The organism is Paraburkholderia fungorum (genome assembly GCF_046027605.1).
In the GTDB taxonomy this organism is placed as follows: Bacteria; Pseudomonadota; Gammaproteobacteria; order Burkholderiales; family Burkholderiaceae; genus Paraburkholderia; species Paraburkholderia fungorum_F.
This window is the reverse complement of the sequence record NZ_JAQQEF010000004.1, coordinates 57,672-288,357: the sequence shown is the minus strand read 5'-3', so window position 1 is coordinate 288,357 and position 230,686 is coordinate 57,672. Positions and strand designations below refer to the sequence as shown.

General features: G+C 62.4%; 183 protein-coding genes, 6 pseudogenes and 1 riboswitch (2 of these 190 only partly in view). Of the genes and pseudogenes, 89 read left to right on the top strand and 100 right to left on the bottom strand.

Features of this window, described 5'->3' with window-relative positions; genetic code table 11:
* The 6 genes from lpdA (PQR53_RS09890) to PQR53_RS09865 form a co-directional block, all read left to right on the top strand.
* Positions 1–1,073 carry the 3' portion of a dihydrolipoyl dehydrogenase gene (gene lpdA, locus PQR53_RS09890; RefSeq protein ID WP_408226312.1) on the top strand. The gene continues 325 nt to the left of window position 1, outside the view, so only the last 1,073 of its 1,398 coding nucleotides appear in the window; its start codon lies off the left edge, out of view; its stop codon occupies positions 1,071–1,073.
* 32 nt (positions 1,074–1,105) lie between these two features.
* Positions 1,106–1,858: an SDR family NAD(P)-dependent oxidoreductase gene (locus PQR53_RS09885; RefSeq protein WP_408452708.1), complete on the top strand. Its 753-nt coding sequence runs from the start codon at positions 1,106–1,108 to the stop codon at positions 1,856–1,858.
* 126 nt (positions 1,859–1,984) lie between these two features.
* Positions 1,985–3,433: an NADP-dependent succinate-semialdehyde dehydrogenase gene (gene gabD, locus PQR53_RS09880; RefSeq protein WP_408452706.1), complete on the top strand. Its 1,449-nt coding sequence runs from the start codon at positions 1,985–1,987 to the stop codon at positions 3,431–3,433.
* Between the two features lie 115 nt (positions 3,434–3,548).
* Entirely contained in the window at positions 3,549–4,391 is an 843-nt protein-coding gene (locus tag PQR53_RS09875; protein ID WP_408452704.1) for a shikimate dehydrogenase family protein, read from the top strand.
* Positions 4,392–4,490: 99 nt separating this feature from the next.
* Positions 4,491–5,756: an alkyl sulfatase dimerization domain-containing protein gene (locus PQR53_RS09870; protein WP_408452703.1), complete on the top strand. Its 1,266-nt coding sequence runs from the start codon at positions 4,491–4,493 to the stop codon at positions 5,754–5,756.
* Entirely contained in the window at positions 5,753–7,096 is a 1,344-nt protein-coding gene (locus PQR53_RS09865; protein ID WP_408398070.1) for an alkyl sulfatase dimerization domain-containing protein, read from the top strand. Before PQR53_RS09870 ends, PQR53_RS09865 begins: the two co-directional genes overlap by 4 nt.
* Before the next feature lie 141 nt (positions 7,097–7,237).
* Here PQR53_RS09865 and PQR53_RS09860 read toward each other — a convergent pair whose 3' ends face one another.
* The gene (locus PQR53_RS09860; protein ID WP_408226294.1) at positions 7,238–7,978 is read right to left on the bottom strand and encodes a Crp/Fnr family transcriptional regulator; all 741 of its coding nucleotides are present in this window, start codon (positions 7,976–7,978) and stop codon (positions 7,238–7,240) included.
* 85 nt (positions 7,979–8,063) lie between these two features.
* On the opposite strand from PQR53_RS09860, the gene PQR53_RS09855 reads away from it, so the two are divergent.
* From PQR53_RS09855 to PQR53_RS09830, 6 genes are all read left to right on the top strand, one after another.
* Positions 8,064–10,382, top strand: coding sequence for an arylsulfatase (locus PQR53_RS09855; protein ID WP_408226291.1), 2,319 nt, complete (start codon positions 8,064–8,066; stop codon positions 10,380–10,382).
* Positions 10,383–10,465: 83 nt separating this feature from the next.
* Positions 10,466–11,776: an MFS transporter gene (locus PQR53_RS09850; RefSeq protein WP_408406222.1), complete on the top strand. Its 1,311-nt coding sequence runs from the start codon at positions 10,466–10,468 to the stop codon at positions 11,774–11,776.
* Between the two features lie 117 nt (positions 11,777–11,893).
* The gene (locus PQR53_RS09845) at positions 11,894–12,859 is read left to right on the top strand and encodes a DUF1254 domain-containing protein (protein WP_408406224.1); all 966 of its coding nucleotides are present in this window, start codon (positions 11,894–11,896) and stop codon (positions 12,857–12,859) included.
* 92 nt (positions 12,860–12,951) lie between these two features.
* Positions 12,952–14,370, top strand: a complete 1,419-nt coding sequence (locus tag PQR53_RS09840) for a DUF1254 domain-containing protein (protein ID WP_408406226.1) — start codon at positions 12,952–12,954, stop codon at positions 14,368–14,370.
* A 307-nt stretch (positions 14,371–14,677) separates the two neighbouring features.
* On the top strand, positions 14,678–15,793 hold the full coding sequence (locus PQR53_RS09835) for a porin (RefSeq protein ID WP_408226279.1): 1,116 nt from the start codon (positions 14,678–14,680) through the stop codon (positions 15,791–15,793).
* 120 nt (positions 15,794–15,913) lie between these two features.
* Positions 15,914–16,273, top strand: coding sequence for a BON domain-containing protein (locus tag PQR53_RS09830; RefSeq protein ID WP_408452702.1), 360 nt, complete (start codon positions 15,914–15,916; stop codon positions 16,271–16,273).
* Between the two features lie 264 nt (positions 16,274–16,537).
* On the opposite strand, the gene PQR53_RS09825 is transcribed toward PQR53_RS09830, so the two are convergent.
* Positions 16,538–17,320 carry an SDR family NAD(P)-dependent oxidoreductase gene (locus PQR53_RS09825; RefSeq protein WP_408226273.1) on the bottom strand — a complete coding sequence of 261 codons (783 nt, stop codon included), beginning with the start codon at positions 17,318–17,320 and terminating at the stop codon, positions 16,538–16,540.
* 136 nt (positions 17,321–17,456) lie between these two features.
* Positions 17,457–19,142 carry an AMP-binding protein gene (locus PQR53_RS09820; RefSeq protein ID WP_408226270.1) on the bottom strand — a complete coding sequence of 562 codons (1,686 nt, stop codon included), beginning with the start codon at positions 19,140–19,142 and terminating at the stop codon, positions 17,457–17,459.
* A 397-nt stretch (positions 19,143–19,539) separates the two neighbouring features.
* Here PQR53_RS09820 and PQR53_RS09815 point away from each other — a divergent pair, with 397 nt between their 5' ends.
* The 3 genes from PQR53_RS09815 (at position 19,540) to PQR53_RS09805 (ending at position 24,670) form a co-directional block, all read left to right on the top strand.
* On the top strand, positions 19,540–22,011 hold the full coding sequence (locus PQR53_RS09815) for an EAL domain-containing protein (protein ID WP_408226267.1): 2,472 nt from the start codon (positions 19,540–19,542) through the stop codon (positions 22,009–22,011).
* 280 nt (positions 22,012–22,291) lie between these two features.
* Positions 22,292–22,951, top strand: a complete 660-nt coding sequence (locus tag PQR53_RS09810) for a sensor histidine kinase (RefSeq protein WP_408452700.1) — start codon at positions 22,292–22,294, stop codon at positions 22,949–22,951.
* Positions 22,952–23,920: 969 nt separating this feature from the next.
* A complete protein-coding gene (locus PQR53_RS09805) occupies positions 23,921–24,670 on the top strand; it encodes a CBS domain-containing protein (protein WP_408452698.1) in 750 nt (249 codons plus the stop codon).
* Between the two features lie 43 nt (positions 24,671–24,713).
* On the opposite strand, the gene PQR53_RS09800 is transcribed toward PQR53_RS09805, so the two are convergent.
* The 8 genes and pseudogenes from PQR53_RS09800 to PQR53_RS09765 all read right to left on the bottom strand — a co-directional run bounded on the left by PQR53_RS09800 (position 24,714) and on the right by PQR53_RS09765 (position 34,011).
* Positions 24,714–25,559: a PDR/VanB family oxidoreductase gene (locus PQR53_RS09800; protein WP_408452697.1), complete on the bottom strand. Its 846-nt coding sequence runs from the start codon at positions 25,557–25,559 to the stop codon at positions 24,714–24,716.
* 253 nt (positions 25,560–25,812) lie between these two features.
* Positions 25,813–27,257, bottom strand: a pseudogene (locus tag PQR53_RS09795) (aminotransferase-like domain-containing protein).
* A 311-nt stretch (positions 27,258–27,568) separates the two neighbouring features.
* On the bottom strand, positions 27,569–29,065 hold the full coding sequence (locus PQR53_RS09790; RefSeq protein WP_408452695.1) for an amidase: 1,497 nt from the start codon (positions 29,063–29,065) through the stop codon (positions 27,569–27,571).
* A gap of 141 nt (positions 29,066–29,206) precedes the next feature.
* The gene (locus PQR53_RS09785; RefSeq protein ID WP_408452693.1) at positions 29,207–29,875 is read right to left on the bottom strand and encodes a GntR family transcriptional regulator; all 669 of its coding nucleotides are present in this window, start codon (positions 29,873–29,875) and stop codon (positions 29,207–29,209) included.
* A gap of 76 nt (positions 29,876–29,951) precedes the next feature.
* Positions 29,952–31,280 (bottom strand): amidase, encoded by a 1,329-nt coding sequence (locus PQR53_RS09780; protein WP_408452691.1) that lies wholly within the window; start codon positions 31,278–31,280, stop codon positions 29,952–29,954.
* Positions 31,281–31,382: 102 nt separating this feature from the next.
* Positions 31,383–32,360, bottom strand: a complete 978-nt coding sequence (locus PQR53_RS09775) for an ABC transporter substrate-binding protein (RefSeq protein ID WP_408452689.1) — start codon at positions 32,358–32,360, stop codon at positions 31,383–31,385.
* A complete protein-coding gene (locus PQR53_RS09770) occupies positions 32,342–33,160 on the bottom strand; it encodes an ABC transporter permease (protein WP_408452688.1) in 819 nt (272 codons plus the stop codon). The genes PQR53_RS09775 and PQR53_RS09770 overlap by 19 nt, the downstream gene beginning before the upstream one ends.
* The gene (locus tag PQR53_RS09765; protein WP_408452686.1) at positions 33,157–34,011 is read right to left on the bottom strand and encodes an ABC transporter ATP-binding protein; all 855 of its coding nucleotides are present in this window, start codon (positions 34,009–34,011) and stop codon (positions 33,157–33,159) included. Before PQR53_RS09765 ends, PQR53_RS09770 begins: the two co-directional genes overlap by 4 nt.
* Positions 34,012–34,269: 258 nt before the next feature.
* Here PQR53_RS09765 and PQR53_RS09760 point away from each other — a divergent pair, with 258 nt between their 5' ends.
* Positions 34,270–34,599, top strand: a complete 330-nt coding sequence (locus PQR53_RS09760; protein ID WP_408452685.1) for a hypothetical protein — start codon at positions 34,270–34,272, stop codon at positions 34,597–34,599.
* Between the two features lie 58 nt (positions 34,600–34,657).
* Here the strand turns inward: PQR53_RS09760 and PQR53_RS09755 are convergent, their stop codons facing one another.
* Positions 34,658–37,030, bottom strand: coding sequence for a putative bifunctional diguanylate cyclase/phosphodiesterase (locus PQR53_RS09755; protein WP_408452837.1), 2,373 nt, complete (start codon positions 37,028–37,030; stop codon positions 34,658–34,660).
* A 670-nt stretch (positions 37,031–37,700) separates the two neighbouring features.
* Between PQR53_RS09755 and PQR53_RS09750 the strand changes: the two genes are divergently transcribed.
* Together PQR53_RS09750 and PQR53_RS09745 are read left to right on the top strand one after the other, a co-directional pair.
* Positions 37,701–38,462: a bestrophin-like domain gene (locus PQR53_RS09750; RefSeq protein WP_408452684.1), complete on the top strand. Its 762-nt coding sequence runs from the start codon at positions 37,701–37,703 to the stop codon at positions 38,460–38,462.
* A gap of 274 nt (positions 38,463–38,736) precedes the next feature.
* Positions 38,737–39,243: a universal stress protein gene (locus tag PQR53_RS09745; RefSeq protein WP_408452682.1), complete on the top strand. Its 507-nt coding sequence runs from the start codon at positions 38,737–38,739 to the stop codon at positions 39,241–39,243.
* Positions 39,244–39,329: 86 nt separating this feature from the next.
* On the opposite strand, the gene PQR53_RS09740 is transcribed toward PQR53_RS09745, so the two are convergent.
* Positions 39,330–40,016, bottom strand: a complete 687-nt coding sequence (locus PQR53_RS09740; RefSeq protein WP_408452680.1) for an alpha/beta hydrolase — start codon at positions 40,014–40,016, stop codon at positions 39,330–39,332.
* A gap of 363 nt (positions 40,017–40,379) precedes the next feature.
* Between PQR53_RS09740 and PQR53_RS09735 the strand changes: the two genes are divergently transcribed.
* The 4 genes from PQR53_RS09735 (at position 40,380) to PQR53_RS09720 (ending at position 41,840) form a co-directional block, all read left to right on the top strand.
* The gene (locus PQR53_RS09735) at positions 40,380–40,790 is read left to right on the top strand and encodes a TetR-like C-terminal domain-containing protein (protein ID WP_408452679.1); all 411 of its coding nucleotides are present in this window, start codon (positions 40,380–40,382) and stop codon (positions 40,788–40,790) included.
* Positions 40,791–40,884: 94 nt separating this feature from the next.
* The gene (locus PQR53_RS09730; RefSeq protein WP_408452677.1) at positions 40,885–41,115 is read left to right on the top strand and encodes a hypothetical protein; all 231 of its coding nucleotides are present in this window, start codon (positions 40,885–40,887) and stop codon (positions 41,113–41,115) included.
* Between the two features lie 100 nt (positions 41,116–41,215).
* A complete protein-coding gene (locus PQR53_RS09725) occupies positions 41,216–41,398 on the top strand; it encodes a DUF3563 family protein (protein ID WP_408452676.1) in 183 nt (60 codons plus the stop codon).
* Between the two features lie 85 nt (positions 41,399–41,483).
* Positions 41,484–41,840: a hypothetical protein gene (locus PQR53_RS09720; protein ID WP_408452674.1), complete on the top strand. Its 357-nt coding sequence runs from the start codon at positions 41,484–41,486 to the stop codon at positions 41,838–41,840.
* Between the two features lie 8 nt (positions 41,841–41,848).
* On the opposite strand, the gene PQR53_RS09715 is transcribed toward PQR53_RS09720, so the two are convergent.
* Entirely contained in the window at positions 41,849–42,991 is a 1,143-nt protein-coding gene (locus tag PQR53_RS09715) for an FAD-dependent monooxygenase (RefSeq protein ID WP_408452672.1), read from the bottom strand.
* Positions 42,992–43,389: 398 nt separating this feature from the next.
* On the opposite strand from PQR53_RS09715, the gene PQR53_RS09710 reads away from it, so the two are divergent.
* On the top strand, positions 43,390–44,346 hold the full coding sequence (locus PQR53_RS09710; RefSeq protein WP_408452670.1) for an alpha/beta fold hydrolase: 957 nt from the start codon (positions 43,390–43,392) through the stop codon (positions 44,344–44,346).
* A gap of 193 nt (positions 44,347–44,539) precedes the next feature.
* Positions 44,540–44,674 (top strand): annotated as a pseudogene (locus PQR53_RS09705) (DNA-binding response regulator); the annotation flags it as partial.
* Between the two features lie 40 nt (positions 44,675–44,714).
* On the opposite strand, the gene PQR53_RS09700 reads toward PQR53_RS09705, so the two are convergent.
* Positions 44,715–45,146 (bottom strand): hypothetical protein, encoded by a 432-nt coding sequence (locus PQR53_RS09700; protein ID WP_408452669.1) that lies wholly within the window; start codon positions 45,144–45,146, stop codon positions 44,715–44,717.
* 51 nt (positions 45,147–45,197) lie between these two features.
* On the opposite strand from PQR53_RS09700, the gene PQR53_RS09695 reads away from it, so the two are divergent.
* The 8 genes and pseudogenes from PQR53_RS09695 to PQR53_RS09660 all read left to right on the top strand — a co-directional run bounded on the left by PQR53_RS09695 (position 45,198) and on the right by PQR53_RS09660 (position 53,421).
* Complete coding sequence (locus PQR53_RS09695) at positions 45,198–46,742, top strand: FAD-dependent monooxygenase (RefSeq protein ID WP_408452667.1); 1,545 nt, start codon at positions 45,198–45,200, stop codon at positions 46,740–46,742.
* A gap of 190 nt (positions 46,743–46,932) precedes the next feature.
* Entirely contained in the window at positions 46,933–47,370 is a 438-nt protein-coding gene (locus tag PQR53_RS09690) for a MarR family winged helix-turn-helix transcriptional regulator (RefSeq protein WP_408452665.1), read from the top strand.
* A gap of 90 nt (positions 47,371–47,460) precedes the next feature.
* Positions 47,461–49,023 (top strand): DHA2 family efflux MFS transporter permease subunit, encoded by a 1,563-nt coding sequence (locus PQR53_RS09685; protein ID WP_408452663.1) that lies wholly within the window; start codon positions 47,461–47,463, stop codon positions 49,021–49,023.
* Between the two features lie 110 nt (positions 49,024–49,133).
* Positions 49,134–49,571 carry a MarR family winged helix-turn-helix transcriptional regulator gene (locus tag PQR53_RS09680; protein WP_408452661.1) on the top strand — a complete coding sequence of 146 codons (438 nt, stop codon included), beginning with the start codon at positions 49,134–49,136 and terminating at the stop codon, positions 49,569–49,571.
* A gap of 49 nt (positions 49,572–49,620) precedes the next feature.
* Entirely contained in the window at positions 49,621–51,129 is a 1,509-nt protein-coding gene (locus PQR53_RS09675) for an efflux transporter outer membrane subunit (RefSeq protein ID WP_408452660.1), read from the top strand.
* A gap of 35 nt (positions 51,130–51,164) precedes the next feature.
* A complete protein-coding gene (locus tag PQR53_RS09670) occupies positions 51,165–52,451 on the top strand; it encodes an HlyD family secretion protein (protein ID WP_408452658.1) in 1,287 nt (428 codons plus the stop codon).
* Positions 52,452–52,716: 265 nt separating this feature from the next.
* Positions 52,717–52,946, top strand: a pseudogene (locus PQR53_RS09665) (tautomerase family protein).
* 61 nt (positions 52,947–53,007) lie between these two features.
* Positions 53,008–53,421 carry a VOC family protein gene (locus tag PQR53_RS09660; RefSeq protein ID WP_408452657.1) on the top strand — a complete coding sequence of 138 codons (414 nt, stop codon included), beginning with the start codon at positions 53,008–53,010 and terminating at the stop codon, positions 53,419–53,421.
* Positions 53,422–53,476: 55 nt separating this feature from the next.
* On the opposite strand, the gene PQR53_RS09655 is transcribed toward PQR53_RS09660, so the two are convergent.
* Positions 53,477–54,808, bottom strand: coding sequence for a chloride channel protein (locus PQR53_RS09655; RefSeq protein WP_408452655.1), 1,332 nt, complete (start codon positions 54,806–54,808; stop codon positions 53,477–53,479).
* Positions 54,809–55,291: 483 nt separating this feature from the next.
* Here PQR53_RS09655 and PQR53_RS09650 point away from each other — a divergent pair, with 483 nt between their 5' ends.
* The 8 genes from PQR53_RS09650 (at position 55,292) to PQR53_RS09615 (ending at position 67,182) form a co-directional block, all read left to right on the top strand.
* Positions 55,292–56,512, top strand: a complete 1,221-nt coding sequence (locus PQR53_RS09650; RefSeq protein WP_408452654.1) for an MFS transporter — start codon at positions 55,292–55,294, stop codon at positions 56,510–56,512.
* Between the two features lie 361 nt (positions 56,513–56,873).
* On the top strand, positions 56,874–57,740 hold the full coding sequence (locus PQR53_RS09645; RefSeq protein ID WP_408452652.1) for a TetR/AcrR family transcriptional regulator: 867 nt from the start codon (positions 56,874–56,876) through the stop codon (positions 57,738–57,740).
* Positions 57,741–57,827: 87 nt separating this feature from the next.
* Positions 57,828–60,326: an acyl-CoA dehydrogenase gene (locus PQR53_RS09640; protein WP_408452650.1), complete on the top strand. Its 2,499-nt coding sequence runs from the start codon at positions 57,828–57,830 to the stop codon at positions 60,324–60,326.
* Positions 60,327–60,473: 147 nt separating this feature from the next.
* Positions 60,474–61,886, top strand: a complete 1,413-nt coding sequence (locus tag PQR53_RS09635; protein WP_408452649.1) for a 3-oxoacyl-ACP reductase — start codon at positions 60,474–60,476, stop codon at positions 61,884–61,886.
* 2 nt (positions 61,887–61,888) lie between these two features.
* Positions 61,889–62,809 carry a MaoC family dehydratase gene (locus tag PQR53_RS09630; RefSeq protein WP_408452648.1) on the top strand — a complete coding sequence of 307 codons (921 nt, stop codon included), beginning with the start codon at positions 61,889–61,891 and terminating at the stop codon, positions 62,807–62,809.
* A gap of 41 nt (positions 62,810–62,850) precedes the next feature.
* Positions 62,851–64,152, top strand: a complete 1,302-nt coding sequence (locus PQR53_RS09625) for an acetyl-CoA C-acetyltransferase (protein WP_408452646.1) — start codon at positions 62,851–62,853, stop codon at positions 64,150–64,152.
* A gap of 55 nt (positions 64,153–64,207) precedes the next feature.
* Positions 64,208–66,034, top strand: a complete 1,827-nt coding sequence (locus tag PQR53_RS09620; RefSeq protein WP_408452644.1) for an AMP-binding protein — start codon at positions 64,208–64,210, stop codon at positions 66,032–66,034.
* 50 nt (positions 66,035–66,084) lie between these two features.
* Positions 66,085–67,182: a DUF1571 domain-containing protein gene (locus PQR53_RS09615; RefSeq protein ID WP_408452643.1), complete on the top strand. Its 1,098-nt coding sequence runs from the start codon at positions 66,085–66,087 to the stop codon at positions 67,180–67,182.
* On the opposite strand, the gene PQR53_RS09610 is transcribed toward PQR53_RS09615, so the two are convergent.
* The 6 genes from PQR53_RS09610 to PQR53_RS09585 form a co-directional block, all read right to left on the bottom strand.
* Positions 67,179–67,595 (bottom strand): hypothetical protein, encoded by a 417-nt coding sequence (locus tag PQR53_RS09610; protein ID WP_408452641.1) that lies wholly within the window; start codon positions 67,593–67,595, stop codon positions 67,179–67,181. The genes PQR53_RS09615 and PQR53_RS09610 overlap by 4 nt on opposite strands.
* 64 nt (positions 67,596–67,659) lie before the next feature.
* The gene (locus tag PQR53_RS09605) at positions 67,660–69,237 is read right to left on the bottom strand and encodes an FAD-binding oxidoreductase (RefSeq protein WP_408452639.1); all 1,578 of its coding nucleotides are present in this window, start codon (positions 69,235–69,237) and stop codon (positions 67,660–67,662) included.
* A 76-nt stretch (positions 69,238–69,313) separates the two neighbouring features.
* On the bottom strand, positions 69,314–69,799 hold the full coding sequence (locus tag PQR53_RS09600; RefSeq protein ID WP_408452637.1) for a hypothetical protein: 486 nt from the start codon (positions 69,797–69,799) through the stop codon (positions 69,314–69,316).
* Positions 69,800–70,096: 297 nt separating this feature from the next.
* Positions 70,097–70,942: an anti-sigma factor family protein gene (locus tag PQR53_RS09595; protein WP_408452635.1), complete on the bottom strand. Its 846-nt coding sequence runs from the start codon at positions 70,940–70,942 to the stop codon at positions 70,097–70,099.
* Positions 70,942–71,484, bottom strand: a complete 543-nt coding sequence (locus tag PQR53_RS09590; RefSeq protein ID WP_408452633.1) for a sigma-70 family RNA polymerase sigma factor — start codon at positions 71,482–71,484, stop codon at positions 70,942–70,944. Before PQR53_RS09590 ends, PQR53_RS09595 begins: the two co-directional genes overlap by 1 nt.
* 15 nt (positions 71,485–71,499) lie before the next feature.
* Complete coding sequence (locus PQR53_RS09585; RefSeq protein WP_408452631.1) at positions 71,500–71,637, bottom strand: hypothetical protein; 138 nt, start codon at positions 71,635–71,637, stop codon at positions 71,500–71,502.
* 352 nt (positions 71,638–71,989) lie between these two features.
* Here PQR53_RS09585 and hfq point away from each other — a divergent pair, with 352 nt between their 5' ends.
* On the top strand, positions 71,990–72,499 hold the full coding sequence (gene hfq / locus PQR53_RS09580; protein WP_408452629.1) for an RNA chaperone Hfq: 510 nt from the start codon (positions 71,990–71,992) through the stop codon (positions 72,497–72,499).
* A 20-nt stretch (positions 72,500–72,519) separates the two neighbouring features.
* Here hfq and PQR53_RS09575 read toward each other — a convergent pair whose 3' ends face one another.
* The 15 genes from PQR53_RS09575 to PQR53_RS09505 all read right to left on the bottom strand — a co-directional run bounded on the left by PQR53_RS09575 (position 72,520) and on the right by PQR53_RS09505 (position 87,900).
* Positions 72,520–72,747: a hypothetical protein gene (locus PQR53_RS09575; RefSeq protein WP_408452628.1), complete on the bottom strand. Its 228-nt coding sequence runs from the start codon at positions 72,745–72,747 to the stop codon at positions 72,520–72,522.
* Positions 72,748–73,740: 993 nt separating this feature from the next.
* Positions 73,741–74,466: a DUF2968 domain-containing protein gene (locus PQR53_RS09570; RefSeq protein ID WP_408452626.1), complete on the bottom strand. Its 726-nt coding sequence runs from the start codon at positions 74,464–74,466 to the stop codon at positions 73,741–73,743.
* Positions 74,467–74,513: 47 nt separating this feature from the next.
* Positions 74,514–75,905, bottom strand: coding sequence for a sigma 54-interacting transcriptional regulator (locus tag PQR53_RS09565; protein ID WP_408452624.1), 1,392 nt, complete (start codon positions 75,903–75,905; stop codon positions 74,514–74,516).
* A gap of 6 nt (positions 75,906–75,911) precedes the next feature.
* A complete protein-coding gene (locus PQR53_RS09560; protein WP_408452622.1) occupies positions 75,912–77,957 on the bottom strand; it encodes a TadG family pilus assembly protein in 2,046 nt (681 codons plus the stop codon).
* Between the two features lies 1 nt (position 77,958).
* Entirely contained in the window at positions 77,959–78,384 is a 426-nt protein-coding gene (locus PQR53_RS09555; protein WP_408452620.1) for a DUF3613 domain-containing protein, read from the bottom strand.
* Between the two features lie 14 nt (positions 78,385–78,398).
* Positions 78,399–79,295 carry a tetratricopeptide repeat protein gene (locus PQR53_RS09550; RefSeq protein ID WP_408452618.1) on the bottom strand — a complete coding sequence of 299 codons (897 nt, stop codon included), beginning with the start codon at positions 79,293–79,295 and terminating at the stop codon, positions 78,399–78,401.
* A 10-nt stretch (positions 79,296–79,305) separates the two neighbouring features.
* Positions 79,306–80,319, bottom strand: a complete 1,014-nt coding sequence (locus PQR53_RS09545) for a type II secretion system F family protein (protein WP_408452617.1) — start codon at positions 80,317–80,319, stop codon at positions 79,306–79,308.
* Positions 80,320–80,321: 2 nt separating this feature from the next.
* Positions 80,322–81,317 (bottom strand): type II secretion system F family protein, encoded by a 996-nt coding sequence (locus PQR53_RS09540; RefSeq protein WP_408452615.1) that lies wholly within the window; start codon positions 81,315–81,317, stop codon positions 80,322–80,324.
* Between the two features lie 11 nt (positions 81,318–81,328).
* Complete coding sequence (locus PQR53_RS09535; protein WP_408452613.1) at positions 81,329–82,726, bottom strand: TadA family conjugal transfer-associated ATPase; 1,398 nt, start codon at positions 82,724–82,726, stop codon at positions 81,329–81,331.
* A 3-nt stretch (positions 82,727–82,729) separates the two neighbouring features.
* Positions 82,730–83,968: a fimbrial protein gene (locus PQR53_RS09530; protein WP_408452611.1), complete on the bottom strand. Its 1,239-nt coding sequence runs from the start codon at positions 83,966–83,968 to the stop codon at positions 82,730–82,732.
* 144 nt (positions 83,969–84,112) lie between these two features.
* Positions 84,113–85,543 carry a type II and III secretion system protein family protein gene (locus PQR53_RS09525; RefSeq protein WP_408452609.1) on the bottom strand — a complete coding sequence of 477 codons (1,431 nt, stop codon included), beginning with the start codon at positions 85,541–85,543 and terminating at the stop codon, positions 84,113–84,115.
* Positions 85,544–85,583: 40 nt separating this feature from the next.
* Positions 85,584–86,522 carry a Flp pilus assembly protein CpaB gene (gene cpaB, locus PQR53_RS09520; RefSeq protein WP_408452608.1) on the bottom strand — a complete coding sequence of 313 codons (939 nt, stop codon included), beginning with the start codon at positions 86,520–86,522 and terminating at the stop codon, positions 85,584–85,586.
* Between the two features lie 13 nt (positions 86,523–86,535).
* Positions 86,536–87,015 carry a TadE/TadG family type IV pilus assembly protein gene (locus tag PQR53_RS09515; RefSeq protein ID WP_408452606.1) on the bottom strand — a complete coding sequence of 160 codons (480 nt, stop codon included), beginning with the start codon at positions 87,013–87,015 and terminating at the stop codon, positions 86,536–86,538.
* Positions 87,012–87,512: an A24 family peptidase gene (locus tag PQR53_RS09510; protein WP_408452604.1), complete on the bottom strand. Its 501-nt coding sequence runs from the start codon at positions 87,510–87,512 to the stop codon at positions 87,012–87,014. Before PQR53_RS09510 ends, PQR53_RS09515 begins: the two co-directional genes overlap by 4 nt.
* A gap of 163 nt (positions 87,513–87,675) precedes the next feature.
* Entirely contained in the window at positions 87,676–87,900 is a 225-nt protein-coding gene (locus tag PQR53_RS09505) for a Flp family type IVb pilin (protein WP_408452602.1), read from the bottom strand.
* 666 nt (positions 87,901–88,566) lie between these two features.
* On the opposite strand from PQR53_RS09505, the gene PQR53_RS09500 reads away from it, so the two are divergent.
* The 4 genes from PQR53_RS09500 to PQR53_RS09485 all read left to right on the top strand — a co-directional run bounded on the left by PQR53_RS09500 (position 88,567) and on the right by PQR53_RS09485 (position 94,484).
* On the top strand, positions 88,567–90,180 hold the full coding sequence (locus PQR53_RS09500) for a collagen-like triple helix repeat-containing protein (protein WP_408452600.1): 1,614 nt from the start codon (positions 88,567–88,569) through the stop codon (positions 90,178–90,180).
* 174 nt (positions 90,181–90,354) lie between these two features.
* Positions 90,355–91,782 carry a collagen-like triple helix repeat-containing protein gene (locus PQR53_RS09495; RefSeq protein ID WP_408452598.1) on the top strand — a complete coding sequence of 476 codons (1,428 nt, stop codon included), beginning with the start codon at positions 90,355–90,357 and terminating at the stop codon, positions 91,780–91,782.
* Between the two features lie 291 nt (positions 91,783–92,073).
* The gene (locus PQR53_RS09490) at positions 92,074–93,738 is read left to right on the top strand and encodes a ShlB/FhaC/HecB family hemolysin secretion/activation protein (RefSeq protein WP_408452835.1); all 1,665 of its coding nucleotides are present in this window, start codon (positions 92,074–92,076) and stop codon (positions 93,736–93,738) included.
* Between the two features lie 260 nt (positions 93,739–93,998).
* Complete coding sequence (locus tag PQR53_RS09485) at positions 93,999–94,484, top strand: DUF2147 domain-containing protein (RefSeq protein WP_408452596.1); 486 nt, start codon at positions 93,999–94,001, stop codon at positions 94,482–94,484.
* A 167-nt stretch (positions 94,485–94,651) separates the two neighbouring features.
* On the opposite strand, the gene PQR53_RS09480 is transcribed toward PQR53_RS09485, so the two are convergent.
* The 7 genes from PQR53_RS09480 to typA form a co-directional block, all read right to left on the bottom strand.
* Positions 94,652–95,110, bottom strand: coding sequence for a transposase (locus tag PQR53_RS09480; RefSeq protein ID WP_408452594.1), 459 nt, complete (start codon positions 95,108–95,110; stop codon positions 94,652–94,654).
* Between the two features lie 162 nt (positions 95,111–95,272).
* Complete coding sequence (gene zapE / locus PQR53_RS09475) at positions 95,273–96,370, bottom strand: cell division protein ZapE (protein WP_408452592.1); 1,098 nt, start codon at positions 96,368–96,370, stop codon at positions 95,273–95,275.
* Between the two features lie 89 nt (positions 96,371–96,459).
* Positions 96,460–97,890, bottom strand: a complete 1,431-nt coding sequence (gene lpdA, locus PQR53_RS09470) for a dihydrolipoyl dehydrogenase (RefSeq protein WP_408452590.1) — start codon at positions 97,888–97,890, stop codon at positions 96,460–96,462.
* Positions 97,891–98,051: 161 nt separating this feature from the next.
* Complete coding sequence (gene odhB / locus PQR53_RS09465; protein ID WP_408452588.1) at positions 98,052–99,332, bottom strand: 2-oxoglutarate dehydrogenase complex dihydrolipoyllysine-residue succinyltransferase; 1,281 nt, start codon at positions 99,330–99,332, stop codon at positions 98,052–98,054.
* Between the two features lie 150 nt (positions 99,333–99,482).
* The gene (locus PQR53_RS09460; protein WP_408452586.1) at positions 99,483–102,344 is read right to left on the bottom strand and encodes a 2-oxoglutarate dehydrogenase E1 component; all 2,862 of its coding nucleotides are present in this window, start codon (positions 102,342–102,344) and stop codon (positions 99,483–99,485) included.
* A gap of 997 nt (positions 102,345–103,341) precedes the next feature.
* The gene (locus PQR53_RS09455; RefSeq protein WP_408452584.1) at positions 103,342–103,539 is read right to left on the bottom strand and encodes a hypothetical protein; all 198 of its coding nucleotides are present in this window, start codon (positions 103,537–103,539) and stop codon (positions 103,342–103,344) included.
* Positions 103,540–103,593: 54 nt separating this feature from the next.
* Entirely contained in the window at positions 103,594–105,420 is a 1,827-nt protein-coding gene (gene typA, locus PQR53_RS09450) for a translational GTPase TypA (protein ID WP_408452582.1), read from the bottom strand.
* Between the two features lie 317 nt (positions 105,421–105,737).
* Between typA and PQR53_RS09445 the strand changes: the two genes are divergently transcribed.
* The 4 genes from PQR53_RS09445 to PQR53_RS09430 all read left to right on the top strand — a co-directional run bounded on the left by PQR53_RS09445 (position 105,738) and on the right by PQR53_RS09430 (position 110,770).
* Positions 105,738–106,253 carry a MarR family winged helix-turn-helix transcriptional regulator gene (locus PQR53_RS09445; protein WP_408452580.1) on the top strand — a complete coding sequence of 172 codons (516 nt, stop codon included), beginning with the start codon at positions 105,738–105,740 and terminating at the stop codon, positions 106,251–106,253.
* Positions 106,254–106,302: 49 nt separating this feature from the next.
* The gene (locus PQR53_RS09440) at positions 106,303–107,826 is read left to right on the top strand and encodes an efflux transporter outer membrane subunit (RefSeq protein ID WP_408452578.1); all 1,524 of its coding nucleotides are present in this window, start codon (positions 106,303–106,305) and stop codon (positions 107,824–107,826) included.
* Positions 107,827–107,902: 76 nt separating this feature from the next.
* Complete coding sequence (locus PQR53_RS09435) at positions 107,903–109,171, top strand: EmrA/EmrK family multidrug efflux transporter periplasmic adaptor subunit (protein ID WP_408452576.1); 1,269 nt, start codon at positions 107,903–107,905, stop codon at positions 109,169–109,171.
* A gap of 36 nt (positions 109,172–109,207) precedes the next feature.
* Positions 109,208–110,770 (top strand): DHA2 family efflux MFS transporter permease subunit, encoded by a 1,563-nt coding sequence (locus PQR53_RS09430; RefSeq protein ID WP_408452574.1) that lies wholly within the window; start codon positions 109,208–109,210, stop codon positions 110,768–110,770.
* A 153-nt stretch (positions 110,771–110,923) separates the two neighbouring features.
* Here the strand turns inward: PQR53_RS09430 and truB are convergent, their stop codons facing one another.
* From truB to PQR53_RS09385, 9 genes and pseudogenes are all read right to left on the bottom strand, one after another.
* The gene (gene truB, locus PQR53_RS09425) at positions 110,924–111,859 is read right to left on the bottom strand and encodes a tRNA pseudouridine(55) synthase TruB (protein WP_408452572.1); all 936 of its coding nucleotides are present in this window, start codon (positions 111,857–111,859) and stop codon (positions 110,924–110,926) included.
* Positions 111,860–111,965: 106 nt separating this feature from the next.
* Complete coding sequence (gene rbfA, locus PQR53_RS09420; RefSeq protein ID WP_028199735.1) at positions 111,966–112,331, bottom strand: 30S ribosome-binding factor RbfA; 366 nt, start codon at positions 112,329–112,331, stop codon at positions 111,966–111,968.
* A 226-nt stretch (positions 112,332–112,557) separates the two neighbouring features.
* The gene (infB, locus tag PQR53_RS09415; RefSeq protein WP_408452570.1) at positions 112,558–115,518 is read right to left on the bottom strand and encodes a translation initiation factor IF-2; all 2,961 of its coding nucleotides are present in this window, start codon (positions 115,516–115,518) and stop codon (positions 112,558–112,560) included.
* Between the two features lie 94 nt (positions 115,519–115,612).
* A complete protein-coding gene (nusA, locus tag PQR53_RS09410) occupies positions 115,613–117,088 on the bottom strand; it encodes a transcription termination factor NusA (protein ID WP_323046785.1) in 1,476 nt (491 codons plus the stop codon).
* Complete coding sequence (rimP, locus tag PQR53_RS09405) at positions 117,085–117,543, bottom strand: ribosome maturation factor RimP (protein WP_028199738.1); 459 nt, start codon at positions 117,541–117,543, stop codon at positions 117,085–117,087. The genes nusA and rimP overlap by 4 nt, the downstream gene beginning before the upstream one ends.
* A gap of 524 nt (positions 117,544–118,067) precedes the next feature.
* Positions 118,068–119,951, bottom strand: a complete 1,884-nt coding sequence (gene rluB / locus PQR53_RS09400) for a 23S rRNA pseudouridine(2605) synthase RluB (protein WP_408452568.1) — start codon at positions 119,949–119,951, stop codon at positions 118,068–118,070.
* Positions 119,952–120,015: 64 nt separating this feature from the next.
* Positions 120,016–121,224, bottom strand: a complete 1,209-nt coding sequence (gene scpB, locus PQR53_RS09395; protein WP_408452567.1) for an SMC-Scp complex subunit ScpB — start codon at positions 121,222–121,224, stop codon at positions 120,016–120,018.
* Positions 121,225–121,600: 376 nt separating this feature from the next.
* Positions 121,601–122,823 (bottom strand): annotated as a pseudogene (locus tag PQR53_RS09390) (pyridoxal phosphate-dependent aminotransferase).
* Positions 122,824–122,942: 119 nt separating this feature from the next.
* Entirely contained in the window at positions 122,943–123,845 is a 903-nt protein-coding gene (locus PQR53_RS09385) for a LysR family transcriptional regulator (RefSeq protein WP_408452565.1), read from the bottom strand.
* 409 nt (positions 123,846–124,254) lie between these two features.
* On the opposite strand from PQR53_RS09385, the pseudogene PQR53_RS09380 reads away from it, so the two are divergent.
* A pseudogene (locus PQR53_RS09380) lies at positions 124,255–124,650 on the top strand (transposase); the annotation flags it as partial.
* A 296-nt stretch (positions 124,651–124,946) separates the two neighbouring features.
* Positions 124,947–125,201, top strand: a complete 255-nt coding sequence (locus PQR53_RS09375) for a hypothetical protein (RefSeq protein WP_408452563.1) — start codon at positions 124,947–124,949, stop codon at positions 125,199–125,201.
* Positions 125,202–125,591: 390 nt separating this feature from the next.
* On the opposite strand, the gene PQR53_RS09370 is transcribed toward PQR53_RS09375, so the two are convergent.
* Complete coding sequence (locus PQR53_RS09370) at positions 125,592–125,915, bottom strand: hypothetical protein (protein ID WP_179730884.1); 324 nt, start codon at positions 125,913–125,915, stop codon at positions 125,592–125,594.
* Positions 125,916–126,181: 266 nt separating this feature from the next.
* Between PQR53_RS09370 and PQR53_RS09365 the strand changes: the two genes are divergently transcribed.
* The 3 genes from PQR53_RS09365 (at position 126,182) to PQR53_RS09355 (ending at position 127,844) form a co-directional block, all read left to right on the top strand.
* Positions 126,182–126,901, top strand: coding sequence for a YdcF family protein (locus tag PQR53_RS09365; protein ID WP_408452561.1), 720 nt, complete (start codon positions 126,182–126,184; stop codon positions 126,899–126,901).
* 246 nt (positions 126,902–127,147) lie between these two features.
* Positions 127,148–127,387, top strand: coding sequence for a hypothetical protein (locus PQR53_RS09360; RefSeq protein ID WP_179730880.1), 240 nt, complete (start codon positions 127,148–127,150; stop codon positions 127,385–127,387).
* Positions 127,388–127,586: 199 nt separating this feature from the next.
* Positions 127,587–127,844 (top strand): hypothetical protein, encoded by a 258-nt coding sequence (locus tag PQR53_RS09355; protein WP_007182306.1) that lies wholly within the window; start codon positions 127,587–127,589, stop codon positions 127,842–127,844.
* 157 nt (positions 127,845–128,001) lie between these two features.
* On the opposite strand, the gene PQR53_RS09350 is transcribed toward PQR53_RS09355, so the two are convergent.
* Positions 128,002–128,292, bottom strand: coding sequence for a putative quinol monooxygenase (locus PQR53_RS09350; protein WP_408452559.1), 291 nt, complete (start codon positions 128,290–128,292; stop codon positions 128,002–128,004).
* Between the two features lie 554 nt (positions 128,293–128,846).
* On the opposite strand from PQR53_RS09350, the gene PQR53_RS09345 reads away from it, so the two are divergent.
* Positions 128,847–130,142 carry an EAL domain-containing protein gene (locus tag PQR53_RS09345; protein WP_408452557.1) on the top strand — a complete coding sequence of 432 codons (1,296 nt, stop codon included), beginning with the start codon at positions 128,847–128,849 and terminating at the stop codon, positions 130,140–130,142.
* Between the two features lie 30 nt (positions 130,143–130,172).
* On the opposite strand, the gene arfB is transcribed toward PQR53_RS09345, so the two are convergent.
* Positions 130,173–130,577 (bottom strand): alternative ribosome rescue aminoacyl-tRNA hydrolase ArfB, encoded by a 405-nt coding sequence (arfB, locus tag PQR53_RS09340; protein ID WP_408452555.1) that lies wholly within the window; start codon positions 130,575–130,577, stop codon positions 130,173–130,175.
* A gap of 151 nt (positions 130,578–130,728) precedes the next feature.
* Here arfB and PQR53_RS09335 point away from each other — a divergent pair, with 151 nt between their 5' ends.
* The gene (locus PQR53_RS09335; RefSeq protein ID WP_408452553.1) at positions 130,729–131,370 is read left to right on the top strand and encodes a VC0807 family protein; all 642 of its coding nucleotides are present in this window, start codon (positions 130,729–130,731) and stop codon (positions 131,368–131,370) included.
* Positions 131,371–131,499: 129 nt separating this feature from the next.
* Here PQR53_RS09335 and recD read toward each other — a convergent pair whose 3' ends face one another.
* The 3 genes from recD to recC are packed head-to-tail and all read right to left on the bottom strand — an operon-like array spanning position 131,500 to position 140,713.
* Positions 131,500–133,632, bottom strand: coding sequence for an exodeoxyribonuclease V subunit alpha (gene recD / locus PQR53_RS09330; RefSeq protein WP_408452552.1), 2,133 nt, complete (start codon positions 133,630–133,632; stop codon positions 131,500–131,502).
* Complete coding sequence (recB, locus tag PQR53_RS09325) at positions 133,629–137,321, bottom strand: exodeoxyribonuclease V subunit beta (protein ID WP_408452550.1); 3,693 nt, start codon at positions 137,319–137,321, stop codon at positions 133,629–133,631. The genes recD and recB overlap by 4 nt, the downstream gene beginning before the upstream one ends.
* Positions 137,318–140,713 carry an exodeoxyribonuclease V subunit gamma gene (recC, locus tag PQR53_RS09320; RefSeq protein WP_408452549.1) on the bottom strand — a complete coding sequence of 1,132 codons (3,396 nt, stop codon included), beginning with the start codon at positions 140,711–140,713 and terminating at the stop codon, positions 137,318–137,320. Before recC ends, recB begins: the two co-directional genes overlap by 4 nt.
* A 212-nt stretch (positions 140,714–140,925) precedes the next feature.
* On the opposite strand from recC, the gene PQR53_RS09315 reads away from it, so the two are divergent.
* On the top strand, positions 140,926–143,418 hold the full coding sequence (locus tag PQR53_RS09315) for an FUSC family protein (RefSeq protein WP_408452832.1): 2,493 nt from the start codon (positions 140,926–140,928) through the stop codon (positions 143,416–143,418).
* Between the two features lie 143 nt (positions 143,419–143,561).
* Here PQR53_RS09315 and PQR53_RS09310 read toward each other — a convergent pair whose 3' ends face one another.
* The gene (locus tag PQR53_RS09310) at positions 143,562–143,771 is read right to left on the bottom strand and encodes a hypothetical protein (protein WP_408452548.1); all 210 of its coding nucleotides are present in this window, start codon (positions 143,769–143,771) and stop codon (positions 143,562–143,564) included.
* Positions 143,772–143,858: 87 nt separating this feature from the next.
* Positions 143,859–144,341 (bottom strand): Lrp/AsnC family transcriptional regulator, encoded by a 483-nt coding sequence (locus PQR53_RS09305; protein ID WP_179730863.1) that lies wholly within the window; start codon positions 144,339–144,341, stop codon positions 143,859–143,861.
* A 272-nt stretch (positions 144,342–144,613) separates the two neighbouring features.
* On the opposite strand from PQR53_RS09305, the gene PQR53_RS09300 reads away from it, so the two are divergent.
* Positions 144,614–145,123: a cysteine dioxygenase family protein gene (locus tag PQR53_RS09300; RefSeq protein ID WP_408452829.1), complete on the top strand. Its 510-nt coding sequence runs from the start codon at positions 144,614–144,616 to the stop codon at positions 145,121–145,123.
* Between the two features lie 112 nt (positions 145,124–145,235).
* On the opposite strand, the gene PQR53_RS09295 is transcribed toward PQR53_RS09300, so the two are convergent.
* The 5 genes from PQR53_RS09295 to PQR53_RS09275 all read right to left on the bottom strand — a co-directional run bounded on the left by PQR53_RS09295 (position 145,236) and on the right by PQR53_RS09275 (position 150,157).
* The gene (locus PQR53_RS09295; protein WP_408452546.1) at positions 145,236–147,854 is read right to left on the bottom strand and encodes a mechanosensitive ion channel domain-containing protein; all 2,619 of its coding nucleotides are present in this window, start codon (positions 147,852–147,854) and stop codon (positions 145,236–145,238) included.
* A 224-nt stretch (positions 147,855–148,078) separates the two neighbouring features.
* Complete coding sequence (locus PQR53_RS09290) at positions 148,079–148,726, bottom strand: NAD(P)-dependent oxidoreductase (RefSeq protein ID WP_408452544.1); 648 nt, start codon at positions 148,724–148,726, stop codon at positions 148,079–148,081.
* A 139-nt stretch (positions 148,727–148,865) separates the two neighbouring features.
* Positions 148,866–149,324, bottom strand: coding sequence for an Rrf2 family transcriptional regulator (locus tag PQR53_RS09285; protein ID WP_408452542.1), 459 nt, complete (start codon positions 149,322–149,324; stop codon positions 148,866–148,868).
* A gap of 123 nt (positions 149,325–149,447) precedes the next feature.
* The gene (locus PQR53_RS09280) at positions 149,448–149,924 is read right to left on the bottom strand and encodes a BCAL1086 family glycoprotein (protein WP_408452540.1); all 477 of its coding nucleotides are present in this window, start codon (positions 149,922–149,924) and stop codon (positions 149,448–149,450) included.
* Positions 149,925–149,971: 47 nt separating this feature from the next.
* Positions 149,972–150,157 (bottom strand): hypothetical protein, encoded by a 186-nt coding sequence (locus PQR53_RS09275; protein ID WP_408452538.1) that lies wholly within the window; start codon positions 150,155–150,157, stop codon positions 149,972–149,974.
* Positions 150,158–150,257: 100 nt separating this feature from the next.
* Here PQR53_RS09275 and PQR53_RS09270 point away from each other — a divergent pair, with 100 nt between their 5' ends.
* Both PQR53_RS09270 and PQR53_RS09265 read left to right on the top strand, forming a co-directional pair.
* Positions 150,258–150,839, top strand: coding sequence for a DJ-1/PfpI family protein (locus PQR53_RS09270; protein ID WP_408452536.1), 582 nt, complete (start codon positions 150,258–150,260; stop codon positions 150,837–150,839).
* A gap of 141 nt (positions 150,840–150,980) precedes the next feature.
* The gene (locus tag PQR53_RS09265; protein WP_408452534.1) at positions 150,981–151,307 is read left to right on the top strand and encodes a hypothetical protein; all 327 of its coding nucleotides are present in this window, start codon (positions 150,981–150,983) and stop codon (positions 151,305–151,307) included.
* Here the strand turns inward: PQR53_RS09265 and PQR53_RS09260 are convergent.
* Positions 151,294–153,048, bottom strand: coding sequence for a sensor histidine kinase (locus tag PQR53_RS09260; protein WP_408452532.1), 1,755 nt, complete (start codon positions 153,046–153,048; stop codon positions 151,294–151,296). The genes PQR53_RS09265 and PQR53_RS09260 overlap by 14 nt on opposite strands.
* 410 nt (positions 153,049–153,458) lie before the next feature.
* Here PQR53_RS09260 and PQR53_RS09255 point away from each other — a divergent pair, with 410 nt between their 5' ends.
* Complete coding sequence (locus PQR53_RS09255; RefSeq protein ID WP_408452530.1) at positions 153,459–154,661, top strand: ammonium transporter; 1,203 nt, start codon at positions 153,459–153,461, stop codon at positions 154,659–154,661.
* A 31-nt stretch (positions 154,662–154,692) separates the two neighbouring features.
* Here the strand turns inward: PQR53_RS09255 and PQR53_RS09250 are convergent, their stop codons facing one another.
* Positions 154,693–155,103: a DUF190 domain-containing protein gene (locus PQR53_RS09250; RefSeq protein WP_408452528.1), complete on the bottom strand. Its 411-nt coding sequence runs from the start codon at positions 155,101–155,103 to the stop codon at positions 154,693–154,695.
* 101 nt (positions 155,104–155,204) lie between these two features.
* Positions 155,205–155,266, top strand: a riboswitch (Fluoride riboswitch).
* A 75-nt stretch (positions 155,267–155,341) separates the two neighbouring features.
* Here PQR53_RS09250 and crcB point away from each other — a divergent pair.
* Positions 155,342–155,722 (top strand): fluoride efflux transporter CrcB, encoded by a 381-nt coding sequence (gene crcB, locus PQR53_RS09245; RefSeq protein WP_323044265.1) that lies wholly within the window; start codon positions 155,342–155,344, stop codon positions 155,720–155,722.
* A gap of 25 nt (positions 155,723–155,747) precedes the next feature.
* Here the strand turns inward: crcB and PQR53_RS09240 are convergent, their stop codons facing one another.
* From PQR53_RS09240 to PQR53_RS09215, 6 genes are all read right to left on the bottom strand, one after another.
* Positions 155,748–156,326: a c-type cytochrome gene (locus PQR53_RS09240; RefSeq protein ID WP_408452526.1), complete on the bottom strand. Its 579-nt coding sequence runs from the start codon at positions 156,324–156,326 to the stop codon at positions 155,748–155,750.
* Between the two features lie 80 nt (positions 156,327–156,406).
* The gene (gene soxC / locus PQR53_RS09235) at positions 156,407–157,672 is read right to left on the bottom strand and encodes a sulfite dehydrogenase (protein ID WP_408452524.1); all 1,266 of its coding nucleotides are present in this window, start codon (positions 157,670–157,672) and stop codon (positions 156,407–156,409) included.
* A 127-nt stretch (positions 157,673–157,799) separates the two neighbouring features.
* Positions 157,800–158,840: an ABC transporter substrate-binding protein gene (locus PQR53_RS09230; protein WP_408452522.1), complete on the bottom strand. Its 1,041-nt coding sequence runs from the start codon at positions 158,838–158,840 to the stop codon at positions 157,800–157,802.
* 41 nt (positions 158,841–158,881) lie between these two features.
* Positions 158,882–159,715: an ABC transporter ATP-binding protein gene (locus tag PQR53_RS09225; protein ID WP_408452520.1), complete on the bottom strand. Its 834-nt coding sequence runs from the start codon at positions 159,713–159,715 to the stop codon at positions 158,882–158,884.
* Positions 159,709–160,767 carry an ABC transporter permease gene (locus tag PQR53_RS09220; RefSeq protein WP_408452518.1) on the bottom strand — a complete coding sequence of 353 codons (1,059 nt, stop codon included), beginning with the start codon at positions 160,765–160,767 and terminating at the stop codon, positions 159,709–159,711. Before PQR53_RS09220 ends, PQR53_RS09225 begins: the two co-directional genes overlap by 7 nt.
* Positions 160,768–160,824: 57 nt before the next feature.
* Positions 160,825–162,273, bottom strand: a complete 1,449-nt coding sequence (locus tag PQR53_RS09215; protein WP_408452517.1) for a SidA/IucD/PvdA family monooxygenase — start codon at positions 162,271–162,273, stop codon at positions 160,825–160,827.
* Here PQR53_RS09215 and PQR53_RS09210 point away from each other — a divergent pair.
* The 10 genes and pseudogenes from PQR53_RS09210 to PQR53_RS09165 all read left to right on the top strand — a co-directional run.
* Positions 162,244–162,492, top strand: coding sequence for a hypothetical protein (locus PQR53_RS09210; RefSeq protein WP_408452515.1), 249 nt, complete (start codon positions 162,244–162,246; stop codon positions 162,490–162,492). The two genes, PQR53_RS09215 and PQR53_RS09210, sit on opposite strands and share 30 nt — an antisense overlap.
* 259 nt (positions 162,493–162,751) lie before the next feature.
* A complete protein-coding gene (locus PQR53_RS09205) occupies positions 162,752–163,819 on the top strand; it encodes an ABC transporter substrate-binding protein (protein ID WP_408452513.1) in 1,068 nt (355 codons plus the stop codon).
* Positions 163,820–163,835: 16 nt separating this feature from the next.
* Entirely contained in the window at positions 163,836–164,699 is an 864-nt protein-coding gene (locus PQR53_RS09200) for an ABC transporter permease (RefSeq protein WP_408452511.1), read from the top strand.
* A gap of 52 nt (positions 164,700–164,751) precedes the next feature.
* Positions 164,752–165,621 carry an ABC transporter permease gene (locus tag PQR53_RS09195; protein ID WP_408452510.1) on the top strand — a complete coding sequence of 290 codons (870 nt, stop codon included), beginning with the start codon at positions 164,752–164,754 and terminating at the stop codon, positions 165,619–165,621.
* A 34-nt stretch (positions 165,622–165,655) separates the two neighbouring features.
* Positions 165,656–166,531: an ABC transporter ATP-binding protein gene (locus PQR53_RS09190; RefSeq protein ID WP_408452509.1), complete on the top strand. Its 876-nt coding sequence runs from the start codon at positions 165,656–165,658 to the stop codon at positions 166,529–166,531.
* 45 nt (positions 166,532–166,576) lie between these two features.
* Positions 166,577–167,953 (top strand): LLM class flavin-dependent oxidoreductase, encoded by a 1,377-nt coding sequence (locus PQR53_RS09185; RefSeq protein ID WP_408452507.1) that lies wholly within the window; start codon positions 166,577–166,579, stop codon positions 167,951–167,953.
* A 40-nt stretch (positions 167,954–167,993) separates the two neighbouring features.
* Positions 167,994–168,941 (top strand): TauD/TfdA dioxygenase family protein, encoded by a 948-nt coding sequence (locus tag PQR53_RS09180; RefSeq protein WP_408452505.1) that lies wholly within the window; start codon positions 167,994–167,996, stop codon positions 168,939–168,941.
* A 267-nt stretch (positions 168,942–169,208) separates the two neighbouring features.
* Complete coding sequence (locus tag PQR53_RS09175; RefSeq protein ID WP_007177123.1) at positions 169,209–169,499, top strand: co-chaperone GroES; 291 nt, start codon at positions 169,209–169,211, stop codon at positions 169,497–169,499.
* Positions 169,500–169,517: 18 nt separating this feature from the next.
* Positions 169,518–171,158, top strand: coding sequence for a chaperonin GroEL (gene groL / locus PQR53_RS09170; protein WP_408452503.1), 1,641 nt, complete (start codon positions 169,518–169,520; stop codon positions 171,156–171,158).
* A gap of 73 nt (positions 171,159–171,231) precedes the next feature.
* Positions 171,232–171,418 (top strand): annotated as a pseudogene (locus PQR53_RS09165) (transporter substrate-binding domain-containing protein); the annotation flags it as partial.
* A 21-nt stretch (positions 171,419–171,439) separates the two neighbouring features.
* Here the strand turns inward: PQR53_RS09165 and PQR53_RS09160 are convergent.
* From PQR53_RS09160 to PQR53_RS09115, 10 genes are all read right to left on the bottom strand, one after another.
* The gene (locus tag PQR53_RS09160) at positions 171,440–172,279 is read right to left on the bottom strand and encodes a CmcJ/NvfI family oxidoreductase (RefSeq protein ID WP_408452501.1); all 840 of its coding nucleotides are present in this window, start codon (positions 172,277–172,279) and stop codon (positions 171,440–171,442) included.
* An 18-nt stretch (positions 172,280–172,297) separates the two neighbouring features.
* Complete coding sequence (locus PQR53_RS09155; RefSeq protein WP_408452499.1) at positions 172,298–173,053, bottom strand: SDR family NAD(P)-dependent oxidoreductase; 756 nt, start codon at positions 173,051–173,053, stop codon at positions 172,298–172,300.
* 134 nt (positions 173,054–173,187) lie between these two features.
* Positions 173,188–174,531, bottom strand: a complete 1,344-nt coding sequence (locus PQR53_RS09150; RefSeq protein ID WP_408452497.1) for an LLM class flavin-dependent oxidoreductase — start codon at positions 174,529–174,531, stop codon at positions 173,188–173,190.
* Positions 174,532–174,719: 188 nt separating this feature from the next.
* Complete coding sequence (locus tag PQR53_RS09145) at positions 174,720–174,968, bottom strand: hypothetical protein (RefSeq protein ID WP_408452495.1); 249 nt, start codon at positions 174,966–174,968, stop codon at positions 174,720–174,722.
* A gap of 94 nt (positions 174,969–175,062) precedes the next feature.
* Positions 175,063–176,172 (bottom strand): porin, encoded by a 1,110-nt coding sequence (locus tag PQR53_RS09140; protein ID WP_408452493.1) that lies wholly within the window; start codon positions 176,170–176,172, stop codon positions 175,063–175,065.
* A gap of 159 nt (positions 176,173–176,331) precedes the next feature.
* The gene (locus PQR53_RS09135) at positions 176,332–177,438 is read right to left on the bottom strand and encodes a hypothetical protein (RefSeq protein ID WP_408452491.1); all 1,107 of its coding nucleotides are present in this window, start codon (positions 177,436–177,438) and stop codon (positions 176,332–176,334) included.
* Positions 177,425–178,744 (bottom strand): MFS transporter, encoded by a 1,320-nt coding sequence (locus PQR53_RS09130; RefSeq protein ID WP_408452489.1) that lies wholly within the window; start codon positions 178,742–178,744, stop codon positions 177,425–177,427. The genes PQR53_RS09135 and PQR53_RS09130 overlap by 14 nt, the downstream gene beginning before the upstream one ends.
* Before the next feature lie 83 nt (positions 178,745–178,827).
* Positions 178,828–179,979, bottom strand: coding sequence for a DUF5624 domain-containing protein (locus PQR53_RS09125; RefSeq protein ID WP_408452487.1), 1,152 nt, complete (start codon positions 179,977–179,979; stop codon positions 178,828–178,830).
* Between the two features lie 64 nt (positions 179,980–180,043).
* A complete protein-coding gene (locus tag PQR53_RS09120; RefSeq protein ID WP_408452485.1) occupies positions 180,044–180,922 on the bottom strand; it encodes an amidohydrolase family protein in 879 nt (292 codons plus the stop codon).
* A gap of 23 nt (positions 180,923–180,945) precedes the next feature.
* Positions 180,946–181,722, bottom strand: coding sequence for an HpcH/HpaI aldolase family protein (locus PQR53_RS09115; protein WP_408452483.1), 777 nt, complete (start codon positions 181,720–181,722; stop codon positions 180,946–180,948).
* 97 nt (positions 181,723–181,819) lie between these two features.
* Between PQR53_RS09115 and PQR53_RS09110 the strand changes: the two genes are divergently transcribed.
* A complete protein-coding gene (locus PQR53_RS09110; RefSeq protein WP_408452481.1) occupies positions 181,820–182,707 on the top strand; it encodes a LysR family transcriptional regulator in 888 nt (295 codons plus the stop codon).
* A 99-nt stretch (positions 182,708–182,806) separates the two neighbouring features.
* On the opposite strand, the gene PQR53_RS09105 is transcribed toward PQR53_RS09110, so the two are convergent.
* Positions 182,807–184,054, bottom strand: coding sequence for an ABC transporter substrate-binding protein (locus PQR53_RS09105; protein WP_408452479.1), 1,248 nt, complete (start codon positions 184,052–184,054; stop codon positions 182,807–182,809).
* 120 nt (positions 184,055–184,174) lie between these two features.
* On the bottom strand, positions 184,175–185,419 hold the full coding sequence (locus PQR53_RS09100; protein ID WP_408452477.1) for a DUF1479 domain-containing protein: 1,245 nt from the start codon (positions 185,417–185,419) through the stop codon (positions 184,175–184,177).
* 93 nt (positions 185,420–185,512) lie between these two features.
* Here PQR53_RS09100 and PQR53_RS09095 point away from each other — a divergent pair, with 93 nt between their 5' ends.
* Positions 185,513–186,484, top strand: coding sequence for a helix-turn-helix domain-containing protein (locus PQR53_RS09095; RefSeq protein ID WP_408452476.1), 972 nt, complete (start codon positions 185,513–185,515; stop codon positions 186,482–186,484).
* Between the two features lie 62 nt (positions 186,485–186,546).
* On the opposite strand, the gene PQR53_RS09090 is transcribed toward PQR53_RS09095, so the two are convergent.
* Positions 186,547–187,188 (bottom strand): TetR/AcrR family transcriptional regulator, encoded by a 642-nt coding sequence (locus tag PQR53_RS09090; RefSeq protein ID WP_408452475.1) that lies wholly within the window; start codon positions 187,186–187,188, stop codon positions 186,547–186,549.
* A 234-nt stretch (positions 187,189–187,422) separates the two neighbouring features.
* Here PQR53_RS09090 and PQR53_RS09085 point away from each other — a divergent pair, with 234 nt between their 5' ends.
* The 8 genes from PQR53_RS09085 to PQR53_RS09050 all read left to right on the top strand — a co-directional run bounded on the left by PQR53_RS09085 (position 187,423) and on the right by PQR53_RS09050 (position 197,618).
* The gene (locus PQR53_RS09085; protein ID WP_408452473.1) at positions 187,423–190,248 is read left to right on the top strand and encodes an ATP-binding protein; all 2,826 of its coding nucleotides are present in this window, start codon (positions 187,423–187,425) and stop codon (positions 190,246–190,248) included.
* A 217-nt stretch (positions 190,249–190,465) separates the two neighbouring features.
* The gene (locus PQR53_RS09080) at positions 190,466–191,101 is read left to right on the top strand and encodes a hydrolase (protein WP_408452471.1); all 636 of its coding nucleotides are present in this window, start codon (positions 190,466–190,468) and stop codon (positions 191,099–191,101) included.
* Positions 191,102–191,164: 63 nt separating this feature from the next.
* Positions 191,165–193,042 carry an amidohydrolase gene (locus PQR53_RS09075; protein WP_408452470.1) on the top strand — a complete coding sequence of 626 codons (1,878 nt, stop codon included), beginning with the start codon at positions 191,165–191,167 and terminating at the stop codon, positions 193,040–193,042.
* 89 nt (positions 193,043–193,131) lie between these two features.
* The gene (locus tag PQR53_RS09070) at positions 193,132–193,566 is read left to right on the top strand and encodes a DoxX family protein (protein ID WP_408452468.1); all 435 of its coding nucleotides are present in this window, start codon (positions 193,132–193,134) and stop codon (positions 193,564–193,566) included.
* A gap of 171 nt (positions 193,567–193,737) precedes the next feature.
* The gene (locus PQR53_RS09065) at positions 193,738–194,379 is read left to right on the top strand and encodes an HD domain-containing protein (RefSeq protein ID WP_408452467.1); all 642 of its coding nucleotides are present in this window, start codon (positions 193,738–193,740) and stop codon (positions 194,377–194,379) included.
* A 46-nt stretch (positions 194,380–194,425) separates the two neighbouring features.
* Entirely contained in the window at positions 194,426–195,139 is a 714-nt protein-coding gene (locus PQR53_RS09060; protein ID WP_408452465.1) for a YoaK family protein, read from the top strand.
* Between the two features lie 71 nt (positions 195,140–195,210).
* Positions 195,211–196,149 (top strand): glyoxalase, encoded by a 939-nt coding sequence (locus PQR53_RS09055; RefSeq protein ID WP_408452463.1) that lies wholly within the window; start codon positions 195,211–195,213, stop codon positions 196,147–196,149.
* A complete protein-coding gene (locus tag PQR53_RS09050) occupies positions 196,146–197,618 on the top strand; it encodes an alginate export family protein (RefSeq protein ID WP_408452461.1) in 1,473 nt (490 codons plus the stop codon). The genes PQR53_RS09055 and PQR53_RS09050 overlap by 4 nt, the downstream gene beginning before the upstream one ends.
* Before the next feature lie 65 nt (positions 197,619–197,683).
* On the opposite strand, the gene PQR53_RS09045 is transcribed toward PQR53_RS09050, so the two are convergent.
* Complete coding sequence (locus PQR53_RS09045; protein ID WP_408452460.1) at positions 197,684–198,592, bottom strand: LysR family transcriptional regulator; 909 nt, start codon at positions 198,590–198,592, stop codon at positions 197,684–197,686.
* Between the two features lie 706 nt (positions 198,593–199,298).
* On the opposite strand from PQR53_RS09045, the gene PQR53_RS09040 reads away from it, so the two are divergent.
* From PQR53_RS09040 to PQR53_RS09020, 5 genes are all read left to right on the top strand, one after another.
* Positions 199,299–199,586 (top strand): XapX domain-containing protein, encoded by a 288-nt coding sequence (locus PQR53_RS09040; protein ID WP_408452458.1) that lies wholly within the window; start codon positions 199,299–199,301, stop codon positions 199,584–199,586.
* 680 nt (positions 199,587–200,266) lie between these two features.
* Entirely contained in the window at positions 200,267–201,103 is an 837-nt protein-coding gene (locus PQR53_RS09035; RefSeq protein ID WP_408452457.1) for an IclR family transcriptional regulator, read from the top strand.
* A gap of 412 nt (positions 201,104–201,515) precedes the next feature.
* Entirely contained in the window at positions 201,516–202,943 is a 1,428-nt protein-coding gene (locus PQR53_RS09030) for an MdtA/MuxA family multidrug efflux RND transporter periplasmic adaptor subunit (RefSeq protein WP_408452455.1), read from the top strand.
* A gap of 18 nt (positions 202,944–202,961) precedes the next feature.
* Positions 202,962–206,096, top strand: coding sequence for an MdtB/MuxB family multidrug efflux RND transporter permease subunit (locus PQR53_RS09025; protein ID WP_408452453.1), 3,135 nt, complete (start codon positions 202,962–202,964; stop codon positions 206,094–206,096).
* 3 nt (positions 206,097–206,099) lie between these two features.
* Complete coding sequence (locus tag PQR53_RS09020) at positions 206,100–209,414, top strand: efflux RND transporter permease subunit (RefSeq protein ID WP_408452451.1); 3,315 nt, start codon at positions 206,100–206,102, stop codon at positions 209,412–209,414.
* Between the two features lie 804 nt (positions 209,415–210,218).
* Here PQR53_RS09020 and PQR53_RS09015 read toward each other — a convergent pair.
* From PQR53_RS09015 to PQR53_RS09005, 3 genes are all read right to left on the bottom strand, one after another.
* On the bottom strand, positions 210,219–210,683 hold the full coding sequence (locus PQR53_RS09015) for a hypothetical protein (protein ID WP_408452449.1): 465 nt from the start codon (positions 210,681–210,683) through the stop codon (positions 210,219–210,221).
* Positions 210,684–210,810: 127 nt separating this feature from the next.
* Positions 210,811–211,374: a peroxiredoxin gene (locus PQR53_RS09010; protein WP_408452447.1), complete on the bottom strand. Its 564-nt coding sequence runs from the start codon at positions 211,372–211,374 to the stop codon at positions 210,811–210,813.
* 172 nt (positions 211,375–211,546) lie between these two features.
* Positions 211,547–212,884: an EAL and HDOD domain-containing protein gene (locus tag PQR53_RS09005; protein ID WP_408452445.1), complete on the bottom strand. Its 1,338-nt coding sequence runs from the start codon at positions 212,882–212,884 to the stop codon at positions 211,547–211,549.
* A gap of 297 nt (positions 212,885–213,181) precedes the next feature.
* On the opposite strand from PQR53_RS09005, the gene PQR53_RS09000 reads away from it, so the two are divergent.
* Together PQR53_RS09000 and PQR53_RS08995 are read left to right on the top strand one after the other, a co-directional pair.
* On the top strand, positions 213,182–214,996 hold the full coding sequence (locus PQR53_RS09000) for a putative bifunctional diguanylate cyclase/phosphodiesterase (RefSeq protein WP_408452443.1): 1,815 nt from the start codon (positions 213,182–213,184) through the stop codon (positions 214,994–214,996).
* A 91-nt stretch (positions 214,997–215,087) separates the two neighbouring features.
* Positions 215,088–216,545: an HDOD domain-containing protein gene (locus PQR53_RS08995; protein ID WP_408452441.1), complete on the top strand. Its 1,458-nt coding sequence runs from the start codon at positions 215,088–215,090 to the stop codon at positions 216,543–216,545.
* A 36-nt stretch (positions 216,546–216,581) separates the two neighbouring features.
* Here PQR53_RS08995 and PQR53_RS08990 read toward each other — a convergent pair whose 3' ends face one another.
* The 9 genes from PQR53_RS08990 to PQR53_RS08950 all read right to left on the bottom strand — a co-directional run.
* Positions 216,582–218,075 (bottom strand): TolC family protein, encoded by a 1,494-nt coding sequence (locus tag PQR53_RS08990; RefSeq protein ID WP_408452440.1) that lies wholly within the window; start codon positions 218,073–218,075, stop codon positions 216,582–216,584.
* Entirely contained in the window at positions 218,065–219,519 is a 1,455-nt protein-coding gene (locus PQR53_RS08985; RefSeq protein ID WP_408452438.1) for an HlyD family type I secretion periplasmic adaptor subunit, read from the bottom strand. The genes PQR53_RS08990 and PQR53_RS08985 overlap by 11 nt, the downstream gene beginning before the upstream one ends.
* Positions 219,516–221,693, bottom strand: coding sequence for a type I secretion system permease/ATPase (locus PQR53_RS08980; protein ID WP_408452436.1), 2,178 nt, complete (start codon positions 221,691–221,693; stop codon positions 219,516–219,518). The genes PQR53_RS08985 and PQR53_RS08980 overlap by 4 nt, the downstream gene beginning before the upstream one ends.
* Before the next feature lie 78 nt (positions 221,694–221,771).
* Entirely contained in the window at positions 221,772–225,656 is a 3,885-nt protein-coding gene (locus PQR53_RS08975; protein ID WP_408452434.1) for an SPM autocatalytic domain-containing protein, read from the bottom strand.
* 81 nt (positions 225,657–225,737) lie between these two features.
* On the bottom strand, positions 225,738–226,478 hold the full coding sequence (locus PQR53_RS08970) for a hypothetical protein (protein WP_408452433.1): 741 nt from the start codon (positions 226,476–226,478) through the stop codon (positions 225,738–225,740).
* Positions 226,479–227,087: 609 nt separating this feature from the next.
* Complete coding sequence (locus PQR53_RS08965) at positions 227,088–227,774, bottom strand: hypothetical protein (protein ID WP_408452431.1); 687 nt, start codon at positions 227,772–227,774, stop codon at positions 227,088–227,090.
* Between the two features lie 29 nt (positions 227,775–227,803).
* On the bottom strand, positions 227,804–228,109 hold the full coding sequence (locus PQR53_RS08960; protein WP_408452429.1) for a hypothetical protein: 306 nt from the start codon (positions 228,107–228,109) through the stop codon (positions 227,804–227,806).
* Between the two features lie 750 nt (positions 228,110–228,859).
* Entirely contained in the window at positions 228,860–229,651 is a 792-nt protein-coding gene (locus PQR53_RS08955; RefSeq protein ID WP_408452427.1) for a hypothetical protein, read from the bottom strand.
* 344 nt (positions 229,652–229,995) lie between these two features.
* Positions 229,996–230,686, bottom strand: partial view of an EAL and HDOD domain-containing protein gene (locus PQR53_RS08950; protein WP_408452425.1) — the end only. The gene runs 692 nt beyond the window's last position; only the last 691 of its 1,383 coding nucleotides appear in the window; its start codon lies beyond the right edge, outside the window; it ends in the stop codon at positions 229,996–229,998.

The following is a 230,686-nucleotide window of genomic DNA, read 5'->3' as shown; positions in this document are numbered from 1 at the left end:
TATTTGAAGGTCATGGCCGCCTTGCCGGCAAGCGCGCACTGGAAATCACCGGTTTGAACGACGAAGTGAACACCGTTTCGGCCACCCACATCCTGTTGGCAACGGGAGCACGCGCACGCCAGTTGCCGATGCTTCCCGCCGATGGCGAGACAGTTTGGACCTACCGCGAAGCGCTGACACCCCCGATGACGCCCAAACGGATGCTGATCGTTGGCGCCGGTGCGATCGGCGTCGAGTTCGCGAGCTTCTATCACGCGATTGGCGTAGCCGTGACGATCGTCGAGATGGCCGAGCGCATCCTCCCTGCGGAAGACGCCGAGATCGCCGCGCACGTCGCCAGCAGCCTCGGCCAGGAAGGCATCGTGATGCATACGGCTACTCATATCGAGCGCGCGCAGCGCACGGCATCAGGTTGGGCGATTGACCTGCAGGGCGACCAGACGGCCAGCACGAGCGTCGAGGTCGATGTGGTGCTGGTGGCAGCCGGAATCGTCGGCAATGTAGAGAATCTGGGCCTGGAACATAGCGCGGTCAAGGTCGAGAAGACGCACATCGTGACCGACAAATTCGGCTATACCGGCGAGCCCGGCGTCTACGCGATCGGCGACGTGGCCGGCCCGCCGTGGCTGGCGCACAAGGCCAGTCACGAGGGCGTCATCTGCGTGGAGCATATCGCCGGACTGCAACCGCACGCACTCGATCCGGAGCGCATCCCTGCCTGCACCTACAGCCATCCGCAGGTAGCCAGCGTGGGACTTACCGAAGCACAAGCCAGGGCACGCGGGCATCAAGTCAAGGTCGGCAAGTTTCCCTTTGTGGGCAACGGCAAAGCTATTGCCATGGGAGCGACTGCGGGGCTGGTCAAAGTGGTGTTCGACGCGGGCAACGGCGAGCTGCTCGGTGCGCATATGGTGGGAGAGGAAGTCACGGAGATGATTCAGGGCTATGCCATCGCGCAAGCGCTGGAAACCACCGAAGCCGATCTGATTGCGGCCGTCCTGCCGCACCCGACGATGTCCGAGGCCATGCACGAAGCGGTGCTCGCGGCCTACGGGCGTGCACTGCATATCTGAGGGATTCGCAGAGCGCACCCGCACTGACCTCCATGGAAACGATCATGTACAACTTCGAGCAACGCACGCTGCTTCTTACGGGCGCGAATGGCGGCATTGGCCGCGAGACGGCCCGGCTTTTTTTCGCGCATGGCGCGAACCTGGTGCTTGTGGACCTCGACGCAACGGGTCTGACGGCCTTTGCCCGCGAACTGGACCCGGACGGCGCGCGCATCGTCACACTCAGCATGGACGCAGCCAGCCCGGATGATTGCGCGCGCGCCGTCGCACTGGCGCAGGGACGCTTCGGCGGCATCGATTTCCTTGTACCGTCCGCTGGCCTCTACCAGGACCAGCCGGTCGGCGAGATGACCGACTCGCAGTGGAGGCAGACGCTCTCCGTCAATCTCGACGGCGTGTTCTACCTCGTGCGCCGCGCAATACCGGCGTTGCGCGAGAACAGCGCCATTGTCAACCTCACCTCGGTGGCCGCGCATCGAGGCGCTTACTCCAATGCGCACTACTCAGCGTCCAAAGGTGGCCTGCTCAGTTTCACCCGCAGCCTGGCCAGGGAACTCGGTCCACGCACGCGCGTGAATGCGGTGTCCCCCGGCATCATCGAGACACCGATGACCGCGGGTCTGATCCTGAAACGTGGCGCCGATTCAGTCGAGCAGACGCCGCTGAAGCGCCTCGGCCACCCACGCGAAATCGCCACGGCGATCGGCTTCCTATGCAGCGATGCCGCCAGCTTCGTGACCGGAGAAGTGCTGCATGTCAATGGCGGCCTATACATCGCCGGTTGATGGCATGACGCATTGATCGATCCGACGGCAAACCTTGAGACAAGCGCGACTGAAGCCGCCGACGTCCCCATGCTTGCCGTCAAACCCAGATCACAACCCTTTCCCCCGCTGCATCGGAAGCACACCATGATCAAACTTCAGGACCCGTCCCTTCTGCGTCAGCAGTGCTATATCGATGGCCGCTGGATCGATGGCGATCGTTACATCGACGTCACCAATCCCGCCACCGGCGAACACGTCGGCCGGGTGCCGGCGCTCGGCGCCAGCGAGACGCGCCATGCCATCGAGGCCGCCAACCGTGCGCTGCCCGGCTGGCGCTCCCGCACGGCCAAGGAGCGCTCGGTGTTGTTGCGCAAATGGTTCGAACTGCTACTCAGCCACCAGAACGACCTTGCCTGCATCATGACAGCTGAACAGGGCAAGCCTCTCGCGGAAGCGCGTGGCGAAATCGCTTACGCGGCGTCGTTCATCGAATGGTTCGCCGAGGAAGGCAAGCGCGTCTACGGCGAGACCATTCCCGCACCGCTCAGCAATCAGCGCATTGTCGTGACCAAGGAGCCGGTGGGCGTATGTGCTGCGATCACCCCATGGAATTTTCCCGCGGCCATGATCACCCGCAAGGCCGGCCCGGCGCTGGCGGCCGGCTGCACCATGGTACTCAAGCCCGCTTCGCAAACCCCGTTGACAGCCCTCGCGCTGGTGGCGCTGGCCGAACGCGCCGGCATTCCCGCCGGCGTATTGTCTGTGGTAACCGGGTCGGCTGCCGCCATCGGCGGTGAACTCAGCAGCAACCCGCTGGTACGCAAGCTCACCTTCACCGGCTCGACGGAAGTCGGACGCACCCTGATGATGCAGACCGCCTCCACCATCAAGAAGGTATCGATGGAACTGGGCGGCAATGCGCCGTTTATCGTGTTCGACGATGCGGATCTCGATGCCGCAGTCGAAGGCGCGATTGTGTCGAAATACCGCAATGCCGGCCAGACCTGCGTTTGTGCCAACCGCCTTTATGTGCACACCCGTGTTTACGACGTCTTTGCGCAGAAGCTGGTCGCCGCCGTCAGCGCGCTCAAGGTAGGTGACGGCAACGAAGACGGCGTCCGTGTCGGTCCGTTGATCGACGCAAAAGCGGTCGTCAAGGTTGAGGAACATATCGCGGACGCACTCGCCAAGGGCGCGCGGGTACTTTGCGGCGGCCAGCGCCACGCGCTCGGGCAATCGTTCTTCGAGCCCACCGTTCTGGCTGACGTGAAACCCGGCATGCTGGTGGCGCGCGAGGAAACGTTCGGTCCGCTGGCGCCCCTCTTCCGCTTCGAGACCGAGGACGAAGTGGTCGCAATGGCAAACGATACTGAGTTCGGCCTCGCGAGCTATTTTTATTCGCGCGATCTCGGCCGCGTGTGGCGCGTCTCGGAGCGGCTCGAATACGGCATGGTCGGCGTCAATACCGGTCTGATATCCAATGAGGTTGCGCCGTTCGGCGGCATCAAGCAATCCGGCGTGGGCCGGGAGGGATCGCATTACGGCATCGAGGATTACCTGACCATCAAGTACACGTGCATGGCTGGGCTCTGACAATGAACCTGGCCACCGATTCAGGCGGCGGCCAGGCTCCGGCTCCAGGGAAGCCGTCACCGTCCCCGGACCTCGCCCGCCCTACGCCCCGCTCAACTTCTTCCAGAACGTCGCTATGCAGATAGATGGCAATACCCAGCTTGTCGGCATCATCGCCTCGCCGATCGCACACGTGCGTACTCCCCAGCTCTTCAACGCCGCTGTGGCAAGGCAAGGCTTGAATGCGGTATGTGTGCCGCTCCATGTGGATGCCGCGCAGTTGCCGGCGTTTCTGGCCGGCGCGGAAGCACCGCACAATCTGCTTGGACTGGTGGTCACCATCCCGCACAAGGAAGCCGTGGTCGCCGCATGCGGCGAGTTGACCGACACCGCCCGGCTGGTGGGCTCCGTCAATGCGATGCGCTTTGACCGGACAAAGGGGCATTGGGTCGGCGCAAATTTCGACGGCGACGGCTTCGTCGCCGGCTTGCGCGAACGCGGGCACACGATCAGTGGAAAACGTGTTCTGCAAGTCGGCGCGGGCGGCGCCGGCAAATCCATGGCCTACGCAATTGCCCGCGAGCGGCCGGCCGAACTCGTCATCCATAACCGTTCGGCCAGCAAGGCGGCGGAACTGGTTGCGCAATTGAAAAAGGCACTGCCTGACGTATCGATTCGCAGCGGAGACAACAATCCTGCTGACTTCGATATCGTAGTCAATGCCACTGCCCTCGGCTTGCACGACGGCGATGCGATCCCGGTACAGGCTGAACTGCTGAGCGCTGGCACGCTGGTGTGCGAGGCGGTGGTCCGGGATGAAGATACGTCGTTACTAAAGACGGCGCGCGAGCACGGCTGTCTGGTGCATCACGGGCAATGGATGCTGTATGGACAGATTGTTGAAATTGCCCGGTTCCTTGAGGTCCCGCTGGAACCCCAATACGTTGAGCGCATGCTGGGCCCTTTTGACGACCGCTGATGCCACCGTTGTTCCCAATGCGTCAAAGTTCGACATACAACATCGCTTCGCCTTGGTGAACCAGACGCTGGAATTCCGCTGCCCATTGGGAGATTTATCATGAATGCTCGCGACATCCTTCTGACCAAGGAAACACTAGTGCGCCATTCCGATGGCGTCTATACGCTGGGAGGCCAGGGTAATTCACTGGTCGTCGATCTTGGCGACACCCTGCTCCTCGTCGATGCGGGCCCTGGGGACGAGATTACCGAGGCCATGATTCAGGAGCTCAGGGGCAGCCTCGTCAAGCCGGTTGCTTATCTGGTCTACAGCCACGGCCATATGGGCTACAACAACGGCGTGTGCTACTGGCAGGACGATGCGGCGAGGCGCGGCCATCCCGCGCCAATTCTTATTGCACAAGAGAACGTGCCTGCGCGGTACCGCAGATACCGCGAAACAGCAGGGCTCCAGGCATATACGAACGTCCGGCAGTTCCGCAGCGGCTATCCCGCCGACCCGCCGGCACACTGGTTCCAGATGCCCACGCTGACCTATCGCGAACGGCTGGTGGTGCACGGGAGCGAGCGCGAGGTCATCCTGATGCACGTCCCCTCCGAAACCGATGATGGCACCGCAGTATGGATTCCAGATGTCCACACGCTGTTTGCCGCGAACGCCTTCATCAAGACATGCCCGAATGCGGGTTCGCCCTACCGGATCTTTCGCGACCCCATGCGTTGGGCGCAAACCCTCGACCGGCTTGCCGAACTGCGCCCGCAGGTGTTGATCCCGCAGTTTGGCAAGCCGGTGACCGACTGCGCCGACATCCACGAAGCGCTGAGCGTTCCCGCACGCGCCATGCGATATCTGCGCGACGAAGTGCTCGGACGGATGAATCAGGGCATGGAGGAAAACGACATTATTCATGACGTTCCGCTGCCAGACGAGTTGTTTGGCAGCAAATTCATGAAGCCGGCCTACGGGTGCGCAGAGTACCTCATGCACGACATCTGGCGCTCGGAGAATGGATGGTGGAATCGCAATCCGACAGACCTGCACCCGGCCCCGCCGGCGCAGGTCGCCGCAGCCGTGCGGCGCGCGCTGGCCCACCCGGAAAAAGTACTCGCGCGTGCTCGAGAGCTGCAGGCTGCCGGTGAAATCCAGCTTGCGCTGCATGTGATCGACCTGCTTACCGAAGGGGACGCGCGGGACACGCTCGCGAACGAGGCAAGGGCGCTGAAGGCGCAACTCTGCAAGGAGAGAGCCGGCACGGTTACCGCTGCCGTATCGCACAACCTCTATTTGAGCGCCGCAGACGAGTTGCTAGGGTTGCCGGCGGGGGCTGACGACCTCGCCCGCGTCGACTCATACGAGTGGAAATGAGTGGAAGTAGTCAGAATTCGACAGCAGGGGATCAAAACATGCAATCCAATATAAGCAAGGCGATCGACAAGCAGGTTAAGCCAGATGCTGGCCTGGGAATGCCTGCGACCGGCGAACTGCTCGAGAACATCGTGCCGGGGGTTCATACCCTTGGTGGACAGCGCAACACACTTGCCATTGAAACCGCGCGCGGCGTGATCATCGTCGATGCCGGACCCGGTGGCTGCGCCACCGAGGCAATGATTGCGCGGTTACGCGAGCTGACCCCGGCACCCGTGCTGGCTATTGTCTATAGTCATGGCCACGCCGGCTACAACCGGGGCGTGCCGCAGTGGCTGAAGCACGCCGCTTTGCGCGGCGAGCCACGGCCGACCACGATTTCCCACGAGGGCGTGCCAGCAAGCTATCAGCGCCAACTCCAGGCTGCACCGCTGCAGGCGTGGATCAATAACCGGGAAAACGGAGAGGCGACGCAGCCGTACACCGCGGATGACTGTCCGATGCCCGACCAGACCTTTGGCAGCAAACTGGTGATCGACGGCGCGGATCGCACCGTTGAACTGCTGAGCGCTCCATCCGAAACGGACGACGCGCTCGCCGTCTGGTTGCCCGCCCAGCGATTCCTGTACAGCGGACTTTCGATGAGCCGCGGAATCCCGAACGTTGGCATGCCGCTGCGGACCCTGCGGGACCCCATGCGTTGGGCCACTACACTCGAGCGCCTCCATGCGCTGGCCCCACTCTGCGTATTGCGTGAATCTGGCGCGCCGATCAATGATCCGAAGGACATTGAAGACGCCTTCCTCGTGCCGGTGCGGGCACTACGCTATCTCCGACAGGAAGTGGTCAAGCGGATGAACGCCGGGATGAATGAACGCGAAATTCTGCATGACATGGTGTATCCGGAATCTTTTTTCGATCATCAATTCATGCGGCCGATATTCGGTTCACCGGACTACATCGTGCGTGCGATCTGGCGTACGGAGAACGGCTGGTGGGACCGCAATCCGGCCAACCTGCATCCGGCCAGGCCGGCGGATGCCGCCAACGCAGTACTGTCTGCGCTTCTCGATTCCACGCACATCCTCGACGAAGCCAGGCGGCTACAGGCACAAGGCGAAATTCAACTCGCCATGCATGTGATCGACCTGCTCGCGCTCTCGGGCGAAGATCGTCCAGACGTGAAGGCGGCACGGCAAATCAAGGCGCAGTTGTGCCGGCAGCGGGCCATGCAAGTGTCTTCCGTCGTTTCCCGGCAGATTCTGCTCAGCAGCGCGGAAGAGTTGCTTGGTCTTCCGATTGGGAGCACGAGTGCCGGGGATCCACCCGCATCTTTTTAGTAGTATGCCGTGATGTCGCCGACGCCCCCAGGCGCTGCAAGACTCGATATGCGAAATTGCTTCACCGGGTCAATCTCAGACAACGCGGCATCGACGCGGCACCATGCGAATCGCGCTTTAGTCGGGGGCGCCAGGCTGCCGTCATTTGACGGGTGCCGGATCCTCGTCCATACCGGCCACGGCATTGAGCGCGCCACAATCGAGTACGCGAATCGATGAATACGCCAGGCAAATAAATCCTGCGTTTTCGAGCGCCTTCAGTTCACGGTTGACGGATTGCCGCGACGCGCCCAGCAACGCGGCGAACTCTTCCTGCGATAACTTCAACGTAATGGACACCGTCTCGCCGTGCCGGACCCCGTGGACCGGCAGCAGCGACAGCAGCGCGCGCGCCACCCGCACTCGCAAAGGTGCCAAAGCACTTGCTGCGGCGCTGCCATACAACGCGCGAGACCGCTTGCAAAAGAGCCGCAGGAGCGCCTGTGCCAATCCCGGGTCTTCCCGGACCGCCTGCGCGAACACCGCCCTGGGAATGAGCAATGCCACCGCCTCGCCATGCGAGCGTGCGTCATGGACAGGGCCGCCGCCATCGAGAATGGGGATGAGCCCGAAGATCAGTCCAGGCCCGAGATACCCGATTACGAAATGCTTGCCTGAAACGGTGGACAGCCCGACCTCGATCGAACCGCTCAACACCACGACAAGTGCCTCCATCTCACCGCCGGCTACGGCCAGTACGTTTCCATCCAGGTACTTTGCAATCCTGCCGTTTTCGACGAAGCGCTCCAGTGTCTCACTGGCCGCACCGCGCAGGTCATCCGAGCGGGCCAGTAAGCTGCGCGCCAATGCGCGATAAGGGGAATCTGGGAATTGTGTCGTCATTGCGACAGATTGCTGCGGCGCACCACGCTCACACTGTGCAGCACATGAATGAGATCAGACAAGACGTGCCCCCGAGAGACATTAAATGAAGCCAGAGCAAACAACGTTGCCTCCCGACTCCTTCCTTCATACGGCGGACCCGGCCGCAGGCTATCTCGGCCGGATCGGTAAAACGTTGCGGGAGTCTACACCATGGTGGAAGCCCCACAGCCGCGCGCCGCACGGCACACCGAACGTCATCGTGATCTTGCTCGACGATCTTGGCTTTTCGGATTTCGGTTGCTACGGCAGCGAAATCCGCACGCCGAATATCGATGCGCTGGCCAGCGCCGGGCTGAGATTCACAAACTACACCACGGTTCCGATGTGCACGCCGGCGCGTGCAGCGCTGCTGACTGGCAAGAACCCTCATTCGGTTGGCTGTGGCTGGCTGACACACAGCAGCCCCGGCTATCCGGGCTACATGGCGGGTGAAATGTCGGAGGACGCGCCGACCATTCCGGAACTGCTGCGCGAGCGCGGATTTTCGACCTACGCGATCGGCAAATGGCACAACACCGGCGACCATAACGTCTCGCCAACCGGCTCACGAAACTCCTGGCCTTTGCAGCGCGGATTCGACCGGTTTTACGGCTTCCTCTCCGCGGAGACCAACTATTTTGCGCCGGGGCAATTGGTCGAAGGCAACAGTTTCGTCGATACCGACGTCTACCCGGAAGACTACTATTGCAGTGATGACTGGACCGACAAGGCTGTCAGCTGGCTCAAGTCTCATCAAAGCAGCAGCCCCGACAAACCGTTCTTCCTGTACCTCGCGCACAACGCGCCCCACGTGCCACTGCACGCAAAGAAGGACGATATCCAGCGTTATAGCGGCCTGTATGAGAAGGGCTGGGACACGGTCCGGCAAGAGCGTTACGCGCGCCAGATCGAGGCCGGACTGATTCCGCAAGACTGGCGCTTGTCCGGCCGTTCGCCGAATATCGCGGACTGGCATACGCTCGATCAGCCGACCCAGGCGCTCTATGCCAGCTATATGGAGCTCTATGCAGCGATGGTCGACAACATCGACCAGAACGTCGGCCGCCTCACGGATTTTCTCAAAGACGCCGGACTGTTCGATAACACGCTGATCATCCTTACCTCAGATAACGGCGCCTCTTCGATCGGAGGCCCGGAGGGGTCGGCGAACATCTTCGAGAAGCGCGTGGCCGGCGCCGAGACAGCCGGGCTGGCGAGCGAGATGATGCGTAGCGGCAAGCTCGGCGGCATGGAATCGTATGCGGCGTATCCGGTCGGATGGGCCAACGCGTCGAATACGCCATTTCGCTTTTATAAGCGCACGCCGATGAACGGCGGTATCCGCGTGCCCTACATCGCGCACTGGCCGCAAGGCATTCTCGACGGCGGCGCGATACGAACACAGTGGATTCACGTCACCGATACCCTGCCGACGCTACTGGAACTGGTTGATACGCCCTACCCCGCAACCTTCCGCGGTCATGCTACGCGCGGACTCAACGGTCAGTCCTTCGCCGGCATGCTCGACGACCCGCATCAGGTTTCGCGGCGGGACCGGCAACATTACGAGCTGGAGGGCAATCGCGGCTATATCAGAGACAACTGGAAAATCGTCTCGCTGCAGCCGCCCGGCACGCGCATCGATCTGGACAACTGGATGCTCTTCGATCTCGCCAGCGATCCCACCGAGTGCGATGACATCGCCTCATCCCACCCCGAACTGCTGGCGGCGCTCATCGCCGAGTTCGAGGCGCACGCGCAGGCCAACTACGTCTACCCGCTCGATAACCGGGACAGTCGTCGTGGGCTTTGCGTTCCGCCGTTTGCCGAGGCGAGCCTCGGTCAGGCCAGGACCTTTTATCCCGACACGTCCACCGTGCCGGGCACCGTCATCTCACCTCTGATCGCCGACCGGAATTTCGAGCTGGAATGCCGGTTCGAGTACAGCGGCGCCGAGGAAGGCGTCCTGGTGGCTGTCGGCAACGCGTTCGCGGGCTTCACCTTCTTCGTGGATGGCGCGCGATTGCACTTCACGTTTCGCAGCGGCTCGAGCCTGACGGAATTGACCGACATCGTACTGGCTCAAGGCGTCAATCATCTGGTGCTCGAGCACCGTGCAACCGGTGACCGGCGCGGCATCGGCCATCTCAGGCTCAACGAAACCCCGGTAACCCCGGCCTTTGCGATGACCCCCACGATCCTGCGCCTGACTGGAGAAGGTCTCGACGTGGGACGCGACCGCCGCATCCAGGTCAGCGAGCATTATCGGGACCGCGGCGCGTTTCCCTATGCTGGACGAATCCATTTCGCACGTCTGACGCCCGGCGCGCAGGCGCCCGGCAGCATCGCGAACCGGCCTGAACAGTTGGCGCAGCTCGACTAACCCGCCATGCCGCGAAACCGTTCCGCGACACATTGCAAACGAGCGAAGCCACTGGCTCCTTCCTTCTCGCACCGAGACCTATCTTGACTGCCTCTGCCGACTACCGACCACTAGCCGCCTGGTCCATCGCCCTGCTGCTGACGGGTCTCTCGCTGATCAACTTCCTCGACAAGATCGTGCTCGGGATGGTGGCCGTGCCCTTGATGGCCGAGTTCAATCTGTCACCTGCCGCGTTCGGCGTGATCGCCGGCAGCTTCTTCTGGCTTTTTTCGGTGTCAGCGGTCGCCGGTGGCTTTCTCGCCAATCGCATCTCCACGCGCTGGATCTTGCTGGCGATGGCCGTGACCTGGTCATTGCTGCAAGTGCCGCTCGCGTTCGCCGCCGGCGTGCTGCCGATTCTAAGTTGCCGCGTGATCCTCGGCGCGATGGAAGGACCGGCTGCGCCTGTGTCGGTGCACGCGGTATTCAAATGGTTTCCCAACCACAAGCGCAGCCTGCCGGTGGCGGTGATCAACCAGGGCGCCGCCTTGGGCGTGATCGTCGCCGGCCTCGTGATTCCACTTGTCACGCGCGGCTGGGGCTGGCGCATGAATTTTCTGATTCTGGCCGCCATCGGCGCGATCTGGAGCGTTCTCTGGCTGTGCTTCGGGCGGGAAGGACAGTTGCAGGAGGCCGCAGCGTCATATCCCGGCGTGACCAGCGCCGATGGACACGCAACAGCCAAACCGGCGCGGCTGCCGTACCGCACGATACTGAGCTCCCCCTACGTATTGCTCGTCTTCCTGCTGGGATTTGCAGCGTACTGGACATTGGGCCTCGTGCTGACCTGGCTGCCCGCCTACCTGGAAAAGGGGCTCGGCTTCAACGGCATCACGGCCGGCCGGCTGTTCGCAATGGTCGTGCTCTGCAGCACACCGACCACGATCGGCCTGTGCTGGTTGTCGCAACGCCTCCTGACGAGCGGAGCGTCGACCCGAAAGGCGCGCGTCCAGTTAATCAATTTTTGCTTTTTGCTCAGCGGCGCGCTGTTCCTCGCATTGGTCGCATTCGATCTCACACCGATGCAAAAAGTACTGCTGTTCACGTTTGCCAGCGCCCCACCCGCCGTCTGTTTCGCACTGGCCTCGCCGATACTCGCCGAACTGGTGCCGGCGGGGCAGCGTGGGGCCATTTTCGCGATTCATACCGCGCTGTCGAGCCTCGCCGGCGTGATTGCCCCAGCGGTGATGGGTCGGCTGCTTCAAGCGCATGGCACCGCAGACGCACACGGCTATGAAACGGGCTTCCTGATCGGCGCCGTTGTACTGATCGCCAGCGCGCTCGCCAGCCTGTGTTTCCTGCACCCTGAGCGTGCATCGCAGGTGCGCCGCACCCGTGCCACAGAGCCGGCTTGACGATGCTTGCGACGGTCCGATTGCGGTGAACTGCACAACGCAAACCCACTGCGACTCGCTCTACCCCGTTCTTTTTACGCCACCGGCTTGCCCCGCAGCAAAAGGAAAACATTCATCATGACGTCCCAGCATTTTCTTGCGCCCGTTACCGCCGACAACTTCGTGCGTGCGGAGTCACATTTCTATTTTGCAACGGCCGTCCGACAGGGCAGTTTCGGCCGGTTCTTTCATCGCCGCGCGCTGGCACCGGTCGAACAGCAAACCATCGTACGCGTCAATCGCGACACGCTTTATTCAACGGCGGTATTCGATCTCGATGCCGGCCCCGTGACAGTCAAGTTGCCCGATGCGGGCGACTGTTTCAGGTCGATGGTCGCAATCAATGAAGACCAGTACGTCGGCACTGTCGTGTACGACGCTGGGGACCATACGTTCTCGAGGGAACAGATCGGCACGCGCTATGTGCTGATTGGCGTGCGCACACTGATCGACCCAACAGACGCCGATCAGGTTCGCCGCGTGCATGCGTTGCAGGACGCGATCGAGGTCGAGCAAAAGGAAGCAGGCCACTTCGACGTGCCGCAATGGGATCCGGTGAGTCAGAAGAAGGTTCGCCTCGCCCTGCAGACATTAGGCGACACACTGCCCGACTCGAGAGGTATGTTCGGCACGCACGACGAGGTCTCGCCGGTGCGGCATCTGATCGGCGCGGCCAGCGCATGGGGCGGCAATCCCGAGCGACATGCGATGTACCTGATGGTCAACCCGGCGCGCAACGATGGCGCCACCTGCTACCGGCTTTCGGTGCGGGACGTGCCGGTCGATAGCTTCTGGTCGATCAGCGTCTATAACGCTGCAGGCTACTTCGAGCCGAATCCGCATGCCGCCTACACGCTCAATAACCTCACGGCGCAAAGAGAGAAAGATGGCTCGATCTGCGTGCAGTTCGGTGGCTACGATGGAAAGACGCCCAATTGCCTGCCGATCACGCCGGACTGGAACTACATGGTGCGGCTTTACCGGCCACGCCCAGCAATCCTGGACGGCAGCTGGAGCTTCCCCGACGCGCAGCCGGTGAACTGATTGAAGCATTGATCGTCGCGCCCTGTACCCGCGTACGCGCTACCGCTAACCAATCCGGCCCGGCCACGCCCTCCTAACGAGGTAAAGACACAATGATTAAACCGCATTCGAATACAGGATCCATCGCCCTTGCGGCTGACGAAAGCAGCGCACCGCCGCTGCCATCGGAGTCGCATGTCCGATCGTTGACGCCGGCGACAGCGCGCGCCATCGCAAAAGAGGCCTACATTTATGGCTTCCCGCTCGTGGACTCGTATCGAATCCAGTATTCGTACTTCGTGGACCGTGACCATCCGGAATACAAAGGGGCGTGGAATCGCGTTCACCACATCGCGCGCGTCTACACGCCGGATGACCAGGCGATCCAGACGCCGAACTCGGACACGCCGTATTCGCACCTTGGCGCGGACTTGCGCACCGAGCCATTGGTGCTCACGGTCCCGGAGGTGGAAAGCGCCCGCTATTACGCGCTCCAGTTCATTGATCTGTACACGTTCAATTTCGCCTATGCCGGCAGCCGGACCTCGGGCAACGGCGCCGCCAGTTTTCTGCTGGCCGGTCCGCACTGGACGGGCGAGAAGCCGGAAGGCATCCATTCCGTGATCCGCGCCGAAACGGATTTCGCTTTCGTGTTCTATCGGACACAGTTGTTCAATCCAGCCGACATCGAAAACGTAAAAACCGTGCAGGCCGGCTATCGGGTACAGACGCTGTCGCAGTATCTCGGCAAGCCGGCTCCGACCGCGCTGCCGGACGTGCGCTTCGTCAAGCCTCTCACGAGGGAACAGGAACGAACGTCGCTCGATTTTTTCAACGTCATGAACTTCGTGCTGGGGCTTTGCCCACCGCATGCATCCGAAGAAGCGCTGCTGGCACGGTTCGCCGAACTGGGCATCGGTGCGGCGCAGCCCTTCGACGCACAAGCGCTCGCCCCGGAAGTTCGCCGCGCGATGGAGGACGGCATCGCGGATGCCTGGCGCGACTACGATGCGCTGGAGAAGCAGATGGCCACCGGCGAACGTACGAGCGGCGACGTATTCGGAAACCGGACCTACCTGCAGAACCATTACCTCTATCGCATGCTGGCAGCGGTGGATGGCATCTATGGAAATTCGAAAGAGGAAGCCATTTATCCCGGCTATCTCATCGACTCCGACGGCCAACGACTGAACGGCGCCCAGCAGCGCTACGCGCTGCGCTTCGCGCCCGGCCAGTTGCCACCGGTTAACGCATTCTGGTCGCTTACGTTGTATGAGGCTCCATCGAGATTCCTGTTCCCCAACCGGCTCAATCGCTATTTGATCAATTCGCCCATGTTGCCGGCGTTGAAGCGCGATCCCGACGGCGGCGTGACGCTCTACGTCCAGCATGCATCGCCTGGCGAAGACAAGGAATCTAACTGGCTACCTGCACCGGCCGGCCCTTTCATCATGGCATTGCGCCTATTCTGGCCGAAGCCCGCAGCACTCGATTGCAGCTGGAAGGCCCCGGCGTTGCACAAGGTTCACTGAGCCGTCCGAACGTCGATCGCGGCGGCGACCGTGCTGCGCGTGTTGACGCCTATGACCTCGCCGGCAGCGCCGACGGCCGTGAGCGTATGAGCGGCGCTGCCGGGGTCACAAGCCGCACCAAGATTTCAAGCAAAAAATATGTAGTGCTACGTTAAATGCGATGTTCGCGATTTAACAGGAATCACTTTCGTCTGGACGTATTGGGGGGCTGGATCGCCGAACGGCGTGTGTGCAGCCAGCCGGCATCTGCTTGAGTTTGCTTCACCCCGTGTCGGTCAGACACGGCAAACACAAAGAGGAGACATGCATGCGTTTTATCAGTCAGGGTATTTGTGGTGCCACATTGATCCTAGCTGCAGGCAGTGCTGCAGCGCAATCAAGTGTGACGCTCTACGGAGTGGCCGATACGTTTGTACAGTATCAGAACAATGGCGGCGCGCATTCGTTTGCCGAAAAAAGCGGTGGCAGCACGGGTTCCCGGTTCGGTCTCAATGGCAAAGAAGATCTGGGGAACGGTCTGCGCGCAATTTTCGACGTGGAGAGCGGTTTCAATATCGCTAACGGGGGATTCTTCGTTGACAGCACGGCGCTATTCTATCGTCAGGCTTGGGTCGGGCTGTCGGACGAGAAATATGGATCGCTGACCTTTGGTCGCCAATATGCGCCGACCTTTTGGGCCGTTTTCCCGACCGACCCATACCGTGGCGACGAAACCCTCTCGCCGCTCGCAGCCGCTGCGGCGACCGCCGATAGAAAAACGCTGGCCACACAGACCGCATCCGCTCGAACCAGTAATTCAATCGTCTACCAGTCGCCTGTGGTAGGCGGACTGAAGCTTTATGCGATGTATGGCCTGACTGCGACGGTGACCCAGCCGGTGCCGGAGACAGTGGGCAATACACTCGATCTTGCAGCGACGTATTCGGGTTACGGTTTCTACGCAGGTCTGGCCTATCAGAATCAGCATCCGGGGACGGAAACTATCCCTGGGCTGCCGTCTGCGTTGAATCTGTTGGGAACGGAGCATTTCACCGGTGCACTCGCCTATCGGATCGGTATCGTGAACTTCCAGTTCAACTATGCGTATAACCGCTCGAAGGACGCGCCGGCGAAGTCGTTGGCGGCCACGCTTGGCGCGGCGCATTCGTTCAGCGTCGCTGAATTGGGCGCGACGATTCAGGCGACACCCGCCGATACCATCGAGATCGCTGGCATCGAGCGCAACGTGCGCGGCGTGCACGACAATACGCCTGGCATCCAGATCGGCATCGACCACAACCTGTCCAAGCGCACAGAGATTTACATGCGCGCGGGATACATGAAGAACCACGGAAGCGCGACCATGAGCTGGCCGGGCACGACGGTGACCGGGATCGACACGTCGCAGACCATCGTGGCAATAGGGATGGCGCATCGCTTCTAACAGACGTTGGCGCTATTTGCGACGCCACCAGGCGGTGCCGTTGATAGCGCCCGACCCGTGCGAAAACGGGGGTGAGCGAGTGTGCTCGGAATTTCAGGAATTTGACAACAGGAGAATTAAATGAAGACAACTCAGGCAATCAGGCGCGTCGCTGGCGTGCTCGTTGTTATGGCGTCGCTAAACGCTTATGCGCAAAGCAACGGTGAGACCGCCGCACCGGCGGTTTATGCCGCGTCGGCTACGAACGCGAAGGCGGCCAATCGCGCGTTGCAAAAGAACGTGCTGCGTGCGTTGAGCAAGACCAAGGGACTTAACGTAACCGCCATCACGGTTCGGGCCAAAAACGGCACCGTGATGCTGGAAGGCACCGTGCCGGAACAGACGCAAATCGAGCTGGCGACGCACGCCGCCCAGGATGTGGCTGGCGTCAGTTCGGTGAGGAACGAATTGACTCTCGCGGGCCCGGCAGGAAGCCAGTAATACATCGACGGATTCGACGACTCTGCTGAAGCCTTCGTCAGCAACTGAGCGAGAAGTCTTCGCCATTAGGGGCGGGCAGCCGGTTAGCCGCCTTGTCCGCGCCTGGCGACCGGCTGCACGTAGATCGTCAACGAGCCGTCAGCGCCGTTTTTCAGCGTCCCGCTCCTGGTGCCGGGAGAATCGCCGTTATATCCCTGTCGTCCCCAACGCTGCATGGCTCGATATGCGAATGCACATCGTTTGGTCAACCCATACAACGCGGCATCAGCGCGGCGTCATACGGATCGCGCCATCGAGACGCACGCTCTCGCCATTGAAATAGACGTTGGTCACGATGCTCTCGACCATCGCGGCGAATTCCTCGGGCCGGCCGAACCGCTTGGGAAATGGCACCGATTGCATGAGTGCATGCTGTACGTGGTCAGGCGCACTGCGCATCAGCGGCGTTTCGAAAATCCCTGGCATGATCGTGTTGATGCGAATGCCGTCGTTCATGAGATCACGCGCGATAGGCAACGTCATCCCCACGATACCGGCCTTGGACGCACTGTACGCTGCCTGACCGATCTGTCCGTCCTCAGCCGCCACCGACGCCGTATTGACGATCAGCCCCCGCTCGCCATCGGCGAGCGGGACTAATTCAAGCATGCCCGCGGCAGATTTCGCGATGCAGCGAAACGTGCCGATCAGGTTGATCTGAATCGTGCGCTCGAACCTGTCGAGCGGATAGTGCTTCGCTTCGCCGGTTGTCTTGTCGCGGCTTGCGGTTTTGATTGCATCGCCCGTACCCGCGCAGTTGACCAGAAGACGTTCCTGGCCATGAGCGGCGCGTGCCTTTGCAAACCCTGCATCGACTTGCGCGCCATCGGTCACATCGACTCGGCAGAACACACCGCCGATCTCGCGCGCGAGCGCATTGCCGCGCTCCGCGTCGACGTCGAAAATCGCGACACGCACGCCACGCAACGCGAGACGCTGCGCGGTGGCCGCGCCGAGGCCCGATGCGCCTCCGGTGACTACCGCTGAAACCGTTGAGTCGAGCATCATGACGAATCACGCTCCCTGTCGATGATCACCTTGCTTGAGCGCCGACACGACCGCACGGCACACCGCCGAAGTGGCACGCTGCGCCCTGCGGCTTCGGCGCACCCCGCATCCGATGCACGAGGCCCTGATGCGCTGGCTAGCTCGCCTCGACCACGATGGTCTGACCGAGCTTGGACCACTTCTGCGCCTTCGCCAGATAGCGATCCTCGATAATGCTACGCCTGATCTTGAGGGTCGGCGTCAGGAAACCATTGTCGATCGACCAACTGTCTGCGACGACCACCATATAGCCCAGCTTCTCGTGGTCTTCGAGCATGGCGTTCACGCTATCGAGCAGGCTCTGAAGTTCCGCCGTCAGCGGTTCGCGCGCGTGACGGTCCTGCATTTGCCGCTTCGCATCGGGCGCAAGCATCGCGAGGACGAAGGGCTGCGGATGTCCAGGGCCCGTCACGCACACCGCTTCAACCTTCGGGTGGCTAAGCAAGTTTTCGATCGGCACCGGCGCGACGTATTTTCCCTTGCTGGTCTTGAAGAGCTCCTTGACCCGCCCGGTAATCTTCAGGCGGCCGATCTCGTCCATCTCGCCGCGATCGCCCGTCATGAAAAAGCCGTCCGCGGTCGTGGTTTGCGCCGTCAGTTCCGGATCCTTGAAGTAACCGAGCATCTGAGTGGGTGTTTGGAGCAGGATCTCGCCGTTGTCCGCGATGCGGCATGTCACGCCAGGGAGCGCCTGACCGCTATAGCCGAGCCGAACCTGCCCTGGCCGGCTGTAGTGCGAGTACGAAAAATTCTCCGTCATGCCGTATACATCGAGCAGTTCGAGGCCCAGCTTGCGATACCAGTTCACGATTTCTACTGGCAGCGGCGCGGAGCCGGTGAAGGCAATCCTGACGGCATCGAGTCCCAGCAGCGCAAGGATCTTCTTCTTGATGGCGCCCGAGACGATGGGCAGCGAGAACAGCAGTTTCTGCTTCCATGCCGGGAGCTTCGCGCACGCGCCGATGTAAAACTTGGTCCACAGGCGCGGCATCGAGATGAACAGTGTGGGCCGCGCACGCTGCAAATCCCGCCCAAACGTCTCAAGACTGTCGGAGAAGTAGACGCGGCATCCGTGGCAAAGCGAGTTCGACTCCACGAAGCACCGTTCGGCGCCGTGCGCCAATGGCAGGTAGGACAACAAACGGTCGCCCGTCCCAAACCCGCAAAAGCGGCCGGATTCCAACGCATACGTGATCATGTTGCGAAAGCTGTGCATGACGCCTTTGGGCTTTCCAGTGCTACCTGACGTGTACATGATGGTCGCTAGCTCGTCGGGCTGAGGCAAGCTCACGTCCTGCAACGGTTTCACATTGGCCATGATCTCGTCCCAGTGCGGTACGCCCCCGATCTGGGCCATCGGCAAAGCGACGATCGGCAACTGTGCCGACGCGCCCGAGCGAATCTCATCCCAGCGTTGCGGCGCACCATCGATCCTGCCGGCAAACAGCAGGCGGGTATTGCAGTGCTCGAAGATATAGCGCGCGGAGTCGGCGCTGATGGTGGGATATAACGGCACGGACACATGCCCCGCCAGCCAGATCGCAAGATCGGCCATGATCCAGTGCGCGCTGTTTTTCCCGAGAATCGCGATGTGGCTCTTCGCAGGCAACGCAAGCGAGCGCAGATATGCAGCCATGCGCCTCGCCTGGTCGCCGACTTCCTTCCAGCTATAGTCCACCACCGTTCCATCAGGATGCGGCTGAGTAAAGTAGACAGCGTCTGGCTGAGACTGCTCCCATTGCAGGAAGCGGTGAACCAGACTAATAGAATTCATCTCTTTCATGCTTGTCCCCAAGATTCTTCTGATTTGCTTCATCCGGATGCGAGCCTTGCGAGCAGCAACGTAGGCGAGCGATGGCTGCGGCAGGCGCACGTCATACGTTCCCGATTGACGTGGTATTCACGCCGTTCGAACGAGTCGGCACCAGGCCATCATAGGCAACGTCCTGTCGGGCCGCCCCTTCCTTTTCTAGGGGCGCGGCGCAATGGCAGGCTCTGCAGCGCTGAACATCGAGGTCAGCTCGCAAGAGCGGCCCGATTTGCGCGACAACCACTGCGTGATGGTCAAGTGCCCCCCCGTTTTGGGAGGGCGGAAAGCGCGACGCCTGCGCTATTCTTTTCGGCAAGAAAAAACGCGCGGACAGACCCGCTAAGTTCGCCGAACCGGCCCGGAGACTGAGATGCGGAGTGAGCGCCAATCTTCGGCCCTAAGCAAACAGGCCTTGCGCGTGGTCGGGCCTTTCATCCCGATTGTGTTCGCGTTGATGCTGGCCAGCAGCCTGAGCATCGATCTGCTCTCGTCCGTTCGCGCCTATGTGGGTGGAGAAAGCCTGTGGAGTAAGGGGCAAAAGGACGCGGTGCTCCATTTGATCCGCTATGGCGAGACCCACAATGAAGATGAGTTCCTCGCCTATCAGCGTGCCATCGCCGTACCCCTTGGCGATCGCGTTGCCAGAATCGAACTGCTGCGCGCGCAACCCGACCTGGACAAGGCCGCCGCCGGCCTGATCGCCGGCGGCAACCATCCGGACGATATTCCAGGCATGATCCGCCTCGTTCTGGATTTTCGCCGCCTGCCGCCGCTCGAACATGCCATCACGGTCTGGACCCAGGCGGACGCCGAGGTGAAGTTACTCAGCGACCTCGCGGAGCAATTGCATGCCGCGACGCGCGGCGGCGACCACGGCGCGGCGAACATTGCGCACTTGATGCTTCAGATTCGGGAATCCAATGCCCGCCTCACGCGGCTCGAAGAGGCTTTTTCCTATTCGCTCGGCGAAGTCTCGCGTCTGGTGCGTGACCTGCTGATACCGGGCATTGACGTCGCCTCAATCCTGTTATTGGCCGCGGGGATATTTCTCGCCGTGCGCGGCATGCGCCTGGAACTGAATCTCAGACAGGCACTGTCGCACAGCGAGGAACGGCTCACGCTCGCTATCAGCGGCAGTAACGATGGGCTGTGGGATTGGGACGTGCGCAGCAATGCATTCTATTTTTCGGCGCGCTGCGCACAGATGCTGGGCTATCACGAGTGTGAGTTGCCCCAATCGTTCGCCACCCTGCTCGCGCTCATCCACCCGGACGATTTCGCTTCCCTCGAGTTGAAGCTCCACGGGCATCTGCAGGACAGCCTGCCCTTCGATGCCGAGTTTCGCCTGCGCACCAGGACCAACACCTACTTATGGGTTCGCTCGCGTGGACGCATGGTGCGCGACACCGTCGGTCTCGCGCAACGCATGGCGGGCTCGCTGACCGATATTACCGAGCAAAAGTGTGCAGAGGCGCTGCTGCGCGCAGAGCAGGCGCGCGAGCGGGAGCATGCCGCTCGCCTCGCGCACGATGCGACCCACGACGCGCTGACCGGCCTCATCAATCGCATCGAGTTCGAACGGCGTCTGGCCGACGCCATGCAACGCGGGCAGTCTGAAAACTGCACACATGTCCTGATGTACCTCGATCTCGACCAGTTCAAGGTGGTCAACGATACATGCGGGCATGCAGTGGGCGACGAACTGATTCAGCAACTGGTGTCCGTCATGACAGCGGAGTTGCGCAAGTCCGACATGCTTGCGCGCCTCGGCGGCGACGAATTCGGCGTGTTGCTGGAGGACTGCACCACCGAAGATGGCGAATGCGTAGCGGATTCGCTGCGCGAGGCGATTGCACGCTTTCGCTTCGTGCACCGCACGCGCAGCTTCGCGCTGGGCGCGAGTATCGGCATGATCCGCCTCGACGCGGACGTGTCGCACGTGGCCGAGGCGTTGAGCGCGGCCGATGCCGCCTGTTATCTGGCCAAGCAGCGGGGACGCAACCGCGTGCAGGTGTATCAGCCGCACGACGACGCCGTACGTGTCCTCCACGACGAAATGGAGTGGGTCAGCCGTACGCACGCGGCACTGGCAGACGGACGTTTCGCGCTGCATGCCCAGCAGGTAGTGCCCTTGCAGGCCGACAGCGGAACAGGCCGGCATATCGAGTTGCTGCTGCGCATGGTGGACGAACAGGGCCAGCTGGTGCCACCGATGGCCTTCATCCCTGCGTGCGAGCGCTACAACCTGATGCCCACTCTGGACCGCTGGGTGATCGATGCGGGCTTTGCCGAGCTTGGGCGCTTGCGCCGCGCGAATCAAGCGGATATCGCAGTCTGCGGACTCAATCTTTCTGCCGCTTCGCTGTCCGACGATCAGTTGTCCGAGCATATCCGCGAGCGCGCGGCGCATCACGGCATCCCGCTCGATATCGTCTGCTTCGAGATTACCGAGACCGCGGCAATCAGCAACCTGACCCAGGCGACTTCATTCATCCGCCAACTGCAGGCGATGGGCTGCCGCTTCGCGCTGGATGATTTCGGCGCGGGCATGTCGTCATTTGCCTATCTCAAGCACTTGCCGGCTGAGTACATCAAGATCGACGGCGGCTTCGTGCGCGAGATGTTCGATGATCCGATCAATATGGTTGTGATCGAGGCGATCCAGCGCATCGCCCAGGCCATGGGCATGAAGACCGTTGCCGAATGGGTGGATAGCGATGAGGCGTTGACGCACCTGCGTGAGTTGGGTGTGGACTACGCGCAGGGTTATGGCGTGGCGAGGCCGGTCCATTTTGCAGGCCGGCGCGAAGCCGGCCTGCAAAATGTCGGCAGCGCAGCATGAAACAGGGGCCGTGTGCGTCCCCTGCCGTCCTCCCCGCATTTTTGCGTATACAGATACGTATATTGCGCACACAAATAGAAATTTATTCTTTAATAATCAATCTACTACATGTCATATTCGAGTCCTCTCCTGGCACCAACGGTTGTTCCGGCGTAAGCCGGTGTAGTTCGAGAAACCCCGTAAGATCGACGTCTTACGGGGTTTTTTGCTCTCTACAGATCCCTTGCGTTCCACTGACATCGACGATTTCCGCGTAAACACGGAATCGAGATGTCAGGCCATGCCCAAACGCGTCGAACCGAACTCCGAAACCCTCGCTGCCGTTGGAGCTAGCGCCGCAGCAGGCCTACGCTGGCTGACCCGCGAAGTCCCGGACGTAGGCGAGGTGCACGCCTGCGTGAGTCACATTGCCAAAGAAGCCAATCGTGCGAGCGAAGTGATCCGGAGTGTTCGCGATCTTGCCAGGAGCGCAGATCCGAAGGTGATGCCACTCGACATCAACAAGGTCATCGACGAAGCGGTCGCTCTCGTAAAGCAGGAGGCGCTCAGCCATCGAGTGACGGTGCAACTGCAGCTCGCGCCGAAATTGCCCCCGGCGCGTGGCGACCGGATCCAGCTTCAGCAGGTGATCACCAATCTCGCAATCAACGGTATTCAGGCCATGGCGCCAATCACCGATCGTGCGCGTGTGCTAACCATCCGAACCGAACAGCGCGAATCCGACCAGGTGCTCGTGACCGTACACGACGTCGGTATCGGCACGGAGCCCGAAGGTCTGGACCGGCTTTTCAGCGCGTTTTATACAACCAAGCCAGAGGGTATGGGTATGGGACTTTCCATCTGTCGTTCGATCATCGAGGCTCACGGCGGGCGGATGTGGGCGTCCCGCAATATCGGCTCGGGAATGACATTTCAATTTACGGTGTCCGTGAATCGCTAGCGTTGCCGTGTTCAAGGCGGCTTGTCTCCTCAGGGCGGCCGATCACAAATTGATTGCAACGGACCGCTCCTGGCGCGAACACGGCGTACCTCGGGATGCCCCGGACGTTCATGGCGACGCTCGAACCGGGCTATTGATGGTTCGGCCGCCGGCCTGCAATGTGCGTTCTGGCTAGCTTTGACACGTCGCAGATCGATGGGTTGCTCCGTTCGCCACAGCAAACGGGTGATGGTCCCACTCTGTTCTTGCCGCGCTTGCCGGACATACGACCAGATAGCCCCGCAACTGCGATCTGATGCTTCGGGTCGAAGTCGCTCGCCGCCACCGTACAGACGTACCCCTTCAGTCGTGAGAACGTAAGGCTACCAACTGTGCGCACCGGTGATTTTCGGTTCGTTCTCGCGCGGCAAGCATTTGCGACAGTCGGGGACCGGCGCAACATAGCACGCCCTTCTAATGACAGAACGTCAGATGCCGCGAGACTTTTGCCATTTGGTCGCGACCGACGCGTCGCGCGGCCGATGAAGGGGGGCGAACTTAGGGAGAGTGTCATGAACAACATCATCTGGCTTGTAGGAGCCGTGGTTATCGTTCTGTTCGTACTCGGCTATTTCGGATTCAGGTAGGGCCTTCGTCACAGGTGGCAAACGTGGCCGGCACGGTTCTGTCTCGCGTGGACCAGACCAGGCGAAAACGCGCCACGACTTACCGCCGGGACGAAGAAGCGTCTCGGCCGCGAAAGTGCGCGCCAGTCGCAACTCAGTAAACGACGCTGATTCGGGCCGGCCTATGCATCTCTGTACGCTATCGGACCGCATCTGCGTCCGCTGTGGCGTAGCCTGAACGATGGGCTACCCTGGAGTTTGGTGTCTCCGGGTGAACAGAATCGCATTCGTGAGGCCTGAGATCTAGCGCTAACCGCGTTGCGCGGGCGTACCCTCTCAGGGCACACGTACCAGGAGCAACGTTATGTTAGTCAAAGAAATGATGAAAGAGCCGGTCCGCGTTCAGGCGGGGGAAACGCTCGACACTGCAGCCCGCAAGCTGAAGAGGGATAACATTGGCGCGTTGCCGGTGTGCCAGGACACGCGTGTGATCGGAATGCTGACAGACCGCGATATTGCGATGCGTGGTGTCGCGGACGCCCGAGACGTCAGTCAGATGACTGTGCGCGAAGCGATGTCCGCCGAGGTGCTTTTCTGCTTCGAGGATGATCGGATCGAACAGGCCGCTACCATCATGAACCAGAATCATGTACATCGTCTGGCGGTCCTCGACCGTGGGAATCGGCAACTGGTAGGCGTCATTTCCCTGTCTGATGTGGGCGGTAGTCCTTCCCAGCGACGTCCGTATGAAGTCATTTTTCATAAGACATTCACTGACCACCGCGGTCATCCGCATCACAGCGAGCTGATGCGCATTTCGGTCGCCCAGGGCACCAAGGCAGAGGCGATCTCCACGGCGATCGGTCAGTTCGAACAGATGAACAAGGTCACGGTGTGGCACCAGCTGGCGGACGGATATGACGTGACGAGCGTCCGTCTCGATGAGGCGGGTGCAACGGTTGAAGAACGCGAGCCGACTTCAGAGAGAGAAGCCCGGATACTGCGCCGCGCCCGTGAGGTGTGGGAGCGGGCGGGCACGCCGGAGGGCCGGGATGTGCAGTTCTGGGAACAGGCTGCCGGAGAGATCGACCGCGAGGACCAGCCTCGGGAATAACGCGTCTCAAGACCGCGTTGCCTAGGGCAACGCAATTACTTAGCTAAATATCCAGCACGAGCACGTCGGACAATGCGCGCGAAACGCAAATCATGAGCGACTTCCGTGCTCGGCGATCAATCTCCGAAAGCACATAGTCACGATGATCCGCCTCGCCGTCGCACAGACCCGTCTCACAACTGCCGCACAATCCCTCACGACACGCAAAAGGCATGCTCACCCCACCCTGCTCCAGCGTCTCGAGAATGGTTCTGTCTGGAGTCACGGTCAACCGGCGGCCGGTCGAGCGCAGCACAACCTCAAAAGCCTGATTCGCCAACGCGACGTCGCCGATGGTTTCGTTGGCGGGCGAAAACCATTCGAAATGCACGCTCCCCGTCGGCCGCTTTTCACATGCGGTCTGGACGGCGTGCATCAATGGCTGCGGGCCACAGCAATAGACATGCTCTCCTTCGCACATGCCACCCAACTCTTGCCTGAGATCAGGGTAAGCCCCGCTCGCCTCGTCGTCGAAATGAAAGCGCACCCGCGGCACGTAGGCACGCAACGTTTCATAGAACGAAGCACGCAGGCGACTCCGGGCGTAGTAGAGCAACGTCCAGTCCTTCTGATTTGACTCGCACCACCGGATCATCGACAGGATTGGCGTTATGCCGATGCCCGCCGCGACAAACCTGTAACGCTGCGCGTCACGAACCAACGGAAAGTTGTTCCGGGGCGTCTTCACACCGACTCTTGATCCGACGCGCACCCGTTCATGCATCGCCACCGACCCGCCCCGGCTGTTGTCCACCCGGCCGACTGCAATTACATACCGATGAGTTTCAGCGGAACTGTTGCATAGCGAATAGTGGCGCACGTGATCCTGGGAACCGTCGGCGGCTGGCACGATAACCTCAAGGTGCGCCCCTGGCTCGAATGCCGGCAGCGGGGCGCCGCCCGGATCGTGTGGTAGATGGTTCGTCGCAGTCGGGCCGTGCGACTGACGCTGCGGTGTCCGCGTATTCGCCCCGGATCTGGACCATTCACCAAGCCAGGCAAACGGACGTGCAGGTCCTGCTTGCTACGGGCGCCGCGTGGCGTCGGTCCTGAAGAATGAAACATGGCCGCTCTCGCAAGAAACCAAATACCTTCGTCGCCCTCTATGATCTTTGCACCATGCTCCCGTAAGCCAACTGGCCTAGCGTCTGGACCACCCGCTCCATGCGCGGGGTCCATGGATAGCTATAATTCAGGCGAATACAATTCCGGTACTTCCTGGAAATGGAGAAAAGACGCCCCGGGGCGACTGTGATGCCGTGTTCGAGGGCTGTACGATAAAGAGCAGTTGAATCCACCTCGCCCGGTAGTTCGACCCAAAGAACGTACCCGCCCATAGGTGTCGAGACCCGTGTCCCGACCGGGAAAAAGCGCTCGACCGCATAGGCCATGATTTTTGCCTGTTGCTGGTACAGTCGCCTGACCCTCCGCAGATGGTGGTCGTAGCCATCGTTGCGCAGATACTCGGTGATTGCCATATGGGAAACCGACGAGGTGGGATGCATGCAGATGAATTTCAGCCTCTCGACCTCGGAACGATATCGTCCAGCTATAGTCCAGCCTACTCGGACGGCCGAACTCAGGGTCTTGGAGAATGACGAGCAGTGCAGTACCAGTCCTTTGGTGTCGTATGTTTTCAAAGCGGTCGGATGAACATCACCAAAGTACAATTCGTTATACACATCGTTTTCGATGACCGGTAAATCCCGGCTCGAAATCAGGTCGACCAACGCGCGCTTTCTGGCGTTGCTCATCTGAAATCCTAATGGATTCTGAAAGTTCGACATCACCAGGCACGCCCGTACGTTATGGGCGTCGATTGCCCGTTCGAGTTCCACCAGGTTGATGCCAGTCGTCGGGTCGGTCGGTATTTCGACCGCACGCATGCCCATGCGCTCAATTGCGTGCAACATCACATAATGCGCCGGAGACTCGATTGCGATAGCGTCGCCTGGTTTCGCAACAGATTGCAAACAGAGGTTTAGCGCTTCCGTCGCGCCGACCGTAACAACGATCTCAGCGGGATCGACTGCCATTCCATGTTCCATGTACCGCTTGGCGATCTCGCGGATCAGTAAGAGATTGCCTGGCGGTAAGTCGTCTGCGATATCCCACTCGGCTTGTCGCCGGCTTATAGCATGAGCATAGTGGTTAATCTTCTGCCGTGGGAATTGCGACTGATCCGGATATGGCGACCCGAGTGGCGCCGCATCTCTCGACTGAATCGAGCGTAAGATCGAAAGGACGAGTCGACTTCCATCTGCATCACTCGAAACCGATGCCTCGCGGGCTTCGGGGATATTTTCGACTACGCTACCCGAACGCGAACGCACGAAGTAGCCCGATTGCGGTCGACTCTCAATCACCCCCTACTCTCGAGTAACAGGTACGCTTTCAAGACGGTCGTGACGCTGACTCCGTGATGTTGGCTCGCTTGCCTGACGGAAGGGATGCGCTCCCCTTCCAGGTACACGCTTTTGAGGATCAACCCATGCAAGTTCGCGGCTAGCTGCTCGTAAAGCGGGGCCGAGCCCGCTTTGCGTTCCATTGACGCCCGTCTTTCAGACCAATCAGTCGACGCTCTTTGTGGTTGTGGTGACAGGAGTAAGGTCGACGACTGCATTTCGCCTTCTCCACACAAGATTGAACTTATGATGGAGCTTGATGCCAGCCGGTTGCCCACTTATTGCAAATTGCCCGGACTCGATTACATTCGTAACTGTGCGCGAAGTGCGAAATCTGGTTTGGCGAGAACCGGGGCATCGCTCGACACCCTCGGCGCAACACCTGTTGGATGCTCATTTAGAGGCGCCCGCCAGCGTAAACATCAAAAAACGCGCGCGCACCAGCCCGGCATACCTAGTCGCCCGTCAACGTCGTCGCGGGCGGATCGGTCACGATCGACTTGAGTTCGCTTACCGTAGACGAGAGCGCGCGAAGATCGGGGAGCGGACGGTTCAGTACCGCGTCATTGCGCAGCGCGGTTTCAAGCGACTCGGCCATGTCAAGCAGCCGCGCGTCGCCGCGAAACGGACCGACCAGTTGCAGGCCGAACGGCATGCCCGCATGATCGGTACCACAAGGTAGCGACAGGGCCGGGTTCGTTAGCAGCGTGACGACGTAGGTGAGCGCGACCCAGCGGTAATAATTGTCGAGCGGGTGGCCGTTGACCTCGGCGAGATGCCACTGGGACCAGGGAAACGGTGAGATCGACGAGGTGGGCGAGACTATCAGGTCGTAGTCGTCGAACTTCGTCTGGAAACGGCGGAAAATCCTGGTCTGCTCCGCATGCGCCCACACTGCGTCGCGAAGCGACATCGCCTGCGCCATTTCGTAATTGGCGCGCGTGTTCGGGCCGAGCAGAGATGGGTCGCGCTCGTAGGTCTCCCTGAAACTGGCGAGAAAGTTCTGCGCGCGGATCACGTCGAAAGTGCGGTCGGCCTCGCCCATGTCGAGATCCACCGGCTCGCATGAGTTGACGTAGGCTGCGAGCGCCACCATCTTCGCGCGGAAGGTCGCGCGCGTCGCATTGTCGACAGCGCACACGCCGAAGTCCTCCGTATAGCCGATACGCAGCTTGCTGACGTCGAGCGGTGCGCCATGCCCGAATGCCGACCCGGCGATCGGATACCCGAGCGGATCGTTGTAATGTAAGCCGGCCTGGGCGGCCAGCAGCAGCCGGGTGTCCGCGACGTTGCGCGCCATCGGACCACTCACGTCGATCGGCGTCCAGCCGAGCACCTTGCGGTCGATCGGCACGAGGCCCGGCGAGGGCCGAAATCCGACCACGCCGCAAAGCGCCGCGGGAATCCGCAGCGAGCCGCCCGTATCCGTTCCAGTGCAGAGCGGCAGCATATTGGTGGCGAGCGCAACGGCCGAGCCGCCTGAAGAGCCGCCCGCGTTCAACAACGGATTGAACGGATTGCCGGTAGCGCCCCAGACCCCATTGCGCGTGTTTGCCCCCGCGCCCATCTCGGGTGTGTTGGTCTTGGCGGTCACGATAGCGCCCGCGGCGCGCAGGTGAGCCACGAAGGCGTTGTCGCGTGCCGGCACGTTGGCGCGAAAAAGCGGCGAACCGTAGGTGGTCAAAAGGCCTGCCGTTTCCTCCAGATCCTTGACACCGAGCGGCAACCCATGCAGCGGGCCGAGTGGCTCGCCGCGTGCAACGGCCGACTCCGCGCGCCGCGCTTCGTCGCGCGCGCGCTCGAAGCAGGTCGCCGCCACGGCGTTGACGGCCGGGTTGATCGCCTCGATCTGAGCGATACAGGCGTCGAGCAGTTCGACCGGGGAAAGCTCGCGGCGTCCGATGAGTTCACGGGCCGTCACCGCCGGCATGGAAAGCAGCGAATTGTCCATATGTTGTGTGTTCCTGGAATAAGCGTTGGCCTGGCTGAGCGTCCCGTTCACAGCACCAGGAATGCCTACGCGCTGCCGCCAACCGGTTGGCTCACCTGCGCCCTCATACGAGAGGACGACAGGCGCGCCGCCTGGGTCGCTCTAGCCGTGGGCGACCTCGGTCGGCACCCCCTGGGCGACACAGGCGACGATCGCGTTGCGCGTGTTTTCGAGGTGTATCCGGCTCTGCTCGCGCACGAACAGCGCATCGCCGGCCCGGAAGGCGTCCAGCAGTTGCGCGTGCTCGCGATTGTTACTCTCCATGAGGTCTTGCTTGACGTGCATCGCCAGCGACACATAGGGACGCGCGACACCCGAGAGGCTTTCGACGATCTCGAACAGGCGTGTTTTCTCCTGACTCCGGATCAGGTGCCGGTGGAATTCCACGTTGAGCAATGCCCATTTTTCGGACGACGGAGTCGCGCTCATGGTTGCGTGGCACACAGTGGCCGCCGCGAGATCGGCGGATGCGAGCTGCCGGCAAGCCCGCTCCGCGAGCATGGGCTCGAGCAGCATGCGCAGTTCGTAAATCTCGCTCACGTCTTCCGCAGTGAGGCCGCGTATGACGACGCCCCGGTTCGGGTCGATCGACACCAGCCCCTCGGCACGCAGATCGCGAAACGCCTCGCGCACAGGCGTCGTGCTGACGTCCAGGCGCCTGGCCACCTCTTCCTGCCTGAGACGCGTATTCGGCGGATACACGCCCTTCAGGATCTCCGCCCTCAATGTTCCGAGGACGTATTCCTGGATGGTTCTATAGGGCCTGCTCAACGTATCCTCCTTGTGCCGCGTCGCCGTGTTAGTAGATGCCCCGCACTATAACCGACACTGGCGCGCTCGCGGCCCGTCAGGCGGATGCCACTTCGGGATAACCAGCCGATACAGACGAGGCTGGCCATTGCGCCTGCAGCTGGCTTTCGACCCAGGCCGCGATCTGCAGCGTGCGCAGATCCGCGCCGAACTCGCCGACCACCTGGAACGCAAGCGGCAAGCCATTTGCGGTGCGGCCCGACGGCACAGTCACCGCTGGGCTGCCTGTCAAGCTCCATGGTGCGCAGAAGATCCCGTCGCCTGTGTCCGAGAGTCCCGCGGGTGCCTCACCGGGCGCCGACAGGGTCACGAGCGCGTCGCATCCGGCGAGCAGCGGCTTCGATTCGCGACGCAACCGAGCCTGCAGCGCAATCGCAGCCTCGTACTCAGTGGCAGGCGTTGCCGCGCCCGCCGCGATCAGCCTATGCATGTGCTCACTGACGAGTTCAGGATGTTTGGCGGCGGTGGGGCCGATCGCGCGCTGCGCCTCGACGCACGCAATGATCTGCACCGCGTCGACCATCGCCTGCATATCCGCGCCGTACTCAAGCTCGACGAGTGTGGCGCCGGCGGCGCGCAGACGCTCGAGCGAGGCCTCGAAGTTCTCCTTCTGTGCCGGCTGCACCCGGTCCCAGAAGGGCGTGCGTAACACGCCCAACTGGGCTGGAGGACTCGCCGGGAACCATGCAGCCCATGCATCGAGGCTCGCCAACACGTCCGGCCGGTGCTCCACGAAGAGTGCATGCGCAAGCGCCGCTCCCTCCACCGTCTGCGCGAAAAAGCCGACATGATCGAGCGAGCCGGACAGCGGATGCACGCCGTCGCGGGATACCTTGCCGAAACTGGGCTTGTAGCCGACGACTCCGCAATAGGCGGCCGGCCGGATGACCGAGCCGACGGTCTGCGTACCGAGTGCAAGCGGCACTATGCCGGCGGCCACGGCAGCCGCTGAGCCGCTCGACGAGCCGCCCGGCGTGTGCAGTCGGTTCCACGGATTGACCGTGGGCCCTGGTTCACGCCAGGCGAACTCGGTCGTCACCGTCTTCCCGAAGATCACGCCGCCCGCCCGTCGGATGGACTCGACGATATGCGCGTCCGCCGACGGCTGGTGTCCGCGATAGACCGGCGACCCGTAGGCGGTCGGCATGTCGCGTGTATCGATCAGATCCTTGATACCGACCGGCAGGCCGGCGAGCGGTCCGTTGACCGCGGCATCCACGTCATAGGTGTCGGCTCGCGAGGTGAACGCGCGCAGCCAGGGCTCGAGTTCGTCAGCACGCGCCTTTGCGGCCGAGAGCCGCGCGCGGGCAATTTCGGCGTCACCGCGGCCGGCAACGAGGGTATTCAGCAACGATTGTTTTTGCATTCTGGTGATAGCTTTACTGTTGATTGCGCGAATTGCGCGAGGAATCCGGATCGATTCGAGCGGGTGCCGGCTTTGCGCGAGCGCCCTCTCCCGTCCCCGTGCCTATTTGCGCGCTGCTGCCGCCGCAAACGAATTGTCCACCGCGCCCGCGTATGTCACGCTGCCCGGCTTGATGTTGCCGAGGGACTCCTGCAAGGCCAGCGCGTTATGGAACGCCTGCTCGGAAATCTCGGGCGTCGTTGCATAAATCGCCTGGTCGATCATGCGCTGTACAGCGCTGTCGACCACCTTCGGGTCAAGCGTCGGAAACTCGGCCCGCGCAACAGCCTTCGCCGTATCGGGCGAGTGCTGGATCAGCGCTTCGGCCTCGCCGATCGATTTCACAAACGCAGCGACCATCTGCGGCTTGGCCTTGATCGTGGCAGCGAGCGTGTCCATGCTGGAGAACGCATAGCCGCCCGGATAGGCCTTGGGGAACCCGTAGACGACCCGGTAGCCCTCTGACAGCCCGGTGTCGACCTGCGGCTCATAAAGCGCCGCCGCTTCGTCGCGCCCCGCGCTGACCGGTGCGAGCTCCGTGCCGATCTGCACGGTGTCGAGCTTCACGTTGGCGAGCTTTTGCTCGCTGACGAGGCGCTGCAGAAGATAGGTACTCGTCGTCGGCGGCAGCGCAGTGGCCACGCTCTTGCCGGCGAGATCGGACACCTTATTAACCGGCGAGCCCGGCGGCGCGATGATCCAGACGGGCACGCCTGCGACCACGTTCGCCACATTGACGAGCGACGCGCCCTTGAGGTTGGCAAGCATCGCCGTCATCGGGTCCTGCAGCGAGAAGTCCGCGTGACCGCCGATCACCGCAGCCACTCCGGCTGCGCCGCCGCCGGCCGTCACTTTCTGCACCGTGAGACCGTTCTTGGCAAACAGGCCTTTGTCGAGCGCTACGTAAAGCGGCAGATACTGAATCGACTGAAAGGCCTGATAGACGACTACCGGCTCGGCAGCAATCGCCATGCGGGCCCCGGAAGCGGCGAGCGCCGCCACAAGGCAAGTGCCCAGAAACTTCACCGTTTTCTTTTCCATGTAATCACCTTAGCTTCCGTAAATTGAACAATCCAGCTCAGAATCGATGCCATCAACGTGAGAACGATGATGCCCAGCCACACAGTATTGAGGTCAAACAAAGAGCCAGCGACGAACACTTCATGACCCACTCCCGCCTGCGAAGCGATGTATTCGCCCACCACGGAGCCGATCAGCGCAAAGCCGATGTTCACGCGCAGCGTCGAGAAGATCCACGGCAGTGCGCCAGGTACGATCAGTTTGCTGAAGATCATGCTCGGCTTCGCGTTGAACGAGCGGAACAGGTTCAGCAGATCCTGATCCACCTCGCGCGCCGCGGCGCACGCGGAAATCATCGCGACCGCGAACGTGGAGATGCCGGCCAGCCAGACCTTCGAGGCCATGTCCGAGCCGAACCAGATGACAATCAGCGGACCGAGCGCAATCTTCGGAATGCTGTTCAGAATGACCGACAGACCTTCGGCCACGCCAGAGACCCTCGGCACAAACCAGAGCAACAGTCCGAGGCCGATACCTAGTCCGCTGCCGAACACGAGGCCCATCAGCGTTTCGAAAAGCGTCGTCAGCGTGTCTGGGACGAGTGTGCCCTGCGGCGAGAGGCCCAGCACCGCAGCCCGGTAGATTCCCTCGGGCGAGCCGAAAAGGCGGCCGTTGACCCAGCCAAGCGTAACCGCCAATTGCCAGGCAGCGACAATCGCGACGACGATCGCGACGACAATGCCGGTCGTGCCAAGCGTTTTGGAACGGCCGCTTGCTGCACGCTTGCGCGTGAGCGTTGGTGAGATCGCGACGTCGCTCATGCCGAGGCTCCCGCGTGCTGGATTGAGTGCCCGCGCAATCCGTTCCAGATGCGCGAGTGGTAGGCACGGAACTCGGGCGCTTCGCGCGCCGATACCGCGGTGCGGGGCCCCGAGGTCGAGAGTCGAACGTCGATGTTGTCCTCGATACACGCCGGGCGTCCGCCAAGGAGAATGACGCGGTCGCTCATCGCGATTGCCTCCTCGATGTCGTGCGTTACGAGAATTACGCTGGTGCCGTTTTGCTTGCGCAAGTCCATGACATCGTCCTCCAGCGTCAGGCGGGTTTCGTAGTCGAGCGCCGAAAACGGCTCATCGAGGAGTACGAGCGTCGGTTCGACGAGCAGCGTGCGGGTGAGCGCTACGCGCTGGCGCATGCCGCCCGAAAGCGCGTGCGGATGCGCGTCGGCGAAGGAATCGAGGCCGTAACGCGCCAGCATTTGTTTCGCGCGCTCAATGTCCTCGCGCCGAACCTTGCGGTAAAGCTCGATGCCCAGCACCGCGTTTTCCAGCACCGTGCGCCATGGCAGCAACAAGTCCTTTTGCAGCATGTAGGCGATGCGCCCCGCGCTGCCATCGGCGCGTCGGCCGACTTCCACGGACCCGGATTGCGGCGTGAGCAACCCCGAAATGAGATTGAAAAGCGTGCTCTTGCCGGCCCCGCTGCGCCCGACGATCGACGCGATTTCGCCATTGCCGACGCTGAAATCCAGCTTATCGAAAATGGGCACACTGTCGCCGTCGGCGCTCTGGAACGCATGGCTCAGTTCGCAAACCCGCAAGCGCTCACTGGGCTCGGCCGCAGGCGCTGAGACTTCCGTCCGGTGCGGTGAAGAAAAGTTGAGTGAACTCATGGACATCCTTGGAAGAAATGCAATTGCAAGCGTGATGCAGCAAGGCCACCCTCCTTCCCGACCTCGGCGCTGCGGTCCTCATAGACCAGTGCGGCGCCTGAAAGCTGCGCATCACGCACAATGCATAATGCACAACTCAAAAAAAGGCACCAACGAATCAAAAAAGCGGGACGCCTTGCCGGACGCAAGTGCGACAACATGGCGCATGCAAGCATTTTCGCGGGACCAAGGACCTGACCAACCGCCCGACGTTGGCAATTGGGATACGTTGACGATGCAACGGGCGGGCTGATGGCGCTGCGCATCACGGCGCAGCCGGAAGACAGCCGGCCGGACCAGTTCGGCAGAAGCTTTGCCGGCGCGGTGGTCGCCATCGCCGCATGGTCAGCGGCGAGCGTTCGACTCGATCGCGCGTTGCAGCGCGAGTCACATGTAGCGAAGATAAAAAACCGTGATGACCAGACCGACGACGATCGCCGCGACGGCCGCGCAATCCGCGAATCGGCGGATCGCGTCGATCAGCGGCACCCATTGCCTGGCGTCGTCGACGTTCGCGCCTGTCCGGGTCGCGGCGAACGGAGTAGTTGAGTGACTTCCCGCTCGGTCATGGCTGATACCCGCTCAACCGACAACACCCTCGCATGGGTCAGAGCAGTTCCGTGGTGAGGTCCCCCGTCGAATGGTCGCGGCTGGAACCGGGAGAATGCGTACGAAACAGAGCGGTGAACTCCTCCGCAGGTAGAGGTCGTGAAAATAGATAACCCTGTCCAGTTTGACAGGACCATTCCCGAAGGAGCCGTGCCTGCTCGCTCGTTTCAATCCCCTCGGCCGTTACTGACAGTCCAAGAGACTGCGCCATCGAGATGACGGCTCGAACGATTGCATCGTCCTCGGCACTCGTACCGATGCCCTGAACGAAGGATCGGTCGATCTTCAGAACATCCAGCGGCAGCTTGCGAAGATAACTTAGCGATGAGTAACCTGTGCCAAAGTCATCGATTGCGATCGTTACTCCAAAATCCTTCAGTTTTCGGAGCGTCTCGATGCTCTTTGCCGTATCCCGCATGATCAGCCCCTCCGTGACCTCCAGTTTCAGCGAGGCAGCGCCGATTTGAGCACTAGACAGCGCTGCAGCCACATCGGCAACGAGGTTGAGATCATCGAACTGCCGAGGGGAAAGATTGACGCTGATCTGCAGTAGCGGCTCCGTTGGGAATTCCCGCTGCCAGCGGGCGACTTGCTGGCAAGCCTCTTCCAGTACGTATCGTCCGAGCGGAATGATCAGGCCGCTTTCTTCTGCAATCCCAATGAATTCGGCCGGCGGCAACAAACCTCGCGTGGGGTGCTGCCACCTCACGAGCGCTTCCATTTCACGGAACCCTGACCCCTGAAGCTGCATGATGGGCTGAAAATACACGCGTAGTTCGCGATTCTCGATCGCGTAACGCAAGTCCGTTTCAATCTCCAGCTTTTTGACTGCTTCCGCGTGCATGTTCTCTTCGAAAACTACATAGCGGCCCTTTCCGCCGTTCTTGGCCCGGTACATGGCGACATCGGCGTCCCGCAACAACGTGTCAGCATCGCTGCGGCCGCCGCCAGCGTGCGCGAATGCCAGCCCGACGCTCGCGCTGACGATGTACTGTTTGTTGTCGAGATCGAACGGTTGACCAAACTGCGCAAGGATGTTGTCCGCGATCAGGATGCCTTCGCTCGTTGCCTCACTCCCCAGGTGTTCCAGCAGGATGACGAACTCGTCTCCGCCTAACCGCGCGACGGTGTCGGAGGGGCGGACGCACCCTTCGAGGCGATTGGCCGCTGCGATCAGCAGCCGATCTCCGACGTGATGTCCGAGACTGTCGTTCACCCGCTTGAAGTTGTCCAGGTCGATGAAAACGACTCCGATCATCGCATTACGTTGACACGCGCGAGCTTCGGCCTGGCTAATACGATCAAGCAGCAGCGCGCGATTCGGTAACGAGGTGAGCGTATCGTAGAACGCCCGGCGCGCGAGTTGCTCTTCGAAGTTCTTTCTTTCGGTGGTGTCGCTCGCTGTCGCCACGATCGCGCCGACAGCCGGCTCGTCGAGCAGATTCGTCAAGGTAAGCTGAATATAGCGCCACGCATCGCCCGCACCTCGAGTACGGATTTCGATGGATTTCGTGGATCGAGCCGTCGACGACACAGTCTCGAACAGGCCCTGCAGCGTGGGACGGTCCGTGGGATGGATCGGATCGAGCAGACTGGTGCCGACGAGTTGGCCCATGTTGTTCAAGGGGTCCGGTCTTCGCGTCGGCGCCTCGTAAGTCACCGTCCCGTTGACGTCGGAAACGAGTATCGCATCCGACGTGTTGGCGACAAGCGCCTGCAGCCTCTGTTCGCTCGTGCGCAGCGCGTCCTGGGCCGCCGCGTCTACCTTCTTGCGAATACGCCGCAGCATCTGAAGAAACAGCAGCGCGAGCCCCACGCCGATCGCCAGCACTACGGGGGTCGATATCAAGACGATCCGTTGCACGACAACGAGCCGGTCGAGTTGCATCGTCGCATCGTCGCGGTGCCGTGCCGCTGCTGCGAGGACCTTTTGCTCGATATCGTCGAAGAGCGGATCGGCCGAATCCTCATCGATCTCATTGGCTCTCGCAATGTCGTGATCATCGACGGCCTTGAACATCGGCTTTGCGAACGATCGATACTTCGCGTGCTTCTCCAGCAGGCCGAGCAACATCGTGCTGCTGCCAGGTTCAAGTGCCAGCGCCTTCTTCAGCGACGCGTCAAGTGCGTGGCCGGCCTCACTGTGCTCGCGCAGAACCTCCGGGCGCGGGTCCAGGAAGTACTTGCGTTCGGCCGATTCCTCCCATGCGACGTTATAACGGGCTTCCTCGAAAGCTTTATCCGCTTCGTTGGCCGCTTGCGCGGCGAAGCCGGCGCTCAGGCTTTCATAAGCTCCCCAGAAGGCCAGAAGCGGCACGCTCAACAGAACGAGGACGAGTCCAAAGATTGCCGTGCGCCGCGCGGAGGGCACGTTCAACGACGTCTGCGCAAGGCGGTCTGGTCCTGCGTTGCGTCGCCACAGGTATCGCCGCCTTTGGCTACCGTTCTGTCTGCTCACGATTGCTCCGATGTGGAACGGCACGTCGACGGGGTGATCTGTTCGAGCAGATCGGGCAGAAGGAGACCAGAGGTGTCCGTCTGCCCGTAGACGACGTGCGCATCCTGAAGTCGTGACCGAAGCATGGCTCAATTCGTTCGTTGACTCCGAACCGAGCAATTGACGGACGACTCCGATCCCGGTCCACGTATTGTCGGACCACCGCGTGTTAACGGCACACTCCGGTTTTTCTAAAGGTCTCGCGTGGGTGGATCGCGGTGGCTAGCGTGTGGTCCGGCTGCAGCCCGCAGACAATATCCATGCCTGCCAGTGCGCGCGTGAGTCTTAATGTCCTCGAGCACCCGTTCAATCGCCATTCGCTGCAACCAGGCCTGCGCCATCATTCTCAGCTAATTCTTCACTGCCAGAATCAGATTCCCGTGACGCAGACAAGGACTCCGTCATGCGAGCGAGTCCCCCGCCGCGGCCGCGAGGGCACCGGACAGTGACCCATTTGCCGCCAGCCATATCATCTGCACCATGGCTGCCACGGTGGTTCGACAAGAACCGCCTAACCCGCGCGAACGAACGAGGTCATTTCCGTATGGACCACTATGTCTTTTCTGCCTTCGTGTTCGTGCTCATTCTTTCGAGTGCGGCGCTGGGGTCGTATGTGCGCTCAAGACTGGCAGATCACCATTTCGAGGAAGCCTCGCTTGCCGCGATGCGGATTGCCGTTGGTCTCGTGGCGACGCTGTCGGCATTGGTGCTTAGCCTGCTGATCTCGTCCGGAAAGTCCTCGCTCGACCTGGTCAACACTGCGCTCCAACATAATGCTGTCACGATGATCCGGCTGGACCGAACCTTGTCCCAGTTCGGCCCATCGGCCGACGGCCTGCGCCTTCAGATCAAGAACGACTATGGCCGATGGATCTCCTTCCTGTTTTCCAACAAAACCGGAACAACCGCAGAGGCGGAAACGCGAGAAATCCTCCAGAGTACCTACGACATCCAGGGACGCATTTTCGCGTTACAGCCCCTCGGCTCCACGCAGGAAAGACTGCGTGACCATGCCGTGGAACTTTGGGACGACATATTCGCCGGTCGATGGGTCGCATTCGAACATCGAAAGGGCTTGATTCCCACTCCTTTAATCGTGGTCCTCGTTGGCTGGCTGGTCGTCATTTTCGGCATATTCGGTTTCAGCGCGCCAAGAAACTGGAGCATGTGCGTCGTATTTCTTCTTTGCGGCTTATCGGCCACGACTGCCGTGTTTGTTGTCCTCGATCTCGACACGCCATTTCAGGGAATGGTCAATGTGTCGAAGACGCCAATGATCGACGCGCTCACGTTCATCGGAAGATGACCTGAAACAGGGCGCCGGCCGAAAGCCGGGTCGCCTGAGCGGAAGACGCTCGTCAATCGCCGATTCGAACGGGCGTATTCGCTCTCCGGGTCGCAGCAATCGCGAGCGTCGTCGCATCGCCTCGACGTCATTCCCAAAGAGCAAAGACGCCCGTCATTTTCGACGCATACCGCACGCTAATTTATTGCTCATTCTGCCGCGTGATGATGTAGCCACGGATCACGAACGGCATAGCCTGCCGTGCTCCACAGTCCCACCACAGGAGGCACCCAGAATGTTCACAAAGATTCTAGTTGCGGTTAGTGCGAACTCGGTCGATACGGTATTGGAATCGGCCATCGACATTGCCCGAAAATACGATGCACGCATTTTTGCATTGCACGTGGTCGAGCCTACGCCCTGGCTGATGGGGCCGGTCGACTATGACGTCGGGCTCCTCGTCGAAGCGATGGAAGCACAGGGAAACGCAATCGTCACCCGAGTGACGGATGTGCTGAACGACCACTCGCATCCCGCCGAAACCCGCATGATCACACTGCCGATAATGGGTCACTCGGTGGGCCGGGCGATCGCCTCTGCCGCGGACGCATCAGGTGCCGACCTGATTGTTCTCGGCGAGCGGAATTCGGGCTGGTGGGGCTGGCTGACCGAAGACGTTGCCGCTGAGGTCCGGCGCCACTCCAGCACGCCGATCCAGACCGTCTCCGGCAGCGTCAGCCCCGGCTCGACGCGTCGTGCCGCTACACGCTGGACCAAGGCGCCGGCCGCCGACGCCCGATAACGCGCGCGGGCATTGATCGCGACACCACTTGTACGCCGGTTGCGCAGGACCACCTTGTGCTCAACGAATAGACGCTGCCAGACGATTCAGCAAGAAGCCGTGAGGAGCGCGCCGAGCCATACGCGCAACGCCGCGATCTCCTCCTCGCACACCGAATGCGGCATCGGATACGCACTCCAGTCGACGTTGCAACCTCGCGCGATCGCAAAGTCGCGCGCGGCCTCCCCTAGCTGGATCGGCAGCACGTCGTCGTGGATGCCATGCGCGGCAAAAATCGGCGTGCTGCTGTTTGCGGCACTCAACCGGCTGTCCACAAATCCCTGCGACGGCACATAGCCCGACATCACGATCAGGCCGGCAAGCGCCTCGGCGTGCGTCAGCCCCGCCGAATAGGTCATCGCCGCGCCTTGCGAAAAACCCGCGAGAAAGATGTTCGAAGTCGGAATGCCGCGCTGGTTCTGCGCTTCGATCAATTCCCGCACGCTCGCGCAGGACGATTCGATACCGGCTTCGTCGACTTGCCGATTAACGTCCTGAAACGACCGGATGTCGTACCACGCGCGCATCACGTAGCCATCGTTTGCGGTAACGGCGATTTCCGGCGCATTGGGAAACACGAAGCGCACAGCGGGCGCATCCGTGAGACCTAGTTCGGGGACAAGCGGCACGAAGTCGCTGGCGTCGGCGCCGAGACCGTGCATCAGGATGACGGCGAACTCTGGATTCGGCGCAGTTTCAATTTCAATGGGTGGTGGTGGTGGTGGCCTGTTCATGTAGCGCAACTCCTCAGTGTCAGGAAACGTTCAGATGATCGGGATCAATACAGGCAGGATACCGCCTCCGCATCGGCGACGCGGAGGGCCGGTGAATTGCACTTGATCGATGCTGAAATTTTAATCGCAATCTTTCCCATGGAAACATAAGACTCGCTAACCTGACTGGCACTCCCTGCACCATGACCGATAAAAATAAACCATCTACCGACCGCAAGGCTTCTGTGCCGCGAAAGACAAAAAACCAGAAAAAGTATCGCCAAGCCCGTGCAAGACAGACCCTATCACCACGGGTCGCTTCCGCACGCGCTGCTGGAGGCGGCCGAAGCCGTCTTGCGACGTGACGGTATAGGCGGCTTGACGTTGCGCGCCATTGCACGTGGCTACGTCAGCTTCGCGGTAGATAACCCCGACCTGCTTCGCCTGATGTTTCGCAGCGAGATGCTCGACCCCACGCGGGTGTCGCTCGCCGAAGCAAGACAGTTATCCGCACGTGCGCTAATGGGTGCCTTCGACGACCCGCCCAAACCCACACGGGGCGAATCCGCGACGTTCGGCCGGTTGGATGCCGCGCAGGCTATTGCGATGACCGCGGCTTGGGCGTATGTCCACGGCCTTGCATCGTTGCTCATCGACGGTCGTCTGAAGGCGTTGGCCGCGTCCGCTGAAGGGATACGCGATACCGAAGAACTCGTTGATGCCGCGATTGAGCACATGCAGCTCATTCATGACACCGGTCTCAAGCTTAAGGCCGGGCAAGCCGCCAGGAAGTGACAGAAACCCAAGCCAGAGGCGAGCGATTCGCCCCGAAAGACCGCACATGGACGTGCGCTAATTCTCACCTCATTTCCTTCGGCGAACATAGGTCATGCGAATCGACGATTCGCCTAACCTGACCGAAAGGAAGTCCATCATGTTCTCGCTCTTCAACCAACCCGCACGTTCAGCCGTCAACGGTACCGAGCAGGTTTTGGCCGGTGAAATGGCAACGCAATCCGCCACACCCGGCGCTGGCGATGAAAGACAAACCGCTGACCGCGCGGCAACTTATGAAGAAATGCTTCCCTACCTGATGCTTGCGATGGTGACGACCGTCTGAGACCGGGCACGCGGCAATAAATGGTTTTGCGTGCCGCCGCCTGCCGCTGAACTGAGACGCGCTGGTTCGCCGCGCGCAGCACTAGAGAAAGGAGCACATCATGTTTGGGAAATTGGCAAGAACACTGAGTTCGCTGCTCTCCAAGCCGCAAGTCCGTCAACGCGACACGTTCCGTGGCGCATCGGTCGATCTCGTCGACCTTGAGAACCGCATGCGGATGCTCGAAATGAACCATCAGCCGTTCACTTTTTACGAGAGCACCACGCCGCGCCGCCGGACGTAATCGCCGTTCTCTATTTCCACTTCGTCTTTTTTGCAGCTCATTCGCCATGACATCTATTGCGTCAACCAGAAAACTTCTGCAGAGCATGTTCAGCGACATGGTCATCAAGAAGGACGCTTCGCTGATCCCTCACTACTACCATGCCGACTTCCTGCTCGAAACCAATGGCCAGACGCAAGACTACGAGTCGTTCGCCAAGGGTCACGAAAGAGTCTACGCAACACCGATTACCTACGAAGTCCGATACGACGAAGCGGCATGGATCGAAAGCGCGACGCGCGTTGCCGCGCGCGTATGGATCAAGACGCAGCGGCCCAACGAAGATCCGGTGGAATACGAGGTCGTGCTGATCGCCACGTATGTCGATGAGAAGATCCATCGCCTGTGGGAACTGACCTGGCCCGACTGGACCACAGCCAAGGCCTTCAAGGACTATTCCTGATCGGATGATCACGCCGAGGGAATATCGGCCGCGCCCGGAGGTGAGCGGGTCGACAAGTCGCTCAGGTCGATACCGTTCTTGGCTTCGGTCATTAAGTGATCCGGAGTCGGGCCCTCGCGAGTGAGATCGACGAGCGCCTGATTGAGATCCACATACGGCCGCATACGGTGTTCGTATGCGGCAAACGCCTGCTTTGGATCATCCCAGTGCCGAACCAGTTCGCAAGCCAGCACGAAAGCACCGACGAGCCCGAGGCTCGTGCCTTGACCCGAGAAAGGGGACGCGCAGTGCGCTGCGTCACCGGCAAGCACGACACGGCCTCTAGACCACGACGGCATGCGGATCTGCGCGAGCTCGTTGTAATAGAACTGATCGGTCGTCTTCATTGCGTCGATGAAGCGGGGAAATTCGCCCTTCAGGTGAGCGCACTGCGCAGCCACAAGCTGCTTTTGCGCTTCCGTGTCGCCGCGGGACACCGCCGATCCCGGGATGGCGAAACCAACGCCGATCCGGAGCTCGCGCTTGTCGCGGCTTGGATAGATCACGTAGCCGACGCCCTCCTTCCGGTAGCCAAGTTGCCAATCGATCAGATTGATCAGGTTGGGCGTCGAAAAAAGAGCGAGAACGACGCCCAGCGGGTGAACAAACGTGGACTCATCGTCGAAACGCTGTTTGCGGACGTTCGAGTAGACGCCATCCGCGCCGATCAACAAATCGAATTTCCGGTTCACACCGCTCGCGAAGGTCGCCACCACGCCGTTGCCCCGATCGGCGATCGCACGGATGCTGTCGTTGTAGACGAATTCGACGCGTTTGCTCATCGCGCCCATTAGAAGCTCGCACAGGTCATCGCGGAAAATTTCGATGTCGTCGCTGTCGAGCCGGCCAGCACTGAAGGTGCGTTCTTCGGTGCGTTCTATCTCGTTGCCGTCGGCATCGAGCATCGACATACCCTTCAGACGCGTTCGCAACGCACGAGCGTCCCCAAGCAAGCCCATCTCGTCGACGACATTGAGCGCGACGCCCCGAATGTCAACGGCTTGCCCGCCCCGGCGAAATGCCGGGGCCTGCTCGATCAGCGTCGTGGCAAACCCCGCGCGATCCAGCCAGTATGCGAGTGCCAGACCCGTGACGCCTGCACCGGAAATCAATACGTTTCCATTCATCATAAGCACCGTTGTTATCTTTAATGGAGGAATAATATGCGCTGAGCTCGTGTTTTGGAACTCGCGTTCGATAGTCCTGGCATAGGCGAAAATTCACGTTGAATTACTTAACGGAAGGATGTCCGGCAGGCGAGCGCATCGTTTGGGATTTGAAGCGAGCTTCCGGAATAGAGTATCTGTCACATTTATGAGGTGAGAATTAGGGCAACCTCATTCACAGCTAATTCACCGAAGCCGACTCACCTCCTTCTATTAGCCCAGCTAGAGGTGAACATGGCTTTGCCGGCATCCAGGCTGACCGCGTCCTTCCTCATTCGACGCTCATAGTCGATCAATACACTTGACGTGTTACGCCGACTATCATCGAGTCAAGGAGTATCCCCGTGAATACGCCGCTAAGATCCGCAGCACTCGCGATTACCCTAACGTGTGCCGCACTATCCACCGTCACTCACGCGCGAACCGCGAGCTATGCGCATGAAGCGGCGTGCATGGCCCCGCTCGCTACATCCTCGCTCTATGCAGGTCATCGCGAACAGATCGCGGACACTCCACGCGGTCCACTCGCTTATTACCGGTTCGGTCATGGCAGCCCGCTTCTGCTTGTCACCGGCTATCGCGCGACGATGTCCGAATGGGACGCAACGTTCCTCGCCGTACTCGCGAAACATCATGATGTGATCGTCTTCGACAACCGCGGTATCGGGCGTTCGATGCCCAACTCGTCGAGCTTCACGATCCACGACATGGCAAGCGATACCGCCGCATTGATCGACACGCTGGCGTTGAAGCACGCGACGGTGGTCGGATGGTCGATGGGCGGCTCGATCGTCCAGCAACTCGCGATCGACAAGCCTCAGGCAATCGGCAAGATGGTATTGATGAGCGCTTTGGCGCCAGGCCGAACCGGCGTCCCGGTGCCTGCGAACGTCATGGCGAAACTGGCGGGCGGGCCTGGCGTCACGTTCAACGACGTCATGGCCGTTCTGTTCCCGGCATCGCGCGTGAAGGACGCCGAGCGGTGTTTCACCAGGGACATGTTCAAGCCGTCCGACTACCAGTCGCCCGCCATTTCCAGCGTGGTCACGGACGGCCAAACCGCCGCGCTTAAAGCGTGGGAAGCGGACGATAAAGTCCCCGACGCACTGCGCTCCGTGCGTATCGATACGCTGGTGCTGTCGGGCGCCGACGATGCTGTCGTCGTCAAAGAGAATGCCGCAGCGCTCACGCGCTTATTGCCCCGAGCCCAACTTCTGCTGGTTAAGCACGCAGGACACGCGATGATGTATCAATACCCGGTCGCGCTGGCGCGTGCGATCAATGCATTTGCGCGTCACTGAGGCGCTGCGTCTGGAGCCTAGAAAAGCGTCGAATGAACATCGACGCGTACCGTGTAGCCATACCGCCAAACCATCTGAGGAATAAATTTGTCCACTGGAAATATACTGGCGTGATGACGCATCCCTTTTAATATTTCCGATGGAAAGATTACCCACCACCCTGACTCTGTCCGATCATTCGGTCAGGTGCTCTGGGGCAGAGATTGAAAGCAACGCGGTCGACGTATTAATCCATGCAATCCGCAAGAAATACGGACAATCCTTGATCCGGAACGTCCGGGGTCTTGGCTGGTCGATAATGTCGGAGAATCCTCGAATCAGCACGTGATGAGATCGCCGGCGAGCGTGTGTTCGAGGTGCGCGTGAAATCAATGGTACGTAGTCTTAGACGACTGCAGCTTCGTCAGCACGCCGCGGTTTAATCGGAACCAGCCCTGCGAGCTTTGCATCACGACTTCATCGCCTTGCCAGAACACGCGCTTGACCGTCATGCGCTTGCCCGAGCGCTGCACAAGTGGCGGATGCTGGCGAAAGTCGTACAGCACCGGACCGGAATCCGTCTGCACGAGCGTGCGCGTGACGGTGTCGCCTGCGTTGCCGACGTCATCGAAATGCGTAAGCGTGTTCGCGGCGAAGCGATCAAAAATCTGCTTGTCGAGCATCCCCTCGAAATCGTGATCGACGCGCACGAATTGCAGGTTGCCCGAGGGCGTGACGAGCGGGCCGAACGCGTTGCTTTGCGCATGAACCCCAGTCACGAAAGAGGTGGCTGCGAACGCAGCGAGGAGCAGTCGTCTCATGTTTAATTTTAGATTCATGGTAGCGGTCAAGGCACTTAAAGGAGTTTCACTTTGATCTATGACGTCGTGATTGCCGGCGCCGGCCCCGTGGGCCTGTTTCTCGCCTGTGAGTTGCGCCTGGCAGGCCTCTCGGTGTTAATGCTGGAGCAAGCCGCGGACCCGGGCTCTCCGTTGAAGCGGCTTCCGTTCGGATTGCGCGGCCTGTCGGCCCCCACCATCGAAGCCTTCTACCGTCGCGGCTTGCTGAACGCGATCGCGACACCCCAAGGCGCGAACGATGGCTCGGGCAGCAAGAGCGCGTTGCATGCCGCACATTGGATGCAACAGCCGCGCCGCCCGGGCGGCCATTTCGCCGGCATCCAGTTCTACCACGACAACATCGACACCTCAAAGTGGCAGTATCGCCTGCCCAGTCCGGCCAGCACCAGCATGGCGGTCGAGATGGAGCACCTCGAATCCGTATTGGCCACTCGCGCAATTGCGTCGGGCGTTGAGATCAGGCGCGGCCTCGGCGTCGATGGCTTCGACCAGTCGGAGGAAGACGTGACCGTTCGCGCCGGCGATGAAATTTTTCGCGGACGATGGCTCGTCGGCTGCGACGGCGGACGCAGCACAGTGCGCAAGGCTGGCGGCTTTGAGTTCGTCGGCACCGACCCGGAGTTCACCGGCTATTCCGTTCAAGTCGAGATGGCTGATCCGGATAAGCTCAATCCGGGCCGCCACTACACGGCAACAGGCATGTACACCTACCAGAAGCCCGGAACCATCGCGATGGTGGATTTCGACGGGGGCGCGTCCCATCGCGCCGAGCCGATCACGCTCGATCATGTGCAGGCGGTGTTGCGCCATATCTCTAACACCGATGTCACCGTGACGGCCCTCCAGCTTGCCACCACCTGGACAGATCGCGCCTATCACGCGACGACTTACCACAAAGGGCGAGTGCTGCTCGCAGGCGATGCCGCGCACATCCATTCGCCCTTGGGCGGCCAGGGCCTCAACCTTGGTCTGGGCGATGCGATGAATCTTGCATGGAAGCTTGCCGCCACCATCCGTGGCGACGCGCCGGCCGGTCTGCTCGACAGCTATACGAGCGAACGGCATCCGGTAGGCGCGCGGGTCCTTGACTGGTCGCGCGCCCAGGTCGCGATCATGCGGCCAAGCCGGAGTTCACGCGCGCTCGAAGCCATCATCCGCGATCTCATCGACACGCGCGATGGCGCTACCTACTTCGCCGAGCGCGTCTGGGGTACTGCTCTGCGCTACGACCTTGGCAATAGCCACCCGTTGGTGGGCCGCAGCGCTCCCGATTTCGAGTTGCTCGACGGGACGAAGCTCGGCGAGCTTCTCACCAGGGGAAAAGGCTTACTGCTGGACTTTGACACTCGACCATCGCTTCAGGCACTGGCGAGCCGCTGGAGCAGCCGGATCACGTATGTCGGAAGCGACGCCAAGGATCGTCTTGACTTGAGCGCGGTGCTCGTGCGCGCTGATGGCTTCGTCGCCTGGGCCGGTGAAGCATCCCCTGACCTTGCAGAGGCGTCTCAGGCCGCGTCGCGATGGTTCGGTGCACCCGAGGCGCGTGAATCTACCTGAGCCGGCCGGCGCGAGCGAGAGCGAAAGCACTTCGAGAGAAGCCGGCCCGTCAAACTCAACAAATCGGGCCGGGACGGCCAGCGCAAGCGCGAGCGCCGTCGAATACGGCCCGTAGCACCTGCTTCAGAAAAAACTTTGCAAATCTCTGATATGTCAGATATAGTCCTCATCAGAAACGGAAATATCAACTATGAGCCACTACTGCGAAGACAATTTTTTGCCGGTCCAGCGCATCGGCTTTGCGCTGAGGAAAGCCCACAACCTGTTCATCACGGAAATGGACGTCGCGCTTGCGGACATAGGCGTCAGCAGTTCGCACGCCGGCGCGTTGTTGCTGCTTTCTCTCGGCATTGCGCGCTCGTCGGTCGGGTTGTCCAGGCTGCTGGGCGTCAATGCGGGATTCGTCACACGAGTGGTCGACCGCCTGGAAAGGCAAGGTCTGGTGCAACGGGATCGCAACAGTCCGGACCGGCGGGTGGTCAACCTGACCTTGACCGAAGCCGGCCGGACGGTTGCCGCCCGGATCGCGGAGATCGTGCCGGCGGTGTTGAATCAGCGTTTGTCGGCGTTTAGCCCGCCGGAATTCGTGGCCTTATGCCAGCTCCTCAGCAAGTTGCTGGATGAGTGAGCCGTTTTTTTTAACCAGATATCTGACATATCAGACACTTCGACGACGGTTAAAGGAAAGCTGGCCGTCAAGCCTCTTAAAGGACGCAACATGAACCCGCCAAACACCGCGAGCGCGCCGGCGCCATTGACTGGCTGGCAATTCGCACTGGGCACGTTCGCCGTGGCCCTCGCCACCTTCATGAACGTGCTGGACTCGTCGATCGCCAACGTCGCGATCCCGACGCTCTCCGGCGATCTGGGTGTGTCGGTCGACGAAGGCACGTGGGTGATCACGCTGTTTGCGGCGGCCAATGCGGTGTCGATTCCGCTGACCGGTTGGCTCACGCAGCGGGTCGGACAGGTGAAGCTTTTCGTGGCCGCGATCCTGCTGTTCGTGGTGTCGTCCGCGGTATGCGGCCTCGCGCCGAACCTGCCCATGCTGCTCGCGGCCCGCATCGTGCAAGGCGCGGTAGCGGGACCGTTGGTGCCGCTCTCGCAATCGCTCCTGCTCTCCTCGTTTCCGCGGGAAAAAAGTTCGAGCGCGCTGTCGCTGTGGGCCATGACCGCAACAGTCGGGCCGATCGCCGGGCCGGCGCTCGGCGGCTGGATCACGGACAACTACAACTGGTCGTGGATCTTCTACATCAACGTGCCCGTCGGCCTGTTCGCCGCCGCGGTAATCTGGGCGCTCTACCGCAAGCGCGAGACGCCGTCGCGCAAGCTGCCGGTCGACAAGGTGGGGCTCATCTCGCTGATCGTGTGGGTCGGCGCGCTGCAGATCATGCTCGACAAGGGCAAGGATCTCGACTGGTTCAATTCGCCGGTGATCTGGGCACTCACGAGCGTCGCGCTGGTCGCGTTCCTGTTCTTTGTGATCTGGGAGCTGACCGAGGCCAAGCCGATCGTCGACCTGCGCCTGTTTACTGGACGCAACTTCCTCGGTGGCACCGTCGCGATATCCGTCGCGTACGCGGTCTTCTTCGCCAACCTCGTGATCCTGCCTACGTGGATTCAGCAGTTCCTGGGCTACCGGGCCGTCGATGCGGGGCTCGTGACCGCGCCGCTCGGCATCTTCGCCGTGCTGCTTGCGCCGCTGATGGGCAAGATCATGCCGAAATCGGACATGCGGGTGCTGGTGACGCTCGCCTTCCTCGGCTTTGCGGGCGTGTTCCTGATGCGCTCGTGGTACACCACCGGCGTCGACGCGTACACGCTCGTTCTGCCGACGCTGCTGCAGGGCATCCCGATGGCGCTGTTCTTCACGCCGCTCACGGCGATCATCCTGTCGGGCTTGCCCCCGGAGAAGATCCCGGCGGCGGCGGGTCTGTCGAACTTCGCGCGGATCTTTGCCGGCGCGGCGGGCACCTCGCTCATGAGCACCATCTGGAACGACCGGACGATCCAGCATCATGCGCAGCTCGCCGAGCAGACCAGCGTGAATAACCCGGCCTATATGCATGCGCTCGCCAATATTCAGACGACGCTGCATGCGAGTGTCTTCAAAGCCCAGGCTTTTTTCGAAACGCAATTGAGCGCGCAGGCGTCGATGCTCGGCCTGAACGATGTGTTCTGGCTGTCGGCGGTGATCTTTGTTCTGATCATTCCGCTCATCTGGATTACCAAGCCCAGCAAGGACGGTGCGAAGAACGCAGCCGGCGCGGGCGGTCACTGAGCACAGACTGGGCGGAGCATTGCCCGAGTGGAAAGAAAATCGCAAAAAATTCTCTTGCACGAATCTGACTTTGCAGTTATTGTTCACGTCACACACACCGAGGACGCGCTATGAAGCACTACACACCGGAAGGTTTCTCGCTGACGCACAGCGTCGGATTCCTGCTGAACAAGGCTCGCAACCTGATCACCTCGGAAATGGACACGGCTCTCGAGGAGTTGGACATTACCGGCCCGCACATGGGCGTTATCCTCGCAATGCAGCGCGGCCTGGCCTCCACGCCGTTCGAGCTCTCAAAGGTATTGTCCATCGACACCGGCCTGATGACACGCATGCTGGACAAGCTGGAAGCGAAGGGGCTGCTGGAACGCTCACGCAGCGTGGACGATCGCCGCGTGGTCAACCTGGTGCTGACCAGGAAGGGCCGGGAGATCGCGGCCGAGATTCCGAAGATTGCGCCGGACGTGTTGAATGCGCGCTTGAAGAAATTCACCAAGGCGGAATTCGAAGAACTCTGCCGTCTGCTTGGCAAGTTCATTGGAGAGTGAGCGCCGCGGCGCTCCCTTTTTTTTAACCATAAATCTGACAGGTCAGAAAATGAAAATGCAGATTACTCGATCCGGCAGCGGTGTCCGTGCGATCAAAGCGGGCCTGTCGGCGATCCTCGTGGCGGTGCTCTCGGCGTGCGCCAACTATGCGGGCATTCATAGCGACAAGGAGATGGCCCAGCCGCAACAGTTCGAGTCGACGCATAGCCTGCCGGCCGAAAGCGGTCACTGGCCGGCGGCCGACTGGGCCGACCAGTTCGGCGACACTCAACTGAAGGCCTTGCTCGATGAAGCGCTCAACGGCAGCCCGACGATTGCGCAGGCGCGTGCCCGCATCGCGGCGGCGCAAGCCTATTCGGAAACCGCGAAGGCCGGCACCCTGCCCCGGGTCGACGCCGATTACTCGCTGACACGCCAGCAATTCAGTGCCACGGCGGCGGTGCCGCCGCCCTACGCCGGCAGCTGGCAAACCCAGAATAGCGGGCTGTTGACCGCTTCATACGATCTAGACCTGTGGGGCAAGAATCGTGAAGCGCTGAAGGCGGCGATCTCCCAGTTGCAGGCCAGCGAGGCCAATGCGGAAGTCGTCAAACTCACGCTCACGACCTCGGTCGCCCGCACCTATAACGAGCTTGCGCGGCTTTACGTGCTGCGCGATATCGCGCAGCAGGAAGTCGAGCGCCGCCAACAGATCGACCGCATCACGGCCGGCCGCATCGCGACCGGGCTCGATACCCAGGTCGAACGCAAGACGGCGCAGGCGAATCTTGCGACTGCCCGCTCGGCGCTCACCGCGCTCGACGGCAGCATCCTGACGACCCGCTACCAGCTCGCCGCGCTCATGGGCGAAGGTCCGGACCGCGGGCTCGCGATCGCACGGCCCGCGCTTGGCGTCGGCGACGAAGTGCGCCTGCCGGACAACCTGCCCGCCGACCTCGTGAGCCGCCGCCCGGACATCGTAGCGGCCCGCTGGCGCGTCGATGCGATCACCCACGAAGTGAAAGAAGCGAAAGCCGAGTTCTACCCGGACATCAATCTGAGCGCGGCGATCGGCCTGGACGCGTTCGGCTTTGGCCGCTTCCTGACGGCGGCGAGCCGCACGGCCAGCGCGGGTCCGGCGATCCATCTGCCGATTTTCGACGCGGGCGCGCTGCGTGCGCAATTGAAGGGCCGTTACGCCGATTTCGACGACGCCGTCGCGACTTACAACCAGACGCTGATCACCGCCTTGAGCACCGTGGCGACGCAACTCGCGCAGATCCGTTCGAGCGACGCGCAGCTTGCCGATGCGCAAGCTGCGCAACAGGCGGCACGCGAGGCCGACGGGCTGGCGATCACGCAGTACAAGGGCGGGCTGACGAATCAGCTGACCGTGCTCAATGCCGACATGAACGCGCTCCAGGCCGATCAGGCCGTCGCCAATCTGCTGATGAACCGGCGCGACCAGCAGATCGCGCTCGCCTCGGCGCTCGGCGGCGGTTACATCGATACGTCATCCGAATCAATACACAGTGCGGGTCTAGCCGCGCCTTCCAACTCCGTCGTCGCCGCGCGTTGAACCGGCACGTTCGCGAACTTCTCTGGTGAATAGACATGAGCGATACCATCAAAACTGACCGCACGCGTGCGGACTCGGCACAATCGAACAGCACCGGTGCGCACGACCGCCCCGCCGCAACCTTGCCGGACGCCGCGCCGCCTGGCGCCTCGTCCAAGCGCAAGCTGTGGCTCACGCTGCTGGGCATCGGCGTCGTGGTCGCGAGTGCTGCGTATGGCGCGTACTACGTCACGTATGGGCAATATCACGAGTCGACCGACGACGCGTACGTCAACGGCAACCTCGTGCAACTCACGCCGCAGGTGACCGGCACGGTCAACGCGGTCAACTCGGACGACACGCAGATCGTGAAAGCCGGCGATCCGGTCGTCACGCTGGACCCGGCCGACTCGAAGATCGCGCTGCTGAACGCCGAGGCGGCGCTCGGCCAGGCCGTGCGCCAGGTGAGCACGCTCTACGTGAACAACAACTACTACGCGGCCAACGTCGCGCAGCGCGAGTCGGATCTGGCCCGCGCGCAGGACGATCTGAAGCGCCGTGTCGCGGTGGAGAGCACCGGCGCGGTGTCGGCGGAAGACGTTTCGCACGCCCGTGACGCTGTGGCCGCCGCTCAGGCATCGCTCGACGCCGCGCGCCAGCAGGCGCAATCGAACCGTGCGCTGACCGACCGCACGTCGGTCGAACAGCATCCGAACGTGCAAGCCGCCGCCGCGAAGGTCCGCGACGCCTACCTCGACTACGCGCGCAATACGCTGCCGGCACCGGTGACGGGCTACGTCGCGCAGCGCTCGGTGCAAGTTGGCCAGCGCGTCGCGCCGGGCACGCCGCTGATGTCGATCGTGCCGCTCGACGGCGTCTGGGTCGATGCGAACTTCAAGGAAGTGCAGCTGCGCCGGATGCGCATCGGTGAGCCGGTCACGATGACCGCGGATGTCTACGGTTCGAGCATCAAGTACCACGGGCGGGTGATCGGTTTCTCGGCGGGAACGGGCAGCGCGTTCGCGACGTTGCCGGCGCAGAACGCGACCGGCAACTGGATCAAGATCGTGCAGCGCCTGCCGGTGCGGATCGAGCTCGACCAGAAGGAGTTGGAGGCACATCCGCTGCGCATTGGGCTGTCGATGGAGGTCGAGGCCGACACGCGTGACGATTCCGGCACGCAGCTCGGCGCTGCGGTGAACACGGTCTATCGCACCGATGTGTTTGCGCAGTACGGCCAGGAAGCCGATGCGGAGATCGCGAAGATCATCGAGAGGAACGAGATGGCCGCACCGGCGAAGACCGCACAGCCGGTTGCGAAGAAGGTGGCAATCGCACATTGATCCCGGATTGAGCTCGACCGGTACGCCGGCGAAGTCAATCAACCGGACAAGCAATCCACGTGGCGCCGCGCACTCGCGCATCCGCCGGAAAAGTGTGCGTGCGCGTCCACCACACCTGATTTGTTCCGCCGCGGCATCAGTTTGTCTACGCCGGGTATTCGAACTCGACGCCAAAGCGCCTGGATTAGCCCCCTATCGGAGCCACGCGACCGGGCGCCGCTGCTAGCAGGCGGCCGGTTCGTCACTTACGATAAAGGAGAACACCATGCCAATCGTCACAATCCAGGTCACCCGCGAGGGCACGAGCCCCGGCGTCGACTCGGTCCCGCGGAAGAAAAGGCTAAACTCATCGGCGGCGTCAGCTACCTGCTGCTCGACGTGCTGAACAAGCCGCTCGAAGCGACCTTTGTGGTCATCCAGGAAGTGGAAACGGAGAACTGGGGCTGGGGCGGTCTACCGACTGACGAATATCGCAAGCAGCGAGGCTTGAAATAGCGGCGTTCGCCGAACCGTGGTTCTGCGGCGTCATCGTTGAGTTCTGAAAGGAGAAACGACAATGGAAGGCAAAGCTCTGACGCGCGGAATCGACCATCTCGGGTTGACGGTTCGCAATCTGAACGTCACGCGCGACTTTTTCATCGAGTGCCTGGGCTGGAGCCTGGTTGGAGAGCGCCCCAACTACCCTGCGGCCTTTGTATCCGACGGCCACATCATGCTGACGCTCTGGCAGGTGACGAACCCGGACGGGCCGGTTGAGTTCGACCGCAAGACCAATGTCGGTCTGCACCACCTCGCGTTACGGGTGGGCAGCGAAGAAGCGCTCAACGCGATCTTTGCGCGCGTTTCGCAATGGCCCGGCGTGGTGGCTGAGTTCGCGCCGGAGAATCTGGGTGAAGGACCCAAGCGGCACACCATGGTGTACGAACCCGGCGGCATCAGACTCGAGTTCGATTTCGATCCGCGCATTTAAGCGGCCAGCCGCGAGAGTCAGTCCAGATAGTCAGCACATGGTGCGTGCGATCTGTTTATCGAGCCTTGCCCGCGCCATTCCAATTGAAGCCAGAGCCAAACTGCAGCGCCGGCACCCACTTCACGCATCCCTGAAAACTCAACACAGCGCCGCCGACGGCGAACAGAACCGGGATCAGAAAATCGTGGCTCACCCGCGTAAATTCGAAGACGAGAACAACCGCCGTAATCGGCATCTGCATCGATGCCGCCAGGAACGCGGTCGCACCTACCACAGCAAAAGCGCCGAGCGAAGCCCCCGGCCAGAACAGACTCCAGGCCCCGCCCAGTACGATCGCCAGCAACGCGCCATTGGCAAGCCCGGGGGTCAATAGACCGCCTTCCGCACCCGCGCGCAGACTGCTCGCGGTAATCACCACCTTCAGCACCAGCAGCATCGCCGCGAGACTCATCGTCAGGCCACCGTCGAACGCCAGTCCCGCAGGCCCTTTGCCATTGCCGAGCAACTGCGGAAAATGCATTGCCAGCACGCCGATGATCGCGAAGTTCAACAGCGACAACACCGGCAAACGCCAATCCTTCGGCGCATCCGCACGCGCGCGCTTCGTGATCTCCGTAAAACCCCACGCCGCAACACCAAAGATCGGCCCGCACACCACAGCCCACACCAGCAGCGACGTGCTCACCGTCAACGACGGCACCAGGTACTGATGCTCGTTGCCCAGACCCGCCTGCGCGACCAGCGCCGCCACCGCGGATGTCACCACGGCCGGCACCACGGCCTTCCAGCCAAACGTACCCAACAGAACTTCGAGCACGAACACCGCGCCGCCGAGCGGCACATTGTAGACGGCGGCCAGACCCGCGCCCGCACCGCACGCCACCATGATCCGGCTCTGCTCGATCGATAACCCCGCGCGATGCGACAACCATCCGGCCAGCAACGATCCGATCTCGCGCGGCGCCACTTCGCGCCCGAGCGGCGAGCCCAGCGCGACCGTCACAATCTGCAGCAACGCATGCACGATCGTGCTCAGCATGGGCATACGCGGATCGTCCGATTTGACAGCCTGGCGAATGCTCACGAGGGGCCGCCCGAAGCGATACAGCAACCACCAGCCGAGTCCGGCCACCAGTCCGCACAGCGCCAGAACAGCAACACGCCGCTCAGGCTCGGCATCGGCGACACCTTCCAGAAAACTCTCGCTGCTGATGAGATGCGTCGCGCTGTAGCCGTAGGCGAGATGCTGGATAGCGTGCAGCAGCAAGGCGAGCAACATACCGCCGAGGCCGGCGCCAATGCCAGTCAGCAAAATGACGGCGGCCAGCACCGGCAGTGGACGCGGCCCGCGGCGAACCGGCTCTGAAGTGATTGATTTGAATGACATGGCGCGGCGATGCAAGCAAGATTAACAAGATAGCTGCCATTTTATTCCGCGCCGCACCATGATTCAAATTGATTTTTCTGCTCGACTAATGCGCCTTACGCATAGATGAGCGGCATGGCCGCCATTACTCGCTCGCATTTTTCGGCGCCAATCTGAATCCCGTGAATGTTGCTTCTACCGACGCGCGAAACCAGCCAGTCACATTGACCGGGTTTCCCTCCGCCGACGCGAAATGAACATTACAAATAACAAACACTCAATCAAACACGATTAATACAATAATTACATTAAGCCAACATTCGCCATGCATTGAGATTTTCATAAGAATTCGCTCCAGGTATTAATACGGATAAACAGGGGTTCATTCATGCAAGCGCTTAACGCTCGGCGTACACTCGCTCGAAGTCCGTACCACGGGGCGTACGGGGCTGCAGAGCCACCCGTCGTGAAACACGGGTTATTGAAGACTCAGGAGAACAATCAATGAGCTGGACACGGGAACAGAGAAACGTCACGATCGCCGCCTATCTAGGCTGGACCCTGGATGCGTTCGATTTCTTTCTAATGGTGTTTGTATTGAAAGATATCGCGGCGGAGTTCAATACAAAAATCCCCGAGGTCGCCTTCGGCATTATGCTGACCCTGGTGATGCGCCCGGTCGGCGCATTGATTTTCGGCTGGCTCGCCGACAAATACGGCCGCCGTCCCACGCTGATGGTCAACATCGCGTGTTTCTCGCTGCTGGAACTGCTGTCCGGCTTTTCGCCCAACCTCGCCACCCTGCTCGTGCTGCGCGCCCTGTTCGGCATCGCGATGGGCGGTGAATGGGGCGTAGGCGGCGCCCTGACGATGGAAACCGTCCCGCCGAAATCGCGCGGCATCGTCTCGGGTCTTCTGCAGGCCGGTTATCCGAGCGGCTATCTGCTCGCCTCGATCGTGTTCGGCGTGTTCTATCAATACATCGGCTGGCGCGGCATGTTCTTCGTCGGCGTGCTGCCGGCGTTGCTCGTGCTGTATGTGCGTGCACACGTGCCGGAGTCGCCGGCCTTCAAGACGCTCGAAAAGAAGACGCGTCCAGGTCTGATCGCCACGTTGAAGCAGAACATCGGGCTGTCGCTTTACTCGATCGTGCTGATGACCGCGTTCAACTTTTTCTCGCACGGCTCGCAGGATCTGTATCCGACCTTCCTGCGCGTGCAACATGGGTTCGACGCGCATACGGTGTCGCTGATCACGATCACGCTGAACATCGGCGCAATCTGCGGCGGCCTGTTCTTCGGCTATATCTCGGAGAGAATCGGCCGCAAACGCGCGATCTTCATCGCCGCCTTGATCGCATTGCCGGTGTTGCCGCTGTGGGCTTTCTCGTCCACGCCGGTGCTGCTCGCCGTCGGCGCGTTCCTGATGCAGATCTCCGTGCAAGGCGCATGGGGGGTGATCCCGGTGCACCTGAACGAAATCTCGCCCGATGAAATTCGCGCGACGTTCCCGGGCCTCGTGTATCAGCTCGGCAATCTGATCGCATCGGTGAACGGTCCGCTGCAAGCGAGCGCCGCCGAAGCGCACGGCAACAACTACGCGCTGATCATGGCCGTCGTGATCGGGATCGTGGCGGTGGTGATCGCCGCGTTGATTCCGTTTAGCCGCGAACGCCGCGGCATCGACATGACGCAATCGGCGAAACAGGTTGCGGCACAGCTTTAAGCGTTCGAACTAAACAGCTATTTCGCCAGCGCGTTATCGGGCACAATAGCGACGACAAAGGCGGCTCGAACCGCCGCAAAACAAACGCGAGAACATCGCAAACGCAAGGCCAGAACAGGTAGCTAGCAATACGAGGCCGTTCCGATTCAAATCGGAACGGCCTTTTTTATTTCCGCGCGGTTTGACGCGCCCGCGCACATGGGAAAGACGGACCCGCGTCAGGTCTTCTAGAGGAGTTAGTCCACACCGAACCCTTGATCGCAGTCCCGATCCTTCTTTATCCTGAAAAAAACAGCTGTTTCAAATAGTTATTTGAATCGCATGTTTGCGGGCCGGATGCCCGGCAACTGGGAGACGCAAAATGGCAGTTCGCACAACAGGCCGGCATGCCGGCGACACGAAGTCCCGCATCCTCGACGCCGCTGAAACACTCTTCGTCGAATGCGGCTATGAGGCCATGTCCCTGCGCCAGATTACTTCGCGTGCCGAAGTGAATCTCGCGGCGGTCAACTATCACTTCGGCAGCAAGGAATCGCTGATTCATTCGATGCTGTCGCGCCGCCTCGACCGGCTCAACCAGGAGCGGCTCAAGCTGCTCGACCGCTTCGACGCCATGCTCGGCGCGCGCCTGACCTGTGAGCACGTGCTCGGCGCCATGTTCATTCCCGCGCTACGGCTGTCGCGCGATCCGCGCGTCGGCGGCAAGGCTTTTCTGCGCCTGCTGGGCCGTGCTTATACGGATCCGTCGGCGTTCATTCGGGACTTTCTGAATGCGCATTACGCGTCAGTGGCCGTGCGTTTTTTCGATGCGTTCCAGCGTGCGCTGCCGCATCTGCCGCGTGAAGAGCTCGGCTGGCGTCTGCACTTCGCGATCGGCGCGCTGTCCGGCGTGTTGGCCGGCACCGATACCGACAGCCTGATTTCCGAGTTCTCACAGGGCAAGTCGATGAACGACCTGCAACTGATCGCACGGCTCGCTTCGTTGATGGTGGCCGCCCTCAAGGCGCCGCTGCCCGACGGCTCGCAACTGGCCACGTTCGCGGCCGTGCTGGGCGACGCCACCGAGAGCGGCCCGGAAGGTCAGGTGGAAGGCATGAACCCTGCTGCGGGTACACAGCAGGCATCAGGCGGGTCTGAAGCGTCGGCGCCGGCAGTCTCGGACGGTGAACGCCGCGGTGGCAACGTAGAAGCGTGTGCGTTTCAGCCCGCGTTGCACGGCACGGCCTGAACACGAGCCCGCGCGGGTGGCGCTGACACAGGCCGTCCGCGACCCGCGGATGCATTCGCACGCAGCATCGAAACTGGAGGAAACGTCATGCCGTGGTTCATCCTGGTGCTAGTCATTGCCGCTCTGGCGCTCGTCTATATGCAGGCGCGCGCCTCATGGTGGCTTGCCTTCATGATCGTCTGGGTGGCCGCCGCGCATGTCAGTGGAGCAGCGGGTGGCGTGGCGACCACGGTGCTCGCGATCGTCTTCGTCCTCCCCGCCCTCGTCCTTACGATCAAGCCGCTGCGCCGCGCGTGGCTCACGAAACCGGTGCTCGAGATCTTCCGCAAGATCCTGCCGGAGATGTCGCCGACCGAGCGCGACGCGATCGAAGCCGGCACCGTCTGGTGGGACGCCCAACTGTTCTCCGGGCGCCCGCATTGGGACACTCTGCTCGGCTACGGACCGGTCACGCTGAGTGCGGAAGAACAGTCGTTTCTCGACGTCGAATGCGAGCATCTGTGCGATCTCGCGAACGATTGGGAAACCACCATGGTGTGGCAGGACCTGTCGCCGAAAACCTGGCAGTACATCAAGGAACGCGGCTTTCTCGGCATGATCATTCCGAAGCAGTACGGCGGCAAGCAGTTCTCCGCTTACGCGCATTCGCAGGTCATCATGAAGCTCGCCACGCGCTGCTCGGCCGCCGCCGTTTCGGTGATGGTGCCGAACTCGCTCGGCCCGGCTGAGTTGCTGATGCACTACGGCACCGAAGCGCAGAAGAACCACTATCTGCCACGCCTCGCGCGGGGCGATGAAATCCCCTGCTTCGCGTTGACGAGTCCGTACGCCGGGTCGGATGCGGCGGCGATTCCCGACGTCGGCATCGTTTGCAAAGGCAGCTTTGAAGGCCGCGAGACGCTCGGCTTTCGCGTCACATGGGACAAGCGCTACATCACGCTCGGACCGATCGCAACCGTGCTCGGTCTCGCGTTCCGCGCCCTCGATCCGGACCATCTGCTCGGCTCGGGCGACGAACCCGGCATCACCTGCGCGCTGATTCCGACCGACCATCCGGGCGTCAACATCGGCCGCCGTCACTGGCCGCTGAACGCGGTATTCCAGAACGGTCCGAATTCGGGCAATGACGTCTTCATTCCGCTCGACTGGGTGATCGGCGGCCGCGCGCAAGTCGGCAACGGCTGGCGCATGCTGATGGAATGTCTCGCGGCGGGCCGCGCGATTTCCCTGCCGTCGTCGAATGTGGGAATGGCGAAGATCGCCGTGCGCGGCACCGGCGCCTATGCCGCGATTCGCCGTCAGTTCCGCACTGCCGTCGGCAAATTCGAGGGCGTGCAGGAAGCGCTCGGCCGCATGGGCGGCAATCTCTATGTGATGGATGCCGCGCGCCGTTTGTCCGCGCATGCGGTGGACCTTGGCGAGAAACCGTCGGTGATTTCGGCGATCGCGAAGTATCACATCACCGAACGCGCCCGCATGGTCATCAACGACGGCATGGATATCGCCGCCGGCAAGGGCATTTGCATGGGGCCGTCGAACTTTCTCGCGCGCGCCTATCAGCAGGTGCCGATCGCGATCACCGTGGAAGGCGCGAACATTCTCACGCGCTGCCTGATCATCTTCGGCCAGGGTGCGATTCGCTGTCATCCGTATGTGCTGAAGGAAATGGCGGCCACGCGCGACACGGATCGCACCCGCGCGCTGCGCGATTTCGATGCGGCCTTTTTCGGTCACGTCAGCTTCACGCTCTCCAACGTGGTGCGCAGTTTCGTGTACGGCATCACGGGCGGTGCGTTCATCGTCAAGCCGCGCATGGCCTACGCGCCGCTGCTGTCGTATTACAGCGCGGCGACCCGCCTTTCGACTGCGTTCGCGTTGCTCGCCGACGTCTCCATGTTCGTGCTCGGCGGCGATCTGAAACGGCGCGAACGCATTTCCGGGCGTCTGGGCGACGTGCTCTCGCAGCTCTACCTGATCTCCGCGACGCTCAAGCGTTTCGAAGACGAAGGCCGCCAGGAAGAAGATTTGCCGCTGGTGCGCTGGGGTGTCGAAGACTCGCTATACAAGGCGCAACACGCGCTCGACGGCGTGCTCGCGAATTACCCGAATCGCCTCGCCGCAGGTCTCGTGCGGGTGCTGGCTTTCCCGTTCGGCCTGCCGTACCGCGAGCCGTCCGACCGCCTCGGCACCGACATCGCGGAGCTGATGCAAACGCCGGGCGCCGCGCGCGAGCGCCTCGTGTCCGACTCATATGTGCCGCATCCGGATGCCGATGCGCTCGGCTACGGCGAGCTCGTGTTCGAGCTGAATCCACGCTTCACGCAAATCGAGCAGAAGCTGCGCGAAGCGGTCAAGCAGGGCCTGCTCGAACCGATGCCTCAGAGCCTGCCGCAGTTGGCGGCGTGGACCGAAACGGCACAGCAAAAAGGCCTGCTCGACGCCGACGAGCGCCGCGTGCTCGACGACTATGCGCGCTATGGCGCGGAGGTGGTGAAGGTCGACGACTTCCCGGCCGACTTCGACATGCTTGCCAACTTGCAACAGCGCAAGGACGCGCTCGAAAAAGCGCTGGAACTCGCGGCCTGAGCGCCTTAAAAAAACATCCAGGCGGGGCGTCCCCAGCGGCCCCAAACTGGGTGCACACTGACACACGTCCGTTTCTCCAATCCCCCAACGGGACTTTCTTCAGGGCGTGGGACTTCCTCCGGACGTGGCCAGCGGAGCAACGACAATATGAACGACTCTTACCTGAACTTCGTCAATTCGCCGTTCGGCGCGCGCCTCGCGCGCTCGCTAGGCTTACCGAAGCCCGAGGTACTGCGCCGCTATCGCGCCGACCGGCCCGAGTTCGACGGCCTGATCGCGATCGGCGCGGGCCGCGAGCCGCATCTGCTCGACGCGCTCGCGAATCTCGTCAAGAGCATCGGCGTGACGAGCGTGGCGCACGAAAGCGCCGGGCTGTGGGTACCGCTCGCGAATCGCCATGGTCTGATGACGGGCCGTTTCGAACCGGCCGAATCCGGTTCGCAAGGCAAGCTCGCCGCGCTGCTGTTCGACGCGAGCGGTATCGAAGACAGCAGCCAGCTCGAACCGCTGCACGGCTTCTTCCACGACACGTTGCGCTCGCTTGGCAAGTGCGGCCGAATCATCGTGCTGGGACGTCCGCCGGAAACCTGCGCGAGCCCGCGTCAATGGACCGCGCAGCGCGCGCTCGAAGGCCTCACGCGTTCGCTCGGCAAGGAAGCGCGACGCGGCATTACCGCGAATCTCGTCTACGTGGAACGAGGTGCCGAGAACGGCATTGAAGCGACGTTGCGATTTTTTCTATCGCCGCGCTCCGCGTATGTGTCGGGCCAGGTAGTGCGCATTGGCATGCCCGGCGGTGCCGACGGGTTGCCGGCGTTCGACTGGAACCAGCCGCTCGGGGGCCGGCGTGCCGTGGTCACGGGCGCGGCGCGCGGCATCGGCGCGTCGATTGCGAGCGTGCTCGCCGCTGAAGGCGCGCACGTCATCGGCATCGACGTTCCGTCAGCGCGCGACGCACTCGATGCAACGATGCGCCAGTTGAACGGCACCGCCCTCGCCTTCGACATCGCCGCGCCCGAGGCGCCCGCGCAGATCGCCGCCGCGCTCGACGAACAAGGCGTGGATATCGTCGTGCACAACGCGGGCATCACCCGGGACAAAACCATCGCGAAGATGACCGACGCCGCGTGGCAAAGCGTGATCGACATCAACCTGTCCGCGCAGGAACGGATCGACGACGCCCTGCTCGCGGCGGGCACCTTGCGCGACGGCGGCCGCATCATCGGCGTGTCGTCGATCAGCGGCATTGCCGGCAATCTCGGCCAGACCAATTACGCTACGTCGAAAGCCGGCGTGATCGGCCGGGTGCAAAGCATGGCGCCGCATCTGCGCGCGCGCGGCATCACCATCAACGCGGTCGCGCCCGGCTTCATCGAAACGCAGATGACCGCGAAGATTCCACTGACCATCCGCGAAGCCGGCCGCCGGATGAATTCGATGAGCCAGGGCGGCCAGCCGGTGGATGTCGCGCAGACCATCGCGTGGCTCGCGCACCCGGGATCCGCGAGCGTGAGCGGCCAGGTGGTGCGCGTGTGCGGACAAAGCCTGATTGGAGCGTGAGCATGGGCGAGCCGGGTGAGCCGTTCCGGAGTGGTCACGCAGCGAGCGTGGCCCGTCCGAAGACCATCGTCATCGAGCAGTTGCCCGCGCCGGCGAAGCTGTACGCGCGCGCGTTGTCCGGCATCGTCAAACGCGGACGCGACACGCACTTGCCGGCGTTGCGTCTGGTGCGCCCAGCCGTGGTGCTGGACGCCGGGCCGATCTGGCGTTATTCGCGGGTTTGCGGCTTCATTCCCGAACACGGCGTGCCGCTCACGTATCCGCATCTGCTCGCCTTCCCGCTGCATCTGCTGATGCTGACCGACCCGGCGTTTCCGTGGCCGGCACTCGGCCTCGTGCATCTGGCGAACCATATCCGGCTGCGTCGTCCGCTCGCCTGCAAGGACCTGTTGCGCGTCGAGGTGGAGTTCGGCGCGCTGCTGCGGCACGACAAGGGTCAGGCGTTCGTGCTGCACACCCGCATGTACCGGCGCGGCGAAGCGGTCTGGGACGGCGACAGCGTGTATCTGAAACGCGGCGTGCCGGCGAGCGGCAGTCCGCTCGATCCGCTGGAACTCGGGCACGACCCGCTGCAGCGCATCTCGCGCTGGCAGTTGCCGCCGCAACTGGGCCGCGACTACGCGCGCGTGTCCGGCGACTACAACCCGATTCATTTGAGCGCGCTATCCGCGAAGGCATTCGGCTTTCCGCGCGCCATTGCGCATGGCATGTGGACGCTGGCGCGCGCCGCCGCCGCGCAGCAACCGCCCAAGCCGCTCGCCGAGGCCACGCTGTCCGCCGAATTCAAGCTGCCGATGCTGTTGCCGGGCGAGGCGTCGCTGTGGAGCGCGTCGCCTTCGCTGATCGAGCGCGATCTCGAGGTACGCGATATCACCGGAGAAAAGCCGCATTTGCGCGGGCGCATGCAGTGGAAGCTGCTGTGAGAGCCAGTCAACAATCCATGAACGACCCAAAGGAGCCGAGCATGTCCAACCCGCTGCCCGCCGTGCGCCGCGTCGCCATTATCGGCGGCAACCGGATTCCGTTTGCCCGCTCGAACACCGCCTACGCGAGCGCGTCGAATCAGGACATGCTGACCTTCACGCTGCAAGGCCTGATCGACCGCTACAGCCTGCATGGCGAACGCCTGGGTGAAGTGGCGGCCGGCGCCGTCATCAAGCATTCGCGTGATTTCAACCTGACGCGCGAATCTGTGCTGTCCACTACGCTCGCCAAGGAAACGCCCGCCTACGATGTGCAGCAGGCCTGCGGCACCGGGTTGGAAGCGGCCATTCTGGTCGCCAACAAGATCGCGCTCGGGCAGATCGAAGTGGGCATTGCGGGCGGCGTCGATACGACATCCGATGCGCCGATCGGCGTCAACGAGCGCATGCGCAAGATCCTGCTCGAAGCAAATCGCGGCAAGAGCACCGGCCAACGTGTCGGTGCGCTGGCCAAACTGCGGCCCGGCATGTTTTTCAAACCGCTGTTGCCGCGCAACGGCGAACCGCGCACCGGGCTGTCAATGGGCGAGCATTGCGAACTGATGGCCAAGCGCTGGAACATTTCGCGCGAAGCGCAGGACGTGCTTGCTTACGACAGTCACCGCAAGCTCACCGAGGCGTATGCGCGCGGCTTCGTCAACGATCTGATGACGCCCTACCGTGGCCTTGCACGCGACAATAATCTGCGCTCCGACCTGACGCTCGAAAAACTCGCCGGTCTGAAGCCGGTGTTCGACCGCGACGCGGGCACGCTGACCGCCGGCAATTCGACGCCGCTGACGGACGGCGCTTCCGCCGTGTTGCTCGCGAGCGATGCCTGGGCGGCCCAACACGGCTTGCCGGTGCTGGCGTATCTGAGCTGGTCCGAAACCGCCGCCGTCGACTTTTTCGACAAGAAAGAAGGCCTGCTGATGGCGCCCGCCTACGCCGTGCCGCGCATGCTGGCCCGCGCGGGGCTCGGGCTGCAGGACTTCGATCTCTACGAAATTCACGAAGCCTTCGCCGCGCAAGTGTTGTGCACGCTCGCGGCGTGGCAGGATGACGAGTATTGCCGTACGCAGCTCGGATTGCCTCAGCCACTCGGCGTGATCGATCGGGCAAAATTGAATGTGAACGGCAGCTCGCTCGCCACTGGCCATCCGTTTGCCGCCACGGGTGGCCGCATCGTCGCCGGACTCGCGAAAATGCTCGCGCAACTCGACAAACCGGCCGGCACCGCGCGCGGGCTGATCTCGATCTGCGCGGCGGGCGGCCAGGGCGTGGTGGCGATTCTGGAACGCTGACTGGCTGCAAGACCAGCACACAACCATACGAAGCCACGGCTTCAGGAGACGACCGATGACCCAGCCCACGCAAGCCCCGCTCCCGCCCGCCGCCGGATCCACACCGCTCGCGAATGCAGCGGGTGAGGCGCCCGCTCAGACGCCCGGTCAGCCTGGTCAGGCTGTAACTCAGACGCCCAAAACCGACGGCATCTGGTATGCGTCCTATCCGGCCGACGTACCGCACGAAATCGACGTCGACCAGTACGAATCTCTCGTGCAGTTCTTCGACGAATGCATCGCGCAGTTTCGCGAGCGCGTCGCGTATGTGAGCGTCGGCGCGAATCTGACGTATGGCGAACTCGGCCGCAAAGCGACCGCATTTGCCGCGTACCTGCAAAGCATCGGCGTGAAGCCCGGCGAGCGTGTCGCGATCATGCTGCCGAATACGTTCCAGTATCCCGTGTCGCTGTTTGGCGCGCTGAAGGCGGGCGGCGTGGTGGTCAACGTGAATCCGCTCTATACGGTGCGCGAACTGGCGCATCAACTGAAGGACAGCGGCGCGCAAACCATCATCGTGTTCGAGAACTTCGCAAAGACCGTTGAAGATGCGTTGCCGGGCACCAAGGTGCAGAACGTCATCGTGACGGCGCTCGGCGATCTGCTCGCCGACGGCCTGAATCTGAAGGGACGTCTGCTCAATTTCATGCTGCGCCATGTGAAGAAGATGGTGCCGCAATACAACCTGCCGCAAGCCGTGCCGCTGCTCAAAGCGCTCTCGATCGGCTACACGCGGCCCTTGACGCCGGTGCGCCCCACTCACCACGACATTGCCTTCCTGCAATACACCGGCGGCACCACGGGCGTCGCCAAAGGCGCGATGCTCACGCACCGGAACATCATTGCCAACCTGTTGCAGGCGAAGGCGTGGTCGCAGGGGCAACTGAGCGGCGACATCGAAACGGTGCTCACGCCGCTGCCGCTGTACCACATCTATTCGCTGACCGTGAACGCGCTGATCTTCATGGGACTCGGTGGACGCAACATCCTGATCGCCAATCCGCGCGACATGAAGCGCGTGATGATGATCATCCGGCACGAGAAATTCACCGGCATGACGGCGGTGAACACGCTCTACAACGCGTTCCTCGACAACGAGGAATTCTGCAAACGCGACTTCTCGGACCTGAAGCTCGCGATGGCGGGTGGCATGGCCACGCAGAAGTCGGTCGCGGACCGGTTCAAGGCGGTCACCGGCAAACCGATCATCGAGGGCTATGGGCTGACCGAATGCTCGCCGATCGTGTCGATGAATCCGGTGGACCTGACCAATCTGCGCGACTTCGAAGGCTCGATCGGTTTGCCCGCGCCGTCCACGCAAGTGCGCTTCAGGAAAGACGACGGCACGTGGGCGAACATCGGCGAAGCCGGCGAACTGTGCGTGAAGGGTCCGCAGGTGATGAAAGGCTACTGGAATCGTCCGGAGGAAACCGCCAAGGTGATCGACGACGATGGCTGGCTCGCCACCGGCGACATCGGCGTGATGGATTCGCGTGGCTTCATCCGTCTGATCGACCGCAAGAAGGACATGATCCTGGTGTCGGGCTTCAACGTCTATCCGAACGAAATCGAAGACGTGATCGCAGCGCTGCCGGACGTGCGCGAAGTCGCCGCAATCGGAGTGCCCGATGCGGCGCAAGGTGAACGGGTGAAGGTATTCATCGTCAAGCGCAATCCGTCGCTGAGCGCCGAACAGGTGATCGCCCACTGCCGCAAGAACCTCACGGGGTATAAGGTGCCGAAGCTCGTCGAGTTCCGCGATGCGTTGCCGCAAACCAACGTCGGCAAGATTCTGCGCCGCGCGCTGCGTGACGAGGAACTCGCGAAGCAAAAAACTGCCTGACAGGCAGGGCGCGCGACACCATGCCTTGCGCCATCCTTTCGGAGAGCTTCATGAAGCACAGCATGTCCGCACGCTTACGCCGCTTGTGCCGTTTGTGCCGATTGGGCGAATCGGGCCGCTTGAGCCGCTCGCCCCACGTGAGTGGCTCGAACCGCTCGCCGGTCTCCACGCGTCTCGCCCGTTTTTTGCCGGAGACGGCAGCGCCGAGCGCGCCCCTGACAGCTTCATTGCGTGCGATTTCATCACGGAGACTTCTTATCGGCGCGCTGGTGGCTAGCGTCGCGGCGGCGGCAACGTCACCGGCTTTCGCGCAGAACGACGACACGCCGCCCGCACTCGACACCGCGAGCGCCGTCAAGGCGCCCACCACGCCTTCCTCGCAGGTCGGCAAGCTCACGCTGGATCAGCAGGTCAAATGGCTGCGCGCCGCGCAACAAAGCGGCGCCATGGAGAAACTCGGCGACGCGCAACTGGTCGCGCTGTTCCAGTCGCTCGATCCGCTTGCTTTGCCGCGCTACATCAAGGAGGGGCCGAACGGTTATCCATCGTACGAGTTCACCATGGCACGCTCGGAACGCATTCACGGTCAGTGGCCCGACCAGCCCGATCACATGCTGGGGCGCATCACCCACGGCCCGCTGCGGATCTACCTGAAGTGGCTGCCCGATGGCGCGCATGCCGGTCAGGAAATCATCTACGACGAGTCCAAACGCACCGATGAAATGTATGGCCACCTCGGTGGCATCATGAATGTGATGCCGCTGTGGACCTCGCTGAACGGCGCCCTTGCCCGCGCGCAATCGAACCACCAGGTGCGCGATCTCGGGACCGAGTACATTGCCAATCAGTACCTTTCCGAAGGCAGGAAATATATCAAAGCCGGCTTGCCGCGCTCGACCCAGGTGGCAGTGCAAACGATCGACGGGGTGCGCGTCGTCACCTTCACCTTCGAAACGCCGACCGGCCAGCCGCAGTTCTATGCGAAGAAAGAAACGCTCGGGCTGGATCTGCGGCATCCGTATTTCCGCACCGTCGAGTCTTATGACAACGACGGCAAGATCTTCGAGAAGATCGTCTTCGAAACCATCACGCCGAAAACCTTCGACGACTCGACCTTCGATCCGAAGAACAAGGCTTACAAGTTCTAGCGGACACGGCGCGGCGTCAGCGCGAAGGCGATATGCGCGACCTGCGCGCCCGGTCCCGCGCCCTGTTCGTGGCTGTGCTCGACCATGCGGCCTACGCGGGTGGCCAGCTCTCTGAGCACGAAGTAATCGGATACGCGCGTGAGGCCGATCAGCGACACCGGCGCCTGGGCGGGCGTCCGGCTAAGACGCGGCGCAAGCGTGCTGTACCAGAGCACGCCGATGTCGTCGCCGGTTTCGAAGGCTGGCAGCTTCATGCTGGCGACATAGTCGGAAAATGCCGGGCCGGCCGCAAGCGTGGAGTCGATCACGGCGAGCGTGTCGCGCCGAGCGGCTGCCCGCGCGAGCCACGGCCACGCCGCACCTGCGGCGGTCGAAAGCCATGCGCCGGTTATCACGAAAGTGCGTCGATCCATGGGTTCATCACGTCATATAGATGAAGATGATGCGCGCCGTTCGCGGCATCCGGGTCACGCGCCCTCACGTATAACCTCGCCGGTCGCGCCACGCCGCGGGCCAGATCCCCTGCTTGCCCGGCGCGAGAATACCGTTCGGGTCGAGCGCGTCCTTGATCGTTTCCGAGAGCCGCAGCAACGCGCCGTCGTTAAAACTGTATTGCGCCGCGGCGAAATCCATATACGCGAGATGCGCGCGATATTCGCCGTAACCCGCCGCGCGCGCATCGCTCATCAGCGAACGGAGTAAGGCGCCGGCCTGCTCGACCTGATTGGCGTCGTCACGATCGAAGATCGCCGCGAAGATGTGATGCAGATGACGCACACCCGCCGTAAAACCGCCGTAGTAATCGAAACCGTATTCCGCCGCGCGCGTCTTCACCATCGTGTATTGGCGCAGCGCGTCGCGCCCGGTCGCCGGGCACAGCGGCGCGAAGTCCACATGCGCGCCCGCGCCGCCGCGCCAGTCGAGCATGCGGAACGCGCTCATCGCCGGGATGCCGGCCAGGTTGCGGTCGCCGCCTGCGGTGGGTTGCGCATCGCCCGCATAACGAGCCGCCGAGAGTTTCGCTTTCGGCACGCGAGCGAAAGCGCGCTGCACGATCGCATAGCGTGCGTCGATCAGTTCAGGCGTCCCGTATAGCGCGAAATGCAGATTCCAGCGCCCCACGTTCAGCTTGTCGAGCATTGCCGCCACCGCGTTCTCAGGCATCGCGCCTTTGCCTTCATACCACTGCCGACGTGACGACAAACCCGCGGCGCGGCGCAAACCGCCTTCGATCACCGCGTTATTGCGGATCGTTTCATCGAGCCGCAACGGCCGCAGGATGTCGACGATCGTTTCGAGATCCTCTTCATGCTGAAACTGGATTTCGCCCAACAGATAGGCAGGCGGCGCAGGCATCAACCACACGCCGAGCTTGGTGACGATGCCATAGTTCGACTGCATGAACATCGCATCGAACGAAGGCCCGTAACCCGGCTGATAGAGCTGCCACGCGGTGCCGATTTCGATGCCGCCCATTCCGGTGCGCAGCACGTCGCCGTTGGCGAGCACCACTTCCATGCCACACTGCGTCGCCGCATGATCGCCGTACGCGGTATAGCCAAAGCCACGCTCGAGCGTATTGCCCACCACGCTGCCCCACCCCGCCGCGGGCGGATCGACCCAGAGCTTGTAGCCTTTCTGACGCAGATGCGCGTACAGATCGAAGTAGCTGACGCCCGGTTCGACCAGCGCGTAGGCGAGCGTCTCGTTCACTTCGATGATGCGGTTCATCCGTTGCAGATCGAGCACCACTGAACCCGACAGCCGCGGCGCGGCCCCACCGTACGCGAAGTTGCGTCCGGTCGAGACGGTCCACAACGGAATCCGGAATTGATTGGCAATCCGCAACACCGCGCGAATCTCGTCGACGGAAGCAGGCAGCAGCGCGGCGGACGCGGAGAACGCCTGGCGCTCGCCGGGCGCGAACGGATCCAGGTACGCAGCGAGCCCAGCGGCCGACGTCACCACCTGCTGCTCACCGACAATCGCGCGCCAACCGGCGAGCGCGCGGTCGAAATCGGCGGCGGAAACTTTCGGCGGCAAGCTGCGTATCAAAGCTGCTCCTTCATGGCTGCGGGCAAGCTGCGTATCAAGGCCGCTCGTCTACGGCACAGACGGGAGCGGCGGCAAGCTAGCGGCGCATCCCACCGCCGCCCGCGCCGTGCGACATGCCGCCCCACGTGTGCATCGACGTACCATGCCAGCCGCCGCGCATACCCGCTCCATACGATCCGTGCCCATAACGCACATGATCCATGTGATGAAAGTGATGAAAATGGTCGACGAAAACAAACGACACCCCGGCACCGAACAGCACCGGCGGCCCCCAGTACCATGGATCGTAGTAGTAGATCGGCGCCGGTGCCAGGGCCAGCGCGGCGGCATCGCCGTCCACGATCTGCCAGCTGCCGTCCAGCTGCGGGCAAGCGCGGCCGCTGATCTGCTGCATGGCGCCGTCGATTTCCGCCTGACCCACGACGAAGCGGCACGTCGAGACGTCGTTCAATGGCGCATTCGCGCCCAATGGCGGCTCGACGGGCGCCGCGCAACCGGCGCACAGGCATAGACACGCTACGCCGGAATACAGCCCGGTGCTGAACTGATGAAAAGTACGCATGATTTCGCTGCCTCGACGCGCCGGCGTTGCGACCTGCAAAAAGCCAGTCGACACCGTGAAGACCCCGTCGGTTTGCCTCGCACGAGATCATCTTGTCCGGCGCGCCTGCACGGTGGGACAACACGATCCTGCAACGAGTAAACGATGCGTCGTGCGACGCTATTCCGAAGGCCGCCCGCGAGCGCGATGCGTTTCTGTTACCGCATCTTGCAGCCGGCCCGGGCGGCCGTCGCCTGGCATGGCTAAGGGCTTCCCGGGCTGCTCGGGTTTTGCGTGCCTGCCGTACGTGCCGTGCCGTTAGTGCTCCTGCCACGTCTCCGGCTTACCGCCGAGCGCGCTGCATACGTCGACAGCAATCGAGCGCAGCTTGCCTTCCGCGATCGGCCCGGACAACGCATAACCCATGCGATCGCTCACCCAGTAGAAGGTGCGGCGGTTGCCGTCGCGGAACAGGCGGAACGCGGTTTCGTCGCGCGAAATGCCCGTGATATACAGCGTGAGGCGCGCGCCGCTGCGATTCTCGTACATGAACTGCGCGGCCGGGCCCGCTTCGCCGGGCAACAAACGCCCTCCCACCAGCGAGTACCCGTATTCCTGTAACGACGGCACCGACAGCGGCCGGTTCAGGCGCTTGGACAGCCAGTTGATCAGATGCTCTTCCTCGGTCGCGGCGACTTCCACGGGATGACGCTGCTCGGGCGTGTACACCGCGTAGGCGATGTCGGCGCGCTCGGCAAAGCTCGCCGGCTGGCCGCCCAGACCGTTCCACGCGCCGCCCGTCAGGCGCGGTGCGAGCGGCCCCAACGCAAGCGTGAGGCCCGCGCCGAGCGCAAGCCAGCACGCCGCGAGGCCCATGCGTTGCCACGACGGCGCCGGCCGCCGCACCACGATGAAGGCCGGTTCATCGACGTCGCCCTGCCCGGCACTCCCGCTGCGCTCGTTGCGCTGTGGCGCGCCGCACAACGCCTGCAGCCCCGCTTTCTGTGCGCGCCATGCAGCCACTCTCGCGGCAGCCCGCGGCTGCTGTGCCAGTTGCGCTTCGACCGCGGCGCGCTCCGCGGGCGGCAACTCGCCGTCGACGAACGCCGACAGCACTCGCAGATCGAGCCCCTCAGGCAAGCCGGTATCGTGGTCGTTATTCATCACGGATTTCTCACTACTTTCAACGGCGGGACTTTACGCGCCAGTCCCCCAGCGCCCCCTTCGACCGGCCCCTCCGTCATCAGCGCGCGCATGTGTTCCCGCGCGCGCGACAGCCGCGACATCACCGTGCCGATCGGCACGCCGAGCGCCTTCGACGCTTCCTGATAAGACAACTCCTCCACGCAAATGAGCAGCAGCACTTCCCGTTGCTCGACCGGCAAACAATACAGCGCACGCTGAAGATCGCGCAGCATCAAACCGTCGACCTCGCCGTGCGGCGCTTCGAGATTGCGCCACGGCGCGCTGTCCTCGTCAACGGCAATCTCGCGGCGGCCGCGCAACTGATCGATGTAGAGATGCCGGAGGATCGTCAGGAGCCACGCACGCAGGTTGCTGTTCGGACGAAACGCCGCCCAACGCGCGAGCGCGCGCTCCGCCGTATCCTGCACGAGATCGTCGGCCCAGGCGCGGTCGCCCGTCAGTGCGCGCGCATAGCGGCGCAACTGCGGGAGCCACGAAATGACTTCCGCTTCGAAATTCACCCGGCGTGGCAACGCTCAGTAGCCGCCGCTGCTGCTACCGCTGGTGCTCGACGCGCCGCTGTCGGTCCCGGAGGTGCAGCCGCTCATTGTGAACGAACCTAGCGCGAGCGCCAGCAGCACGAAGGCGGCGGAAAGAAGGCGGGATACTTTCATGGTGAGTCTCCTGATGAGCGCCCGGCCCGTCATGGGAACCGGGAGAGCCGATCGGCCGCGTGCGATATGCAGCGCTGCCATGTCTGACTTAACGTGGGCAGGCGGGGATTTATTCCATGGACAGCGTCGATATGCGCTATCTTTTTCCGCCATTCGCGCCGCGAACGCCCGAACGTGGCTGAAGAACGCGCGATTCGTTTGCAGATTCGTAACTCAACGTTACAGTCAATAGTTATCAGATGCTTATGTCCGCGCAAGCCGTTATAGTGGACGCAGTTCGGCCGCCGACGCTTTCCGCCCTCACACAGGGTAGAATCGCGGCGAACCACCGTCTTCCTAACCTGAATTGTCCATGGCTTCCGCAGAATCGCATCCGCAAAACGACTTCATGAACGCTGCGCGCAAAGAACGAAAGCGCGTCGAGATCTACCTTGTCAACGGCATTCGCCTGACCGGGTGCATCGAGTCGTTCGATCAGTATCTGGTGATGCTGCGCACGCCTGTCGGCCTGCAAGGCATCTACAAGCGCGCGATCTCGACGATCCAGCTCGACACCGGCACACGTCCGGCGCCACGCGCCGGGCGGCCTTCGCACGGCGAGCACACCACGCGTGGCCCGCACGGTTCGCGTGAACCGCGCGACCACCGTGAGCCGCGCGAACCGCGCGAGCCGTACGGCACGCCGTCGTCGGATCGCCCTGCGTCCGATCGTAGCAGCAGCACGTCGGACGGTCCGGTGGTCGTCACGCGCCGTCGGCGTCTGTTCGGTACGGGTGGTGGCGACGGTGGCAACCATGGCGGTGGTAATCATGGTGGTGGCAATCACGGCGGCAACGGTGGCACCAGCGGCGGCAACGAATAAACCACCACCGCAGCGGCCGGCTACTCCGACGGGTGGCCGAGTCGCTGCAGAATCTTCTCCAGTCGCATCCCCTGCAAGTCCGTCAGCTCAAATCCACATTTGACCGCCAGCACGCGGCGCCGCCAGTACACGGCGTCCAGCATGCGCAGCGCCGGTTGCCGTGTCGCCCAATCCAGATGTTCCAGTTCGGCTTCCACTACGTGGGAGGCGGTGAAGCGCTGCGCGCAGGCAGGAGTTTTTTGGTCCATGTCGGTGCATGCTCGTTATTTTTCTGGCGATACTCGGAGAACGACTTTATGCGGGTTGGTTTTAATTTTTTTGGAGAGTCCAAGCCGTTCGGTTAATTCTCGGGTAGTCACGCTTTGCGCTATGCTGAACTGTCGGCTTTCTCTTCTTCTAATGGAGCATGTTATGACCAGGCAGAAGCAACAGGCACCTCAAGGTGGGGAAGCGGCAAAGGCCGCTGGGGCCGCTCAGTCCGCGGAAAGTAGGCTCGATGAGGCCCTCGAGGAGAGCTTTCCCGCCAGTGATCCCATCGCCATCGATATGACCGAACCCTCCCACTCACAACCGGAAAGTGAACCTTCAGAGAGGAAGAAGCAGCATTAGATTAGAGGCTGGTTTTTTGCCTCCTAGTGCTTTTTTTGCGCTGTGTGCCTATGGCGTTGGCCTTTCCTTGTTTTCTTATCGGTCTATTAGCGTCGCCCCTGTGCGGGGCAGGCACCTACTTTTCTTTGCCTGCTGCAAAGAAAAGTAGGCAAAAGAAAGCAGCTCAAACCGCTAACCCTTAAGCGGGTCCCCCGCGCAGCATCAGTAGTGGTACATCTGGAATCAGTGCCCTCGCACATTCACCGTAAGTGACAACGCACTCATCAGCACCCACTCCGCACTTCGTGCGTCGCGGACCGGTAAGCAAGGGAAACCAGTGGGCACAAAGCATAACCCCCCATCCGACAAAGTCGCTTCCGACATACTTTGTATCGCCGGGTTTTGTAATGCCAGGCTTTGCGCTGCAGGCTTTGTGCTGCAGGAGTTTATGCCGCCGAGCTTTGTAGCGCGAGGCTTTGTGTGGCGGGACTTTGTACTGCGATGCCCCTTGTACCGCGGGCTTTGACTGCCGGGCTTGTGCCGTCGGCATAGTTGATTGGCATTACTACACCGACTCGTTCCTTCAATGGGTCGGGCGGCGCTTTCAAAGCCGCTTCGCCCTCCCATCTTCCGGTCTTCCGACCATCGCGCGCTCAGTGCGACGGCAAGCCGGTTTCCAGTTGGCGCTGCAGGTCGCGAACCTGACGTTGCGCGGCGCGCAACTGGTCTTGGGCAGCAGCTTTCTGTTGTGCCAGGGCCGTTGCCTCGGCACGCGTCTGCTGCTGCTGATTCGCAACAATGGTCTGCTGCTGATGCGCAACGTCCAGGTCAGCCTGCAAGCGGTTGGCCCGGTCCTGCGACAATGCAATCATCCGATCCGTAAACGCCTTCTGCGCTTCCAACTGCGTACGGCGAATCTCGACGTCCGACAGTTGCACCGTCTGACGCACAAAATCCTTGTAAATCATGTCGGCACGCGCCGCGTCCTCCGTCTTGATGACGCGCCAGAAGTTCTTCTGCTGGAACAACGCCACGTAATACGTCATCTCCTTGCCGTAAAACAGCAAGCTCGCACCGTAACTGCCGTTGTACGTCGTGCGCAATTCGCTCAAATCCGCGCCGTGGATCATCTGCTGCAATTCCGCAACATTGCCCGCAGCAGACTGCTTCGCTTCGTCCGGCGTCAATGCACTCGTCTGCGCCTGCCCAGTCTGTCCAGCCACTGTATTGGCCGGCAAGGCCGCCGTCGTGCCCGGCTGGGAAACGACGCCAGCGCTCGACCCGCTATCCGGCAGAGTCTGCGCATTCACGCTCTGCACGGCCCCCATCGCGACGATTGCAGCCAGGGCAATCCGCCGTAGTTTCGACTTTCGGTCCATGTAAATCCTGCTTGAACAGTTTTTGTTTTAGCACAACCATCTCATTATTACTCACTTTCGCGTGTTTCGGGCTCTTCGTCAAAAATTTGGTACTTGCGCATCTTCTCCCACAAGACCTTCCGGCTGATGCCCAAATAGAGCGCCGTATCCTGACGGCGCCAACCGTTTGCGTCGAGCGCGGCCAGCACGCGGTTGCGCTCGGCCATGTCCCATTTGCTGCGATCCACCAGCACCTCGGCCGCGCTTTCGGCCGGCACCGGCTGGCTGGTGCGCGCAAGCGCAAGCAGCCGCTGCAGGCGCACCGCGTCCCATGCGCCAATCTGCCGCACCGTCACGCCGATCCGCTCGGCCAGGTTGCGCAGTTCGCGCACGTTGCCGGGGAAGTAGGTGTCGGCCACCGCGTCGGCGAGCCAGTACGGCAGGTCCGGCAATCCCGCAAGCCGCTCGCCGCCGACGATCTGCGCGATGAACGCCTTGAAGATCGCAATCTTGTCGACAGCGCCCCGCTCTTCCAGTGACGGAATCTTCAACTCGATCACCGCAAGCCGATAGTAAAGATCGGCGCGAAAGGTGCCCTCTTTCACGAGTTGCGGCAGATGCTTGTTAGTCGCCGCCACCAGCCGGAACTCCAGCTTCACGGGCGTCGCCGAGCCGATTCGCGTGACCGCGCTGTCTTCCAGCACGCGCAGCAGCTTGACTTGCTGGTAGAGCGGCAGATCGCCGATTTCGTCGAGGAACAGCGTGCCGCCGTCGGCCTGTTCGAAGTAGCCTTTGTGCGCCACCACCGCGCCGGTGAACGAGCCTTTCGAGTGACCGAAGAACAGGGATTCGAACAGACCGTCCGGAATCGCGCCGCAGTTCACCGCGACGAACGGCCCCTGACCGTAGCGCGTATGTTTTTCGTGCAGCAGTTGCGCGATGCGCTCCTTGCCGACGCCGGTTTCACCATGCACCAGCACGCTCGTGTCGCAGTCGGCAAACGTGTCGACTTCGTGCAGCAGCGCCTGCATGCACTCCGAGTTGGCGATCATCGCGTCCGACTCGTGCGTCTTGGCACTGTGCGCGCGCAGCTGCAACACCAGCTTCATGACCATGCCGCGCAATTCGGCGCAGGTAAAGTCGAGTGGCAAGATGTGCGAATAGTCGGACGGGTAAGTCGCCGGGTCGTGCTCGCGCGGCGCGGCGCCGACCCACACGACGGGAATGCCGTGCGCGGCCTGCCAGTCGCGCATGAGCAGCGCGCCGCTGTCGATCACCGAGACGCTGATGATCGCAAGCGACGGCCGCAGCGCGGTCCGTTCAGGCGAGATCGCGATATCGTCCGCGCGGATCACTTCGACATCGAAGCTCGCCATGCAGCGCGCGACCCGGTCGACGATGTCGGCCTTGCCCTCCCAGACGTAGATATCGAGTTCGTCGATTTTGGTAGTCGTTCTCATTGGATGTCATTGAACCAATTGAGCTTCGCCGCATTGCAGCGAGACGGCATGAACAGTGGCGATACCGATCTGCACGCCAAGCAATTGCAGCAACGGCACGATGAGTGTGTCGAGCGCCGTCAGCAGCGGCTGTAATAACGTGGTCGTGAGGCCGCCAAGCGCGGTCGAAAGCGGCGTCAACACCGGCGTGATCAACGCGTTCAAGGCCGCTCCCACGCCACCTCCCACCAATGGGCCCAGCGTCTGGGTGAGCAGCGTCTGCAGCGCGTCGCCCAGGCTAAAGCCCGACAACGGATAAGACTGATTACCCACTGTTGCATATAACGCCGCCGACTGTGGCGAAAGCGCCGCAATCAACTGCGCCAGCAGGTCACCTGCCTGCGCTCCGACCTGATTCGAGTTCGCTTGCCCCGTCTGAGGATTGAACGTGTTAAGGCTCCCCACACCGGTAAAGCTCACCGTTTGCTGGCCGGGCGACTGCACGCTCAATGAGAACCCTTGAGTCGGCGTGCCGCTACCATTCGGCGCGCTGCCAATCGCCAGAGAGATGTTCGGAAGGGAAACACCCAGCGACGCCAGCAGCTGCAGCAGAGGTTTCGCCAACGGTATTGAACTCAACGAGAACGTGAGGACACGGGCAGGCTGTTGATACGTCGGACCATGCATATAGTTCAGATAGTCCTGCGTGGTGGTGGCACTCGCCATCAAAGTCTTCACGTCATTGCTGATAATGGCGTGCGCAATCCCGGGCGAAACTGCAACGTTCATATTGGTCAGATCCGGAGTCGAGCCGCATTGGATCGACTGCAACGGCGCCGTCGCCTGAAATCCCTCCACGTAAAGCGGCAATTCGAACGTCAACGGAGAGCCGAGAATCGACGACAACGCCGGCGGTATCACACTCACGTACAGGTCGGCGAACAGCGCGATATCGGCCGTATGAGCCTGCGTTCGCCAATTTCCATTGGCATCCTGCCCAGACTCGCCGATCACGATTTGGGGCGGCGTGCCCACTATCAGCTTGACCTTGGTCCCCTTCACCGACGGCAGCAGATTGATACCCGGCGACAAGGCGCCCGCGCTCCCCGTAAAAGCCGCAGTCAAATCGATCTGCGACGTCCCGTTCGCCAGCGCCACGGTCGTCAGCAGATCGAGTGCATTCACATACGCCGACGCCGCGCTCTCTGGATTGGCGAGCGTGACGCCCAGAATGTTGCTGATTGCGATCGTCGGTGAACCGGGTATGCTCCCGGCGATCGTCCCAAGGGCGGTACTGGCCGACATGTCAGCCACTGTGCCGCGAGACAGAACGGTCACCGTCGCCTTGAGCAGATCAGCCACGCCTACAGTGGCTCCGAGCAAGGAGCTGACTGAGGCCACACTGATATCGCCATTCACGTTGAGTTGCTTCGCCAGATCGAGAAGCTTGATCTGGCCGCCGAGAATATTGGTGTAGTCGCCGATCTGCAGATTGACCGAGGTCCCCAACGTCTTGTTCAGCAACGCATTGATCACCCCGCCTTGCAACTGGGCCACCTGAGTCGCGAGCGAGAAAGACGCAATATTGGTCGACTTGGCGATCGCCGTCGCCTGCAGATTGCGCGCCTTACCTACGAACAATGTCGGCACGTCTCTGGACACCGTGACCTGCACGGCATTCTGTGGAACGTTCGCCGCCACCGTGCTTGAAAAGTACGGCGCGGCCGCGGTCATCGTGGGATCCCAGCGACCGCACACCACCGTGGGTGTAGTGGCAACTGCATTGGAAGCCACACTGGCAGCGGCAGCGGTTTTCGCCGCCGTGCAGCCCGGCGTATCGCCAGCCTGTGCGCCGACGGATGGCGCATTGATCGTCTGCGCGCCGGCAATCGCGGCGAGGTCGGCGGTACGCTGCAAAGTTCGTCGCGCGAGGAAAACATTGCCGACGTCGAGCGCGCCCAGCGCCGCAACCACCAGCGCCGCCGCGAAAATCGCGCCAACCACGCTGATGACGCCGCGCGAACGCGCCAGCGAGCGCCGCCACGAGCGGCGCCTGATCTTGCCGACGCTCATATCAATTGGCTCCGCCACCCGGACCGCCACCCTGCTGGGATTGCAGCGATGATGCAAAGAACGGCGGAATCTTGCTATTGAACGACTCCAGATAGCGCCGGTAAGCCGCCGTCGCCTCGGCACCCAGCATGGGCTGAGGTTCACTCCCTTCGGCTCCGCTGCGCTGGAGCTGCAACCATGCTCTGGTCGCGTCGCCGACTTGCTGGACCGGGGCTTGAGCGGCCTGTTGATCTGACGGCTGAGCTGACTGCTGAGCGGCCGCCATATCGCTGCCGGCCAGCAGCACGGCGCTGATCAGTGTGACGTATATCAGCTTCACCGCATTGTCCCCGTGCGCTTTCGCTGTCGACCGTCGCGCATCGATACCGGCACGCACGCCCCGTACGGTATCTTCAGTTATCCGAACATCATTCATCGTCGTATCCATGAAAATATCTGTTGCTACCTGCTGAGGGATAAGCGATCGAGCAGGCGTCCCTGCGGTCCATCCGCCAGCGCCGTGTTACTACGCGCCAGGTCGGGACGCGACGGGTCATTTGTCATCGTTCCCGCCGACGTCGTGATCGCGGCCGGCGCGAGCGACGCCGCCATGCGCCGTTCGCGAACCGCCTTCCCAACCGCTTCGGCCTGTTTGCCGATCGCGGCTCGCACGTCGGACGAAAGCTCCAGTTGAGCCATCGCCGCTTTCGCGTCCGCTGCATGGCCGTCCACCAGCATCAGCAAAATGACGTTGCTCTCGATCTTGCGGCTTTGCTGATCCAGTTCCGCGGCCTTCATCAGCGGGACGCGCGCGCCTGCCACGTCGCCGCCGCGCAATCGTGCATAACCGAGATCGGACAGCATGCCCGCGTCGGTCGGCGTGAGCTGCACGGCCTGCTGCAATTCCTGCGCGGCGCGGCCGAAATCGCCCTGCTCGCCCGCGAGCAAGCCGACGCCCCAATAGCCGCGCGCTGCCAGCGGCGTTTGCAATAGCTTCGCGTAGGCATCGCTCGCGGCGGCCGGCTGATCGGTCATGCGCAGCGCATCCGCGCGCAACAGGATCGTGTCGGGCGTCACGCCGTATTGCTTTTCGTACGCGTCGATATGCGCAAGCGACGCGTAGTACAGACCCTGCGCTTGCATCTTGTCGATGAGCCCGAGATACATGCCTGGCGTGTCCGGCGCGGGATCGCGATTGGCCTGCTGAATCAGCGCCTGACGCTCCGCCTGCGGCCCGACGCCATAACCCGTTTCTTTCGACGCACACGCGCCCAGCAACGCAATGGCGGCCAGCGTCAGCGCCCACCGCGCGCCTTGCCGGCAGTGCAATCCTTGACTCGCTGTCAGGGGGTATTTCATAGTCCAGTCCTCATCGCCGCGCCGATTCGAGCGAGTGCAAAACCGACAGCACGCCCGGCCCCGCCGTCACGATCATCAACGCCGGCAACAGCGTCAGAATCATCACGCCCGTCATTTTCACAGTGAGCCGGCCGATCCGTTCGCGCAGCGCCGCGCGTCGCGTTTCGCGCAGCCGGTCACCAAACTGCTTGAGCGGTTCCTGCACCGCGCCGCCGTGACGGTCCACCTGGATCAGCAGGCGCACCACCGCCCGCAGGTCTTCATTGCTATAGCTGGAAGCCAGCCGGTTCAGCGATTGCTCACGCGTGCGGCCCGTCGCGAACTGGCGCTGCGCAATCTCCAGTTCGCTCGACAACACCGGCAGCACGCCGCGAAAATCGTTCACCATCACCTGCAAACTCTGGTCGAGCGACAGGCCGACACCTTGCAGCAGCCGCAGCAGGTCGACCAGCATCGGCAGTTCGTCGACCACGCCGTGGCGACGCGCCGCCGCCCGGCGCGACAGCACCATCTTCGGCAACATGAAGCCGACAATCAGCGCGGCGACCACGAGCCCCATGTAGCGCGGACCGCTCAGATACGCTCTTGCCACCAGCACGGTCAACAGGCAGAGAACCAGCGCGCCGGCAAGCCGCGCGATCAGGAAGAGTCCGCGCGTGCGCGCATCGACAAAGCCACATTGCTCGAGCAAACGGCGATCTTCGTCGGCCACGATCTGGCGGCCAAACGGCGTGTCGAGCCAGCGGATACCCGCGTGCGCGAAGTGTTCGAGCAGCGCTTTCCTGCCTTTCGAACGCGTCTGCCGCGGTGCATGCTGGCCAGCCGGAGGGGTGGCCGCCTGAGTCGTTGCCGCTGCGGCGGCCGTGAGCGCGGCGCTTTGCAGCGCGCGTTCGTCGAGCGCGTGAGCGAGTGTGCGTTCGCTGCGCCGGACAGCCGCGAGACGCGCGATCAACAGAGCGCCGATCAGGAGCGCGGCGAGCGCGGCAAGCGCGAGCGCAATGGCGAGGAGGCGATCGGAACGCATGGTCAGCTCCGCAGCCGGGCAAGCCGGTACAGAAGATAGGCGCCCACCAGTTGCAACGCGAATGCCAGATAAACGAATAGCCGGCCGCTCGGGTCGTACCACATCGAGCCGAAATAGCCCGGATTCGACACGATCAGGAAGCCCGCGATACTGACCGGCAATAGACCCAACACCCACGACGACAACCTTGTTTCCGCGGACATCGCGACCAGTTCCCGTTCAGCCTGTTCGAGGTCGCGCATGAACGACGACATCCGGTCGAGCATCACATCGGCACGTCCGCCGTATTTGACGGACAGTCGCAGCACCGCGCCCACCAGTTCGAGCTCGCCGACACCGTACAGCGCGGCGACATGCGACAGCGCGCGGTCAATCTCGACGCCGGTGCGCAGCATCCGGGATACCTGATCGAGGCATTCGCGCAACGGCGCCTCGGTGGTTTGCAACGACGTCTGAAATGCCGCCGGCACACTATTGCCGAGCGTGATCAGACGCACAATGCCGTCGAGAAACAGGGGCACTTGCCGCACGATCTGCTGGCGGCGCTTCTGGGCTCGCATCGACAGCAGGAAGTAGCCGAACACCGCGCACGCGCACAGCGTTGCGCCTGCTGCCAGCAGACCACCCCGGCTGGCGGCAAAACACGTCAACGCCACCACGAGCGCCGCGATCAGATAGAGCGGTCCGCGTGCGTTGGCGAGACCCGCTCGACTCAGCAGGTTGCCGAGCGCAAACCCCAGCCGCGCTTTCAGATAGTGCAAGCGCGCACCGAGGCCCGCCCCCGCTTGTGGGGCTTGCGGTGCCGCGCGCGAAACACGCGCCGCCTGTCCGCTCGTCTGCGGCGCCGGCACGCCCGGCGTCGCCGTGGCCATGCGGCTGTCGATGAAACGTTCGGTGCTGACCTGCCCGCTGCGTCGCGCGCCACGTTGCAAGACCAGCAGCGCGCCCGCCGCGCACAGCAGCGCGACGGCGGCAAAGATCAGCGGCACGCTAGACATGGACGCCTCCGTTAGACATTGAAGCCGCCGTCAAAGCCACCGCCGTTGCCAAAGCCACTACCACCGCCAAAGCCACCGCCGCTGCCGAAGCCATTCCCGAAGCCGCCGTCATCGCCCGGACCACCCAACGCCTGACGAAAGCGCGAGAGCTTCGGCGAATGCGGATGAATGCCAAGCGATACCCACTGGTCGCGCTCATCGCCGTTCTGGGTCAGCACCGGTTCGTAGCGATACAGTTCCTGCGTGGCGATGATGTTGTCGGACAGGCCTGTTACTTCGGTAACCGACAGAATGCGGCGCTTGCCGTTCGACAGACGCCCGATCTGCACGATGAAGTCGATCGCGTTGGCGATCTGCCGGCGCAGACTCGATTCGGTACCCTGGAAGCCCGCGAAGCCGGCCAGCATTTCGAGCCGGTACAGGCATTCACGCGGCGAGCTCGCGTGCACGGTGCCCATCGAGCCATCGTGGCCGGTGTTCATTGCCTGCAGCATTTCGAGCACTTCGCCGCCGCGCACTTCGCCGACGATGATGCGATCCGGGCGCATCCGCAACGTATTGCGCAACAGGTCGCGAATCGTCACGACGCCCGCGCCGTCGAAACCGCCCGGGCGGCTTTCGAGCCGCACCACGTGAGGGTGGTTCAGCGACAGTTCGGCCGTATCTTCGATCGTGACGACCCGTTCCGGCTCCGGAATATGAAACGCCAGCGCGTTCAGAAGCGAGGTCTTGCCCGAGCTCGTCCCCCCTGCCACCAGCACGTTGCAGCGCGCGGCCACCGCGGCTTCGAGCAGCGCGCCGATTTCGGCGCTGTAGGTGCCGTTGCCAAGCAGATCGTCGGGACGCAGTGGATCCTTGCGGAATTTGCGTATCGACACGATCGGGCCGTCGATCGACAGCGGCTCGATCACCACGTTCACGCGGCCGCCGTTCGGCAGCCGCGCGTCGACCATCGGATTCGATTCGTCGAGGCGCCGGCCGATCGGCGCAAGAATGCGCCGCACGATCCGCAACAGATGCGCGTTGTCGGCAAAGCGCACCTGGATCTTCGTCAGGATGCCGTGCCGCGACACATACACGTCGTTGTAGCCGTTGATCAGAATGTCTTCGACGGCGGGATCGTTGAGCAGGTCCTCGATCGGACCGAAGCCCGCGAGTTCCTTGGTCAGCGCCTCGGCGATCGTGCGCACCTCGCTTTCATTGATCGGGATCCGGCGCAACCGTACGAAGCTGTCCATTTCCAGATCGACGAACTGGTTGATCGCGTTGCGCGACCAGCGGCCGAACTCCGAGCCCAGCTCCTCGATACGCGTCAGCAGATGTTCATGCGCGGCGTTCTTGATGTCCTGGAACTGCTGGCTATGTGCAAACGAAGGTGCGTCGTCGGCAAATTCGATGTCTCTTGCCATCGTCTATGACCGCTTGTTAGAAGTTGGAATAAAGCGCCTGAGCGCAACGAGTGCGGATTTGCCGACCGGCGCGCCCGCGCGCGCGGCGCCGCCCAGTTGCGCGATCAGCGGTTCGAGCGCGCGCACATACGGATCGCGTGCTGCCGTCTCGGCGAGCAGTTGCCCCTGGTTGGCCGCCTGGCCAAGCGGCACGCGCCGCTCCGGCAGCGTGGTCAGCAACTCGATGTCCAGACGTTGCGCGATCTGCGCGGCGGCCAGACCCAGATCAGGGTCGAACTTGTTGACGATGAGCCGCACGGTGTCCGTATTGACGCCCTGCTCGCGCAGCGCATCGAGCACGCCGACCGCCGACACGATCGACGCGACGCCCTGATCGCAAACGAGCCACGTGTCATCGGCGGACTGCACGACCTGCGCGATGAATTCGCTGTTCGTAAAGCCGCCGAGATCGATGATCTGCTGGTCGAAAAAGGCCCGCAGCCGGTTCAGCAGACTGACCGACGACGAATACGACACCTCGCGCATATCGGCAAGATTCGCCGGCAGCGAGGTCAACGCGAGACCGCTCCCATGGTGCGACAGCGCCGTGTGCACGAAAGTCTGATCGAAGCGGCGCAGATTACGCACCGCATCGACGAAATTGAATTCGCTGCGGGTGTTGAGTAGCAGTGAACCGTCGCCGGCGGGCAAACCGAGATCGAGCAACGCCGCCTGCCGCCCTTGCGCGACGTCGCGCCGCTGCAGCACGACGGCCAGATTCGCGGCGAGCGTGCTCACGCCCATGCCGATGCGCGCGCCGAGCAAGGCCGTGACGTGGCCGTGGCGGCTCACCGGTTCGACAAGGTTGTCGATCACCTGGCGCGTAATGAGCAGCGCATCCGCCGCCGGCGCGGACAAATCGATGAAATCCCTGACGCCGGCCCGCAACGCCGCGAGCGCGCTTTCCGGCTCGGCGAGCGAGCCGATCGCAATGATCTGCAGTCCGGGATAAACGGTACGCACCGCGCTCGCGGCCGCGCTTGCCGCCGCCGCGCGGCCGCCCGAAAAATCGACGTAAACGAGCGACGGATTCAGCGTGCCGATCCGTTGCGTGAGCATCCCCGGGTCGAGCGTCACGGCTTCCACCGCTCCGGCACCGATCAAGGTTTCGGCGAGCCAATGCACGTTCGCGTCGTCCAGCGACGCGAACACGAAATAATCGGCGATAGCCCGTTCAGTCAATGAATGCGTTCTCGCGTTCATGTTGCACACATCCTCGCGGCATCGGCCCGAAAGCCACCGCCTTGTATTGCGCACTGCTGCATGGAGACCGCCCTGTGGGGCGGCCTGCCATGCTCATCTGCCGGCCTGGGCGAGACGACGCTCGCATCGTTCGCACACGCTGGCTCATCTGGAAAATCCCGGCACCGCATCGCGTGCCGCCACACCGCCCAGGAACGAGCGCCACACCGGACCGTTGCGCTGCTCGGCCTGCTCGCCCGGCGTGGCAGGCAGCGTCGCGCCTTTCGCGAGCGGCGCAACCAGATGCGGCGTCACGATGATGACGAGCTCCTTATCGTTCTGCTGATAGTTCATCTGCTTGAAGAACGCGCCAATGACCGGCAGGTCGCCGAGCAGCGGCACCTTCGCCACGTTCGAAATCGTCTCCCGATCGATCAGTCCGCCGATCACGAAGCTTTCTCCGTCACCCAGTTCGACTGTCGTGTCAGCGCGACGCGTGGTGATCGCGGGCACCGACACGCCACTGATCGTCACTGCGTTCGAAAAGTCCAGCTGACTCGCTTCGGGCGCGACCTTTAGCGCGATGCGCTGTGGGCTCAGCACGGTCGGCGTCAAGGTCAGGCCGACGCCATAAGGTTTGTATTCGATCGACGTGGTGCCCAGTCCCTGCGGAATCGGCACGGGGATTTCACCACCGGCAAGAAAGCTCGCGCTTTGGCCCGATAGCGCGACGAGCGTCGGCTCGGCGAGAACGCGCGCGAGGTTGTTCGATTCCATCAGGCTCAGGTTGGCGAACAGACCGTGCGTGGCCGAATTGAAAACCAGATTGAACGCCGACGAAATCGGCGCGATCGAGTTGAAGTTCGGCGTCGAGCCGAACGTCGCCGACGTCATGGCCGACGGCGAAAACGAGCCGAACGTGAAGCCGTTGTTCTGCTTGAGGATATTCAAGCCCACCTGCTTGAGTACGGAGCGGCTGAACTCGACGACGCGCACGTCGACCTGCACGACCGAGCGCGTGGCGACGGTCGACGTGTCGTAGATCGCGTCCGCGGCGCCGGTTGCCGCCGACGAATTGCCGTTGCCGTTGCCCCTGCCGCCACCCGCACCGCTGCCACCACCGCCGGAGCCGAGCGCCGCGCGCTGGCGCGCCTCGATCTCGGCGGCGGAGACCGCGCGCTGATGCTGCTCCACCGTCGGGGTGGATCCCGTGATCAGCGCCGTGTCGCCCAGCACGCGGACCGACGGCGTATCGGGACCGAGCAGCGCGCGCGAAGCAATGGTCGTCACGTTGACGGTATAGGACATCGGCACATCGCTGCCGCGCTCCCACAGCATCAGATTCGTGGTGCCGGGCGACTTGCCGATCAACAGCACGCCGCCCGTCTTGTCACCTTTGATGATCAGCACATCCGCCACGCTTGGGTCACCAATGGCCACACGGCGCAGCGTATGGCCGCGTGCCAGCGACTGCTGCGCACCGACCGTGATATCGACCGTCTGCGGGCTGCCCGCCGCTGCGCGCGCCGGTGACGCGACCAAAGACGCGGCGCACAACATGGCCGCCAACCCGAATGCATCAATCCGATTTTTCATATTCTTATGGACGCGCGTGGTCGTCCGCTCCCTGAACCCTCTATTGGGCGACCGTCTCGGTACGCCCACCCCGTATGACTTCAATGCCGCTATTCGTGTTGCCCGCGGTATGCACGACCGGCACGCCGATGCGCGGTGCTACGGACGGACGCGGCTTGCTGGCCGCGCCGGTGCTGCCCGACAGGGCATCGAGCGCGACGCCCGCGGCGGCTCGCGTGGAATCCTGGAGCGGATCGGCATCGCTCGCGCGCGCAGTGACTTTCAGCACGCCAGGCAAGGCGGCAAACGCGCTTTCGTCGACCACCTCGGGATCGCGCGGATTGCGTAACGCAAATACCAGGCGCCCGGAGGTTTCAGCGAGTGTCAGCCGGTCCACGTCGGCAACGGGCACCGCGAGCACCGCGGTGCGAACCATGCCGTTCGGATCGCCGGTCGTGTCGTTGCCCGCTGTCGCGTTGCCGAAAGCCAGTACCCGTACCTTCGACATCAGAAGCCGCGCCTGCGACTGATCGATCTCGCCGGCGCCCATGGTGCCGTCACGCTTGAGCGTAAAGAACACGTCGACCAGATTGCCGGGCCGCAGACGGTTGCCGACCGCGTTGCCCTCTTCGACATGCACCGCCACGGCCCGCTCGCCCGGTTCGATCCGCTCGGCCATCCCCGACGACAATTGCGCTTCGAGAACCGGCGATTGCGCACCGAGGTTCGCATTCGGCACGCGGCCAACGAGCAGAGAGGGATCGGCAAACGCGCCGTTCGGATTGATCGGCAGGGATTGCACGCGCAGTGCATCGGCCGTGATCGGTTTGCCCGCTGGCAGGTCACGCGTCGTCACCACCACGGGAAAAGTAGCCTGTGCCGCCGGCGTGACAACCACCGGCGCCTGCGCCGGCCGGCGCGCGAGCGTCCACGCGAAAATACCGAGCAGCACGGCGACGGCTATTAGCATCCCGGCGGCGATCTTGGTCAGATTAGGCATGATGAATCGTCGATCACAGTAAGTTCACCGGGTTGAGTTGTATCGTCGCGCTGCTCGTCAACGTCGTCGGCAGCACGTCGCCCAATATCGGCAACGACGGCACCAGCGGTTTGTCGGCATAGGAGTACGAGACAATCACGTTCACACACGCCATCCCGGAGTTGCAGGTGGTAGAGGTTGCATGGCAGTCCGCGGTGGCGACCATCGGCGTCAACATGCTCTTTGCCGTTGGGCAGACCGTGTCGACGCGCGCGCTGAGGGCGAGGTCCGGGGTGTCGCCTTTCTGGTACGTGAGTGCCGCTCGCGCGCCCTCTTCGGCGGCAAGCGTCAGGCTCTGCTGTGCGACAAAGATCATGCTGAACGTGATGATCCCGTACAGCACGACAAAGAACAGCGGGAAGATCATCGCGAATTCGATTGCGGTACTGCCGCGCTGTTTGCGCGAATGACCGAGCCTCGATCGCCTCGCCGTGGGTTCGACGTATGAGTTCATTGAATATGCTCAGCGAATATGCGCACCGTTAGCGCGATGACTGCGGGGACACACAGACAGGCGGCGTAGGGCGTGGCACGTCTGCCGGCCGCTTCGAAAGTGGGCGCTGAGTCTCTGATGAGCGCGAAAAATGGCCTGCGGGATCTGATGAGCAGCCAGACGGCATGCAACCCCGCGGCAACGCTTGCCACCATCCACAGCCCCAGTAGCGCATGCATCCCGAACCATGCGCCGAGCACGGCGAATACCTTGACGTCGGCCGCGCCCATCACGTTGAGCGCGAAGAACGGCATCAACGCGACGAGCCCGATGCCCATGCCGATCATTGCCTGCATCACGGACACGCCGAATGGCGCTTGCAATACAAGCGCACAGGTCAATGCCGCAATGAGACCTGCAATAACAAGCGAATTAGGAATACGCCGGGCGCGGCAATCACATACAGTGACTGCCGCAGCCCAGGCGGTAAATAAAACAAACGCGGTGGCCAATTTCATGTCGCACTCGACAGGCGTGACGAACCGATACGGACCACGATCGCAGTCCGTATCCGTCCTCGTACTCTGATTGGATGTCTTGATCAGGATGCAGAAAGTCTGCCGCGTTGATCAAGGAATCCTCACGATTTGTTTGCCTGTATGCCCGCAACGGGCTGCCGAGTTAACCGTTGGTGCCGCCGTTGGCGCCGCCATTGGTGCCGCCCGTAGCCGCTGGCGTCGCGGAATTAAGCTGGTCACCAATCCCACTGAACAGACTGGTCAGCTTGCCCCCCATCCCGCTGACCGCCGTCGCGATGACCACTACCAGAAGCCCCGCGATCAGACCGTACTCAATGGCCGTAACGCCTTTGTTATCTCTCAGGAAGCGTTGTGTGAACTTTTTCATTTTTACCCTCGGACTTGATTTATTTCGTTTGTCTATATGCCGCGTTGGATCGAGGAGTGTCTCAGCGTCCGGGCTAGCGGTCTCTCATTCCAGGCCCTTTGTTACGCCACCACACATCCCCTCGCAGCGTGCCTCAATAAAACGGATAGCCGGTCGCTGTCTGTTCGATATCGCACCTCCCTCGTCAACTCTTGATGCTTTCGAGTTTTATAACGTATCAATCTTATTTAAGCAATTGCCCGCGTGCATGATCCTCTCAACCTATGCATTTTCCGCGTTCATCAAGGTTAACGGCTGTCCGTGCGTTTCGGCACATAGGACTAACCATAAGTTAGATTCGCTCCACTAAATATATGTTTGAAGAGAACGTTTGAACGTTTCGTTTCAATCGCGCGGCACCCCTCGTCGCGCCTGCGTTACGGCGTACCTCGTAACGGCGCGCGCGGCTCGTTACGTTACACGGCCCTCGCAAACGTTTAGCGAATTCGTTTCCGCTATGCATATCCGATTGAGTGGACGCTTCATCGGTCGCTCTCAAAGCCTTATTGCATATGGCTTTACGTCCTTCGATTAAAAAATCTCCCGCATTGCTCAGTGGAAATGGCACGGCTCGTGCAGAGATAGGCGCGCAGCAATACCTAACTACACATGCGATGCGAGGGCGACATGAACATTCAAACGGCCAACACCACGGCACGAACAACCCTGATTGCGGCCGGCGTGGCAGCGATGTTGTCTCTGGGCGCGTGCGGGGGCTCCGGAAGCCTGAGTTCGGGCACCGGCAGCAACGGCAGCGGCTCCGCCGGCGGCACACTTTCCACCAGCGGCGGCAGCAGCGGCAGCGGCAGCGGCTCGATGGGCTCGGGCGGCTCCGGCGCGGGCACCGGCACTTCTGGTACGGGAACCTCAGGTACAGGCACCTCCGGCACCGGAACCTCCGGCACCGGAAGCGGCTCAACGCCGGTCGCGAATGCGCTCGGCACTGTAGTCGGTAACACCGGCGGTGTCGTCGGCGGCCTTGGCTCGACAGTCTCGAGCATCGGCACCGTGATCGGTTCGCAAAACCTGCCCGGCGTCAGCTCGCAAACCACCCAGGCCGCAGGCGGCATCGTGCAGCAAGCCGGGGCCGCGGTCTCGACGCTCGGCAATGGGGTATCGCAAGGGCTCGGCCAACTCGGCACCGGTGGCAACGCAGTCGGCACGACGGTCTCGAGCCTCGGCGGTGTGGTCGGTCATGTCGGCGGCGCCGTGACGGATGCGGGCAGCCTCGTGACGAGCCTGGGCAGCGGCCCGCTCGCGCCGTTGGCGGCGCTCACCACGCCGCTCGGTGGGGTCGTCAATACGCTCGGCGGCGCCGTGACCAACGGCGGCAGCACGCTCACCACCGCGCTCTCGACAGGCCCCGTTCAGCAAGTCACGCAAACGCTCAGCACCGCGATCACGCCGATTACATCGATGGTCGCGGCGACGACGCAGACAGTCGGCAACACGACGGGTCTCGGCGCGCCGCTGAACGGTGTGCTCGCGACCCTCGGCGGCGGCCTCGGCAAGGCCGGCTCGCTGATCAGTGCAACCGGCGTCAACCCGATCACGGCCGCGCTTGGCCAGACGGTCACGGCGACGGGCACGACGGTCGCATCCGTAGGCGGCCTGGTCAGCGGCGGCACCGGCGGCAATCCGCTGGCGCCGCTCACCGGCGCACTCGGCGGCCTGACGGGCGGCACCGGCGGCGGTCCGCTTGCTCCGCTGACTAGCGTGCTCGGCGGCTTGACCGGTGGCACCGGCAGCGGTCCGCTTGCTCCGCTGACCAGCGTGCTCGGAAGCTTGACCGGTGGCACCAGCAGCGGTCCGCTTGCTCCGCTGACCAGCGTGCTCGGCGGCTTGACCGGTGGCGCCAGCAGCGGTCCGCTTGCTCCGCTCACCGGCGCACTCAGCAGCGTGACGGGCGGCTTGGGCGGCCTGGGCGGCGCCTCGAGCAGCGGCGGTCCGTTGGCTCCTGTCACCGGCCTGCTCTCGAGCGTGACGAACGGCCTGAGCGGGGCGAGCGGCGGCAGCAGCAGCCCGCTCGCCCCGGTCACCGGCTTGCTGTCGAACGTCACCGGCGCACTCGGCGGCGTCGCGACACCGGCGGCCGCCGCGACCACGACGACCACCGCCTCGGCCAGCACGAGCCCTGGCCTGTCGCTGTCGGCCACCAGCGGCAAGGGATCGGGCAGCAATGCGCTGGCCCCGGTGACGTCGCTGCTCGGCAGCCTGCTGGGCGGTCTGACGAAGAAGTAAGCAAGGACGCCGACGCCATCGAAAGAAGTGCAGTAACCGGCACCCGAAGCGCGGCCCGCCAGCCGCGCCGCGGCTCTGCCGGACCCGGGCTGAATTGAGCAGCGCCGCTCAGCCATCGTTGCACCGGCGCACGGAAGCACGCACACGACACCCAAAAGACACTGAGGAGCACATATGTCTACCCAACGTTTTTTTACTCTCCATGCGGCGTGCGCGACCGTGTCGTCGTTGCGCGCACCGTTGCTCGCCGTAGCCGCCGCCGGCCTGCTCGCGGCGTGTGGCGGCAATGGCGTCACCGCGCCGCCGAGCGCCTCTGTCGGCCCCGGTAGCGGCGGTGGCGGCGGGACGAGCGGCACTGGCACGGGCACGCCCACCACTGCAAGCACCACCGGCCTCGCCACCGCCGCGGCGCAGACCACCAACGACCTTGGCAACACCATCGCCTCGCAGACCATTCCAGGCCTCAGCCCGCAAGTCACGCAAGGTCTCGGCAACGCGGTGTCGAGCACAAGCAGCACGCTGAACTCGCTTGCCGATGCCGTGAGCGGCGGGGTCGGTCAGATCGGCACGAGCGCCAATCCAGTCGGCACCACGGTCGCCGGACTCGGCTCGGTGGTTAGCTCGACGAGCGGTGTCGTGCAAGGTCTGAGCACCGCGGTCGGCGGTTTAGGCGCCGGCAATCTCGCGCCGCTGTCGCCGCTCACCACGCCTCTCGCAAGCGTCCTCTCCACGGCCGCCGGGGCACTAAACGCCGGTGGCACGACGCTCGGCAATTCACTCGCCTCCGTGCCGGTGCAGCAGATCACCCAGCCGATCAGCACCGCGATCACGCCGATCGTGCAGACCGCCGGACTCGTGACGCAAACCGTCGGCACCCAGAGCGGCCTCGGCGCGCCGCTAGGCGGCGTGCTGGCGCAAGCCGGCGGCGCGTTGAGCTCGGCCGGCTCGCAAGTCGGCGCGGCAACGAAGAATCCGCTCGGCGCCGATCTCGGCACGCTGGTCGGCTCGCTCGGCAACACGGTGACGAACGCCGGCGGCCTCGTCAATCCGAACGGCCCGAATGGCGCGAATCCGATTCCCGGCTTGCTGACGAGCCTTGTCGGCAGCACCAATGTGGCCGTCGTCAATGGGCCGCCCGCCAACGGCAGCCCATTCGGCCCGCTGCAAAGCGCGCTCGCAAGTCTCGGGCTCGGCAACAACCCGCTCGGCTCGCTATCGACGCTGCTCGGTGGCACACCGCTGTCCGGCCTGACCTCGGCGCTGGGCGGCACGCCCTTGAGTTCGCTGACTTCGGCGACGGGCGGCTCGCCGCTGGGTTCGCTGACTTCGCTGCTGGGCGGCACGCCCCTGAGTTCGCTGACCTCGACGTTGGGCAGCACGGGCAGCGCATCGAATCCGCTGTCGGCGCTGACCGGCGCGCTCTCCGGTGTCACGAACAGCGCGTCGGGCAGCGGCGGTGGCCCGCTCGCCCCCGTGACCGGACTCGTCGGCCAGTTGACCGGCACGCTGGGCTCAGCGGCCGGTGCGACGAGCAGCGCGAGCAGTCCGACGGGCGGCTTGACGACCTTGCTCGGCGGCCTCCTGCCGCCAAGCCATAAGTAGTCCGCATAAGTCGTTGGTCGATGCAATGCGCATCAGACGTTCCGTCAGATGCCGCATTGCGCAGTGTGCATAACAGTCCGCTTCATCACGTGCTCCGCGCTTTTGCGCGCGACGCTCAAGCCCGCGAAGCACGTGACGTAATACAGACAAGCATGGCAGTAAGCGTCGAGCCACACATAAGCGATCGCGACCAGCCCGGCCAGGCGGCGCGCCCGCAAGACAAGAACGGCATACGAGGAAAATCCGATGAAACTCGGGTACGGCGGTAAATGGACCCTTCTGCTCGTGGCCATGGCGGCGAGCGCAATGCCGGTGCAAGCACAAGCGCAGTCACGTCCGGCAGGCCCGGCGGTCGGCGGCAATCCGCTGGATTCGCTGCCGCAGATCAAGGCGCCCGACAAGGGCCCGAATGTGACCTTGCAGGTCACGCCGCAAGCCCCACAACTTCAGGAACTGCTCGCCCGTCATCTGACGCCTTCGAAGATTCAGGTCGAAGGCGTGAAGTCCATTCCGTTCGACGAAGTCGCGCAGCGCTTCACGCCGCTCGTCGGCAAGGACACCACCATCGGCGATCTGATTCAGGTCGCCAACGGCGTGACGAAGCTGTATCAGGACCGCGGCTATGCGCTCTCGTTCGCGTTCATTCCGGCGCAGACGTTCGAGGACGGCGTGGTGCGCGTGACCGTGGTGGAAGGCTACGTGTCGGTGGTCAAGGTGACGGGCAAGGCCGGCGCGGTCGAAGACAAGATCCGCGCGATCGCCGACCACATCGTCGCCGACCGGCCATTGCGACGCGCCACCTTCGAGCGCTATATCAATCTGCTGGGCCTGTTGCCCGGGGTGAAAGTGGCGGCCAACGCGGCGCCCCCGCAAAACACCGACGGCGCCACCACGCTTGAGTTGAACGTGGAGCGCAAACCGTTCGACGTGAGCACCGGGATCAATTTCAATCAACCCGGCGTACAAGGGCTGTTGACCGCGACCGAAAACGGCCTGACCTCACTCGGCGAACAGTTGAGCGTGTCAGCCTTGCTGCCGAAGGGCCGCGACAACGTCACCTACCTCGCCGCGCACGCCGTGGTACCGGTCGGCAGCGATGGACTGACGGGGAAAATCGACGCGTCGCACTATCGCGGCAATCCGGTCGACAATCCCGGCCTGCCCTCCAATATCGAGCGCACGGTCATCAACGACAAGCTCAGCGGCTCGCTGACCTATCCGATCCTGCTCAACAATCAGCAAAGCCTGATCGGCACGGCAACGGTCTATGCTTCGCACGACGAAGATCGCTATCACAATCAGGACACCGGCGCGCAACTCGGCTTTCGCTCGCAGGTGCGGGTGATGCAATTGCAAGCCGACTACGCCAGCGCGGAACCGACTCAGGTGCGCCGCGCGAGTATCAACGTGGCGAAGGCGTTCGATATCCTGGGCGCGTCGAAATCCGGCGACTCGAACGTTCCCGGCAATATCGTCACGAACCCCGCGTCGATCACTTTCGTGCGGACAGGGGCGACCTTTTCGCAAACCAACGAGTGGCCGCTGAAGATCGGCACCGCGGTGTCGTTGACGGGTCAATACAGCGCCGTCTCGCTGCCGACCTCGGAACAGATCTCGTTCGGCGCGCAACGTTTTGCACAAGGCTATCAACCGGGCGAGGCGTCGGGCGATTCGGGCTGGGGCGCGATGCTCGAAATCAACCGGGCGTTCACGCCGGGCTTCACCTATCTGCGCACCCTCACACCGTATATCTCGTTCGACATGGCGCGCGTGTATCTGCATGCAGGGACGCCGTCACCGTCGAAGCTGTCGTCGATTGCCTTCGGCTTCCGGATCTCGGACGCGAAGTACTACAGCCTGGATTTGTCGGTGGCCAAACCGATCGGCGACGCGCCGGTGGAAAGCGCGTCGCGCAGCCCGCGCATCAACGCGACGTTCTCGTACCAGCTGAACTGAGGTTCAAAAGTGCCGCGTCCTGATTAGAGGTTCCACTATCAAACGGCGCGCCTGGTTTCACGTATTCTGCGCTGACGATGTGCGACCCGCGGCACGCAAGCCGCGACTCGCGCACCGATGTAGCCGAAGTTGAACCTGAGGGGCTGTAACAGGACATATCGGGCAGACCAGGCACCACGGCGGCCGGCAACAAGACCGCCCGAGATGCCGATAACGCCGCGCGACCACGATCGCGCCGTCTTTAATCAAGGAGGAAGACAATGATGCAATTCACTCAACGCGCGCGCGCAATCGCGCTTCGTACCGCCAGACATGCCGCCCTCGCCGGCGTACTGCTCGCCAGCGCCGTCACGGCCATGGCGCAGACCGATTCCCCGGTCGGCACGTGGCAAACCATTGACGATCACACCGGCCAGCCCAAGGCACTCGTGCAGATTGCACAGGACGGCAATGGCTCGCTGAGCGGCAAGGTCATCAAGGGTCTCAATGCGAACGACAAACCGGAGCGCCGCTGCACGGCGTGTACGGACGCGCGCAAGGACCAGCTGATTCTCGGCATGACGATCATCAACGATATGCAAAAGGACGGCGACGCCTGGGATCACGGGCAGATTCTCGACCCGGAAAACGGCAAGCTCTACAAGTGCAAGATGCACCTGGAAGATGGTGGAAACAAGCTGGTGGTGCGCGGCTATATCGGCGTTTCGCTGCTGGGCCGCTCGCAGACCTGGGTTCGTCAGCAATAGTCAGCAATAGTTAGCGGTTTGCGCGAGTCATCCAGGCGCCAACGCGTGGCGCGCAACGGTGGTGTTCCATCAAGGCCGCTACTGCTGCCAGGATGGAACCATAAAAAAACGGCCGACGATCGCTATCGTCTGGCCGTTTTTTGTTTGTGTCTGGCTGGTTGGCGTTGTCATGCAGCGTGTTTGAAGGGCGACGAAAAAGCGAACGGCGAAGACGGTAACGGTTTGGCCGATGCCGGGCTGTACGCCGTGGAAGCAGTGGGCGCCGTGACCGCAACCTTCTCTGCGTCGGCGCTCTTCTGTTGCGCGCTCAGATGCGTACGCATGCGCGATTCCATCATCAGACAGAGTTCCTCGCTCGCCGCACCGAACAGCTGATCCATTACGCGTTTGAGCACGCCGGATTCATACCATGCCTTGAAGCGGCGATGGCAGGTTTGATACGACGGGTATTTGCGCGGCATGGCCGACCAGGTCGCGCCGCTATACATCACCCACAGCACGCCGTTGAGCACCGAGCGCGTATTGGCGAGCGGCCGGCCACGCAGTTCGGAACGGGGACGCAGTTCGGGAAGCAACGGTGCAATGCGTTGCCATTCTTCATCATTGATATCACGGTACGGATTCATGGTTTCTCCTTTGTTAGAACCATGACAAAGAAGATATCCAGTCGTCCGCGCACGGAATATAAGACCAATCCGAATCTTGAAAACACGGCTGCGAACACTGCCGGTTCGGCGAGCGGACCGTGATCTATCGCAAAAGTCTCCGCGCCAGGGTGGCGCGGCGGCCTAGGTCAGCGACGTATCGACGATCCGGCGCGGCGTGTCGAGATATTCTTTCGACTGCATTTCAACGATGCGCGACACCGTACGCGTGAATTCGTTGGCCATCGGACCGTCCACGTAGAGTTGCTCGGGCGGCACGGCAGCCGACATCAGCAGCTTGACCTTGTGGTCGTAGAACACGTCGATCAGCCACGTGAAGCGGCGCGCTTCCGAAGCCATGCGCGCCGACATCTGCGGCACGCCGGACAGAATCACCGCGTGAAAGCGGCTCGCCAGTTCCAGGTAGTCGTTCTGCGAGCGCGGACCGCCGCAGAGCGTCGCGAAATCGAACCACACGACGCCGTCAGCGCGCCGCAGCGCCTTCAGCTCCCGCTTTTCGATGTGCAGGATAGGACTCTCGTCCGGGACCGCCGCAAGGCGTGAAAACGCGTCACGCAAGGCTTTGTCCGAGGCCGCGCCAAGCGGCGTGTGGTACACCTCGACTTGCGCCAGCGTGCGCTGCCGATAGTCGATACCCGCGTCGACGTTGATCACGTCGAGCTTCGTCTTGATGAGTTCGATCGCCGGCAGCATGCGATCGCGATGCAGGCCGTCCGGATACAGCGTGTCCGGATCGTAGTTGGACGTCATCACGAACTGCACGCGATTCTCGAACAGTTTGTCGAGCAGGCGATACAGGATCATTGCGTCGGCGATATCCGAGACGTGGAATTCGTCGAAGCAGATCAGCCGGTAGCGCTTGGCGATACGGCGCGCGAGTTCGTCGAGCGGATCGGCGGTGCCTTTCAGATCTTCCAGTTCGCGATGCACCTCGCGCATGAACTCGTGGAAATGCAGCCGCGTTTTGCGGTGCAGCGGCACGATCATGTAGAAGCTGTCCATCAGGAAGCTCTTGCCCCGCCCTACGCCGCCCCACATGTAGACGCCGCGCGGCAGATCCGGATGGATGAGCAGTTTCTTGAACGCATTCGAGCGGCGCGATTTGTATTCGGTCCACTCTTCATAGCACCGCTGCAGACGGTCGACCGCCGCGCGTTGCGCCGGGTCCGATTGATAACCCCGCGTCTGCAGTTCTTTTTCGTAGTATTCGGTGACGTTCATTGTGTTGCTGCAAAAAGAAAGGCGGGAGGGAGTAAACCCGCCCGCCTTGATGTGATACCAACGTTGCGTTCAGCCAGGCGTGCGCGTGATTACATGTTCAGCGCGCGCTTGTCCACGGCCAGTGCCGCTTCGCGCATGACTTCCGACAGCGACGGGTGCGGATGGCAGATGCGGCCGATGTCTTCCGACGCCGCCTTGAATTCCATCGCCACCACGGCTTCCGCGATCAGGTCCGAGGCGTTCGCCGAGATGATGTGCACGCCCAGCAGTTCGTCGGTCTTCGCGTCGGCGATCATCTTGACGAAACCATCCGCCTTGTTGATGCCCAGCGCGCGGCCGTTCGCCATGAACGGGAACTGACCCGTCTTGACTTCGCGGCCTTCGGCCTTCAGTTGCTGCTCCGTCTTGCCGACCCATGCGATTTCCGGTTCGGTGTAGATCACCCACGGAATGCAGTTGTAGTCGATATGCGGCTTCTGACCGTCGATGATTTCGGCCACCAGCACGCCTTCGTCTTCAGCCTTGTGCGCGAGCATCGGGCCACGCACCACGTCGCCGATCGCGTACACGTTCGGCACAGCCGTTGCGCAGTGGTCGTCGACGTCGATGAAGCCACGTTCGTTCGCATTCAGACCGATCGCTTCGAGACCGAGATTGTCGGTGTTCGGCACCCGGCCGATCGACACGATCAGGCGGTCGGCTTCGAGCGTTTGCGCGTTGCCGTCCTTGTCCGTGTAATTGATCGTGACGCTGTTGTCGGTCGTCTTCACTTCGCCGACCTTCACGCCGACGTGGATGTCGAGGCCCTGCTTCTTGAATTGCTTGGCGGCTTCCTTGGCCAACGCCTGGTCAGCCGCGCCGAGAAATTCCGGCAGCGCTTCGAGCACGGTCACGTCCGCACCCAGACGGCGCCACACCGAGCCCAGTTCCAGGCCGATCACGCCGGCGCCGATCACGGCGAGTTTCTTCGGCACGGCGTCGAACGTGAGCGCGCCTTCGTTGTCGGCAACGATCTTGTTGTCGACCGGAACGTTCGGCAGATGGCGCGCCTTCGAACCCGTTGCAATGATGACGTTCTTCGCCGTCACGACTTCGGTTTCGCCTTCGCCGCTGACTTCGATCTGCACGCCGGCGTCCGTCTTGCCGGTGAACTTGCCATGGCCCTTGAGCCACGTGATCTTGTTCTTGCGGAACAGGAATTCGATACCCTTGGTCATCTTCTCGACGATACCTTCCTTGCGGGCCAGCATCTTCGCGATATCGACCTTCACGTCCGACACGCTGATGCCGTGGTCGGCGAGGTGGTGCGATGCGTTTTCAAATTCTTCCGACGACGCGAGCAGCGCCTTCGACGGAATGCAACCCACGTTCAGGCACGTGCCGCCGAGCTTCAGCGCGCCGGCCGGGTTCTTCCACTTTTCGATACATGCGACGCTCTTGCCGAGTTGCGCTGCGCGGATTGCGGCGATGTAGCCGCCAGGGCCGGCGCCGATCACGACGACGTCAAATTCTTTGGACATGACAATCCCTTTGATGACGGAGCGACGCGCGGCCACGCTTCGTGGCGGGCGTCGCTCCAGTACTGCGGAATGCTAGAGACGTGCTGCTTGCTTGATGCCTGCTTGACGCTTATATGGCGCCGGTTTGCGCGAAGACAAGCCGACGCCGGCCGAACCGGCGCTTACAGGTCGAGCAGCAGACGCGCCGGGTCTTCCAGCGCGTCCTTCATCGCGACCAGCGACAGCACGGCTTCGCGACCGTCGATGATCCGGTGGTCGTACGACAGCGCCAGATAGTTCATCGGACGGATCACGATCTGGCCGTTTTCGACCACAGCGCGTTCCTTGGTGGCGTGCACGCCCAGAATCGCGGATTGCGGCGGGTTGATGATCGGGGTCGACAGCATCGAGCCGAACACACCACCGTTCGAGATCGAGAACGTACCACCCGTCATTTCTTCGATCGACAGCTTGCCGTCCTTGGCCTTCTGGCCGAATTCAGCAATCTTCTTCTCGATTTCAGCGAGGCTCAGCTGATCTGCGTTACGCAGGATCGGCACCACCAGGCCACGCGGCGAACCGACCGCGATACCGATGTCGAAGTAGCCGTGATAGACGATGTCGTTACCGTCGATCGACGCGTTCACCAGCGGGAACTTCTTCAACGCGTGAACCGCCGCCTTCACGAAGAACGACATGAAGCCCAGCTTCACGCCATGTTCCTTTTCGAACTTGTCCTTGTACTTGTTGCGCAGGTCCATCACCGGCGCCATGTTCACTTCGTTGAACGTGGTGAGGATGGCGTTGGTTTGCTGCGACTCCAGCAGACGCTCGGCGATACGCGCGCGCAGACGCGACATCGGCACGCGTTGTTCCGGGCGGTCCTTCAGCCATTGGTCGGCCGATGCCGGCGCCTTGACGTCCGGCAGCGACGGCTTGGCAGCCTTCGGTGCGGCGGCCGGTGCCGGTGCAGCCTTGGCAGCCGGTGCGCCGGCGGTCAGCACGTCGCCCTTGGTGATGCGGCCGTCGCGGCCCGTGCCCGGCACATCGCCTGCGCCCAGACCCTTCTCGGCCATCAGCTTGCCGGCAGCCGGCGAAGCAGCGGTGTTCGCACCCGTTGCGGATGCGGCTTGAGCAGCCGGAGCCGGCGCGGCAGCGGGTGCCGGTGCGGCAACCGGCGCCGGCTTCACTTCAGCTTCGACAGCAGCGGCGCCAGCCTTGCCTTCGGTGTCGATCTTGGCGATCACCTGATCGGCGACGACGGTGTCGCCGTCGTTCGCGATCACTTGTGCGAGCACGCCAGCGGAGGGTGCCGGCACTTCGAGCACGACCTTGTCGGTCTCGATTTCGATGAGAATTTCGTCTTGAGCAACAGCCTCGCCGGGCTTCTTCTTCCACTGCAGCATCGTGGCTTCCGAGACCGACTCGGAAAGCTGGGGAACCTTGACTTCAACAATAGCCATTATGAATATCCTGAATACGTATCGGGTGACGGCGCGATCTAGGTACTCGACGACCGCCTGCGAACCATAACTGCCGCGTACGAACCATCAACGGGTGACTGAGCGCGGCACGGGAAAGCGCAGCGCGCTTTCCCGGTTCGTCTGTTTTCCTTATTTAGCGATCGACGCGCTCTTGAGGCGGCCGAAAGCGCCTTCGATCAGCGCCTTCTGCTGCTCGTAGTGCTTCGCGTAGTAACCCACTGCCGGCGAAGCCGAAGCCGGACGTCCGCTGTATGCCAGCTTCTGCCCTTCCTTCATGCCTTCCTTCAGGTGGTGTTCGATGTAGAACCACGGGCCTTGATTCTGCGGCTCGTCCTGCACCCACACCACTTCGGTCGCGTTGTCGTACTTCTTCATTTCCGCTTCGAACTGCTTGTGCGCGAACGGATAGAGCTGTTCGATACGGATGATCGCGACGTCGTTCGACTTCGATTCACGGCGATGCGCCAGCAGGTCGTAGTACACGCGGCCCGAGCAGGCCACCACGCGCTTGACCTTCTTCGGCTCGATCGCTTCGTCGATTTCGCCGAGGATCGGCTGGAACGCGCCCTTCGCCAGTTCGGACAGATCCGACACGGCTTCCTTGTGACGCAGCAGCGACTTCGGCGTAGCGACGATCAGCGGCTTCCTGAACAGGCGGATCATCTGACGGCGCAACAGATGGAAAATCTGCGCCGGCGTGGTCGGTTGAACGACCTGCATGTTGTGGTCCGCGCACAGTTGCAGGAAACGTTCGATACGTGCCGACGAGTGCTCAGGACCTTGGCCTTCGTAGCCGTGCGGCAGCAGCATCGTGAGACCCGATACGCGGCCCCACTTCACTTCGCCCGACGAGATGAACTGGTCGATCACGACTTGCGCGCCGTTCACGAAGTCGCCGAACTGCGCTTCCCACGCGACGAACGTATTCGGTTCTGCGGTCGAGTAGCCGTATTCGAAGCCCAGCACTGCTTCTTCCGACAGCACCGAGTCGATCACCGTGAATTTCGCCTGACCTTCGGCGATGTTCTGCAGCGGCACGTACGTGCCGTCGTTCCAGCGTTCGCGGTTCTGATCGTGCAGCACCGCGTGACGGTGCGTGAACGTGCCGCGGCCCGAGTCCTGACCGGTCAGGCGCACCGCATAACCGGATGCCACCAGCGACGCGAATGCCAGATGCTCGCCCATACCCCAGTCGAGCTTTGCTTCACCGCGGCCCATCGCGCGACGGTCATTGATGACGCGCTCGACCAGCGGGTGAACCTTGAAGTTTTCCGGGATCGTGGTGACACGCTCGGCGAGGCGCTTCAATTCAGCCAGCGGCACGGCCGTGTCGGCTGCGTCGGTCCACTTGCGGTTCAGGAACGGCACCCAATCCACCGCGTATTTGCTCTTGTAGTTCGAGAGCACCGGGTCGACCGTGTGATGGCCTTCGTCCATCGCCTTGCGGTAGGCCTTGACGAATTCGTCGGCTTCTTCCGCGGTGATCACGCCCTGTTGCACCAGCTTTTCAGCGTACAGCGCGCGCGTGCCCGGATGCTTCGCAATCGTCTTGTACATCAGCGGCTGCGTGACGGCCGGCGTGTCCTGCTCGTTGTGGCCCAGCTTGCGGAAGCAGACGATGTCGACCACGACGTCCTTGTGGAACTGCATCCGGAAGTCGATCGCCAGCTGCGTAGCCAGCACCACTGCTTCAGGATCGTCACCGTTCACGTGCAGCACCGGCGCCTCGATCATCTTGACGACGTCCGAGCAGTACAACGTGGAGCGCGAGTCGCGCGGGTCCGACGTCGTGAAGCCGATCTGGTTGTTGATGACGATGTGCAGCGTGCCGTGCGTGCCGTAACCGCGCGTTTGCGCGAGGTTCAGCGTTTCCATCACGACGCCCTGGCCCGCGAAGGCCGCATCACCGTGGATCTGCACCGGCAGCACTTGCAGGCCGCTGTCGTCGCCGCGACGGTCCATCCGTGCCTTCGCCGAACCTTCGACCACGGGGTTGACGATTTCGAGGTGCGACGGGTTGAACGCGAGCGACAGGTGAACCGGGCCGCCTTCGGTCGAGACGTCCGACGAGAAACCCTTGTGGTACTTCACGTCGCCGGCCGGCAGGTCGTCGACGTGCTTGCCTTCGAATTCGGCAAACAGGTCTGCCGGCATCTTGCCGAGCGTATTGACCAGCACGTTCAGACGGCCACGGTGGGCCATGCCGATGACGATTTCCTGCACGCCGTTGGCGCCGCCATGACGCACGACTTCGTCCATCGACGCGATGAAGCTTTCGCCGCCTTCGAGCGAGAAGCGTTTCTGGCCGACGTACTTGGTGTGCAGGAAGCGCTCGAGGCCTTCAGAGGCCGTCAGGCGATTCAGGATGTGCTTCTTCTTTTCGTTGGAGAAGTTCGGCGTCGAACGAATCGACTCGAGCCTCTCTTTCCACCAGCGCTTCTGTTCCGGATCGCTGATGTACATGTACTCGGCGCCGATCGTGCCGCAGTACGTGTCACGCAGGGCCTTGACGATCTCACGCAGCGACGCGCGCTCGAATCCGAAATACAGATTCGTGGCGCTGAACTCCTGGTCCATGTCGGCTTCGGTGAAGTCGTAGAACGCGGGTTCAAGTTCGGGGATAGCGGGACGTTCGCGGCGCTTCAGGGGATCGAGATTGGCCCATTGCGAGCCGAGGAAGCGATATGCGCCGATGAGGGACTGCACATAGACCTGCTTGCGGGAGGTAGCGAGGTCTTCGCCGCCGGCCGCCGTGCGCGGGATGAAGGCATTCGCCTTGGCCCGTTGTGCAAACGATTCGACGATCGGGCCATGGGCCACGTCGTTGGCATTGCTGCCATCCGATGCAGGGACGTTCTGCAACGCGTCGAAATAGCTGCGCCAGTTCTCGGGCACTGACGCCGGATTGTCGAGATACGCTTCGTACATTTCTTCTACGTACGGAGCATTGCCGCCGAACAGATAAGAGTTCGACTGGAATTGCTTCATCATTTTTACGCTCACCTTTCTTCGAGTTTCTCGAGAAATAGCGGGTTACAGAACCTTCCGCGACACGGCCTGACCGTTTAGCGGATTGCGCGAATCAAGTCTTGCTTGGAAGGACCTAAAACTTTGCACCCGGGGAGCATATCACAGAACGGCTAGTCCAGATAGCAGACGGAATGCCGCTCGAGCCCGTCACATGAGGCTTTCAGCCATATTCTCGGGGCGAGCAATGCTGTTCTGGGCTGTTCTGGGGGAATCAGTCGCGATCGATGCCTATTGAGCAGCTTGCACCGCAGACACTCGTCCGAAGCAATTGACGCTGCGCGCGCATCTGTGTGCGTCCAAATCCAACCAACCGGCAGGCCACACTCGCTTCCGGCTCCATCGTGCCACATGGACGTGTCCTATCTGTTCGCATGCATGGTGAAGGGCATGAAGTCAGAGATGAACAGTCGCAGCGGGTCGGCAAGCGGCGGGATCTTCGACAGAATCAGGAACCACCAGGAGAACCCGACTGCCGCGTTACTAATACCACGTTACTGCCGGATCCCGAATACGACTTTGAATCCGCCGGGCACATCCGGTCAATCTGGAGGCGGCAGGAGCGAGACCCAACGCACGCAGCGTGAGGAGCGCATAACCGCACTTAACGACAATATGGCCAACCCGCCCCGAGCGGGTCTCGCCTACATACGGCTACGCGTTCAGGATAGCGAGGGACATGACAGAGGCGGACACGTCCTTCTCGCACAACGCCTCCCCCTCGACCCACAGGCTGACGGACATGCGGCCCCGGAGCGATATGCCATTTTTGACCCGAATAATGGCGTATTTACGTACGAAAACCTGCATGATATGCAAACGGCCCTGCAAGGCTATATGGATTCGGCATGCAACGAAGACGGATACCTCGCCACGCCGGAGCAACTCACGATGTATCGCCCGCTGACTTCGCAGGAATACAGCGCAGTACCCGTTAGAGGGCAACCGGTGCCCGATATGACTATGCCGCCGCCCGGCCCCACGCCTGCGTGCGAGCCCCCAGAATTGTCACGCCGACCACATCTCGGTCAGGATCGTTCGGATCTGTAATCGCGCCGCGGACAAAGTGGGCCAATGATCCGACGACGGAATCCTGCATTGGCATCGAACCAAAGAAAGAAGCCGTTCCGGGCATGCCCGGAACGGCTTCTTTGTTCATACATGCAGCGTGGATGTCAGGAACCGCGTTCCCTCAACACGCCCGCTCAAGGCATCAGTCCACGGCGCCCTTACGGCTCGCGCTGCGGCGCTCGTGTTCCTTCAGGTAACGCTTGCGCAGACGAATGGATTGCGGCGTGACTTCGACCAGTTCGTCGTCGTCGATGAATTCGACCGCGTATTCCAGCGACATCTGGATCGGCGGCACGAGGCGCACGGCTTCGTCCGTACCCGATGAACGCACGTTGGTCAGCTGCTTGCCCTTGATCGGGTTCACGACCAGGTCGTTGTCGCGGCTGTGAATGCCGATGATCATGCCTTCGTACAGCGGCTCGCCCGGCGACACGAACATACGGCCGCGATCCTGCAGCTTCCACAGGGCGTACGCGACTGCCGCGCCGTCGTCCTGCGAAATCAGCACGCCATTGCGACGCTCACCCACCGCGCCTTCCCTGACCGGCTGGTACGAGTCGAACGTGTGGCTCATCAGGCCCGTGCCGCGCGTGAGCGTGAGGAATTCCGACTGGAAGCCGATCAGGCCCCGCGCCGAAATACGATACTCGAGACGCGTACGGCCACGGCCGTCCGACGCCATGTCGAGCATTTCGCCCTTACGGCGGCCCAACTCTTCCATCACTCCACCCTGGTGGCCGTCTTCCATGTCGACCGTCAGGTTTTCGTACGGCTCGTGCTTCACGCCGTCGACTTCCGTCATCACCACGCGCGGGCGCGACACGGCCAGCTCGTAGCCTTCGCGACGCATGTTTTCCACCAGAATGGTCAGGTGCAGTTCACCGCGGCCCGCCACTTCGAACGTGGTTTCGTCGCCGGTTTCCTTCACGCGCAACGCCACGTTGTGGTTCAGTTCCTTCATCAGGCGGTCACGAATCTGACGGCTCGTGACGAACTTGCCTTCACGGCCGGCCAGCGGCGACGAGTTGACGAGGAAGTTCATCGTCAGCGTGGGTTCGTCGACGGTGATCATCGGCAGCGCTTCCGGCTGTTCCGGTGCGCAGATGGTCACGCCGATACCGATTTCTTCGATACCGTTGATCAGCACGATGTCGCCGGCTTCAGCCGAGTCGACCTGGACGCGCTCGAGACCCTTGAATGACAGCACCTGATTGATCTTGCGGTTCAGGATCGCGCCATCGGGGCCCGAGCGCACGGCGACCGACATGCCCGGCTTGATCGTGCCACGCGTAATGCGGCCGACGCCGATCCGGCCCACATATGACGAATAATCCAGCGACGTGATCTGCAATTGCAGCGGCGCCGACGGATCGGCCGGACGAACCGGAACGTGTTCCAGCACAGCCTCGAACAGCGGGCGCATGTCGCCTTCGCGCACGTCCTGCGTCAGGCCGGCGTAGCCATTCAGGCCCGAGGCGTAGACGATCGGGAAGTCGAGTTGTTCATCCGTTGCGCCCAGCTTGTCGAACAGGTCGAAAGTCTGGTTGATCACCCAGTCGATCCGCGCGCCCGGGCGGTCCACCTTGTTGATCACGACGATCGGCTTCAGACCGAGCGCCAGCGCCTTCTTGGTCACGAAGCGCGTTTGCGGCATCGGGCCTTCGACGGCGTCGACCAGCAGCAGCACCGAGTCGACCATCGACAGCACCCGCTCCACTTCACCGCCGAAGTCGGCGTGGCCCGGGGTGTCGACGATGTTGATGTGGGTGCCTTCGTACTCGACCGCGCAGTTCTTCGAAAGAATCGTGATACCACGTTCCTTTTCGATGTCGTTCGAGTCCATTACGCGCTCGACAACCGCCTGGTTGTCGCGGAAGGTGGCGGTCTGGCGGAGGAGCTGGTCGACGAGCGTGGTCTTGCCGTGGTCGACGTGAGCAATGATGGCGATGTTGCGTAGGGCGCGAGTCATAGGAACCTGGAGACAGTTGAGTGCGCCAGCAGCAGCATTGTGTACGAGCCAACAAAGCCCAAAGCGCACTTTTGGGAACCCAATATTGTAGCACGCCCAAATGAAGCTATCTGGTATTCCCTGATAGACCCACCGTCTTCCCCACCACGACGGGTAGGAAATAAGCTCGCCGCACATCAGCAATCACCTACGCAAAATCGCTCCGATTGTGCCTTGAGCGGGAAAAGTTCCTTGCCTAAGCTGTAATAACGCTTGCCGTGTCAATCACCCGTTGCCTATAATCCTGCCTAGTCAACCATTGCATTCGCACGAGAATCATGACGGAGCCGTCCCAAACACCCGACCCGGCGATCAGCCAGTACCAGCTGGGCGAAAGCGTCGGCTATCTGATCTCGCGGGTGAAATCGACCCTGTCCAATCTCGTTACCCAGCGCAGCATGGCCGAACTTGGCATCACCAGCCAGCAAGGCAGCATCCTGTTCATGGTGGCGAGCGGCAAGTGTCTGCTAGCGGCCGAACTGGCGCGTGAATACGGCATCGACGCAAGCGCTGTCACGCGTCTGGTGGACCGGCTGGAGAAACGCGGCCTGTTGACAAGGGTGCGCAGCAATGAAGACCGGCGGGTCGTGCGGCTTGCGCTGACACCGGAAGGTCATGCGATCGCGGCCAAAATGCCGGCCATTTTCAATGGCGTGCTGGACAGCCTGCTGGGGGGATTTACCCCTGAAGAAGTGGGTTTTCTGAAGAGCATGCTGCGCCGCGTACTCGTCAATTCCGGCGAACAAACGGGACTAACCCGTGATGCAGCAAGCAATTTTGATAGCAAACTGTAATAAATTGCTTGCAGTGTCCATCATTACATTCCACTCAAAGAGTCGAGCGATGAAATCCCTTTCCCTGTCCGCGCCCGCGCTTTCAAGCCGAGCCGCTGTCGCCGCCGCGGTGACGGCGCTCGCCCTCACGGGGTGCGCGAACTACTTCGGCATGAAGAGCGACAAGCAGATCTCGTCGCCGGCTCAGTACGAGGCCACCCAAAGCCTGTCCGGCCAGGGCGGCCAATGGCCGTCGCTCGACTGGGCCAACCAGTTCGGCGACCCGCAACTGCCCAAGCTGATTGCCGAGGCGCTGGAAGGCAGTCCGTCGATCGCGCAGGCGCAGGCGCGCCTCGCCAAAGCATCGTCCTACATCGAGAGTTCGCGCTCGGCGCTGTATCCGAAGGTCAACGGCAGCTACTCATGGAACCGCGAGATCTTCTCGGCCAACTCGATTTACCCACCGCCATTCGGCGGTACCTGGTATAGCGAAAACAATGTGCTCGCGAGCGCGTCGTGGGATCTGGATCTGTGGGGCAAGAACCGCCAGCGCCTGGGCCAGGCGGTGTCGCAGGAAAAAGCCGCTGAAGCCGATGTGCAGCAGGCGCGCGTGACGCTCGCCGCCTCCGTGGCGAGCACCTATAACCAGCTCGCCCAGTTGTATGCATTCCGCGATATCGCCGCGCGCGAGATCGCGAACCGTCAGGACATCGGCCGCATCACCAACGGCCGTGTGACCGCCGGCCTCGACACCAACGTCGAACGGCAAACCGCGAACGGCAACATCGCGACCAGCCAGTCGAACCTGACCGATCTCGACGGCCAGATCACCGTGGTGCGCTATCAGCTGGGCGCGCTGCTTGGCAAGGGTCCGGATCGTGGCCTGCAGATCGCCCAGCCGGTTCTGACCACCGGCGACACGGTAGCGCTGCCGGACAACCTGCCGGCCGACCTCGTGGCACGCCGCGCGGACATCGTTGCCGCACGCTGGCAGGTCGAAGCCGCGATGCACGACGTCAAGGAAGCGAAGGCCGAATTCTTCCCGGACATCAACCTCGCCGCCGGTTTCGGTTTCGACGCGTTCGGCTGGGGCCGTTTCCTGACGTCGGCTAGCCGTCAGATCCAGTTCGGGCCGGCGATTCACCTGCCGATCTTCGACGCCGGTGCGCTGCGCTCGCAGTTGAAGGGCCGCTACGCGGACTTCGACCTCGATGTGGCGAACTACAACCAGACGCTGATCAACGCCCTCTCGGATGTCGCGACGCAAGTGTCGTCGATCAAATCGATCGACCAGCAATCGGGCGACGCCCAGCGCGCGCTCGACGCGTCGACCAAGGCCTATCAGCTGGCAGTGATCCGCTACAAGGCCGGTTTGTCGCCGCAGTTGCAGGTGCTGACCGCCGACCAGAACCGCCTTGCCGCCGAACAGACGGTAACGAGCCTGAAGATGCGCCGCCGCGACATGCAGATCGGTCTCATCAAGGCGCTCGGTGGCGGTTTCGACGCAACGCAGACCGGCCTCGTGGTGCCGACCGATGCCCCGGCAGCGGCCGCGGCGGCATCGGCCAGCGCCGCGACCGCCGCTGCAAACTGAAGCCACCTCGACGCGACCCGCACTCGCATAGACATCCGAATAAACGACGACGCTAGAGAGAAACCGGAGCACATCAATGAGCACCACCCAACAGCCCGCGGCTACTACACAGCCGACTCAGCCGGCACCGCAGCCGACGCAACCGGCACAACCGCCGGCGAACAACAGCAAACGCAAGCTCATGATGACGCTGCTCGTCATCGTGATCCTGATCGCCGCGGTCGCCTACGGCCTTTACTACTTCCTCGACGCACGCTTCCATGAAGACACCGACGACGCGTACGTGAACGGCAATGTCGTCCAGATAACACCGCAAGTCACCGGCACGGTGATCGCCGTGAACGCGGACGACACGCAAACCGTGAAGGCCGGCGACCCGCTCGTCGTGCTCGATCCGGCCGACGCGCGCGTCGCGCTTGAACAAGCCGAAGCGAATCTCGCGCAGACGGTGCGCCAGGTGCGCGGCCTGTTCGCCGACGACAACCAGTATCAGGCGCAAGTCGCCCAGCGTCAGTCCGATCTGTCGCGCGCCCAGGACGATCTGAAGCGCCGCCTGACGGTGGCGCAGACGGGCGCCGTGTCGCTGGAAGAAATCTCGCACGCCCGTGACGCCGTGAAGAGCGCGCAAGCCTCTGTCGACGCCGCCCAGCAACAACTGGCGTCGAACCGTGCGCTGACCGCCAACACCACGATCGCGAATCACCCGAACGTGCAGGCCGCCGCCGCGAAGGTCCGCGACGCGTACCTGAACAACGCGCGGAACAACCTGCCGGCGCCGGTCACGGGCTACGTCGCGAAGCGCTCGGTGCAGGTCGGCCAGCGCGTCTCGCCGGGCACCCCGCTGATGGCGATCGTGCCGCTGGGCGGCGTGTGGGTCGACGCGAACTTCAAGGAAGTGCAGCTGAAACACATGCGCATCGGCCAGCCGGTCGAGTTGACGGCCGACGTGTACGGCTCGTCGGTGGTGTACCACGGCAAGGTGGTCGGCTTCTCGGCGGGTACGGGTTCGGCGTTCTCGCTGCTGCCCGCGCAAAACGCCACCGGCAACTGGATCAAGGTGGTGCAACGTCTGCCGGTACGGATCGCGCTCGACCCGAAGGAACTTGAGCAGCATCCGCTGCGCATCGGCCTGTCGATGCAAGCCGACGTCACCATCAAGGACGACAACGGCGGCCAGCTCGGCCAGGCGCCCAACACGGTCTATCAGACCAATGTGTTCGACAAGTACGGCGACCAGGCCGACGCTGAAATCGCTCGCATTATTTCGGAAAACGCGGGCCCGAACGGCGGCTCGCAGAAGTCGGCCCAGGCCGGCGGTGCGGCCAGGCCTGCTGCAAAAAGCTGATGTAAGCGGCGTGACGATTCACAGAAGGTTTTTTTAATGTCTCAGGCTCAGGCGCAAGTCCCTCATCCGCCGCTCGAGGGCGCGCAACTGGTGATCGGCACCATCGCGGTGTCGCTCGCCGTGTTCATGAATGTGCTCGACACGTCGATTGCCAACGTGTCGATCCCATCCATTTCGGGCGACCTCGGTGTGTCGTCCGACCAGGGCACGTGGGTGATCACATCGTTCGCGGTGGCGAACGCGATCTCCGTACCGTTGACCGGCTGGCTCACCGAGCGTATCGGCCAGGTGCGCCTGTTCATGGCGTCGATCATTCTGTTCGTGATCTCGTCGTGGATGTGCGGCCTCGCGCCCACCCTGCCGTTCCTGCTTGCCTCGCGCGTGCTGCAAGGCGCCGTGGCCGGCCCGATGATTCCGTTGTCGCAAACGCTGCTGCTCGCGAGTTATCCACGCGCCAAGGCGCCGATGGCTTTATCGATGTGGGCGATGACCACACTGATCGCGCCGGTGGCAGGCCCGATTCTCGGCGGCTGGATCTCGGACAACATCTCGTGGCCGTGGATTTTCTACGTCAACATTCCGGTCGGCGCGATCGCCGCCGTGGCAACGTGGACGATCTTCCGCAACCGTGATTCGGTCATCAGGAAGGCGCCGATCGACGGCGTCGGTCTCGGCCTGCTGATCCTCTGGGTCGGCTCGTTGCAGGTGATGCTCGACAAGGGTAAGGATCTCGACTGGTTTTCGTCGACCACGGTCGTGGTGCTGGCGCTGGTCGCGGTAATTTCGCTCGCGTTTTTTATCGTGTGGGAATTGACGGCCGAGCATCCGGTGGTCGATCTGTCGCTCTTCAGCCGGCGCAATTTCACTGGCGGCACGATCGCGCTTTCGATCGGATACGGTCTCTACTTCGGCAATCTCGTGCTGCTGCCGCTGTGGCTGCAAACCGATATCGGTTACACCGCGACGGAAGCCGGCCTGGTGATGGCGCCCGTGGGCCTCTTTGCGGTGCTGCTATCGCCGATCACCGGTAAGGTTTTGCCGCGCACCGATCCGCGCTATATCGCCACCTTGTCGTTCCTCATATTCGCGTTGTGCTTCTGGATGCGCTCGCGTTATACGACCGGCGTCGATACTTATTCGCTGCTGATGCCGACGCTGATTCAAGGCATTGGCATGGCGGGGTTCTTTATTCCGCTGGTGTCGATCACGCTGTCGGGGTTGCCGGGTAACCGGATTCCGGCGGCGTCGGGGCTGTCGAATTTCGTGCGGATCATGTGCGGCGGTATCGGTACGTCGATCTTCCAGACGGCGTGGGATCACCGCACCATCATGCATCACGCGCAATTGGCCGAGCAGGCGAATGCGTACAACCCGGTGTTCGATCAGTCGATCCGGCAAATGGGCGCAGCGGGCTTCAATCAGCCGCAGGCTTATGGCCTCTTCAACACGATGGCCACGCAGCAGGCCGCGCAATTGGGTGTGAACGATCTGTTCTTTGTCTCGGCCGGGATCTTCGTCGCGCTGATTGCGCTGATCTGGATCACCAGGCCGGAACGTGCCGGCGGTGATGCGGGTGCGGCGGCCGCGGCGGCGCATTGAGGTTTTGGTTTTAGTGCGGGACGCGTAGTCCGGCATGCGTAGTCCGCGACTCGCGGCTGTGCGGTTGCATGTGAAAAAGGCGGAGCCGCTGTTAAGCGGTTCCGCCTTTTTTGTTGTTCTGCTGGTGGTTCGTAACGACGCAGAATTTCCGCGCTAACTCGCGGCTGTAACCACAAGCCGTTCCGGCGCCAACACTCCCTCACCTTGCTTCGCGACACCAAGCAGACGTCCGTCCGCTGCATACACACGCACGCGTGGCGCATTCACCGCATCGCCGGCGAGGGTCAACTCGGAAAGCTTCAGACGTTGCCCGTGCAGGAAGCGGCGCGTCGCGTCTTCATCCAGCTCGACGAGCGGAAACGTGGACAGCAATGCATCGACCGGCTGCAACCACGTATCGCGCTCGCTTTCCGTGGCGTCGGACAACGCGTCGAGCGTCACTGAATTCTCCAGCGTCAGCGCGCCGACACCGGTACGCCGCAACGCCACCAGATGCGCGCCGCAACCCAACGCTTCACCAATATCTTCGGCGAGCGTGCGCACGTAGGTGCCTTTGCTGCACGTCACGCGAAACGTTACATCGGGCAATGCACAGGCAAGCAAGTCGAGCGCGTGAATCGTCACCTGACGCCCTTCCCGCTCGACGGTCTGGCCGGCGCGCGCGTATTCGTATAGCGGCTTGCCGTCACGTTTGAGCGCCGAATACATCGGCGGGACCTGAACGATGTCGCCGAGGAAATCCTGCATGGCCGCCTGAACTGCCGCCTGATCGCACGTCACGTCACGTGTGTCGATCGCTTCACCTTCGGCGTCGCCGGTGGCCGTGCGGATGCCGAGGCGCATGGTCGCCTCATAGGTCTTGTCGGCTTCAAGCAGATCTTGCGAAAACTTGGTGGCTTCGCCGAAACACAGCGGCAAAAGACCCGTGGCGAGGGGATCGAGCGTGCCGGTGTGGCCCGCCTTTTTCGCCAGATAGAGACGCTTCGCGCGAATCAGCGCGTCGTTGCTCGACAGGCCGAGCGGCTTGTCGAGCAGCAGCACGCCGTCGAGCGCGCGACGCGGCACGCGGGGGCGTTGAGGTGCGGTCATGTCAGAAAGACAGGGTCTTCGAAGGGTACGGAAACAGCGCTAGCCGCGTGGCAACGGGGCAATTGCGACTGAGACATTGTGGCGAGCAAAGCCGATAGCGGCGCGCTCAGTCTTCTTTCGCGCGATTGGCGTTCGCCTCGTCGATCAGACGGGACATTTCAACGGCGCGTTCGATCGTTTGGTCGTAATGGAAATGCAGCGTCGGCACGGTATGGATGTGCAGTCGCTTGAACAGCTGATTGTGCAGATGGCCGGCCGCGTGCTGCAGCGCTTCGAGCGTCTGTTGCGGGTCGCCGGTCAGCGTCGTGAAGTAGACCTTCGCGTGCGCGTAGTCGGGCGTCAGCTCGACGCTTTGAATCGTGACGAGGCCGATGCGCGGATCCTTGACCTCGCGCAGCAGCTCGGACAGGTCGCGCTGGATCTGATCGGCGATCTGCACGTTGCGATTGGGAGAAGAACGTTTTTTAGGCATGGTGATTGTGTGATCCGTTCAGACGGATGCAAAAAGTGGTTCGCGCGACAGCCGCTGCGCTGGCCATGTGAGCGGCGCGTGAGCAGCATGCAAGCGGCCCGATGGCAACGCTAAACCGCCGCGCGAGCGCCATGCGCGCCAAATGCAACAACGCGCGCTGGCCCAAAAACAACGGGCGGAGCGGGCGTTAAAGCCCGCTCCGCCCGTTTTAGCCGTGCCGCGTGAATTACAGCGAACGCGCGACTTCGGTCACCTCGAAGACTTCGAACTGATCGCCTTCGACGATATCGTTGAAGTTCTTGATCGACATACCGCACTCGAAGCCCTGACGGACTTCCTTGACGTCGTCCTTGAAGCGCTTGAGCGAATCGAGCTCGCCCGTGAAGATGACGACGTTGTTGCGCAGCACGCGCACCGACGACGAGCGCTTGACGAATCCGTCCGTGACCATACAGCCGGCCACCGCGCCGATCTTCGGCACCTTGAAGACCTGACGCACTTCGACCGTACCCGTCACGACTTCGCGCTTCTCCGGTGCCAGCATGCCCGACATCGCGGCCTTCACTTCATCCACTGCGTCATAGATGATGTTGTAGTAGCGAATATCGACGCCGTTGCTTTCCGCCAGCTTGCGAGCCTGTGCATCCGCGCGGGTGTTGAAGCCGATGATGACCGCCTTCGAAGCCGTAGCCAGGTTGACGTCCGACTCGCTGATGCCACCCACGGCGCCGTGCACGATCTGCACGCGGACTTCGTCGGTCGACAGCTTGAGCAGCGACTGCACCAACGCTTCCTGCGAACCTTGCACGTCGGCCTTGACGATGAGCGGCATGTACGCCACTTCGCCTTCGCCCATCTGTTCCAGCATGTTCTCGAGCTTCGCGGCCTGTTGCTTGGCCAGTTTGACGTCGCGGAACTTGCCTTGGCGGAACAGCGCAACTTCACGCGCCTTGCGGTCGTCCGGCATGACGATGACTTCTTCGCCTGCTTGCGGCACTTCCGACAGACCTTGAATCTCAACCGGGATCGACGGGCCTGCCGACTTGGTCGGCTTGCCGGTTTCGTCGAGCATGGCGCGCACGCGACCGTAAGCGCTACCTGCCAGCACCACGTCGCCGCGGTTCAGCGTACCCGACTGGACCAGGATCGTTGCGACCGGACCCTTACCCTTATCGAGCTTCGCTTCGATGACGAGACCCTTGGCCGGTGCTTCGACCGGTGCCTTCAGCTCCAGCACTTCGGCTTGCAGCAGCACGTTTTCCAGCAGCTCGTCGATACCCGCGCCGGTCTTGGCCGACACCGACACGAACGGCGAATCGCCACCGTATTCTTCCGGCACGACGCCTTCCGCGACGAGTTCCTGCTTCACGCGGTCCGGATTCGCATCCGGCTTGTCGATCTTGTTGATCGCGACGACGAGCGGCACGCCGCCTGCCTTCGCGTGGGCAATCGCTTCCTTCGTTTGCGGCATCACGCCGTCGTCGGCTGCGACCACCAGAATCACGATGTCGGTTGCCTTCGCACCGCGAGCACGCATGGCCGTAAATGCTTCGTGACCCGGCGTATCGAGGAACGTAATGACGCCGCGCGGCGTTTCGACGTGATAGGCGCCGATGTGCTGCGTGATCCCGCCCGCTTCGCCCGCTGCCACCTTGGCGCGGCGGATGTAGTCCAGCAGCGACGTCTTGCCGTGGTCGACGTGACCCATGACCGTGACGACCGGCGGACGCGGCAGTGCTTCTGCGTCCGTGATTTCGCCTTCGACCAGCATGGCTTCCGGATCGTCCAGCTTGGCCGCAACCGCGTGGTGGCCCAGTTCCTCGACGATGATCATCGCCGTTTCCTGGTCCAGCATCTGGTTGATCGTGACCATCTGGCCGAGCTTCATCATCGACTTGATGACTTCCGAGGCCTTCACCGCCATCTTGTGCGCCAGATCGGCGACCGTGATGGTTTCCGGCACGTGCACTTCACGCACGATCGGTTCGGTCGGTGCCTGGAACGTGGTGTTCTGATCCTGATGCTTACCGCGACCCTTCGGGCCACCGCGCCAGCCGCGATCGACACCGCCGCTCGTATCGCCACGCGTCTTGATACCGCGGCGCTTCGCTGCGTCGTCCTGCCAGCCGCCCTTGCCGCCGCCCGGCTTCTTCTTGTCGCCAGCCGACGGTGCGGTCGTTGCTGCCGGAGCCGCGGCAGCCGGCTTCTTGGCTGCCGGACGTGCCGGTGCTTCACCCGCCGGACGCGCCGGCTTATGCAGCGTGCCCTTGGCTTCCGCGGCCTTGGCCGGCTCAGCGGGCTTCGGTGCCGGTTCCGGCGCCTTGACCTGCGCCTTGCGCGGCGTGTTCATCATTTCGCGAATCGCACGCGCTTCGGCCTCTGCCGCCGCACGGCGCTTGCTGATTTCTTCCTGCTCGGCGCGCGTTTTCTCGGCGGCCTGACGCGCTGCGTCTTCCGCTTTCTTCGCCGCTTCGCGTTGTGCCGCACGTTCTGCCGCAGCGCGCTCGTCGTCCTGCTCGCTTTCCTTGGCAACCGCCGCAGGCTCCGCCGCCTTGGCCGCGACCGGTTCAGCCTTCGCTGCCGGCTGGGCAGCCTGCGCCGGCTTCGCAGCCTGAGCCTGCTCGCGCGCAGCCGCTTCAGCCGCCGCCCGCTTCTTCGCCGCTTCTTCTTCCGCGCGACGGCGCTCTGCTTCAGCAGCCTGCTCGCGCGCCTGACGTTCGGCTTCTTCGCGTTCGAGCTGCTCCTGACGCGCCTTCAACTCCTGAGCCTGCTTTTCGAGCAGCTCGGCTTCGTGACGCGCTTCCTCTTCACGACGCTGGAGTTCGAGATCGTCGACATCGGCCTCGGCCACATGATTCGATGCATCGCCGCCTTCAGCGGCGGATTCGTCACGGCGGACGAAAGTGCGCTTCTTGCGCACCTCGACCTGAATGGTGCGAGCTTTGCCCGTCGCGTCGGATTGCTTGATCTCCGACGTGTGCCGTTTCGTCAGCGTGATCTTGCGCTTGTCCGCATCAGTCGAGCCGTGAGACTTGCGCAAGTGGTCGAGCAGACGCGCCTTGTCCGTTTCGGACAAGCTGTCGTCTTCGCTCGCTTTAGTGACGCCTGCTGCCTGAAGCTGCTCAAGGAGCACGCCTGCAGGCATTTTCAGTTCCGCGGCAAATTGGGCTACGTTGTTACTCGCCATTCATTCCTCTTAATGCAAGGACCGATTCCTTGCGGTTAGCATCTTGTCATGCGGCCTAACGGCCGCGGTCAATTTAGTGCGCCATGGTCATTTCTCACTGGAACCAGTGTTCACGTGCTTTCATGATCAACGCCTTAGCGGCATCCTCTTCCATTCCGGTCATCTCGACCAGTTCATCCACAGCCAGCTCGGCGAGTTCGTCGCGCGTCTGGATCTGATGTTCGGCAAGCTTGGCGAGCAGGTCGGCATCCATGCCGTCCAGGCTCTTCAGGTCGAGTGCAACATTTTCGACCTTTTCTTCATTCGCGATCGCCTGCGTCAACAACGCATCGCGCGAGCGATTCCGCAGTTCGTGAACGGTGTCTTCGTCGAATGCTTCGATCTCGAGCATCTCGTTGAGCGGCACATAGGCGATCTCTTCGAGGCTCGTAAAACCTTCGTCGATCAGGATGTCGGCCACTTCTTCGTCGACATCGAGACGCGCCATGAACAGGTCACGCAGTACGCCGCGCTCCTGATTCTGCTTTTGCGCAGATTCGTCCGGCGTCATAATGTTGATCTGCCAGCCGGTGAGTTCGCTGGCAAGACGCACGTTCTGGCCGCTGCGGCCGATCGCGACCGCCAGTTCGTTTTCGTCTACGACGACGTCCATCGAATGTTTTTCTTCATCGACGACGATCGACTGGACGGCTGCCGGCGCGAGCGCGCCGATCACAAACTGTGCGGGATCCTCTGACCATAGCACGATGTCGACGTTTTCGCCACCGAGCTCGTTACGCACCGCCTGGACACGCGAACCGCGGATACCGACGCACGTGCCGATCGGATCGATGCGCTTGTCATAAGCGATCACGCCGATCTTGGCGCGCACGCCCGGATCGCGAGCAGCCGCCTTGATTTCCAGCAAGCCCTGTTCGATTTCCGGCACTTCCATTTCGAACAGCTTCATCAGGAATTCGGGCGCCGTACGCGACAGCTCGATCTGCGGACCGCGTGCGGTGCGATCGACCTTCGCGATATAGGCGCGCACGCGGTCGCCCACGCGCAGGTTTTCCTTCGGAATCAACTGGTCGCGGCGCAGCAACGCTTCGACACGACCGGTTTCGACGATGAAGTTGCCCTTATCCAGGCGCTTCACCGAGCCAGTCATGATGTGCTCGCCGCGCTCGAGGAAGTCATTCAGGATCTGTTCACGTTCCGCGTCGCGCACCTTCTGCAGGATGACCTGCTTGGCAGCCTGCGCGCCGATCCGGCCGAATTCGATCGACGGCACCGGTTCTTCGATGAACTCGTCGAGCTGGATTTCCGGCTTCTGTTCGCGCGCTTCGAACAGCAGGATTTCCTGATCCGGCTCTTGCAGGCCGGCTTCGTCCGGCACCACTTTCCAGCGGCGAAACGTTTCGTGCTCGCCGCTTTCACGGTCGATCTGGACGCGAATGTCCGCGTCTTCTTCGAAGAGTTTCTTGGAGGCCGAAGCGAGGGCCGCCTCGAGCGCGGCAAATACCACGTCTTTATCGACGTTCTTCTCGCGTGCCAGCGCATCCACCAGCATCAACACTTCGCGACTCATTGTTTGCGGCTCCTAAAGTCAACTTTCGGAACGAGGCGTGCCTTATCGATATCCGCGACGGTGAAATCGAGCATCGCGGCGCCTTCCTTCCCTTCAAATTCCAGACCGATCGTCTCGCCTTGCGGAGCATGCAGGATGCCCCGGTACGATTTCCGTCCGTCCAATGGCTTTTTCAATGTGATAACCACTTCGCTGCCTGCGAAGCGTTCAAAATCCGCCAGTTTTTTCAGCGGGCGGTCGAGACCCGGCGACGACACTTCAAGCCGCTCGTAATCGATATTTTCGACCGTCAGAACGTGCTGGAGCTGACGCGTGACTTTCTCGCAGTCTTCGATCGCGATGCCGGCTGGCTGGTCGATATAAATACACAGCATGCCGCGCCCGGTGCGCTCGAGATCGACGAGCTCGTATCCGAGTCCCACGACCGTGGTTTCAATCAGTTCCGTCAGTTGCACAGTGCCCTCTAAGATGTTCGCGCGGCGAGACCTGCCGGGTTTGTCTGCAAACACCAATGCGGGCCGCGCGCCAAGCCGGCGCACGTTCGTGCTACCCGAGATGCCGAACCACTGAGAACTGATCGGCAAAAAAAAATGGGCTAAACGCCCATCATCTTATTACCGGTGGTCGCACCTGAGCCGCACATGAAAAAGCCGCACGCCCAGCGACTCCGCGATTGTAGCCATTTTTCGGGACAAACGCAAACCGCAGAACGCCGCGCGAAGCGCATTTCCGCTTGATTTCATGGGAATCTTTCGACGATATGGCGGCGCTCCGGGCCTTTTGCAAGGCGGCTTGAGGCGCCTTGGGTCCGCGCCGGACAAGCGGGGCCGAAAAACGCTGCCCCTACTTACGCGCACGCCGCGGTTTTATGCGTTGCATGAAACCGCGGCGCTTGTCGATCGAGTCTGCCGGTGGCGGGACGCGGATCGTGGAGTAACGATTAGCGCCTCGCCACCACGATGCTTATCTCACTTGCTGCTTAACGGCCACGCGAGCGGCCGCGCGGCGCGCCGCCACCCCGATTGGCACCGCCCGCGTTGGCGTTGCCGCCGCCGGCACGATTGGCGTTACCGCCGCGATTGCCGCCCGGTCCGCGGCTACCGCCGCCATTGCCCGGATTGCCGGCAGGGCCGCCGGGGCGTTTGCCGCCACCAGCCGCACGATTGCCATTGCCCGACGGCGCGCGATTGCCGTCGACGTCACGACCGCCACGCGGGCCAGGCGCACCGCCACCGCCCATCGGACCGCTGAAGCCGCCGGCGCTGCGGCCAGCGCCGCGATTGCCGTAGCCACCGCCGAAGCCGGACCCAGCACTACCGCCCGCACCGCCACCACCCACCGCACCGCGACGGCCTTGACCGCGCGGCGGCTGCTGATCGAAGCGGCCATGCGACATCAGCACCGGTTCGCGGCTGATGAAGCCCATCGACGTTTGCATCGGATCCGGCTGCTTGCGCTCCGGCGCCTCCCTGCGGCTGCCCTTTTCTTCCGACGGCGCCTTCAGGCCGACCGACGCCATCAGCGCGCGCACCTGATTGTCTTCGAGTTCTTCCCAACGGCCGCGCTTCAGACCCTTGGGCAGCGAGATTGGGCCGTGACGCGTGCGAATCAGACGGCTGACCATCAGGCCGGCCGCTTCGAACATGCGGCGCACCTCGCGATTACGCCCTTCGGCGAGCGCGACGTGATACCAATGATTCGTGCCCTCGCCGCCGCCGTCGCGGATGCGCAGGAAATTCGCCGGGCCGTCTTCCAGTTCGACGCCGTGCAACAGCTTCTGACGCATGCCTTCAGCCAGCTCGCCGACCACGCGCACCGCATATTCACGCTCGACGCTGTAACGCGGATGCATGAAACGGTTTGCCAGATCGCCCGAGGTGGTCAGCATCAGCAGACCTTCCGTGTTGAAGTCGAGGCGGCCGACCGCGAGCCACTTGGCGGTTTTCATCGGCGGCAGCTTGTCGAATACCGACGGGCGGCCTTCCGGATCGGCGTGACTGACGATTTCGCCGGTCGGTTTGTGATACAGCAGCACACGCGGCGGCTTATTGGCCAGCTTGCGCTTGACCGGCTTGCCATTGATGCGGACCTGGTCGGTCGGCATGATGCGCTGGCCGATGTGGGCCGGCTCACCGTTCACCGATACGCGACCGGCCACGATCAGTTCTTCCATGTCGCGGCGCGAGCCCATGCCGGCTTCGGCCAACACTTTGTGCAATTTCGGCGCGTCGTCGTCCGCGGCGAGGACACGCTTGGGCGCGGCCGGCTTGCCACGGCGCAGCATTGGGGCACGCACGCCGCCGGTGGTGCTGTTGTCCGCGTCGAAGGCGGGCGAGGTGACATACGAGAACAGGTCGTCCGGGCTCGCCTCGGTTGGGGTCGCCACCACCGGCGCTTCACCGCCCCGGCGATTCTGACGCTGACCGCCCTCGCGCGGTTGACGCTCGCGCGGCGCGGCATCGCGCTGACCTTCGCGAGGCGCGCCTTCCCGTTGACCACCCTCACGCTTCGCGCCGCCCGCATTGCGGCGCGGGCCTTGACCCTTGGCGCCCGCATCCTTGCGCGGCATGCGCACCTGCGCGACCACCTCGCCGTCTGGCGGCGCTTCAGTGACGACCGGCGCAGCTTGCGCGGGCGCGCCTTCGCCGCCCTTCGTCTTCGCTCCGGCGCGGCGCCGCGCGATCAGGCTGCGCGGTCCGCGACGCAGGCCGCGGCGCGGACGGTCTTCGCCGTCTGCTTCCGTGGTCTGCGCCGGGCGTTCGCTCTCGCCTGCCGACGCTTGCGTGGTGCGCGCTTCGTCGGCGCGCGCCGACGGCACGGCGCGCTCGGATTCGGACGAATCGGTGTCGTGGGTATGTGTCAAAACAACCTCAAAATGTCAGGTCGCGCGCGCCCATTGCGGGCGCGGCAAAAAAAGTTCGGTTACGTCAGGCGCTGCGCGACTCGGGTTCGTCGTCGGTCAGAATGCCTGCGTCCTGTGCGGCATCGCGACGATCTTCATGATCGCCGTGCGCCGCCGTGGTCGGGTTCGGCTCGGCGGCGCGCTCCGTATCGCGGAGTGCGCCCGAGTCGTGCGCGGGTGTTGCCGGATCGGCCTGGGAGACCGGATCGTGATTCAGTTGATCGTGATTCTGTGCGGACTCGGCGGCGCCGGCCCGCGGTTCAACCTGTGCCGCTTCAGCTTCAACCTGTTCTTGCACGGCCGGGGCTGCAACAGCATCCTGATGCGCCTCGGGTACCGGCGCGACATTCATTGCGCCATGCGTGGCCTCGGCTGGTCCAGCCGCTGCATGCGTGGCCTCGGCTGGATCAGCAGCCTGACTTGCTTCCGCTGCCCCATTTGCCTCAGCAGACTCCGCGTGCCGCGTTTGAGCGAGCAACACCTCGTGCCCTTCACCGTGTTCGCCAGCGATTTCTGTTCCTGCAGTCACGCCAACTTCCTCAACGTGACCGAAATTGGCAGGCTCGCCGGGCGATGTGCCCGCCTCAGCGGCTGTCTCGCCTGTGGCGGATTCCAACGGCTCCCCGAGCACGCCCTCTTCGCCTGACGCCAAGGCATGTGCGGCCTCGACCTCGGAAAATTCAATCGCATGCTGACCGAGAAGATCCGCGTTCAATTGCGCTGACGGATCGGCCAGCGGCGGCAGTTCGTCGAGCGCCTTCAAACCGAGGTCGTCGAGAAATTGCCGCGTGGTCGCGTACAGCGCCGGCCGGCCCGGCACATCCCGATGGCCGATCACTTCGATCCAGTTACGATCCTCGAGTTGCTTGACGACCTGCGTGTTCACCGTCACGCCGCGGATCTCTTCGATATCGCCACGCGTGACCGGTTGCCTGTACGCAATGATCGCCAGCGTCTCAAGCACCGCGCGCGAATATTTCGGCGGTTTCTCGGGATGCAAACGATCCAGGTACGAACGCATCGCGGGCTTGCTTTGAAATCGCCAGCCCGACGCCAGCCCGACCAGCTCCACACCGCGCCCAGACCAATCCTGCTTGAGGTCTTCGAGCAAATTCCGAACAGTGTCTGCCGACACGCCGTCGGCAAAGAGCTTGCGCAAATCGACGAGCTTTAACGGCTCCTGCGCGCAGATCAAGGCAGTCTCGAGGACGATCTTCGCCTCTTGGGTATTCATGCAGCTAGGTCAGACCCTGTGGTCAAAGAACCGGATCAAACAGACGATGTGGAACTGAAGACGCGCTCGCCCGATTCTGATCGGTCATATTGATGGGAGCACGCACCGGGGGGAGGCGAACAGGCAATCGAGCCAAACCCAGCCGGACGGAGCAGCGATATTCCTGAAGGGAATCGCGTGACTGAACGCCATATTACGCAAAAACAATCAGTGCGTAAAGACGAAATCCCCGGCGCATTTTTTTGCTTTGCCCCAGTTCGCCTGCTTAAAAGGCAAAGCTGGCGGAATTGAACGGGGATCGGAGCGGAACCGGACGTTAAACCAGGACGTTAAACCAGGACCTTAAACCCCTGCCGCTGGCGCACTCCGCCGTCACTCAATGCATGCCATGTTGCGCCAGAAACCGCTTCAGACGCTCGACACCCGCGTCAAGCCGCGCCGCATCGCACGCATAGCACCAGCGCACGAAGCCCTCGCCTTGCGGGCCGAATGCGCTGCCGGGCGCCACGCCGAGGCCCACTTCGCGCACCATGGCCTTGCATAGTTCGAGACTACGCGACGCACCCGGCATCGAGAAAAACAGGTACATGGCCCCGGGCGGAGCCTTCACGTCGACGCCCGGCACGGCGGATAGCGAGCGCACCAGATGGTCGCGCGACGCCCTCAGATCGAGCACCAGCTCCTGGGTGAAGCGCTCGCCGTGCTGGACAGCCGCGACGCCCGCCTGCTGGACGAAAGCCGGCGCGCACGACGTGTTGTATTCGACCAGCTTGCCCAGATCGTCCATCAGCGCGTCGGCGCGACGATCCAGCCGAGCCGCCAGCCGGTCATCAGCCACGCCTTGGAAAACGAGTTCACGCAGATCACGCGCTCGTCGCGCCCGGCCAGATCGAGAAACGACGGCGCCGTGCGCGACTGTGCGCCGCTCGCGCCGGCTTGCGCGTCCGCGTAATAAAGACGCTCGTAGACTTCGTCGGCGACGATCCAGATGCCGTGGCGACGGCAATGCGCCAGCACGGCACGCTGCTCGTCGCGGCTCATCACCCAGCCGGTCGGATTGTTCGGCGAATTGATCAGCAGCATCTTCGTATCCGGCGTCAACGCCGACAGCAGCTGCTCGAGATCGAGTTGCCACCCGCGCTCGCCATAGCCCAGCGCGACAGTTTCCACATGCGCGCCCAATATCTTGGGAATTTCGACCAGATTCGGCCACAGCGGCGTGACTGCGACCACGCGGTCGCCCGCGCCCACGACCAGTTGCGCGGCCAGCATCAATGCATTGACACCGGCGCTCGTCACCGCGATGTGATCGGGCGAGGTCGTCCCGTGCAATTCGCTGACGTAGCCTGCGAGCGCCGCGCGCAGCGGCGCAATGCCCAGGTTATGCGTATAGAAAGTGTCGCCGGCCGCCAACGCCGCACTGGCGGCGTCGCGGATGAAGGCCGGGGTCACCCGGTCGGACTCGCCAAACCAGAACGGCAACATGTCTGCCACGCCGAAACCGGCATTCGCGACTTCACGGATCTGCGAAGAACGCAGTGCACGCACGGCATCGCGCGCGTTGGGGATGGAGGGCACAGGCAAATCCGATTCGCTCATCGAGGCTTCCAGACGGGTAATAGGTCAAAGCTGACGCTTGAAAGAGGCGACAGTTTAGCGCGCAGCGCGCAACAAATCCGATCTCGCAGAACCGGCGGCCCATGCTCGAGCCCGAGTCGTTAATCCAAATCCTCCGCCCGCGCGGGCAATTGCCGAATCAGGCCCCACACCGCCTCCGCCGCCGGCGACAGCGAGCGATCGCGCCGCCGCACCAGCTCGACCGTACGCTCGGCGCGCGGCACGAGCGGCCGCGCCACCAGCGAGGCGCCCGCCGGCAGCGGCAGCGCCAGCCAGGGCAGCACGCTCACGCCGACACCTGCCTCGACCAGCCCAAAAACGGTCGCGGAATGCCCCAGCTCCTGCACCACGGTGGCGTTCACGCCGTACTCCTGCATCACGGCGTCGATGATCGGCCGGCTGCCCGACGCGTAATCGAGCATGACAAGTTGCTCGCCTTCGAGGTCCGTCCATGCCACCTGTCTGTGCGCCGCCAAGGGATGGTCGTCGCGCGAAACGACACAGAACGAATCCGTCATCAGCGCTTCGCTGAGCAGGTCGTCGGCGGAAGACGGGCCGATGATCACGCCGAAATCGACTTCGCCCGACTTCACCTTGCGCACCACGTCGCTTTGCACGTCGTCGCGCAGACCCAGTGTGATGTAGGGGAACTGCCGTCCGCACGACGCCACCACGCCAGGCATCAGCCGGCAGGCGATTGTCGGGCTCGCGGCCACGACCACGCGTCCGCGACGCTGCTCGCCGATTTCGCGGATCTCGCGCAACGCGTCGTCCAGATCCGTCAGCAGGCGCGACACGCTCGACACCAGGTTGCCGCCAACATCCGTGAGCTGCACCTCCCGCGTGGTGCGGTCGATGAGCTTCAAACCAATCTCCCCCTCCAGTTCGCGTACGCAGCGACTCACCGCCGATTGCGTCAGACCGATCTCATCGCCGGCCCGGCTGAAGCTCTGCAAACGGGCAACCTCAATGAAAACCCTTAGCTGGCGCAGCGTTACATTCATTTACCAACCTCATCAATTACTCCATTTAATGCGCATTGTAGGGCGAAATATCGCACCACAGCGGGCTATCGGGAACTCGCTGCAATGCAGCAATAATGCGCAAACGCACGCTGGCCGGGCCTGATTGCACAAGATTGGTGATTGTCCCGATTTGCGAGATGGGTTTTTTGGATTCTCATACGCCCCTAGCTAGCGCCCGCGCTGGCCCGCTGTCACAGGGCTTTCAGGTAGTCGGACTCAACTTGGCACACTTCCTGCATTTAGATGCACACAGGGTCGGCGCCATGACTTCTGACTGAATAGCAGATCGTGGCAAGCCCGACCCCCCTTGGCACTCGCCTATCGAGTGCATGGAGAGTGCGCGGCGCGGGGCAGCGCACCGGAGTTAGCTTCGCTGAGGTGAAACATGATGCTGTTCGACGATTTGAGAGACAACGAGTGGGCGCTGGTCGAGGCGTTGTTCTGTGCGGAGCCAGCACGGAGCGAACGGCGCGGTCGGCCACGTGTGGAAGCACGCGCGGTTGTCAACGCTGTGCTTTGGGTACTGTCCACGGGCGAAGGCTGGTCCAAGCTGCCGGGCCGCTATCCGTCGCCGCCGACTTGCCGCCGTCGCTTCGACGAATGGCAAGCCGATGGTACGCTCGCCGAAATAGTTAAGCGACTCGGCACGAGCGGCCGCGAAATTTCGCTGCGCGGTCGCATTGGCGCGACGGCGGCGAAGCCGCCGGCACCGCCGAGCCGTGACCGCCTGCGTGGTGCGTTCTGGACCAATCCGGAATCGTGGCGCGCGCCGGTCAAGATGGCCTGACGGGAATTGTTTTGCTGCCGGGCGCCTCTGCGGGCGCCCGGCGTGTATCCGGGCCGCCGTGCGCCGTCTGTCGACGCCCGACCCCGTCATGGGCACCGCTCCTCTGCGCGCCCAGCGCGGTCGTCCCTTCCCCTTCGCCGACTTCATCGCAAACCGCTTCCGACACCTGAAGCGGGCCGATAGCTGCCGGTGAAACATCCATTTACTATTACTTACAGCGTGCTTTCGCTACTCGGCATACCGTATGAGTATGCAAACAGGCCTTGAGTCAATGGGCTTGACGGGAGCTCAGCATGAAACCAATGTCACTGCTTCTGTGCGGCATTGTTGTTTCATCAATGGCCGCACCGGCGCTTGCGCAGCAGCGCCCCCAAGGCTGGAACTGGCGGCCGGATCACACGGCCACCATTGAAGCCTGGCAGCAAAGTGAAACACGCACCCGCGGCTTCACGCCGCCGGCGCCGCGCGGCGACTTGCGCGGCGATATTGCCAGCAATGTCCGCACACGGCCGGAACCACCTCGCGAAAATCCCGGGCGCCGTCAATAGCAGGTGACGACGCGCCGATGAGTTGCTGAGCGCGCCGCAGATCGTGTTCTAAATCGCGGGTATCGAAAAATGGCGGCGTGGGCCGCCGTAGCTTGCGTTCGACGCAAGAACGAAGGAATGCGTAGCGTAGGGAATTGAACGGCCGGGGAACCACCTGGCGCTGCGCCAGTCTGATTTAACGCCATTAGCACAGCGTGGCAGTAGTAATTCCGGTACGCCCGTATCCTCGCGATACGGGCTTTTTTTTGCTTATTCGCTGGAAGGAGCGGATAGCGCGCATCGAACGCACGTGCCTGAGCGGAGCGATAAACGGAGCGATAAGGCGGAGCAATAAAATCACCGCCAGCCGCGCCAGGCGGCCGGAAATTCACGCCAGCCAGCCCGCCGTTCCTAAGGTCGGGCTTCGAGAGCGGCGGTGGGCCGCGTTTCGGCTGTGGCGACGACGTAGTCGTTCATTCGCTGTGCGGTCCAGGTCAACAGGCCTTCGTCGTGCGCGAGCCTCGCGAACTCTGCCCTGCCGCGCTCGGTGAGCACGGCGATATCGACAGGCGCGTGAAAACCCGGAGCCGGCGCGACGGTGCGCTGCCGAACGGTGTCCATCAGGCCTAACGCGCGAAGATATTGGAAAACACCCGGCCGTCTGGCCCATGGGACCTGGCGATATTGCGCCCGCCGCAGCGCCTCAAGTACCGCTTCGTTGGAATACGTGGTCATCTCACTTCTTTCTTAAAGTGCACCTATGACACATCTATGCCCAACACGTCACCGCGCCACCAGTGACGCGCCTGGCACCCGCCCTTGGCTGGAAGCTGGCTGTCTGACGTACAGCCGAATTCCGCCAGGTGCTGCCTGGTCTGATTTTCGGAACCCCCGTCTGAACGGCATGTTAGCGTTCTGTCCACGGACCGGCGATGCAACCGCTGCGGCGCGATAGCAAGTCCGTAGATTTATCCCGAAAGTCATACGTTACCCCATTTAAATTGATTCTATTCACTTTATTAGCGCTTTTTTTTGCAGCAATCGTGCTATGGAAACGCGCTCGCCGACCCTTGTCCATTTGCATGATCGCCCTGTTCTGGCTGCTCGCGGCCGGCTGGCTGACGGCTCCCTTGCTCGAGTTGGCGCAGCCGCATCGGCAGACGGACACGCCTGCCCGCTTCGCGCCGCGCACCGCGATCATCATGCTCGGTGGGGGCACCATCTATGACGACGACGACGTGCTGGTGCCACCGCGTGACGTGCTCGCGCGCATCGCGGTGAGCGCGGAAAACTATGCAACCTGCAAGCGTACGGCAGTCACATGTCAGGTGATCGTGAGCGGCGGCAATCCGCAGCGGCATAGCGCAACCGAAGCGGACACCTATCTGCCCTACCTGCTGCGCAAACAGGTGCCACGCGCGGACATCGTGCTGGAAAACACGAGCCGCACGACTTACGAGAACGCGCGCAACGTCTCGGCGATTCTCGACCGGTCACGTTACGATTCCCTGATCCTCGTCACCTCCGCGTACCAGATGCCACGCGCCTTGCTCGACTTCCATCGTTTCGGACTCACACCGCAGCCCTTGATCTCGAGCGCGCGCGGTGCACGTCTCGGTGTACTGCCGCGCTATGACAATCTGGTGAATGCGGAAATTGCGCTGCACGAACTAATTGGAATCGCACAATTTCATGTCTATCGTGCCATCGGATGGTTCTAAATCACACGCGCCACACTGCGGCAACTTATTTAGAAATGCGAATATTCTTCATGCCGATAGCACATTAGTCATGCTTGATACGAGATCGCTACCGACAGTGACTGTAGGACCGAAGTAACAAGATGTAACGAATTGTCATTGCCGTTACAAAACGTCCGCTGGAGCGGATATTGCTGGCTAGAATGCATTGTCTTTCCGATTGGACAGGCATGTACTCGGGTCCACAACCACTCTACGGAGGTAACAATGAAGAAAGTGTCCCTGGCGATCCTGGTTTCCCTCAGTGCCGTAACGGGCGCGGCCTATGCGCAGGACAACGGCGTCATGATGAGCACCGATCCGGCCAAGGCCGCCGACGTCGAACAGCGTGCGCAAGATTTGCAAAACCGCCAGCAAGCAATGCAAAGCGCGCCTATGCCGGAAAAACATCACAAGATGGCCCCGCACCATAAGAAGGCCGCCAAGCCAATGGCCGCCAGTTCGTAAGCGCAGCGACAGCATCACCCCGCGGCCACGCCGCGAAGGTGAAAAGCCGAAGCCGGCACCGCCGGTTTCGGCTTTTTTGTTGTCTAATGGACTTGCTGCAGGCCCGCTGCGCCAAGCTGACGTTATGCTAAAGTCGCGCACCGACCGGCGCCCTGCCGGACTCCCCCTAACCTATGCGCACCTTGGTGCGGAGGACAGCATGAGCAACATCCAGCTAGATATCGAATGGACTGAAGCAGCATCTCGCAAAATCGAAAAACTGATGCCGCGCGGCGGTCAGGAAGCGTTTCTCGCGCTGCCACCCGTCGAATGCCTGCCGATGGAAGGTGACGTGCTGTTTCTCGGCCCGGACGGCAAGCAGCAACCGTTCATTGTCGCGGAGCGCCAGTATCATCACGACGGCGATGCCGACTGGACGATCATCCTGATTCTCGACGTCCCACAAGCCACGCACTAAAGATAGAACGGCGAGTGCCGCACAGGCCGGATCCGGCCAGGCAGTTCACTCGCCTTGGTTTGTTTGAACCGGTTGTTTGAACCGGTTGTTTGAACCGGTTGTTTGAACCGGTTGTTTTGAACCGGTTGTTCGACGCCGCTTCCTTGCCCCTAAACGCTCACGCGATCTTCGAGACGACGCGAATTTCCGCGTGTTCGACCCAATCCGCCACCGCTTTCCTATACGCCGCAATGTGCGCGGATCCGGCATGCGCCGCGAGCGCTTCCTGGCTTTCCCAACGTTCGACAAACACAAACCTGCGCGGCTCCTGCACATCACGGTGCAGATCGTATTGAAGCGCACCCTGTTCCTTGCGCGTCGGCCCGACAATGCCTTCGAGCGCTTCGCGCAGTTGCTCTTCACAGCCCGGCTTGGCCACCGAGATTGCGACCACCGCGATTTCCGCCATGCCTGTTCTCCGTTTATTCACAAAAGGCAGCAGCATACCCGCCGCCCGCCAACCCTGCAGGCGCCGGCAAGGAGACGATGGGTCTGGTCTGATGAAAGACCCGCGCAAGGCCCATCCACGCGAAACATCTGAGCACCGTCGTTGCCTGGAGTTTGGCGGGCGGCCACTCACCGCCCTGCTACCCTCGGTTTAATACATGCGATTGATTTTCGTTTGCAACGCATGGTCTTATGCGACGGAAACGAACCCGAAGCTCACGCGAGACGCCCGCGAGACTGAGGCTGGCCGCCGCGCTGCAGCCGCTTTGCCGGGCACCTGTCCAAGTCCGGCGTTTGTGATAACCCGCACATTCATGCGAAGTGCGAACTGCTAGACTGGTTTTGACTAATTCCGCCGGAGTCCAGCATGGCTGGCATTGCTCTCCGCGTTTCCGGGCTGTGCCCGCCCCACCCTGCCGCCGCCTGGGCTGTGCATCCGTTGCGCGCCGAATCTGTTTGCGCGCCCCGTCACCCGTTTGCCGCGATGTCACCATGCCCGCACTCATGCCTGCCCTTATGCCGACTGTCCGAGAATTGACCCTGAGCGGCCTGCTCCCGCATCTGGGCCGTGACGAGTCCGGCTGGACCGCGACGTGGCGCGCGCTGACCCTGCATAGCGTGTTCCAGCCGGTGCTGTCCGTCACGCATCAGTGCGTGGTCGGTTATGAAGGCTTGCTGCGTGCGTTCGACCCGGTCGGCTTGCCGGTCTCGCCGGAAGTGCTCTTCTCCGGCACACGCTCGGCCGCCGACGCGCGTGAACTCGACCGCATCGCACGCTGCCTGCATGTGGCGAATTTCATGGAGCAAGGCATCAGCACGGGCTGGCTGTTTCTGAATACGCGTCCACAGGTATTCGAAACCGGTTGGCCGCAGCGCACTTTTATCGACGAACTCTCGGCGCACTTCGGCCTGCCGCAGGAGCGCATCGTCATCGAAGTACTCGAACAACCCGCCGACGATGAATCCGCCGTCGCCAGCATGCTCGCGGCGTCGCAGCCACGCGATTTCCTGATTGCGATCGACGACTTCGGCACCGGCTTTTCGAACTTCGACCGCGTGTGGCGCTTTCGCCCCGACATCGTGAAACTCGACCGCTCGCTGGTGGCGCGTGCGGGAAAGCGCGAAGGCGACGATTCGATGATCAGCCATCTGATCGCGATGCTCCATCAATCCGGCACGCTGGTGCTGGCCGAAGGCGTCGAGACCGATGAAGAGTTGATGATTCTGATGCAGGCCGACGTCGATTTCGTGCAGGGTTTCCGGCTCGGCCAGCCGCAGAGTTCGGTGCAGGCCGCGTGCGCCAAAGTACCGGCGCTGATCGAGTCGATGTGGACCAAGTTCGCCGCCTATGAACGCGCGCATGCGGGCCACCAGCGCCTCGGTTTCGAAGGGTTCGCCGAAGCCGTGCTCGCCGCCGCCGAGACCTTCAAGGCAACCGGCGATCTGCGGCAGGCAGCGCAAAAGATCTGGCATCTGCCCGAAGCGCGCCGGGTATTCATCACTGACGGCCAGGGCGAACAGACTCAAGCGTCCGTTGCCGCCGCCGCAGTACCGCCGCCTCCGCTGCGGCTCGCACCGCTCTACACCGAGACGCACAGTAACTGGTCGCGGCGTGCGTATTTCAAGCATGCGCTGGCAGCACCGGGACGCGTCGCCATGATGGGGCCGCACTATTCGCTTGCGGACGGCCAGGACTGCTACACCGCGGCACTTGCCTTCGAGCGCGACGGCATGCATGTGCTGTGCGTCGATTTTGTGCCGACGACGTCGCCAGCCGATGCCCGTCCGGGCGCGCACGGGAGCAAACGCTGAACGGGGCGGCTGGCTGTCCCGGCCACGCCCCTAATCGTCCACGCGCCCGCGGCCGGATTTGATCTCACTACGCTTGGCCTTGCTGTCGAGGCGCCGCCGATTCGATGCGCGCGTCGGGCGGGTCGCAACGCGCGATTTGCGCGTCACGCTGACGCTTTCAATCAGTTCATCCAGCCGCGCCAGCGCCGCCGCGCGATTCATCTCCTGAGTGCGATGCTCCTGCGCCTTGATGATCACCACGCCATCTCGGGTGAGTCGATGATCGGACAGCGCAAGCAGGCGCATCTTCAGCACCTCCGGTAACGACGAGGCCTGCACGTCGAAGCGCAGATGGATGGCACTCGAAACCTTATTGACGTTCTGACCGCCCGCTCCTTGCGCGCGCACTGCGGTCAGTTCGATTTCATTTGGCGGGATCGGATAACGGGATGTCATGACTGGATTGAGATAGGAGACGCAAGTGTACACAGGGCACAGCGGATTAAAGACTACGGACTATCGGGCGCGGCCGCCGATGCGAAAAACTATTTGCATCGACGCAGCCGCTTCATCGATACTGCCGTTTTCGCTTACAGCGTAAATTCATATGAAGCTCCGTCCGGGTTTTGTGCTGGAACTGGCCGTCAACTTTCTGCTGCCGTGGCTCGCTTATCGCCTCGCGCTGCCGCGCCTGGGCGAGACCGGTGCCCTGATCGCATCCGCCGTGCCGCCGATCGTCTGGAGCCTGATCGAGCTGGTGCGCTTTCGACGCGTCGACGCGCTCAGCGTAATGGTCGTCGCGGGCATCGTGCTGTCGGTCGCGGCGATGGCCCTGGGTGGCAGTCCCCGCATGCTGTTGCTGCGGGAGTCGCTGGTGTCCGGCGCGGTAGGCGTGGTGTTTCTGCTGTCGCTGCCGATGCGCCGCCCGCTGATCTTCTATCTCGCGCGCGCCACTGTCGCCCGTGAAATGGAAGGGGGTGCCGAGCGCTTTGAAGCGCTGTGGCGCGAGCGGCCTGCTCTCGTCAGTGCGATGCGGCTCATGACCCTGGTATGGGGCCTCGGCCTGACTGGCGAGACCGCGTTGCGCGCATGGATGGCGCTGACCTGGCCGATCGAGCGCTTCCTGGTGGTGTCGCCATTCATCGGCTATGGCATTTACGGCGCCCTGACGCTGTGGACGCTGTGGTATCGAAAAACCATGCGCAGCCGGGTCGAGGTGCGCGCGCAGCCGGGCGGGATCGCGGGCTGAGTTCGGCTGGATGCCCGGAAGCGCTCGCGCAGTTGTTCTGCCTGTTCTGCCTGTTCAGCCGGACCGCCCAAGCGCCTTAAGCAGGCATGTCACACAAACGAATATGCCCATCGCGCCCACGCCACCCCACTAAGCGGCGCGCCATGCCTCCCCAATCCGCGCGGCTAACCCCGAGTCACGCTGCGTCGGCGTCGCAATGGCCTGCGCCAGCACCGCGCGCGCGCCGATCACCTCCACTCGCTCACGCGCGCGGGTAATTGCCGTGTACACAAGCTCACGCGACAACACGCGGCTGAACACCGACGGCAACATCAGCACCGCATGCTGAAATTCCGAGCCTTGCGACTTATGAACCGTGAGCGCGAAGGCCGTATCGTGCGGCGGCAGCGCCGCGGGCGATACGGCACGCAGACCGCCGTCGCCAGTCCGGAAATACACCCGCAACGCGCCGCCCGCACCCGGCAGCGCGATGCCGATGTCGCCGTTGAACAGACCGAGCGCGTAATCGTTGCGCGTGACCATCACCGGGCGTCCAGCGAACCATTGCGCGCCTACCGCCAGCGTCACACCCGCCGCGCGCCGCACCTGCGCGGCCATCGCGGCATTCACCTGATCGACGCCGCGTGGTCCCGAACGGGTCGCGCACAGAACTCGAAAACGGTTCAGCGCATCGAACAGCAGCGCCGGGTCCGGTGTATCGGCGGCTAGCGCTTCGGCGAGCGCATCCGCGTACGGTGCGAAACCTGCGGCAAGCCGCGCGACCGTGCGATCAGCCAGCGTCGCATGCGTGTCTTCGTGCAGCGCCGCTGCGCAAGGCTCGCCAGGGTCGATACGCAGGACTTCCAGCGCCGCGGCGGCCGCGCCATTGCGAATCGCGAGCGACAAGCGGCCAATCGGCGATTCGAGGCCGAATCGATAGTTACGCTCGAGCCAGACGACGCAATCGGCGAGCGGGTTTCGCGCATCGAAATCGCCCGCTGCATCCATCTGCGCGAAACGATCGTCAGGCCCTTCGTTGACGTCGCTCGACGCGTCCGGCAATGCCTGCGACAAGCGCGCCGCTTCAATGCCCAGCGCCGCAGCGATCCGCTGCAGCCCGTTGCGCGTAAAAGCAGGCCGCGCGCTGAGTTCGGCGAACACCGCACCGGCCTCGACGGCGGCCAGCTGGTCCTTGTCACCCAGCATCACGAGACGCGTTTGCGGTGCAATCGCATCGAGCAGGTGCGCCGCCATTGCAACGTCGATCATCGACGCCTCGTCGATCACGACGACGTCATAAGGCAGCGGATTGTCGCGATGATGCCGGAACCGCCCACCCGGCCCCGAACCGAGCAACCGATGCAAGGTGTACGACGTCTGCGGCAGGCGCGCGGCGAGTTCGGGCGGCAAATCGCCGGCACGGGCGAGCAAGGCTTCCTGCATCCGTTGCGCCGCTTTGCCGGTGGGCGCCGCCAATGCGATCCGCAGATCGGGCCGCGCATCCAGCAAACAGGCGAGCACACCGACCACCGTCGTCGTCTTGCCGGTACCCGGTCCGCCGCTGACGATGGTCAGGCGTCCGGACAGCGCCATGACTGCCGCGACACGTTGCCAGTCGACCTCGTCGTCCTGCGGCGGCCCGAAATAGCGCAGCAGACGCGCGTGTAGTGTGTGGGCGGTAGTGAGCGCGTTAGGTCCTGCACCCACACCCGCTGCTGCGCCAACATCCGCTCCTGTACCCGCTGCTGACCCAACATCCGCATCTGCATCCGCGCGAGAAGCTGCGCTTGCGTTGGCATTGCCACCCTCGCCGGCATCCGTCTGCGTCTCTGGATATCCGTCCGCGCTGATGCCGCCGCCCGCATGCGCAACCAGCGAACGCGCCAAACGCCGCTCATAGTCGTAGTAGCGCGCCAGATACAGCCGCCCTTGTCCATCGATCACCAACGGCCGCAGCGCCGCCGCACTCGGCGAACCGTCGCTAGCCATGCCGCTTGCGAACAGCGCCGCGCGCACTTCCGCGCCCGCTGCATCGAAGCGCCGCGCGAGCACCGCAAGCGGCAAGCACACATGCCCTTCGGCAGTCGCACGGCTCGCCGCGAAGGCGGCCCGCGCCGCCCACTTCACCGCCTCGCCCGACGCACCGCCACGCCGCGCCAGCGTGCCGATGCGACGTGCGAACCCTTCGGCCAGCGCGGTACTGAAATCGGCCGGCGCGGGTAAATTCACGCCGATGTCGTCGAGCTCCGGCGGCGCGGAAGAGATCCGCTCGAACGTGCTCATGCGACACCTCCGATCATCGCAGCATCGAGCAGCGCCACCAGTTCGAAGGCGGGCCGCCGCATGTGCACGCCCGCTGGCCCATCGGCATCGCGCCACTGCTGACGAACGCCGCGCACGAACAGATAGAGATAGCCGCCGATGTGCGTCTCGTACGCATAATCGCGCACCCGCGTTTTCAGATAGCGATGCAACGCCACCGTATAGAGCAGCGCCTGCAGGTGATACGCGTGGCTCGCCATGGCCGCTTCGAGCGGCGCCGCGGCGTAGTCGGCGGCGGTGTCGCCAAGATGGTTCGACTTCCAGTCGACGATCCAGAAACGGCCGTCGTGCTCGACGATCATGTCGATAAATCCTTTGACGAAACCGCGCAACACACCGGGTTCCAGCGCGACGTCGGGATAGCCGTGTTCGATCAGCAGCTCGCGCAACGCCGGAAAATCGAGCGAAGGCGCGGCAAACAGAAATTCAAGTTCGTTCAGGCGCCGTCGCGGATTCAGCCTGGCGAGCGCCATGCCGGGCACGAGATCGGTCGTCACCACGTCCGCGATCAGGTTGTGCATCATGGCGGGCAAACGCGCCGCGAGTTCGGGCAGAGCGGGCGCCGGGCGCTCGCGCAACGCGCCCCGGATGGCATCTGGCCACGTATGCGGAGCGGTGAAATCCGCGAGTTCGAACATGCGATGCAGACAGTCGCCCGCCGCGGCGCCGCGCGGAAACGCCAGGATATCGTCCTCGGCGTAGGACGGCGCCTGCGGCGTCGGCAAAGGCGTAGGCGCGAGCGCATCGGCGATCTCGTCGTGATCGGGGCGCACTTCTTCCATCGCCGTATGCGCCTCTTCGGCTTTGCTGCCGGCGGCGATCAGGCCGCTGAAGCTCGCCATACGCCACTGATCGCGCAACGGCCGCCGATTGGCGCGCGCCTGCATCCGCGCCCCGCTATCCTGGAGGCTTTCTAGCGGCACGCGACGCTCCACTTTCGGCAACGCCTGCAACGTGATCGGGCCGCCCGCCAGCGCCCGCCATCGCTCGGACAAGGCGGCTTCGTCGGGTGGATCGGTGAGCCAGTCGTCGAAGCCGTGACCACTCCCACCCACCAGCCAGTTCAGCACGCTGCGGCGCGACTCCTTGGTGGAGCGTGACGAAAGATAAGTACCGGCAACCAGATAGCAGCGATACACCGCGCGCGTCAGCGCCACATAGACGAGCCGTGCCCGCTCCGCCGCCTGTTCGCGCGCCGCGTAACGCGACGCGTGTTCGGCTTCGTCGTCATCGCAACCGTAGTGCAGCACGGCCTCACCCGTCTCGTCGTGATATTCGCGCGCATCGGGCAAGCCGGAGGACGGCGGCTCGCGCAGCGCCCCGTCGTTCAGAAACGGACAGAACACCACCGCATATTCCAGCCCCTTCGATTTGTGGACGGTGACGATCTGCACGAGATTGCGATCCGACTCGAGCCGCAACTGCGCGTCTTCGCCACCGCCTTGCGTGCGTTGCGCGGCGAGCCAGCGCAAAGTCGGCGCGATGCCGGGTTGCGTGGCGGCGCGCGCCTGCACGAGCTCGGCCAGATGATTCACGTTCGTCAGACGACGCTCGCCGTCGGGCCCGGCCACTAGACGCTGTGCGACGCGCAGCTCGCGCATCAGCGTGCGCCACATCAATGCGAAGCCGCGTTCGTGCCAGAGCGTGCGATAGCGTGAAAAACGTTCGACCCAACCCATCGCGTCGGCGGCATGCGCGGGATCGTCGGCCGGTGCGGGCGCATCCGCGACCTGCTCGAGGCGCCACAGCGCGGCGGCGTCGAGGCCGAGCCAGTCGGTTGCGAGCGCGGCACGCAAACGACGCAGATCGCCCGGCGTATCGACCGCGGCCAGCACGCGTTCGATCTGCTCGGCGTCGAGCGTCGCGAACACCGAGGCCTGCGCCAATTCCACGCTGCCGACGCCCCACGACGCCAGCACGCGCTTGATCAGGCTGCCCTGCTTGTGCGTTTGCACGAGCACCGCGATATTGCCCGGCGCGAGCGGCGCGTCGCCAATCGTCACCGACGCTTCGCGTGCGCCGCGCAGGAGTCGCACGATCTCCGCGGCGCAGGCTTCGCTCGCCGCGCGCTGCGCTTCACGTTTGGTTAGCGCGGCGTCGCCCTGCGGCAGCATCCAGATGCGGAAATCGCCCGCGTTCGCTTCGGGTTCGGAGAAAGGCGGACGGCGCCGCTCGCCGGCCCGCACCGGCTGATAGTCGAGACCCTCCAGCACGAACGCCTGCGGATTGGCTTCGAACAGCCGGTTGCAGGCCTCGACGATCGGCGCGGTCGACCGCTGATTGACCGCGAGCGTATAGCAGGCCGAAGCCGCCGCGCGCGCGGCCAGATAGGTATGCAGATCCGCCGCGCGAAAACTGTAGATCGCCTGCTTCGGATCGCCGACCAGAAACAGCGGGCCGGCCGGCGCGAAGATGCGGCTGAAGATCGCGAACTGCAACGGATCGGTATCCTGAAACTCGTCGATCAGCGCAGCCGGATAACGCGTGCGCAACGCATCGGCAAGCCAGGGGTTGGCCGCGAGCGCGCGATACAGATTGGACAGCAGGTCGTCGAACGACACCACCCTGCGCGTGCGCTTGCGCGCCACGAGCTCGGCGGGCGCGTAGTCGAGCCAGGTTTCGACGAGCGCAAGCCAGCGCGCACGTTGCGCGGCCTCGGCCGCGACCACGGCGGCGGCCAGCGCTTCGGCATGCTCGAAGAACGGATGCTCGGGTGCTTCGAACTTGACCTTGGTGGCCTTCTTCAACGCCGAAGCCGTCAGCTTCAAAGCCGCCTTTGGCGGCGGTGCATGGCAATCGCCCTGGGCGAAGTAGTCGCTCCACGCGGCAATCGCGGCACTCACGAGGTCAGGCTTGTGCGAGGTCTTGCTCAGACAGTCTTGTGCCTCTGCCAGCAGACGCACGATCGCGTCGCGCTCCGCCTGCCAGACTGCGCAGGCAGCATCGAACCCCAGCTGCGGATCGGCACCACCTCCCCCTGCATCGACCTTGCCCCAGCGCAACTGCGCCAACGGCTTCTTCAAGCGCCGCGCGAGCTGCTCATCGAGCGACGCGGGACCAGCGCGTTTGGCCACCAGCCACGCAGCGAAAGCAGGATGCGCATAGGCCACCGGTTCCACCTGCTCGCGCCAGAAATCAGCCGCCATTTCAAAACGCAATGCAGCGTCGTCGGCTTCCATTTCGAAGGCGAACGGCATGGCCGCGGCAAACGGCGCTTCCTGCAACGCACGCTGACAGAACGCGTGAATGGTGTGAATCGCGGCCTGGTCGAACGTACGCAGCGCGCGGCGCACGACTTTCAACGCGGTCTCGCGATCGATGCCGCGCTCCGGCGCCAGCGTCGTTTCAAAGAGACGCTGGATAAACGGATCGCCGCCATCGTCGTCCGTATCGATCGCCCGATCCAGTTCCGCGAGCCGGCCGCGAATCCGCTCGTGCAACTCCGCAGTCGCCGCCTTCGTAAAGGTGACGACAAGAATCTGATCGGCGTTCAGGTTCTTTTCGAGCAGCAGCCGCACATATAACGCGCAGATGTTCCAGGTCTTGCCGGTGCCCGCCGACGCCTCGATCTGATTGACGCCGTCGAGCGAACAGGCGAAAACCTCGAGCTCCTGCGCAACCAGCGCGTGATGGTGAACAGCGCCGCTCATGATGCGCTCCGCAGATGCTGCACAAGTGGCTTGAAGACGATCGAGGCCAGACTGCCGAATGGTTCGTCGAGCGTAAGCGGCGTGCCGCGCAGCGCGATGCGCAAGGCGGCGTCGTCGGATTCGCCGCGCACACGATCATTGATCCACACGCCCTGCGCCGCGGAATCGCTCTCGCTGACCTTCACCCACGCGCTCTTTGGGAAAAAGCGCAGCGGCAGCCTGCGTCCGGCTCTGAACAAGGCAGCAAGCGGCGCCAGTTCATCGAGCGGCGCGGCGACCGGCGTGAGTTCGAAACTCTCGCCGCTGCCATGCCAAACCGTGCGGCGCGGGCCGTTCGGCTGCGCCGCGCAATAGACCAGATGGGCAAGCCATGCCGACAGATAGTCGCGCGCGGTAGGTTTGGCGTAGCGGAAAATCACTTGTCCTGTTTCAGTCAGTAAATTCAAGGTGCCGTGCAGTTGCAGCGGTATTTCAGCCGCTTTGCGCAGCGCCGCGTCATGCGGGCCGAAAAGCGCATCCGCAATGTCGGCGCTGTGGGGCCAGCGCGGCACGATATCCAGCACGAAAGGCAAACGTTCGACGCCCGACGCGACCTCGCGCCGCACGCTGTCGGCAAGTTGACGCAGCGCGCCGAGTTCGCGCGAGCGCCATACCGCGCCGGTCGCCCCACCGGGCAGTTCGGGACTGGCCGCGGCGACGCGGCGCACGCGGTCGAACCTGCTGTCGTCGTCTTCGATATCGCTCTCCAGCAGTACCGGCAATAGCCGCTCCGCCAAAGCGTCCCGACCGGCCCAATCAAGTTCGAACGGCTCGGTGTCGAGCAATTCGCCCTGCGCATCCGACAACACGATACCCAGGCGGTCGCGCAACAATGCGCGCGGGGGATGACGCCAGAAACGCACGAATTCGTCGAACGCCACGGGAGCCGCGTCTTCGGCGGGCAACGGTTGATCGAAGAATGGCGCGGCAGCGGGATGCTGCGACGCCGCCAGCAAGCTGGCCAGTTCCGCGCGATCCACGTCGTAGGTGAAGAGGCCTCGTTGCGACGAGAAATAGTCCGACGCGAACGCCTGCAACGGATGATCGGTGATGAACGCCTGCCGCGCGGCTTCGATTTCCGCGGGACCTGCCCCACCTGCTCCTTCCCCCGCCGACACTTGCGCGAGGTGATCGAGCAACTCGTCGACCAGCGCGGCCGGCGGCAACGGCGCATTGTCGCGAATGCTGCGGCCCGTGTAGGCGATGAACAGCCGGTCGCGCGCGGCCAGCAGCAGATCGAGGAAGAGATTGCGTTCGTCGTCGCGGCGCTGCCGGTCGCCCGCTTTACCGAACGCGGCCATCAGGTCGAATTCGTCGGCGCGGGCGAGACTCGGCAACACGCCGTCGTCCATGCCGAGCAGGCAGACAATGCGATACGGCAAGGCGCGCAAGCTGGTCAGCGACGAAAACGTCACGCTACCCCAAGGCACGCCGCCGCGCGCCGGGTCGTCGAGCGCCACGGTCAGCGCGCCGCGCACCACCGCGGCCGGCAGCCCGACGTCTTGTGCGCCCGCTTGCATCGCGTCGCCCATCTTGTCGATGGCGTCGCGCACCGCCGCCAGCGAGTCGGCAAATTCCACGCCGCCGTCGAAACACTGCGCGAGCGTTTCGAGCAGCAGTTGCGTCCATTCGGCAGGTGTCTGCTCGACCACGCAGCGCTCGGCGAATGCCTCGATATCGTCGACGAAACGCGACAGGCGCCCGAGCAACTCCGCATCGGAACCGTCGGCGCCTTCAACCGGCAACCACGCATCGACCGGCTCGCCGCCTTCCGGCATGGCGTAGCCGAGGTACAGCCGGGTCAGCGCATCGGCGAACGTATGACGCGCGACAGGCACGTGCTCGCCCGTCGGCTCGACGGGTGTCAATCCTCGACGCGCGCCGGCTGCCGCGAGCCATTCCTGCGCGGCTTCAAGCGCGCTGGCATCGATCCCGTAACGCGCGGCGATCGCATCGACCCGCAGCCATTCGATCAGATCCGGCGCACCCACGCTGCGCTCGGGCAACGCCAGCCAATCCAGCAGCAAACGCGCGACCGGATTAGCCTGCGAAGGCGGCAAACCGGTGATCCGATACGGAATGCGGCGAGTGTCGCCAGGAGGCGCGGTGCCGAACACCGCATCGATCAGCGGCCCGGCGGCCGCGAGATCGGATACGGCAACCAGCACGTCGGACGGCTGCAGATCGTCGAATTCGTCGAACCAGCCGAGCAGGCGGTCATGCAACACTTCGAGCTGCCGCGACAGGCTGTGACACACGTGGACTTCAATGCCGTTTTCGATCGGCAATTCGTCCGTGTCCGTTTCCTTCCGCAAATCGAGGATGCCGTTCTGCACGGCGGCGAGCCAGCTCGGTTCCGGATTCTCGCTGAAGTCGCCCGTCTCGCCGGATGCCGCGCTCTCGGTCAACTCGTGCAGCATGTGCAGTTGCGCCTGAGTCTGGCGGCCCCACTCGGCGAGCAGCGGATGACCCACCTCCTGATAGTCGAGCTGGCCTGCAACATCGAGCGCCTCGACGCGGCCGGCACTGACGACGTCGAACCAGAACTCGCGGCACGGGTTCATCACATACAGGCGCACATCGACCCAGCGCGACAGCGCGCGCAGCAACGCGACGTGCAGCGGCGGCATGGTCGGCAGTGCGAACACGCTCACCGCTTCGGGCCATTGCGCATTCGAAATGGCTTCCAGATCGAGCGTGCCGATCTCTTCGAGAAAGCGATAAGCAGGCGGCAACGCGGACGCGGGCGTTTGCGCGTTACCCGCCACTTGCGCCACTTCGGCGAGCACGGCGCGCCACAATGCCGCTTGCCAACGCTCGTCCTCACGCGCCGCAACACTTGCGCCGACGAGACGCGGACCGTTGTCGTCCGCGGCGCCGCTCGCGAAAATCGATCCGCCCTTTTGCCATTGCAGCAGCCATTCCGGGCGATAGGTCAGATAGTGGTCGAGCACCGTGGCTACGCGACGCGCCAGTTCGTAGCGCATCGACGCATCCGCCGCGTCGAGATAAGTGCGCAGACGCGGCGAGGCGTTCCAGGGCAGGCTCTCATCCGCCTCTCCCAGCAGCCGGTAGCACCGCCAGACGAGCCGGTCCGGCGCGAACGGCGAATGCTTCGGCACTTCGATCACGCCGCCGATTTGCGCCCACAACCACTGCGCGAGATAACCAAAATTGACATTCGCGCAGATGCCCTGGCGCGCCGCGATATCGAGCTCGAGCCGGCGCCGCACCGCCGCGCTCGGGACGATCACGGGCTGCGCGGTCCAGGGATCGGACGGCGCCTGTGCCAGGTCGTCGAGCAGCGCGCCGACAAGGGTTTCATAGCGGTTCGAGTAGAAGAGCTGGAGCATGGATTCCGGGGAAGCATGCGACGCGAGCGAAACGCGCGGGCCGCGACAGACATTGAAGCGACAGCATAACAAAGGTGCCCCCAGGGCAGAACCTGGCCAGACGGACGAGGTCAGATCAGGCACAAAATCAGTTAGACTCGACGGCAGTTTGGGTCTGCTCCGGGTCGGCCTCGTCAACCGCGTTTTCTCAGTGAATGGAATCCAGGCAGTCGATGCGCTATTCGGTCGAAATAAAAAAATTCCTCTACAGCCAGTACTTTTATGGCGGCCTGCGCATCGCAGTCGGCGTGTCGTTACCGGCCGTATTGTGTTTGATCGTATTTCACGATCGCGAACTCGGCTTCACGATCGCCACCGGCGCACTCGGCGCATGCGTGGTCGATATGCCGGGTCCGCTCAAGTACAAACACAATGAGATGCTGGCGTGCACGGTGATCGGCTTCCTGTCCGCGCTCGCCACCGGTATCGCCACGGTCAACCCGGTAGCGCTGTGGTGCACGGTCGTGCCGCTCACGTTCGTACTCTCGTTGATCGTCGTATATGGCAACCGCTGGCCGCAGATCAGCTTCGCCACGCTGTTCATGATGATCATGACGCTCGAAGATCATTTCACGCCAATGCAGGCGCTCGTCAATGCGTCGTGGATTCTGGTGGGCGGCCTCTGGTACACGTACTGGTCGACCTTCGTGAGCCGCTGGATGATGCATCGGATCGAACAGCAGGCGCTCGCCGAAAGCGTGTTCGCGTGTGCGGACTATCTGCTCGCGCGCGCCGCCTTCTACGATCTCGACAACGATCTCGACGAGTGCTATCGCAATCTGGTCGACAAGCAGATCTCCGCAGTCGAACGTCAGGATGCCGCGCGCGACATTGTGCTGCGCAATCTGCCGAAGCTGAAAAGCGGCCGGCTCGAACCGCGCCGGGCCATGTTGTTCAATCTGTTCATCAATACCGTCGATCTGCACGAACTGTTTGTCGGCACGCACGTCGATTACTCGGTGGTCCGCAACACCTTCGGCGGCTCCGACCTGCTGGTGTTCTATCGCGATCTGATTCGCAAATCCGCAGCCGATCTCGAAGAGATTGGACTCGCGGTATTGCAAAACCAGCCGCCGCGTACGCGCGTGAACGTAAAAGCCGAACTACGCGCGATCGAGTTCGAGATCGAAGTGATGCGCAAGCAGGACCTGCCCGCCAAAAATCCTGAGGCCTATTCGGCGATATCGTCCACCTTCCGGCGTATCTGGAGCGCCACGCGCCTGATCGACAAGATGCGCAAGAGCCTGTCGAGCGACCCCAGCGCGACCGAGACCGAACTGCGCCTCGACCAGGCGCTCTCCCGCTTCGTGTCGAGCCGGCGCGTACCGTTCGGGCAGATCTTCTCGAATCTGACCATGGCCTCGCCGAGTTTCCGCCATGCGCTGCGCGTGACGATTGCGGTCGCCGTGGGTTTCTGGCTCGGCCGTCTGCTGCCGCTCACCAATGCGTACTGGATCGTGATGACCACCGTCATCATTCTGAAGCCCGGCTATTCGCTGACCAAGCAGCGTAACGGGCAACGGATCATCGGCACGCTGATCGGCTGCGCGGCGAGCATCGCGTTGATGATCTTCGTCAATGAGCCGCACATCCTGCTGGTGGTGATGTTCGCGTCGATGGTGATGAGCTATAGCTTGCTGCTGTTCAATTACACGGCGAGCGTGGTGTTCACGTCGTCGTATGTGCTGCTCATGTTCCATCTGCTCGCGCCGGGCAGCATGCGGATCATCGGCGAACGCGCGATCGACACGGTAGTGGGCTGCGCGATCGCGATTGCGGCGAGCCACCTGTTCCCCTACTGGGAATACCGGTTGATGGGCAAGCTCGTCAACAACATGATCAGCGCGACGCGGCAGTATCTGGAAGCGAGTTGGTGGTGGAGTGGCAAGCCGGCCGCCGCGGTAGTCGCTACCGTGACTGAGGGTGGTGCATTCGCACCCGCCGCGGCGATGGCTGATCCGGCGATTGATTTCGGCAAACCGGCGCTCGCGATGGCAAGCGCCGGAGCAAATGCGAGCGGCAACGCCAGGCCAAAAGCTGGCGCAAGCGGAGCGGCGACCGCGAGCGCAGCTGCGAGCGCAAGCGCAAGCAGCGCCGGCACCACCACGGTCAGCAACGCAACCGCCAAACCGACCGGCGGCGCCTCCCCTGCCGCCGCAGCCGCGGCAACAGCGCTCGATCGCGACTATCGCTACCGGCTTGCACGCAAGAACGTCCACGTGGCGTTCGCCAATCTGGGCCAGGCGTTCCAGCGCATGATGCTCGAACCGAAGTCCGCGCAGAAGTTCGTGCCTGAATTGAACGGCCTGCTGGTGCGCAGCCACGTGCTCGCCTCGCAGATCACAGTGGCCGCGCCGTTGCTGCGCACCTCTGCGCAGCAGGCCGACAGCGTCTCGCTACAGCCGTTGCAACGCGCCCTGAGCGTGATCCGCGACAACCTGACCGAAGCCGAAGCCGGCAGCGCGCCGCCGGCCGATCAGGGCGAGCAGATCAAGCAATTGTCGCGTGAGTTGGATGCGATGGTGGTCGAAACGGAGAAATCGCCGGACTACCCGGCGGACGCCGTACACGACATGAAATTGCTCGCTCACCAGTGCAAGCAGATGCTGACGGCGTCCGCGCTGATTCGCAAGGATGCGAGCGTGATCCGCCTGCCGGACGCGTGAAACGACTGAAGCGCAATTCGGCCCGTCATGTGCGTGGTCAAGTGGACACGCAGCGGGCTTTCAGCGCATGCCAGCCATCAACCTTGCGCCAGGCAGCGCCGCCGGATCAGGCACGACGGCGGATGGCCCTCGTTCGGATCGTCTTATTGCGCAGTGCCGCTTGCGGGCTTCGCTATAGTAGCCGCAGCCGCCGCGTCCGATGAAATCGTCGGCGCCGGCGCATTGTCCCGGTCGAATTCGCGCTTTTCCGTGATGGCGTTATAGAAGAGCGTGGCGATCACCAGCAGTACCGCGACCACGATGAAAACAGCAATGCCAAAGGTCGGGTTCTTCTTGCGCGGCGGTTTGTTCATGAGGCGGGCTCGGTTCGCGAGGCAGTCGCGGATGATGTCTGGGAAGGCGGCATTCTACGCCCCCTGAGCTTGCACATGGCTTGCATGTCAGCGCCCTTCCACCACCACGGAAGGCCGCACCGGCAGCGCCGTCGAATACTTGATCTGCTCCATCGCAAAGCTCGAACTCACGTCATACAGCGGCACGGCGGCGATCAACAGTTTGTACACGCGATCGTAGTCGTCGATATCGGACACCACCACGCGCAGCAGGTAATCCGTTTCGCCGCTCATCCGGTACACCTCCACGACCTCCGGAATCTCCTGCACCGCGCGCGTAAAAGTCTGCGCCCAAGCCTCGGTGTGCTGGTTCGTACGCACCGCGACAAACACGGTTGTGCCCACGCCGAGCTTGCGCGCATCGCACAGCGCCACCTGGGCGCGAATCACGCCCGTCTCTTTCAGACGCTGCAGCCGCTTCCAGCAAGGCGTTTGCGACAGATTCACGCGTTGCGCCAGCTCGGCGATCGGCATGGTGGCGTCTTCCTGCAACAGCTCAAGCAGCTTCCGATCGATGATATCCATTCCCATCGTGAGACTCCCATAGGAAATTATTCTACTTTTTAGACTTCAAGGGGAATTATATGGAAACTCTTTCTCCAGGCAAACGGGTATAAATGTGGCTATCAAAAATAGCCGACAAGCAGCCATTCCGCTGCGCAGCGATCATGAGCCAAGACCTCCGTTCAACACCCGTCGCCCGTTCCTCCGCCCACACCGCGCAATTTGCCGGGGCGAATGAAACGTCCTCTTCCGGGCATCGCAACGCGCCGCTCGCGCAACTATGCGACGCGCTCGACGCGATGTTCGAAGCCTGCGCGAAATTCCCCGAACCGTCGGATTCGACCTTCTTCGCGCGCAGCATGCGCATTGCTCTCGCCGAAGCCGCGGCGAATCCCGGCTTGCTCACAGCCGCGCAACGCGAAGGCTCCGCGGAAAACTACCGGCGTCACCTGCTGGCCGCGGATCCGCACGGCCGCTATGCGATCGCCGCGCTGGTATGGCTGCCGCGCCAGGCGAGCCCCGTGCATGCACACCACACATGGTGCGGCTACGCGGTGCTCGACGGCACGCTGAGCGAAACGGCTTTCGAATGGAATGGCGCACAGCGCTGCGCAAGCGCCACCCGGACACAAGCGCGCCATGCCGGCGCCGTGTCGTTTGTACGCGGGGGCCGAGGCGGCATTCATCGGTTGGGCAATGGCAGCGACGCGCCGGCCGTCTCACTGCATATTTACGGTGTCGCGGGCGCGCAGATCGCCACCCATGTCAACGACATCGTGCACGCGGCCGACGCACCGGCGCTCATCTGAAACCGGCATCCGGCAACCGGTAACCGGTAACCGGTAACCGGCAATTAACATCTAGCCACTAGCAACGATGCAACCCGCATCCAGCGTAGCCGGCATCTAACCTCCACCCCAATCAGCTTTTGCCGCCCGCGTCACCCGCCGTCGAAATCTGCGGGGGAATCGGCGCGGTCTGCCCAGTCGGCGGCGGCGCCGGACGCGGTTCGTGCGATACATCGCGCGCCACCGCCACCGCAGCATGCGCGGCCCGTGTCGAGGCCACCGCTTCAGCCTGCCCGTGCCCATGCGGACCGGCCGCGGGCAGCTCATCGTCCTGCAAAGGCTGTCCTTCGCTATCCTTCGACGACGTGTACACCCGCATCTGCGGCACCGGAATCTCTATACCGGCTTCGTCCATCTTGCGTTTGAGCCTCAAATTGAAGGCGCGCGCAACGCTCCATTGCTGCAACGGCCGTGTCTTGATCTGCCCTTTTACGACCATCCAGTTCGGATCGAAACGGTCGAGCCCCCAGACCTCGATCGGCCCGAGCATTTCGCGCCGGTAGCGGAAGTCGGCCATCAGATCGGCGCCTACTTCGCGAATCAGTTGGGTAATCTGATCGACGTCGGTCGAGAACGCCATCCGCACTTCGAACACCGCATAGGCGAAATCGCGCGACAGGTTCTTGACGATCTTGATCTGCGAGAACGGAATCGCGTGAATCGCGCCTTGCCCATCGCGCAAGCGCACGGTCCGAATCGACAGATGCTCGACCGTGCCCGCATGACCGCCGTCCACGTCGATCCAGTCGCCGACCGAAATCGTATCTTCGATGATGATGAAGAGGCCCGTGATCAGGTCGGTCACGAGCGACTGCGCGCCGAACCCGATCGCGAGACCGATCACGCCGGCGCCGGCCAGCAGCGGCGTCACATTGATGCCCAGGTTCGCCGCGGTGACGATGCCGGCAATCGTCATGATCGACACCAGCAGCACGTTGCGCAGCAGCGGCAGCATCGTGCGCGCGCGCATGCTCGGATTGCGCGACTTGTTGCGCGGAGCACCGGGGTTGAGGGCCTCGGTAATCGCGGTGTCGACCAGGATCCACAGCAGCCACGCAATGAACACCGTGGCGATGATCGCCGTCACCGCGTGCGCGATCCCGCGCGCCGCAACGTTTTCCTCCACGACTTCCGCGAGCGACACCCCCCACAACCGCGCGGCCAGTTCAAAGAAGAACAGCCAGATGAAAAGCGTCAGCAGCGTGCCGCAAAAGCGCAGCAGGCGCGTCAGATACGGCGAGCGGCGCCGCGCGCGCGGGCTGCGCGGGCGCGTCATGCGCAATACGACGGCCGAGAGGAAGAAGGCGAACACCAGCAACAGCGCGGTCACCACCGAAATCTGCAGCACGTTCTCGCTGGACCCCGAGCCGCCGAGCGTGGCGACCACCGACGCGGTGGCGAGCACCAGCACCGGCACATGCCAGAGCGCGGCGAGCACGTCGAACGCGTCGGTCGCGGCCTTGTGATTGTGGCGCTGCTCGTACGGCCGGTTGCGAATCAGATGCGCGACCGGCCGCCGGAAGGCCAGCGCGAAGTAGCCGGTGAGCACGGCCGCCGTCATATTGGCGGCCGTCGAAATCAGCGCGGCGAGGTTCGAGCCGAGCTGATGCTCGACGTCGTAGTTGACAGCCGCATCGCCGAGGGCCGCGCATACGCCCACCACGAACAGCACGCGCCGCGCGTGTTCGATCAGCAGGTGCACCGCAACCCGCCGATGCCCCGAGCCGAACAGCGAAAACATGATCAGACAGATCGCCGAAAACACCGCGCCCGCGACAATCGCGTAGGCCACCACCATGCCGAGCGTGCGGCCGAGCGCGTCGGGCATCGCCCGCACGAACAGCAGCGCAGCGAGAAACGCGACGATCCACGGCCCGACGCGGCGCAGCGCGAAAATCAGCAACTCGCGCGTGGTGGGATTCGGCTTGAGCCCCATGACGATGCCGAAGCGCCGGTATAAGCGGAGTTGCACGTAAATCAGCGCGCCGGCGCACGCGCCCCAGCCGGCCAGCATCGCAAACATCGAAAAGACAATCCGGCCGAAGCTCTCCTGCCCCTGACCCGAAATGATCGTGTAGAGCTCGTTGCCGGCCGCGTTGAAGCGTCCGCCCCAATAGCGCACTGGCGTGCGGCCCTGATGCACATCGGATTCGAACGACGCGATGCCCGAGGCGATCGCGCCGAGCAAGCCGGGGCTCGGTTGCGCGGACGCGGGGGGCGCGACGTTTTGCGAGACCTCGCGCAGTTTTTTGAGCTGGGCGACGAGTGCGGTGCGCTGCCGGTCGTTGTCGAGCGTGGCGATCACGCTGTCGAGCGAGCGCGCCAGTTCCGCCTGGCTTGCGGGTGACGGCGCGGAAGCCGCGTCCGCCGCCGAGGCGCCCGCGGCGGCCGACGCGGGTGTCGCGGTCGCGCTATTGATCAGACTCTGCAACGCCGGGATGACCGGCGTGGTGGCGCCGGCGGCATGGACCGTCGCGGGCATCCATCCGATGCCGAGAATCAGCGCGAGGCAGACCGTGGCCGCCCACGCGCCGAACCACGCGCCGAACCACGCCGCGACATGAGCGCGAACGCCGCGCCGAATGTGACATCCGGCATGACTGAAAGAGAAACGAAAGGCGGCGTGAGTCGCCGGTTGCCCGCCGTTGGACGGCGCGGCCCCGGACTCACGCCGGGACGGGCATGACTGCATGGCGATCCGTGAGAAAACGGGAGACGCCAGTGTAGCCGCAGTTTTACCGACGGCCCCCGAACATGCGTAACCGATTGTTAGGACGCTTGCGCATGTTCGAGGAATTGCCGGGCACCTTCATCCGCTAAATAGCCGCTGGGCGGCCACCGAACGGCCGCTGGGAAGTCGCTGAGAAGCACGCAACGGACCCAGTGTGGTACGAGCCGCGTGCGCTCCGTCGAGCGTCAATAAGCCGCCGTCGCGATCTGGCGGATGAAACGGCGTTGCTCCAGTTCGTCGACGAAGGCGATCGCATAGTCTTCCGCAGAAATGCGGCTATTGCCCTCGGCGTCGGCGATGAGCGTGTTCGCGCCGGTGCGGAACTGGCCGGTGCGCTCGCCCGGCGCAATCAACGCGGCCGGGGCGAAGACAGTCCAGTCGAGATCGGTGACGCCGCGGTAGTAGTCGAATGCATCGCGGTGGGCCAGTGCGATCGCCCTGTAGGCGTCCGGGAAACCGTCCGCGTCGACCAGTTGCTTGCCCGGCGCCACTTCGAGCGTCCCCGCGCCGCCCACCACCACGAGGCGTTTCAGGCCCGCGGCGCGCACGCCTTCGACGAGCGCATGAGTCGCCTTGCTCACCACGCCGGGATCGTCCTGCGGCGGCGCATAGGCGCTCGCCACCACGTCGTGACCGCGCACCGCGGCGCCGACGCTCGCGGCGTCGAGCAGATCGGCCTGCGCGGCTTGCAGATTCGCCACGCCGGCCGGCACGCGCGCCGGATTACGCGCCAGCGCGGTGACCTGATGGCCGCGGCGAGCCGCTTCCGTGGCGATCCGCGAACCAATCATGCCGGTGGCGCCGAACAATGCGATTTTCAACTGTTTGCTCATTTCGATACTCCTGTCCTTCGCTTATGTGTAACTGCATTGATTACATATAACGCCGAAAAAAGAGGGGCTTGAGCCCCCGTCCGTTTCAGGCGCGCGCGTCACGATTACAGGACACGCGCGCTTCGGTACTGCTTCGTTGCTACGTCATCTGCGCACGCCGCTTGCGCTCACGCGCCCGCTCGGCACGCACCAGCTCGGAAGTGGCGTCGGCCAGCGTGCGCGCGCCAAGCGATGCTTCCATGGCCTGCTGCGCTTCGTCGATGATACCGCGCAGCACAACCTGGATGTTTCGTCCCACCATGCACGCCGGATTAGGCTCCTCGCGATGCATGGCGAACAATTGCGCGTCGTCCACCGCGTGATAGACCTCGAGCAGGGTGATCTCGTCAGGCGGCCTGGCAAGCAGCGCGCCACCGCCCGCGCCGAGTTGCGAAGTGGTGAGGCCCGCATCGGCCAGCATGGTCAACAAACGCCGGATCAACGCGGGATTCGTATTCACGCTGCCCGCGATCATCTCCGACGAGAGCGGCGTGCCCTCCTGCAATGACAACAGTGCGAGCACATGCACCGCGAACGCAAACCGGCTACTCGTATTCACAGCGACCCTGCCCGGCAACGACAATGTGTAACTATAGTAATTACATTTAATCTGGCTGTCAAAGCAACTGCCAAAGCAGCTGTTAAGCCGGCTGCCAAACCGATCGACGCAACGCGCGTCATGTCACTTGTCCATCTGCTTTTGCGCATCGCCTGAATCGCTCGACGCCGACGAGGAAGCCGATACGCCCGCCGACGAAGCCGAACTTTGCGCCGACCATTCCTGCAGCTTGCGCCCCGCCGTCTCAAGGCTCTGACCGGTGAGCGACGCCGCCTTGCCGAGTTGCGCATTGGTTGCGCTTGCCGCGCCTTGCAGGTTGGCTTGTGCGGTCGACGCCAGCGACGCGGGATCGATCGTGATCGACGGCGCGGAGGCCGATTCGAGGTTCTGCTGCGCGGCGGCTTTGGTCGCATCGACCTGCTGGCCGACGTAGCTGGCCGCCTGATCGAGCTTCTGACCGGCGACTTGCGCCGCGTCGTTAAGCTTGCCGCCGACCTGTCCGGCCGACGCATCGTTCTTCTGACAGGCAGCGAGGCCGCCGAACACCAGGGCGACAACAGCGGCGCGGCGCAACAACCGCGAACGAATAGATAAAGTCATGTTTGAGTGTGAGCCGCGTCGAACGGCTTCCGCATGCGAAAACGCGCTCATGATACGCCGTTGCGCCACACTGCCTCCTCTTCGAGTACCCGGAAGCCCACGCGCTCGAAGCTGCCGCGCACGCCGAGGCTGCCGTCGGCGCTTAGCGCGGTGGCACCGCCAAGCCGCGCCGCCGCTTCGAGACGCGCGAGCGCCGCCCGCCAGCGCCGCCGTCCGCCTGCCGCGCGCGCCATTCGAAATGCCTGATGGGATGCCCCTCGCGGTTCTGTCAAACGCGTTGGAGTAGACTTCCAAAGCGTTCGATGTGTTCCGCTGATCAATAGGAGGCATGCGATGGCAGCAAAGAAGATTCTGTTCCTGACCGGCGACTTCGCCGAGGATTACGAAACGATGGTGCCGTTCCAGGCACTGCAGGCGGTCGGCCACGTGGTCGACGCGGTCTGTCCGAACAAGAAAGCGGGCGAGAAGATCAAGACCGCGATCCATGATTTCGAAGGTGACCAGACCTACACCGAAAAGCCTGGCCATCAATTCACGCTCAATGCCACATTCGACGACGCCGATCCCCGTCAATACGACGCGTTGGCAATCGCCGGCGGCCGCGCGCCGGAGTATCTGCGGCTCAATCACAAGGTGATCGAACTGGTGCGGCAATTCGCCGAAGCGGGCAAGCCGATCGCCGCGATCTGCCACGCCGCGCAACTGCTGGCCGCCGCCGACGTGATTCGCGGCAAGCGCATTTCCGCCTACCCGGCCTGCGCGCCCGAAGTGAAGCTGGCCGGCGGCGAATACGCCGATATTCCCGTCGACGCCGCCATCACCGACGGCAATTTCGTCACTGCTCCCGCGTGGCCTGCTCATCCGGAGTGGCTGCGTCAATTCCTCGTGCTGCTCGGCACCCGGATCGAGCTCTGATCCTGAGGCGAGCGTCCTTGCCTGCGCGGCCGGGCGCTCGCCGAAACGCACCCCAAAACGCACCCGCATTTTGAGACTAATCCGATAGTTCGCAGCGAAAGGCTTTCCTATAGTCGCCGGTTGGACCTGGGAGCCTTTTCGATGGAACTGACCGATTGGATCGTCATTCTCGCCGTCACGTTGATGGCGATTGCTTTTTTCTGCGCGCGCACACCGGCCAACTGGTCGCGAGAAAACCGCGCGCGACGTCTGGCGGGCATGCGCATGCTGGTGCAAGCAGCCTGCTCGTGGTGGGCGGCGCTTCTGATCGCAGCGCGCGGCCTGTTCGCTGTCAACGGCCTGGCCGGCCTGCACCCGGCGCCGCTCGAGGCGCTGACCGGCGTGGCGATCCTGATCGCCTGTGGCTGCTACTGGTCGATTCGCGGCAGCAAGCTGCTCAAACCGCGCCGGCTCTTTACCGCGTACTGATGCCGGGCGCGGCATCGGCGGCATTGGCAATGCGCGGCGCCGCGCCAACGCTCAGGCCGGCCCCATCCCGATCAGCGAGGCCGGCTCGCGTACCGCTAACCGCATGAACACCGTCCGTTGAGGTGGCATGCGTTGCAACCGCCAATTGCGCCATCCGCACCTCGGCTTCGGGCAGCGACAGATAAAACGTCGTGCCCAACCCTTCTTTCGACTCCGCCCACACGCGCCCGCCGTGCCGCTCCACCACGCGCCGCACGAGCGCAAGGCCAATGCCCTCACCCGCCGCGACATTGCCGTGCAGCCGTTGGAACGCGTTGAAAAGCCGCGGCAACGCGACTGCCGGAATGCCCAGACCATTGTCCCGCACGTAGAAAATCCGTAGCGAATGCACGCCCGGGGGCGCCGGCGTCGTACCGATTTCGATCCGGCCTTCGCGCTCGGGATCCAGATAATTGACCGCATTGCCGATCAGGTTCGCGAAGACCTGTTCGAGCGCGGTCGGGTCGCCCCACACCGCCGGCAAGTCCTCGACGATCACACGCGCCCGGCGTGCCCGGATCGACGCCTGCATGGCGTCGATCACGCGCGGCACGATATCGCGCACTTCGACCTTTTGCTGCCGATACTCGACGCGCCCGACACGCGACAGCCGCAGCAGCGCGTCAATGATGTGCGAGGCGCGCAGCACGGCGGTCTGCAGGAAGTGCAACGCCTCGCCGATATCCTCGTCCACCACCCGTTCGATGCGCTGCCGCGGCTCCGCCGCGAGCGACGACTGGCGCAGCATCGCGCGCAGTTCGTCACACGCGCGGATCAGTTCTTTCGAGAAGCCTTGCAGATTCACCAGCGGCGCACGCAGGTCGTGCGACACGCTGTAGATGAACATTTCGTTTTCCTGAGTCTGTTGCCGCAAGGTTTCGTTGATGCGCGCCAGTTCGCCGGCGCGGCGCGCGAGATCGGCCTGGAAACGCGCCTGGATCCGCTCGGCCTCGAGCAGGCGCCGGCTGGTTTCGTGCAAGGTCAGATCGAGCCGGGCGATTTCGTCGCGGCCCGGGCTGAGCGGCGCCAGCGGCTCGTTGCCCGCGAGGCGTCCGGCGTTGTCGGACAGCAGCGCAAGCCGGCCGCGTACGCCGCGCGTGAACAGCCAGACCGCCAGCGCGACAAACAGCAAGGAGCCGAACACGGCCGCGACGATCAGCATCTGCTGCCGTTCACGCGCCGCGTCGGCGGCGTTCGAGCGCAACGTGTCGAGGTGCCGCTCTTCGGCCTGGAAGGCTGTCACCTGCTGACGGAAGCGATCCAGCACATCGGCCGGCGCCAGGTCGCGGAAGCGCTCGAGCAGATCGCGCCGCCGCCCCGAATGCAGCATGTCCTGCACGCGGTCCGACCATTGACGATATCCCTGCACCGCCTGGCGCACCTGCACCACGCGCTCGACTTGCCCCGGGTTATCGGCAACCAGTTCGGCCAGTTGATCGATGCGACGGTCGACGTCCATCCATAAGCTAACCGGCGTCGTGAAGTGGGTATTGTTGGCGAGCACCGCGCCGCGCAGCGCGACGGACTCCCCTAGCACCGGATCGAGAATCGCGGTGGTCTGCCGCAGCACGTCTTCGCTATGGATGGCCCACTGTTCGGCTTGCGCCGAATCCGACTGGGCCTTGACCAGGCCGGACAGCAGCGCCAGCTCGAAGAGGGCCGGAATCGCGATCAGCAACAGGCCTTTAGTGGTCAGTCTCATGCGTACGCATTGGAAGTCGATGGCCGGCAGAACCTGCGCGGGAACGGCACATTATGTCGGCGTTTGCACAGGAAGACAAAGACGGCGCGCCACAAAGCAGGCTTTTACCGCCAGATCCGCTCTCGCGGGCGACGAATGCGCGCAAAACGTCGGCAGTTTGAATTAAACGTAAAGCAAATCGAATAATGTGCCCATGTTTGGATCACGTTCGTCCATTCGAAGGCGATATGCACTTAATCTGTGCTTTATATGCTTTTCAAGGTGCAAAGAAGGGTGCGTCATTCAATCAGCAAGAACCGCGCCGAAACCCATCCCGGTGCGGCTTTGCACCTTAACGACGCGTACGGGCACAAATTTGGCCCGCTTCTTGCATTCAGTGCCCGCTTTTTTGGCATAAGCGGGACACATCGATGGAAAGTCTGAAAACCGGCACCGATACCCTCTTCCTTCTGCTGGGTGCCGCGATGGTGCTGGCCATGCACGCGGGGTTTGCGTTTCTCGAACTCGGCACGGTCCGCAAGAAGAATCAGGTCAATGCGCTGGTCAAGATTCTGGTGGACTTCTCGGTCTCGACGATCGCGTATTTCTTCATCGGCTACACGATTGCTTATGGCGTGCAGTTCTTCGGCAGCGCGGAGTCGCTGGCCGCCCACAATGGCTATGCGCTGGTGCGCTTCTTCTTCCTGCTGACCTTCGCGGCGGCGATTCCGGCGATCGTGTCAGGCGGCATCGCCGAGCGCTCGAAATTCAATCCGCAACTGTTCGCCACCTTCGTGCTGGTCGGCTTCGTCTATCCGTTTTTCGAAGGGATTGCGTGGAACGGCCGCTTCGGTGTTCAGAGCTGGCTCACCCAGGTATTCGGGGTGCCGTTTCACGACTTCGCCGGCTCGGTGGTGGTGCATGCGTTCGGCGGCTGGGTCGCGTTGCCGGCTGTGCTGCTGCTCGGCGCGCGCCACGGCCGTTATCACCGCGACGGTGGGATCGCCGCGCATCCGCCGTCGAATATTCCGTTCCTCGCATTGGGCGCATGGGTGCTGGCGGTCGGCTGGTTCGGCTTTAACGTGATGAGCGCGCAGACCGTCGACAAAATCAGCGGTCTGGTCGCCGTCAATTCGCTGATGGCAATGGTCGGCGGCACGCTGACCGCATGGCTCACGGGCCGCAACGACCCGGGCTTCACGTACAACGGTCCGCTTGCCGGGCTGGTCGCGGTATGCGCCGGCTCGGACGTGATGCATCCGCTGGGCGCGCTGGTAACGGGCGGGGTTGCGGGCGTGCTGTTCGTCCAGATGTTTACCTGCGTGCAGAACCGTTGGCGCATCGACGACGTGCTCGGCGTATGGCCGTTGCACGGTCTGTGCGGCGCGTGGGGCGGCCTCGCGGCCGGTATCTTCGGTTTGCATGCGTTGGGCGGGCTGGGCGGCGTTTCGTTTGGCGCGCAACTGGTTGGCACCTTGGGTGGCATCGTGGTGGCGACGCTCGGCGGCACGCTCGTGTACGGCGCGATTCGCCTGACGGTGGGCTTACGCCTCGACCAGGAAGACGAATACAACGGCGCGGATCTGTCGATCCACAAGATTTCGTCGACGCCGGAGCGCGAAAGCGTCGGCTGAGGGCTTAGCCCGCTTGGTCCGAAAAGTCGCGTTAGCGGCGCGCCGGATGTTTCGTGGCCGGCTCGCCGCCGAGCATGCCGAATTCGATCGGGCAACGCGTGTAGAAGACCGCGACGTTGCTCTCGCGCACCGCCTCGAGCAACGCTTCGGCCTCGCCTTCGGTGACCGCGAAAATGACCTGCTGCGGTTGATCGGCCAGTTCGAAGAAGCGCGCGGCATGCCGTGCGCCCGCGTGGCCGATGCCTTCGGCGGCCGCCACCACGGTCGCGCCATGAATGCCGATGTGCTTCGCGATCGACAGCAGGCATTCCACGACCGATTGATGTCCATGGCGCCTGTTCTGCTCGGTATAGAACGTGAGTTGGTAGCCCTTCATCATCATGTCGGCCTCCCGCGCGGCCGCAGTCAAACCCACGGCGAATGCTCGCAGGTGTCTCTTCATTGTAGGTCGCGCTTCGGGCGCGTCCCGCGGACCGCACGGGCTCGCTCCCCTCACGTTCCGGCGCCTCCACCTGTCCCCCAATCGGCCCGCCGATGCTAGACTTGCGCGCTGGAGATGGCATTCTCCTTTAACCGCCCTTGTGGCTGATGATGCCTGCTTCGCCCGGATGACTGCGGACGCGGCATCGCCACGTCCTTCAGCCCGGTTTGACGACTTTTCGCTTCGCCAGGGCATTCCCATGTATTGGTCCATTCTCTCCGTCGGCATCGGCGGCGCGCTCGGCTCGCTGTTTCGCTGGTTCCTCGGCATCCGTCTGAACGGCGTGTTCGCCGGCTTGCCGCTCGGCACTTTCGCCGCCAATGTGATCGCCGGCTACGTGATCGGCGTCGCGGTCGCGGGGTTCGCGCGGGCGCCGCAGATCGCGCCCGAATGGCGACTCTTCGTCATCACCGGTTTGATGGGCGGCCTGTCCACTTTCTCGACGTTCTCAGCGGAAGTCGTGCAACGCCTGCAGGACGGCCGGCTCGGCTGGGCGGCCGGCGAAGTGGTGATTCATGTGGGCGCGTCGCTGCTGATGACCATCCTCGGCATCGCGACCGTTTCGCTGCTGGCGCGCTGAAAACGGCACGGCGCGCGCCGGCGTCTCACAGTCGCCCGGGGCGCGGATCGGCCACGAAGCCGTGGCGATTGGGCATCACGACACGCGGCAGCGAGGCCGCGTCGAGCCGCGTATTCGCCGGCACGATACCGTTCTGGTTGAGCAGGTAGGCGCTGAGCGCGTACACCTCGTCGGCGGAAAGCGATTCGGGGGCGTTGTAGGGCATGGCGCGGCGGATGTAGTCGAACAACGTGGTCGCATAGGGCCAGTAGCTGCCCACGGTGCGCTTCGGCTTTGCGCTGGTCAAGGTCCCCAGGCCGCCGATCAGTTGATCGCCGAGACCGCCCTCACCCTGCGCGCCATGACACGCCGCGCATTTGGCGGCGAACAGGTGCGCGCCGGTAGCGACGTCGCCGCTGCCCGCCGGCAGGCCGCGGCCATCCGGCGCGATGTCGATGTTCCAGGCAGCGAGATCCTGGTCCGTGAGCGGCGTGCCGATGCCGTGCTGCGTTCCAGCGTTCAGCTCGCCGGGCGCGATCGACGAACAGGATGCCAGCGCCGTGAGCGACAGGAGTGCGGCCAGCGCCAACGGCACCGGCCGGCGTAGTGAATGGCGGTCACGCATGGCCAATCTCCGTGCTTGCGTCGAGACGCCAACACCCCATCGCGGTGGCCCTCCGCGCCGGCGTAGATAGTGAATGGCGATCATGCATTGCGCACCTCGCCGCTCGCATCGACGCGCCATTGCTGGATCGCGTTGTAGTGATACTGCGAATTCAGTCCGCGCGCGGCGACGAGTTCAGCGCGCGTGGGCTGCACATAGCCGGTCGAGTCCGTGGCGCGCGAGAGAATCGCGGCAGCACCGCCGTCCCATCTCCAGTCCGCCTGAAAGCGCGTCAGCGCACGATCGCGGAGCGCACCGTCCAGCCGCGCGAGATACCACGTCGCGCCGCCATCGGTTGACACTTCGACCTTGCGGATAGTCCCGCGCCCCGACCAGGCCAGACCGGTGATCGGGTAGTAACCGTGCGTGCTGAGACGATGTCCCGGCGACGGCCGCGTGATCACCGATTTCGCATCCATCTCGAACGCGAACTGACGCGCGGTGCCATTCGCGAGCAAGCTCGTGTATTTCGACGTTTCCTCGCGCGTTTGCAACGGCGCGCCGACCACCTTCAGCCGACGCAGCCACTTGACGTTCGTATTGCCTTCGAAGCCGGGCACGATCAGACGCAACGGATAGCCATTTTCCGGGCGCAGGCGTTCGCCGTTTTGCGCATAGACCACGAGCGCGCGATCGAGTATCCGATCCAGCGGCAAGCTGCGCGTCATCGCCGCGGCGTCCGCGCCTTCCGCCAGGATCCAGCCACTCCCGCTTGCGCTGCTGCCCGCCGTCACCCCGCCCACCTCTTCCAGCAAGGTGGATAAACGCACCCCCGTCCATTCGCAACACGACAGCAGACCATGCGTGAGTTGCACCGGCATGCCGCTCGGGCCATTCCATTCGCCGCCGGTATTGCCGGAACATTCGAGAAAATGGATACGCGATTCGGACGGCAGGCGCAGCAGATCGTCGATTGTAAATAGCTTCGGCGTCCGTACGAGGCCATGTATCGCCAGCCGATGCTGATCCGGATCGATGTCGGGCACGCCGCCGTGATGACGTTCGTAGACCAACCCATTGGGGGTGAGCGTGCCGTGCAGGTCGGCCAACGGCGTCATCGAAGACGCCGCGCCAGGCAGCGGCCACGCACGCGCGCTTCGCCGCACGACATTCGCCTCGTGCGGCGAAGGCACGCCGTAAGGATGCTCGAGGATCGGCGCGCCCGGTACGCGGCTCGATGGCGCCACCTCGAGCGGCTTGAGCAGTTCGCTCGCCGCCGCCACGTGTGAAACAGCGAGGCTGCCGGCCGCGAGACGGCCCAGCAATCGACGACGGCCGCGCGACGGCGGAGATTCATGCGGATTCATATAGACAAATGCAACGCGTCATAGGCAAGCCCGCTAGCGTAATGAAGCCGATTGCCGCGGCCAAACGATAAATTCATCTATCGATCGACGTAAACCGCATAGCGTACAGACAGCGCGCGCCGCGCCGTTAAGCCAGCACGTTCGAAAACACCCGATCCGCCAGACGGTTCGAATCGGTCCCGCTGTTGAGCACGCCGACCGCTTTCAGGTCGTCGGCATACAGCGAGATTTCCTTCCTGAACGCGTCGCCGACCGGATGATGATGGTCCGTGTGACTCTTGAGCATCGCGGTCAATTGGCCGACGTCGGCGGACGGCGTATAGACCGAGAAGATCGCGGCCGCATCCGCCGGATGATTCGCGGTCCATTCCGTGGCTTCGAGCAGCGCCTGGGTCAACGCCTGAGCAGTCGCGCGATCCTTGCGAACCAGCGAACCGCGCACGCCGAGCACGCAGCACGAACGCGACTGATATTCGCCGCACAGATTGTTCGACACTTCGTACAGGTGATCGGATTCGCGAATCGACCAGATGGTCGGGTCGCCGTCGGCGATCGCCTGCACTTCGCCCTTCTTCAGCGCTTCGCCCAACAGGTTCGCCGGATACTGACGCCAGTTCACGTCGCGCTCCGGATCCACGCCGATCTTCTTCAACACGATGGCGAAGAAATTTTTGGTCGGGCTCGCCATATCGCTCACGCCGATCGTGCGACCCTTCAGTCCCGCCACGTCGACGATGCCCGACGCGCGCGTGGCCAGCAGCCGCATGCAACCACCGTGAATCCCGGCAGTCAGCTTCACATCGAAGCCCTGCTCCAGCGGTTTGATCCAGCGCAGCGCCATGCCGACGCCCGCGTCGGACTTACCGGTCGCGATAGCCTCGAGCAACTGATCCGTCGAACCCGAAAAATTCACGAGCTCGACCTGCAAACCGTGCCGCTGGAAAAAGCCCTGCTTGACCGCCACGGCCACCGGCGCGGTGCAAATCGCGCCCGCGTTCCAGGAAAGCTTGAGCGGCTTGAGCGGCGCCTGCGGTGTTTGCGCCAAGGCGAGCGTGCCAGCCAGGCCGAATGACGCACCACCGAGCGCCGCGGCTCCGGCCGTCCAGGCCGTCTTGCGCAACCACGCGCGGCGGCCTTGGCTCAGCGGAGATTCATCGTAGGGGTTCATGGTTGGAGCTTCCTCAGGTCGTTATCGATTGTTGTATGCGTTCAGGTTTCGAGGCCGAGTTGGGCGAGCACCTCGCGGCGCAGCGCGACCAGCTTCTGATCGTCACGATGACGCGGATACGGTGCGTCGTTGCGCACCTCGGCGACTACGCGCGCGGGCCGCTCGCTGAACACGATCACGCGCTCGGCAAGCAACAGCGCTTCTTCGACATCGTGCGTCACCAGCAGCACGGAAAACCGCGCGTCCTGCCAGAGCCGCGCCAGTTCGCCCTGCATGCGGATGCGCGTGAGCGAGTCGAGCTTGCCGAACGGCTCGTCGAGCACCAGCAGCGCCGGATCGTTGACGAGCGCGCGCGCCAGCGCGACCCGCTGCGCCATGCCGCCCGACAGTTGATGCGGAAACGCCTCGGCGAATTCACTAAGACCGACCAGTTCCAGCGCGGCGTCGATCCGCTGTTGCACCTGTTCCTCTTGCGGCGCGCTGCGCCGGGCGAAGCGTTTGCGCTGCGCCTGCGGACCGATCCCGACGTTGCCGCGCACCGTGCGCCACGGATACAAGGTCGGATCCTGGAACACCACCACGCGCGACGGGTCGGGGCCCGCGATCACGGCGCCATCGGCCTCTACGCTGCCCTGCGTCGGCGTATCGAGCCCGGCGACCAGCCGCAGCAAGGTGGACTTGCCGCAGCCGCTCGGGCCGAGCAACGCAACGAACTCACCCGGTTCGACCACGAAGCTGACGTCATCCAGCACCGGCAACGCAGCGCCGCGCAGCGCGAATTGATGGCTGACATGGCGCACGTCGATGCGCGCGCCGTCACGAACCGGCGCCGCGGCGGCGACCGCGCGATTCAGCACTTCAGGTACGGCTACCATTTGAGCAATCCTTTTTGCCACGCCAGCAAGCGGTCACGCAGGCGGAACAGCAACGTGATCAGACCGGAGCACATGAGCGCCATCACGAGCAGTGCGGCATACATATTCGAATAGGCCGCCCAGCCTTGGGCCCATTGCAGATACCAGCCGAGCCCCGCTTTCACGCCCATCATTTCCGCGACGATCAGCACCGAAAACGACGCACCGAGCCCCATGAACAGGCCGACGAACACCGAGGGCAGCGCCGCCGGAATCGCGACGCGCAGAATCAGGAAGCCGGGCCGCGCGCCGAGTGTGCGTGCGATGTCGTAGTAAGCCGAATTGACGCCGGCCACGCCCGACCACGTCAGCACGGCAACCGGAAAGGCGGTCGCCAGCGCGATCAGAAACACGCTCGCGCTGAAGCTCGATGGAAAGAAGAAGAACGCCAGCGGCAACCACGCGGTGGCCGGCAGCGGTCCGATCAGGCGCAGAACCGGATGGACCCAGTAGCTCACCGCCTGCGACCAGCCGATACTCACACCGGTCACGAAGCCCGCAGCCGCGCCTAGCACGTAGCCATAGGCGAGCAATCCGAACGAATGCACGACGCTCGTGGCGAGGCGCGGGTAGTCATCGGCGAACACGCCGATCAGTGCTTGCGGTGGCGCGAAGAAAGGCCGCGGCAACCATTCGAGTTGCGCGGTGACGGCTTCCCACGCGCTCACGCTGAGCGCCAGCGCGAGCAGCCACGGCATCGCCCCAAGCCATGCGCCGGTGCGCGTGGGTGGGCCCGCCTGGATGGACGGCTTGCGCCATCCCGCGACGGCGGTGGCGACAGCGAATGCCGCGAGCACCAGCTTGAGGACGATGAATTGTTTCGTGTACGGCCAGTCGTCCAGACTCGGCCACCACTCGGTCAGCGCCGCGCTGCCGAGCCACGCCACGGCCGCGAGGCCCGCGATCAGGACGCCACGTGAAAGCCCATGCCGTGTGACGGCTCGATTGACGTCACCGTGATCCGCGCCGAGCGCCGGGGCCCGTGTCGCGATCGATTCGAACTGGGTGGACATAACGGCTCCAGCCTCCTGCGTTATTGAGTAAACGTGAATGCGTGCCTGCGAGCCACTTCACGCGGCATCGACTTTGTCGCGCTGCCAGATGCTCTGCGCGTACACCGACTCGTCGAAATCGGCGGCGATGTCGCCATGAATGCGGGCTTCATGCGCGTCCAGGTCCGCGAGAAACAGATCGCGGCTGATTCGCTGCACCACGGCGGGAATATCGCGCTTCATGCTCGGCACGTCGCCCACGGGCAAGCCGAAACTGACAAACGCCCCCGGGTTGTAGACGTGGATATTCTTCAGGTAAGGGGCTTCGCCTTCGACCTTCTCGAGGTATTCGAGCGCGGCGCCGAGATACGGATGCGAGCCAAGCGCGTCGTCGCGATCGCTGGCGGCGGGCACGTATTGATCGCGCCACAGGCGGATATGGGCAGCGATCTGCGCTAGTTCCGGTCGCAGCGCGGGATCGACCAGATAGCCCGTGCCGGCAATGACGAAATCGAATGCAAACGACTCCCCTGCTACGTCAGTCTCGACCTGCCCGTCACTGACGCCGGCGTTGCTCCACGGCGCGCCGAGATGCAGATGAAAGTTCGGAAAGCGTGTGACGCGCTCCACCGCATCGAGCGGCGGCGTCGAACCGGCGTGACGAAAGCGCCGCGCCTGTGACCAGCGAAGCGGGTCGGGCAAATGAAAATAGTTGTCGTAGGCGCCGGGATAAGCGCGTGTGCGGGTGACCGGCACCGACGCAATCCGCTCACGCCGCACGAACAGATGGACCTGCCCGGCTCCCGCTTCGAGCGCCGTGCCTGCCGCGTCGAATGCCGATGCCGCGCCGCCGATCACCGCCACGGACTTGCCGCGCAGCGCGCCGAAATCGATCGCCTCGGAGGTATGGGCCAGCAGTGTCGGCGGAAGGCTTTTCAACGCGGCCGGAATGTTCGGCCCGCCATTGCCCGCTACGCCATTGCCAAGCACGATCTTGCGCGCCGTCTCCACCACCGCCCGAAGCGTGGCGCCGTCGCGTACTTCCAGATGCAAACGAAAGTGTTCGCCCACGGGTTCGATGCGCGTGAGACGTGTGCCGTAGCGAATCGGAATGTCGAGGAAATGCCGGTACCACTCGAGGTACTCGGCCCAGCGCGTGCGGGGAATCCGGTCGATCTCCGCATACGATGCAGCGCCGAAGCGCGCTTCATACCACGCCTGAAAGCTCAGTCCTGGCAGACCCGCCTCAGGACCCACCAGCGATTTCGGCGTACGTAACCTGTTCATTCGAGCGCGATTCAACCAGACGCCCGCCTGGCCTTCATCGGCTGCGGCGTCGATCACGCTGACCTGACCGATACCGGCGCGCCGCAGCGCAAATGCGAACGCCGCGCCGGTTTGGCCGCCGCCGACAATCACCACGTTATGGTCGATGCCGTCGCGCGGCGGGACCCAGTTTTCGGGCGATGGACCGATCAGCCGCAGCGTGTCGAGCGCATGCTGATCGAGGTGCGTGGATTGCGTCATGGTGTCGGACTCAGCCAGGGAGTTGAACGGCAGGCAGATACATCGAGATCGGATGCCGAGGCCATCGGCAAAATCAAGTATCACGATGCCGACGGCTTACCCAAACCAACAAATTTCGCTTTGCTTATTTGTTTTGTGGCGCATCACATTCATCACGCCCGCGCTGTCTTTCCCGTCACCATCGCTTTGCAGTCGTCATCGGCAGCGATGCCGCCCTGATTCGCTGCCCGAACAGGCAATTCGCCGATATAACGGCGACGCACGAAACCAACCCGCCAGGATGATCGCGATAGCCGCCGCCGCACAAAACGCGAGCGTCAGACGCGCTAACCAGTCAGCTAGCCGGTTCGAACTACTGCATATTTTCTTATCAGCAATGATTGGTTGGATTCGAGTGCACGCGAATCTAACGTGTAGTGCCAGTAATCGTCCCACCTGAATTCGCAACCCGCTCCCTTCCTTCGATTGGTATTGCCGAATGCGCTATTTCCGTCTGCTGAAAACCTTCGTTGCCGTGGCGACGCTGTCGCTTGCCGCGGTTCACGCCTATGCCGACAAACCCGCCGTCATCCGGATCGGCGTCGCGCAGCAGGGCACAGGCGATCCGCCTACCTTTGGGGGCTCGCCCGCGGCCACCGTGCAATTGCAGCAGTCGCTCGAAAAAGAATTCGCCGCCGACGGCATCAAGGTCGAATGGTTGTTCTTCAAAGGCGCCGGCCCCGCGGTCAATGAAGCGATCGCCGATAAATCGCTCGACTTCGCCTTCCAGGGCGATCTGCCGGCGGTGCTCGCGCGCGCCAACGGCCTGAAGACCCATCTTCTGCTCGCCTCGGGCGTGCGCACCGGCGTCAAGGTGGCCGTGCCCACCGACTCCGACGTGCGCTCGATCAAGGACCTCAAGGGCCGCCGCGTATCGATCTTTCGCGGCACCAATCTGCAACTGGTCGCCGACAACGCGCTCGCCGCCAATCAGCTCGATGAACGGGATCTGCGCGTGATCAATCTCGATACCGCCAGTTCGCTCGCCGCGCTGGCCTCCAAGGGAATCGATGCATCGGTCAACGATTACCACGTGTACAAATTGCGCGACCAGGGGCTCGCCAAGGTCGTCTACGAGTCGCAGAACGATGGGCCGCAATTCACGCGTCAATCGCATCTGCTGGTGGTCGATGACTTCGACCATGCGCATCCGGATATCGTGCAGCGTGTCGTCAACGTGTTCGTCAAAGGCTCGCAGTGGTCGTCGGATGAAGCGAACCGCGACGCGCTCTTCAAGCTCTGGGCCAAAAGCGGCGTGCCCTATTCCTCGTGGCAGGCCGAGTACGCGAATCAGAAGCTGAAAGACCGCAATTCACCGCTGATCGACCCGTTCATCGTCGCGCGCTACAAAGCCGTCGCGGCGGATGCATTGAAACTCAAACTGATCCGTCAGCCGGTTGAGGTCGACGGCTGGTTCGAGACGAAATATCTCGACAACGCGCTAAGCACACTGAAGCTTGACCACTACTGGACGCGTTACGACGCCGCCGGCAAGCCGCTCAGCTAAAACGGGAACCCTCACGATGAGCGAAACCGCACTTCCAGTCGATAGCAAACGGCTCGGCGCCACCGCTGCGCTGCCAGACGCGCCCCATGCACCGCTCTATCGCAATCCACGGCTGCGCGCGCTCGCCTGGCGGCTCGCGCCGTGGGTATTGCCCGCTGTCCTGTTCGCTTTATGGACGGTGGGTTGCGAGCGCGGCTGGATCGCGCCGCAAATCCTGCCACCACCTGAACGCGTGTTCGACACCTTCGTCGAGCTGGCGAAGAGCGGCGACCTCGCGAGCAACACGCTGATCAGTTTGCAACGCGTGCTGCTCGGCTTCGGTGCGGGCACCGTGCTCGGTTTTGCGCTCGGCGCGGCACTCGGATTGTCGCGCAGCTTCGAAGCGTATGTACTGCCCAGCTTCAATGCGCTCGTGCAGATTCCGGTACTCGGCTGGCTGCCGTTTCTGCTGCTGCTCGTCGGCGTTGGCGAGCCGCTCAAATACATCCTGATCGCGCATGCGGCGCTGGTTCCGGTCACGTTGAGCACGCTGCAAGGATTCCGCCAGACCCCCGCCTCGCTCAACGAAGTCGCGCGAGTCTTCGAATACAACGGCTGGCAACGGATCGTCTATCTGGTCCTGCCCGCCGCCGTGCCGACGCTCGCCACGGGCGTGCGGCTCGCGTTCACCAAAGCCTGGCTCGCGCTGGTGGTGGTTGAACTGGTGGCGTCGTCCGAGGGGCTCGGCTATCTGATCGTCTACGGCCGGCAACTATTTCAGCTCGACCTGGTGATGGCGTCGGTAGTGGTGGTGGGTGCCATCGGTTACGCGATGAACCGCTTGCTGGACGCCCTCGAAGCGCGTTTGCGGCGCGGCCAGCCGTCGGCATTTCGCGAGTGATCGCGGGTGATCCGGCCCACGGCTCCCAGACACCGCACTTGAGGAATCCACGATGAGTCTCTTCTCCTTCGCCCGATCGAAGCCCTCTGCCGAGACGTCCTGCGACTGCAACGTGCCCGCCGCCTTCCGCCGCGCGGCGCGCCCGCGCCGCTCGCTGCTCGCGCGCATCGACTGGCGCGGCGCCGTTCTGCCGATCGTCGCCATTGCGATCTGGTGGGCCGTTTCGGAGGCGCACGTAGTCAAAAGCGGCCTGCTGGTCAGTCCCGCGCAAGTGCTCGCCACCGCATGGCAACAGATCCTTAGCGGCGCGCTGCTCAAGGCGCTCTCCGCGTCGCTCGCCCGCGAAGCGAGCGGCTTCGTGATCGGCACGCTGGGCGGCCTGTTGCTCGGCAGCGTGCTGGGTTTCTCGCGGCTCGCCACACGCATGATCGGCCCGAGTTTCGATACGTTCAAACAGATCTCGCTGTTCGCATGGATCCCCCTGATCTCCGTGTGGTTCGGTCTCGGCGATGCGGCCAAAGTTGTCTTCCTCTCGCTCGCCGCGTTGCTGCCCGTCACCGCTCACACGTGCGACGGCATTCATGCGGTGCCGCGCGCGTATATCGAAGTTGCGCGCGCCTTTCGTTACACGCGCTGGCAACTCATCCGCGCCGTCATTCTGCCGGCCGCGTTGCCGTCGATTTTCACGGGCATTTACCTCGCACTGATCTATTCGTGGCTCGCCACGCTCGGCGCCGAATACCTGTTGGTGGCCGGCAGCGGCATCGGCAATACGCTGATCGACGGCAGCGAGCAGTTCCGCATGGACCTGGTGCTGTTCGGCGTGATCGTGGTCGGCCTGACCGGCTGGGCGTTGAACGCGCTGGCGCGCGCCGTGGAGCGGGCGATCTTTGCACGTCGTGCGCCACAAGCCGCACGATGACCACGCACCTGACCTCTCATTACCGGAGCCGCTCATGACTTCTTCGACGCTTTCCGAAAGCATCGACATTCTTCGCGTCAGCAAGCGCTACGCGCAGCAAGACGGCACACCGCTCGCGGTGCTCGACGACATTACCCTGCGCGTGCGTCCCGGCGAATTCGTCAGCGTGCTCGGTTCGAGCGGCTGCGGAAAGTCGACGCTGCTACGGCTGATCGCGGGACTCGATACCGACTACACCGGCGACATTGTCGTCGCGGGTGAAAAAGTGCGCGACACCTCGCTCGAACGCGGCATTGTGTTTCAGGACCATCGTCTGTTTCCGTGGCTCACGGCGTCGCAGAACATTCTCGCGGCCCTGCGTAACGCGCCGCTCTCCGCACGCGAAAAGCGCGATGCGGTTGCGCAACATATCGCGCTCGTCGGCCTGAACGGCTTCGAAAATGCGTACCCGCATCAGCTCTCGGGCGGCATGGCGCAGCGCGTGGCGATCGCGCGCGGTCTCGTGAACCGTCCGCGTGTGCTGCTGCTCGACGAGCCGTTTGGCGCACTCGATGCGCTCACCCGCGCCCGCTTGCAAAACGAGTTGCAACGGATCTGGGAACACGAGCGCATCACGATGATTCTGGTTACACACGACGTCGACGAAGCGCTTTACCTCGGTGATCGGGTCGTCACGATGGCGCCACGACCGGGCCGCATCAAACGGATCGTCGATGTCGCATTGCCACGCCCACGCGAACGAAGCGACCCCCGCTTCATTCGTCTGCGCGACGAGGTGCTGGCCGATTTCGCCGAGCATGACGGCGCGCGCCGAGACGCTCCCGAAGACGATACGCCGGGCGGCGGCACGCGCATTCAGACAGCGCCCGCGGCGAGTCCGCCGATTACTGAATGGCGGCTCGCATGGTGAAGCATGCGGCTTCCCTCACGCACATCCAACATTCACGGAGAAAACATGAGCGCTGAAAATCAGCCCAAGCGCCAGATCAAACTCGGCGCATTCCTGATGGAGACGGGCCATCATATCGCCGCATGGCGGCATCCGGATGCACACGCGAGCGGCGGACTCGACTTCGCACACTACGCGGAACTCGCGCAGATCGCAGAGCGCGCCAAATTCGACGCGGTATTTTTCGCCGACAGCGTGAGTGTGCGCGACACCAACCTGCCGTCGCTCTCCCGCACCGCGCGCGCCGATCATTTCGAGCCGATCACGCTGCTCTCCGCGCTGTCGGTCGTGACGAAACACGTCGGCCTGATCGCGACTGTCTCCACCACGTTCAACGAGCCCTACAACCTCGCGCGCAAGTTCGCCTCGCTCGATCATCTGAGCGGCGGACGCTCCGGCTGGAATCTCGTCACGTCGAGCACCGAATCCGAGGCGCTCAATTTCAATTTCGAACGGCACCCCGATCACGCGGTCCGCTACGAACGCGCGCGCGAGTTCTACGACGTGGTCGCGGGCCTGTGGGATAGCTGGGAAGACGACGCCTTTATCCGCGACAAGGACAGCGGCGTCTATTTCGATCCGGACAAGCTGCACGTGCTCGGCCATGCCGGCAAGCACTTCAAGGTGCGCGGACCGTTGAATGTCGCGCGTTCGCCGCAGGGTTGGCCGGTCGTTGTGCAGGCCGGCGCGTCGGAGGCGGGTCGCGAACTCGCGGCGCAAACCGCGGAGGTGATCTTCGTCGCGCATCAGACGCTCGAGGAAGCCCAGTCGTTCTATCGCGATGTCAAAGGGCGCCTCGCGAAGTACGGACGCGCGCCGGATCATCTGAAGATCATGCCGGGCATTTTTCCGATCGTCGGCCGCACGCAGGAAGAAGCCGAAGCGAAATTCGCCGCGCTGCAGGACCTGATTCATCCGACCGTCGGTCTGTCGCTGCTGTCGAACATGTCGGGCGGCGTGGACCTGTCCCAGTACCCGGTCGACGGGCCGCTGCCCGAGTTGCCGGAAACCAACGGCGGCAAGAGCCGGCAGCGTTTGCTGTTCGATCTCGCACGGCGCGAGAACCTGACGATCCGCGACCTGTATCTGCGCATTGCCGGTGCACGCGGCCACCAACAGGTGGTCGGCACGCCGCAAAGCATCGCCGACCAACTCCAGCAGTGGTTCGAGGAGGAAGGCGCGGATGGCTTCAACATCATGTCGCCGTGGTTGCCGGGCGGGCTGACGGAATTCGCCGGGCTGGTGGTACCGGAACTGCAACGGCGTGGACTTTTCCGCACCGAATACGAAGGCCGCACGCTGCGCGAGAACCTCGGCTTGCCACGACCCGAAAATCGCTATGCCGCCGGGACAAAACAGATACCCGCGGTAGCGGGTTATTGACGGTTATTGACGCGAGACGCTTTTACCATAAGGAGCCGCCATGAGCGCAGCCGCAGTGCAGGACATACAGTCGATTCAGGTCACCCCGCTTTCCGCCCATACCGGCGCTGAAATTCACGGTGTCGATCTCACGCAGAAACTGGACGCGCGCCAGATCGCGGATATTCGCGCGGCGCTTCTGAAGTGGCGCGTCGTGTTCTTTCGCGAGCAGTTCCTGACGCACGAACAGCACGTCGCTTTCTCCGCGCAGTTTGGCGAGCTGACCTTAGGGCATCCCGTGTTCGGTCATGTCGACGGTCATCCGGAAATCTATTCGATCTCGAAGTACCGCAAGGCGACGCGTTTCGAAGGTCAGGCACTGCTGCGACCGTGGACCGGCTGGCACACGGATGTGACCGCCGCGGTCAATCCGCCCTGGGCGTCGATCCTGCGCGGCGTGACGATTCCGCCTTATGGCGGCGATACCCAGTGGACCAATCTGGTAGCCGCCTATCAGAAACTTTCCGCGCCGCTGCGCACATTCGTCGACGGCCTGCGCGGACTGCATCGCTTCACGCCGCCGGCCGGTGCGAGTGGCACGGAAGCATTTGCCAAGGCTGTCGAACAACGTATTCTCGTCACCGAACATCCGCTCGTCAGAGTGCATCCGGAAACCGGCGAGCGGGCGCTCTATGTGAGCCCGAGCTTCCTGAAGTCGATCGTCGGCGTCACGCCACGCGAAAGCCAGGTGCTGCTCGAACTGCTCTGGGAGCACGTCACCCGGCCGGAGTTCACCGTGCGCTTCAAATGGGAAGCCGGCAGCGTCGCCTTCTGGGACAACCGCGCGACGGCTCACCTCGCACCCACGGATATCTTCGATCTCGACTTCGACCGGCAGTTGTATCGCACCACGCTGGTCGGTGACGTGCCCGTTGGCCCCGACGGTGCGCAGTCGGTAGCGATCGAAGGCTCGCCGGTCAGCGCCGCCGCAGCCGTCGCGTTGAACTGAGTACAACACCGGCGTACCAGCGCCGGTGTCTTGCGCATCGCACGTGCCGATGCATAGCGACGCGGCACACAGCGCGCAACACACAGCACACAGCACGCGGCGCAAAGCCAACGATTCCAGCAATCGAGATGCGCGTTTCTGAAATGCCATTCGCCGATAAGGATCGATGAATCCGTTATTGGAGCGTTGCGCGGCATCTTTCTATACTCGATTCCGGTCAGCACTCACCACCGACGAGTGCCAAATTTCAATCGCGGAAATCGAACCATGAGCCTACGTCCCTTGCATGACCGCCTGATCGTCAAGCGTCTCGATCAGGAAACCAAAACTGCCTCAGGCATCGTCATTCCCGAAAGCGCCGCCGAAAAACCCGATCAGGGCGAAGTGATCGCCATTGGACCGGGCAAGCGCGATAGCGACGGCAAACGCATCGAACCCGATCTGAAAGTCGGCGAGCGTGTGCTGTTCGGTAAGTACGCCGGTCAGTCGGTCAAAGTCGACGGCAACGAATTGCTCGTGCTGCGCGAAGAAGATGTTGTGGCAGTCGTCACTCAATAACGAACGGAGCGTCAAACCATGGCAGCAAAAGAAATCATTTTTAGCGACGTCGCCCGCTCGAAACTGGTCGAAGGCGTCAACATTCTGGCCAATGCGGTCAAGGTCACGCTCGGTCCGAAGGGCCGCAATGTCGTGCTGGAACGGACCTTTGGATCGCCGAGCGTGACGAAAGACGGCGTCTCGGTCGCCAAGGAAATCGAATTGTCGGACCGCGTGCAAAACATCGGCGCGCAGCTCGTGAAGGAAGTCGCCTCGCGCACCAGCGACGCCGCCGGCGACGGCACCACCACCGCGACCGTGCTCGCGCAAGCCATCGTGCGTGAAGGCCAGAAATACGTGGCCGCCGGTCTCAATCCGCTGGATCTGAAACGCGGTATCGACAAGGCCGTGATCGCTGCAATCAACGAGCTCAAGAAGATCAGCAAGCCGACTACGACCAGCAAGGAAATCGCCCAGGTCGCCACGATTTCGGCCAACGGCGAAGAGTCGATCGGCCAGCGCATTGCGGAAGCAATCGACCGGGTCGGCAAGGAAGGCGTCATTACCGTTGAAGACGGCAAGTCGCTCGATGATGAACTCGACGTGGTCGAAGGTCTGCAATTCGACCGCGGCTACCTGTCGCCGTATTTCATCAACGATCAGGACAAACAGGTTGCCGTGCTCGACAACCCATTCGTGCTGCTGCACGACAGGAAGGTATCGAACATCCGTGATCTGCTGCCGATCCTGGAGCAGGTCGCCAAAGCCGGCCGCCCGCTTCTGATCATCGCGGAAGACGTCGAAGGCGAAGCGCTGGCCACGCTCGTCGTGAACAACATTCGCGGCATTCTGAAGACGGTCGCGGTCAAGGCGCCAGGCTTCGGCGACCGTCGCAAGGCGCTGCTCGAAGACATCGCGATCCTGACCGGCGGCCAGGTGATCGCTGAAGAAACCGGACTGTCGCTGGAGAAGGCAACGCTGGCTGAACTGGGCCAGGCGAAGCGCATCGAAGTGGGCAAGGAAAACACCACGGTCATCGACGGCGCGGGCGACAGCAAGAACATCGAAGCGCGCGTGAAGCAGATCCGCACCCAGATCGATGAGGCGAGCTCCGACTACGACCGCGAAAAACTGCAGGAACGTGTGGCAAAGCTGGCCGGTGGCGTGGCGGTCATCAAGGTGGGCGGCGCAACCGAGATCGAAGTGAAGGAAAAGAAAGATCGCGTCGACGATGCGCTGCACGCCACGCGCGCCGCGGTCGAAGAAGGTATCGTGCCGGGCGGCGGCGTCGCGCTGATTCGCGTGAAGCAGGCCATCAGCGGGCTCAAGGGTGCCAACGCCGATCAGGATGCGGGCATCAAGATCGTGCTGCGCGCGCTCGAAGAGCCACTGCGCCAGATCGTGACCAACGCCGGTGAAGAAGCCAGCGTGGTGGTCGCGAAAGTGGCCGAGGGTACGGGCAACTTCGGTTACAACGCGCAGACCGGCGAATATGGCGACCTCGTGGAATCGGGCGTGCTCGATCCGACCAAAGTCACGCGCACGGCGCTGCAAAACGCGGCGTCGGTTGCGGGTCTGCTGTTGACCACCGATGCCACCGTGCATGAGGCACCGAAGGATGCACCGGCAGCCGGGCAGCCTGGTGGTCCGGGCGCAGGCGGACCAGGGCTGGACTTCTAGACGAACGCCAACGCTTTAGCCGTACACGCACGCCGGTATGCTTTTCAGCATGCATACCGGCGTGCCGCAACAGCCGCCGTTCGGCTCGCTAGACCCGGCTACCCAGAAGCCGGTCGGCTTCAATATCGATCTCGCGAACGGTCGCGAAGCGCCTCGGCGTCGACGTGGAATTGACGCCGGTCCAGCCGTCGAACCGCGTGCAGTTCCTGCAGCAAGGCAAGGTCGACGCCCTGATCGCGAATATGGAACTCACCACGGAACCCGGGAACGCAAACCTTCACTCAAAAGAACAATAGCGAGCGCAACTCAATACTGCGACGCGGCGGCGCATCGGCCGGCGTAGTGGGATCGTCGAATGCCGTATGAGCCGTTAGACGTGCGATCCCGTCGCCCGCCGAATCGTAGATTTTCAGCAGCAGGAATTCATCGGGCGACATGTGCGGAAAGTAGTACCAACGGTGCCGCGGATTAAATACCAACGCATACGTCTCGCCGACTTTGTCGGGATAAACCAGATCCGATGCCACCAGATCGTTAAGCGTGATACTGCGCGAATCGCACAACGCGAGCGGCGACGATTGCACCGTGTCCCCGATCGGACGCCACAGGTTGACGATGGCCACCCGGCCCTGCAGCAATTGATCTGCTTCATCCGCCGGCAGATGATCGCGGACCCGGCGCGGCCCCGACACAAACGTCTGGTCGTTATGGATGTACTTGACCGGTTCCCGCGTGCCATCCCTGCGCTCGGGATTGCCGTCGCGCAGCGTGTGATCGAACACGACCACCCGGCGAGCGCCCGTGGCCTGTTTCAGCAACTGCTCCGCCTCCGGGTAGTAGACAGATTCGATCCTGGCCGGATCGGAGAAATCGCGCAATGCGCTAGCGTGCCGGAGCAGTTCGAAGCCGTTACGATCGAGCGACAACCGCCCAGGCGGCGGTGCCACGCGTGCATTTGAAATGCTCACGCGGTGCGGCCGGTACACGCCGCTGCGTTTCGGCACACCCGGCGGTGGATCGTATTGATACGACACCGGTTTCTCTCCGGTGAACTCGAGGTAATTCAACTCGGCCTCAACCGCCGCGGCGGACACCGGTGCTTCGATGACGATATCGCTCATGTTCACATCCTCATCACGTTAAAACGATTCGTTGAAGGGCCGCAGATCGATTTCCTGCGACCACGCGCTACGCCCTTGCTGATGGAGATACCAGTAGGCATCGGCGATATCAGCGGGATTGAGCAGGCCGTCTTCACCGCGTTCGGCCACTCGCTGCGGCGCTGACGTACGCAGGCGCTCGCCGTCGATGCCTCCATCGACCACCACATGCGCGACATGGATATTCTTTGGCCCAAACTCGCGGGCGAGACTCTGCGTGAGGGAGCGCAAGCCGGCTTTGGCGGAGGCGAACGCGGCAAACGGCGGCCGGCCGCGCAGCGATGCGGTTGCGCCGGTAAACAGCAGCGAGCCTCGGCCGGCCGCCAGCAGCAAAGGCAGTGCCGCCCGCGCGAACAGGAAACCGCCCAGTGTCGTGACGCGCCACGCCGCTTCGAACTGCTCCGCGCTCAGTTCGAGCGTCGGTGCACGCGTCGCACCCGCGGCGTTGAAAATCGCCACCTCGAGCGTGCCGGTATTGGCAAGTTCCTGCGCGATCCCAGTCAGGTCCGCTTCGTGCGTAACGTCACCGGGCAATGCGACTGCACGCCCGCCGGCGCTGCGTATTTCGTCGACGATCGCATCGAGCCGCTCGCGCGAGCGCCCCGTCACGGCGACGCTGAAGCCCTCGCGAGCGAAACGGCGTGCGAGCGCCGCGCCCAGTCCAGCGCTCGCACCCACGCCGGCAATCCACGCGAGACGCGTGCGTTGCTGCTCCTGTTGGACAGACTCGGTCATTGGAACCTCCATTACCTGTAGCCGCGGCACGCAGCGCGTGGCGGCAGTAGACGCATGCGCCTATCGTTTCAGCGTAGGCGATGGAGGCGCATGGAGGAAATAACGAATCGTGGAAAGTTATGCCGCGGTTTCTGTCATGCAGGAAAATACCGGTTCGCAGGCCGCCGCAAACCCAGGTTCTCGCGCAACGTACGGCCTTCATAGTTCTCGCGGAACAGCGCGCGTCGCCGCAATTCAGGCACCACCAGTTCGACGAAATCGGTCAGGCCGTGCGGCAGTACGGGTGGCATCACGTTGAAGCCGTCAGCGCCATGATTCACGAAACGCTCTTCGAGCTGATCGACGATCTGCTCTGCGGTGCCGACGAGCTGCCAGTGGCCACGCGCACCCGCGATCCGCAAATAGAGCTGGCGGATCGTGAGGTTCTCGCGGCGCGCCAGATCGATCGTCAACACCTGCCGGCTCTTGCTCGCATTCGTCTCGGGCAGTTCGGGAATCGGGCCGTCGAGTGGGTATTCCGAGAGATCGAACCCGCCGGTCAGCCCGGATACCAGTGCCAGCCCAACCTTCGGATCGATAAGCGACTGCAACTGCTCGAACTTCTCTTTCGCCTCGCTTTCGGTGCGGCCGACAATCGGCAACACGCCCGGCATGATCTTCAGATCGTCCGGATGACGGCCATAGGCCTGCATGCGTCCCTTCACGTCCGCGTAAAAATCCACCGCGTCCTGCAGCGTTTGCTGCGCCGTGAAAATCACCTCGGCTGTTCTGGCGGCCAGCTCCCGGCCCGCTTCGGACGACCCGGCCTGCACGACGACCGGATGCCCCTGCGGAGAACGAGCCACGTTCAGCGGCCCCTTCACCTGAAAGAAACGTCCCTTGTGATCCAGTACGTGCCTTTTAGCGGGATCGAAGAAGCGTCCTTCGGCCTTGTTGCGAACGAAAGCGTCGTCGTTCCAGCTGTCCCAAAGTCCCGCTGTGACTTCCGCGAATTCGGCTGCGCGCAGATAGCGCTCGGCGTGGTCGAAATGCTGGTCGCGGTTGAAGTTCTTCGCTTCATGTTCGCTCGACGAAGTGACCAGATTCCACCCCGCTCGCCCCCCGCTGATGTGGTCAAGCGAGGCGAACTTGCGGGCAATGTGATACGGCTCGTTGAAACTCGTCGAGGCCGTGCCGACGAGGCCAATGCGCTCGGTTACGGCCGCCAGTGCCGACAGCAACGTGATCGGCTCGAACTGCGCCACGTAGCTGTGCGCCGTGCGGCTGAGAAAGTCGACGTTGTCACCGCGGGTGCCCACACCGTCGGCGAGAAAGATCAGATCGAATTTCGCGGCTTCGGCTGCTTGCGCGAGCTGCACATAGTGACGGAAGTTAACACCGGCGTCCGCCTGTGCCTCGGGATGCCGCCACGCCGCGATGTGATGCCCGGCAGGGTAAAGGAAAGCGCCGAGGCGCAGATGCCCGCTACGTTTGCTCATGGAGGTTCGCGAAAGAGAATTGACGGGTAGATCCCGCACTGCGTCGATCGGCGAGGCGAACGGTTAGACGTGCCGGATGCTAAACGGGTTGACGTTAGCGCGCCGCGTGGCGCGCGGCAACCAAGCAAAGCTCATAACCTTATGAGTGGGGGAAGCTGCGCGTTGAGCGCGCCACTCGGGCACGTGGGCTATTCCCGTGGGATCTCGAGCGGCACGACAAACATTCCCGCGGTGTATTCCGTATGGAAATAGCCGCAGCGCGCACAGGCCGCAATGCGTTCGAGCCGCTCGGGCGATGGCGAAGCGAACGCAGCGGCAGCCGTCCCGTCTGAGGATTCCTCAGCCGAAACAGCCGCCTGTTTTGACCATTGCTTGCGCAGGCTTCGCACAGGATGCCGCAGTCCGCCCCAGATAAGCGTCGCTGTGAGTGTGGTCATGCGACCTCCGTCGATTCATCGCTATACGAATGAATCTAGCGATCAGAATACGGAACCGCAAGGAAGCTTTTGTGGATTGGTTTTCGAAAAACCGCTAGAACACCGTGCGCATCCCCACCCGCACCGCGGTCGACGACGGACCTGTGCCGACATACACGCCGTTGGTAAACACCGGCGCCGCGCCACCACCAAGGAAAACCGGTGCCGCGCCGCCCGATGCGCGCAGATAGGTCGCGCTCGTGTAGACGTCGGTACGCTTCGATAACGCGTAATCGAGCAGGAGCGTCGCGTTCTGCCACTTCTGCGAGCCGAGCTTGCTGTACCAGTAGCCACCCATCAGCGTCGTGGCAGGCGTGAACTGAAACACTTCGTTCACTTCATAGGTGGGCATCGAACCATTGTCGTGACCGATGCGAAAGTGCGTGTCGGTGAAGAGTAGCCGCGTGAGGCTCCTGCCGACGCGATAGCTGCCGCCCACGCCAAAACTGCTGACGCTGCTCGCCAGCACAGGCGTGGCCGGCAGATCGGGAAAAAACGTCGTGCCGGCCTGACTCGGTCCATTCAAGCCGAGATCATGCGTGTCGGTGTAGGCAGCGCCCAGGTTCAGCGGACCATTCGAATAACGCAGTCCGAAAGCAATCACGCGCCCCGTTCCCGCCGACACGGATTGCGAAGGAAACGCGTACAACGCGCCCGCCTGCAAACCAGCATAGTTCGGCGACGTGTACTTGATCGCATTGTTGATATGCAGCGTGCCCGCGAGGTGATCGAAGTCGCCCGGGTGCCACGCGTACTGGCCGGCGGCTTGCCCCATGGCGAACTGCGTGAGATTGTCCCAGAAGAAGTCGTACTGCTTGCCGAGCGTGAATCTACCGTAGCTTTGATTTTCGACACCCAGCCATGCCTGACGGCTAAACAGCACACCCGACTGCACCATCGCACCGGAATAGAGATTGAAGCCGTTCTCCAGGTCGAAGACGACGTGTGTGCCGCCGCCGATATCTTCCACCCCACGCAAGCCCCAACGATTCGACTGGATCGAACCGTCGTTGGCAACGAAAGTCCCGTGCCCGTTCAGGTTGCTGAAATAGGTCACGCCCGCATCGATAATGCCGTACAAGGTCACGCTGCTTTGTGCATGGGCCATCTGGCTGCTCAAGGCCAATAAAGCGGTTGCGCTCAAGCTCAAGGCAAACTTTTTCATTACTCGTCTCCAATGTTTTATTTTTAAAAGGCAAAGCGCCGCCCTCCCCCGCTAGAGGGAAATCTGTTCCCGTGTGGAACTGCCCGGCGGGCCGCCGGGCGCAACTGAGTTCGCGGTCTGATCGCTAACGGTTGAGCGCTAACTATTCAGCGATAACCGTCAACCGTTGAACCGGTATAACGTCGAGTCGGTGCGATAGCGGATCGCTTCGCTCAGGCTGTTACTGACCACCAGATAACGCTGACCACCGTCGACGAAGCTGGTGGCATCGGTCGCAGCGGAGGTCGCGAAATCGCCCACCAGCTCGAAGCGTTCATCCCGCCACCGGAAAATCTCCGAGCGCGGCACGACAACCGGCGCTTTGGGCGTTCCGGTGATAAAGCACACTCGCACCAGATAGCGCCCCTCCTGGCCGTCGATCAGACAGAGTTCGCGCCCACCGGGGCCGCCCAACACTTGCTTATCGACGAACTGCGCACCGTCGAATCGATAAAGGGTGGTGTGCTTGAGCAGGTTCGCATGCAGCATCCACAACGCGCCCTCCGCTTCGAAAAAACGGAACGCACGGCCGCCGTGTTCGTCGAACGTCTGCCACGCTACAAACTTCTCGCCGTTCCAGCGCAGCACCGACGATCCACTGACGTGGTCCGCATACGCGAGATAGTGTTCGCCACCGAATGACACGAATGCGAAGTTGTAGCCCCACTGTCCATCGAGCGTCTGAAACGGCAAGAAGCGCTCGCCATTCCATTCGAACAGGCACGATTCGCGTGCATGCTTCGGCACGACACCGTCGATCGCCACGCCTTGTGCCAAGGCGAGGAAGTGGCGTGAGTCGAACGAAAAGGCGACCCACTGCTTTGCCGCGAACACCGGAAAGCGTTGCAGCGGCACCCAGGCGCCGTCGATGCGCTCATAGACGACAGCGTCGGTGTCGAGGTCGTACGGCCCCTTGCCGGTTCGAATACCTGCTGCCGCGAGGAAGCGCCGGCCGTCGATCTCGAAGTACTCGAAGTCTTCTCCGCCGGGCAATAGCAGTGCTTCGTGCTCGATAAAGCGGCCATCCTGCCAACGGAAGATCGGCGCTTCGATGTCGCTGTCGCCGCCGTTCATGTGCGGCGGCTCGCCGGGTACATCGCGCGCGAGCTGCGGCACCGCGAGAAAGGTGCCCTCGTCCGTCGTAAAGACCTCCACCGCGCGCGCACCACTGGTAGGCAGTTGTTGCAGCGTGGTGAGCAGGCCGGCGCCCAATTCAGTTTTTGCCATGACCCGCCTCTCCCAATTCCGAACCCGTGATTGCAAAAGACGTAGCCGGCGTGACGGGTCCACTTTCTTTTTCGCGTGGCCGCAGCACATTGGCGAGACCGAGTCCGAGTGCGGCGCCTACAGCAAGGATCGCCGCCAGCATGAAGAGCGTTTCGAACGACAGATGCCGTGACAGCAGCATGCCGCCGACCACCGGCCCGATAATCGAGCCCATCCGTCCGATCGCCAGCGCCCAGCCGATGCCGGCTGCCCGCACGTCGGCCGGAAAGAGATGGCTGGCAATGGCGGGAAACGTCAACTGCCCGCCGACCAGAAACGCGCCGACTGCGAATAACATCGCAAACGCGACATTGCCCGCACCGATAATCTGGCCCAACGCCGCCGTCAACACCGCGCCGCCAAGGAAGGAAATCGCCACCGGAACAAATGGTCCGCGCTTGCCGACCACGGTGGAAATCACCAACGCCCCACCGATCGCGCCGAAATTGAGCACGACAGAGCCGAGCGCGGCACGCCCGGGTTCGACACCGTTCATGTTGAGAATAGTGGGCATGAAGCTGACTAAAAAGCCCGACAGGATCATGCTCGACAACACTCCGAACCACAGTGCCAAGGTCGCCGCGAGCCGGCCGCCGGCGAACACGCTGCCGACCACTTTCAGACCGCGCGCCGCCGCGTGCTGTCGTGCCGCCGCCCGCTCGGCGCGACTGACGGTTTGCGCCGGGATCACGAGGAGCACCGGGACCAGCGCAAGCAACGCAAACGTGCCGCCCATCAGGAACACGAACGGCCAGCCGAAACGCACCATCAACGCCGCGGTGATCGCGCCGCCGACCACCGCGCCGAGCGGAAAGCCGATGAACATCAGGATCACCAGCGAGGCGCGGCGTTGCGGCGAACTGCTTTCAGCCGTGATCGCCGCAACCGGCGGAATCGCGCCACCCATGCCGAGACCGCCGATAAACCGGAGCGCGGCGAGCATCGTAGCCGAGGTCGCAAAGGCGCAGCCGAGCGTGAAAATGCCGGTCACGGCGAGCGCCAGCAGCAGCATCGGCCGTCGCCCGAAACGGTCGGCCAGCGGCCCCACGATCAGCGAGCCAAGCACGGTGCCGATGAAGCCGGCGCCGAATACGCGCCCCAGCGTTGCGTGATCGATCTGCAACGACTTCGCCAGCAACGGCGCGACGAACGACAGCATCAGCGTGTCGAAACCGTCGATCATCGATACCGCGAAACAGACCAGCGTGATGCGCAGCACGTTGCTGACCGGCGGACCCACCGACGGCTCCTGTGCAAGTGGATTCATGAATCCTGTCTCCTTCATCAAGGGCATTTTTTTATACCCGCGCGATTGCCCTTTGCGCGCGGGTGTCAGTCCTTTGGCCGCCGTTACAGGCGGGCGGCGTTTGGATAAGTTACATTCGTAAAGCCGGGAATCTCCACCTGACGTGGCTGATTGCCGTTGCTGGTCAACTGATCGACGATGTAATCGGCAACGCAGTTGGACAACAGCTGCGTCGGATCTTCCATGATGCGGCGCAGACGCGCGGCAGTCGCATCGCGATCGTCGAGCGACGTGATGGGCGGCATGCCGTCAGCGGGCGCCGGATCGAACTGGTACGGCCGCTGATCCGGAAACAGAGCGCGCGCGACGTCGATACTCGAACGCGTGTTGAGCCACAACTCGCGATACGTGCGCTCCAGTGCCGCGAGGCCCGCCGCGTCCGGCATTTCGGTGACCGAGAACGACGGCGCATGCGGCGCGACGAATACACGTTCGGGCAGCAGCACGCGATTCGACGCGCTCCACACCAGATAGCACATGTTGTTCGACGCCCACGTCACACCGGCAGTCGGCCTGCCCGAGCGGCCGCTGACGAGCACCATCAAGCGGTTCCAGTCGAGTACCTGCGCGCGCAACCAGTTGCCGATGCGATAGACGATGTCGAGAAACGCCAGCCCGAAAGTCGCGAACATGACGTCGTTCATCGGCACAGGCAATGCGCCGGTGCGCGGCGCGGCAAAGTACTCGTCGTTCAGGCGCTCGAAGCTCAGCAGCGCATGATCTTGCTCGGCCCGATCGAGCAGCTCGATCGTCACGCCGCAGGTATAGTCGACGAGATCGGCGATCTTCTGCTCGTGGCCCGCGAAGCTATCCACTGCGACGTGATCGCGCCACAGCGCGAGCGAGTTTGCCGTCCGGGTTGCCTGCGCATGAGTGCGCAGGTTGGCCGCGTCGCGTTGCCATGTGTCGTCGTGCGGCGACAGTTCACGCATGCGCGCGAGATAAGCGAGCGCCAGCGGCAAGTGAGAAACCGCCGTCAACTCGATGAAGCCGCGCGTCGATTTGCGAAAGCTCTCGATTGCCGGCGCATGTCCCGCGCCAGGGAACAGCACGATGTCGCTGCCGGTCGAGACCAGTAATGGATCGTCCGCCTGCTGCCGCGCCATCTGCTGCGTCAGATGCGCGCCGATGCTCTGCGGATCCGACGTGAACGCGCGAAAGAGACCGGCAAACGCCGCGTTGGGTTGGTAGGGCATAGTAGTTGGGTAGGTGCTGTCTAGTTGTCGTTCAGGTGCCGCTTATTTGCCGCTTATTTGCCGCTCAATAATCGAACAGCCGCGCGGGGTTGTCGGACAGAATCATCTTGTGCACGGCCGGATCGTCGGTCCATGCGCCGAGCAGATTCAGCAATTCGCCGGTATCGCGCGTCGAATCGGGAATGTGCGGCCAGTCCGAACCCCAGATCACTTTGTGCGGCGCGGCTTTGATGATCGCTTCGGCCATCGGCGCCACGGCTTCATAGCCGCGATGCCTGGCGATCCGGTACGGCGCACTGAGTTTAAGCCAGCAGTTGCCGTCTTTCAGCAAGCTCAGCAGACGCTCGAAATCCGCCTGCGTGAGGCCGTCTTCTTCGAGCATGTAGCCCATATGATCGATGACGAAATCACTCTCCACGTCGGCGAGAAACGGAATCAGATTGCGCACCACCCAGCCCGGCGCATAGAACTGCACGTGCCAGCCGAGGCCCGCGCACAAGCGCGCCATTCGCATGATGTACTGCTGGATCTCGACGGTCGGCAAACCGGAACGCGCAAACAGATCGAGCCGCACCGCGCGCACGCCGGACTGACGGAAGCTGTCCAGCGTCGCCGCGTCCGTATTCTCGTCGATCATCACGACCCCGCGCGCGATCGAACCTGCCACGTGCAGCGCGTCGATCAGGCAACGATTGTCCGTGCCGTAGAAACTCGGCTGCACGATCACGAAACGCTTCAGGTGCAGCACGTTCATCATCTGCAGATAGTGCGAGAGCTTGCCGTCGGGCAGCGTGTAGTGCGGATGCTCGACCTTCGGGTATTTGTCTTCGGCGCCGAACACGTGCATGTGTGCGTCGCAAGCGAGCGGCGGCATCGTGAACGACGGGCGCGACAGGGTTTCATAGTCGCGCATCGGCGTGGAAATCAGCGGGGTTTCTGCCATGATCTGATAAGTAAAAGTTCGAATTAAAGTTGACGGGCCTGCTCGACGCGCTCGCGCAGCGCCGCCAGATAAACGTCGCTGTCGATGCCCGCGAAGATGAAAGGCGCGGCGCCCTCGCGGCGCAGTGCACTAAGCGCCTCGCATTCCGGCATGCCCCCCACGATCACCACCTTGCCATGCCGCTGCGCTGCCGCGATCACCTTGCGGCAGGCGGCCACGACCTCGGGATGCGCCGATTCGCCGGTGTGGCCCAGATCGGCGGAGAGGTCATTGCAACCGAGCGCGAGCACGTCGACGCCTTCGATCGCCGCGATCGCATCGGCGGCTTCGACGCCGGCGCGGCTTTCGATCAATACCTTGAGCACGGTCGCGTCGTTCAACCGGCGATTGAGTTCGCGTGCGGGCAGCTTCTCGAAGTTGACGTAGGGCAGCGTCGCCAGTTGCGAGCGCTGGCCAAGCGGCGGAAAGCGTGTCGCGATCACCGCGTCGCGCGCCTGTTCGGCGCTCTCCACACGCGGCACGATGATGCCGAGCGCGCCGCCATCCAGCACGCGGTTGATCGTGCCGTAATCGCGTTCCGGCACGCGCACCCAGGGCATCAGACCCAGGTCGACCGCGCACGAGCACAATTGCGACACAGTATCGACCGGCAGCGAACTGTGTTCCATATCCACCCAGATCGTGTCGTAGCCGGCCGCTTTGGCCCAGCGCACCGCATCGGTCGTGCGCGCGGCGCGAATGCCCAGCGCAATGATCTTGTGTCGCGCTCGCAGGCGTTCGACCAGTTCCGCACCGTTCATGCTGTCTCCCTCGTTGTGTTGGTGGAAGACAGTATCGCCCCGGAAACAGTTTTGATTTATTCTCCAAATCAAGGTTATTGATTTACAGAGCAAATCAATGAATATCCGTCATCTGGAATTTTTCGTGGTGCTGGCGCAGGAACTGCATTTCCGCCGCAGCGCCGAGCGGCTGGGCATTACGCAGGCGCCGCTGAGTCTTGCGATCCAGTCGCTCGAGGCGGAACTGGGCGCGCGGCTCTTTCACCGCACGCGGCGCACGGTCGCGCTGACCGAGGCGGGTTTGGCGTTGCTGGACGACGCGCGGGCGATCCTCGCGCGGATCGAACACGCGAAGGAAAGCGTCTGGGGGACCGTCAGCGGCGAGGTTGGGCGTTTGCGAGTCGGCTTCACCAACGCATCGACGCTGTCGCCGTTTTTCCCGAAGCTGATTCATGCGTACCGGCGGCAACGTCCGAAGGTCAACATCACGCTGCTGGAGATGTCGTCGTCCCGCCAGATCGAGGCCATCGAGCAGCGCGAAATCGACGTCGGTTTGCTGCGGATGCCCGAAAGCACGCCACCCACCGATCTGGTGTTCACGCCGCTGATGGAAGAGCCGCTCCTGCTCGCCATGCACGCCCGGCACCGGCTCGCCAAAGCCCGCTCGATCAAGCTCGAGGATCTGCGCGACGAGCCGTTCATCGCCTATCCGCGGCAAGCGGGCGTCGCGGTCTCCGAAAAGATTGTCGCGTTGTGCGCGAAGCGTGGGTTCGAACCTCAGGTCGTCCAGGAGGCCCAACAGGCTTCCACCCTGATCGGGCTGACCGCCACCGGGCTCGGCATTGCGCTGGTGCCGTCGACGCTGCAGACCATCGCGGTGCCGGGGGTGGTGTTCAGACACCTGGACGAGACGGACACCATCACCACGCTGTACATCGCTCACCGTTATCGCGACGCCAATGCCCGGGCGATGCAGTTTGTGGAGTTGGCGCTGGGGTCGCGCTGATTCAATGCAAGCTCATGCAGGACGACATTCAAGGGACCACGCGCTATTGCGGAGTCGGCGCATCCTCACGGATCAGTTCTGCCCAGAACACCAGCCCCCTCACTTGACCTTCGCAGCCGCGGCAAGCTTGCGCACGCCCTCTTTCGCATCCTCATTCGAGTTCATGAAGTTCGTGACGACGTCAGTCATCGCGCCAGCGGTAACCGAGGACTGAAGCTCGCCGAAGGCCAACGACGGCAGGAAGCCACCCGATTTGATCGTGGCCTGCTCATCGGCACGCGATTTTTTGGCGCAGCCATCGAACTTGTCCATCGGCACATCGAGCCGGACGGGAATTGAGCCCTTGTAGAGACTGAACTGCTGCTGAAAATCGACCGACATGATCGTTTTGGCAAGCGCAAGCTGCCCAGGCGTTGCATCCTTTTTGCCGTTCTGCTGAAAGAACACGAATGCATCGGCCGTGTACGTATAAGCGTTCGCCGTACCAGGCGCGGCCGCGCAGATATAGTCGACATCCGCCTTCTTGTTCGCGTTGGCGAACTCCCCTTTCGCCCAGTCGCCCATGAATTGCATGCCGCCCGAGCCGGAGATCACCATTGCCGTCGCGAGGTTCCAGTCGCGGCCGTGGTAGCCCTTATCGAAGTAAGTCCGGATCTTCTGGACGGTCTCGAACACCTGCACCATCTGCGGCGAGGTCAGTGCTTTCTGGTCGAGATCGATCAGGGCTTTGCGATAGAAGTCTGCGCCCTGGGAGAGCACAACCGTCTCCCAGATGGTCATGTCCTGCCACGGTTGACCACCATGCGCGACGGGGGTGATACCCGCTGCGCGAAACTTGTCGGCAAGCGAGAAAAATTCAGGCCACGTCGTGGGCGGCGTCCCGCCGACTTTGTCGAGGTCGGCTTTGTTGATCCACAACCAGTTGATTCGATGTATCGAGAAAGGTGCAGCCACATAGTGGCCGCCTGCCTTCATGGCACTGTCAATTTGCGCTGGCGTATGCGCTTTCCAGTCGGTGGCGGACTGATCGATCGTCACCAGCGACCCCTGCTCGGCCCAATCCTGAATCAGCGGACCCTTGATCTGCGCAGCCGACGGCGCGTTGCCCGAGATGACTTGCGTCTTCAGCGCTGTCATCGCCGCGGCGCCCGCTCCCCCCGCGATGGCGAAATCCTTCCACTCGTAGCCCTGTTTGCTCATATCGTCCTTCAGCACCCGAATCGCTTTCGATTCGCCGCCGGAGGTCCACCAGTGCAGCACCGAAATCTGTTCGGCGGCCAATACGGCATGCGTTCCAGCCATGAGCAGCGTAGCAAGCGTCACAGCCGATGTGAGTGATCGTTTCATTGCAGTCTCCGAAATTTTCGTTATTGATCGAGCGGCGCGTTTCGCGGCCAGGCGAACGCGCATGCGTACCCGTTTTCATGGATGTCAAAAGTCCTGGCCGTCTTTGCGGTCCTTGCAGATCTACAGGTCAAACCCAAGTTGCGACTTGCCGAGCGGTGTCAGGTCGTCGGCGGTTGCGCGTCCGGTGAAATCCACTTCGAAGTGGTCGGCCGGGAAATCGGGCGGGCTTTCACCCTTGAGGAAGCTCGGCAATTGACGCTTCAGGTAAGCGTCGTTTTTTGCGCATGCGGGCGCCGATGCGATATACATCACGTTGCTATAGCCCGCGCCCATGTGCTCGTCTTCGACGGCATGGATGACATCGCTGTGCCAGAACACCGTGTCGCCCGCTTCCATTTTGGGAATCGACGACAGCGCCTCGAACAACGGCGCATGAAATTCGCGCTTGATCGACAGCGCCCGCCCGGGCATGGCACCGCAGAGGTCGTCTTCCGCGACATCGTCCTGAAGCGCGCGCAGCAGGATGTACACCATCGAATTGGCGATCGGAACGAGTTGCAGGGTGCCGTCGCCCGGGCCTTGCGGCGTTAGCGCAGTCCAGCCCTGGAAAGTGCGGAACATTGAACAGACGGCCGGCGACGCAATCTCTTCCACGTCAGGCCGGAAAGCCGCATCGAACGGATCGTAGTCGCGCCAGTTCCCCGCGAACACGTGGCGGTACACCTTGCGGAAATTGCCTTCGATCCAGCGCTCGACGGACCCGCCGTCGCAATGCGCCGACAAGCCGAGCGACTCGGAGCCTGGTGGGCGGCGACGCAGACGATCGGCATAGACAGGCACACGCGCCGGATCGAAGTGCACCCGGCCTTCGCTCTCATTGCACCACAGTGAGTTCAGGAACACCCGCGCCGCAGTCAGCGACTCCGACTGACGGGCGAGTACTTGTGGCTTCGACCAGTACACGCCATAGATCTGCGGCTTGCTGGATGCCAACTGGCCAAAGTACTTGTCTTCGGCGCGGTTTTCGAGGCGCTTGTCGAGATGATTGCGCTCGACATAGTCGGCGATATCCTCGTCCCAACTCCGCACCAGCGCACGCGGAAACACATTGCGAATCACGCAGGCGCCGCGCGCCTTGACGAGCGCGATCTGGTCCGCGGTGACGCGTCGTTCGGTGATGTCGGAAAACTGAATCTCCGGTATGACGTCTTCCCCGCGATCGCGTTGTCCGGCGATTCGCTTCGCCTCGGCGCTGATCGCTTCTTCGACTTCGGCGAAGACCTCCCGGTAGTTTGGCAACGCCACGCGCAACGCGCTTTTCGCTTGCCGGATCGCACTCGGCAAATCTTCGATTTTCAACGCCATGATTGTCTCCGTCTGAACTGGGTATGCCCGAGGATATGACGTGCATGCGCGCCTTGGTGATACTATTCAGGCGATTAATTTGCGTTTTCGGCCATGAAACCAGCCTATGAGCATGTCGAGTTCGGTGAGGACTGTTCGCTGCGGGTTTACCATCGGCGCCTCCCCCGTATTCCGTTCGAATGGCATCACCATCCGGAGTACGAGTTAACGCTGACCATGAACAGTCATGGCAAGCGCTACATCGGCGACTCCGTCAACAACTATGAGGCGGAGGATCTCGTCCTCGTGCCACCGGATCTTCCCCACACCTGGGCGTCGAATCGTTCGATCGAGCCGTCCTCTCCACAAGTCGCCATCGTTATCTGGTTCGACGGCGATTGGGCGCGGCGTATGGCGGATTGTTGCCCTGAATATGAACCGCTGCGCAAGCTGTTGCGCAGGGCCGCCTGCGGACTGGCCTTCGAGCCGCCTGCCGGCCAATGGATGCGCGGCCACCTGGACTCATTACTATCGAGCGGAGCACGCGAGCGCCTTGGCGCGGCCCTCGATATCTTGTGCACGCTCGCGGAAGCGCCGGGCCAGCCACTCGCCTCGCCAAGTGCTTTCAACCAGGCAAGCGGCCCATCCGGTCACGAACCCGAACGGATAAACCGGGTCCTTTCGATGATCGACGCGCACTTTGCCGAACCGCTGCGGCTGGCAGATCTCTGCGCGGCCGCCAGCCTGTCGGAGCGCACACTCACGCGTTACTTTGTTCAGCACATCGGCGAGAGCGTCGGTCGATATCTCGCCCGGGTTCGTATCGGTCACGCATGCCGGATGCTGGTTGACACCGCGCTGCCTGTTGCCGTGATCGCTGCCCGTTCGGGCTTCGCGAACGTCGCGAATTTCAATCGGCAGTTCAGGGCGGCGAAGCAAACAACGCCGGCCGACTATCGGCGGCAGTTCGCGGCTGCGGGTTCTCAGGATAAGGACGTGGCGGCTCACCTGACCGAACGGTCTCCTTCACTTCAAAGGAAGCGGAAAGCAGACGGCGAGCGAAGCGGCGAGGAGACCACTTACTAGTACTGCACGCATATGTGGCAATCGCAATCTGCGAGCCTTACTCCGCGCGCCTCACACCCTGTTTATGCACCGCGGACTTCTTGGGCCGCTCGCGAAATATTGCGCTTTCGAGCCCCACGTGTCTCTACCGGCCAACCTGCCAACACTGCGGTCACGATCTGGCGAAGTTGACGACGCGTCGCGCCGCCCCTGGCCTGAACGGCCAGCCCCTGAATCAGTGTCGAAATGAATGCGGCGGCGTCATGACTGTTCATACCATCCGGAAGCGGTCCCGCATTCTTTATGGACTCGAAGCGCACTCGCAAAAGTCGTTCAAAGTCGTTGCGGCTCTGCGCAAGTTCTTCTCTTAACGGACGCGCGCCCTCACTACAGGCGAGCGCCGACAACGTGACGAGGCAACCCGCGGGCGTATTTCGGCCCGTGTGAAGGTCGACGATTCCAACCAGCAGCTTCTCTGCAATCAGCCGGGGCGTTGTTTGCGCCAAAGCGACCATGCGGAAAGCTAAATGGTTGCGGCTATACCGGTCGAGAACCCGGCGAAAAAGTCCAAGCTTGCTTTCAAATGCCTTATACAAGCTTGACTTCGTGAGTCCCGTTGCTTCCTGCAGATCGGCCAGCGACGCTGCCTCGTAGCCTTTGTCCCAAAAGACGTGCAACGCTTTTTCCAGAACATGGTCTTCGTCGAACTCGCGTGGTCGCGCCATGATGCCCTCCGTCGGTACGGGATGATTGTATACCTATCGGTTCCTAATTCAGGTCGGCGAAAAAGTCCTGCAATCCCAGCCGCCTTCTCCAATAGTCAAAAAATTTGCACGATACGTTCGAAATCTTCCAATGCTCGTTCATTGTTTGTGACTTACCATTTGCGGTCTGAGCAGCTGCGTTGCTGTACCTGGTGTCGTTCATCAACCGGTTAACTCTTGGATATCGAGCGTGCAATGGTACAAATCGGACAGGTTCAGGTGCTGCTGGAAAGCCGGGAGATACGAATTCACGGTGAGTTGATGAATGTAGGGAGCCGGGCGTTCTGCATCCTCGAAATGCTGGTTCGCGCGCGCGGCACCCTTGTCTCGAAGGACGAAATCATGCGACGGGTCTGGCCGGACACCGTCGTCGAAGAGAACAATCTGCAGGTGCAGATTGGGACCCTGAGAAAGCTGCTTGGGGAGGATCGCCAACTGATCCGCACCGTCCCGGGCCGCGGCTATCTGCTCCTGCTGCCGTCCGCCGCCGACACGGAAAACCTGCCACCGGCGATCCGTTCCACGTCGATCGCGGTCGACAGCTCGGAGCTGATCGGACGCGAATCATCGGTCCATGAGCTGACTGACCTGCTCCGCAAGGCGCGCCTTGTCACGCTCGTTGGTGCGGGCGGCATCGGCAAGACCAGGCTTGCCCGGAAAGTGGCATCGGAAGCCTCCGCAATGTTTCCAGCCGGAGTCGTCTTTGTCCCTCTCGCGAGCGTGACAGGTGCCCGTCTCGTACTCGACGCCGTGGCTGCGGCACTTGGCATGCCGGCTTCATCCGGGCGCGTCTCGATACAACACATCGCGGCCGAGATAGCGGGCAAACGCATATTGTTGCTTATCGACAATTGCGAACACGTCATAGACGCCGCCGCCGAACTCGCCAATGCGCTGACGTCGAACAGCCCGGAAGTGTCGGTGCTTGCAACAAGCCGCGAGTCCTTGCGTACGCAAGGCGAGACGCTCTATCGAGTGTCGCCGCTGGATACGCCTCGGGAAGGGAGCCAGAAACAGGAGGCTTTACAGGCAAGTGCGGTGCAGCTCTTTCTTTCACGTGTCCGGGCCGTTGATCCGAGCTTTCCGTCGCACGAGAGCTCGCTCGCGCTGGTCGGCCTCGTATGCCGGCAACTCGACGGGATACCGCTTGCGATCGAGCTCGCCGCGGCACGTGCTGCGACTCTCGGCATTGAGGTACTGGCGGAACATCTCGACGACCGCTTGCGCATTCTTGCCGGCGGATGCCGTACAGCGCTGCCTCGACATCAGACGCTCAAGGCGACGTTCGACTGGAGCTATCGCTTGCTTGAAGAGCTCGAGCGTAGCCTGTTCAGGCGGCTGGGCATCTTCGTCAATGGCTTCTCTTTCCGTGCGGCGGTTCACGCGATGGAGGACCAACGGACCACGCACGCCGAAGTACTGGAAGCATTGAGCGGTCTCGTTTCGAAATCTCTTGTCGTTCACGATAGTTCGAACGCTTCGAGATATAGCCTGCTTGAATCAACGCGCGCCTACGCGTTGCAACAACTCGACGACCACGGGGAGCGAAAGTCAGCGTCATTGGCGCATGCCCTCTACGTCCTCGAGATGTTCAACAGCGCTCAGAACGGCCGCGACGGACGATCCATTGAATGCTGGTTGAAAACAGTCCGGGACGAGCTTGGAAATCTGCGAACCGCACTCGATTGGGCCTTCTCGGCGAGTGGCAATACCGAGGTGGGTATTGATCTATCGATTGCCGCTGTTCCATACCTCTACGAGATTTCACTGGTTGACGAGTGCGCAGAGCGGGCAATGACGGCGCTGCACGCGGTCCACGCGTTGAAAGAGCCGAGGTCACGAGAAGCGGCGACACTCCCCCTTCTGTCGGCCTATGCAGCAGCGCTCACCTACACCCAGGGGCCGATCGACGTGGTATGGAATGCATGGACCGAGGTCATGTCGCTCGCCCAGGCCAATCGGGACAGCAAGGCTGAATCACGGGCCATCTGGGGACTATGGACCACCAGGCAACTCAGCGGGAGCGCCCGGGATGCCTTGGTCCAGGCCCACCGGTTCAGCGCGTTTGCGGAACGCTCCGGCAGCGTGACGCTTTCGATGTTGTCTCTCCGTGTCGAAGGCATAGCGATGCATTACACGGGCGACCAGCGGGCGGCACGCGAGCGGCTGGAATTGATGCTCACGTCGTACAGTCTTCACCGTCACCGCTGGCAAGCAACCGGTTTTCAGATCGACCATGGCATCGTGGCGCGCGCTACGCTTGCGCGCGTGCGCTGGCTGCAAGGCGATACAGCGGAATCGCTACAGTTGTCGAAGGAAGCAATCGACGCAGCAATGACCTACGGAAACGACATGATGACCTGCTACGTGCTGGTTGAAGCGGTCGTGCCGTTAGCATTGTTGACCACCGATCTCGCGCTGGCCACCCAGGGTATTGCGGTACTTCGCACTCAGGCCCGCCGGGCGGGTTTCGTTATCTGGTCGGTATGTTGCGACGCGTTCGAAGAATACCGCAGGTCAATGACGGAGGACGCAGGACCTGGACTTTCCAGCTTCCGCGCTGCCATTGAAGCACTCCGGCGCGTTCAGTTTCTGGCACCGCTCACGTTGCTTCTGGGTCAATTCGCCAGAACCTTGCTGGCAACCGGTCATATCCGTGAAGCACTGAACGCAGTGAACGAGGCACTCTGGCAGTGTGAAAAAACCGGAAGCCGGTGGTACTACGCCGAGCTGTGTCGTATTCGCGCGGAGGTAGCGCTGGCGTCCGGGCGCGAGGATGAAGTCGAAGCGTGGCTTCTGGCGGCCATCAAGCACGCAACCCAGCAAGGTGCTTACGGGCTTGCGAGGACTGCCACGGAAAGTCTGCGCGGCACAAGACTGTCAGGTGCCGGACGGCACTCAATTTTCGCGCCGAAGTCCGCCGCCGCGATAACGGGCCCCAAAGCACCGAATGCACCCGGCACCGCCGACTATACGTTGTCCTGCAAGCCGACGTGTCCCACGCCTACGCAACAGTTTTAAGGGAATTTTCGGCTGATTTGAATTTTCAGCCGGCGTCTTAAGGACGTTTCAGAAGTACACAAAGATTTTTCAGGCTGCGCCAGCTTACGCTCCTATCGACATCGAGATCGCCGTCAACCCAGGTGCATTGCATGCGACGGACGAGAACGTCGAGTCTCTCATGGCCGCATGATTGCGCCGTGATGACCCCTTGTCGAATGAATTGAAGGAGCCTTCCATGGCGCATGAACTGCTTACCCCCGATTCCTGTGCTCTCGCGTTGATCGACCATCAGCCACAGATGTTCTTCGGCACCCATTCGCATGAGCGCACGGGCGTGATGCACAACGTCCAGATTCTGGCCAAGGCCGCGAAGCTTTTTAAAGTGCCGACCATCCTCACGACGATCGCCGCCGACTCGTTCAGCGGCCATCTCGTTTCAGAAGTGCAATCCGTGTTTCCCGAACTGAAGCCCATTGACCGCACATCGATGAACTCGTGGGAAGACGCCGGTTTCCGTAAAGCAATCGAAGCCACGGGCAAGAAAAAAATCGTCATCGCCGGTCTGTGGACGGAAGTGTGTGTCGCGTTTCCGAGCGTTCAGATGCTCGCGGAAGGCTACGAGATCTACGTGCCGACCGACGCCTGCGGCGACATCACGGAAGAAGCCCACGAACGCGCAGTCCAACGCATCATCCAGGCCGGTGCGGTGCCGATGACATCGCTGCAGTTCATGTGCGAACTGCAGCGTGACTGGGCACGCAGCGAGACGTACAACGGTTGCATGGACATCTTCAAGGCGCATAGCGCCTACGGTATCGGTGTGCGCTATGCGCAGCAAATCCTCGGCGCGCACGCGAGCGAGGCGGGCTAAGTCGCGCTAGCGAGTGCATCGGTCCGGCGCATTGTGCGCCGGACCTTACCGTACGAGGGTGACATGACAGTACCGAACGATGCCGCCGTTTACGCGGACGCCGTTTTCTTCAATGGCAAGATTGCGACCCAGGATGACCGACGTTCTTTCGTCACGGCGCTTGCGGTGAAAGACGGAAAAATTCTCGCGACGGGCAACGACGCAGCCGTGATGCAGCGCGCCCATTCAGCGACGAAGAAAATCGACCTGAACGGTCGCACCGTCATTCCGGGACTCAACGATTCACATCTCCATGTGATTCGCGGCGGCCTCAACTTTAACCTTGAACTGCGCTGGGACGGTGTTCCTTCGCTGTCGGACGCACTGGAGATGTTGCGCCGCCAGGTCGCGAAGACCCCTGCTCCGCAATGGGTGCGCGTGGTCGGTGGCTGGAACGAACTTCAGTTCGCCGAGCGCCGCGGTCCGACGCTCGAGGAAATCAACGCGATTGCGCCGGAGACGCCGGTATTCATCCTTCATCTCTATGACAGCGCCATCCTGAACGGCGCTGCGCTGCGTGCCGTCGGCTACACGAAGGACACGCCCAATCCTCCGGGCGGTGAAATTCAGCGCGACAGGCAGGGTAATCCGACAGGCATGCTCATCGCCCGGCCGAACGCGGGCCTGTTGTATGCCACGCTTGCAAAAGGCCCGAAGCTGCCGCTAGAGGACCAGACGAATTCGACCCGTCACTTCATGAAGGAGCTGAATCGTCTCGGCGTGACGAGCGCGATCGATGCCGGCGGCGGATATCAGGCCTACCCTGACGACTATGCCGTGATCATGGACCTCGCCAAACGTGGCGAGCTCACCCTGCGCATCGCCTACAACCTCTTTACTCAAAACGCGAAAAAGGAAATCGACGACTTCGCGAGTTGGGTGAAGATGACCAGACCGGGCGAAGGCGATGATTTCCTGAGAATGAACGGCGCCGGAGAGATGCTGGTTTTTTCGGCAGCGGACTTCGAAGACTTTCTGGAACCGCGCCCAGACCTTCCGGCATCGATGGAAGAAGAACTGGAAGCGGTCGTGAAGTTGCTCGTGCAAAACCGCTGGCCGTTCCGCCTTCATGCAACTTATGACGAGTCCATCGATCGCTTCCTGAACGTGTTCGAGCGTGTCAACCAGGAAGTGCCGTTTGCCGGCCTGCGCTGGTTCTTCGACCATTGCGAGACGATCACTCAACGGAACATCGACCGGATCGCCGCGCTCGGCGGCGGGATTGCCGTACAGCATCGGATGGCATACCAGGGCGAGTACTTCATCAATCGCTATGGTGCGCAAGCGGCTGCGCGAACGCCACCGATTCAGAAAATGCTGGCCGCGGGTCTTCCTGTGGGGGCGGGCACTGACGCCACCCGTGTCGCAAGTTTTAATCCATTCGTGTCGCTGTACTGGCTGGTGTCCGGCAGAACCGTGGGCGGCACCCAGTTGTATGGTGCCGACAACCGGCTCGACCGCATGGAGGCGCTGCGCCGCTACACGGTCGGCAGCAGCTGGTTCTCGGGCGAAGACGACCGCAAGGGCGCGCTGATCCCGGGTCAGTTCGCTGACTTCGCCGTGCTGACAGATGACTACTTCACCTGCGATGAACTGCGGATCAAGTATCTGACGTCGGTGCTGACGGTGGTGGGTGGCAAGGTCGTGCACGCAGACGAGGATTTTGCCGATCTCGCTCCGCCGCCATTGCCGGTAAGCCCTTCGTGGTCGCCCGTTGCCGAGTTCGGTGGTTACAGCCGGTACAAGCCCGCTACGATCAATAGCCAAGCTTGCGTCGACGGTTGCGTGAAGCTTTGCGGAATTCATGCGCACGGGCACGCGTGGGCATGGCGCAGCAATGTCCCGGTTGGCGACAGTAATGCTTTCTGGGGAGCGCTCGGCTGTAGTTGCTTCGCGTTCTGACATTCCGACACTCCAGGGTTCCCAGCCGAAGTGCGCCCGCCAGAAATGCCGGGCGCACAACGCGAATTCCTTTTCAATCCGGGCTGTATATGCAGGCTGAAAAAGCTGACACAAAGGTGTTTCTGGTCGATATGGGACTGTTGTATCTCAGGGTTGCGGCAAGTATTCTCCTGCTAGCCGTACATGGCCTGCCGAAGGTCCTGCACTACTCGAGCGAGGCCGCTGCAATTGAAGACCCCTTTCACCTCGGCAAGACCTTGTCCATATCCTTTGCGATTTTCGCCGAGGTGATATGTCCGCCGTTGATGATTCTGGGTATTGCGACGCGCGTGGCCGCACTGCCGATTCTGTTCGTCACGGTCGTCGCGCTTGTTTTCGTGCACCGCGACTGGACCTTGGCTCAGGGTCAGTTTGCGTGGATGCTTTTGATTCTGTTCGGAACCGTAGCAATAGCGGGGCCGGGCCAATACCGAGTGAGCAGAGGGAGGGAAATGGCAACGACCCGCCGGTGGGGCAGACGATAGGCGTACCGAATCCGGCCGACGTGAGATCTAACAATGCGTGCGCGCTGTGGCCCAGCGGAAACGATGAAGAAGAATGTGGCGGCTAAAGGTGGATGGTGCATGCGCACCGAGTTATAGGGGCGCCCTTTAGCGAGTTCAAAAAGTCGGAGATTACGGCCAAGGAGAGGGGCTATGGCGGTGACGATTTCCGGAATAGCAATCCCGGATACCCCAATGGCGCGCGCAGCCACGAGAGCTGGACGCGGCAATGCGCCGGATATCCTGTTTCGTCATTCGTCCCGGGTTTTTCTGTTTGCGTCGTTGCTTGGCGCACGCAGAGACGTGGCATTCGACCCGGAGTTGCTTCATGTCGCGGCTACTTTTCAGAACTTCGGACTGGCGGCGCGGTTCCGTGATTCGAAGCGGCGTTTTGAAGTGGACAGTGCCAACGCCGCAAGACACTTCCTCCTCTACTACGGCATTCCCGAGCGAGAGATCATTGAAGTATGGAACGCGGTTGCACTGCATACCACCTTCGGCATAAGCGACCATCCCTCCGCACTCGTCGGACTATTGAGTGCCGGCGTGGAGACTGACCTCATGGCAATGCACTTCGACGAGATAACAGAAAGCCAGCGGCGCGAGGTACTGCTCGCGTTTCCGCGCGAGCGCGGCTTCAAATCCCTCGTCATCGAAGCGTTTGCCGAGGGTATGTGGTGGCGGCCGGAAACGACCTTCGGGACCGTCAATGCGGACGTACTCGACCGCTGCGACCCAAACTACAGACGCATCAACTACTGCGGGCGGATTCTCGGCTCCGACTGGGCCGATTGAAGTCAATTGTGAATGTCCATCATTCTGGCGTTGCAAGAGGTAGCCAATGAACTATGAAGACAGCACCCTGGCTGCGATAGCGGGCTATGTCGACACGCTCGGCTTCGTGGCGCTATTCGGACTTTTCACGGCGCATGTCACCGGCAACTTTGTCCTGATCGGCGCGGAAGTGGCCGGTTTTGGCCAAGGCGTATTGATGAAGTTGATGGCGTTCCCGTCGTTCATCGTGGGCGTGGCTTTGAGCAGCGTATTGATGAAGACATTGCGGCCGGAGGGACCGGCTCGCGGAGCCCGTCTGCTGTATTGCGTGCAGGCGGTCTTATTGTTGGGCTTCTGTCTCGCCGGCGTAGCCGTCTCGCCCGTGGTTAGCGTCGATTCCGCGCCGGTCGTGGCGTGCGGCATGTTGGGCGCGGCGGCAATGGGCGTGCAAAACGCTCACAGCCGGCTCGTCTCGCGCCCGGGTGTTCCCAATACGGTGATGACCGGCAATGTTACCCAGGCAGTACTCGACGCCGTGGACATGGCCTCGCCTGGCGCTACGCCGGAAGCGAAAGCCATCGCTCGAGCGCGCCTCGGCAAGACGCTGCAGGCCGTCTTGTGCTTTGCTGCCGGCGCGATCGCGGGCGCAGTTGTTTATAAACATGCCGCTTTCTGGGCCTTGCTGCTGCCATTCGCGCTGCTGGTCTGGCTGGCGATCTCCACGCGAGGCGGAGATTCGACCAGCACAGCACGCACGCCGGCGGCCGGTTCAGTCAAATAACTTTTTAAATGCAAGGGGCCGGACGGTCCGCCCACACACATCACGTCACTAACGTAGGTCAGGAGTTCTTCATGGCACACCAGTCACCCTCCCGCTTGTTCTTCTCGGCAGGCATCGCGTGCGCGCTAGCATTGAGCAGCTTCGCTCCGTCGACGGCTAATGCAGCGGCGGACTACCAGACAGGAACGCCAACGACGCCGGTTGTCTCTGTCGGTCCGCAATACGACACCACTCACGTGTACGTTCCGAACGACGACATCGACGCCTTCGTCAACAGCTTCATCGCCACATTCGGCGGCAAGGCATCGCCGCGGGCCGTCTTTACGGTGACACCGACCCCGAGCAAGACCGCATCGCAATACGTGCAAACGCCGGTTGGCATGTTGTCGGTGTTCGCGTTCCAGACGCCGATTCCCTATCCTTTTGGTGCGGAGCGCACGGGCTACCTGGTGACGGATATGGATAAGGCCGTGCGGGCAGCCCGGGCGGCGGGTGCCGACGTGATGGTGGAAACCTTCGACGATCCGATTGGGAAAGACGCGCTGATTCAATGGCCGGGCGGCGTCAACATGCAGTTGTACTGGCATACGAAGGCGCCCTCGTATGCGCCGCTCGAAAGCGTGCCGGACAACCGCGTGTATGTCTCGAAGGGTGCGGCGGAGAAATTTGTGCGCAGCTTCGTTCGCTTCTCACATGGCAAGGTCGTCTCCGATAACCGTCACGCCGATGCCGGCGCGATCGGCCGGCCGGGGGAGACAGTGCGTCGTATTCGCATCGAATCAGGCTTCGGGCGGATGGTGGTGTTCGCCACGGACGGGAAGCTTCCTTACCCGTTCGGCCGTGAAACAACGGGTTATCAGGTTCAAGACCTTTCCGCTGCCCTCGACAAAGCGCAGGCAAATGGCGTGAAGGTGCTGTTTCAGCCGTACCAGACGGACAGCGGTAAAACCGCGGTCGTCGAGTTCCCCGGCGGCTACGTCGCCGAGATTCACGACGTGGCGGCACAATGACGAGTGTTCGGTCGAGGCCGCTTGCGTACGCCAATACGGCTGCGGCCTTGTATCTCGCCGCAGCGGGAATCGCTTTCGGCGTTGCCGATGCCGCGCGTGCCGACACCGACGAGCCGACCGCAGCCGCTACCGCGAATGCGCAAGCAACCACGTGTACGGCGCAGCGGCCATCGGTGATGTTCAGTCGCTGGCAGGAGGACTGGTCGGTACTCGCGAATCCCTGTGTCCCGCGTGCGCCGCTTGACGGGCTGAAGTACATCCCGCTCGGCGGCGACCCGACTTCGTATCTCTCATTGGGAGCGAACCTGCGCGAGCGTCTCGAAGTCAACGATGCGCCGCTCTTCGGTATTGGCTCCGGCCGTTCGGATACCTACCTCATACAGCGGGCACAGGTGAGCGCCGATGCTCGCATCGGCGAGCATCTTCAGTTTTTTGTTCAACTCGAAGACGCCCGCGCTTTCGATAAAGACGCGGTCAGTCCTGTCGACAAAAACCCGCTCGATCTCGAGCAGGCGTTTGTGGCGTGGGTGAGCCCCCTCGGCGGCGGGACCGTCAAGTTTCGTATCGGGCGCCAGGAGATGGCGTTCGACTTGCAGCGCTTCATTTCAGTACGCGACGGCCCCAATGTCCGGCAAACCTACGACGGTATCTGGGCAGACTACGAATACGGGAAATGGCGATTCATCGGTTACGCGACGCAGCCCGTGCAGAATCGCGACGTGACCGCTTTCGACGACGTGTCCAACAGGCACCTGACATTCAGTGGCGTTCGCTTCGAGCGTCAGGGAGTCGGACCCGGTGACCTCTCCGGTTACTATTCGCGCTACAACCGGAGCAACGCCCGGTTCCTCGACGCAGTAGGCGACGAACATCGGGACGTGTTCGATTTGCGTTACACAGGCAAGGTGGGACGTGCGGATTGGGACGTCGAGTCCATGCTGCAAACGGGGCATGTCGGCGACAACACCATCGGTGCGTGGGCAGTCGGGTCGCTCGCGGGTTATACGCTGGATGCGCCGTGGACGCCGCGCATCGGCATTCAGGTCGACGCCGCCTCGGGCGATAGACATCCGGGAGACGGCCGTGTGGAGACATTCAACCCGCTATTCCCGAACGGCTACTATTTCTCGTTGGCCGGCTACACGGGCTACGCCAACCTGATTCACATCAAGCCCTCGATCACGCTGAAGCCGTCGAACCGGCTTTCATTGCTGGCTGCGCTGGGATTTCAATGGCGCGAGACCACAGGCGATGCGGTCTATGCGCAGGGAAATGCGGTCGTTCCCGGTACCGCTGGAAAAGGCACGCTTTGGACGGGAATGTACGTTCAGCTCAGAGCCGATTGGACCATTGCGGCCAACCTGATTGGCGCGGTGGAAGCCGTGCATTTCCAGGTGGGCGATTCGATTCGGAACGCCGGTGGGAGCAACGCCGATTACGTCGGCGTGGAACTGAAGTATGGCTGGTAATGCTTCGGCTGCGTGGATTAACGAGTGGATTAGCGAGTCGACTAGTGCATCGATCCGTCCAGGGATCAGATATAGGCGATGAAACGGTCGATGAGGTCGGGGAGGTCCAGTTGCTCGACCCACCATTGCAGCGCGCGGCCGCTCTCGTCGTCTCGCCACGCCAGGTAGCAATAGGTGACCTCGCGCATGCCGCTTACTCGCTTCGGCACCAGCTTTCCCTCTTCGATTGCTCGTGCTGCAATACACTCCGGAAGCGTGCCTGCTGCCAATCCCTCACATTGCGCCTCCAGCTTTGCCGCAAGAGTCGGCACGGCAATGCACGGCTGGTTCGCGCCGGACGCCACCGTTCTGGGCGCCAGTTCGCGCGAGGTGTCACTAATGACGGCGCCGCGATATTGCATCACGGTGTCCATCGAAACGGGTTCGGGCAACGCGGCGAGCGGATGGCTGGGAGCAACGGCAAAGATATGGCGCAACGAGCCAATCGGACGCGCCACCAGATGGGGCAACTGCGGCGGCTCGCCCGCGGCGCCGATCACAAGATCGGCGCGCCGTGTAATCAATGCGTCCCACGTTCCGCCAAGCACTTCGCGCGAGAAACGCAAGTGCGTATCCATGTTCAGGCCGTAGAAATCGTGGACGTATGGCCACATCGCCTCGAATGGAAGGATCTCGTCCAGGCAGATGCGAAGCTCTGTCTCCCAGCCGTCCTGTACCCGTTTGGCTTTGCGTTCGAGCTGTTCACCGGCGAACAGCAAACGCCGCCCTTCTTCAACAACGACCCGCCCGGTGTGAGTAAGCTTGACGCGCCGGCCGCTGCGGTCAAACAGCTCCACCTCGAGGTCGCTCTCCAGCTTTTGAACCAGATAGGTGAGCGACGAAGGGACACGGTGCAGCAGTTCGGCAGCCTCGGTAAATGTACCGGTCCGGTCGATGGCGTCCAATGCCTCGAGCACCTCAAATGACAACTTCATCACTAGTTTCCTTTAGATCGATTCCATCACAGTCGATGTCTGACTCACCCCAAAGCGCTTATCGGCAGCACGATGTCATAGGTCAATGCATCAGCTTGTGACTTTGAATGCAAGCGGAATGGCGCGCAATGGCAGGGCTCGGAACTTCATAACTTTTCAGGTCATTGCAGGGACATTCAGCGAAGCGCAACGCGAGACTTCCAGCGGGCCGCCACGCGATTTCTCTCACATCATGTCTCTATCCGCGTTCAATCATATGAACAAAATCCGACGACAGCCATGGTTTCCGACGGGTCAATTGCGGCGGAACGTCAAGAGGCGGTGACTAAGTTAATTCAAGGACGTTTAAGGCGCAGCTTAGGACTTTAAAGCCTCGTTTCAATAACATTGGGAAACCGAACGTCCCGGTGAGTTCTGTGGTCCGAAATTAGGAACCGGTCAGTTCACAACAATATCGCACATCGTCGCAGGCTGCGACGTCAAACACGGAGATGGTCTCGCCCGCGAAGACGCGGCGATTGCGTTCAGGTAGCAACGCTCAAATGAGCGTGCAAAGAAAACTTCGACAACGTAGTGTGAACGAAAAGTTTCGCGAGCCAGGGGCCCGCTGACGGTACGAGTGATTTTTCGCTGAACGATTGCTCGTGATGCGCCATCGTTTTTCAACTTCGTGCGGGTCAACGCATGCTACAGAAGGAGCTGAATCGTGAAAATCTATCTGATCTCGCTGGGAGCCGGAATTCTGGTTGGCATTATCTATTCACTGCTTGGCGTGCGTTCACCGGCACCGCCCGCGGTGGCCCTGATTGGCCTGCTGGGCATGCTGATCGGCGAACAGGTGCTGCCTCCGGTCAAGCGCGTGATGGCCGGCGAACCGGTCACGACGGCGTGGTTTCGCAGCGAGTGCGTACCCAAAATCACCGGCACTCCACCGAAAGCGCAGACCGCGTCTCAGACCGGGCAGGACACTAAACCGGGAAGCCAGCAAGAATAGCGATCGCCGCGTTCACTGCCGCTGTCAGGTTCATTCAATCGGCCCAAAGCCAGGGCCACCGAGAAAATCTCTCCAAATCACGGGCGAGTGCCCTACCTGCGTCCGGCCATTGGGGTCATTAAAGAGAATCCACACGCGACAATCGCTCTGGTCCGAAGCTTCCTTGCAGAAAGTGATTAAAAGGAAACTTGAGGAAACGTGAACGAGCCGCTATAAACGAGGACGGCAAGCAGAAGACACGGGCAAAAAAAAGGCGTCACGTTTCCGTGACGCCTTAAAAAGTTCTAGCCATTCCGAGGGCCGTGCTAGAACCTGAGAGACTGTATTCGAAAGCGTACCCGGCGCGCGATACTGGATGCAGAATTGACACTGCGGAGACTGTTACGGGGGACTGTTACAAGCACTTGACCAGACACTCCGCGGGCCACGGTGGATTCGGAATTTCAAATGCAGAATCTGAAACCGTCTTTCGAAATGAGATTCCATTTTTTATGGTTACGCTGACTAAGTCAAGCAAAATCTCAAACGGCGCCGTTCGTCGCGGAAAAATATTCCGATACAATGAATCTTAAGACGAAAATGCACTGCACGCCCTGCTTTAGGGCTCCGCCCTGCTCTTGCGGAACGATTGCTGGCAGCGGACAGAACAAAAAAACTGAAATATAGTTCCAAAAAAAACCATGAACCGACCCACGCTCTCACGAACTGCCGCAGCTCTCGCCAAACACAAAGACGGCTCGGGCGACGAAGTCACCGCGCTGGCGCGTGGTTTGACAGTGTTGCGCTCGATCGCCGCAGCCGACGCGCCACTCAGCAATCGCGAGTTGGCCGAGCTGACCGGTATTCCGAAGCCCACGGTCTCGCGAATCACCGCCACGCTCGTCGGCGCCGGCTTCCTGTTCCGCTTGCCCGAAAGCGAGCGCTTCGTGCTGACTTCGTCGGTACTGGAGTTGAGCAACGGCTTTCTGCGCAACTTCGACATTCGGGCCCGCGCGCGGCCCTTCCTGATCGAACTCGCCGAACGCACTGCGTTGTCGGTGCATCTGGCCGTACGCGACCGCCTCGACATGGTGGTGATCGACGCGATCCGGCCACGCTCGGCCGTGCTCGTGTCGCGCCTCGAAATCGGCTCACGCATGAATCTCAGCCGCACCGCTGTCGGCCGTGCCTATCTGGCGGCACTCACCGAAGCAGAACGGGACAAATTGCTGATCGGCTTGCAGGCCGCCGAAGGCGACGACTGGGGCCACGTCAGCAGCCGTCTCGCCAGCGCCCTACGGGAAACCGAGGAACAAGGCTTCGCGATCGCGACGGGCGAATGGTACAACGGACTGAACGCGATCGCGTCGGGGTTCGTCGGCCCCTCGGGCGAACGCTACGCGGTCAATTGCGGCGGCTCCGCCGATCAGTGCCCGCGCGACTGGCTGATATCGCGCGCCGCGCCGGCCCTGCTCGAATGTATCCGCAATATCGTGCTCGAGATCGGCGGCACCCCTGGGCGCCGGCTGGACAACTGAAACGCACAGACGCCCGGCGACGGGCGACGGGCGACGGGCGACGGGCGACGGGCGAAGGGCGGCCGGCGGAAACGGCATTCCAGTTACGTTGTGATTCTGTAACCTTCGTAATCAAAAGAAAAATACACAGGTGGACTGTTACAGAGCCCGCGACGTAGGATCTTGCTTTCCTGTCGCGGGGCGCTCGCCGGGCTCGCCGCCATCACCCTCTAATAACGGTCCGGCCGACCTGCATGATGCCGCATTGCGTTAACATCTTTGTCCCGCGCCTCGGGTAGCATCGCGTTGAACATGCGCGGCGCGCCTGCTGTCGAAACCGCCTGTCATGCCGCCTGCGTGCCGGTCCGCCGAATTATCGAAGCGGCAAAATCGCACGAGCGGCTCACATCAAAGCCAGCCACCTGACCGAACGATGGACGAACAACAAAAGCATTCGGAAACCTCACACCCTGTCCCGCCGGCCTCCCAACCCGGTAGTTCGCAACCCTCCGCTTCCGGCAAGCCCGCTGGCGGTCCGGGATACCCGCCGCTCGAACCGAAAAGCCATCGCGGCCGCAACATCGCGCTGCTCGTGGCGGCGCTGGTCATCCTCGGGATCGTGCTGTGGCGCTGGCATCCGTGGGGCGGCCCCGGCGGCGGCGCGAGCGGCGCAGGCGGTGCAAGCGGTGCAAGCGGGGGCCATGCGGGCCGCGGAGGCCGCGGTGGCGCCGGCCTGGCCAACATGGCGCAACCGGTTCATGTGGCGAGCGCCACGCAGGGCGAAATGCCGGTGGTGCTGACCGCGCTCGGCACGGTCACGCCGCTCGCCAATGTCACCGTGCTGCCGCAGTTGAGCGGCGTGCTGCAGGACGTCTATTTCAAGGAAGGCCAGATGGTCAAGAAGGGCGACGTGCTCGCCCAGATCGACCCGCGCCCCTACCAGATCTCGCTGGAAAACGCGCAAGGCACCCTTGCGCGCGACCAGGCGTTGCTGCAAACCGCCCGCCTCGACCTGAAGCGCTATCAGACGCTCCTCTCGCAAGACTCGATCGCGAGCCAGCAGGTCGATACCCAGGCCTCGCTCGTGCGGCAGTATGAAGGCACGGTGAAGTCCGACCAGGCGAACGTCGATACCTTCAGGCTCGACCTGATCTATGCGCGCATCACCGCGCCGGTCTCGGGGCGCGTTGGATTGCGCCAGGTCGATCCGGGCAACTACGTGACGCCGAGCCTGACCAATGGCCTCGTCGTGATCACGCAGTTGCAGCCGATCAGCGTGATCTTCACGACCTCCGAAGACAACCTCCAGCAGATCCTCCAGCAGACCCAGACGGGCGCGAAGCTGTCGGTCACCGCCTATGACCGCAGCAACACCACCTCGCTCGAAGGCGGCTCGCTCGAAACGCTGGATAACCAGATCGATACCACCACCGGTACGGTCAAGCTGCGCGCCACGTTCCAGAACGCGAAGAACGTGCTGTTCCCGAATCAGTTCGTGAATACGCGCCTGCTCGTGGACACGATCAAGGACGCTGTGATCGTGCCGACGCCGGCCGTATTGAACGGCTCGATGGGTCAGTTCGTGTATGTCGTGAAACCGGACAATACGGTGAGCGTGCGCCCGGTCAAGATCGGTCCGGTCGACGGCGAACGCACCAGTATCAAATCCGGCCTGCAGGTCGGCGAACGCGTCGTGATCGACGGTTCGGACCGCCTGAAGGAAGGCGCAAAAATCACGATTCCGGCCGACAAGCCCCGCGGCGCTTCGGGCGCGCGTGGGGCAAGCGGCGCGGCGGCTGCGTCGGGCGCTTCCGGCGCACATGGACATCATCGCAAACACGCGGCGCAAGCCTCGGAATAAAGGCACGGCCACTATCGCATGAATCCATCCCGCGCCTTTATTCTGCGTCCCGTCGGCACTGCGCTGCTGATGGCGGCGATCATGCTGGTCGGTCTCGTCGCGCTGCGCTTTTTGCCGCTCTCCGCGCTGCCCGAGGTCGACTATCCGACCATCCAGGTGCAGACCTTCTACCCGGGCGCGAGCCCGGATGTGATGACGTCCTCGGTCACCGCGCCGCTCGAACGCCAGTTCGGGCAGATGCCGTCGTTGAACCAGATGTCGTCGCAAAGCTCGGCCGGCTCGTCGATCATCACGCTGCAGTTCAGCCTTGATCTGCCGCTCGATATCGCCGAGCAGGAAGTCCAGGCCGCCATCAACGCCGCGGGCAACCTGCTGCCGTCCGACCTGCCCGCGCCGCCGATCTACGCCAAGGTCAACCCCGCCGACGCACCGATCATCACGCTCGCGATCACCTCGAAAACGCTGCCGCTCACGCAGGTGCAGGATCTGGCCGACACGCGTCTCGCGCAGAAGATCTCGCAGGTGGCGGGTGTGGGTCTCGTGAGCCTGTCAGGCGGTCAACGTCCGGCCGTGCGGATTCAGGCGAATCCGCGCGCGCTCGCCGCGTATGGGCTGAATCTGGACGATCTGCGCACCACGATTTCGAACCTGAACGTCAACACGCCGAAGGGTAACTTCGACGGCCCGACGCGCAACTACACGATCAACGCGAACGATCAGCTGACCGACGCCGAGGCTTACAAGAGCGCCGTGATCGCGTACAAGAACGGCCGCCCGGTCATGCTGACCGACGTCGCCACCATCGTGCAAGGCGCGGAGAACACCAAGCTCGGCGCGTGGGTCGACAACACGCCGGCCATCATCCTGAACGTGCAGCGCCAGCCGGGCGCGAACGTGATCCAGGTGGTCGACAGCATCAAGGCACTGCTGCCGCAACTGCAGCAGTCGCTGCCCGCCGCGCTCGACGTGCGGATCGTCACCGACCGCACCACGACGATCCGCGCTTCCGTGCGCGACGTGCAGTTCGAACTGCTGATGTCGGTCGTGCTGGTGGTGCTGGTGATGTACCTGTTCCTCGCCAACGTCTATGCCACCATCATCCCGAGCCTGTCGGTGCCGCTCTCGCTGATCGGCACGCTTGCCGTGATGTACCTGTGCGGGTTCTCGCTGGATAACCTGTCGCTGATGGCGCTGACCATCGCCACCGGCTTCGTGGTGGACGATGCAATCGTGATGATCGAGAACATCGCGCGCTATGTCGAAGACGGCGAATCGCCATTGGAGGCCGCGCTGAAAGGCTCGAAACAGATCGGCTTCACGATCATTTCGCTGACGGTTTCGCTGATCGCCGTGCTGATTCCGCTGCTCTTCATGGGCGACGTGGTTGGGCGCCTGTTCCATGAATTCGCGATCACGCTGGCCGTGACGATCGTGATCTCGGCCATCGTCTCGCTCACGCTCGTGCCGATGATGTGCGCGAAGCTCCTGCGCCATACGCCGCCGCACGAGAGCCACCGTTTCGAGGCGAAGGCCCACCATGCGATCGACTGGGTCATCGCACGCTATGCGGTCGCGCTCACCTGGGTGCTGAACCGGCAACGCTCCACGCTGTTCGTCGCGCTGCTCACGCTGGTGCTGACCGGCGTGCTGTACGTGTACATTCCGAAGGGCTTCTTCCCGGTGCAGGACACCGGCGTGATCCAGGCGATCACACAGGCACCGCAGTCGGTGTCGTATGCGTCGATGGCCGAGCGTCAGCAGGCACTCGCCGAGCAGATCCTGAAGAATCCGGACGTGGAAAGCCTGACCTCGTTCATCGGCGTGGACGGCAGCAACATTACGTTGAACAGTGGCCGCATGCTGATCAACCTGAAGCCGCGCGACGACCGCAGCAACACCGCGAGCGAGGTGATCCGCCAGTTGCAGCAGGACGTGGCGCACATTCCGGGCGCGTCGCTGTACATGCAGCCGGTGCAGGATCTGACCATCGATTCCACCGTCAGCCCGACGCAGTACCAGTTCATGCTGACCGACCCGAACATCGGCGAATTCACGACCTGGGTGCCGAAGCTGGTCGACCGGCTGAAGCAGTCGCCTGAACTGGCCGACGTGGCGACCGACCTGCAGGATAACGGCCAGTCGGTCTACATCGAGATCGACCGCGCCACGGCATCGCGCTACGGCATCACACCGGCCACCGTCGACAGCGCGCTCTACGACGCGTTCGGCCAGCGCATCATTTCGACCATCTTCACGCAGTCGAACCAGTACCGCGTGATTCTCGAAGCGCAGCCGCAGATGCAGCATTACACCGAGTCGCTGAAATCGATCTATCTGCCCTCCTCCACGTCGTCAGGCGGGCAGGTGCCGCTGTCGTCGATCGCGCGCTTTATCGAGAAACCTGCGCCACTGCTGGTCACGCATTTGAGCCAGTTCCCGGCCACCACCGTCTCGTTCAACCTCGCGCCCGGCTCGTCGCTTGGCGCGGCGGTGAAAGCGATCGATCAGGCGGAGAAGGATATCGGGCTGCCGCCGTCGTTCCAGACGCGCTTCCAGGGCGCGGCGCTGGCGTTCCAGGCGTCGTTGTCGAACGAACTGTTCCTGATTCTGGCGGCGATCGTCACGATGTATATCGTGCTCGGCGTGCTGTACGAAAGCTTCATTCACCCGATCACGATTCTGTCGACGCTGCCGTCGGCCGGCGTCGGCGCCTTGCTGGCGCTGCTGATCACCGGGCACGATCTGGACATCATCGGCATTATCGGTATCGTGCTGCTGATCGGTATCGTGAAGAAGAACGCCATCATGATGATCGACTTCGCGCTCTACGCCGAGCGCGAGGAAGGCAAGCCGCCGCGCGAGGCGATCTATCAGGCATGTCTGCTGCGCTTCCGGCCGATTCTGATGACCACGCTCGCCGCGCTGCTCGGCGCCCTGCCGCTGATGCTCGGCACCGGCGCCGGTTCGGAACTGCGCCGCCCGCTCGGTATCGCGATTGCCGGCGGTCTGATCGTCAGCCAGCTGCTCACGCTGTTCACCACGCCGGTGATTTACCTCGGCTTCGATGCGCTGGCCCGCCGCGCGCGCGAGCGGTTCCATCGCGGCGATGCGTCGAAAGGCGCGCCCCCGCCCGCCACTGATGCAGGGAACTAGGCGATGAACCTGTCGCGTCCGTTTATCTCGCGTCCGGTCGCCACCACGCTGTTGGCGATCGGCATTGCGCTGGCCGGTATTTTCGCGTTCACCAAACTGCCGGTCGCGCCGCTGCCGCAGGTCGACTTCCCGACCATTTCCGTCCAGGCCACGTTGCCGGGCGCGAGCCCCGACACGGTGGCGACGAGCGTGGCCAGTCCACTCGAGCGGCATCTCGGCTCGATCGCCGACGTCACCGAAATGACCTCGCAGAGCTCGGTCGGCTCGACGCGCATCACCATGCAGTTCGGCCTGAACCGCGACATCGACGGTGCCGCGCGCGACGTGCAGGCGGCCATCAATGCCGCGCGCGCCGATCTGCCGGCGAGCCTGCGCAGCAATCCCACGTACCACAAGGTGAATCCGGCCGACGCGCCGATCCTGATTCTCGCGCTCACGTCGAAGACGCTGACCGCCGGCCAGTTGTACGACTCGGCGGCGACCGTGTTGCAACAGTCGCTCTCGCAAGTGGATGGTGTGGGCGAAGTGGACGTGAGCGGCTCGGCCAATCCGGCGGTGCGTGTCGAACTGGAACCGAACGCGCTGTCACACTACGGTATCGGCCTCGAAGACGTGCGCGCGGCGCTCGCCGCCGCCAATGCGAACAGCCCGAAAGGCTCGATCGAGTTCGGCCCGAACCGCGTGCAGATCTATACCAACGACCAGGCGAGCAAGGCCGCGCAGTATAAAGATCTGGTCATCGCGTACCGGAATGGCTCGGCGGTGAAGCTGTCCGACGTGGCCGAAGTGGTCGATTCGGTCGAGGATCTGCGCAACCTCGGCCTCTTCAACGGCAAACGGTCGGTGCTGGTGATTCTGTACCGCCAGCCCGGCGCGAACATCATCGACACGATCGACCGCGTGATGGGGATGCTGCCCCAGTTGCACGCGTCGCTGCCGGCCGACGTCGACATCGCGCCGGCCGCCGACCGCTCCACGACGATCCGCGCGTCGCTGAAAGACACCGAGCGCACCTTGCTCATTGCGGTCGCGCTGGTCACGATGGTGGTGTTCCTGTTCCTGCGCAACTGGCGCGCGACTTTGATTCCGAGCGTCGCCGTGCCGATCTCGATCATCGGCACGTTCGCCGCGATGTATATGCTCGGCTTCTCGATCGACAACCTGTCGCTGATGGCGTTGACAATCGCGACCGGCTTCGTGGTCGACGATGCGATCGTGGTGCTGGAGAACATCTCACGGCATATCGAAAACGGCGTGCCGCGCATGCGGGCCGCGATCCTCGGCGCGCGCGAAGTCGGCTTCACGGTGCTGTCCATCAGTATTTCGCTGGTGGCCGTGTTCCTGCCCATTTTGCTGATGGGCGGTATTGTCGGGCGGTTGTTCCGCGAGTTCGCGCTGACACTGTCGCTGGCGATCGGCGTGTCGCTGATCGTCTCGCTGACCTTGACGCCGATGATGTGTTCGCGTTTCCTGCGCGAGCCGCACGAGAAAAAGGCAGAAGGACGTTTCGGCCTCTGGCTCGAACGCGGCTTCACGTCGATGCAGCGCGGTTATGAGCGCACCCTCGGCTGGGCGCTGCTGCATCCGCGCCTGATCGTGACGATTCTGCTGCTGACGATCGGACTGAACATCTGGCTGTACATCATCGTGCCGAAAGGCTTCTTTCCCCAACAGGACACGGGCCGGCTGGTCGGCGGCATCCAGGCCGACCAGAGCACGTCGTTCCAGGCGATGAAAGGCAAGTTCGCCGAGATGATGAAGATCGTCGGCGAGAATCCCGCGGTGGACAGTGTGGCCGGTTTCACTGGCGGCCGCCAGACCAACTCGGGGTTCATGTTCGTTTCACTGAAACCGAAGAGCGAGCGCAAGCTTTCCGCCGACCAGGTAATCCAGCAGCTGCGTGCCCCGCTCGGCGACGTAGCCGGCGCGCGGACCTTCCTGCAGGCGGTGCAGGACATTCGCGTGGGCGGCCGGCAATCGAACGCGCAGTATCAGTTCACGCTGCTGGCCGATTCCACGCCTGATCTGTATCTGTGGGGACCGAAACTCACCGAGGCGCTGCAAGCGCGCCCCGAACTCGCCGACGTGAATTCCGACCAGCAGCAGGGTGGCCTGGAAGCGATGGTGACGATCGACCGCGCGACCGCGGCGCGTCTCGGCATCAAGCCGGCGCAGATCGACAACACCTTGTACGACGCGTTCGGCCAGCGCCAGGTTTCGACGATCTACAACCCGCTGAACCAGTACCACGTCGTGATGGAAGTCGCGCCGAAGTACTGGCAGAGTCCGGACATGCTGAACCAGATTTACGTCAGCACCTCCGGCGGCAGCGCGAGCGGCGCGCAGACCACCAACGCGCCAGCCGGCACGGTGACTGCGCAGACTCCCGCCACGGCCAGCACGAGTGCGACGACGGGCGGCACGGCGGGCACGACGGCGTCGAGCGTGGCGAGCATCGCGGCCGACTCCGCGCGCAACCAGGCGATCAATTCGATTGCGGCGAGCGGCAAGTCGAGTGCTTCGTCGGGCGCGGCGGTGTCGACCTCGAAGGAAACGATGGTGCCGTTGTCGGCGATCGCGAGCTTTGGGCCGGGGAATACGCCGCTGTCGGTGAATCACCAGAGCCAGTTCGTGGCATCGACGATTTCGTTCAATCTGCCGCCGGGGGTGTCTTTATCGACGGCCACGCAGGCGATTTACGACACGATGGCGCAGCTTGGCATGCCGGGCACGATCCACGGCAGCTTCCAGGGGACGGCCCAGGCGTTCCAGCAGTCGATGTCCGACCAGCCGATTCTGATTCTGGCCGCGTTGGCGGCGGTGTATATCGTGCTGGGGATGTTGTATGAGAGCTATATTCATCCGCTGACGATTTTGTCCACGCTGCCTTCCGCGGGCGTGGGGGCATTGCTGGCATTGCTACTGTTCAAGATTGAGTTCAGCATCATCGCGCTGATTGGGGTGATCTTGCTGATCGGCATCGTGAAGAAGAACGCGATCATGATGGTGGACTTTGCGATTGAGGCCTCCCGGCAGGGGTTGTCGTCGCGAGATGCGATTTTTCAGGCTTGCATGCTGCGGTTCCGGCCGATCATGATGACTACGTGTGCCGCGCTGCTTGGGGCCTTGCCGTTGGCTTTTGGGCGTGGGGAAGGGGCTGAGTTGCGGGCTCCGCTGGGGATTTCCATTGTGGGTGGGTTGATTGTGAGTCAGATGCTTACGCTCTATACCACGCCGGTGGTGTATCTCTATATGGATCGGATTCGGGTGCGGTGGGAGAGGAGGAAGGGTCGGAGAGCCGGGATGGCGGCACAATGATGGTCTTTTTGCCGTGCGGCGCTTATTGTTTGTATGCCTACGGCGTTGGCCTTTCCTTGAGCTGGTTGCCTGCGCGGCGCTTATTGTCTGTGTGCCTATGGCGTTGGCCTTTCCTTGAGCTGGTTGCCTGCGCGGCGCTTATTGTCTGTGTGCCTATGGCGTTGGCCTTTCCTTGATTTGTTATTGGTGTATTAGCGTCGCCCCTGTGCGGGGCGGGCACCTACTTTTCTTTGCCTGCCGCAAAGAAAAGTAGGCAAAAGAAAGCGGCTCAAACCGCTAATTCTTAAGCGGGTCCCCTGGCTTGGAGGGGGCAGTGGTGCATCTGGAATCGGAACTCTCGCACACTTCGCGTCAGTGACACAGCAGTCATACTTCCGGCGGCGCCATGCGCGCCGAAGGGTACTTCGAAACCCCGTTGCTACGTTACGCGCTCACGCAATTTGACACGCTGGCGCAAGGGTTCGCTATCCCACCACGCAAACGAAGCCACAGCCTCGATGATCGACCCTTCCGGCGAGCACGTAGTGCGAGGCGGGAAGTATGACGCCCTTGTCACGAGAGCCGAATGTGCGAGAACCCAGATTCCAGATGCACCACTACCGCAACTGTGCGGGGGATCCGCTTAAGAATTAGCGGTTTGAGCCGCTTTCTTTTGCCTACTTTTCTTTGCGGCAGGCAAAGAAAAGTAGGTGCCTGCCCCGCACAGGGGCGACGCTAATAGACCAATAAGAAATCAAGGAAAGGCCAACGCCATAAGCATACAGACGAACAGACGAACAAGCGCCGAGCAGGCAAAAACCCAATCTAAAGCCCCTGCCGCACGGCAAGCAAAAAAATCCGCACCCACTGCTTAGCCTGCCGCTCGCCCGCCATGGGCAAAACCCAAACCTGACGCTTAGCGTCCTTAACCTTCAAAGCGACCTGCCATTGAGCATCATGGCCCTGCACCTCAGCCCCCAGCAGATCAGCAAAAATATAATCCCCCTGCTCGCCGCCCAGGCGCACCTCGCATAACCGCTTGCCTGCCGCAAGCCGGACCAACCCCCAGGTCCCCTTCAACTCATGAGTCCAATCGCCATCGCGAACATTGGGCGCGACTTCCTTCCGACGCCGCCACCAATAAACGACCGCGGCAATCAAAAGCAAAACAACCAGAACAGCCACCCCAACCGCAACGGCCAACCCAAATGCCGCCTGCAAGGCATAAAACGCCCGCACGGCGCCATACACCAACGCGATCAGCGCAATCAACGCAACAAGAATCGGCATCGCAAGCTCGTTAGACAAAAAATCAGCCTAGCACGGCGCAGCCCCCAATCCCATGGCAAAAAACCATTGCGAAAAATGCGCAGCCGCGCGTAATCAGCGCCACGAGCGCGACAGGCATGCCAGCTCCCTACGGCGACTTATGCGTCGCCGCCCAGTCCTTCACCGCCTTCAGCGTGTTCTCAACATGCTTCTCCGGCGAAAGGCTCGTGTACTCGTAAATGATCTTGCCGTCCGGCGCGATCACGTACGACACGCGATTGGCCATCGAGCTATGCATCGGCATGCCGGCGTCATATGCACCAATCACCTTCGAGTCGGCATCCGCCGCCACCGGGAATTTACTGCGGCATTCGCTCACCGAAAACTTTGTCAAGGTGTCGATGTTGTCGTGCGATACGCCAATCACGGTCGCGCCATATTTCTTGTACTCGTCGACGGCTTCGGCAAACTCGTGAGCTTCGATCGTGCAACCTTTCGTGAACGCCGCCGGGTAGAAATACAGCACCACCGGCCCCTTCTTCAGCTCGTCGGCAAGCGAATACGTGTAGGTCTTGCCGCCCAGCGAAGCCTGCGTGGTGAACGGCGGCGCGGCATCGCCCGGCTTGAGCGTGGCCGAGGCCGTCAGCGAATGCAGCGCGAATCCCACCGACAAAACGGCAGCCAGAGCCACCGGTACAAGTCTTCTCTTCATTTGCAGTCCCTCGAAACATCCGTGCACGTGGTTGGCACAATTAGCCGAAAGTCGCGGTGTCCAGTCGAGCCCCGGCATCTCCACCTGCTATTGGACCACGTACAGACAAGATACGTCAGAACCTGAAGAAAGGATGCGAGGGAAGCCCAGCCGCCATCGCAGCCCCGCCCCCTCAGACGATCGCTTCCTGGATATGGGCGCCAAACCACGCCGCAGCCGACAGGTTCAGTTCGGCCAGCACCTCGGGCGTGAGCGCGGCGAAACCGGCCGGGACATCGGACCCCGCGGCGATCAGCGCGGCATCGGCGCCCTCGCCGGCTGCTTCGGCAATCCGCAACAAGGCGCCAAGCCGGCCGCTGCGCGTGACAATCGCTTCGCGAATCTGCGGCGCAAGGCCGAGTTTCTCGAGGGCAGTCGCGGGCGTGCTGCCGATCACCACGTGGACCAGAGAAAAAATCCCGGTCATGAAGGCGGCATCGGCGAATTCGCTATCGGCCGGGCGCAGCCAGCTCGCGGCCAGTTCCATGAAACGCGAGCGCGTGCCGGCCAGTTGCACCAGCGGGTCGGCGCGCCACGGCAGATCGGTGCGGTCGGCGTACAACAGCAGCTGCGCCCAGCGCGCGATCTGCCGCGTGCCGGTGGCGATGATGGCTTCGCGCAGCGAAGCGATATTGCGCCCCAGCCCGAACGCGCTCGAATTGACGAGGCGCAGCAGTTGCACCACCACGCTCGGGTTCAGCTTGAGCTCCGCCTCAAGCTCGACGATCCCGGCATCGCGCGACAACAGCGCCAGCAAACGCAGCAGGCCGGGGCGCGGCGAACGGTTACGCGGCGCGGCCAGCACCTGCGGCCGTGCGAAGAAGTATCCCTGGAACAGATCGAAGCCGAGCTCGCGTGCCAGCGCAAAGTCTTCGCGCGTCTCGACCTTTTCCGCGATCAGCGTCTTGCCATGGCTGCGCACCGTCGACGCCAGCTCGGCAAGCGTGGACCGGTCCGCCTGCAGGAAGTCGATCTTGACGATGTCGGCATGCGGCAGCGCGGCAAACAGCTCGTCCGACAGTTCGCACACGTCGTCGAGCGCGACCTGGAAGCCGGCGCGGCGCAACTCGGTCAGCCGGCGGCCCAGATGCGCATCGAACCTGACGGTTTCGAGAATCTCCAGCACGAAGCGCTCAGGTGGCATCAGATGGACGATGTCGTTAAAGAGCAGCGCGCGGTCGATATTGACGAAGCCACGGTGCGGGCCCAGCACGGCCGCCACGCCGATTCCGCCGATCGCGCGCGCCACGACCTGGGCGGTCGCCTGAGCGTCGTTGGTGACCTCGGCATAGTTGTGCGCGCCGGCGCGAAACAGCAATTCGTAAGCATTGAGCGCGCCGTCGCGATCGAGAATCGGCTGGCGGCCCAGATAGACGAACTGCGCCCCGGACGCCGGGACGGCGTCTTCGGCACATTGCTCGGGCACCTCGACGTGCCGGGGGGTGGCCCTGACAAAGTGGCGTTCAGACATGGATCATCGGTGCAAGTGTTCGGAAAGCTACGCAGCGACGTCCTGGCCGACACTGCACAACGGGTTTGACGTATTAACGGATGCCAGGCCGTCGCACTTTAACTGAATCGGTCGCACCACGCGCTGGACCACGCCGCCCCTTCTTTACCATTTGTTTTTTACCGCAGGCGCTAAAGATTTCGCGCCGCGGGTCGTTATCTTGTTCTGATGGGGCGGCCTGATACCTCTTACCCGCCCGGACACGGCGGGCAGCGAGCCGCCCCGCCTGCAGACGAACACAGGTTGCCAGCGACAAACATGGAAGCGAACAGGATCATCGCGCCCCGCCGGGGCTCCTTGCGCACGGTCATCGACCGGTTTCGTGCGTTCGGCCGGCGTGCCCCCAGCAAACCGCAGCCAGGCGCAAGCCGCGCTGCGCAACTGGAACAGGTGGTCGGCGCCGTCGATCTGCTGGCGCACGTCGATCAGACGCTGCGCTTCCTCTATGTATCCGACGCCAGCCTGCGCTTCATCGGCTATCACCGTGAGTATCTCGAGACCATCACGCTGCACGATCTCGTGGCACCCGCCGACGTGCCGCGCCTCGACGCGCTGCTGGCGCGCGCCGCCGCCACGGGCAACGTCGAAAAGGCGACGCTCGGCCTCATCAAGTCGCTGACCTACCCGATCACCGTCGAGTTGCGCGTGGTGCGCAGCAGCCACGACGGCGTCGACAGCTATGCGGTGGCCGGCTTCGACGTATCGGCCTGGCACGCCACCGAGGAACGCCTGATCCAGGCGCTGCATCTGGACCGCCTCACGAATCTGGCCAACCAGCCGGCGCTGATCCCCGCGCTGCTCAAGGCGCAACAGCAGGCCGATGCCCACGGCACCCCGGCTGCGCTGCTGCTGCTCGACCTCGACGACTATCAGCGCGTGAACCGCGCGCTCGGCTACGATGCCGGCGACGAGATGTTGCGCGACACCGCGCGGCGTCTATTGAACATGACGAGCCCGAGCGAGACGGTGGCGCGGATCGCCAGCGACGAGTTCGCGATCCTGATCAAGCCCGCCGCGAGCCGCACCGACGCGGCCGCCGCGGCCGAAGCGCTGGCGCGCCGCCTGTTGACCGCGATCCAGCAACCGTATGTATTCAGCGGGCAGCAGGTGCATCTGTCGGCGAGCATCGGCATTGCGCTGTATCCCGATGTGCGCCACGCCAACGATACCGCCGCCCACGACACCCACCTGCTGCGCTGGGCCGATCATGCGTTGCTGCAGGCCAAGGCGGCCGGCGGCAACACGCTCGCCTTCTACGTACCGGACGACAACCCCGCCGACGCCGAGCGCCTGAAGCTCGAAGCGGACCTCTACGACGGTGTGCGCAACGGCGAGTTCTCGCTGCACTTCCAGCCGATCACGAGCAGCCGCACGCACGGCGTGGTCGGTGTCGAAGCGTTGATCCGCTGGTCGCATCCCGTGCACGGCCTCGTTCCCCCTTCGATGTTCATTCCGCTCGCGGAATCGATCGGCCTGATCAACTTCCTCGGCAACTGGGTGTTGAAGGTTGCCTGCATGCAGCTGATCCAGTGGGACGCGCGGGGCATCTCATTGCAATACGTCGCCGTCAACGTCTCGCCGCAGCAGTTCCGCGATCCGCGTTTCAAGGACAGCGTGCGCGAAGCGATCGAGTTGACCGGCATCGATCCGCGCCGCCTCGTGTTCGAGATCACCGAGAGCCTGCTGATGCACGACCCGGCACACGCCAAGGGTTTGCTCGAAGAACTGACGGCGATGGGCATCCGCTTTGCCGTCGACGATTTCGGCACCGGCTATTCGAGCCTGGCTTACCTGCAACGTTTCCCGCTGGCCAAGCTCAAGATCGACAGGAGTTTTGTCGAGAATCTGCTAACCTCCCGGAACGATCAGGCAATCGTTAGCGCGGTCGTCGGGCTCGCGCAGACACTCGATCTCGAACTGGTTGCCGAGGGCGTCGAAACAGAAGCACAACGCACCTTGCTCACCGAGATGGGATGCGACCATATTCAGGGGTGGCTCGTCTGCAAGGCGCTGCCCTCCGACGAACTCGCGCAGCGGTTCGAAGCACGCACGCTTCACCTGCACGTCGCATAGCGATGCAGGCGAACCTCGCGCGCAGCGGAAGATACCGGCTCGATGCCGGTGTGGCATTCATTGGAACATGTATGGTTTTTGCGGGACTCACATGGTAAAGGCGGCGGTGCTCGACCGGCTTTGGACGCGTATGAGCGAGCGTGGCGATTTCCCCATGCTGTCGCAATCGCTGCGCACCACCATGGCGGCAATGAACAACGACGACCTCGACTTCACCGGCCTCGTGCAGGTCGTGCTGTCGGACTTCGCCTTGACGCAAAAAGTTTTGCGGCTTGCCAACTCGGCCATGTACATGGCGTTCGGCGGCAATATCACCACGGTGTCGCGCGCGCTGATGGTGCTCGGCATGGACGCGGTCGGGCATCTGGTGGTCGGCCTGAAGATCGTCGATCACTTTCATCACAGCGCGCCGCGCCGCATCGACGCGAAACTCGAATTGAATCGCACGCTGCTGTCGGGCTGTGTCGCGCGCAAGCTGACCGAGCGCGGCGATCTGCGTGCCGGCGAAGAAGCCGTGGTCTGCACGCTGATGCGGCAGATCGGCAAGCTGCTGGTGGTGTTCTATCTCGACGCAGAGTGGGATCAGATCCGCCGGCATATCGACGACGGCACCATCGAGGCCGACGCCTGCGTGCTGGTGCTCGGCGTCACGTTCGACGAGATCGGCGCCGAAGCCGCGGTGCGCTGGCGCCTGCCCGACATGATCCGTTCCGGGATGGGCGAGTTCGATCCGCTGGACGTCGAGCAGCCGCGCCAGGTGCAATGGCTGCGCGCCATCACCAATTATTCGACGGCAGTGGCCGACGTGCTGACCCAGCAGAACATGCCGGACTGGGAGCGCGAAGAACGCATCGCCGGACTGGCACAGGCATATAGTCACGCGCTGAATACCGATCCGGACGTCCTGCAGCAGATGAGCATCGCGCTCGCCCGTGAAGAAGGCGGCGACGGCGTGATGGCCGAAATCGTCGAGTTGCGCGCCAATGCGGACGCGATCGCGCGCGAGGCGCTCAATCCGGAAGCGCGCATCGCCGCGGGCGTCGGCGATCTGCGCGGCCTGCCCGACGGCAGCGCGCTCGCACCGGCGTTGGCGCTGGCTGCGGAAACCGTGTTGGCGGCGCTCGGCTTCGCGCGCACGGTGGTGTTCGTCAAGCACAGCAACGGCACCTTCAGGGCGCGCCTCGGGCTCGGGCCGAAGATCAACGCGGCGCTGCCGAAGCTGACCTTCAACACCGCCTTCGAGCCCGACGTGTTTCATCTCGCGGTCGCGAACTCGGTCGGCATTTTCATCGAGAACGCACGCGACCCGAAAATGGTCGCGCGATTACCCGAATGGTTCCGCCGCTCGTTCGACGACGCCCGCGCTTTCGTGCTGCTGCCGGTCGTCGACGAAACCGGTAAGACGGTGGCGCTGTTATATGGCGACTGGTCTCATACGCAGGAGGCGCGCCGGATAACGCAGAAGGAAATGAGTGCGTTGAATGAATTGGCGAAGGAGTTAGGGCGTTTTTTTGGTCTGGGGCAGATGCAGGAAATGGAGACGATGTGAAGACATGGCGTGATCGTTGATCACGGTGCTTCACAGTCACCCGTTTTGTATTTGCCCTAAGTTGAGTTTGCCGAGGCTGGCCGCGAGGCTCAGGCGCGCAACGTACCACTCGGCCAGCGTTGCGATACGCTGATGGTTGGCGACGACAAGCGCGTCTTGCGCGTGCAGCAGTTCCATGATGTTCGCCACCCCGATTCTATAGCGCGCCTGCGCTGCATCGAACGCCAGAGCGGCGTTCCCCTGCAAGGCTTCGGCCTGCTGCACGGTTTGCGCGCCGGCGCGGACCGCCTCATAGCTTTTCCAGACATTCAATGCGACCTGCTGTTCGGCCTCGGCGACGTTCGCTTGCTGAAGCTCCGCTTGTGCCCTCGCCTCGCGAATCCGGTAGGTCGAGCCGAACCCTTCGAAGAAGGGGATGGTGACCCGAACGCCCACGTAACTGTTGCGCGATGTCGAGGATGCGCCGCCCGCCGCACCAAAGGACGCCGTTGGCCGGTTGCTATCCGACAGCCCGGCCTGCAGACGAACCGTCGGCCAGGCCTGCGCGCGCATGCTTTCGATGGATGCCTCAGTGGCGTGCAGCTCGGCCCGTGCGGCCAGCAAACGGGGATGATTATCCAGCGCCTGATCCAGCAGCAGCTTGATCGCCTCCAGTTGCGGCGCCGTTCGCTGCATCTGCGCCGGCACCACCGAAAGCACGATCGGCACGTCCGGACTGAGGCCCATGTCGATCGCTAGCGTACCGGTCGCTTCGTGCAACGCGCTAGTCGCCTTGACGACGTTCAACATGGCCTGGCTATGTGCGGTACGCGCCTGCAACTCGTCCGCGATGGATGCCACGCCGGACTGCATTCGGGCATGCGCGGCCGCGAGGCTTTGCGCGGCGTTGACCTCCGCTTCATGGGCCGCTTCGGCTTGTGCCCGCGCGGTCATGGCCGCGAAATAATCATGAGCGCTCGTATAGAGCACATCGAGCACCGCGCCGTTGAGCGACTGATCAGCCGCGATCAGCAGTTCCCGCGCTTTCCTGACCTCTGCCGACCGTGCGCCGAAATCGAACACCACCCATTCGAACGCCAACTCGGCCGCGCGCGCGGCGCCGTTGTACGACTCCTGCGACGCCCATTGATTTGTCGACGCCGTGTTCGCGCGATTGAGCGATCCATTCACAACACCGGAAAGCGTCGGCCATTGCGCAGCCTTCGCTTCACCCAGACGGGCGGCCTGCGTCAGCGCGTTGCCCCACGCACGGCGCGTCAGCGGATTGCGGCACAACGCGCGCGCCGCCACCTCTTCCAGCCGCAATGCCGCATTCGGCAAATCGAATTCGCAACGCGCCCTACCCGCCAATTCAGGCACGCGCGCGACGACCGGCGGCGCAGTAATTTCATGCTGCGTGTCAATAGGATCGAATCCGTCGGTTAGCGATTGCGCGTACGAACCGGCCGGCAAGAACGCAATGACAGCCGCAAGGATGCCGCGCACGACACGCTTCTTCCTGTGCGCAAGATCATGAAAATCAACGTTCATGCAAACTCTCATCGACCCGCGTCAGCAAGGGACTCAAAAAATATTCGATCAATCGGCGCTTGCCGGTTTTGATCTCGACGCTTGCCGCCATACCCGGACTGAGCGCCACAGGCTGAGCATCGATCATCATGCTCGATTGCTGCAATTTGAGCCGCACCGAGTAGACCAGGCCGCGTTTTTCATCTTCGATCGCGTCGTGCGACACGCTGACCACCTCAGCCGGCAAGGTACCGTAGCGGGTATACAAAAAGGTTTCGATCTTTGCCGCAGCAGGCTGGCCCACGGCGACAAATCCGATGTCCTTGTTCTCCAGGAACGCTTCGATCTCGGCGGGATGTTCTGCCGGGACGATCACCATCAAAGGCTGAGCGGCCGTCACAACGCCACCGACGGTATGCACCGCGAGTTGCTGCACGGCACCGTCTACCGGCGCTTTGAGCGTCATGAAGCGGTCGTGCGCGTCCGCCTTGATGTACTCCTGGCGAAGCTCAGCCGCCTTTTGCGCGGCATTGCCGAGGTTTTCGAGCGTCGCGCGGCGTGTTGAAGCGATCAGTTCCTCACGTTGTCGCCGCGCGCTCACCACGGCAGCGCCGATCTCGCCGATACGGCTTTTCTGCGCGGCCAACTCCCCTTCCTGCTCGATCCGGACCTGCTGCTTTTCCAGATATTCGTGACGCGACACGTAGTTCTTCGCCGCCAGCTCGTCGAGATCGGCCTCCCTGCTGCGTGCGATCTGCAGTGTGCCTTGCAACCTGTGGATCATTGCGCCGACAGTCTGCAACTCGGCTGCATTGCGGGCGATTTCCGCGTCGAGGCGCGCCACCTTCGAACGAAACTCGGCGAGTTCGCCATCCAGGAAACGTTGTTCCTGTTCGATACGCGCCGCCGACGGCATCAAATCGTCCGGCACTGGCGCATCGGCCGCGATCTCGACGCGTTGCGTCGTGCCGCTGTCGATGCCTTTGAGCAAAGCTCGCGCACGCGCGGCGCCGAGCCAGCTTTCCACCCAGTCGTCGCGCAAACGCAGACGATCCGCCGAGGATGCCGTCGAGTCCAGTTCGAGTAGCACGTCACCTGCTTTGACCAGCTTGCCGTCGCTGACATGGATCGCGGTCACCTTGGCCGTTTCGATCGACTGGATGATTTTTGCGCGACCGTCCGGGACGATTTTTCCTTGTGCAGTCGCAACGATATCGATTTTGCCGAACGCGGCCCATAGCAAGGCGATCAGTAAAAGCGAGACGATCGTCGCCATCGCGACGCGCGGCAGCGGCGAAACCGGCTGGCGCTGCAATGCGAGTGCCGCGGGGAGGAACTCGGATTCACCAGCCGACCAGTGCGGCGCGTTCCGCTCGCGCACGCGCCATGCCGCGTGCCCTACCTTCAGATACTGGCGTGCCAGATCTTTGGCTGCGCCTACCCAAAGCAATACACGGATCGTCATAGGCCTGCCTGCAGATGCCAAAGCTTCGCGTATGCGCCCTTGGCGGCGACCAGCGTGTCGTGCGGACCTTGCTCGATGATGGCGCCCCGCTCCATCACAATGATCCGGTCTGCCCGCCGCACGGCCGACAAACGATGCGCGATGATCAACACCGTACGTCCCTTGCAAATCGCGCGCATGTTGTCCTGAACGATGCGCTCGGACTCATAGTCGAGTGCGCTGGTCGCCTCGTCGAAGATCAGGATGCGCGGCTCGTGCATGAGCGCACGAGCAATCGCGATACGCTGGCGCTGACCGCCCGATAGCGTCGAGCCGTGTTCACCGACCGGCGTGTCGTAACCTTCCGGCAAGCCGACAATAAACTCATGCGCCCCCGCCAGCTTCGCGGCGTGCATCACCGCTTCAAGCGGTGCACCGGGATCGGTCAGCGCGATGTTGTCGCGGATGCTCCGGCTGAACAGCACGTTCTCCTGCGACACCACGCCGATCTGCCGCCGCAATGACGTCGTGTCGATCAATGCGAGGTCTTGCCCGTCGATGGTGACGCGGCCGCGCTCCGGTATATAAAGGCGCTGCACCAGGCGGGTCAACGTGCTCTTTCCCGAACCGGATTGCCCGACGATGCCGATCACCGCCCCCGCCGCGATCGACAGATTCACGCCGCCGAGAATCGCCGGACCGTCCGCGCGATAGCGAAACACGACCTCCTCCAGTTCGATACATCCCTTGACGGCAGGTAATGCGCTCTTCGCGCCGGCCGCTTCCGTGCGGCTATTCAGAATGTCGCCGAGGCGCGCGACTGAAATGCCGGTCTGCTGAAAATCGGTCCATAACTGGGCAAGCCGCATGATCGGCCCGGCAACCTGGCCGGCCAGCATGTTGAACGCGATGAGCTCACCGACCGTGAGCTTGCTGTCGATCACGAGCCGCGCCCCAACCCACATCAGCGCCACGGTAACGAGTTTGTTGACGAGGCTAACGCCGCCGCCGGCCCAGATACCGACCGTCGACGCGCGAAATGTCGCGCCAATGTAGGCTGCCAGCTGGTTATCCCATTGACGTGTCCACTGCGGCTCGACCGCCATCGATTTGACCGTATCGATACCGCTGATCGTTTCCACGAGAAACGATTGATTCTCCGCGCTGCGCGCAAACTTCTCGTTCAGGCGCCGCCGCAATACCGGCGTGCAAGCGACCGAGAGCAATACGTAACAGGGCAGCGACACGAGCACGATCAGCGTGAGCCAACCGCTGTAGAACAGCATCACTGCGATGAAGACGAACGAGAACAGCAAGTCCATCACGAGGGTGATCGCGTTGCCGGTCAGAAACGCTCGAATGTTTTCCAACTCGCGCACGCGAGCGACTGAATCGCCGACGCGCCGCGCCTGGAAATACGCAAGCGGCAATTTGAGCAGATGGCGGAACAGACTTGCGCCGAGTTCGACGTCGATGCGGCTCGTGGTGTGCGCGAATACGTAGCTGCGTAGCGCGGTTAGGCCGACGTCGAATAGGACAACGATGGTGAGACCGACGGCGATCACGTCGAGCGTGGTTAGGCCGTGATGCACCAGGACCTTGTCCATCACCACCTGGAAGAACAGCGGTGTGATCAGAGCGAGGATCTGGATAAAGAACGAGACAACGAGCACCTCGGTTAGAAGACGCCGGTACTTGATCAATGCCGGGATGAACCAGGTGAAGTCGAATTTGGTCAGCTCGCCAAGCATCGACGCGCGTGAGGCGAACAGGATCAGCTCGCCAGGCCAATCGGTTTTTAGTACTTCGATGTCGATAGAGACGGGCTGCGCGGCATCAGGGCGCTGTATGACCGCTTTGGTCTTTTCTATGCGGCCGATGACGAAGAAGTCGCCGGCCTGGTCGATCGCGACGGCAGGTAGTGCGACGCGGTCCAGGCGGTCCCAACGGACCGTGGTGTGCTTCGCGTTGAGGCCTAGCGATTTTGCGGCGAGCAGGAGCTGTGTTGTGTCGAGCGGCGCTGCCCCCGGCTTGAATTCATGCGCGAGTTGATCCGGATCCGCAGCGATGCCGTGATAGCGCGCCAACATGACGAGACAGAAGAGGCCGGCGTCGATTGGGGAGGCGTCGGGTTTGTGTCGGGACGGCTGCGGGTGCTCGGCGTGCTGGGTATTCGGGACGGCGTGGGGTTGCATTCGGTATTGCTTCTGCGTGCTGCGGGTGAGCGGGTCGCGCGACATGTGTGCCACGCGAGCCGGGAGCGGTGGTTTGGACTAGAAGCAGCTGACCGCGATTGGCGGCGTTAGCGGTTGCGCTGAGCTTTGCTGCCATGCTGAATCCGATAACGCCGGTGGCGCGATGCTCGCCATCGTCTGGATCAGCAAGTCCAGTTTGCTTTCGATGTACGCGGATGCGTCTGAGGTGGCCGGCGCGAAGGTTTGCTTCGTCGACATGAGCTTCGGCGGGGTTGTGAGCGCTTTTGCGTTGATTGTGGTTTTGTCCCAGGTGGTGCCGTCGGCGAATTTGAACTGTTCGATGCCGTAGGGCAGGTTTGAACCGCTCTGATAAAGCTGCATCTTGATGCGCAGCACGTTGTCCGATCCTGAGACCGTGACCAGCAGATCAGAGCCGCTACCGTCGCGACGCACAGTGACGTCATCTGGATTGATGTCCATATCGAACAGCACGACGTCGATGTCCTTACCGTTCGGGTCGTAGGCCTCCTCAATCGTGTCGTTACCCGATTTGCGGCCAAACAGATATGTGTCGCTGCCTGTTCCGCCTGCCAGCAGATCGTTGCCTGCGCCACCATCGAGCACGTCGTTACCGTTGTAGCCAGCCAGTACGTCGTTGCCGGGTGTGCCTTGCAATGCCATCAGCGCCACGTCCTGTTTGGTCCAGATCGTGCCGCCAGTGAATCTGAACTGTTCGATGCCGTAGGGGAATGTCGAAGTTCCGCTGGCCTGGGCGAACTGGCTCCTGATCCTAAGTACGTTGTTCGAACCGGAGATCGTCAGGAGAAGGTCATAGCCCTGCCCATCACGGCGTACCGTCACATCCTGCGGACGGATATCGGCGTCGAATAGCACGACGTCGGTGTCGTTGCCGTACAGGTCGTAGGCTTCTTCGATCGTGTCGTTGCCTGATTTCCGGCCAAACAGATATGTGTCGCTGCCTGTCCCGCCTGCCAGCAGATCGTTGCCTGCGCCACCATCGAGCACGTCGTTGCCGTTGTAGCCGACCAGTACGTCGTTGCCGGGTGTGCCTTGCAATGCCATCAGCGCCACGTCCTGTTTGGTCCAGATCGTGCCGTCAGTGAATCTGAACTGTTCGATGCCGTAGGGGAACGTCGAAGTTCCGCTGGCCTGGGCGAGTTGGCTCCTGATCCGCAGTACGTTGTTCGAACCGGAGATCGTCAGCAGAAGGTCGTAGCCCTGCCCGTCGCGCCGTACCGTCACATCCTGCGGACGGATATCGGCGTCGAATAGCACGACGTCGGTGTCGTTGCCGTACAGGTCGTAGGCTTCTTCGATCGTGTCGTTGCCTGATTTCCGGCCAAACAGATATGTGTCGCTGCCTGTCCCGCCTGCCAGCAGATCGTTGCCTGCGCCACCATCGAGCACGTCGTTGCCGTTGTAGCCGACCAGTACGTCGTTGCCGGGTGTGCCTTGCAATGCCATCAGCGCCACGTCCTGTTTGGTCCAGATCGTGCCGTCAGTGAATCTGAACTGTTCGATGCCGTAGGGGAACGTCGAAGTTCCGCTGGCCTGGGCGAGTTGGCTCCTGATCCGCAGTACGTTGTTCGAACCGGAGATCGTCAGCAGAAGGTCGTAGCCCTGCCCGTCGCGCCGTACCGTCACATCCTGCGGTCGGATATCGGCGTCGAATAGCACGACATCGGTGTCGTTGCCGTACAGATCAAAGGCCTCCTCGATCGTGTCGTTCCCCGAGCGGCGTCCGAACAGATACGTATCACTGCCTGTGCCGCCCATCAGCAGGTCATCGCCCGCACCGCCATCGAGCACGTCGTCACCGGCGCCACCGTAAAGCGTATCGTTACCGTCGCCACCCAGCAGGATGTCGTCGCCGCTGCCGCCGTTGAGGACGTCCTTGCCGGCGAAGCCGATCAGGATCTTGCCCGACTTGTCTCCGGTTGCAACACCGAGCGAGCCGTTGCCGAACACTACGCCTAGCTGTCCCAACGACTCGCGCATTGCATCGCTCTGATATGTCTCGACGTAGGTGCGGAGTTCCGCACCGATATCGAAACCTTGCTGCAGCCAGTTGATGCCGAATGCGCGGGTCATGCCGGCCAGAATGAACGCAACGTCGGTTGCGCCCACGTCGCTTTGTGCGGCGTGCAGTTTTGAGGTCATGCCGGTAAAGTCGATATGCAGTTGACCGGCGTCGTTGACCTCGTAGACGATCGCGTCGAGATACGGCTTCCAGACCGTCTGCATTGCGACGGCCGTATAGACCGACTCGACCAGCGTGGACCATGCGCTGGCCACATACTCGCCGCGCGTGCCAGAGAGATTCACTGTACCGCTAGCGTTGGCGCCGAGCATCGTGCCGGACATCTTTTCCAGCACGGTAAGACGGCCGATCCAGTCGGCGTCGGCCGCATAGCCGGTAATCGTTCGCTTGCCGGTGTCCCTTAGTGCCTGCGACGTCGTCATGCCTGATGTCGCCGCCCACGCCTTGAGCAATGGCTCGATCAATGCCTGTTGGGCGGCGGCTGATTTGGCATGGATGATCTGTTCGAGCAGCGTGCGCAGTGCCGCGCCTTGCGGCGTGTCAAGGCTCGCCGCCTGCCAGAGGTCGCGCACGTTGCCTGCACCCTGTACATAGAGCATTGCGATAACGTCGTCGCGCAGGGGGATTGCCGTGTCGAATTGCTGGTGCAGCGTGTCCTGGCCGAACCAGATTTCCTGCATGTCCCGCTCAACAGCTACACCGTCCACCATTTGCACGAACGAGCCGGTGCCTCGCACCATGTTGCCGTTTTCGAGCGTGCGGATGGTGCCGTCCTTGCTCAGGTTGATCGAGATGATGCCAAGTTCATCGAGGCCTAGCAGCTCGCCGGATTGCGAAGTGCCGTCGCCGTTTGCATCGCGCCAGATTCGTAGCGACGACCAGATCGCGTCGTTGCGGTCGATGATGCCGTCTTTGTTGGCGTCGAAATCGCGGAGTGCGTCGAAGCCGTTCGCGGCGAGTGCGCCGTTCGCGAGCGGGGTGAAGTTGCTGAACAACTCGGCGCCGGAGTCGATGGTGCCGTTGTGGTTACGGTCGAGAACGAGGAAGCCGTCGCCCGCGCTGATCCAGCCGGTGTGCGTGCGGCTGCCGCTGTTGTCGAAATCGAAGTAGGCGGTGGAGGTGTCCGGGTTGGTGGTTTGGATGCCGTCGCCGTCGATGTCGAGGATCAGCGGGTCGACCATGCCGAGCGTCAGCACAAGCTTTCTGAAGAAGCCGGTGATATTCAACGGATCTTTCAGGAAATCAGCAAGCTGCAGCAGGTTATCGGCGAGGTTTGAGTTATGCAGCAGCGCGAGGCCGTACTTCGCAGTGTTGATCAGCAGGTTCAACGCAGTACCGATCGCAGGCGCGATCGTAGAAGGCGACTCGATACGTGCGGCCCAGTTGCCGATCTGCTCGACGGTCGCGGCATCGCCCGCCTTGATGGCGTCGATGTTCGCCTGAGTCATCGCCATCACCAGGTCCAGCGCCGCCTTGGCGTCCCCCAGTACGCTTCCGTCAGACTCCAGGATTTTTTGCCAGAGCGATTCGCGCCCGGCTGCGTTCAGGACTGAAAACGGGGTGTTGAGAGTCCAGACGTCGGGATCTAGTTCATGTGACTTGAACACCTTGTTATGGATTTCCCAAGCCTCATCAGAATTCAGATCGCGCGTCGTCAGCCCATCCGGGGAATCCTTCGCCTGTTTTAATAACACATCAAGGTAAGCATCGACCAAACCGGCTTTTATAGAGGCTAGTTCTGCTTCACTGATCGGCCTGCCGGCCTTCTCTCCAGAGAGTCCCAAGAACTCTATCGCTGTCGTGCCACTCACCGTATTATCGAGATTCACTCCCTGCGCGAGCCCCGCGTAAGGATAACCTTGCGACTTCAGATAGTCATAGACCGCTGCAGCGTTTCCCAATGCGAGGTTATCTTTCAGATTTTGCAGAATAGAAGAGGGAATTCTGCTGCGCAAATTTATGACAAACATAGAGCCTTACCTTTAACGGTTATTTTCCAAAGAGAATGAATAAATTAATTTAACTGTATTTCTTTGAATTTCCAGCCACTTATCCAAATTATCCCGCGCGTAATATGCACGCGCAACCAACCCCAACTTTTCAATCACAAACCATTGATCGCAAGACTTAGCTCCCCCGGCCCCTGTACTACAAACAATGTATGTCGTCGCGCGATTTACGTCGTAGAAAATATCGACATTATCGCCACTGATCTTCGAATAGTCTGGCCCAATCTTTTTCTCGTAGACCAGCCCATTCACCAAACCTGGTTGCCGTTCAAAATGCCAGCCTTGCTTGCGACGCCAATCAACCTCTGCGTCCATGCGCCGCCCGATAAACCCTGAAAACCATCGCGACGAGTCTTGCCCAATACCGTCCTTTGGCTCTGCGCCGACGACAATCCATTCGTTATATTTCGCGTCGAGCCCTTTAAGTCCAGCCCAACTAGCCCGATTCAAAGAGGTCAATGGTCCGAAATCCGGCAGATGCAGGAGAAGACTAAAGGAACTGATCGGCACATCTGGTCCGGGAGCATGGCGTCTCGGCGGGCGCGCCCAGATTTCGTCGCCCTCATACTCAACCGGGAAAAATTTATATTCCGCCGGAATCCTTATTCTGACTCCGTGAACGGCTCCGATACCGAGTTGATTTCGTGCTTTGTCTTTTGAGTAGTACGCAAGTGTGACCGTCAGCACAAACGCAGCCAACAGCAACAGAAACATTTTTTTCGCCGTTAATCTAAACATCTCAACCCGGAGCCAAAATTATACTGACGCAGCGAGGTATCGACAGGTACCTCTCTTAAGATAAGAATTCACGGACCTTGCCTAGACACCATTCGCGCCTCTAGACTGAGCGACCGCAAGCAATCCTGTTTCCCCCTTTTATGAAAATCACCCGGGCGGTTTAAGACTCATGCCGAACTACGTCCGGACAGATCTATACCGCGACCACCCCACAATTGAGAACATCACCCCCGGACGCCGCAAAGGGTGCCATTTCCGTCGGCAGCTAAGAGAAGTCACCGCCGCATCGACGTTGAGAACGTCCGTGCTTGTGAAATTGATCGGCGTACCGCCTCATAATCGGTGACTTCTTTCAGCGATCCCCGGCCAAGTTGCGGCGCGTGCGGCATACAGTATCGCGATACATTGACTCATATTTCACCCCTTCGACCGCCCATCCTGAATTTTTTCTGTTCTGAGCGCACATTCAACGTCTCTTTGATTTGGAACACTGATATTCACTTTCCGATCGACCCGCGTCATACAAAAATGCATTCACATTACTATCGACATTTCGCGCTGACGATTTAATAATAGCAGTCACACTCATTTTTCACCCCGAACCAGACAAGCGGCCTTTGAAAGCATCCAATACAAAAAAAGGTTGGCACACATAAACAATGCCAATTGCAGAATTGCGACCACGAACCAGACTATTGGCCAACTCGTTGCCAACTCACCTTTCACTGTTAAGCCTCCCCCATCCATAATTGGCGATACAATTATTTTAATGATAGTAAGTACGACTGCCGCAGCGATCAGCACCTTTCCAATTTTTATAGTTCTTGACATCATCACGATCGAAACACCGGTAGACGACAAGTTGTACAGTGATTCATACTTAGAATTTCCAGACGAAGTTTTCATCGCCCAAAATTTCCTGTTCTGCCCGCAAATTCCTCGAACAACAATATACCGATCACTCCATTTTTTCTCCAAAACTGGAGAAACTGGAACTCCGTCTTTCCAAAAGGCGCCCCAAAATGGCTTTTCGACGAATATCCCGCACTGTGCAGTTACGGGGATGACGATCAAATAGAATACCCACATCATCTCGTCCGGAAATATTTGTCCTGGGCTACGAGCGAATATCACGGCCCAGCCGGCAGCAACGACTGCAAACAAAAGCCCCGCATATGTAATTTTCTTTACCACCGCATACCTCCAACCTGCTTCACTGGAATCTAGATGTGACTCAACTTGCCAAATGATAAAATCTGGCACAAGCATCATGTCGTCGTCCGGAGTACATCGACGAAGTCTCACGCAATAATTTTTTCGCGATTCGCGCGCCAACCCGACGGGCGAAATATTTTCATCACCATAAACATGTACCCCGCCCCTGAGCGCTCCCTCAATGTTACGTACCCCGCGCCGCGATATTTTTTTCTAAGCTCCACCACGCCAGCCGAATATTTCAGCATGCCGCGCTCTGGTTGGGTATAAAGCAGGACTCTTATCGGGCCGCTTCCAAAATAGAAAATAGCTATTGTGAGACAAATTAATTTAAATATCCTCTCAAGCATATTCACGATTATCTGGCTCAGCAAGTCGGCAGCAACAATCACTTCTCAGACACAGAGGTTCCGCTCATCTCGTTACACGCTAAACACTTGCTCGCGGCGTGATCGAATTGATGTATTCACAAATATTCCGATTCATCGCCCCCGAAATGTAGCTAGCATCGTACAGATTAGCCGAGCCGAGAGACATTCTGACGTGAGTCGTTACAGGCGATAAATTACAACATCGCGCCATCGAAAGTAAAATGAAATGTTTGAAATTGACAAAAAATTACTTAAATGCGCAGATGACTATCAACCGGTTAATCGGTAATCGCTCTTCGTCTTAAATTTTCTTAGAAAATAACGAGTAGATTCAGATGATTTTCAATACCGTGGAATGCGCAACGACATGCGGTCCACACGTAGACGCATATCCATCACCACCATCTTCTTAGTGCTCAAAGCTCCTTCGCTCACCCCAACCTGCGGCCCCGGATTGCCGAGCGACATCCTCAACCCCGATCACCAAGGGATGCATTTCACTCCCCGCCCATCGCTTTACCGGCGGCCGACCGTGCGGCTAGGAGCCCGCAATGACAGTCTTCTGTTCACCCGCACAGCCCCTACCTACTCGACATTCAAAACCCGCACCCCAACCAACCGCACACCAAACCGATTGACGTTTTCTTCGATCTCCACCCGCTGCCCTGCACACCAATCATTCCGCGATCCGGTACCGCAAAAGCGGAGCTCGCGCCTAAGTGTCGGTTCGAGCAGATATACCCGTGTGCGGCATCCTTTCATCCAAGTTTCCTATCGCAGAACGAAGGTCTGGACATTGCGTATCTGCCCCGGCGTCCAGCGGAACTCGATCAGATTGGCGAGGTGAAAAAACAGTGCGGCACCGCTGGCGATGAACAGCCCGGCGATTAGCGTGTGGGCCGCTCGCAGAACGCGCGGCACACTCAACGCTTGGGGCGGCCAGTTACGGCGCCTGACTGTCACCGCATACTGAATCAGGCACGCGGTCGCCAGTACGGTAGCGCCAAGCGCCCAAGTCCCTATATAGGCCGGATAAATGAGCAGGTAATCGGAATCCAGTACAACCAGGCCAACGATTGACGCAAGCCCCACTGCAAATAGTCCAAACAACAACGGGCGTCCTAAAGTCGGCATGCTCGTTTGCGGCACAACGCGATTTGTATCGCCCAGCCATTCGCGAACGCCACCAAAGATATGGCGGGCGGCGTGAACATTCTTCGCCGTGTAAATGACAAAGCGTGCGCCGTGCGGTCCAAGCAGAATGATCGATGAAGCAACCTTGGGCCCACGGCCAGTGCGATCCGGTTCCCCAGCCTGCGCCGCAGGGCCCGTGAGAATTACCCTCGGCCGATCTCTGAATTGCACGCGCTGACAACCGCGGTGAACATCGCCAGAACGAGCGACGGTTACAGGCGGTGCCGTTAGCCCACCGATCAATATCCGACGAAAAGCAAAACCGCCCACAGCAAGTGCAATAGGCAAACGCATCCAATAGACGCCAAACAAAGCGCCTGTTATGGCCGAGTCCAAGACTGATAAGAGCACAAACAGCGTCAAAATCATCCACAGAAGATTGACGATGAAGTATCTGATGCGATAACCGGTTGAAAACGTTATCCGGAAACCATCAGCAGCGGCGTTGTAGTCGGAGGCAGCGGCCAGGAATACGATAGAAGTGTCGGAGGGACGGCAATCAATCCTTTCACATCGAAAGAATCGGCCGCGAATCTATCGCATCGAACCAAAGTACGCTATCAGGCAGTTCTGACAGGGTTGTCAGAATTTAGGGAAGCGAATGGCCTCAGCCCTCGCCCCTTACGCTCGTTCAAAGCATCACACGTCGTAAACGCAAAAACGGCGAAGCCTTTGCTTCGCCGTTCTGGAATACCTTAGCTGCGCCCAGCCCTTCAATCCTCAATCATCTCCAACCCCTCCGCACTCCGATCCGCGACCCCAGCCCACGCGGCCGCCGCCAACCCCAGCTCCGCGACCTCCTCCACTGTCAACGGCTGCAACCGCGCACACAGGCTGTCGACCTCATCCCACGCCCCCCGTTCCAGCGCCTCAACCACCGTCAGCAGCAACCCCAACACACCCTGCCGATGCAAAATGCCCGCCTGAATCGGCCGCGACAGCGTCAGCACATTCAGCGTGCTTTCAAGTGAACCCCCAAACACCGCATCGACAAACGAAAACACGCCAGTCAGAAACGCCGCATCGACTTCGTCGCGCCCCACGTCGGGCAAACGTTCGATGGCCAGTTCCATGAAGCGCGCCCGGGTCGCCGCGAGTTGCAGCAAGGGATCGTCTTCCAGCGCGACCTTGCGGCCGTCCGCGTAGAGCAGTAACTGGGTCCAGCGGGCGATCCGATTGGTGCCGGTCGCATTGATCGCTTCGCGCAGCGTACTGACCTTGTAACCGACAGCGAGGCCGCTCGAATTCGCGAGCTTCATCAGATGCATCACCAGCACGGGATTGAGCTTGAGTTCGGCTTCGAGCTGCGCGACGGTCGGCTCGCCCGCCAGCAGTTGCAGCAGATTCAGCAACGCATGGCGCGGCGCGCTGACACGCCGCGTCATCGAGGTCTGCGGACGCGCG

What these genes read in the sequence shown, in the direction of transcription:
- PQR53_RS09885 (WP_408452708.1), top strand. Translation starts at nt 1,106, where the DNA reads ATGGAAACGATCATGTACAACTTCGAGCAACGCACGCTGCTTCTTACG.
- gabD (WP_408452706.1), top strand. Translation starts at nt 1,985, where the DNA reads ATGATCAAACTTCAGGACCCGTCCCTTCTGCGTCAGCAGTGCTATATC.
- PQR53_RS09875 (WP_408452704.1), top strand. Translation starts at nt 3,549, where the DNA reads ATGCAGATAGATGGCAATACCCAGCTTGTCGGCATCATCGCCTCGCCG.
- PQR53_RS09870 (WP_408452703.1), top strand. Translation starts at nt 4,491, where the DNA reads ATGAATGCTCGCGACATCCTTCTGACCAAGGAAACACTAGTGCGCCAT.
- PQR53_RS09865 (WP_408398070.1), top strand. Translation starts at nt 5,753, where the DNA reads ATGAGTGGAAGTAGTCAGAATTCGACAGCAGGGGATCAAAACATGCAA.
- PQR53_RS09860 (WP_408226294.1), bottom strand. Translation starts at nt 7,978, where the DNA reads ATGACGACACAATTCCCAGATTCCCCTTATCGCGCATTGGCGCGCAGC.
- PQR53_RS09855 (WP_408226291.1), top strand. Translation starts at nt 8,064, where the DNA reads ATGAAGCCAGAGCAAACAACGTTGCCTCCCGACTCCTTCCTTCATACG.
- PQR53_RS09845 (WP_408406224.1), top strand. Translation starts at nt 11,894, where the DNA reads ATGACGTCCCAGCATTTTCTTGCGCCCGTTACCGCCGACAACTTCGTG.
- PQR53_RS09840 (WP_408406226.1), top strand. Translation starts at nt 12,952, where the DNA reads ATGATTAAACCGCATTCGAATACAGGATCCATCGCCCTTGCGGCTGAC.
- PQR53_RS09835 (WP_408226279.1), top strand. Translation starts at nt 14,678, where the DNA reads ATGCGTTTTATCAGTCAGGGTATTTGTGGTGCCACATTGATCCTAGCT.
- PQR53_RS09830 (WP_408452702.1), top strand. Translation starts at nt 15,914, where the DNA reads ATGAAGACAACTCAGGCAATCAGGCGCGTCGCTGGCGTGCTCGTTGTT.
- PQR53_RS09825 (WP_408226273.1), bottom strand. Translation starts at nt 17,320, where the DNA reads ATGATGCTCGACTCAACGGTTTCAGCGGTAGTCACCGGAGGCGCATCG.
- PQR53_RS09820 (WP_408226270.1), bottom strand. Translation starts at nt 19,142, where the DNA reads ATGAAAGAGATGAATTCTATTAGTCTGGTTCACCGCTTCCTGCAATGG.
- PQR53_RS09815 (WP_408226267.1), top strand. Translation starts at nt 19,540, where the DNA reads ATGCGGAGTGAGCGCCAATCTTCGGCCCTAAGCAAACAGGCCTTGCGC.
- PQR53_RS09810 (WP_408452700.1), top strand. Translation starts at nt 22,292, where the DNA reads ATGCCCAAACGCGTCGAACCGAACTCCGAAACCCTCGCTGCCGTTGGA.
- PQR53_RS09805 (WP_408452698.1), top strand. Translation starts at nt 23,921, where the DNA reads ATGTTAGTCAAAGAAATGATGAAAGAGCCGGTCCGCGTTCAGGCGGGG.
- PQR53_RS09790 (WP_408452695.1), bottom strand. Translation starts at nt 29,065, where the DNA reads ATGGACAATTCGCTGCTTTCCATGCCGGCGGTGACGGCCCGTGAACTC.
- PQR53_RS09780 (WP_408452691.1), bottom strand. Translation starts at nt 31,280, where the DNA reads ATGCAAAAACAATCGTTGCTGAATACCCTCGTTGCCGGCCGCGGTGAC.
- PQR53_RS09775 (WP_408452689.1), bottom strand. Translation starts at nt 32,360, where the DNA reads ATGGAAAAGAAAACGGTGAAGTTTCTGGGCACTTGCCTTGTGGCGGCG.
- PQR53_RS09770 (WP_408452688.1), bottom strand. Translation starts at nt 33,160, where the DNA reads ATGAGCGACGTCGCGATCTCACCAACGCTCACGCGCAAGCGTGCAGCA.
- PQR53_RS09765 (WP_408452686.1), bottom strand. Translation starts at nt 34,011, where the DNA reads ATGAGTTCACTCAACTTTTCTTCACCGCACCGGACGGAAGTCTCAGCG.
- PQR53_RS09750 (WP_408452684.1), top strand. Translation starts at nt 37,701, where the DNA reads ATGGACCACTATGTCTTTTCTGCCTTCGTGTTCGTGCTCATTCTTTCG.
- PQR53_RS09745 (WP_408452682.1), top strand. Translation starts at nt 38,737, where the DNA reads ATGTTCACAAAGATTCTAGTTGCGGTTAGTGCGAACTCGGTCGATACG.
- PQR53_RS09740 (WP_408452680.1), bottom strand. Translation starts at nt 40,016, where the DNA reads ATGAACAGGCCACCACCACCACCACCCATTGAAATTGAAACTGCGCCG.
- PQR53_RS09730 (WP_408452677.1), top strand. Translation starts at nt 40,885, where the DNA reads ATGCGAATCGACGATTCGCCTAACCTGACCGAAAGGAAGTCCATCATG.
- PQR53_RS09725 (WP_408452676.1), top strand. Translation starts at nt 41,216, where the DNA reads ATGTTTGGGAAATTGGCAAGAACACTGAGTTCGCTGCTCTCCAAGCCG.
- PQR53_RS09720 (WP_408452674.1), top strand. Translation starts at nt 41,484, where the DNA reads ATGTTCAGCGACATGGTCATCAAGAAGGACGCTTCGCTGATCCCTCAC.
- PQR53_RS09700 (WP_408452669.1), bottom strand. Translation starts at nt 45,146, where the DNA reads ATGAGACGACTGCTCCTCGCTGCGTTCGCAGCCACCTCTTTCGTGACT.
- PQR53_RS09690 (WP_408452665.1), top strand. Translation starts at nt 46,933, where the DNA reads ATGAGCCACTACTGCGAAGACAATTTTTTGCCGGTCCAGCGCATCGGC.
- PQR53_RS09685 (WP_408452663.1), top strand. Translation starts at nt 47,461, where the DNA reads ATGAACCCGCCAAACACCGCGAGCGCGCCGGCGCCATTGACTGGCTGG.
- PQR53_RS09680 (WP_408452661.1), top strand. Translation starts at nt 49,134, where the DNA reads ATGAAGCACTACACACCGGAAGGTTTCTCGCTGACGCACAGCGTCGGA.
- PQR53_RS09675 (WP_408452660.1), top strand. Translation starts at nt 49,621, where the DNA reads ATGAAAATGCAGATTACTCGATCCGGCAGCGGTGTCCGTGCGATCAAA.
- PQR53_RS09670 (WP_408452658.1), top strand. Translation starts at nt 51,165, where the DNA reads ATGAGCGATACCATCAAAACTGACCGCACGCGTGCGGACTCGGCACAA.
- PQR53_RS09660 (WP_408452657.1), top strand. Translation starts at nt 53,008, where the DNA reads ATGGAAGGCAAAGCTCTGACGCGCGGAATCGACCATCTCGGGTTGACG.
- PQR53_RS09655 (WP_408452655.1), bottom strand. Translation starts at nt 54,808, where the DNA reads ATGTCATTCAAATCAATCACTTCAGAGCCGGTTCGCCGCGGGCCGCGT.
- PQR53_RS09650 (WP_408452654.1), top strand. Translation starts at nt 55,292, where the DNA reads ATGAGCTGGACACGGGAACAGAGAAACGTCACGATCGCCGCCTATCTA.
- PQR53_RS09645 (WP_408452652.1), top strand. Translation starts at nt 56,874, where the DNA reads ATGGCAGTTCGCACAACAGGCCGGCATGCCGGCGACACGAAGTCCCGC.
- PQR53_RS09640 (WP_408452650.1), top strand. Translation starts at nt 57,828, where the DNA reads ATGCCGTGGTTCATCCTGGTGCTAGTCATTGCCGCTCTGGCGCTCGTC.
- PQR53_RS09635 (WP_408452649.1), top strand. Translation starts at nt 60,474, where the DNA reads ATGAACGACTCTTACCTGAACTTCGTCAATTCGCCGTTCGGCGCGCGC.
- PQR53_RS09630 (WP_408452648.1), top strand. Translation starts at nt 61,889, where the DNA reads ATGGGCGAGCCGGGTGAGCCGTTCCGGAGTGGTCACGCAGCGAGCGTG.
- PQR53_RS09625 (WP_408452646.1), top strand. Translation starts at nt 62,851, where the DNA reads ATGTCCAACCCGCTGCCCGCCGTGCGCCGCGTCGCCATTATCGGCGGC.
- PQR53_RS09620 (WP_408452644.1), top strand. Translation starts at nt 64,208, where the DNA reads ATGACCCAGCCCACGCAAGCCCCGCTCCCGCCCGCCGCCGGATCCACA.
- PQR53_RS09615 (WP_408452643.1), top strand. Translation starts at nt 66,085, where the DNA reads ATGAAGCACAGCATGTCCGCACGCTTACGCCGCTTGTGCCGTTTGTGC.
- PQR53_RS09610 (WP_408452641.1), bottom strand. Translation starts at nt 67,595, where the DNA reads ATGGATCGACGCACTTTCGTGATAACCGGCGCATGGCTTTCGACCGCC.
- PQR53_RS09600 (WP_408452637.1), bottom strand. Translation starts at nt 69,799, where the DNA reads ATGCGTACTTTTCATCAGTTCAGCACCGGGCTGTATTCCGGCGTAGCG.
- PQR53_RS09595 (WP_408452635.1), bottom strand. Translation starts at nt 70,942, where the DNA reads ATGAATAACGACCACGATACCGGCTTGCCTGAGGGGCTCGATCTGCGA.
- PQR53_RS09585 (WP_408452631.1), bottom strand. Translation starts at nt 71,637, where the DNA reads ATGAAAGTATCCCGCCTTCTTTCCGCCGCCTTCGTGCTGCTGGCGCTC.
- hfq (WP_408452629.1), top strand. Translation starts at nt 71,990, where the DNA reads ATGGCTTCCGCAGAATCGCATCCGCAAAACGACTTCATGAACGCTGCG.
- PQR53_RS09575 (WP_408452628.1), bottom strand. Translation starts at nt 72,747, where the DNA reads ATGGACCAAAAAACTCCTGCCTGCGCGCAGCGCTTCACCGCCTCCCAC.
- PQR53_RS09570 (WP_408452626.1), bottom strand. Translation starts at nt 74,466, where the DNA reads ATGGACCGAAAGTCGAAACTACGGCGGATTGCCCTGGCTGCAATCGTC.
- PQR53_RS09565 (WP_408452624.1), bottom strand. Translation starts at nt 75,905, where the DNA reads ATGAGAACGACTACCAAAATCGACGAACTCGATATCTACGTCTGGGAG.
- PQR53_RS09560 (WP_408452622.1), bottom strand. Translation starts at nt 77,957, where the DNA reads ATGAGCGTCGGCAAGATCAGGCGCCGCTCGTGGCGGCGCTCGCTGGCG.
- PQR53_RS09555 (WP_408452620.1), bottom strand. Translation starts at nt 78,384, where the DNA reads ATGGATACGACGATGAATGATGTTCGGATAACTGAAGATACCGTACGG.
- PQR53_RS09550 (WP_408452618.1), bottom strand. Translation starts at nt 79,295, where the DNA reads ATGAAATACCCCCTGACAGCGAGTCAAGGATTGCACTGCCGGCAAGGC.
- PQR53_RS09545 (WP_408452617.1), bottom strand. Translation starts at nt 80,319, where the DNA reads ATGCGTTCCGATCGCCTCCTCGCCATTGCGCTCGCGCTTGCCGCGCTC.
- PQR53_RS09540 (WP_408452615.1), bottom strand. Translation starts at nt 81,317, where the DNA reads ATGTCTAGCGTGCCGCTGATCTTTGCCGCCGTCGCGCTGCTGTGCGCG.
- PQR53_RS09535 (WP_408452613.1), bottom strand. Translation starts at nt 82,726, where the DNA reads ATGGCAAGAGACATCGAATTTGCCGACGACGCACCTTCGTTTGCACAT.
- PQR53_RS09530 (WP_408452611.1), bottom strand. Translation starts at nt 83,968, where the DNA reads ATGAACGCGAGAACGCATTCATTGACTGAACGGGCTATCGCCGATTAT.
- PQR53_RS09525 (WP_408452609.1), bottom strand. Translation starts at nt 85,543, where the DNA reads ATGAAAAATCGGATTGATGCATTCGGGTTGGCGGCCATGTTGTGCGCC.
- cpaB (WP_408452608.1), bottom strand. Translation starts at nt 86,522, where the DNA reads ATGCCTAATCTGACCAAGATCGCCGCCGGGATGCTAATAGCCGTCGCC.
- PQR53_RS09515 (WP_408452606.1), bottom strand. Translation starts at nt 87,015, where the DNA reads ATGAACTCATACGTCGAACCCACGGCGAGGCGATCGAGGCTCGGTCAT.
- PQR53_RS09510 (WP_408452604.1), bottom strand. Translation starts at nt 87,512, where the DNA reads ATGAAATTGGCCACCGCGTTTGTTTTATTTACCGCCTGGGCTGCGGCA.
- PQR53_RS09505 (WP_408452602.1), bottom strand. Translation starts at nt 87,900, where the DNA reads ATGAAAAAGTTCACACAACGCTTCCTGAGAGATAACAAAGGCGTTACG.
- PQR53_RS09500 (WP_408452600.1), top strand. Translation starts at nt 88,567, where the DNA reads ATGAACATTCAAACGGCCAACACCACGGCACGAACAACCCTGATTGCG.
- PQR53_RS09495 (WP_408452598.1), top strand. Translation starts at nt 90,355, where the DNA reads ATGTCTACCCAACGTTTTTTTACTCTCCATGCGGCGTGCGCGACCGTG.
- PQR53_RS09490 (WP_408452835.1), top strand. Translation starts at nt 92,074, where the DNA reads ATGGCGGCGAGCGCAATGCCGGTGCAAGCACAAGCGCAGTCACGTCCG.
- PQR53_RS09485 (WP_408452596.1), top strand. Translation starts at nt 93,999, where the DNA reads ATGATGCAATTCACTCAACGCGCGCGCGCAATCGCGCTTCGTACCGCC.
- PQR53_RS09480 (WP_408452594.1), bottom strand. Translation starts at nt 95,110, where the DNA reads ATGAATCCGTACCGTGATATCAATGATGAAGAATGGCAACGCATTGCA.
- zapE (WP_408452592.1), bottom strand. Translation starts at nt 96,370, where the DNA reads ATGAACGTCACCGAATACTACGAAAAAGAACTGCAGACGCGGGGTTAT.
- lpdA (WP_408452590.1), bottom strand. Translation starts at nt 97,890, where the DNA reads ATGTCCAAAGAATTTGACGTCGTCGTGATCGGCGCCGGCCCTGGCGGC.
- odhB (WP_408452588.1), bottom strand. Translation starts at nt 99,332, where the DNA reads ATGGCTATTGTTGAAGTCAAGGTTCCCCAGCTTTCCGAGTCGGTCTCG.
- PQR53_RS09460 (WP_408452586.1), bottom strand. Translation starts at nt 102,344, where the DNA reads ATGATGAAGCAATTCCAGTCGAACTCTTATCTGTTCGGCGGCAATGCT.
- PQR53_RS09455 (WP_408452584.1), bottom strand. Translation starts at nt 103,539, where the DNA reads ATGAACAAAGAAGCCGTTCCGGGCATGCCCGGAACGGCTTCTTTCTTT.
- typA (WP_408452582.1), bottom strand. Translation starts at nt 105,420, where the DNA reads ATGACTCGCGCCCTACGCAACATCGCCATCATTGCTCACGTCGACCAC.
- PQR53_RS09445 (WP_408452580.1), top strand. Translation starts at nt 105,738, where the DNA reads ATGACGGAGCCGTCCCAAACACCCGACCCGGCGATCAGCCAGTACCAG.
- PQR53_RS09440 (WP_408452578.1), top strand. Translation starts at nt 106,303, where the DNA reads ATGAAATCCCTTTCCCTGTCCGCGCCCGCGCTTTCAAGCCGAGCCGCT.
- PQR53_RS09435 (WP_408452576.1), top strand. Translation starts at nt 107,903, where the DNA reads ATGAGCACCACCCAACAGCCCGCGGCTACTACACAGCCGACTCAGCCG.
- PQR53_RS09430 (WP_408452574.1), top strand. Translation starts at nt 109,208, where the DNA reads ATGTCTCAGGCTCAGGCGCAAGTCCCTCATCCGCCGCTCGAGGGCGCG.
- truB (WP_408452572.1), bottom strand. Translation starts at nt 111,859, where the DNA reads ATGACCGCACCTCAACGCCCCCGCGTGCCGCGTCGCGCGCTCGACGGC.
- rbfA (WP_028199735.1), bottom strand. Translation starts at nt 112,331, where the DNA reads ATGCCTAAAAAACGTTCTTCTCCCAATCGCAACGTGCAGATCGCCGAT.
- infB (WP_408452570.1), bottom strand. Translation starts at nt 115,518, where the DNA reads ATGGCGAGTAACAACGTAGCCCAATTTGCCGCGGAACTGAAAATGCCT.
- nusA (WP_323046785.1), bottom strand. Translation starts at nt 117,088, where the DNA reads ATGAGTCGCGAAGTGTTGATGCTGGTGGATGCGCTGGCACGCGAGAAG.
- scpB (WP_408452567.1), bottom strand. Translation starts at nt 121,224, where the DNA reads ATGAATACCCAAGAGGCGAAGATCGTCCTCGAGACTGCCTTGATCTGC.
- PQR53_RS09385 (WP_408452565.1), bottom strand. Translation starts at nt 123,845, where the DNA reads ATGAATGTAACGCTGCGCCAGCTAAGGGTTTTCATTGAGGTTGCCCGT.
- PQR53_RS09375 (WP_408452563.1), top strand. Translation starts at nt 124,947, where the DNA reads ATGAAACCAATGTCACTGCTTCTGTGCGGCATTGTTGTTTCATCAATG.
- PQR53_RS09370 (WP_179730884.1), bottom strand. Translation starts at nt 125,915, where the DNA reads ATGACCACGTATTCCAACGAAGCGGTACTTGAGGCGCTGCGGCGGGCG.
- PQR53_RS09360 (WP_179730880.1), top strand. Translation starts at nt 127,148, where the DNA reads ATGAAGAAAGTGTCCCTGGCGATCCTGGTTTCCCTCAGTGCCGTAACG.
- PQR53_RS09355 (WP_007182306.1), top strand. Translation starts at nt 127,587, where the DNA reads ATGAGCAACATCCAGCTAGATATCGAATGGACTGAAGCAGCATCTCGC.
- PQR53_RS09350 (WP_408452559.1), bottom strand. Translation starts at nt 128,292, where the DNA reads ATGGCGGAAATCGCGGTGGTCGCAATCTCGGTGGCCAAGCCGGGCTGT.
- PQR53_RS09345 (WP_408452557.1), top strand. Translation starts at nt 128,847, where the DNA reads ATGCCGACTGTCCGAGAATTGACCCTGAGCGGCCTGCTCCCGCATCTG.
- arfB (WP_408452555.1), bottom strand. Translation starts at nt 130,577, where the DNA reads ATGACATCCCGTTATCCGATCCCGCCAAATGAAATCGAACTGACCGCA.
- PQR53_RS09335 (WP_408452553.1), top strand. Translation starts at nt 130,729, where the DNA reads ATGAAGCTCCGTCCGGGTTTTGTGCTGGAACTGGCCGTCAACTTTCTG.
- recD (WP_408452552.1), bottom strand. Translation starts at nt 133,632, where the DNA reads ATGAGCACGTTCGAGCGGATCTCTTCCGCGCCGCCGGAGCTCGACGAC.
- recB (WP_408452550.1), bottom strand. Translation starts at nt 137,321, where the DNA reads ATGAGCGGCGCTGTTCACCATCACGCGCTGGTTGCGCAGGAGCTCGAG.
- recC (WP_408452549.1), bottom strand. Translation starts at nt 140,713, where the DNA reads ATGCTCCAGCTCTTCTACTCGAACCGCTATGAAACCCTTGTCGGCGCG.
- PQR53_RS09315 (WP_408452832.1), top strand. Translation starts at nt 140,926, where the DNA reads ATGCGCTATTCGGTCGAAATAAAAAAATTCCTCTACAGCCAGTACTTT.
- PQR53_RS09310 (WP_408452548.1), bottom strand. Translation starts at nt 143,771, where the DNA reads ATGAACAAACCGCCGCGCAAGAAGAACCCGACCTTTGGCATTGCTGTT.
- PQR53_RS09305 (WP_179730863.1), bottom strand. Translation starts at nt 144,341, where the DNA reads ATGGGAATGGATATCATCGATCGGAAGCTGCTTGAGCTGTTGCAGGAA.
- PQR53_RS09300 (WP_408452829.1), top strand. Translation starts at nt 144,614, where the DNA reads ATGTTCGAAGCCTGCGCGAAATTCCCCGAACCGTCGGATTCGACCTTC.
- PQR53_RS09295 (WP_408452546.1), bottom strand. Translation starts at nt 147,854, where the DNA reads ATGCAGTCATGCCCGTCCCGGCGTGAGTCCGGGGCCGCGCCGTCCAAC.
- PQR53_RS09290 (WP_408452544.1), bottom strand. Translation starts at nt 148,726, where the DNA reads ATGAGCAAACAGTTGAAAATCGCATTGTTCGGCGCCACCGGCATGATT.
- PQR53_RS09280 (WP_408452540.1), bottom strand. Translation starts at nt 149,924, where the DNA reads ATGACTTTATCTATTCGTTCGCGGTTGTTGCGCCGCGCCGCTGTTGTC.
- PQR53_RS09275 (WP_408452538.1), bottom strand. Translation starts at nt 150,157, where the DNA reads ATGGCGCGCGCGGCAGGCGGACGGCGGCGCTGGCGGGCGGCGCTCGCG.
- PQR53_RS09270 (WP_408452536.1), top strand. Translation starts at nt 150,258, where the DNA reads ATGGCAGCAAAGAAGATTCTGTTCCTGACCGGCGACTTCGCCGAGGAT.
- PQR53_RS09265 (WP_408452534.1), top strand. Translation starts at nt 150,981, where the DNA reads ATGGAACTGACCGATTGGATCGTCATTCTCGCCGTCACGTTGATGGCG.
- PQR53_RS09260 (WP_408452532.1), bottom strand. Translation starts at nt 153,048, where the DNA reads ATGAGACTGACCACTAAAGGCCTGTTGCTGATCGCGATTCCGGCCCTC.
- PQR53_RS09255 (WP_408452530.1), top strand. Translation starts at nt 153,459, where the DNA reads ATGGAAAGTCTGAAAACCGGCACCGATACCCTCTTCCTTCTGCTGGGT.
- PQR53_RS09250 (WP_408452528.1), bottom strand. Translation starts at nt 155,103, where the DNA reads ATGAAGAGACACCTGCGAGCATTCGCCGTGGGTTTGACTGCGGCCGCG.
- crcB (WP_323044265.1), top strand. Translation starts at nt 155,342, where the DNA reads ATGTATTGGTCCATTCTCTCCGTCGGCATCGGCGGCGCGCTCGGCTCG.
- PQR53_RS09240 (WP_408452526.1), bottom strand. Translation starts at nt 156,326, where the DNA reads ATGCGTGACCGCCATTCACTACGCCGGCCGGTGCCGTTGGCGCTGGCC.
- soxC (WP_408452524.1), bottom strand. Translation starts at nt 157,672, where the DNA reads ATGAATCCGCATGAATCTCCGCCGTCGCGCGGCCGTCGTCGATTGCTG.
- PQR53_RS09230 (WP_408452522.1), bottom strand. Translation starts at nt 158,840, where the DNA reads ATGAACCCCTACGATGAATCTCCGCTGAGCCAAGGCCGCCGCGCGTGG.
- PQR53_RS09225 (WP_408452520.1), bottom strand. Translation starts at nt 159,715, where the DNA reads ATGGTAGCCGTACCTGAAGTGCTGAATCGCGCGGTCGCCGCCGCGGCG.
- PQR53_RS09220 (WP_408452518.1), bottom strand. Translation starts at nt 160,767, where the DNA reads ATGTCCACCCAGTTCGAATCGATCGCGACACGGGCCCCGGCGCTCGGC.
- PQR53_RS09210 (WP_408452515.1), top strand. Translation starts at nt 162,244, where the DNA reads ATGCTGATCGAGGTGCGTGGATTGCGTCATGGTGTCGGACTCAGCCAG.
- PQR53_RS09215 (WP_408452517.1), bottom strand. Translation starts at nt 162,273, where the DNA reads ATGACGCAATCCACGCACCTCGATCAGCATGCGCTCGACACGCTGCGG.
- PQR53_RS09205 (WP_408452513.1), top strand. Translation starts at nt 162,752, where the DNA reads ATGCGCTATTTCCGTCTGCTGAAAACCTTCGTTGCCGTGGCGACGCTG.
- PQR53_RS09200 (WP_408452511.1), top strand. Translation starts at nt 163,836, where the DNA reads ATGAGCGAAACCGCACTTCCAGTCGATAGCAAACGGCTCGGCGCCACC.
- PQR53_RS09195 (WP_408452510.1), top strand. Translation starts at nt 164,752, where the DNA reads ATGAGTCTCTTCTCCTTCGCCCGATCGAAGCCCTCTGCCGAGACGTCC.
- PQR53_RS09190 (WP_408452509.1), top strand. Translation starts at nt 165,656, where the DNA reads ATGACTTCTTCGACGCTTTCCGAAAGCATCGACATTCTTCGCGTCAGC.
- PQR53_RS09185 (WP_408452507.1), top strand. Translation starts at nt 166,577, where the DNA reads ATGAGCGCTGAAAATCAGCCCAAGCGCCAGATCAAACTCGGCGCATTC.
- PQR53_RS09180 (WP_408452505.1), top strand. Translation starts at nt 167,994, where the DNA reads ATGAGCGCAGCCGCAGTGCAGGACATACAGTCGATTCAGGTCACCCCG.
- PQR53_RS09175 (WP_007177123.1), top strand. Translation starts at nt 169,209, where the DNA reads ATGAGCCTACGTCCCTTGCATGACCGCCTGATCGTCAAGCGTCTCGAT.
- groL (WP_408452503.1), top strand. Translation starts at nt 169,518, where the DNA reads ATGGCAGCAAAAGAAATCATTTTTAGCGACGTCGCCCGCTCGAAACTG.
- PQR53_RS09160 (WP_408452501.1), bottom strand. Translation starts at nt 172,279, where the DNA reads ATGAGCGATATCGTCATCGAAGCACCGGTGTCCGCCGCGGCGGTTGAG.
- PQR53_RS09155 (WP_408452499.1), bottom strand. Translation starts at nt 173,053, where the DNA reads ATGACCGAGTCTGTCCAACAGGAGCAGCAACGCACGCGTCTCGCGTGG.
- PQR53_RS09150 (WP_408452497.1), bottom strand. Translation starts at nt 174,531, where the DNA reads ATGAGCAAACGTAGCGGGCATCTGCGCCTCGGCGCTTTCCTTTACCCT.
- PQR53_RS09145 (WP_408452495.1), bottom strand. Translation starts at nt 174,968, where the DNA reads ATGACCACACTCACAGCGACGCTTATCTGGGGCGGACTGCGGCATCCT.
- PQR53_RS09140 (WP_408452493.1), bottom strand. Translation starts at nt 176,172, where the DNA reads ATGAAAAAGTTTGCCTTGAGCTTGAGCGCAACCGCTTTATTGGCCTTG.
- PQR53_RS09135 (WP_408452491.1), bottom strand. Translation starts at nt 177,438, where the DNA reads ATGGCAAAAACTGAATTGGGCGCCGGCCTGCTCACCACGCTGCAACAA.
- PQR53_RS09130 (WP_408452489.1), bottom strand. Translation starts at nt 178,744, where the DNA reads ATGAATCCACTTGCACAGGAGCCGTCGGTGGGTCCGCCGGTCAGCAAC.
- PQR53_RS09125 (WP_408452487.1), bottom strand. Translation starts at nt 179,979, where the DNA reads ATGCCCTACCAACCCAACGCGGCGTTTGCCGGTCTCTTTCGCGCGTTC.
- PQR53_RS09120 (WP_408452485.1), bottom strand. Translation starts at nt 180,922, where the DNA reads ATGGCAGAAACCCCGCTGATTTCCACGCCGATGCGCGACTATGAAACC.
- PQR53_RS09115 (WP_408452483.1), bottom strand. Translation starts at nt 181,722, where the DNA reads ATGAACGGTGCGGAACTGGTCGAACGCCTGCGAGCGCGACACAAGATC.
- PQR53_RS09110 (WP_408452481.1), top strand. Translation starts at nt 181,820, where the DNA reads ATGAATATCCGTCATCTGGAATTTTTCGTGGTGCTGGCGCAGGAACTG.
- PQR53_RS09105 (WP_408452479.1), bottom strand. Translation starts at nt 184,054, where the DNA reads ATGAAACGATCACTCACATCGGCTGTGACGCTTGCTACGCTGCTCATG.
- PQR53_RS09100 (WP_408452477.1), bottom strand. Translation starts at nt 185,419, where the DNA reads ATGGCGTTGAAAATCGAAGATTTGCCGAGTGCGATCCGGCAAGCGAAA.
- PQR53_RS09095 (WP_408452476.1), top strand. Translation starts at nt 185,513, where the DNA reads ATGAAACCAGCCTATGAGCATGTCGAGTTCGGTGAGGACTGTTCGCTG.
- PQR53_RS09090 (WP_408452475.1), bottom strand. Translation starts at nt 187,188, where the DNA reads ATGGCGCGACCACGCGAGTTCGACGAAGACCATGTTCTGGAAAAAGCG.
- PQR53_RS09085 (WP_408452473.1), top strand. Translation starts at nt 187,423, where the DNA reads ATGGTACAAATCGGACAGGTTCAGGTGCTGCTGGAAAGCCGGGAGATA.
- PQR53_RS09080 (WP_408452471.1), top strand. Translation starts at nt 190,466, where the DNA reads ATGGCGCATGAACTGCTTACCCCCGATTCCTGTGCTCTCGCGTTGATC.
- PQR53_RS09075 (WP_408452470.1), top strand. Translation starts at nt 191,165, where the DNA reads ATGACAGTACCGAACGATGCCGCCGTTTACGCGGACGCCGTTTTCTTC.
- PQR53_RS09070 (WP_408452468.1), top strand. Translation starts at nt 193,132, where the DNA reads ATGCAGGCTGAAAAAGCTGACACAAAGGTGTTTCTGGTCGATATGGGA.
- PQR53_RS09065 (WP_408452467.1), top strand. Translation starts at nt 193,738, where the DNA reads ATGGCGGTGACGATTTCCGGAATAGCAATCCCGGATACCCCAATGGCG.
- PQR53_RS09060 (WP_408452465.1), top strand. Translation starts at nt 194,426, where the DNA reads ATGAACTATGAAGACAGCACCCTGGCTGCGATAGCGGGCTATGTCGAC.
- PQR53_RS09055 (WP_408452463.1), top strand. Translation starts at nt 195,211, where the DNA reads ATGGCACACCAGTCACCCTCCCGCTTGTTCTTCTCGGCAGGCATCGCG.
- PQR53_RS09050 (WP_408452461.1), top strand. Translation starts at nt 196,146, where the DNA reads ATGACGAGTGTTCGGTCGAGGCCGCTTGCGTACGCCAATACGGCTGCG.
- PQR53_RS09045 (WP_408452460.1), bottom strand. Translation starts at nt 198,592, where the DNA reads ATGAAGTTGTCATTTGAGGTGCTCGAGGCATTGGACGCCATCGACCGG.
- PQR53_RS09035 (WP_408452457.1), top strand. Translation starts at nt 200,267, where the DNA reads ATGAACCGACCCACGCTCTCACGAACTGCCGCAGCTCTCGCCAAACAC.
- PQR53_RS09030 (WP_408452455.1), top strand. Translation starts at nt 201,516, where the DNA reads ATGGACGAACAACAAAAGCATTCGGAAACCTCACACCCTGTCCCGCCG.
- PQR53_RS09025 (WP_408452453.1), top strand. Translation starts at nt 202,962, where the DNA reads ATGAATCCATCCCGCGCCTTTATTCTGCGTCCCGTCGGCACTGCGCTG.
- PQR53_RS09020 (WP_408452451.1), top strand. Translation starts at nt 206,100, where the DNA reads ATGAACCTGTCGCGTCCGTTTATCTCGCGTCCGGTCGCCACCACGCTG.
- PQR53_RS09015 (WP_408452449.1), bottom strand. Translation starts at nt 210,683, where the DNA reads ATGCCGATTCTTGTTGCGTTGATTGCGCTGATCGCGTTGGTGTATGGC.
- PQR53_RS09010 (WP_408452447.1), bottom strand. Translation starts at nt 211,374, where the DNA reads ATGAAGAGAAGACTTGTACCGGTGGCTCTGGCTGCCGTTTTGTCGGTG.
- PQR53_RS09005 (WP_408452445.1), bottom strand. Translation starts at nt 212,884, where the DNA reads ATGTCTGAACGCCACTTTGTCAGGGCCACCCCCCGGCACGTCGAGGTG.
- PQR53_RS09000 (WP_408452443.1), top strand. Translation starts at nt 213,182, where the DNA reads ATGGAAGCGAACAGGATCATCGCGCCCCGCCGGGGCTCCTTGCGCACG.
- PQR53_RS08995 (WP_408452441.1), top strand. Translation starts at nt 215,088, where the DNA reads ATGGTAAAGGCGGCGGTGCTCGACCGGCTTTGGACGCGTATGAGCGAG.
- PQR53_RS08990 (WP_408452440.1), bottom strand. Translation starts at nt 218,075, where the DNA reads ATGAACGTTGATTTTCATGATCTTGCGCACAGGAAGAAGCGTGTCGTG.
- PQR53_RS08985 (WP_408452438.1), bottom strand. Translation starts at nt 219,519, where the DNA reads ATGACGATCCGTGTATTGCTTTGGGTAGGCGCAGCCAAAGATCTGGCA.
- PQR53_RS08980 (WP_408452436.1), bottom strand. Translation starts at nt 221,693, where the DNA reads ATGCAACCCCACGCCGTCCCGAATACCCAGCACGCCGAGCACCCGCAG.
- PQR53_RS08970 (WP_408452433.1), bottom strand. Translation starts at nt 226,478, where the DNA reads ATGTTTCTGTTGCTGTTGGCTGCGTTTGTGCTGACGGTCACACTTGCG.
- PQR53_RS08965 (WP_408452431.1), bottom strand. Translation starts at nt 227,774, where the DNA reads ATGATGCTTGTGCCAGATTTTATCATTTGGCAAGTTGAGTCACATCTA.
- PQR53_RS08955 (WP_408452427.1), bottom strand. Translation starts at nt 229,651, where the DNA reads ATGATTTTGACGCTGTTTGTGCTCTTATCAGTCTTGGACTCGGCCATA.